We start from the raw sequence: 226,338 nt of genomic DNA, 5'->3' as shown, positions 1-226,338 counted from the left end.
CCTCGTCCATCAGGAGATTTCTCCGGGTGTGCCTGTGAGTCGTGTGCGGTGCCCGCTACCCCTCTCCCGCGGGCCCGAGACCTCCTTGAAGGGCGGGTCCGGTTCGTCCGTGATGCGGGCTGGAAGGCCTGATCAGGAGTGTCGTCGGTTGCCGGCGACAAGGCGGTAGAGGACCAAGAGGATCACGGAGCCGATGATGGCCGCGATCCAGGTGGAGAGCTCGAAGAAGCCGTCGATGGAGTCGACGCCGAATATGACCTTGCCGAGCCATCCACCCAGGAGGCCGCCCGCGATGCCGATCAGGGTCGTGATGATGATGCCGCCCGGGTCCCTGCCCGGCATGAGTGCCTTGGCGATGAATCCGGCGATCAGACCGATGAGAATCCACGCGATGATGCCCACGATGTGCCTCCTAACTGCAGATATATGGTTTGCGTCAACAAGGCGTCTGCGCTTTTCGAGAGCTTCCAAACCTGCGGTCCGCCACCGGCTCTGGACGGCCTGGCAGTCCGACGTGTGCGGCTCGTGGAACACGGTGGCTATCACTCATCGCTGCCTCGCCGCGGCAGTCTGACCGCAGTCGACCGGGGCGGCCGGGTGGCCGGGGAAAGGGAGGCGGGCGAGCCGGGGCCCGCGCGAGTCCTGCCTGAGGAGTACGGCGGCCGGAACCTCTCGTACACCGCACTCGCGGCGCTCAAGGAGGAGATCGGCGCCAGCGGACGCGTCCTGGTCCACAGCGTCCTCGGCGACATGGGCGGCCCCCTGCGCGCCGGCGACATCCTCCAGCACGCCGCCGAACACCAGCTGAAGGAGTACCTGCTGCCGCTCATCCGCGGCGAGCGAGCCTGCTGCTTCTCCCTCACCGAGTCCGACGCCGGCTCCGACGTCCGCTCCACGCGCACCACCGCCGAGCGCGACGGCGAGGGCTACCGGCTCACCGGCCACAAGGTCTTCAGCTCCGCCGGCCCCTTCGCCGACTTCGCCATTGTCGTCGCCCGCATGGCCAGCACCGGCGAGACCGAGGGCGACAAGCCCTCCTTCTCCGCGTTCCTTGTCGACCTGGACAGCCCCGGCTGCCGCGTCGAGCCCGGCGCCACACCCATGTCGGGCGAACACATCGAGAGCGACATCATCCTGGAGGACTGCTTCGTCCCGGCCGCCGACCTCCTCGGGGAGGAGGGCAAGGGCATGCGGATCGCACTCGGGCGGGTCACCACCAACCGTCTCCTGCACTGCCCCACGGTCCCCGGCGCCACCCGCCGGGCCCTCGACCTGACCCTGGAGCGCACCCGGCACCGCAAGGTCGCCGGCGGACAGCCCCTCCTCATGCTCCAGGCCATCCAGCGCAAGGTCGCCGACATGGCCACCGAGCTCTACGCCCCGCTCCATGACGTACGCGGCGCTCACCGCGCTCGACCAGGGAGCCGACGTACGGACGGAGGCATTCATGTGCAAGCTCTTCGTCGCCGAATCCGCCTTCCGCATCCTCGAGCAGGCTGTCCAGATCCACGGCAAGGAAGGACTCACTCAAGGCAACGAGGTCGAATTCCTCTTCCGGAAGATCCGCATGTTCCGCATCCTCACCGGAACCTCTGAGATCCAGCGCAACGGCATCGCCCAGGGCCTCGCCTTCAGGGCCTGAACCTCTGCCTATTGCCCCGTCGTCCCTGAGGAAGACCCATGCACCCTCACCAGCCGCCCACCGCTCCGTCCTGGTCCGCACTGGCCGGCAAACGGATCCTCGACCTGTCCCGGCTCCTGCCCGGCCCCTACGCCACCTCCATGCTCGCCGACCTCGGCGCCGACGTGATCAAGATCGAGGAGCCGGGCACAGGCGACCCTGCCCGCTTCGCCCCCGGCCTGTTCGACGCCCTCAACCGCAACAAGCGCTCCGTGACCCTCGACCTGCGCCAGGATCACGACCGGAACACCTTCCTGCGCCTCGTGCACACCGCCGGAGTCCTCGACAGCCTCGGCCTCGGCCTTGACGCCCTGCGCCGAGCGAATCCGGCCATCGTCCTGTGCTCCCTCAGCGGCTACGGACAGACAGGCCGCTACGCCGACAAGCCGGGCCACGAACTCAACCTCCTCGGCCTGTCCGGATTCTTCACCGTCCCCGGGCGCATCGACGGACAGATCACCCGCCCCGGCGTCCGCGTCGGCGACATCGCAGGAGCCATGCACGCGGCCCTCGCCCTGGCGGTCGCCCTGGCCGGCCGTACCGAGAGCCAGCACATCGACGTGTCCCTGAGCGACTCCATCACCGCCTGGTGCTCCCTCTTCGCCCTACCGCTCAAGGACATCGAAAACCCCTTGGCCGCCGGCCTGGTCCAAGGCGACAACGACGTCTTCGAAACCGCCGACGGCGGCCTGCTGTCACTCGCCACCTTCGAGGACAAGTTCTGGCATCGCTTCCGCACCGAGCTGGCCCACGACTTCCCCGTCCTGGCCACCCCGCCTACGACCGCCGCGCCCAGCGCACAGCCGCCCGGCAAGAAGTCCACGACCTGCTGCGCCAGGTCTTCCAGGCCCGGGACTACGCCTGGTGGCAGCAACGGCTCAGTACCTTCAACGCCCCCTGGGCGCCCGTGCTCACCCACCCCGGCGAACTCCTCGACGACCCGCAGGCCGTCGCCCGCGACCTCTTCACCACTCCCGCCCGCCCCGGTGCCGGCCCTCAGGCCCGTTTTCCGGTGACCTTTCGAGGCCGGACTGGACACTTTCCGCAGCCCCGCACCCGAACTGGGGCAACACAACAAGGAGATCCTCGACGAACTCGAGGCCGAAGCAGCACGCTGACCATCGCGCTGTGTCAGCTCTTGAGCCGCGGTGCAGGAACCGGACTTGGTCGAGGTCACGGCCACATTCATTTGAGCCCTATGACCCTCGAGTCTCAGCCGAGGATGCCGAGTTCGGACTAGGGTCGGCAGATTCCGCAGGCCCGGATTCCGCCTTCGGTGAGCGAGCGGCGAGCGTCGTCGCCGCTGAGAGGTCGCTTCTGCGGGCCGGCGAGCGCGCAGTCCTCGATAGGGACGCTGTCCGCGACCGGGCGACCGTCGAGCGCAGGTAGGAGATCACCCACCCGGGGCCCTGCGGCAGGACCCGGACGGGGCGCATCGCGGCCTCGCGGGTCTCGGCCTCGGCTATCGGAGCCCTGACCCGGTCCGAGGCCAGCACGAGCCAGTGCTCCAGTGTCCGCAGCCGTGGCAGGTCGGGCGGCAGCTCGGACATCGCACAGGCACGACCTTCAACTCGACCTCCCGCTCTGACATCTGCGGGGGGCCCGCTCCCACGCCCGGCCCAGGAAGCCGGCGCCGCGGTCGCGCCGGCTCCTGCCCCAGGACCTGTCCGGCTCATCTTTCGGCTACGCACACCGGGCGACGGGTGAGCAGAGCGGCGGCCGACCGCCGAAGCCCTTTCGTCGTACCGGGCAGGGGTGGCCGTCTACGCCAGGCTGGGAGCGTTGGCCAGGGCGATGCGTGCGGTGATGCGCTTTCCAACCGGCTCCTGCTTGATGAGCAGCTCCTCGGTGACGGCTTTGACGATCTCCATGCCGTGCTGACCAACCCGGCCCGGATCGGCGGACCGGGCCGCCGGAATGATCGGGTCGCTGTCCCACACGACGATGTCCACGCTGCTCATGCTGACGCGGAGCTCCATCAGAACGGGGCCGGGGGCGTACTTGCAGGCGTTGGTCACCAGTTCGCTGACGACCAGGCTCGTGAGGTCCCGCGCGCGTTCCGACACCGGCAGGTCGTGCTCGGCGCGGGCCTTGTCGAGGAAGGCGGCGGCATGGTGGCGGGCGTCAGCGATGCAGCCGCCTTCCCCGTCGAGCGCGTAGCCGGCGCACATCAGGTACCCGCCTGAAGGAGGCTGTGCGCTGCTGTCATGGTCGGCGTAGGGTCTCACTGGAGTCATCCTCATTCCCGTTCACGCGGCCGGGTGCCTCTCCGAACCTGGGGCGGGTGGGGGCAGAACCGGACCGCGCACGCCCTGTCGGAGGGCAGCATAGACGGCGTTGAGGAGACCATGACCAGCAACGACCAAACCGGACGGCCCGCCCGACTGGCCGCGGCGCACCGGGGTGGTCGACGGCGTCCGTATCGCCATCCTGGACGGCTAATCGACTACGAGGAAGGAGACGTCCTACGCGGTGCCCTGCTGCCCAAGGACGGCCCCGTGCTACCGGTCGTCGCCGACATGAGTGGCGTGACCTTCCTGGACTCCACCGGCATCAACTTCCTCGTGGACCCGGTAGGGCACGCGTCGTGTTCGATGCGTGCCTGAGCGAACCGGGCCAACACCTCGCGCAGCTCCTTCTCCGCCGGAAGGATCATGGTCATGCCTCTCCCCTCACAACCCTCCTCGCGGAGCCGTCCCGCGAGATGGTGACAGTTCCCTGGCAGCCGGACGCCAGGACCCCCGGCCCCGGCAGCGTCAAGGAGAACGTCGAATGCCCCGCATGGAATTGCTTATGCCGCAGTGCTCACGGCCGTCGACCTGCTTCTCGAGTGTCCACAGGGTCACTGCTTCTTCCACCGTCGCCCGCACCGTTTGGTGTCCACCCGTTCGGAGGGCATTCTCCCCCGAGGGGACGTGCTGTGCTGGGTGACGCTCGGGTTGAGGCCTGTTGCGAAAGTTGGTAGACGCATTTCTGAGTAGCGTGGAATGCCCAGACACACACACGAGTTCAGAACGTCATGACGCAAAAGCCCGCAGCTCCCCGCTCCCTGTCCGACGATGCTCTCTCCGAACTGCTGAGCACTCAGCAGTTCGGCACTCTCGCCACCAATAAGCGCACTGGCCATCCTCATCTGACCACCATGCTCTACAGCTGGGACGCCGAGGAGCGCATCGTGCGGTTCTCCACCACTGCCGACCGCGTCAAGGTCAAGCACCTCCGACGCGACGCGCGCGCGGCCGTGCATGTGCCGGGCGGCAACGTGTGGTCGTTCGCCGTGGCCGAGGGCGAGGCCGAGGTCTCCGAGATCACGACCACGCCGGGGGACACGACCGGGCGAGAGCTCCTCGCGATGATTCCGGAGGCTGCGAAACCTGAGGATGAGAGCGCGTTCCTGGAGCAGTTGGTCGCCGAGCGCCGGGTGGTCATCCGCCTGAAGGTATCCCGGCTGTACGGGACAGCACTCGACATCAACAGCTAAGACTGGTCACAGCCACTCGTTGATGACTGCGACCAGCACTATTGCCTCGTAGCGGACGGCGAGCTTGTGATACCTCGTGGCCACCGCGCGGTGGCGTTTGAGGCGGTTGATGCCGCACGCGAGGCGTTCGCGGTATACGAAGCCAGGGCGGGGAAGAGCCGGTAGCTGCGGCCCAGGAGGCCAAGGAGGGTGTCAGTGTGTGTCTTCATTGGCCTTCCCTTCCACAGGCACGAACGCAGGCACGATCACGCTCTGTGGGACGTGGGGATCTGACGAACGGCCAGTCGGCCCGGCTAGAGCCACTGCTGCCGCAGGGCGTAAAGCCGAGTCGTCCGCCGGTGTGGACTCGGCGGCAGCTCCTACTGCGGTTCGCCGGCCTGCCAGAGCGATGGACCTTGAACGACTTCGACTTCGCCGCCCAGCCCGGCGTCGACGAGAAACTCATCCGCGACCTGGCCACCCTGAGGTTCCTCGACAACGCCTCCCACGTCCTGCTGGTCGGCCCGCCCGGCGTCGGCAAGACGATGCTGGCCGTCGCACTCGCCCGCTCCGCGGTCGATGCCGGCCACCGCGTCTACTTCACCACAACCGCCGAACTCGCCGCCAAGTGCCACAAGGCCGCACTTGAAGGCCGCTGGTCGAGCATCATGAGGTTCTTCGCCGAACCCCGCCTGATCGTGATCGACGTTCACGACGGGGCTGTGGCAGGACATCGCCGGTGGTGGTCCGGCGCCCCTGGCCCGTGGGCAGGCCGTCCCAGTGGCCCTCTTCGACGACCCGGACCCCGCGGCCGATCGCCCGCGGATGGGTCGCCAGCAGCGTCTCGCCGTCGGCATTCGCAATGGTGGAATGCAGCATGATCTGCGACTTCGGATCTCCACCAGCTGCCGGGGGCGGACCCTGCGGGCAGGCACCGAGTAAAGGTTGCCGCCGAAGGCGACCAGGCAGTCCTTGCCGACCGGTCGCAGGTGCCGCTCGGCCACCAGATAAGGGGTCGGCGGAAGTGGCTTGAGAGCCACGTGATCACGGGCCGCCCGTTGACCGATGATCTGCTGGTGGGTCCGGTGGGCCTGAGCTCGTCGCTGCGGGACCCAGGTGATGAAGGCGGCGTCCATCTCCTCGACGGAGGAGAAGGACCGGCCGGACAGGACGTGGTCGCGGACGATCAGGACCTGGCGCTCGACACGGCCCTTGCCCGTGGGCCGGTAGGCGGCCAGAACGTCGATATCGAAGTCGTAGTGGCCGGCGAACCCGACCGCTTCCGAGTGCAGTGGGACCGCCTCACCCGGGGCGACGTGGCGTCGCACGACGGTCTTGGTCCGGTCGTAGACGATCGTCATCGGCACCCCGCCGAAGTGCGCGAACGCGCGGCGGTGGCAGTCGAAGAACGTCTGCAGGTCCTGGCTGGTGGTGAAGCAGCAGAACGGGTCGCGCGAGTACGACAGCGTCATGTGGAAGGAGTAGACCTTCTCGATGCCCATGTGGGCGAGGATCTTGCCCTCGTCGTCCCAGTCCACCTGGGCCTGGGCGCCGGGGATCACTTCGAAACGGCGGTGCATGCCCGCCAGCTCATTCGGCGTGATGCCAAGTTCCTCGGCGATCCGGGGCCGGGCTTCCTGGACGTAGAGCTTGGTCCGCTGGTAGTTGCCGGTGAACCCGTACTCCTGGGCGAGCCGCTCGTGGATCACGGCGGCCTTCATCAAAATCTCCGCACGCAGCATCGAGTCGACGAGCGGCGCGAACTCGTCGATCACCCTGACCCCTGACCGGCCGTTCGGCGACCGGCGCGGAGGTGCGGCGGGTCGGTCGGCTGCCAAGTACTTTCTGACCGTCCGCCAGTTCAGGCCCGTCTCCTTGGCGACCTCGGTCAGGCTCATCGCTCCGGACTCGACCAGGCCACGAAAGCGCCGTAGCTCCAGCCAGCGCTGCGGATCCAGGACGACCACAGCCACCCCATCTCTGCGACCTCGACCAACAGGCAGCAGAGTGCCGAACCCTGAACCTCAGCACATCAGGAACCCTGCACGTTCATCCGTACGCGGCCCTGCACGTTCATCCGTACGCGGCCCTGCACGTTCACGTGTACGCCGACACCGCGGCGAAAAAGCGTCTCGGTGGAAGTCCGCCTGAGGCACGAGACAGAGCCGTCGTCTGCGGGTGGGGGGCGTATCCGCAGACGACGGCTGGAACGAGGCCCTCGTTCAGCTCCCCGCTTGCCCCCGAATCCCTCCGGCACACCCGCCTCTTCCAGGAGACGAGGCGCAGCAAGCCCTGGCGCTCCCAGTGTTGTCCGAAGAGCTCGCCAGGGCACCGGCTACCAGCCGTGGGACCAATTGGTACGCAGAAGGCTCGTGCGCCCGGACGCCCCAGGCTCAACCCGGCTCAGATTGCGAGACTGGAGCGGGAGTTGGAGCGTGGACCACTCGTCCACGGCTGGGCCGATCAGAGGTGGACGCCGGCGCGAGTCAAGACGCTGATCGGTCGACTTCCACGTTCCGTACACGGTGGAAGGCACGTGGCGGCTGCTGAAGCGGCACGGCTGGTAGTGGCAGCAGCCCGCCCGCCGGGCGATCGAGCGCAACGATGCAGCGATTGAGTTGTGGAAGAAGGAGGTCTGGCCACGGGTAAGAGCTGTGCGGCGGCGTGTAGCGGCTGGATCGTCTTCGAGGATGAGGCCGGCCAGTCGATGACGCCGCCGCGCTCTCGAACCCGGGAACGGATCGGCCGAACCCCGGTCGTCCGGGTTCGCGGCCGGGGCTCCGGACAGGTGTCGATTGCGGATATGACCTGCCACAAGTCGGCCGAGCGGCCCCGGCTGATCTACGCCATCCGCGAGTACCGAGGGCGCAAGGACGAGCCGAAGGGCTTCGGCTGGCGGGACCTCCGCGACCTCTTGGTGCGTGCCCGCATCCAGCTCGGCGGACCGATCGTGCTGGTCTGGGACAACGTCCGCCTCCACCTGACCGCCGGGATGCGGAAGTTCGTCGCCGCGAATGCCGCCTGGCTCACAGTGTTCCAACTCCCCACCTACGCGCCGGACCTGAACCCGCGGGAGGGCATCTGGTCGCTGGTCAAACGCGACATCGGCAACCTCGCCGTAGCCGACCTGGGCCAGATCACCAGGGCCGTGAAGCGCAGGCTCAAGCAGATCCAGTACCGCCCGGATGTCGTCGACAGCTGCCTTGCGGGCACCGGCCTCATCACGGACGACTGAGCGGCGCTGCAGATTCGTCAGTCGCCGTAGTACCGGTCGTAGGAGGCGGAGCGCTCCTCCACTGAGAAGCCCTCGAATTCACCGTCTGCCTCGAGTTCGCGCAGTCGAGCCAGAGCCGCCGCCGCAGCAGGTGCACGGTTGGCCGAGAGGTGGGCCTTCGTCGCGTCGAGCCCGTGCCCAAGCAGGAATTCGATGTCGATCGAGCACGCTGCGTCGAAGCTGGCTTGCTTCGCACTCCAGATCAGGAGTACGTCGTCGAAGTCGCCGCTGTTGAACAGATGGAAGCAGCAGAGCCTCATCAGCTCGGTGTCGCCCTCGCCCTGGGAGCGTCGCTCATGCGCCGTGTGCTCCCGCAGGAGTGCACGGATCTCGTCGAGGTCCCCGCCGACGGGGCAAGGCCGTAGCGGTGCCAGCATTCCTCGACATCCATCGCTGGTCGCCTAGATCGTCCGGCTTGGCCCGTGGCCTATCGGCCCCACCCATCGCCGTTCGGTCGGACGACGACCCCTCTGCCGGTCACAGTATGCAACACCGAGGGCCAGCCCATGTGGGTCGGCGGTCACCGGCGCAGGTGACCGATGGTCCACGCCACCCGACATCACCCAATCAAGTTGAGTAGCGGAGATTCTCGGTGAAGTCGTAGCCATCACCGATGATCCTGTCACCTCCGACACCTGCAGCAGCACACCCCCGCCCCCCGGCAGTCTGAGCACGTTTTCCCACACCGCCTGGTCCCGGGGCGATGCGCCCCACTGCAGCGGCGAGCTACGGCGCACATCAACTTCCTGGGCCGCTACCTGTTCGACATGGCCACCAGCGAGCCCGCCCAGGGCCTGCGGCCCCTGCGCGGCCCGGACGAGGCCGACCCCCGCGGAAGAGGAGCAGGACGAGGGTCAATCCGCGGTGTCCCGCGCAAGGCGCCCGCTCCCCCTCCCCCGGCCTGTCACAGGCGGCCAGTAGCCTCTCGCCATGCAGACAGCGCTAATGATCTACGACGGCTCCGCACCGGCCGATTCCGACGTCCCGCGTACCGGGGGCGTGCCGCTGGCTCCTGCCGGATTCGCCTGGCCCCTGTGCGGCTGCGGGGGGCCGCTTCAGTTCTTCGCCCATCTCCCCGTCGAGGACGGTGTCCTGTCGGTGTTCCTCTGCCAGAACGACCCCGGGGCGTGTGAGTTCTGGGACGCGAGCTCCAGCGCGAACAGGGTCTATCTGTTTCTCCGGGAGGAACTGCGGCCGGTAGCCGTACCCGAAACGGGATTGACGCTGCTGCCCGCCACCTCCGCCATCCGCACCCACGTCGTGACGCTCGACCCCGACGACGCCTGCGACGAGGAAGGAATCGAGCCTGACGCCTACGACCTTGCCCGCTCCGGCTGGAAGCGGGAACCCGAAGAACGATTCGGGAAGCAGCGCGAAGTGCTCGGGTCGCTCGGAGGCAGTCCCTCCTACCTTGAGGACGACCGCCTGCCCGTGTGTCCCTCCTGCACCGACACGATGGAGTTCGCGGCACACCTGGAGGAGGGGATAGCCCGGGAGACCGCGATGAACCTCGGCGGTCAGCTGGGCTACGTCTTCGTCTGCCGCCCTTGTCGCGAGGGAGCCTTCCTCACGGACTGAGGGCCAGCTGCGGAGCCGGTGCCGCCCGTGCGCGGCGTGGCGCCAGAGGGGCAGCGCGAGTGCGGGCACGACGCACTTCGCGCGGCGGCGACCAGGAATCCTCTGCCCTACCGCCGTGAGAAAACTGCTTGGCATGGATGTACCAGTTCCGACTTAGTCTCGATCGTTCCAACTGACTAGCGCAGGGAGGAGCACCTATGGCACGGAGCAAGATCGCCCGACAGCTGGCCGACGAGATCCGCCTGCACGACTGGTCCGACGCCCACATCCACCTCGATCGGGCAGGGCACAACACCAGAAGCACACCAAGAGCCACCCCAGTGACCCTGTGCTCACCTCCGGGAGCCAGTCGCTCTCGGCAGAATCCGGCTCCATCAGTCAACCGCGGCCGCGGCTTGTGCTGTCGTTGCCCTGCCGGGCCTTGCGTCGCTGCTCGCTGGAAGCGGGAACACGACGTCATGGTCGCGGACGTCGCCCGGCTCCCCCGCTCAAGCCCGCCAACCTCAACTGCCTGGCCTAAGGCTTCCGTACTGCTGTCCCGGTCGGCAGCGACCTACGCCCCCTGCGCGGCCCCTTCGGCATCGAGGACGGCGAAGACAGCTGGCGGTGAGCCGACATGCCCCCGGCTGCGACCAGCCGGTTTCACCCGCGCCGCGGAGAAGGCGCGCGACGGCGACGGATGGGGGCGCTGTCGCCGCGGGTGCCGGTGCGGGTGCGGGTGCGGGTGCGGGTGCGGGTGCGGGTGCGGGTGCGGGTGGCGGGGTCATAGCCGCACGACGATGAGGGCGGTGTCGTCGGTGAGGCCGGCTGGGGGGATCAGGTCGGTCAGGAGGGCGTCGGCGAGGGTGTCAGGGTCGGTGGCGCGGTGCCGGGCGATCGAGTCGGCGAGGCGGGCGAGGCCGGTGTCAATGTCCTCGTGGCGGCGTTCGACGAGCCCGTCGGTGTAGAGGACGAGAAGGCAGCCGTCGGTGAACGCGGTCTGGGCCTGGGGGCGGGAGACGTGTTCGGGGCGGGCACCGAGCGGCGGGTCGGTGGCCTGGTCGAGGAAGGCGACCGTGCCGTCGGGGCGGCACAGGGCGGGTGGGGGGTGGCCGGCGCTGCTGTAGGTGAGGGTGCGGGTGTTCCAGTCGATGAAGACGGATGCGGCGGTGGTGGATTCGGCGCCGTCGACGGAGCGGGCGTACAGCCCGAGGACGTCCAGTGCCTGGGCGGGGCCGGCGGCGACGCGGGAGGCTGCGGACAGGGCGCTGCGGAGCTGGCCCATGACGCCGGCGGCGCGTAGGCCGTGGCCGACGACGTCACCGACTGCGACGGCGGTACGGCCGCTGCCGGGCAGGTCGGCGAGGTCGTACCAGTCGCCGCACACGTTCAGTGCCCCCTTGGCGGGCCGGTAGCGCACCGCTGCACGGTGGTGGCCGAGGGGGCGAAGGGCGGGCAGCATCGCCTCCTGCAGGTGGAGGGCGACCTCGCGTTCGCGGGCGTGGGCCTTGCGCAGGCGTTCGTTGACCTCCTGCAGTTCCCGGGCGCGGGTGTAGAGCTCGGCTTCCAGGACCCGTGCGCGATCGCTGCCCGTCCGACCGCCGCGGGCGCGGATGAGTTCGGTGACTTCTTCGACCCGGTGCAGCAGCAGGGCCACGCTGCCGTCGGGGGCGAGGACGGGGACGTTGATCGGGCTCCAGTACCGCTCCTGCCACACCCCGGGCCGCTCGGGGTCTTCCACGTCGTAGCGCTGCAGGGCCATCGTGTCGCGCTCCCCGGTGGCCGCCACCCGGCGCAGTGAGGCGTACAGGTTGCGCATGCCGGTGGCGGCGGGATCGCCGGGGTTGTCGGGGAAGACATCGAACAGGAAACGCCCGATGAGCTGGCTCCGGGTACGCCCGGAGAGCGATAGATACGCCTCGTTGACTTCCGCGTACACCAGGTCCGGCGTCAGCAGCGCCGCACCGGCGGGAAGGGCCTGGAAGACAGCGTGGTAGTCGACGCCGGGTCCGTTCACGCTGCCACCTGCCGTCTGCCTGCGGGTCTCGTCGGAACATGAGCGCTCCCCACCATGGCACGCGCGCGGGCCGCGGGCCTGTCGTGGTGCGCCGTATGGACCGTCCGGCCCCGCGCCAGAAGGCGCCGACGTGAAGCGGGCAGCGGTGCTCTCGGCGGCAGAGTTCGGCAGCATGAAGCTGGTCTGCGATCTCTCGGTTCCGCGCCGGTGCGCCACCTGCACGAGCACCACCCCCGTGACAGTGGAACACCGGGGTCTCTCACGTTCATGACAGTGAGGCCTGTCCCTGAAACGGACCCTGACCAGCGCCAACGCACAAACCCTCGCTGTCTCTCACCTCAGGGTCACGAAATCGAGAGATCGCAGCCAGGCCCGGCGCGCCCGCCAGGATCACGTGGCGATGATCTTGGGTGACTCTGTGTCAGTGGTGACCGCTACATTGACCTGTTGCGCGGGATTCGCGCCGTGACCTGGGGAGGGACGGCTTTGCCGTTAGTGAGCGGATACATCAGGCGGAACGGGACCGTGGTCGGGCCGTACTGGAGAGCGCCGGCCGGCACGAGGAAGCAGACCGCGTTGGCCATCGGGATCGTGGCGGCCGTGTTGCTGTTCGGCAGCTCCCCGCCATCGACGGGCAGGGGGGCGGGAACAGAGCGGGCGCCGGTTCCGCGGTCGTCGTCGGTGGTGACCTATCCGATCAAGTGGCCGAGCTCGGGTAGGGCGGCGCCCCATCCGGCGCCGACCGTGTCCTACCCGATCAAGTGGCCGGGGTGGAAGGAGACCGCTCCGCGGCCGGCTCCGACAGTGTCGTATCCGATCAAGTGGGACCGGAGCGGGGGTGAGAGGTGAGCCGGCGCCCTGCGCGACGCCGTCCGGCGAGGCGACGCTCACGTAAGAACTCGGGTGGTGACCAGCTCGTTCTCATCGGCGGCGGTGTGCTCCTGGTGTGGCTGCTCCTGACGGGCCTGGTCAATTTCCTCGCCGCCCATCCATGGATTCCGGTCGTCCTGGTGCTCCTCGCAAGCGGGGCGGTGGCCGCCTGGGCGGTGCGGCGGCAGCGGGCAGCGCAGTGGGAACGGGTGCGGTCGCAGGGGCTTCGGTACGCGCTGACGCAGCTGGACGCGCTGCACCATCGGCAGTTCGAGCACGCGGTGAGGGACCTTATGCACCGCGACGGATGCGCGGACGCCGTGCAGGTCGGCGGTGCCGGGGACAACGGCGCCGACGTGAAAGCGACCGACCCTTTCGGACGGCGGTGGGTCATCCAGTGCAAACACCGGCGAGACGGCCTGGCCGGGGCGGCGATCGGTACCCCGGACCTGCAGGTCCTCAACGGCACCGGCCGCCCCGTCCACGAGGGCGACGTCGTCGTCCTCGTCACCAACGGCAGGTTCACCAACCCGGCAGTCGAGTTCGCCCGCGACCAACGACTGCACCTGGTCAACCGCGCAGTCCTCGCCGAATGGGCCGGCGGCTCCAAACCCCTGTGGGAGCTACTGCGGGCAGTACCACCCCCTCGACGGCCCACGTCCCTGTCCTAGGCATCGTCCGACGGCGGACCCGCTCGATCGCCGGCCCTCGTGTCCCCCGGTGCTGCTTCGTGTCGGAGTGAGAGTTCGAGCCCTTGGCAAGAGGGCCCAGTCAGCGAGAAGGCGACCCCGGCCTGGGGCGCCTTCTCTCGCTGTGAGGCCAGGCCGTCGTCAGGGTGCCGCCGTAGGCCACGGCATCGAGGGTTTCGGGGCGCAGGATGGCGTACGCGCGGATGGCCCGGCCTCTACCCGCGGAGGCGAGGACCTCCTGCTTCCTCAGGGTGCTCATGCTCTTCTCCACCGAGGCCAGGCTTAGACCGAGTGGTGGACTGCTACACCTTATCGATGCAAACGAGGAACTACAGCATTCTCAGGTCAGGTTGGCCGACCGGGGAGCAATCTGAGGGAACGCCCGCTCGCGCCGGACGGACGCAACGATGAGCTCCAAGACCGACTCGCAGGAGAACGAGTCACGAGGCGAGGAGCGACATGGGCGGATAGCACCTGATCACCGACGACGAGACCCGGGACATCGCCAAGGGCTTCATCGCCGCATCCCCTGGCTGGAAGATGCCACGTGGGGCCGGGACATTTTCGGGCCTGGCTCCGACTCCTTGCGGGACTTCGACGGGGCCGTCCGAGACGACGCCGAACTCGGCGAAGGACAGCAGTGGTCCTGGACGGTCACCTTCTCCGACCCGGCCAGTACGCCACAGTCCCTCTGTCACGGGCGAGTACTCGACTCGCTCCGGAAGCGTGACGCCTCCGCGAACGCCTCGCTCCGGACGTCATCAGGCAGCAGACTCACCTCACAGCCTTCGTCGTGATCACGTGCATTCCTTGGTCGGAGCACATGATCGGACGACGGCCGCCCGAACATCCGGCGAATGCCCAGGTGAGCTACGCAATTCGAGATCTCGTTCGAGACCAGAACACAGAACGAGCTAAGGCTGTGCCAGCTTCTGGAAGAGCGCGCCGATCTCCGCCCGGTCGGCGACCAGCGGGAGGGTGTCGAAGTACAACTCCCACTCACCGCCCGGCCCGAAGCGCTCCACAATTCCGAACGGGATGTCCTTGCCCTTCGGTCCGGAGACTGTGCCGTGCCACTCCACGTAGGTCGTGGTCCTGCCGAAGGCGGCCTGGCCGGCCTTGAAGCGGACGTCCGCCGTGCCGAAGAACCGCTGGAGGTAGGCCCGCTTGCCAGTTTCCGTCGTCAGCGGAGCGTCCAGCCCCGGCCCCGACAGCCGTGCGTTTCCCATCCGGGCGAGTAGGGCGTCGACGTCCTCCCCGTTCCATGCCGCCAGGTGGTCCGGGATCTCCGCAGCCCTCAGGCGCTCAGGCGCCGGGCCCCGGGGGGGGCCGGCCCGGAGTCCGCGACGCCGTCGAACAGGCCCTCGGGCGCCAGCTCCGGGACCGTGTCCCGGAACAGGGCGTAGCGGTCGTAGTAGCGGCGGGCCTGGAGGGTCTTGCCGTCGTCCCCCAGGAGATTGCGCGCGATCTGCGGGTAGGCCACCTTGTGGCCCTTCAGCGTGACCTCGTTCCACTGGCCGAACATCATGACACCGCCGTCGGCCACCACGTCCGTGCCCCGGTAGCGCAGGTCGGGTACCAGCCTCAGGGATCCGGTGATGGAGGTGCCGATCACGGTGTGGCCGCGCTGCGGGGCGCTGCCCGCCTCCCAGAGGGTTGCCTCCTCGTCGAAGATGTCGAGATAGGCCTTCACTCGGGGGTGGCTCAGGTCCCCGATGGCCGGCGGGGCGGCGGTCGGCAGCTCACCGAAGGCGATCTGGCGCCGCATGAATGCACAGGCGTTCGGGGTGATCGGGCCCTCCAGCCGCTCGACCTTGGCGCGCGCCTCCGGGCAGTCGCCCTGGGCGGCGCTCTCCTCACCGCCCGGCAGCGCCGCCGCTGAGGTCGCCACCCCCGCGACGACCGCCGCCACCACCATTCCCACCACACCACGCCGACCCGCGAACATTCTGTACCTCGTCTCGATTCCGCCCGCTGCGGCCCGTTGCCGCTCGTGTGGACCAACATGCCCGTCCGCCGGGGAGGGGTCGACTACTCCTGGGGTAATGGCCAAGGCCAGACGGAGGTGCGAGCCTTCTGCGCAGGCAGGACAGGGGCAGAGAGCTGCGGCCCGGATACCGCCCATCACCCAGCCCGGACCCGGACCCGGCCTACCGGCGCGCCCCGGCCAGATCACCCCGGCGGGCGACCGGGCTCACCGCCGAAACGCCGCAGCTGCCGTTGAGCGCAGCGCGTCAACCCTCAGCAGGGCGGGGGCAGGCGCCTGCCAGGGCGGACCCGCGTGTGCACCTCCTACCGGTCCCAGCGGGCCCTGCCCCCGTGGAGCGCTTGGGCTCCGGTGGTGTCAGCCAGTGAGATGGCGTCCCGACACATGGCGACCGAAGACAACAACGAGCGAGAAGAGCACCGGGCGGACGGAACTGCCGAGAAGGCTGCTGCTGGTGTACGGCTCGTGGAGGACCTGGTTGCTCAGGTGCCCGGGTTCGAGGACGCCTACGAGTGCCACGTCTTCAACGAGAACGGGGTGCTCCCGCACATGTTCTTCCGGGACGTCGTGGAGGACACCGTGCGCTCGTACCTGGCGGAGGGCGGCAACCCGGACGGTCCCGACTGGCGCCGTGTCCTCGCGTTTCTGGAGGAGGAGACGCAGCGTCGCGTGCCTGGGGCCATCGAAGTCATCGTGACGTCGTTCCTCTACGACCTCCCGTACGAGGGCGAACCCGGGTACGGCGTCCAGGCGCATCTCGGGCCGGCCATGAAAGAGAGATACCTGCAGCTTCGCCACTGGTACAGGGCGGAGAACCCGGACGCTACGGGGAAGCCGCGCGGCCAGTGACAACTCGCTGGAGATTCGCCGGCTCTCAGCGCAGGTGGCAAAGCTCGCGCAGCCCGTAGTTCGGTGGCAGCGATCCCTTCTTCCGCCGCTCGATCGTCTTCCGCGTATGCGGAGTGGGTACAGGCAGCCCTGCATCAGATCGGGTTCATCCTGACCCACACGAGCGCGTAGTGGGCGGTACACACAGGCCAGATGGTCCGAGCAAGCTCCTTCGGACTCGGTGCTGCCGTTCGCCGGCTCCGGCGCAGCCTGGCCTCGGGGTCGTGTCGTGCAGGAGGGCCTTGAACGAGGGCGGCCTGAGATCTTCGGACGCGACACGTATGGGGCCGCACCCGAAGGGCGTCGCCATGCTGCGGCTGTGATCCAGCAGAGCGACGACGCCCAGCTCCTGGGCTCGATGTGGGGGGCTTGCTAGGGCCTGTCCGGCGGATCTTGTGACCGTCGTGGCTTCGGGTCGTTGGCATGAGCATGGGGCGGGGAGATCTAACGCATGAGGAGTGGGCCCGGCTGAAGCCGCATCTGCCGAAGTCCGGGCAGCGCGGCGGCCGGTGGGCCGGCCACCGCAGGGTCATCAACGGAATCCTGTACCGACTGCGCACTGTGGGGTGCCATGGCGGGATCTACCTGCGCGTATCGGTCCATGGAAGACGGTGTACGAACGGCACAGACGCTGGTCGGCGGACGGCACCTGGGACAGGATCTTCGCGGCCGTCCTGGCCGACGCCGATGCGGAAGGCCGGATCGACTGGTCGATGGTGAGCGTCGACTCGACCTCCTACCGGGCCCATCAGCACGCCGCCGGCGCTCGTAGGAAACCGCCACGAGTGCCGGGAAAAGACGCACGCCCCGGCAGCACCGCCCAGACGCGGGACTCGGACGCTCCCGGGGCGGTCTGACCTGCAAGATCCACCTCGCCGGTGAGGGCGGACGCCGCCCCCTGGCCCTGCTGATCACTCCGGGGCAGTGGGGCGACGCTCCGCAGCTCATCCCGGTCATGGAACGCATCCGTGTCGCCCGCCTCGGCGGCGGGCACCCACGCACCCGGCCCTACCACCTCGGCGGCGACAAGGCGTACTCCTCCCGCCGCAACCGCCGCTACCTGCGACGACGCCCGATCAAGCACACGATCCCCGAACCGAAGAACCAGCGGGCCAACCGCCAACGAAGAGGCAGCAAGGGCGGCCGACCCTCAGGCTTCGACAAGACGATCTACAAACGAAGGAACGAAGTCGAGCGAACCATCAACGCGTTGAAGAACTCCCGAGCCGTGGCCACGAGGTTCGACAAGCGCGGCTACATCTTCCACGGCACCGTCACCGTCGCCTCGATCCGACTCTGGCTCCGCCCATGATCTCCGCCGGATCTAGTTGCCGGTCTGGCCGTCGAGCATCTCGCGCAGGATGTCCAGGTGGCCGTTGTGGCGGGCCGTCTCCTCGGTGAGGTGCAGGAGGATCCAGCGCAGGTCGACATGGAGACCGTCGCGGACGGCTCCCTTGGCCTGGGTGTCCAGGCTGTTCCCGGCGACCAGTTCGCGGTAGCGGGCGCTCTGTTCGGCGTATTCGTCGAGCAACTGCGTGAGCGGGAAGTTAACGGCGATACGCATCTCGCGGTCGGGGTCCTCATCGGTCCAGGGGCCCCGGTCTTCCTCGCCGAGGAAGACCACCTGGAACCAGTAGTACTCGACCCAGCGGAGGTGGTTGATCAATCCGCTCATGGTCATCAGCGGTGAGCCCGGCAGGAGCGCCTTGCGGGCGTTCTCCGCGGAGACGCCATCGCACTTGGCGCGGGCGGTGTCACGTGTGTAGTCGAGAAACGTGGTGAGCTGGGTGCGCTCGTCCCACGCGGGCGGTGTGTCGTCGATTCTGGTCATCGCGCGAAGCGTCCCCGATCACGCGACCGATGTCGAAGTATTTTTCGACGGGGTCGCCGGAACATTCGAGACGCGTTTGCAGTCGGCCGAGGCAGTAGATGGCATCAACGAGGCGCCGACGAGCTGACGCGCGCATGCGCACAGCCGAAAGAATTCGACTGCCTGGGCTTGGGCAGACGCCCGAGCGCCGCAGTCCCCCACTGCGGGAAGGGCAACCGAGGCCAACCACCTGCCGCCACGCGCCAAAGTGGCGGCATGCTGATGAGCCCCACGGCTGGCAATCACAGGGCCGGCGGTCGGTCGTCGACGCCGGTCTCGTACCAGCCACCGCCCTACGAGGTGGGCCGCTCGGAGCAATCGCCATGGCGGCACCCGTCGCAGCAGGTGACGGTGGTCCCAGTGCGCGCCGGCACTTCCGGCGCTCCGACGCGCCCGAGGAAAGCTTGGGTGTCCGGACGCAACACCGCCCTGCGCAGTCTGCGCGATGTCGGGCTCGCCGCCTGGTTCGGCGGCTCCCTGATGGGCGCGGTCGGCCTCAACGGCGCCGCCGAGGCACAGAGCCATGGCGACTGGGCGCTCGGTGCGCGGACCGCCAGTTCGGGCTGGTCGCAGTGGGCGCCGGTCGGCGCGGCGGCGATAGGGATGCACATGGTCGGGACCAGCGGGCTGCTCGCCGCGAACGCGGCGCGGGTCGTCACCCAGCCCGGCGTCGCCGCCTCCACGATCGCCAAGACCGCATTGACCGGGGCCGCGCTCGCCGCGACGGCCTACACACGCATGCTCGGCAAGAAGATCGAATACGCTTCGTCCGAAAGGCTCGACGACGCCAAAGAGACCGACCGGCATTCCGCGGAGACAAAGAAGGCCGCGCGGCACCTCGCGGTCATGCAGTGGGTGGTGCCAGCCCTCACCGGCGGCCTGCTCGTCCTCAACGCCGTCCACGGCGAACAGCAGCGCCCCGCACAGCAGCTGTACGCCTTGTGGAAGCGCTACCGCCAGCCGGCGCCCTACATGCCCAACCCGGGCCGATGGCATTTCACTTCTTGACCTGGGAGCCCGTGTTCCCCGCCTGCCGGGCGACCGCAATCGGCCTGGCTCTCGCCCCCTATCGGCGGCCAGGACCCAACCGGAGCTATTTCTCACCCAGTCGGTCCATGAGCAGCAGCCCCCGCGCCTGCGACACCGTCGCTGCGGTAACTCAGCCGCTGCCGGCTCGCGTTGATCTCACAGCTTGCCGCTTCGCATGCCGGTGCCCCGGCTTTCGCAGTGGACTTGCAGGAGCCGGGGCACCGGTCGGTGGGTGAGCGGCGGTGGTGACGGCCTCGGGACTCGGCGTCGATCGAGCGGCCGAGGGTCGTAGCGGAGGATCGCCCTGTCGGAGTGGTTGACGCCTCTTCGAATGATGAGGACGGAAGCTCCAGGAACCGGACGCGTCTCCTCGCTCGCCCCGCCCCGAGTGTCCCCGACATGTGGCGCGGGAGTTGCCGGACCACCCGAGGCGTGGCGAGAGTTGGCGGCCGGCGATGAGCGTCGGACGCCGGCTGCGCATTTGGTCGACCGGGCAGGTCCTGGTGGTCGTCGTTCCCTGGGCACCGCGGGCGAGCTTTCCCCTTGCGGTGTCTCCTCCCCAGTGTCAGAACGATGCCCTTCTTGACCGCACATCCGAACGTACGCCCCATGAGGGAGCTGGGTGTCGTGGACGATGGGGGTGTAGATGTTCGCCGGGTGGGCTCCGCTGCCGGCCACTGTCTTGCCGCCGAGGGATGCTCGAAGCCACTGGGTTCGGCGCCGTTGACGTCAACAGCGGACGTCAATCCCGCGAGTCGGCAGACCCCCAATCAGCGCTTCTTGCGGAGCGGCCTCGGCTTCCTTCATCTTCCACCGCTCCACCCCGCACGCGGACCATGGTCCCTGGTGCTGGCGCACCGCGAGCTGCCGATAATCGCCTTGCTCCGGCAGCGGTGGCTCCGCACACGAGCGCGACGCCCTCTGGCGACGAACCGACGTCGCTCTGTGAACTCACCTGATTACCTAACGCTAGGATCGCGGACGTTGCCGCAGCCACGCGGCGGACCGAGATAGGGGCATCTGGATGGCCATCATCGTCACCTTCGACTTTCCTGACGCCGGGCAGGAGCTTTACGACGCAGTCATCGAACGCGTGACCGGTGGGCAAGGCTTCACACAGTTCGCAGACCTGCCGACCACAGGTCTTGTCTCTCACGCGGCGGGTCCGGTTGACGGAGGGTTCCGCGTGACGGAGGTCTGGGAGAGCGCGGAAGCCCTCGAAGCCCACGCGAAGACCTTCGGTCCGATCCTGGCCGACCTCGGCCATACCGACGTGCAGCCCACGATCATTCCGGCGCACAACGTCGTCGTCCGCTAGGGAGGGTTCAGGCTGCGCCCGAACGTCGCCGAGTACCCCGGACGCACCAAGCCTGGGGCAAACATCCTTGGATCGAGGGGGAAGCGCAATGCCGACGCCCCGAGTAGGTGTTCAGTGGGCCGTGACCGAAGTCGGGCTTGGGGAAGGTTCGACGAGGGCGCCCAACCGCGGCGCCGGGCCGGTCGTGCGGCCCTCCAGCAGCTCGGGCATCGCGGCCTGGTGGCGGGCAGTCCCTATACGCGGATCCAGGCCGGGCCTTGATGGTCAGAGAGTCGGACAGAGATGAGGAAGACGAAGTCTCTGCTGACTCGGGGCTCAGGGAGGCCTCCAACCACCAGGGGGAGCCGTCATGGGCGAGGGGAAGGAAGTGGCAGGGTGGCGCCTTCCCCAGGGTCGTTCACCGGGCGGCGGGCGGCGGGTAGAGGTCCCGGCGTCGCTTGCACCGTGCCGGCAGGGGGCCGCGGATCGGCGGACCGCACTCGTGCGGCGAGATCCTCGTAGGAGACGGGCGGTCCGGCGAGCCGGCGCAGTGTGGCCAGGCCCAGACTGTCCTGGGCCAGAGCCTCAACCTCAGGGCCGGGCAGAACATAGAAGGCCCACTGGCTGATGTCGAGCGGATCGTATCCGGCGTGGTCGGGGGCCGTGTGCAGAGCGAACACGTAGACGTCGGCGTTGTAGGTGGGCTCCGCCGCCCCACCAGTCTGCGGGCTCCAGGTGCGGCCCCTCAGCCGCGTGAAACGAATGGACGTAGGGCCACGCTGGTCCCATGCCTGGACGTAGGCGCTGGCCTTCACCTCCACACGCAGCCCGTCGCCGGTCAGGACGTCGAAGCTCTCCCACTCCACGTTCCGCACCCGCGCCCCCAGCGCCCGGTGCACCAGGAATTCCGCGAGCAAACCCCGTGTGGTGTTGGCCCGCAGGTCCGGCATCGCGTACCGCCAGAAATCCATCACCTTGAAGTGGCCCGCCGAACCCGGCGTACCGGTGAACGCTTCGTCACCGCGCAGAGGCTCGAGCACCGGCGCGACCCGCCGGCCGAGAGCGTCATCAGAACCCATATCCACAACAGACAGGATTCCAGCCCGGATCCGGTGGCGCCGCCGGTGAGGTCGATCCCGCCGGCCTTGGCCTGGTCAACGGTGCGGCCGTGGTGCAGGCCGACCGCAGCCGCCGTGCCGAGGCCAGCCCTTGCAGGGAAGGTTGTCGGTTTGGTGCTGGGCGCGGAGAGACTCGCGCACCGTGGGCTGCTGACAGTTCACGATCCAGGAACCGGCGCAGCGGAGAACGGGGACTCCTCGACCACGCCCGAGCCCGCCACGGACCCACCGCCGCAGCCGCCTACCGACGTTCGTCGGATTTGTCCATGCCAGCGTGATTCTGATGGGTAGCCGTATACGCATCCTCTCCCGCAGAAGGCGTCAAGCCGGGCCTTACGCCCGTGAGGAGATGACTCGTCACCTCTCCTCGAGGCAAGCCGCGTGCTCGGCAGGGCTCTTGATGCGATGTTCGCAGCGTGCTTGCGGTCCACACACGCGCAGCTCACCGGCTGGCCAGGTGGCTTCGCACTTCGGTCTCGTCGCCCTCGTCGTACGTGCCTCCGGCCCAAGGGCGGAGTCGTTTCGGCGGGTGCCGCGGCGGAGCCCGGGTCCTGGCCTGCGCCGCCCGCCCCAGCCGCCCGAGGCCGCGGTGTTGTTGTTGATGGTGGCCTTGTCCTTGATGGTGGCCCGCGCCGCACGGCCCCGCCGGGCGGGGCGGCGCAGGGCCCGTTGACCTTACGGTTCGAGGTCGACGACCCCCTTGCCGCCCAGGATGTCCAGCGGCACGGAGACCTGGTCGTGCGTGATCAGCCATGCGCCGTCGATCTTCCGGAAGCAGAAGGTGACCCGGACCCACATGCCGCCCGCCGACATCCCGTCGGGCAGCGCGCCGCTGAGGCGGCCGAAGCCGTGTGTGAACGCCACGTCTTCGCCCACCGTGGACATCAGGTCGCGCACCTCGTAGGTCACTTCCTGGAAGAACGTGAACACGTTCGCCCAGTTCTTGAGTTTCGCGTCGATCCCCACGTGCTGGAGCGGCGGATCGATGTCGAAGGACACGACGTCCGTCGAGTAGAGCCGCCTCAGACCCTCAAGGTCCTTGGCCTGGATCGCGTCGATGATCCCGTCGATGTGGCGGCGGATCGCGGCTTCGTCCGTCTCGCGCTGTGTGGGGGTGGCCGGCCGTCCTTCCGTGCTCTGGGCGACGACGTGATCCAGCAGTGTGTCGAGGGCGCTGACGTGGTGGGCGGCCGGCTTGAGTGTCGCGTGGTCCTCGAAGTCGGTGTGCAGGGAGAGCGAGACCTGCGGGGTCACTGGACCCATCTGGAGGAGCTCGCACAGTGCCCGCAGCTGCCGGGCCGCATGGGCGCCGCCGCCGGCGCCGTAGGAGACGAACCCAACGGCCTTGTGGATCCACTCCGCGTACAGGTAGTCGATCGCGTTCTTGAGCACGCCGGGGATGGAGGCGTTGTACTCGGGGGTGACCATGACGAATCCGTCGAAGCGGGCGATGGTGTCAGCCCATGTCCGGGTGTGCTCGTGCTGGTACCGCCCGGCGAGCGCGGGCAGCGGCTCGTCCAGATGCGGCAGCGGGTGGTCGAGCAGGTCGATCACCTCGAATGCGGCGTCGCCGCGGCCGGCCGCCCGCTCGTGGACCCACCGCGCGACCTGGTCGCCCTTGCGGCCGGGGCGGGTGCTGCCGATGAGTATTCCGATCCTGGTCATCGCTGTCTCCTGAGGTGTCCCACCCGGGTTCTCCGGGCCGGTGGCGTCTGAGCGGTATGACGACACGACCCCGCGGAACGTCAGGGAGAGTCGACGACCTGACAATCGGACGTGCTGTCTCGTCGGACCGCCGAGGGACGATCCGAGATCAGGGAGGCACCGGACCCATGACCGATCACGCGAAGTCACGACACGACGAGTCCGACGCAGGCTTGGACGCGATCATCAGCGAGCGGCGGCGGCTGATCGGTCTCGCCTACCGGCTCCTCGGTTCCCTGGCCGAGGCTGAGGACGCGGTCCAGGAGACCTACACCCGCTGGTACGCCATGTCCCGACAGCAGCAGGACGCAATCGAGTCCCCCGGCGCATGGCTGACGACGGTCGCCACCCGCGTGTGCCTGGACATCCTCGGCTCGGCGCGGGTACGGCGCGAGCGTTACATGGGCGAATGGATCCCAGAGCCTCTGTCCGAGCGGACCGACTGGATCAGCGGACGCGCAGGCCACGCCGCGACCGGTCCCGCGGACCCGGCCGACCGGGTCACACTCGACGAGTCGGTGAGCATGGCGTTTCTCGTCGCCCTCGAATCCATGACCCCGGCTCAGCGCGTCGCGCTCATCCTGCACGATGTCTTCGGCTACCAGTTCGCCGAGATCGCCGGGATGACGGGCCGCACCTCGGCGGCATGCCGCGAACTGGCTTCCTCCGCCCGGCGCCGCGTCCGCGCCTCCCTGCCCCCTGCGGCTCCGGCAGCCCACCAGGCGGCCCTCGTCAGGGACTTCAAGGAGGCGTGGGAGGCGCAGGACATCAACGCCCTCGTCAGACTCCTCGCCCCCGGCGCGACGTTCACGGCGGACGGCGGCGGCGTGGTCGCCGCCGCGCTCCACCCGATTGAGGGCGGCGAAGGGATCGCGCGCTACCTTACCGACCTCGCCGTCCGGGCGTCCGACGGCCTCACGGTCCTGGAGCGCACGGTCAACGGCCGGGCCGGTCTGGTGATCGAGCACGAAGGCGTGACCGTGGCCGTGTACGCGTTCGACGTCGCGGACGACCGGATCACGCACATCTGGGCAGTGCGCAACCCAGACAAACTCCGCCCGTGGACGGCAGGCTGACCGGCTGGACTTCGACGGCGCGGCACGCACTGCAACCAGGCGCTCGGCGGCCCGCACGACGGGGTCGCCGACGCCTGATCGAAACGCTCGACGCACCCGGCCCTCACTCGGCCCCGTTCGATCTCCTGGAGTACTCGGAGTCAGCGCTGTGGGTCGCCTCTTCCCTGGGCCTTCCCGGCCGGACCTCCAGCATCGCCCCCTCCCTGCCGGCCGGAAAGCACGAACGCCTCGTCGATGCCGCACGCCTCCTGAGGCAACGCACCACCGGGACCCTCCTCGCCCGCCTGCTCGCCGACGACATGCAGCACACCGGCCACCACCAGGGCCCTTCCAAAGTTCCAGCCCAACCCACCCGCTGCCTCCGCCGTCACCCAGCGGCGACCGCGGAGCCGGAGACTCGAATAGCTCATTGCCGCCGGAGCTGAGCAGACGAGCAGATTGACCCGGGGGGACCCGTAACGATCAGGGGCCGCTACGTGGCTCTGGGGAGGGCGGTGAGGCCGGATCGTTGAGTAGACCCTGGACGTGAGTGGGCCCGCCACCGGAGGGTTGGCGGGGCCGAGCCTGGTGTCGGGGGCGGCACGGGGCTCACCTTTCGGCGTGTGGCACAACCTCGTCCGGGAAGGGCGCGAGGGCACCAGGACTCCCGGGCTGGGCCGTACGAGAATCATGCTGCCGGATGAACCTCGACCTTTCTGAGCCTCTCCCCCGGGCGTGGTCAGCCGCTGCGGCGGCGGGTGCGGATCGCGATGATCACGGTGTCGCAGACCATCGCGACGGCGCCCAGGACGGCGAGCGGCCAGGTTCCTTCTGGCGGGATGTACTGCCAGGTGATGCCTGCGCTGATCCCGGTGGCGAAGCGCGATTCCGGTGCCGGAGGGGTAGCGCAAGGGGATGGTGAGTGAGCGGCCCGGCCCGGGTTCCGGTCCGGCGGCGGTCATGCGATCCTGAAGCGACATCGGGTGATCTCCGTTCTGGTGATCCCCACTGAGGGGTCCGGTCCGGCAGCAACGGCGCTACCCTCGCCCAATGGGCATCAGCCAACGGAGCCCATCAACCAACGTTCAAACGATCCGAAGAGAGCGCCCTAGTACCGGGCTCTGTGCGTGTTGCCCGAACTGCTTCTGAGGTCTCCCTGGACAGTGCGAGACCTCGGTCCTCCGAGGACCGAGGTCACGTGCTGTCGACTGGCGCAGAGGTTAGCGAGGGCCGACGCTGAAGCGCTGAGCCAGCCCCTGCGCCAGGAGGCCGTGGCCACATCACTGCCCGGTCAGTGAAGCCTCGTGGCGAGGGCCCGGAGCAGCCGGACGTACGGGGACCAACGGGCCCGCCGGACGGGGCGCTCGGCGAGGTCCAGGCTGTCCTCCAGCAGGGCGTCATGCATCCAGCGGTAGGCCAGCGGCCAGCTCAGCCGGGCCAGGCCGCTGACCCGCATCGAGAGAGTGTGCCGCAGTAGCGTCCTTTCCTCGTCGACGGGCAGGACGGCGTACTCGTGGAAGCCGTGGAAGCCGCGCGGGCCGGTGAAGGTGAAGCGGATCCAGGTCCCCGGGACGTACGCGGCGACGGTGTAGCGGACCGGTCCGTGGCCGCCCTTCGCACCTGCCGACAACGGGCGGTCAAATTCCATCGGAGGCCAGTTGTCGTACGGCCAGAGCCGGTCGGCCGTTCCCGCGGACAGGGAGTCGAGGATGGCGCCGGCCTCCTCGGACCCCACCGACAGCAGGCGTTCGTGCACGTTGTGGACGGGCATGGATGTCCCCCACCCTTCAATTGGAGAGCAACCTCTAATTGATATGGAGAGTACTCTCTGATTCATGCCGAGACCACCCCGCTTCGACACCGGCGAGCTCCTCGACGCCGCCGTCCTCCTCGCCGCCGACGGCGGACCGGCGGCCGTCACCATGTCCGCGGTCGCCCAGGCCGTCGGAGCGCCCAGCGGATCCGTGTACCACCGCTTCACCGGGCGCCCCGCACTACTCGCCGAGGTATGGCTGCGCACTGTCGAAGGCTTCCAGGAGGGGTACCTCGCCGCCCTCGACGGCGACCCCGATCCGCGGCGGGCCGCCCGCGCCGGCGCCCGGCACGTCGTCGCCTGGAGCCGGGCCCACCCCCGGGAGGCGGCGCTGCTCCTGTACGGTGCCGAGGAGTTCGGCCGCTCCGGCTGGTCCGAGGAGCACCGGGAGCGCGCCGACCGAGGCAACGGGCGAGTGTTCGCCCGCCTCGACGAGCTGGGCACGGCTGTCGGCGCGACCGGGTCCGAGGGCCGGGACCGGATCGTCCTGGCCCTGATCGACCTGCCGCTCGCCGCGATCCGCCGACACCTGCGGGCGGGCCTCCCGCTGCCCCCACACGCCGAGGACCTGGCCGAGAAGTCGGCCGCCGCGCTACTCGGGGAAGGAACGGCCTGACGGCCGGTGGGCAGTGAGCCGTCGAGCCCGGCATAGTTGATCATGGGCGAGTGATGGGGATGCTTCTCGCGCAGCGATCATCAGCGACGCCGGATCACGGGCCTGTCGGGCAATGGTGACCGCTGAACTCATCACTGAGGTGGCCGAGGGGGCGGTTGACGCCGATGCGGAACCCGTCCTCGGCGACGGCTTCCGCATCACTCTCGCCGGAACGCAGTACACCAAGCCGAGCAGCGGCACCACACGGGCCACCGGGGGATGTCGTACGGCAGGTTGCCTGTCTGGCCCTTGAAGTTCGATGCCTCGTGAACCGATCAGCGCTTGACGGGGTTGCGGACCGCGAGCACGGCGAGGCCGAGCAGGATGGGTTCGGTGAGGCGGGACGTCATCTCGATGTAGGTGCCCGCGGTGGTCAGGTCCTGTCCTGAGGAACGGAACACCACCGAGTTGAGCGTGACGTTCAGGGCCTGGGCGAAGCGTTCGCTGGTGAACCTGTTGCCCTGCGGGTTCTGGGGATCGGGCTTGTCGATCTCGAAGGTGACCTTGGCGCCGTCGGCCGGGGCCGTCCCGGTGAGCTCCTGCTTCGGGGAGCCCTGGGCGATCCCGAATCCCATCAGGAGCAGCACCGTGGCGAGCATGGTGGCAGCGAGCCAGTACAAGGCACGCGAGGCACGGAGCCCGTAGCCGGACAGTGCCCAGTAGGCGGTCAGCAGGCCCCGCTCGCTTCGGGGGATGTCGTCGGCGTGCCGGCGCATCTCCATCTCGCCGTAGTAGAAGTCGGCGGCGCCGGGCTCGTGCTTGCCGTCTTCGAGCGAAGCGCGCGGTACACCGGCGCCAGTTGCAGCGGCCCGACGCGTCCGGCGCCGAACACGGCCACGTTCCAGCCCGGGACGGCGCCTGTTTGAGTCGCGCGCCAGTGGTGCTCTTCGGCGAGAGTGCGGCGAGGGGTGAACCGGATCGGCCGCCAGCGCCGCCAATGCATCGCGGGCGGGGCCGTGTCGAAGACGCAGGCGCCCTCCAGCCGAATCTGGTCCAAGTGCACGGTTCCGACGAACAGACACCCCGACAGATCGACGTCAGCCAGGACCAGATGGGCGGCGTCCACGCCACGCAGAGACACCACCCGCACGCCGGCATCAAGCGCGGCGGAGAGTATCGCTTCCGCCAAGGGCGGCCCGTTGAGAGAGGTGAATGGAGGTCTCCCTGCTGCCCGCACGGGTCGCCTACCTCATCGCCGCAGGCAGTACTAGGTCTCCGTGAGGGCGCAGGCGGCCGGCATCGGTCCCGTCTCGACCCACCTCGGGCCGTCGGAGGGCTTGACGCCAGCCTCGTGTCGCAGTGCCATGAACACAGATGGAGGGGGCGGGATGAGCGACGAGGAACGCGACACCGAGAGCCAGGGCGCCGTTCCCCCACGGCGCCCGAGCCCCATGGACTTGCCGGGCACTGTCTGGACGGTGCTGCTCGCGCTGCTCGTGCTGGGGCTGTTCCTGTACGGGCTCACACGGGGCGAGGGGGGCGGAGGACACCCCGATGGGTACACCGGCTGGCATTGAGCGGATAGGCGCGGGCCGAGCCCGGCCGACCGGAGACAGCGATCACTCACACCTCGACAGCCCGCCATCCTTGGAATCGAACCTGCGCACGAAGAATTGTCGACCTGGGCCAGGGTGAGGCTGGGGTCGTTCGCCATCCGATGCGCCGCCGTGTGCCGCAGATCGTGCAGGCTCCAGTTTGTGCCAGCCTTCTCGTGCGCGCGCTGGATCACCCGCCTCATCGCCCAGTAGGTCACAGGTCCCTCACAACCCCGTCGCGTCCGGAAGACCGGCTCATGCGCCGCGGGCAGACCCGTCGGCCCGTCGGGCTCACGGTGAGCCAGAACGGCTCGCCGCCCGGCGGACTCGGGGACCGTTTGAGGCACCACGCGTGCCCCAGCGACCTCGTCTGCGCCCAGCGATCCTGGACCGCGACGTACGAGGCCCTCGCCCGGCCCGGCACCACCCGGCTGCGCCGCCGCCTCCTGCCTCGCGTCCAGCCCCACACAGCCGACTGGTCCGCGGTCACCGAACTCACAAGAGCGCTCCGGTACTGGCAGCGCGATGCCGAGGGCCTTTGCCACCGTAATCCGCCTCCGTGCGCTCGCCCTCTACGGCATCCAGTCGAGCGCAGGCGTCGGTCCCAACCGGGGGCTCGCCGCCGTGGCTGCTGCCATCACGCCGCCCGGCACCGTTCTGGCCAGCTCGCGCCTGGTTCGGTCGCCTGCGGTCCTTGCCCCTATGCGTGGGCGGAGGCCGCTCGCTCCAAATGAAGCGTCGGACCACCGGGACCTGCCTCGGCGGATACTCGGGTGCCCTGGCCACGGGCCGCTCAGTACGCTGCTCCAGGCAGTCGCCTTCGTCTAGGGGCCAAGGACGACGTACACAGGTTCGCGCAGATGCGTCACCCGGGTTCGAATCCCGGCGGCGACTCCTCCTCGCGAGGCCAGTGGACACCTCGACTTGACACAGGTGGGCCGGCGTCAGGCAGCGCGCCGCCCTCGGCGCGGGTCGGACCGGGCACAGCTGACACAGGTGGTTGCCGCCGGACGGATCTCCAGGCGTTCAGGCGGAATCCTCTCGCCACAGCCTTCGCACCGTCCATACTCCCCTCGTTCGAGTCGCTCCACTGCCCGGTCCAGTTCCTCCATATGCTCCCGCACCTGCGCCATCAGGGCGGCCACGTGCGCTCGCTCGAAAGCGGTGCTGCCGCCTTCGGGATCGTGCTCGTCGTCGACCGCGATGAGGGTGTTCGAGGCGACGATCTCGTCGAAGTCGCGACTCAGTGCTGCGGCACGCTCAAGGGCGCCGGCGCGGTCGGCCGCAAGACGGGCGCGAGTGGTCGCCAGGGCGGCCGGACCGGGCCTGCCCTCGCTGATGTGGGATGCATCGCCCATGATGCGACAACGCCGAAAGGTGGTTTCCCGATTCCCCGGTGGCTGCGTAGGTTTCCAACGGTGCGGCGAGGACGTACTGGAGGACAGTGTCCGATGGCGGTGCGTGTGAATGGTGGGTGCCGGCCAGGCCGCACCGGGCCGTCCATGGCGACCGCTGCGGCTGTGAACGTGACCGCCGGCCGAAGCCCGGGCGGCGCAGGGCGGCGAGGCTTCTACGACCCTCAGCCATCGACTCGATTTCAGGAGGAACTCAAGGACCGCAGGCGGTCGGCGATGTCGTAGGAGTTCAGCCGTAGTGCGCGGATGTCGTTGACCAGGTCGCGCCACGGCTCGAACGTGGTGTCCACACGGTTGCCGGACGCCTCGAGGTACGCGATGGCGATGCCGTACCCGTAGAGCTCGTTCCGGGCCGGGAGCGGACGTAGCAGGACGCATTCCTCCAGGAACACCGCAGCGCGCCAGAAGGCATCCGGGTCGGCCTGGTCGAGACGTGGGGTGTTCACCCGGTGGCGGGCGGCCATGCCGACGAGTACCGAGAGGTCGTTGACCGTGAGGTCCTTGCGGAGGATGTCTTCCTGGCGCTCCAGGAGCCATCGGTGGTCGATGTGCAGATCCACAGGTTCAGGCCGCCCGCGGGGTCTCGTGCTTCGTGGCCGGCAGCCCGCCGAATTCGGCGTCGAACCGGTCCATGACGCCCGGAGAGCTGATCGCGCGGCGGAAGGCAGCCGTCGCAGTGTCCTGAAGGCGCTCCTGCTCCTTCTCCGCGGCCACCTGCGCGAGGTAGTCCTTCATGGACATGCCCGCGCCGTCGGCCAGCGCTTTGAGCCGGTCCCGTGTCGTGTCGTCGATTTTGACGGTCGTGTCTGCCATGCTCCAAGTATGCCGTCCGGTATACCGACCTGGCTACCCCGGATTGTAGGGCCCCCGGTATCGGAGGCGTGGAGGTGGGGTGGCGGCCTGCCCATGGTCACTCCGGATCGACGCAAAACCGCCGGGCGCAGCGTGGTCCGCAGGCCCGCTGCATCGCCCAGCTGTCGAGACGTACTCCCCCATGGAGTGCGTCGGCCCACCCGGCGGAGCTCCAGGGGGAAGCGCGACGCTGCCGGCACACCGCCCAAGACGTGCCTCGCCAGCACTCGACCCCGATCCGAACACCCCGCAGCGGCCTGCCCCCCTGAAGCCAACCAAGACTGCACGAACGCCTGGAGGATGTGGGAGGAGATCGTGCCGCTCGGCTATCAGGACAGCTACCAGCGGGTTCGCGCCTATTTCCGAAAGAGCGGCTCTCGCCAGGCCCCGTCACGGCTCGGCCACCGTCACCCCGGATCGTCGCCGGATGGATCCTGCGCCGGCGACGAGACCCTCACCGAGACGGAGCACCTTCGGCTGAAGGTTGTTCTGGTCCACTGCCCCGAGCTTGACGCTCTCACCGGCCACGTCCGCTCCTTCGGGCAGACGCTCACCGAGCGCCGGGGCGAACGGCTGCCGCAGTGGCTCGATGCCGTCCGGCGAGACAACCTCCCCGGCCTCCATACCCTCGCCGCAGGCATCGACCGCGACCGCGATGCCCTCATCGCCGGCCTCACCCTGCCAGGAGCTCCGGGGTCGTCGAAGCCACGTGAACCGGATCAAGATGCTCAAACGCCAGATGTTCGGCCGGGCCGGCTTTCATCTGCTCCGCAAACAGGTCCTGCTCTGCTCGTGATGCACTGGTCAGACCGCATCATCAACGAGCCCGAAGCCTTCCGGGAACCCTTCCAGGAACTCCTGCCGCGCGGGTTCGGACTCGGCTGCGGCCATCGTCCCGAGCAGATCGATCAGTTCGCTCCGCTGGTCGCTCGACAGCTTGCTGACCAGGTGGGCGACACCCTCCAGGACCTTGACGGCGTCGTCCGGATCCATCTGCTCGTCGTCACTGCCCTCGATGAACCACAGGACATCGACCAAGGCCGCGGCCAGGGCGTGGGTCAGAGACAAATACACGGGCATGAAGGTGGGCTCCCAGCAGGTCACGGCAGCAGAGTCCGGCCATCCCACCACACGTCACTGACATCACACTCAGTCAGCCCTCCACGGAAAGTGAGCCAGAACCCGAGAAGGCTCTGGCTCAACTTCTGTGGTGAGTGCCGAAGCCCCAACGCCAGAACCGCCCCTTCGCGTGCGGTCGCTGATGTGCAGGTTCTGACTGGGGCGGCCGGCCGGCGGTGACGGCTGTCTCTGCCTTGTAAGGACAGAACGGCGAGTGAAGGGCTTCCTGCGGTTCCGTGGTACTGCGGACCAGTGCGCAACGGTCGTGGCGACCACGAGGGCTCCATCCCGCGTCGATCGAACGGGAGTCTCGATCGGGTGATCACGGGTGCGGCCCGGCATGAGAGCCGGTCCTGGCGGTATACGGGCAAAATCCAAAGGAACGGAGGGCCGTGCGCTGCTACGGTCGGGCGCTATGAGCTGGCTCCCCGACAACTTCGTCCATCCCGTCCTGGTACCGCTGCCGGGCAGTGGTCATCACCTGCGGCCGATCCGGGAGGCGGACACCCCGCTCGACTATCCGGCTGTGATGGGTTCGCGCGAGCGGCTGTGGACCATCTTCGGCCCTGCCTGGGGCTGGCCTGCGGCCACCATGACCTACGAGGCCGACCAGGCCGACCTGTTGCGGCACGAGAAGGAGATCGCTGCACATCAGTCTTTCAACTACGCGCTGTTCGACACGGCGGAGACAGCTCTGCTCGGCTGCGTCTACATCGACCCACCGGAGAGGGCCGGCGCAGACGGCGAGATCTCCTGGTGGGTGGTGGACGAGCTGGTGGACAGCAAGGTCGAGCAGGCCCTCGATGAGCTGGTGCCGCAGTGGATCGCCGCCGACTGGCCGTTCGAGCAGCCGCGCTTCCTCGGCCGAGAGATCTCCTGGTCGGACTGGCTCACCCTGCCGGAGCACTCCGACGCGTAAGTAGCTTTTGTCGTACCGAGAGGTTCGGTGGCGGGTCGAACCTGGGTGCTGGTTGGGTGATCGGCTCGTGCCCGGTGAATGAAAGCAGAGCCTCCCGCACGGCTCATGGGTGTTGAAGTCCATCACGTCCAAGCCCTTCCCGCCGCGCCGGCCCCACCGAGCCGGGCACCGCCCGGACCACCGCCGGTTCCGGCTCAACCGGCCGGGCATGGGAAACTCGCACGTCCTTGGGTTCGCCGGCCTCGGACAGCACCTCACTCACCGTTTCCTTCGCGATCACCAGGCGATCCCGCGCGGCCTCCGCCTCCTCCAGCTCGGCAACAAGCCGGTCCAGCTCGTTCCGCAGCAACTCCACCCGCTGCCGGGCAGCGACGTCCCGCTCCTCGATCAACCCCACCGCCGACGGCATCTGACACCTCCACTAAAGGGAGAGCACGACGTGTCATCTCCATTGCAGCGGAGGCAACTTCACGCTTGACCAGAGGAAACCCGGCCACCACACCCGGAAGGACAACAGATTCTTACGGGGACAAGCCTTAGTGGTCGGATCATTCGCCGCTGGCGAGTTGTTTGTCCACCTCAACGCCGAGGGCGCGTAGTACATGAACGACGCCACTGTCGAGCCGGCATCGCAGGTCGAAGGCGTCAAGCGGCTAACGGTGCTTCGGGTCTCCGGCACGCCCCTGAGTTCATGATCGGCTCTCGAGGAGGCAGAATGCCTTCCAACCCGTACGAAGGAACGGACTACGCCGTGCGGAGCGGCTTCGCCTCACGGACGGGGGCCCGGACACGCCCGCGCCTTCGCGGCCAAGCGTGCCGGATCGGGGAGCCGCGGCCGTATCGGAGTGACCGGGATACGCCGGACGACTCATCACCTCTCAGCGTAGGCCGGGCCAGGGCTCCACGCGCGCGGAACTCCAGTCGCGCCCCATAGCACGGTCGATGATCCTGAGATCACCGGAACCTTCTCGACAGACCGGTTGAGAACCAAAGGAATCTGGAGGCCTGCCATGGACGGATGGGGCGCCAACACCCTTGGCCAGCTCGGCGACGGCACCAACAACCCCAGCACCGCTCCCGTGCCGGTGACCATGCTTGCCGCGGCCGTCCGTACGACCGCCGCCGGCGGCGGCCACAGCCTTGCGCGGCTCGACGGCGACACGGTGCAGTGCTGGGGCGACAACAGCAGCGGCCAGCTCGGCGACGGCACCAACACCCCCAGCAACGTCCCCGTCACCGTCAGCGGACTCTCCGGGGTCAACGCGGTGACCGGTGGCGGCAGTCACAGCCTGGCGCTGCTCGGCGACGGCACGGTGATGGCCTGGGGTGACAACGGGTTCGGCCAGCTCGGCGACGGCACCAACAACCCCAGCAACGTCCCGGTAGGCTCGGGCGCCTTCCCCGACACCGTCGTCAAGGTCGCCTGCGGCGGCGTGCACAGCCTGGCCCTGCTGAACAGCGGTGAGGTGATGACCTGGGGCGACAACAGCAGCGGCCAGCTCGGCGACGGCACCAACAACCCCAGCACCGTCCCCGTCACCGTCAGCGGCGTGATAAATGCCGTCGACATCGCGGGCGGACGCGACCACAGCCTGGCCGTCCTGGCTGATGGAACAGTGCTGGCCTGGGGCGGAAACGGCTCCGGTCAGCTCGGCGATGGCACCAACAACCCCAGCAGCGTGCCGGTCGGAGTCTTCAATCTCACCGGGGTGAGCGCGGTCGCCGCGGGCAGCGGCGGCAACTTCAGCCTCGCTCTCCTCGGAGACGACGGGACCGTGCAGGCGTGGGGAGACAACAGCGGCGGTCAGCTCGGCGACGCCACCAACAACCCCAGCAATGTCCCGGTCGCCGTGCAGAACCTCGCCTCGGCCGTTCTCGCCCTCGCCGCGGGCAGCTCCCACAGCCTGGCCTTGCTCTCCGACAACACCCTTCAGGCCTGGGGCGACAATGGGTTCGGCCAGCTCGGCGACGGCACCACCAGCCCCAGCAACGTTCCCGTCACCCTCAGCAGCCCGAACGCTGTGATCTCCCTCGCCGCCGGCGACTCGCACAGCCTCACGGTCTGAGCGGCGCCCCACTGTGCGGGTGAACCCGGCCTCGTCCAGGACGCGGCCGGGTCACCAGGGCGATACATGGCCTCCAGTCGGTCCAGGCCGACGGTGTTGAAGGCGAAAGCGACGGCCTGCGTGGCGGCTTCGGTGGCATAGCCGGTCCCCCAGGTGTCAAGCGCCGATCCGGCGGACACTGCCCGGCAGCGGGTTTGCAGACCGAAGTTCCGGGCAGATCGGCCCAGGTGCGCGAGGCCGGAATGTACGACAGCGTCGTTGCAGGGCAGTCAGCGGCGTACCGGAACAGCGTGGCTGGGAACTGAACTGGCAAGGCCACGTCGTGGCGCACTGCACCATCGAACGACTCTGAAAGGCTCGGTCGCGTCCGACGCCTGCGGTGTTCCGCTCGGCCTGGTCTCCGCCGGCGCGAACCGGCACGATTCGGGGGACTTCTCGTCTCTCGCTGCTCGAATCGACCGGACGGCACGCCAGGATGAGGCAGACAGATACGTCGAGCACAGCCCGCGCTGATCAGCGCGACCTGGCCACCACATGCCTGGCAAACGGCGAGGGGGAAGGAGCAGGCACAGCACTCGCCGCGGTCGTCAGACACAGGGCGCGCCGGATGTCACCATCCGGTGGGGCGAGTTCCTGTGCGGAACTACCGCGACGGCCGGCTGAAGAACGTGACCGGCCGCTCCCGCTGCACTCCGTCTACGACGACATCGACAGACTCGTCGTAGAAGGCCACCCGGTCCTTGATGATCCCCACGGAGGGCAGGGGGTCGGGGTAGCTCCAGGCGATGTCGGGCCGCACGTCGGCGTCGCCGGCCCAGGACCAGTACTCGCTCGCCACACCCTTGTACGGACAGCGGGTGCGCCCGTCGGTACGGGTGAAGAGGTCGAGGCGAACGTCCTCCCGCGGGAAATAGAAGCGCACCGGCAGCCCCGTCTCGAACAGCAGAACCGGCGTGCGCGTGTCCGCGACGACCGTACCCTCGATCTCGACCTGAACATGTCGACTGCTGGGCAGGGCGTCCACCCGCTTGTGCGGGTCGCGGGGGTGCACGAAGATCTCTTCGTCCTCCTCGTACCAGTGGTCCAGAGCCTCGCGCCCGAACCACTCGAAGCTGATGTGGCCGGCCAGGTCCTCTCCGGGGTAGGTCCAGGCCGCCGCCCCGACGGTCCGATCGGGGAGCACGAGGTCGTAGAAGACCGTCGCTCCCGCGTGACGCCGGCGGCTGGCGGGCCGCTCCGTTCGCCGCAGCAGGTCCGTCCGGACGTCCCCGGTCGGGAAGGCGTAGAGGGGGACGGGGCGACCGGGCTCCCACACGAGAACCGGCCTACGACTGTCCACGACCGTGATCTCCCCCGCCGTCGCACGCACCCAGCGCTCACTCGGCTCCCAGAACACACTGTCGGACTCGCCCTGGCGGCGCTCGACGGGCACGGCTTCCGGGCCGGACTTCGGTGCGGTCATCGGTCTCTCCTCCTCGCTCCGCCTCCGGCTGCCCGGACCGGGTGTCGCAGTACCGGCGGCAGCCAGTGTCCACGCTGCTCCGGATCCCGGCGGGTGGCAAACGGTCCGCCATCGCTCCTGCCCGCGCCTCCAGCTCCGGGCGCAGGACCGCCGCCGTTGATGAGGATCCGCAGGCGCGTACCACCCAGCCTTGCCCAGTGACCTAACGCCACATATCCGCAGCGTCGCGCCCACTCGGGTCCATCGTCAAAAGGTCTTCGTGAAGACCTGAGAGGGGATATCTGGTCAGTGCGGTAGTCCGAAGGAATGGTCCTAGGGACGCAGGGTGCGGCCCTGCTCCCGCAGGATTTCCGTCAGGATGCGGACCGCTTTCGGGCCGACCCCGTGCAGGGCCAGGAGTTCGGCAGCAGGGTGCCGGGTGATGGCGTCGAGGGTGGTCAGACCGGCGCCCAGCAGGGCCTGGGTGGCCGGACGGCCGATGCCGGCCGAGAGGTCGCCGACGGGTCCGTCGGCGGCGGCCTCCGCCGTGGCCAGGGCATCCGCGAGCCGTTTCGGGGCGCGGGCGGCCCAGGCGGCCCGTACCAGGGCGTTCAGCTGCCGGCCGTTGACGTCGGCCAGCGGGACGCGGAACCCTGCCGGGCGCCCCGCCCGGAAGAGGCGCTCACCCGTCGGGTGCGCGGTCACCGCCTTCGCCGTCTCCTCCTCAGACAGGCGGAGCCGTACGTCCCCGTCCTGCGTCAGGAGGAGCGACGTACTGAACTCCCGCTTCCCGTCCGGTCTTGCATTCCCCCGGCGGCTTGCGGTGTGCGCTCAGCATCGGGCAGACACGGTCGCTGAACCATCGTCAGTCTGTCACCACTGGGCGATAGTGATCCCCCATCGCCATCGACCCCTCCCCCGGCGGCACAGCCGCGCCCGGCTGATCCGACACGCACGTGAGCAACCGCCGCGGCATATGCGCTCACGTTGCGTGACGATAGGCTACGATTCAGCTACTCCCAGTCACTAACGAAAGGGTGTCCCATGGCCATGTCGATCAATGAAGCCCGCGACCTCAAGGCAGCCCGCAGCAAGGAGCAGGCTGCGGCCCCGGGTGCGACCTGGTTGGCCGTCGCCGGGTTCCCCAGCTGGCAGGAAGCCGTTGACTTCGCCAACCTCGAACCGGCCCAGGCGGGGGGTGAGTTCATCGCCAGCCACAACGCGGACGGCACGGTCGACGGCTCGTACTTCTTCTGACGCATCGTCGTAGCGCAGAGCGCCGTCGCCACTGTGCGGCCTCGAGGTGAGGTGACGCGCGATCACTGCTCTGGCCGCGTCACCTCACCTCGCTGAGATGCGGGCGAACAGGCTCCGTCCTGCGGGCTGGCGGACCCTGAAGTGCCGGTCGGCCTCGGCATCAAGGTGGACCCTGCACCCTTCGAGGAACTGCATCGACAGGCCTCGAACGGTCCCGCTGGCGGGGCCGGACGGGCCATCGACGTCCAGGTCTTCGACACGGCGAGCGCACTCGTCGATGAGCCGCTGCGCGGTAGCCTGGGCGGCAGATGTCGTTCAGGCAGTCGCCTTACGGCACTCCTGATCAATCGCAATGCTCCGCCCGTTGTCCGGGACACTCTCTTCGCTGACTGCCGGCACCGTCTCGCCAAGGTGATCCGCGAACGGGGTCTCACCGCTGATTGGCGCCACCTCGACGCGGTCTGACTCCGCCATGTCGTATCCCGCGAAGGGGTCCGATGCCTCCACGATCAGGCACCAGTCCGAACCGGTCGTGATGCGCGTGGCAACCGCTTCGCTGTCGATCAGACACACGTCCCGTGGGCCGGACGGAGCCTCTGAGTCGTACAGGTGCCACGAGGCGACCAATCGTTCAAGACGGCGTCCGACCGGGTAGTCAGGACGCACACCGGTGCAAGGGGCACTCGCTCACCCTCTTCGACTCCACGCGTCGAGCCGTCAGGCACCCCCCAGCTCACGTCCTTATACGGGACAGCCCTTACTGGCGTGCACCGGTCTCGCCCGTCGCCTCCGGCTTCGGCGACCTCGACGGAGACCGTCGGGCCGATGTACTGCACCGTGACCAGTCCGGCCGTCTGTGGTTCCGCCCGGGCGTCGATGGCAGCTGACCGGACGGCCCGGTCACGCCATGCTCCTCCCAGGTCCCGGCCACGGGCTGTGCGGTGGACATCCTCTCCCCGCAGGTCGAGCATGGAGAGAGAGCGGTCACGCAGGCGCTGAGTTGCGAGCGTGGGGCTGCATATGTCGACGATCCTCATCCACGTCGGAGACCACCAGCCACAGGGTTTTCCCAAGGGACTCTGTGTCGATGACGGCACCGATCAATGGTTCAACAATCCGCGCGTCGAAGCGTTGATTCCGAGCGGTGCCCTGGCGCGACGCACCGGGCTTCTGGACGACAGCGTCAAGGAAGACGCGTTGCTGTCGACCGGGCGGGGCCTTTTCGACGCGCTCCTGTCAGGTTCTCTGGGTGACGTCTGGCGAGCCGAGGCCTTCAACGAGGACGCGCGGGTGATGCTGGACATACAGCCCAGCGACCTGCGTTCGCTGCCGTGGGAGCTGCTCTGCACACCCGAGCCCCAGGAACGCTGGCTCTTCGAGGACGAGGCACGCCCCTATGTCCGGGCGCACGTCCCCTTCCCGAACGAGGCGGAGCCGCTGACCGGGCCGGTGAGACTTCTCGTCGTCGTGGGCGATCCCGACGACGAGGCACTGGAGTCGGACAAGGAGCTCGAAGCCATCTACACAGGGGTCAGTAACGTCCCCTGCTGCTGGCAGGTGCATGTCCTGCGGGCTCCCGACCGGGAAAATACGCGGGAAGTCTTCGCCGACTTCGACCCGCACATCCTTCACTTCATCGGGCACGGCAAGGACTCGGTCTCGACCGGGCCGGCCCTTGAGATCATGACGCCGAACCACCCGTGGGACCTCAGCGCCGGCTTCATCGCAGCAACGCTCAAGAAGCCCCTGCGGCTCGCGGTGCTCAACGCGTGTCGGACGGCGGGAGGGGATCCCCAGCGGCTGGTCTGGGGCCTCAGCGATGCCCTCTTCGAGGGCGGGACGCTCTCCGTCGTCGCCATGCAGGGCGACATCGCGTCCGACGCGGCGGTGCGGTTCAGCCGGGAGTTCTACGGGAAGCTGGCAGCGGGGAAAGCACTGGACGAGGCCATGGCACACGCTCGGAACGAGCTCCACCGGAAGAACGACGGTCATCCGCGTGACTGGGCCATGCCCGTCCTGACCGTCCAGGCTGATCCGTTGGTGATACTCAAATGGCCCGAGCCCATGGACCACACGGCGGTGACGAGGACGAGGGGACGGGAGTTCGACGGGCCGCGCTGGCTGGTCGGGCGAGGGGACGAACACCACAGGATGATGCGGCGTCTGGACGCGACGCTCGGGGCGGGCACGGCCGATCTGCTCGCCATCACTGGCAACACCGAAACTGGAAAGTCCGAGTTGACCCGCTCCTGCCTGCTGACCAGTTACTGGTGTGGCGTTCCGGTCGTCTACGTGGACCTGTTGAACAAGGGCAATCTCGATCTGCCGGCAGCACTCACGGAGATCAGGGACGCCGTCGTTTCATGGCTCGGGCCGGACGCGGAAGATCCGGCGAACCTCTTCACCACGGCGCTCCGGTACACGCAGATGCTCCTCCAGTCACTGCGCGCAGGAAACCCGGTGGCCGCCGCGGTGCCCGGTATGACCACGCCTCCTCCCACCGACCGTCCGCGCGACGCGCTGGACCACGAGAATGAGCTGATCAGCGCTTTCACGTTCTTCCTGCGAACAGTGGCCAGGAAGGAACCGATGCTGCTGATCCTGGACCATGTTCTTCGGGCAGAACCCCACGGTCATGTCGTCGAGAAGCTCTTGAAACCAGCCGCAGAAGGGGCATTCGACCCCGTGCGCATCGTGGCCGTGGACAGCGGGCTCGATGCGAAGCTCGGTGTGCATCTGGTCAATCGGGTCATGACCGTCAGGCCGTTCGACCGGAGTGAGGCGATGTTCCTGGTCCGCGAGTACTGCGCCCGCAAGCGCGACTACTTCTATCAGGGGCTACGCCCCGACGAGGCCTCGTGGACGGCCTTCACCCATGACATGCGGGGCCAGGCGATCAACCGGGAACAGGCAGGCGAGGAGTACTTCAGCCCCAAGGAGCTCCTGGCATGGGAGCAGGCGGTGTTCACGCTGCAGAAGGTGCAGCCATGACCACCCTGGACGGTGTCGTGAAGCGCGTCGCAGCAGGCGAGACCATTGCCGACGTCACGCTCTCCTTGATGCCCGAGCCACTGCGGGGCACGGTGCTTCGGTGCGCCTTGGTGGACGGTTTCGACGAGGCGCTGTACGACGCGGTGCTGCGTGCGGACACCGGCCCGCCCCTGGCCGAGCTGGTCGACCAGCCGTGCGTCGAGCCGCTGCCTGGGGGCGCCGGCAGCTTCCATATCGGGGCCGGCCTCCGGGAAGCGGCGTGGCGAGCCTGGTGGCTCGATGCCGGGGTCCCGCCCGACTCCGCTCCGGTGCCCCGGGCACTCCGTGCCGCTGAGGGACTCATCGCCGAGTTCTGCGAGCGTGCCGGCCGAATCGAAGCCGCCTTGCAGGCCCTCGTCGTCGCCGATCCCGAAAGGGCGGCCGTCCGCTTCGAGCAGTGGTACCAGGAGCGGGACGAGCAGTTCGACTTCCCCGGTTGTCAGGATCTGCTCGATGCCCTGAACGAATCCTGGGCGTGGCAGTTCAGCCCCCGTCTGGCCGAGCTGCGCGGAGACCGCGACCGCTATCTCCGGTCGAGGATGCTCTGGTACGACGCATTGCTCAGGTCGGGCCAATACCTTTCACGGCCCGACCTGGAGGGCAGGCTCGACCAACTGCTGGCCGGCACTCCCACCCGTGCACTTCGCCTGCACGCCATCGGGGGTATGGGCAAGTCGATGATGCTCCAGTGGTTCATCGCCCGCCGCTGCGTCGCCGCACCGGCCCGGGTACCGTGCGCGCTGGTGGACCTCGACGCAATCGACGCGGTGAATGTCGTCCGGCACCCCTGGCTGCTCGCGCTCGAGCTCGCCACGCAGCTCAACGAGCAGATACCCGGAACCCCATTCCAGGAACTGCTCCGCCGGCACGGTGCGTATCGCTCCGTGCTGCTGCGGGATGCCCCGACGCTCGCCCGCTCGGGCGCGGCCGCGCTCGACACCGCCGCGGCCCGCTCCGACGCCGATGACGTCCGCGACCGGTTCCTGAGCGCGCTGCGCGAGGACTCCTCCGGCAGACCGTTGCTCATCGTGCTCGACGCCTTCGAAGTCGCGGTACTGCGGCCCTTGGGCGGCGCCGCCGAACTGGTCGGTCTCCTCGCGGACATCCACGCGGCGTCGAGCCAGGTGCGGTTGATCCTCTCCGGGCGGCTCACGGGCGCCGAGGAGCAACTGGACCGGCTGGCCGAGCGCCTGCCGGAGCACGACATGGACCGGCTCGAGATACGGCGTTTCACCGAGGACGAGGCCAGAAGCTATCTGACCGGGAAGCGCGGCATCGGGCGGACGGAGGTGGTGGAAGGCATCCTGCGCAGGGCGGAGGGGATTCCCTGGCAGCTCGCTCTCTACGCCGACGTGGCGAGCTACTCCCCGGACATATCGGTGGAGACCGTGGAGAGCTTCGACCCCCTGCTCGCCTGGTGCATGGACCGCGTCATCGGCAGGATCGAGGACGACGCCCTGAAGTGGCTGATCCGGTACGGCGTGCTGGCGAGACGGCTGAGCCGTGGCTTCGCCGAGCAGGTCGTCCTTCCTCGCATGGCTTCGGCCATGCGAGGGTGCGAGGACGACCGCCCGGAAGACGATCTCCAGTCGTCCGGATCCGCACAGCCGTTCCGGACGGGAGTGGACGCTCCACAGGGGCCGGCGGAGTTCGCGCAGCTCTGGGAGCGCCTCAAGCAGTACTCGGCCCAGGTCTCTTCCTGGGTGAGCGCTGCCCCGGCCGACCCTGACACTCTTGTCTTCCACCCGTGCGTGGCGGATCCGCTGCGGCGCCTGCTGTCCGCAAAGCCCGTCTACCGGCTTCTGCACGAGGACGCCGCTCGCTACTACGAGCAGTTGGCCCAGGAGCACCCCACCGCGTGGGCAGGCTGGACCAGGGCAGCGCTCTACCATCGCATCCAGGCGGAGGGCAGCGAGGCGGCTCCCGCCTGGCGCGAGGCCGTGGCACAGGCCAGAGCCGCCGACCGCTTCGAGGACGTCGCGGAGATCGCAGGAGAGATTCTCGGTCCCGAGTACGTCGACGAGGACGGCAGACCTCTGAAGACCGCCGGAGGCAGGCCTGCGCTCGACCCGCAGTTGCACGCCGAAGCCCATGTGGAACTGGCCTGGGCGCTCGTCCGCAGAGCGCGCAGCGAGGGACTCTCCGGAGGACACCAGCTCTGGAGCGAGAGCGAGCGCAGTCTGGGTACTGCGAAAGCGATCGCAACCCGGTCCGACGTACGCCTCCCTGACATACGGTGGAATACGGCGCGCGGCGCCCTGCTACTCGCCCGTGATCGACCAGGCAGCGCAGCGAAGGTTCTCGAGCCCATCGGGGAGACCATCGAGCCGTCCGCGGACTTCTGCTTCGCACTCGAGGTGTACGCGGCGACGCAGACTGCCCTCGACCGGCCGGAAGAGGCGTCCGCGGTACTGCACAAGGCCCTGCGCATCGCGCAGGCGATAGGGGACGAGCCGCACTCGGCCCATCTGGCTCACCTGCTGGCCTTGGACGCGGCGGCCCGCCTCAGGTATGACGAAGCCCGGCGCTGGCTGGACCAGGCCCCAGGTGAAGGCACCACAGCGGAGCAGCAGGCCGGGCTGCGTCTCACGGAGGCGGAAGTGGCCCTGCGCCTGGGGATGCCCGACACGGCCGCACGGCTGAGCGGTACCTTCTCCGGCGATCCGACCGCGCGACCGCTGGCCGTGAGCGTCGAAGCACTGCTCACACTCGGCCGGCCGCGCCAGGCCCGCGCTCTGTGCGAACGGGCGCTGAGCGCGCCCGACAGCCTGCAGCCGGAGCGGGAGGCCACGGTCTTCGCTCTGCGCGGGCGGGCCAACATCGAGCTCATGCAGGTGGAGCGGGGCATGACCGACCTGCAGACGGCACGTGAGCGATATGCCCGCCTCCAGGACTACGAACGCAGCGCCGAGTGCGCACTCCACCAGGCCAGAGCCCAGTTCGACGTCGTCGGCAACCACTGGGAGGCGGCGCAGTTCCTCGGCGAGGCGATGCGGCTGAGCTACGAGGACGGCAGTGAGATCGCGACCCGGTGCCTGTTGCTGCAGGCGGATCTCATGGCCGGCCACGGAGACACCGCCGGAGCCTCAAGGATGTGCGCAAGCGCTCTGGCACGGCTGGAGCGGACTGCTGCACACCCCTTGCTCGTCGTCGAAGCCGCTGCGCACGGACTGGCCCTGGCGGACGACCGGTCCACGTTCTACGGCCAGGGCCTGCTGCGCGCGCTGAGCCGGGTGACGCCGGCCTCGTCCCGGCTCGCGATGCTGCGCGCCCTCGAGCATTGCCCGGGGCCGCTGGAGGCCGGGGCGGAACTGCTGGAGCTCGTCCTGCCCCGTGAAGGGCCGCCGCAGCCGGTGGAGCAGTCGGCCGACGTCAGCTGGCTTGCCACATGCGCCGCCACCGCGTACCGCCTGGCAGGGCGTCTCGCCGACGCGCGTCGCTGCGCCGTGCGAGCGGCCGAGATCCTCGCGCACGAGGACAGCTTCGCCTGGTGGCGGCTGGCCCGGTTCATGGATCTCACCGGTCCCGTCGGCCCGGAGGAACCGCAGCCCCCGGCTCTCGACGGTTATGACGAGTATCCGTTGCTGCAGGCGGCCCACCTCATCACCGTCGCCCGGCGCTGGGCGAATCGTGTCCCGGTGGAGATGACGGCCGAGCGGCTGCACCTGGCGAACGCTCTGTTGCCGCTGGAGCCGGCGAACCGCTGGCAGGCGCTCTCCCACGAAAGCTGGTCGAGGCTGCACGGGAGCGAGGGAGCCGAGGCCGCGCAGGAGCATGTGCAGGCTGCCCGCGCGGTCCTCGCGGAGCTCGGTGACGACCGCGAGATCCCACGCTCGCAGCCCACCGCCGCGGACACGGTCGGCTTCGCGCTCGCGGACGGTGCTGTACTCGTTCGCGGCGGCGACCGAGAGCTGGGCCGGGTGCGGCCGTCGGCGCCGCTTGCCCAGGCGTTGCGCAAGCGGACCCATCAGAGGTCCCTCATGCCCCTCGTCGACACGATTCTCGCCGGCGACCCCCTGGTGCCCGGCGAGTGGACCATGGAGCCACTCCTCGAACGGGGCCGGACAGAGCCTCTGGACATCTGCCTGACCGTCGAGCAGCCCGAACTCGCGCAGGTGCCCTGGGAGATCGCTGTGACGAGGAAGGGCAATCTGGCCACAGATGACAGGGTCCGGGCCGTCAGCCGCCTGCCCGACCCCCGGCGGGCCGGGAAGGTCCGGACCGGTGTACTCCAGGAGACCCTGGACCTGCTGCACATCAACCCCGGCCCGATCGACGGGCTGATGGGACCGCAGACCACGCGTGCCGTGTCGGCCGTGCAGCATTCCCTGGGCCTTGACGTGGACGGCGTCGCCGGCTCGCTGACGTGGCGATGCCTCCGTGCGGAGCTGTGGCAGCACCGCCACAGTCCGCAGGTACTGGTCCTGCGGCGCGGAGCCACCCGGCAGCTGGAGTCCCAGCGCGGACACCACATGGGCGGGGCCGACCTACAGGTCGCCTATGCCAGGGCCGGCTGGGCTGTGGAGGTCACGGACGACCCGAACAGCATCGTGCTCGAACATGTCGTGGACCGCGTGCCCGCGCCGGACGTGATCCATGTGAGCGCCACCATGGAGGGGCTCGGCACCGTCCCGTACATCGACTTCGGAGCATCCACCTATTCCGGTGAGTCCGCCTGGGTGTCCGAGGCCTCGGACACGATCACCGTGCGACAGCTCGACCGATTCGTCTCCAGGGTGGCGGCCGGACATCCCGCGCCGCTGGTGATCCTGGACATCGCCAGGCCCGCCCGGCCGAGTGAGCTGATCCGGCAACTACTGCTCCGCAACGACTTCGCCTTCCAGCTGGCCACGCTGGGGAACGCCGTGGTGGTGATCGCCACGGGGCTCACCCTGGCGGGGGACCCCAGGCAGATCGACGAACTCATCGGGAATCTCACGCATGGCTGGACACCGGCACAGGTCGCCCGGCATCTGCAACGGCTGGCCGCCGGTGACCGGCTCCAGGGCCTGCCGTACGCGGCGACCGCGCTGATGAGTTCGCTGCGGCCGTACGAGATGCTGCCCGTCGGGATGTGACGCGGTCAGCTCCCCGGCAGCCATTCCGCGAGCCGACTGCGCACCTGTGCGTCCCGGAAGAAGTCGACGTGCGCCACCCCGCTCGTCGAGGGGATCACCAGTGGATCGCGCACGACGTAGGAGCCCGCGCGATGGACACCGTCGGTCGGTACCACCAGGTCGTTGCCGACGCCGAACAGCTGGTCGACCAGTCGGTTGAGTGCTCTGATGGCGAGTCCGGCCCCATCGGCCGGACTGTAGTCGGACGTGATCGCGCGCACCGTCCCGACCGTCGGCACCGGGGCCGCGTTCAGATCGGTCAGCGCGGATGAAGCGGGGTCCATCGCGGCCAGACCGCCGAGTCCGCCCAACGCTCCGGTGGCACAGTGCTTGACGACCTCGAGGACCACCTCGAGCGTGGTGGTCACGATCTCGTCCGGAAGCAGGCCGAGCAGGTTGGTGAAGACGTCGAGCAGATCGCCCAAGTGCTGTGCGTCCGCCAGGACGGTGCCCGCGTTGGGCGTTGCGACGTGCACAAGCGTCCGTACAGAAGGAGCGGGCCGGCCGGCTGCCCTCGCCGTTCCTTCCTGGCCCAGCCGGCGGGCCACCAGTCCGCCGCGCGAGTGAGTGACGAGGTCAAGGGTGAGTGGCCGGTCGGTGGGCAGGCGTTCGAGGAACCAGCGGGCATTGTCGACCGGGTCCAGATGGACGGTCGGGTGGTCGAAGACGAGGACCCGGTCCTGGTACCGCGCATGCAGGTCGCGCAGCAACTGACCGTCCGTGGCGATGCCGTGGAATCCCGAGTGACACCGGCTGAAGGTGCCATGGACGAAGACGAGGAACGGGCGGTCGGCGAGCTCGGCGAGCCGGTCCGCGGTCACCGGCCCGTCGGCGGTCGGGTCGAGAAAACTGCCGGGAGTGGTGAGTCGCAACCCGTACGGACGGAAACGGGTCTCCCATCGGCCCACCGCGAACTCCGCGACCCTGCCTGCCGCTTGCTGGATGGGGAAGCGGAGTACGTGCAGCATCTTGCTGACCCCGAACCCGACCAGTCCGCGTTCCCGTACCGCGCCCGGAACGCCGAACTGCTCCATGGAGACCCGGAAGGTCTGGGTGGACTCGGCCCGGTCGGTGCCGTCCCCGCGCACCGCGGTGTCGGACACGACCCAGCGCACCACTCCGGTCGCGTCCACTTCCAGGACGACCTGCTCTTCGTCCTCGGCCGGTGCGGGTACCTGGACGGCCAGCTGAGGGACGGCCGCGTCGCCTCGCTGGTGTCCGCCGGGGCGGGCGGGGACGGCGAGGTCGCTGAGGGGCAGTGACAGAACCGGGCGCATCCCGGCCTCTTGGATGAGGGTTCCCAGCAGCCGTGCCGAGACGTGGGGCAGCTCGTCGGCCGCCAGCCGGTCGGCGAAGGCCTCCGGCTCGGCCGCCCGTACCGGAACGTCGGCACCGGCCCACTTCGTGACCTCACCGACGCGTCCGCTCACGTCCGAGGACCGCAGGACGACGCCATAGGGAAGATCCACTCGGCCGTCCCGTTCCAGCTCAGACATTGTCCGCTCCTTCCTCGTCCCACTCGATGGTCAGCCGGGGATGGCCGAAGAACAGGTAGGCGAGCGGGGTCGACACACCCGCGCCCGATGCCTCCTGGGTGGCGACGCGTTGCTGCCGTAGGTATTCGGCGGGTGCGATCCCGCCCTTGAGCGCGGCCCGGTAGAAGCCTTCGGCGAACGCCCTGGCGATACCGTCGTCGACGTTCCACAGCGGTGCGACGGCCGCCCCGACACCCAGGCTGAGGAAGGAGGGCACTATTCCGGCGTACGAGCCGAGCGCCTTGCGGCTCTGCCCCAGCTGGCAGGCGTTGAGGAAGACGAGACGCACGGGGCTCGTCTCGACCCCGCTGACCGAATACGGGCTCAGAAACGAGTTGTCGGTCATCATGATGCCGTCCTCCGAGTCGGCGGCATCGAACTTCCCGTGTACGGCGAAGTGCAGGATGTCCGGCCCCTTCGTTCGCTGCAGGCTGCCCAGCACCGGGGCGGTCAGAGCGTCCACGGACTCCGCGGCGTACTCCTCGATGAGGTGAGCCGCTTCGGCCGCTGCCTGCTCGAGTTCTCTGGTGGGGTAGTGGCCGCTCACCACAGCCATCTCCCGCGCCGTCAGGCGTGCCGGCGGAGCCGCTTTGCGGTGCTCCTCGCCGTACGTCCACCGGCCCACGACCGCCTGGGCACCAAGGTGAGCGGGAATGGTGCTGTCCCATGGTTCAGGCACCATGGCCAGCTCCCAGGGGACGTACGGATCCCAGGTGGCGATCAGCACCGTCGGCAGGCCTGCCACCCTGGCGGCGACCCGAAGGGCTTCCCATACCTCATGCGGTACCGCGTCCCTCACATCGCGACCGATACCGCGAAGATAGAACGTGAGGTCGTACGCGTCCCTCCGGTCCTGGACGCCGCGCATGCGGTTGCGCGCCCACTCCGCCTCATTGCCGAGCCTGGTGACGGGGGTTCTTCGGGGAGGCCGTACCTCTGGGTGCGGGGACCGGTACAGCCAGCAGAGCCGTGTGCCTTCGGCATCGTTTCCCGGAGCCACGATGATCTCCAGGTCGGGCTGGGTGGCAGGATCGTCGGGCAGTGCCCAGGTGATGCCGGCCGGCTCGACGGAGACCTGCGCGGCGACGACGTTCTCGTGGCCTTCAGCCACCAGCACCGTGCGGTGTGCCACCCCGATCAGCCGTTCTTCCACGGAGAACACCGCGGTGATGACCCGCTCGGCCGCGAAGGCGTCGTCGTCCAGCGCGCGCAGCCGCCGCAGCAGGTAGGGGTACGGGTCGTCCGGCCCGGCCTTCATCTGAAGGACGAACGACTCACCGCCCATAGCCTCGAACCCGGGGGCGAGGATCTCCACACCGAGCTCGAACTCCCCGCTGGGGACGGTGAGCGAGGGGGGCTGGGACACCTCCGGTGACGGCGTCGGAGCCAACCCCACACGGAGTTCGAAGACATGAGCAGGCGCGACCTGTCTCGGCGCGTCCAGGAGCGCGTACGCCTCCCTTTTCCCGCCGGAGGATGCGGGAGATTCTGCTGCCGGCTCGGGCTCGGACGACCTCATACGCATCTCCCGGCCTTCCGGCGGAAGCAGCAACGTGAGACCTTCGAATTCGCCCGGCCCTTCGGGGGGCGGCCAGTGCAGAGGCGGCCGGCCCAGGAGCGGTGCCACCCTCACCAGCTGCCGCAGGGTGCTGAGCTGCTGACTCGAGTCCTCGTCGGCGAGACGGTCATGAACGACGGTCAGGACGTCGGCGGGCGGAAGGAGTGTGAGCAGAGCACCCAGCCAGTTGGCCCGGGGCCCGGAGACACGCCGGGGCAGGGCCGGAAGTGCGGCCGCCGCTGTCCTGGGCAACACCTGGACCACGAGGCCCAGTCGTTCCGTGGCCACGGCCAGCGTGGCGTCGTCCCGCTCCATCGCCGCGATCAGTGTGGTGACCAGGCCGGTGAGCAGGTCCTCGGCCTCGGACTTCCGGAGCGTGGCCAGCGCTGACAGCTCGGACGGGAATCCGGTGGTCTCCAGCAGCCTGTCCGCCACGGCAGCCGAAAGCTCTGCCGCATCTGCGGCGGCGGGAACCTGGGGCTCGTCGACTGACGATGCCTGCGACTGAGCGACCGTCGCGAGGGAACGCTCTGCCGCCTCCTGGTGGGGCGAGGCGGGGTCCGCAGCCCATTGCTCCAAGAGGGACCGAACATCGGGAACGGGAAGGCTGCCGACCGCTGCGATCAACGCCTCGGTCAATTGCTGTCCTGCGCGCAATCGAGGAAGAACAATTTCACTCACGTCTTCGATGGCTACGTCGTCCAGAGGTAGCAATGCGGATGCCGTAAGTGCCTCGGTCTGGAGGCGCCGGTCCGGGTTCTGCCTGGCAATTTCGAGGAGTGGCTCGACGTCGCTCGATGTGACGAAGCGGTCCGACCATGCGGTCATAGCTGCCTCCGGATTGCGATCAACAACCAGAACGGACCGTAGTCGAATCGAAGGACAGGATCACCAACCGTGACGTGGTGTCATCGGGGGTGGAGGGGTGCGGGCCGTCGGGGTGCCGGTACTCCACGCCCAGCGCGTCGAGCCGTTCGAGATGGGGTCCGCAGCCGCTCGCTGAACCCGGCGGAATCCCTCTCCGGCGGTCCCCACACCATTTCGGCGAAGGCGGCGAGGCGCGGGAAGGCCAGATAGTCCATGGTCGGGACGCGTCGATGTTTTCGGTCTATATGTTGGCCTGAGCTCCGATGACGTGCTGGGCCTGTGCCTCGGTCAGGCCGTCGAGGAGCGGATCGAGCCGTAGACGTCCTTGAGATCCTTGACGTCCTTCGCCACGACGAGTACCCCTTGGCCATCGCGGACCTCGCCAACGAAATCCTTGCGCTTTGGGACCGGCCCCCGATCATCCGGACCGGTCGAAGGCGACCTTGGTCCCGTGGCATAGGGGGCGAAGTCGCACGGGCCGACGCCGTCCAGGCCGGCCACGGAGACGGTCGACGCCGAGTTCGCGACCTCGCTCGTGGGGGAAGGCGGGCGTCTTGTGCCCGGCCCGGTTTCGTACCGACGACGCCGGCCGACAGATGCTCTCCGCCACCAGCCGCGGCGTCCACCTGCTCGGCTGGAAGTCCTACGACGTGGCCAGCAAGGCCTCGCCCAGTAGCTCCGCTCCTCCGGGTTCAGCCTCTATAAAGCAGGGGTGAGTGTGGGCCGACGTGGCATCAGGCTTGTCGGTCAAGGTGGGCGAAGACAACGAGGTTCTCGGTGTAGTCCCTGGCGATGCGGTCGTAGGCACCGGCACAGGTGATCAGGCGGACGAGGGCGGAGGGCGTGTCGGCGTAGACACGCTGGTCTGGGAAGTCGTCCTTATGAAAGCTCTCCACCGAATCAACGACGAAGGCGGCGGTGGTGCCGTCGGCGCGCCTGACTGCGAAGCGGTCGCCGGCTTCGAGTTCGGCGAGCCGGGCGAACACGGCCGGGGAGGTCGCGGTGTCGAGATGTCCCGCGATGAGCGCGGTGCCCTGCTCGCCCGGCGTGATTCCGGAAGTCTGCCAGCCGACCAGGTTCGTCTCGTCTGCGGGGGGAGGATCCAGTGCGCCGGAGGGGCCGATCTCGAGCCCGGTGAACGGGGCGTCGACGCCGATCTTCGGGATCGTCAGGCGTGTGGGGGCCGACCGCGGCATCGTCGGATTCACCGGCCGGGCCGACGGGCGGTCCTGACGTGCCGGAGAAGGCGCGGCCGCAGGAGCATGCTTCGCCGCCCCAGCCCCCGCGGGTTGGGACACGGAGGCCGTGTCCGGTCCTGGCAGGCCGGGGCCGACGACGAGGTAGAGCGTGAGCAGGAGGAGCGTCCAGAAGGCGGCGGCGATTGACCAACGCCGGATGCGCCGGGAGCGGGGAGCGCCCAGGGAGGAGTCTGGTCGGTTCGACACCGGGGACCTTTCGATGGCGGGGCGGCTGGTCGATGTGGGAGTCGAAACCGGACACGGGAGCACCTGGGGCAGGTGCTCCCGCATCTGGGGACGGCTCACGCAGCGGTGCCGGCTGCCTTCCTGCGGCGGTAGAAGACGAACGCGGCGATACCGCCCGCGAGCACCACGGCACCGGTCACGTTCGTGCCGGAGCTCGCGAGACCGCCGCCTCCGGTGTGCATGCCACCCTTCGGCTTCTCATGGCTGTAGCCGCTCTCCTTGCCCTTGTCCTTGTCCTTGTCCTTGGACCAGTCGTCGGCGTTGACGAGGGAGAGAGCACCGGAGCCGGTGTGCATGCCACCCTTCGGCTTGTCGTGATCCTTCTTGTCCTTCGACCAGTGGTCTTCGCCGACCAGCGACAGCCCGCCCGAGCCGGTGTGCATGCCACCCTTCGGCTTGTCGTGATCCTTCTTGTCCTTCGACCAGTGGTCTTCGCCGACCAGCGACAGCCCGCCCGAGCCGGTGTGCATGCCACCCTTCGGCTTGTCGTGATCCTTGTCGTGCTTCTGGGTGTGGGAGGAGCTGTCCTTGTCCCAGTCACCTGTGGTGACCGCGTAGGCCCCGGGTGCGGCGAGGGCCAGGGCGCCGGCTGCGGCAGTTGTGGCGAACAGAATGCGGGCAGAGCGCATCGATGTCTTCCTTCCGTCGCCAGCGACGGCTGACTGGATGTCGGCTTCTCGACCGCGGCGACATGTCCCACCGTCAGCTCCGGTCTGGGTGAGTACCACTTGAGGTAGTGCATCCGTGATGACGCCTGCGTTGTACACGGGGGTCCTGCTGACCGCTGAAGGGGTGCGGGTGGCAACCCGGACCCCTTCAGAGAAAGCGCACGCTCCGTGCGCCTTTCAGAACGTGCGCCGGGTCCGCGGGTTCGAGACGGCAGAGCAAGGTAGTGCGGCAGCAGCTCCTGCCACCCCGGGGATTGACGTGGCTTGCCATCCATCGTCTGGATCCGGGGCCGAGGGCAGGGCGCCCACAGGCCGTCCTGAGGTCCTGGGGAAGGGCGACAGCGGTGACCTGGCGGGCCGCGGGGAAGGCGCCGACGAGGGCGGCGCGCCCCGTGGAGGATGTTGTCCTGGTGGGAACGTCGCTTACCGCCGGTTGGGCAGGGCAGCGAAGCCCTGGTTGGAGCCGTTGGAGGCCTTGTCAGAGATGTCGGATCCGGCAGACGGGCTCGCGTCCACCCCGAGGTTCCCTGTGGGAGCGAGGGTGCCGGCGTTGGCCGACGGCTGCAGCGAGACCCGGTCGCCGACCGTGTCGTAGAGCGTGGTCGCGTCCCCGTGGTGAGGTCGTTGTTGGTGTAGGCCGCGCCAGTGTCCCCTAGGGGGTGTCTTCAAATGATCACGGCTGGTGGATCATGGTGTCGTGATACGTCGCCATGAACTGTCCGACGCCGAGTGGGAGTTCGTCCGGCCGTTGCTGCCCGAGTCGTTGCGGGGGCGGAAGCGGCTGGACGACCGCAGGATCCTGAACGGGATCGTGCGGAAGTTCCGGACCGGGACGGCCTGGCGGGATGTGCCCGAACGATACGGGCCGTGGGCCACACTCCACACCCGTTTTCGCAGGTGGGCGGCGGACGGCACGTTCGACCGGATGCTGCGGACCGCGCAGGCGAAGGCGGACGCGGCGGGCGACATCGACTGGCTGGTGTCCGTCGACTCCACCATCGTCCGCGCCCACCAGCAGGCGGCGGGGGCCCGAAAAAGGGGCTCCGCGACCCGGCCCTCGGCCGGTCCAGAGGCGGTCTGACCAGCAAGATCCATCTGGCCTGTGACGGGCGGGGCCGGCCGCTCGCGCTTGTCGTGACGGGCGGCGACGCGAACGACTGCACCCGGTTCACCGCCGTGATGGAAGCGATCCGGGTGCCCCGGATCAGACCCGGGCGGCCACGGGTCCGGCCCGGTCACGTCCTGGGAGACAAGGGCTACAGCTCGAAGGCGATCCGCGCCTGGCTCCGCCGCAAGGGCATCACCCACACGATTCCCGAGCGGGCCGACCAGGTCCGCAACCGGGCCCGGCGAGGCAGCCGAGGCGGCCGCCCGCCGGCCTTCGACCGCGAGGCCTACAAGCACCGCAACGTCGTCGAACGGTGCTTCAACCGCCTGAAGCAGTGGCGCGGCATCGCTACCCGCTACGACAAGACCGCCCAGTCCTACGAAGCGGCCGTCACCCTTGCCTCACTCCTGATGTGGGCGTGACATTTGACGACAGAACCTAGCGCGGTTCAGGCCGGCACTTCGTGCAAGGTGGCCTCGCCCGTGACGCGGATGCCGATCCTGCCGCCCGGGCGCACTTGGAGCGGGCCGGGGGCGCGGATGTCGATGGGCTGGTCCAGGCCGTCGATGGTGACGGTGACCATGGAGTCATGGCCGAAGAAGCAGACGTCGGTGATCGTGCCCTCGGCGGTTGCCGTGGTCGGGTCCGTGAGGTGGAGCTGTTCGGGGCGCAGCAGGACAAGGCCCTCGCGCAGGCCGACTGGCGCTGCTACGAGAGGGATCCGGCCCAATATCGTGGTGGCGGTGTTCTTCTCGGCTGTTCCGGTGAGGAAGACGGCGTCGCCGACGAAGGACGCCACCCACGGGTCGGCGGGGCGCTGGTAGAGCTCCTCCGGGGCAGCGCACTGGGCTACACGGCCGTCGCGGAGCACGGCGACGGCGTCGGCCGTGGACAGGGCCTCTTGCTGGTCGTGGGTGACGAGGACGGCGGTGGCGCCGCTGGCCTGGAGTACGGCGCGGACCTCCGCGCGCACAGTTCCGCGCAGGCCGCTGTCGAGGGCGCTGAACGGTTCGTCCAGGAGGACGAGATGGGGTTCGGGGGCGAGGGCGCGGGCCAGGGCGACGCGTTGCTGCTGTCCGCCGGAGAGCTCGAAGGGCATCCGGTTGCCGTATCCGCTCAGGCCGACGAGGTCCAGCATCTCGGCGACGCGCTTCGTGCGGGCGCCACGCTCGGTTCGGGTCAGGCCGAAGGCGACGTTGCGAGCCACGCTCAGGTGGGGAAAGAGCGCGCCTTCCTGGGGGACGATGCCGATGCGGCGGCGCTCGGGCGGGAGGTGGACGCCGGGGCCTGCGAGGGTGCGACCGGCGATGGTGACGGTGCCCTGGTCGGCGCGAAGGAAGCCGGCGATCACGCGCAGCAGAGTGGTCTTGCCGCAGCCGGACGGCCCGAGGACAGCGGCGAGGTGCCCGCCTTGGACGGTGAGGTCGAGGCCGTCGAGAACAGCGGTGCCGGGGCCGTAGGACTTGGACACGCCGCTGACCTGGAGGTCGTTCATGTGCGGTGCCTTCCGAGGAGGTAGGAGGGGACGGCGGCGAGCAGGATCAGTGCGGCAGCGTAGGGGGCGGCGGCAGCGAAGGACCCGGTGCCGGTCTCGGTCCACAGGCGGGTGGCCAGGGTGTCCATGCCGGTGGGGCGCAGCAGCAGGGTGGCGGGGAGTTCCTTCATGCAGACCACGAAGGTGAGGGCGGCTCCTGCGGCGACGCCGGGTGCGGCAAGTGGCACGGTGACCTCGCGCAGTACGCCGAGGGGGGTGCGGCCGAGGGAGCGGGCGACGTCGTCCAGGACGGGTGGGGCCTGGAGTACGGCGGCGCGGGTGGCGGCTACCGCTACGGGCAGGAAGAGCACGGCGTAGGCGCAGATCAGCAGTGGGGTTTCCTGATAGAGCGGCCGGGCGTAGCGGACCGCGAAGAAGACCAGCGCGAGTGCGACGGTGATGCCGGGCACGGCGTGGCCCGCGTACGCCGCCTGTTCCAGGAACTGAGCGAGCCGTCCCCGATGGCGGGCCGCGATGACGCCGACCGGCAGGGCGAGCAGGGTGGTGAGCGCTGCACCGGCCGCGGCAACGCCGAGGGTGGTGAGCGCGGTGCCGGTGAGGGTGGTGGGGTCCCACGTCGCGGAGGAGCCGACGGCGAGCCAGTACCCGAGCGTGGCCAGCGGGAAGCCGACAGCGGCCGCGACGACGGTCCCGCACCAGGCGAGGGCGGGCAGCCGCAGCCGGCCGAGCGCGACGGGGGTGGCCCGCCGCGCGATTCCCGATCCGGTTCGCGAGTAGCCGGCGCGGCCACGGGTGCGGGTCTCCGCGGCGACGAGCGCCACGGTCATGAGGACGAGCACGGCGCTGAGCGCAGCCGCCGGAGTGCGGTCGAAACTCGCCCGGTAGGAGGTGTAGATGCCTCGGGTGAAGGTGTCGTAGCGCATGAGGGACACGGCGCCGAAGTCGGAGAGCACGTACAGCGCGACCAGCAGTCCGCCGCCCGCCGCGGCGGGTCGGAGCTGGGGCAGCGTGACGCTCAGGAAGGTCCGCAGCGGGCCACGCCCTAGTGAACGTGCGACCTCCTCGTGCCCGGGGTCGGTGCCGCGCAGGGCGGCGGCGACCGGCAGGTACACGTACGGGAAGCTGGCGAGGGTCAGCGCGAGGGCGGATCCCGCGAATCCGGCGAGCGAGGGCGCGGCGGAGAGCCAGGCGAAAGCGGTGACGTAACTGGGGACGGCCAGGGGCAGTGTGACGAGGACGGACCAGGCGGGGGCGCCGGGAAGCGCGGTCCGTGTCGTCAGCCAGGCCAGCGAGATGCCCAGGAGCAGGCAGGCGGCGACGACGGTGGCGGTCAGGCCGAGGCTACGCAGGAGGAGTTGCGCGGTGCGGTCACCGGCGATGACGTCCCAGGCGAAGGCCGGGCCGTGTTCGAGGGCACGTACGGCGAGGTAGCCCAGTGGCAGGACGGCTAGGGCTGCGGCGAGGAAGGCGGGCACGATCAGGACCCACGAGGGTCTGGCTGCTTTTTCGGTACGGCCGCCGGTACGCACCCGCCCGGCGAGCGCTGGGGCGCTGGCCGGGTGGGCGTCGCGACGCGTCCGGATGGTCGAATCCGGTGAGGTCACGTCAGACCAGTCCGGCTTCCTGGAGCATGGCCAGTGTTTCCTTGAGCGAGTCGAGCTTGCCGAGATCGATCTTCGGCGGCTGCAGGGTCTCCAGCGGTGGCACGCCGGCCGCGGTCTTCACTCCGGCGGCCAGCGGGTATTCCTTGGTCTCCTCGGCGAAGTAGCTCTGGGACTCGGCCGAGAGCAGGAAGTCAACGGCCTTCTGGGCGTAGGCGGCCTGCTTCGCGTCCGCCCCCTTGAGGATGCCCACGCCGGCCACGTTGACGAGGCCGCCGGGGTCGCCCTTGGGCAGGAAGTGGACCTTGGCGTTGACCTTGGCCTCGCCCTTCTCGGCAACCTGCTCGTACCAGTAGTAGTGGTTGATCAGGCCGAGCGAGACCTCGCCCCTGTCGACGGCCTCCAGGACTTTCAGGTTGTTCTCGTACGACTTGGGCTCATTGGCCTTCAGGCCCTTGAGCCAGGTGCGCGTGGTCTCGTCGCCCTCGAGAACACGCATGCCGGTGACGAAGGCCTGGAAGGAGGCGTTGGTCGGGACGAGGCCTATCCTGCCCTTCCACTCGGGCTTGACCAGCTCGTGCACGGTGTTCGGCACAGCGGCGACCTTGCCCGGGTTGTAGGCGAGGACGCGGACGCGGCCGCTGACACCGGTCCAGTCGCCGGCCGAGCCGCGGTGGGCGGGGTCGACCTTGTCGAGGGTGCCCTGCGGAAGCGGCGCGAGGCGCTGTTCCTTGGAAAGCGCGCCGAGTGCGCCGGCGTCCTGGGAGAGGAACAGACCGGCCTCGGTCTCGTCTCCCTCTTCGAGGAGCTGCGCGGAGAGTTCGGCGCTGTCGCCGTAACGGACCTCGACGTTGGTGCCGAGATGCTTCTCCAGCTTCTCGATGAGCGGCTTCACAAGGTTCTCGTTACGGCCGGAGTAGATGACGAGTCCGGCGGGTTCATCGCTGCCGCAGCTCGCGATCGCAGGAACGAGCAGGGCTGCCGCGGTGAGCGCGGTGAGCGTGCGAGCCATGGGGCGGCGCATGAGTGGAGATGCCTTCCTGCTGTGCCTGTCGCTGCCATCGCCTGCGGCGACGGTCGTGCGACAGGCGACGTAGAACTACCGGGAGTACCTGTGAATACGGCATTGATAAGGTAAAGCTAACCTAATGGTCAAGTGAGGCTTTGATAACGGACCGGTCGCGAATCGGCATCCGGTGCCTACACCCCCCCTTCTCGATTAGGAAAGCCTTACCTACGATGCGCCCGTGACGCTCCTCCCAGCCCCGCCCGTCGGCGGCCACGCCCTCCCCCTCGCCCAAGGCCTCGCGCTGTACGGCGACCGCACCGCCCTGGTCACCACTGACGGCGTGGTCTCCTACAGCGAGCTGTCCCGGCTGGTGGCGGACACCGCCCGGCGACTCGGCACCGGACGCCGCCTCGTGCTCCTCCCCGGCGCCAACACCGTCGGGGCGCTCGTCGTCCACCTGGCCGCACTCTCGGCGGGCCACCCGGTACTCCTCGTGCCCGGCGACCACCCCGAAGCGGTGGAGTCCCTGACCGCCGCCTACGATCCCGACATCGTCGTCCACCCGGGCGCCGGCGAGTGGCGCATCGAGGAGCGACGGCCCGGATCCGCCCACACCTTCCATCCCGATCTCGCCCTGCTGCTGAGCACGTCCGGTTCGACAGGCTCCCCCAAACTCGTTCGGCTCTCCTACGAGAACCTCCAGGCGAACGCCGAGTCGATCGCCACGTACCTCAAGATCCGCGACACCGACCGAGCCGCGACGACCCTGCCCATGCACTACTGCTACGGTCTGTCCGTCGTCCACAGCCACCTGCTGCGCGGCGCCGGGCTCGTCCTCACCGAACTCTCGGTGGCCGACGCCTGCTTCTGGGACCTCTTCCGCACCTCACGCGGCACCGCCCTCGCCGGAGTCCCTTACACCTTCGACCTGCTCGACCGCGTCGGCTTCGCCGAGATGGACCTGCCGCACCTGCGGTACATCACCCAGGCCGGCGGCCGCCTCGCCCCCGAACAGGTCGCCCGCTACGCCGAGCTGGGACAGCGGCGCGGCTGGGATCTCTTCGTCATGTACGGCCAGACCGAGGCGACCGCACGCATGGCCTACCTGCCGCCGGAGCTCGCCGGCGAACACCCAGGAGCGATCGGCGTGCCGATACCGGGTGGCTCGTTCTGCCTCGAACCCGTCGAGGAGGCGCCCGGGCATGGCGTCGGTGAACTGGTCTACAGCGGGCCGAACGTCATGCTCGGTTATGCCCACACCCCTGAAGACCTCGCCCTCGGCCGCAGCGTCGTCACCTTGCGCACCGGCGACCTGGCTCGGCGCACCGAGAAGGGTCTGTTCGAGATCGTCGGCCGCCGCAGCCGGTTCCTGAAGATCCTCGGCATGCGGATCGACCTCCAGCAGGTCGAGGCGATGCTCGAACGGCACAGGCTGAGCGCGTTCTGCGCCGGCGACGACGAACGGCTCGTAATCGCCGTTGTCGGCAAGCCCGGGTGGGACGAGCGGAGGATTCGAAGACGTGTCGTGGACGAGTGCGGGCTGCCCACCCGCGCAGTCGCCGTCCACGTGCTGCCCGACCTTCCGCGTCTGCCTTCAGGCAAGCCCGACTACCAGGCCGTCCGTGCCCTGGACCAGATGGCCCGGGCCGACCAGATACTTGTCGACGACGCGGACGACGATGACCTGTGCGCGCTCTACGCGAGGATTCTGGACCGTACGGACGTGACGCCGGAGAGCACGTTCGTCGGGCTCGGCGGCGACTCACTGTCGTACGTCGAGATGTCGCTCCACCTCGAACAACGCCTGGGCCATCTACCGGCGAGCTGGCACACCACACCGATCCGGGACCTCCGCTCCCCCGCAAGCACGTCCCCCTCACGAATCCGGGCCCTGGAGACCAGCGTCGCCCTGCGCGCCGTGGCGATCGTGTGCATCGTCGCCTCTCACGTCCGGCTCTTCGAGATCCGGGGTGGTGCGCATCTGCTGCTCGCGGTGGCCGGTTTCAACTTCGCGCGCTTCCTCCTCACCTCCGCCGAGCGTCGCGAACGTGTCCGCCGTACGGGGCGGAGCATCGCGCGCATCGCGCTCCCCTGCATCGCCTGGACGGCCTTCGCGATCCTGATCGGCGCCGACTACGACCTGAGCAACCTCCTCCTGCTGCACAACGTGCTCTTCCCGCAGGACATGGGGCCAGGCCTGCACCTGTGGTTCGTCGAAGCACTCGTCTACATCCTGCTGACCATCCTCGCGCTGCTGGCCGTGCCCGCCGTCGACCGGGCGGAGCGGCGCTTCCCCTACGGTCTGCCCCTCGTCCTGGTCGCACTCGGCCTGCTCACCCGCTACGAACTCGTCGGCCTCCCCGAGCGCTCCCAGATCACCGACGCGGTCACCGTCTTCTGGCTGTTCGCCCTCGGCTGGGCAGCCGCGAGGGCCCGCACGACGCCCCACCGGCTGCTCGTCACCCTCGCCGCACTCGCCACGGTCCCGGGCTTCTTCCCCGGCGAACCCCGGCGCGAGGCATTCGTCCTCATCGGCTTCGTCTTGCTCGTATGGTTTCCCACTCTGCCGAGCCACCGCCGCATCAACCAGGCGGCGGGACTTCTCGCCGCCAGTTCGCTTGCCATCTACCTCACTCACTGGCAGATCTACCCGATCCTGGACGACGTCTCCGAGCCGCTGTCGCTCGCGACCGCCATCCTCTTCGGCATCGGTTACGCCAAGGCGACGGACCACCTGACACGGAAGTTGGCACAGCTGCCGCGTCTCGCCGCGCTGCGCCCGGGATTCCTCGGCTCCCGCCGGATGCCCTCCTGACCTCCTTCGAGGTGACACCGCCGGGCCCAGGGCCCGCTGGCGCGGCCTGCCCGACGTTCGAAGAGGCGGACATCGTCCTGGTCAACACCACTCGGCTGGTGGCCGAGGGCGGACCACGGTCGGTGGCCGCTTCCGAATCGCCGAAGTCGGCCGCCCGACGCTCTACACGTACTTCTCCGATGCCGATGCCGAAGCCGTTTGGCCGCTTGGCCTGAGCGCCGGGTGGCCGGCCATCTCCAGCCAGTAGCTGGTGAGTCCGGATCCGGGTGGCGGACTCTTTCGCCAATCACCACGCCTCGATCGTCGCGGACCTTGCGGCCGCCCGGGAGCTGACCGGCGAGGGCGGGCGGGTGATCGTCGCGTTCGAGCCCTGCGGGGTGACGTGGCATCGAATCGGGGTGGGTCGGGCAGGTCGGGGACCTCCCTGCGTCCGGAGGCCACCAGCACCGCGCGGGAGCGGGCGTCAGCTGTGCTCTCCACGTCGGTGCCGAGCCCGATCGCGACGGCGACCGCGGGGAGCGCGTCGGAGACGTGGTGCTCTCCGTGAAGGGACAGTCCGACGTGCGCGTCGCGGCCGGCGGCAACGAGGGTGAACGAGGCCCGGCCCGCCGCGTCGAGCGTCACGTCCACCGCCCGTACGTCGGCGTCCCGCATGGTGCCGAAGGTCAGCACCGGGGCGCGGGTCCGGGGGGACGTGGCCGCCACCAGCGGATCGTCCGCTCTCGAGCACGATGTACGCACAGCCAGGTGGGTGACGGCCAACGGCATGCCGATCTCCCCGTTGAACGACTTCACCGTGGCGAACGGCCCGAGCTCGGGGAGCACCTGTGCGATCAGATCCTTCGTTCTGGCCTTTCCCGCCGACCCGGTGAGTCCCATCACCGTCGCCGACGGCACCTCGGCCAGCGCGGTGCGGGCCGGCGAGGCGAGCGCGTCCAGCACGTCATCGACGACCACGGCCGGAACACCGACGGGGCGGACGGCAAGTACCGCCACCGCCCCGGCCTTCACCACGTCGGCCGCGAAGGCATGCCCGTCGGCGCGCTCGCCGGCCGGCGCAGCAAACAGGTCGCTACGGAACTCGACCGACCGGACCACCTGTGAATGAACGTCTCAGTTGGTGCCCGGGAAGGGCTTAAGACCGGGATGCTCGCCGTGTTGTGTCCGCGAGTGTCACTTGCAGAAGGTCTGTGTCGCGGGAGGGAGCGGGGTATCCGAGGTGCGCAAGGCTCGCCTGTTCCTGGCGCATGTGCTTGAACGATTCCAGAATGTAGCCGACGAGCAGGACGAGAACCGCGATGATCATGATGGCGGCGGCGAGAACAGCGGTGGGCAGTCGTGTCACGGTGTCGGTGCGAGCGAACTCGAGGACGATCGGCAGGCCCAGGGCGAGAGCGGTGACGGTGAAAACGCCGGCGATGGCGGTATGGAACTGGGAGGGGCGCTGTCTGCGAGTCAGCCCAAGGATGAGCTTCAGGATGCGCCAACCATCGCGGTAGGTGCGGAGTTTGCTGACGCTTCCCTCGGGTCGATCCTTGAATGCCACCTCCAGCTCGGCGGTGGGAAGCCGCAGACTGAGTGCGTGGACAGTCATCTCCGTCTCGGTCTCGAACTCGCGAGACAGAGCGGGGAAGGACTTGATGTAGCGGCGAGAGAACACCCGATATCCGCTGAGCATGTCGCTGACGTCGTTGCCGAAGAGGATGCGGACGGCTCCGGTGAGCATCTTGTTGCCGACGGCGTGGCCCGCCCGGTAAGCGGTCTCGACGCTCTCCCGGCGGGCGCCCACGACTTGGTCGTAGGGGCCCGCAAAGAGAAGGTCGACCATTTCGCGGGCCCTGGACGCGTCGTAGGTGTCATCGCCGTCGATGATGAGGAGCGCTTCGGCCTCGACATCGGCGAAGGCGCGGCGGATGACGTTGCCCTTGCCCTTGCGGGGTTCGTGCCGGACGACTGCGCCGGCAGCGTGGGCCTCGGCGACGGTGTTGTCGGTAGAGGCATTGTCATAGACGTAGATGATCGCGTCGGGCAGGGATGCGCGCAGGTCGCGCACGACTTTCCCGACAGCCGCCTCTTCGTTGTAACAGGGAATGACGCACGCGACGGTGGGGTTCATTGGTGTTCCCTATGCCTCTGTATTCCCTGGCGCCGAACTATGCGCCTTTAATCACCGAAAGCACGTATTTGGTACGTTTCACGGCGTACGTTACCATCGCGCCATGCTGCGGCCGACGGCTTGGTTTCGAGGTTCACTCGCCTGGATGCGGACCGTCTGGAGGGAGATCGCGACCTTCGGCGTTGTCGGCGCACTCGCATTCGCTGTGGAGACGGCAAGTTTCAACTTTCTCGTCTTCGGCCCACCGGACGAGGGCCTGATGCATTCGGCTCCGGTCGCTGCCTCAGCCGTCGCCACGTTGCTGGCCATGCTGGTCAGTTGGTTCGGAAATCGTCACTGGACCTACCGCGACCGCAAGGGGCCGGTCGCTCCGGGTGAGTTGGCCTGGTTCGTGGGAGTCAATCTGGTGGGACTCGCCATCACCGCCGCCCCTGTATATCTGGCTCATCACATGTTCGGCCTCTCCACGCCCTTGAGTGACAACGTGGCCCGGCTGACCGGGTGGGCATTGGCGACCTTCGTCCGATTCAGCGTCTATCGAGGATTGGTCTTCACTTCGGACCGAGGCGGCTCCTCCGACGCGGCGAGACCGATGGTGCTTCGCAAGGGGGCACGGCGCGACGATCAGATCTGGCCTGCATGCTTGGCCCTGATGGCCGCGTTCTGCGGCTGGATGGTTTCTACGGCTTTTCACCCCGGCTTCCTGACTCGGGACAGCGTTGAGCAGCTTCTCCAGGCACAGGGCACCCGGCCTGTGACCGACTGGCATCCACCGGTCATGGCATTGCTGTGGCGCGGTCTCATCCACACCACTGGAGCACTCTCGGCGATGGCCGCTCTCCAGTCCGCTGTGTTGTGGGGGACTCTGTGGCTGCTTGCAGTCTCGTTGTGGAAGCGCACAGGAAGCCGTCCCATGTCCGTACTGATACTGGGGGTCGGCCTCGCACCGCACATCGCCAACTTCACCGGCGTGGTGTGGAAGGACGTGCACATGGCCTATGCGCTGCTTGCCGTGGCCGCACTCGCACTCTTCGCCCGCGAGTTGCCGGAAGGTCACGACCGGGCACGCTGGGCTGTGCTGACACTGGGGCTGCTCTTCTTGGCCTACGCGATCCTGGTCCGGAAGAACGCCTTCCCCGCAGTCGTGCCGATCTTCCCGATGCTCGTGTACGCGCTATGGCCGGCGCCAGGCAGGCGCCGGTGGCTGCTTGCAGTCGGCTCCTTGCTGGCTTTCACCGCGGTCGGCAGCGTGGCGGTGTCCTCCGTAACCCGTCCGATGCCAGTGCGGCAGTACGCGCAGATCCCACTGGACGACGTAATCCATGTCCTGACCCCGCACGAGATCCGGTCCGCTGCTGAGCAGGCCGGAGCCACCCCTTCGTTCCGCGACGATCTCGTGATTGCCGCACAGAACTGTCAACGGAGGAAGATTCTGTCGGACGCCTACTTCACGTGCTATCCGCATGTCTCCGGCTACAGGGACAAGATGGGCCCGCACTTCACTGCAGGTCAGGCGGATGTGCTGGTCAGAATGTGGCTCCAGCAGATGCCACACGAAGCCTCCGGCTACGTGAAGTACCGCATCCAGACGTTCACCCGACTGCTGTTCGAGGGAAATCTGCGCTATGTGAGCGGCAGGTTCAGCGGCACGCCGGCCAATGTCACGGTGGATCCGTCCGTCGACGGCGCCATGAGGTCCTACGTGACGGGCTTTGCCCACGACGTGCCGGCGCTCTTTCAAGCGTGGTTCTGGCTGGCCGTCGCCCTGGTGTCGATCTTCCGTCGGCGTTGGCCGGGGCCCTGGTCTCGGGAACTGCGCCTGCTGGGGCTGAGTTCCGTGCTTTACATCGCGTGCTACCTGCCGACCGCTCCGCAGGCAAACTACCGTTACGTATATTGGCCCGCGTTGGCCGGGACGCTCATCCTGGTCCTGATCGCGGCTACGGTAGTCACCCGCAGCCGCGCTGCTTCAGAGGACCAGGAGCCTGCGCCAGACCGGGCCGCAACAGACGAGCGGCCCACACCCGTCTCGCCCGGTCGCTAACGACGTCTTATGGTTGCCGACCTGGTGTCACCGGCCGCATCCCCTCCGAACTCAGCCCCTGGATCGGCCAGACCGCCGTCACCCACCGGCTCCACATCAACCTCGACATCGAACCGTCCTCCCCCTTCCTCGGACAGGTCCTGCGCACCCAGATGTGCGGCGACCACGTACGTAGCCGCCCAACGATCATGGTCAGTGCGTGGTCGAGCACATGTCTGATCGAGGCGACCCGGGCCAGGGGCAGCTTCTAGGATCTGTGGCATGGCAACACGACTTGTGCAGATCAATATGAAGGCTCGGGACGACTCCGTGCTCGGGCGCTTCTGGGCGGAGGCACTCGGCTGGGGTATCGACAGCGAGGGACCCGGCGTGACCAACCTTGAACCCATGGGGTTCGCCTACCCCGACCCCGCGGCCGTCTGCATCGACATCGTCGCCCGCCCCGAACCCAAAACGGTGAAGAACCGGGTGCACCTTGATCTGGCCACCACCTCGACCGCCCACCAGGCGGAGCTGGTCGCGCGCCTGAAGGACCTCGGCGCGACGCTCGCCGACGTGGGTCAGGGCGACGTCCCCTGGACGGTCATGGCCGACCCGGAGGGCAACGAGTTCTGCGTCCTGGAGCCCCGTCCGATCCACCAGGACACCGGGCCGATCGCCGCAGTGGTGGTCGACTGCACCGACCCACGAGGGATGGCCCGGTTCTGGGACCAGGCGATGGACTGGACACTGCACGAGGTCACCGACGACCGCGCGGCCATGCGCTCCGCCGAAGGCGTCGGCCCCTACCTGGAGTTCCTCCGCACCCCCGACGCCAAGAGCGTGTGGAACCGCGTCCACCTCGACGTCTGCCCCTACCCCGGTGACGACCTGGAAGCAGAGGAAGCCCGACTGCGCGCCTTGGGCGCCACCGTCCCTGATTTCGACCAGTCCGCAATCTCCTGGAGCATTCTGGCCGACCCGGAAGGAAACGAGTTCTGCCTCCTCACCCCCCGCTGACCTTGAGTAACAGCTCTCGCCTGTTTCGGGTCAGCGGTGGAGACGGCGTGGCGTCAGCGCATGCCACCGGAGGCGGGAACGGTGTCCCCGGTGATCCAGTGCGCGTCATTGGACGCAAGAACGAGCCACCTTCGCGGCCAGTGGCTAACGGCGGATCAGGCTGTGCGCGGAGCATTGGTGTTCCATACGGTCGGTGTCGGCACCCCTGACAGGACGGGCGTGGGCCAGTCCGCGATCCTTCGCACGTATGCGGGCCGGTCGTGCCACACTCGCGACAGGGCCGATGTGTCTCCCCCGTCGCACCGGCTCATCCGGCTCCACCAGGCCTCGCCTGGTGGAGCCGTCGCGTGTACGAAGGGGGCGGGACACGGTCGAGCCCGCCAGCCTTGCGGCCCTCCTCAACGACCTCGGCATCCCCACCACCGCCGGCCGCACGGCCGCGATCCAGCAGCCCGTGCTGGCCTTCTCCAGCTCTCCCGTCGCGGACGTCGGACTGCGGCGCGTCAGACGGTCTGTGGTGTCCAGGTCTTCGGCGACGGGGTGTCGGCCGCCGACCGGGGAACCTTCGCGCAGGAGGTGTAGCCCGACAGGAAGAGGGACGTCGTCGAGTCGTTCCACGCCAGGTCGAACTGGTCACCCGTCGCCGGGTTCTGGACGCGGAAGCCGAACTCGACGAAGTCCTTGCCCCGGCGGTTGCCGTCGTGGGTGAGGGTCCAGCCCGCCGAGGTGAACTTCTGGCGCAGGCGAGCCTCCGCGGCACGGGCGACATCAGACGGGATGCCTTCGACCGTCCAGCTGAGGTCGAAGGTGACGACGTCTGGCAGAGTCTTTTCGATGCTGAGGCCGCCCGCGTAGCAGCTGTGGCCGGGTACCACCTGGACGGGCCTCACTGCCTCGTGGGGCGGCAGGGCCATGCCTTCGTACGCCCACTGCGCGCGGTCCGTCAGTCGCTGGGAGAGCACCGCAGGGTCGGCGGAGGGGTACTCCCGCTCCAGCACGGAGCAGCCCGTGGTCGTCAGGGCGGCGAGCAGCAGAGCCAGGAGCGCGGCGGTCTTCCTCATGGATCCGACCGTACGAACAAGACAGCGTCGGCCGCATGAGCACGGGTACTCAAACCCGCAGACGGATCCTGGGGCAAGGTGACAGCCTGGCAGCGGCAGCGGGACTCCTCGGGGGGAACTGACGACAGTTGAACAGGCGAGCCCACCAGTACCGAGGCCAGGCGCCGGCAGCCGGTTCTTGATCGTACTCGCGAGAGGGACCCGAGTCCGGCTCGTTGGCCGGCACGGGCGACGCGGTGAACACTGTGAACTGGGCGTCGGCTAGAGCAGGGAGAGGGATATGGCGGAAGCGGTAGTTCCGGAGGTACGGGCCGCGCAGCGGCGGATCGTCAGCACGATCAACGCATCCGGGAAGCTGAACGCCGACGGCCTGGCCATGTGGCGGGAGGTCAACTGCGGCGAGTGGAAGGCCACGGCCGCCGACATCAGCCGGGACCTGGACCTGCTCCAGGTCCCGCACACGATCGTGACAGCCTTCCGGTTCCCACTCGCCAGCTCCCACAGCAACGCGATGCGTGAGGGCGAGGAAGTCCGCATCCTGCGCAAGGACCTGCCTCACCTGGTGCGGTGGATGCCGTCTCTGGATCAGACCGTCGCGGACCTCCCCGAAGACGCGCCGCACTGGGACTTCACCGTGTTCCAGCCCCGGGTCGGTGGCATGGCCATTGCCAAGCTGGCGCTGTCGGCGGAGTGGCCCGCCTGGTCGAAGAAGCAGGCACGCGCCGCCCGGCTGGTCTGCGCGGAGTGCGACTACGACCTGCGCGAGTTCAAGGACGAGACCCGGATGCCGTTCGACGTCCGCCTGCCCGAGCGGCCCAAGGCCCGGCGGCTGGTGTGCGGGCAGTGCTGCAACAACGGCGTGGACGAGATGGAGCGCCTGTCCGCGCTGGCTGGAGGCCTTCGTGACGACTCTTGAGGCGAGGGTCGGCCACCACATGGACTGAGGCGCCTCCTGGATCCGGACGACGGCGGGAGGGCGCAGGAGGCACGCCCCCTTCACTGGCTGAGGATGCCCACCCGGCGAGGGGCGTTCCTCGAGCGTCCGCACCTCAGCGACTGTAGGTGCTACGGCACAGGGCGGGGACACCGTAGGGCACCTGAATGCGCTCGGCGTCGCGGCACAGGGCAGCCATGTCCACAGGCCGGGCCACGGGACGCGGCTGGGTGATGTGCCTGGGGGCCTTTGTCGTCTTGCCGTAGGGGCGCCTCTGTGACGGCTTCACCGACGCCTGGGGCTTGGCGCGTTGCTCGACGGACCGTGTCTCTCCCCGAGGGAGACGGGGGACGCGGCGAGCATCGGGGGCCTTGGTCGTTCTGTCCGCAGCGGATCGGCCGGCGGGTGCGGACGGAGGGGACGAGGCGGTGTCGCCGGGCCGAGGCTCGGTGGCGGCGAGTTCTTCGCGTGGGGCGGCCTGGCTGGGCGCCGGCCAGGTGCTGGGCAGCGGGGCGGGCGGCCGGTCAGCGGCGGGCGCGAGTGCAGCGGGAGGTCCAGCGGCCGGTGCGGCGGGGATGGAGACGCAGCCGGTGACGGCGAGCAGGAGGGCGCTGATCAACAGTGGCGCGGGACGGCGGGGGTGCATGTCCTTAAGATCGCGGAGCACGGCCCATGCAGGGCGGAGGCCTGCGGCCGGTCCACCGGGACGAGTGAACAGGCCTTGGCGGTGGACATGGCCGTGCCCCCGCACAGGGGTGCGGGAGGCACGGTGCGAGGCGGGCGCGACTGTCTGCTCAGACTGCGGCGAGCGTGGATCCAGGGGGGCGGTCCGAGCTCGAAGGTCTGGCCGTACAGGTCGGTCGTTTCGGTGTTTGGACGGGCAGTTCTGCAGCGTCTCAGTGTGACGCTGTCGGGGATCTTGGAGATGTGGAGCTCAGTGGGAGTGGCTGGCAGGTAGATCCCGCCTTCCCTTGCAGAGGGATTTCCGCTGCCGGTCTATGCGAGTGCAGGACCACGCCCCCTGTAACGGGTTCGCGAAACGCCAGAGCTGCGCCCTGTGGTGCTGAAGCGGTGGGTGGTGCATTCGTCGGCCCTTAACCGAGGCGTGGCCCTTACGGTGTCAGTTCGAGTGAACTGCACTCCCGGCATCAGCTCTGCGTCCCTCGCGGTGTCCAATAACGGCTGCATCGGGTACAACGAGCAGCTTGCCGGTGGTACGCCGAGCCTCCAGATCGCTGTGGGCCTGGGCGGCCTCGGACAATGCGTAGCGGCCCGTTACGGTGACCTCAAGCGCCTTGGAGCGCACCCACTCGAACACATCGGCGGCCCGTCGGAGCAGTTCGGACCGATCGGCGATGAAGTCCCCGAGGCTGGGCCGGATCAGGGTCAGCGAACCGCCGTGGGCGAGCCGCATCGGATCAAACGGCGGCACGGCACCACTTGCCGCGCCGAAGAGCACGAGATGGCCGCGAGTTCGCAGGCTGGCGAGGCTCGCGTCGAAGGTGTGCGCGCCGACGCCGTCGAAGACAACCGGCAGTCCCTGACCGCCGTTGAGCCGCCTCACCTCGGCTGCGAGATCGTCGACTGCGGAGGAAAGGATCACCTCAGCGGCCCCGGCACGCTTCGCCAGCTCGGCCTTCGCCGTGGTCGACGTCGTGCCGATCACCCTGCCGCCGAGATGGGTGATGAGCTGGGTCAAAAGCAGCCCCATGCCACCAGCAGCCGCATGCACGAGCACCGTGTCGCCCCCCTGAACCGGGTAGGCGTCCTTGACGAGATAGTGCGCGGTCATGCCTTGCAGGAGCACGGCGGCGGCGGTCTCGAAGCCGATATCGTCGGGTAGCGGCACCAGCCGGGAGGAGTCCACGACGGCCCGCTCGGCATAAGTGCCGGGAATCTCCACCCAACCGACCCGGTCCCCCACTGCGACGTCGGCGACGTCGGGTCCAACTTGGACGACCGTGCCCGCGCCCTCAGTGCCCGGGGTGAAGGGCAGCGGGAGGGTGTATCGGCCCTCGCGGTGGTAGACGTCGAGGAAGTTGACCCCGGATGCGGCGACCTCCACGACCGCCTGGCCCGGACCCGGCCGCGGCTGGTCCACATCGACCTCCTGCAGCACCTCGGGACCGCCCACTTCGTATACCTGAATCGCTCGCATGACTCTCCAATTCCGGCTCACATCCCCCACCAACCCCGGGGATGGCGATCTGATTCCCGGCATGCAGATCAACGCCCGCCAGCGCCACGCGCTGGCCGACTGCCTGACGAACGGGGCCGCCGACGTCAAGGTGTCGGTCGGAGTCGTACACAAGCCGCGGGATCAAAGTGCGGCCACGCACACTGAGCTCCACATCTCCAAGATCCCCGACAGCGTCACTCACTCAGTGGCGCATGAGGCGTCTCCGCTTCGCTACGGTCCGGCACCCATGGAGGTCTTCTTCACGAAACGGGATCCGCTGGGAGTGCCGTGCTGGGGTACGGACTTGGTGGCGGTGTTGGACCGGGAGCCGGTACGGGAGGGGATGCCGTTCATCCTCGGCCCGGACGGTTCCTACGACGTGCACCTGAACAGGTCCTTCCGGGCTCTGCCCACGTTGGGCTGCCGCTCGGCGGAGAACTGGAAGGGGTACGCGCGCGATCTGGCGGTGTGGGGGCGGTTCCTGCACGAGCGGCGCGAGGGCTCGGTGTGGTCGGCTCAGCGGGCGGATTTCGATGCGTTCTACACCGCCCGCCGTCTGTCGCCGTCCCCCTTTCGGGTGAGTGCGGCGACGTGGAACCGGTCGTCGGCAGCGCTGGACAAGTTCTACCGGTGGGCGATGGGCGAGAGGCTGGTGGCGTCGGCGCCGTTCGGCTCCCGGGAGGTGGCCGTTGCGGGGCAGGCGTCGAGGCGGCTGGTCGCAGAGGCGAAGGAGAAGGGCGCCGCGGGCGCCTCGGTGAGCTCCTGTCGATGGAGCGCTACCCGGCGTCCACGTCCACCAGCAGCACGTGCCCGGGGTGCTCCGTCTGCACGCTGCGCAGCAGCCCTCGTACGGCGGCACCCGACACATCGGGCAGGTCGTCGCCCGGGTCGGCCGCGACAGCGCCCCGGGTGAGCAGGACGAGCGTGGCTTCGGTGTCCGCGTGGGCCAGGAACTCCTGGACGGTGCCGAGGGGGATCTTCCGCGACGTGGGGCTGCGGGGACGGCTGCCGGACGGCTCGGACCGGCCGGGCCGCGGGGTCCGCTGCGGGGCGAGGAACGCGTCGTTCCCGGATCTGCTGGTGACCACCGGCGCCCGGCTGGACGAGGGCGGCAGTCTGCTGGAGCCCGAGCTGGCCCGGCTGCGGCCGCTGCCGGAGGAGCGTTCTGCCCGTCTGGACCTGGCGACGCTGACGACCAAGGGCGACCGCGGCCGGGCGGTCTGGGTGCCGGCGCGGGTGCTGCGGCGGGTGAAGGAGTACGCCGAGGTCGAGCGGGCACTGACGCTGGCTCGCGCGGCCGAGCGGGTCGGCTGGCCGGGACGGCGGTGGATCGGGGTCAGCGAACCGGGCCCGCTGGGCGGCTGGGTGAAGGCGGCGTCCGGCCGGTGGATCTCGGTCCGCTGGTCGGACCTGTCGCCGGACGAGCGGATGCGGCTGGTCGAGGTCAACGCGGACGGCGGGCGGCTGGGGCCGCTGGCCTTGTGGTTGAGCGAGCGGGGCACCCCGCTGACGCTCAACTCGTGGGAGTACGCGTTCGCCCGGGCCGGCGAGCGCACGGCGGCGGCCGGGACGCCGGTTGCGGCATCCCCCACACCTGTCGGCACACCTTCGCCGTCCACATGCTCACGCAGCTGATCCGCGAGCAGATCGCCGCGATGCGGTCGGGCTCTTCCGACCTGCGGATGGGCGCCTACGAGCGGGTCATGGGCGACCCGTTGCGGATCCTGCAGCGGCTGCTCGGTCACCGGCACATCAGCTCGACCTACATCTACCTGGATTCCCTGGCCGAGGCCCAGGAGCTCGTCGCCGAGGCGGTCGCGAAGATGGCGGGACGGCTGACGGAGGATACCGTCGATGACCTGTCCGCCCTGGTGGGTGGCTGGTGAGCGGGCTGCGTCGCCCGCGCCGGGCGAACTTCGCGCTGCCGATGGAGCAGGCCGCGCAGGCGGGTCAGGACCTCTCGCCGCTGGCCTTCCGGGTCGCGCTGCCCGACCGGCCGTCGGTCCTGGTGGACCTCACCGACGCGGCGTGTCCCCTGCTCGCACGCGAGTTGGCGGAGGCGATCCGGTCGATGGCGAACGTCGGTCGCCGAATCGCCTCGCCGGGAACGGTGCAGGCATACGTCCAGGTCGCCCGGAAGCTGGACGCGTTCTTCGCCGGCCGTCACTGCCGACGCGGCGGCAGTGACGGCCGGGCGGATCACGCCGGAGGACCTCAACGACTTCGAGACCTGGCTCTATGCGACGTCGCGGACGACGCGGACCGCCTACTCGCTGCTGACGCAGGCCGTCACGATGCTGCGGGACATCCGAGACGCGCGTCCGCAGGCGGTGAGCCCGGCTCTGCACGACCGGCTGATGTTCGTGGGGCTGCAGGCCCGCCCGACCTTCGGCAACAACCCGGTCGACGCCTACCCCGCCGCAGGTCGCCAAGGCCCTGCGGGAGGCCTGCCGCAGCCATATCCGCGACGCGGTGCGGCGGCCGGCCACCGACGCCGACGCCGCGGTCGCGGCGGGCGAGGACCCGAGAACCGGCGGCTGGGGGCGCCGGGAGATGGCTCTGCCCGGATAACGGTGTCCAGCAATGCGGTGCATCAGGTCCATCTCCAATGGGGTGGGGTGTCCGCGTCCGGCGACGGCCCGAAGGAGGGCGCGGCGCAGGCGCAGGGTGCGAATCTGCACGTCCAAGGCATCGGCGTGCGCTTGCGTGACCTCGGACAAGGACGCCTCCCGATCGAGCACCTTGCGCACGGTAGCCAGGTCGATCCCCAGTTCACGCAGTGTGCGGGCCAGGTCGAGGCGGGCGAGCGCGTCGGGACCGTAGAGCCGGTAGCCCGCCGGGCTCCGGTCGGTCGGCGGGACGATGCCCCGGTCGGAGTAGAACCGGATCGTCTTCACCGTCAGGCCGGTCCGACGGGATAGCTCCCCGTTGGAATAGAGCGTGTCGCTGTCCATGCATCCAGCCTTCCGTCTCCCCCTACGGGAGACTCAACCGGGGCGGGCGCAGCAGGGCCTGGGAGACGTCGCCGGAGCCTGACTCGCCCGGCTCGGCACCCGATCCTGGCCCCGGGACGAGCAGGGCGAGGGCAGCGCGCGGGGAGCGGCCCCCGCGGGGCGAAGTGACCGACCACCGCCGCGGTCACACGCGGGAGCTTGCGGAGGCAGCGAACTGTAAGGCCACATCAGACAACTGCAGAACGCGCATTCGACATCCCGGCGGCAAGGCCGTTCGAGACCGGTCCCTGAAGCAGCGATGAGTCTTCCCTGCCCGGCAGGTCTCACCATTGTCGTCGACAACACAGGAGGAGCACGTGGCTCAACTGCTGAGAGTCCAGAACTTCAACGTCTCGAGTGACGGGATCGGTGCCGGTGAGGACCAGACCCTCGCGAGGCCATTCGGTCATGTGGATCCCGAGAGGCTGTTCGCCTGGGCCGGCGCCACGGCGAGCTGGCCCATGCGCACCGACCCCGGAGGGAGCCGGGGCCTCGACGACTACCTCACGCGGGACTACGCCCGCAACATCGGCGCCGAGATCATGGGCCGCAACAAGTTCGGGCCCCAGCGCGGGCCCTGGCAGGACCACGAGTGGAAGGGCTGGTGGGGTGACGAGCCCCCGTTCCGCACCCCGGTGTTCGTCCTGACCCACCACAAGCGTCCTTCGTTCACGCTCTCCGACACCACGTTTCACTTCGTCGGCGGCGACCCAGCCACGGTCCTCGAGCAGGCCCGGGAGGCGGCGCAGGGCAAGGACGTCCGACTCGGCGGCGGAGCCACCACCATCCGGGAGTTCCTCGACGCCGACCTCGTCGACACCATGCACGTGGCGGTCTCGCCGGTGAAGCTCGGGTCCGGAGTACGACTCTGGGAGTCCCCCGATGAGCTTCTCGACCGGTTCCACCTCGATGTCGTGCCCAGCCCGAGCGGGGTGACGCACCACCTGTTCTGGCGCAAGTGACCGGTCCTCAGGGCTGGCCCCGGCAGGCTTTCTGCCTCAGGGGCCAGCCCTGAGGCAGGCCGCCGATCGCGCCTTGTGCGGTCAGGCAACCGTGGCAGGTCCCTCACTGCGTGCCTGGGCGGTGCCGGGCTCAATGGCGGCAGTACACACCGAGAGCCGGTCCTGCGGGGTCGGCTCTCGGTCTTCGCGTTCCTGCCTCAGACCGGTGCGGGAACGCGGGCGAAGATCATTTACGGGACAGCCCTCAGGCGTGCGCGCGGCAGAAGGCGCGAACCGCTGCCGTGAAAGCCTCCGGCGCCTCCAGGTTGCTCATATGGCCCACCGCGGGGATCGTCACCAGCTCGGCATGCGGGATGGCGGCCTGGAAGGCGTAGGCGACCTCCAGGGGGGAGCGGGCGTCTCGCTCGCCCCACAGCAGCAGGGTCGGCACCGTGATCCGGGGCAGCAGGTCAGTCTCGTCGGCCTCGGCCATCAGGGTGAGCTGCATGGCCATGGTCTCCGGCCGAACTTCCCGGCTCATAGCGTCCAGCATCACGGTGAAGCGCTCCGGCGGGCCGGCGGCGTACAGCCCAGGCAGCGTCGGGTCGAACTCCTCCCGAGGCACCGCCAGCATCCGCTGCGCCCCCTCGACCCGCGCCGCGACCTCCTCCGGCGGCAGCGAGCCCTTCCAGCCGGCGTACGTGTCCACCATCAGCAGCGACCGCACCAGGTCCGGCCGCCATCGGTACAGCTCCAGGACCACCGTCCCGCCCCAGGACAGCCCCGCGACGTGCGCAGGCCCGAGCCCCACGTCCTCGATCACGGCGGCGAGGGCGCGCGCGAAGTCCTCTAGCCCGAAGCCCGCCGGCAGCGCGCCGGACCGCCCGGACCCCGGCTCGTCCCAGGCCACGACCGTGAACTCGTCCGCCAGCGCCTCGACTTGCGGCTGCCACATCCGCCCGTCGATCCCGGCCCCGTGAGCAAGAACCACGAGCGGCCCCTGCCCCTTCCGCGTATAGGCGACGTCGACGCCACTGACCCGCACCACTGCCATACTTCCAGGCTAGGGGGTGCGTCGTGGATCGGGAGACTCTTCCGTGATCCACAAGGCACGCCTAGGGCTGTCCCGTAACTGCTGGTGACGGGGCTGGCCAGATGGGGAAACTGCGTAGCTGCCGAGTTCGCGGTGCCGGTATCGTCCGGTCTCCCGACCCTCCATACCAGCGGCCTACGTTCAGAGAGTGATGCACATGACCAGCCAGCAAGCAACGACGACCCTGTGGCGCCCCACCGGCCCCAAGGAGCTGGATCTGGTTCGGGAGCTGAACTGGCGTGCGTGGCCGCCCCGGCTGCCCGAGCAGCCGATCTTCTACCCGGTCCTCAACGAGGACTACGCGATCAGGATCGCCCGGGACTGGAACGTGAAGCACGACGGCGCCGGTTTCGTCACTCGTTTTGAGGTCGAGTCGGAGTTCGTGAGCCGGTATCCCGTCCAGCAGGCGGGCGGGCAGACGATCCTCGAGCTCTGGGTTCCGGCCGAGGAGCTTGACGACTTCAACGCCCACATCGTCGGCGAGATCCAGGTGGTCCACGAGTTCCGCTGAGGCGGGCAGGGATGCTGGGGCGTCGCGCCGAGCCGGTGCGATGATCCCGGCGTGGCTGGTGTGATCACGGCGTTGGAGCCGTCCTGGATAGCCCCCTTCACCGGGCTGAGCCCGCGTGCCTTCGGGAAGCTGGTGACCGTGCTGCGGCACAAGGGCGCGGACGCGGCCCGCAAGGGCCGACCGTGGGGCCCATCCCTGGAGGACCGGACGCTGCTGGTCACGGCCTACTGGCGAACAAACTTGACGATGCGCCAGCTCGCGCCACTGTCCAGGGTGTCGGAGTCCGCGGCGGACCGCGTGATAGACCTTCTCGGGCCGATGCTCGCGCTCCAGCCCCGCAAGCGGTTCGCCAAGGACGCCGTGCTCATCGTGTCCACCACGCCATGCGTGGCATCGCCCGGATGCATAACCAAGCCCTCGCCGGATGAACGAGCGGGCGCGTGGTCAGCATTGACTCGACATCCTGCCGTGCCCATCAACATGCGGCTGGGGCCCGCAAGAAGAGACTGTGCCGCGAAAAAGGGTCGACGCCCCGGCACCACCTCCCCGACGAGGGACTCGGGCGGTCCCGGGGCGGCCTGACCAGCAAGAATCACCGAGTCGGTGAAGGCGGATGCCGCCCCCTGGCCCTGCTGGCTACGCCAGGCCAGGGCGACGCGCCGCAGATGATCGAGGTCCTGGACCGGATCCGGGTTCACCGCTCGCAGGGCGGTCGCCCGCGGACCCGGCCAGACCATCTTGGTGGCGACAAGGCATACAGCTCGCGGCGGAACCGCCGCTACCTGTGAAGACGCCAAATCAAGCACACGGTCCGGAGCCGAGGGATCAGCGCGCCAACCGCAAACGCCGTGGCACGCAGCAACGGCGGCCGGTCACTGGCTTCGACAGTGACGTCTACAAACGCCGCAACGAGCCGAGCGGACGTTCAACCGGCTCAAGAACTTCCGGGCCGTCGCCACCCGATAGGACAAATGGGCCTGCGGCTTCCATGGCATCATCACGACCGCGGCGATTCGTTCATGGCTCCGTGAAGATTCAACGGCCAGTGCTCAGGTCACGGAGCAGTAGAGCCGAAGCCTCTGATCATTGGCCTTGCGTGCCAAGTCGGCAACGTCGCCGAGATGATCAGCCGCCTCGTCCTCGGCAATATCGTCGCCGACCTCCCGGCACAGACGTGACCAGACTCGGGCGACGTAGTCGAGCTGTGCCCGATCCGCAGTCGCCAGCGAACGCTGCAGACGCTCCGAAAACACGAAGACGTAGGTGCCGTCGTTGGTGAGCCAGGTCAGCATCCAGGGCTCGCCAGCCTCCATGAGCGACTGCGAGGTCACCCCGGCGAGCAACCCCTCCCACTCGACCACCGCATCGCGCGGATCGTAGTTGCCGACAGGCAGAGCGTCGAACGCGCCGCGCGTCCCGAAGCCCTGCACCTGCGCGGCCGATTCGTCATCCGGCGCGATGAAGTACTCCCAACAGTCCACCGACGCATCATCCCCGCGTCGCGGCATCCTGCCCAACAAGATTCGCCGGACGGGCCCCAGGCCCAGGCGGGCGCGTCGGCAGAACAACACCACCCGAAGGTGTCGGAGCGCGATCGAGCACTTCGCACGAAGCACCGGCCAGACCACAGCCGGTCCTGGTCGCACCGGCCCACCGCGCGGCCGTGGCCGGGTGCGGATTGGGGCAGCTCAGCATCCTTCAGGCCGCAAGAATCAGGGGGCGAGGTACGGCTAGCGGGCGGGAAACCCTCGCGTGCGGCCTCGACGGCCGGCCGCGGCCGTGCGCCGCCGGTCGATGTCCGCTCCGCCGACCGGTGGAAAACGGCGGCTCCTCACGCGCACTTGTATGACCGGACTGTCACAAGATCTGTTCTGTGGAACATAGTCGTCTCGGCCCACGTCTCGGGAGGCGACGGGGCTGCCGGCCCCGAGAAACATATCTACGAGCAGGCAAGGCTGGCCGGGATGACCACGGAAGCGGTGACGGGTGAAGGCCCCGAGTCTCCGAAGCACGAGAACGACTCGGAGACGGCGGCTGCGTCCGACGACCGTCGGACCAACGCGCGAGAAGGTGGCGTGGGAGGAGAGCGCCCTGCCGACGGGGAGCCGGAGCCCGTGGCGACCGAGTCACAACCGGGGAATCCAGTGAAGGAGGGCGCTCCGGCATCCACCGGCGGCGCTTCGTTGGCGGTCAGTGCCGCCGGCGACGACGCGGCCCCGCATACGGATGCGGGTACGCCGAGGACCGCTCCCGTGACCACGAGATCCGCGGCCCCCGCGGAGGACGGGTCCCGACCCGAGGCCGACTCCGACGCGGAGGGCGTCTCCGTGTCTGAGGACGTGTCCGACGCCGAGAGCGTCTCCGTGTCTGAGGACCGGATCGACGCCAAGGACGGGCCCGAGGTCCAGGGCAGGTCCGACGCCGAGGACGGGCCCCAGACCGAGGACCGGCCCGACGCCGTCCCGTCGACAGCGGCCGAGATCGGTCCCGGGTCACCTGGCCCCGCACCCGCCCGGCCGGTGGCGGCCGGGGGCGACGGCGAACCCGATTCCGACGCCCCCGCCCGCGACGCCGCCTCCCGTACCGAGCCCGACGAGGCGCCTTCCGCGGCGGAGTCACGACCGGCCGTGGACCAGGCCACCGCTGTCCTACGCAAGGTAGCCCCGGCCACCAGACGGGATGCCGCTCCGGCCGACTCCCGCACGGCGGACAGGCCGGGCCGGCCCACGCCCTCGTGGGCGCGGCCCGAGGAGGACGACCAGCGCACCCGCGCCCTCGCCGTGCCGACGGTTCCGGACACGCCGACGTCGAACTTCGCCGTCCCGACGGCCCCGCCGACCGCCGCCCCGCGCCCGTCCGAGCCCGCGACCGCTCGCGCCCCGGAGGGGGCGGGGTCCGCCGAGGCCCCGCTCGACCTGCTCGCCCAGCTGACCAACACCCCTCCCCCGGCGGAGACCCCGCGCCGCGCCGCGAGGCGGCGGGTCAAGGTGTGGACCCCCCTGCTGCTGCTTCTCGCCGGCGCCGTGGCCGGCGCCCAGTTGCTCCGCCCGCTGCCCGACCCCCAGCTCCTCGCGACCGAGCGGACGCACACCGTGGAGGGTCGGCTCGCCATCCCCTGGCCCGGGGAGGGCCAAGGCGCCGTGCGCCTCCCCGGTTCGGGAACGATCGGCACGTTCGGTGCGCAGAAGCCGGTGCCGACCGCGAGCGTCGCCAAGATCATGACGGCGTACGTCGTGCTCAAGGAGCATCCTCTGCGCAAGGGCGAGACCGGTCCCACCATCACCGTCGACGCCAAGACCGTCGCCGAGGGCCGGTCCCAGAACGAGTCCCGGATCCAGGGGCTCACCGAGGGCAGCACCTACAGCCAGCTCGACATGCTGAAGATGCTGATGATCCCCTCGGGCAACAACGCGGCCCGGCTGTTGGCGCGTTGGTCCACCGGCAGCGGTTCCGAGGCGGCCTTCGTGGAACAGATGAACGCCGCCGCCCGCGAACTAGGCATGAGCGACACCACGTACACCGACCCGAGCGGCCTGGACGCGGGCACCGTGAGCACGGCCGTCGACCAGCTCAAACTCGCCGAGGCGGTGATGAAGGACGACGTGTTCCGCTCTGTGGTCGCCCTACCGGACGCCGAGATCAAGAACCTTTCCCAGCGGCTGATCAACAACAACACCCTGCTCGGCGACCCCGAGTTGAGCATTCGCGGCATCAAGACCGGGTCCAGCACCCCGGCCGGAGGCGCGCTGGTCTGGGCAGGCTACAAGTCCGTCGGCGACGAGACCCCACTGATCCTGGGCGCGCTGATGGACCAGCGGGCGGACGGCCCGGATCCCAACGCGACCCGGAGCCTGGCCCTGGTGCTGGCCAACAGCAAGAAGGTCATAGAGTCCGTCCGGAGCGCCCTGACCTCGGCCACGGTGGTCCGCAAGGGCGACACGGTCGGGTACATCGACGACGGGCTCGGCGGCCGCACGCCGGTCGTGGCGGGCGCGGAGCTGAAAGTCGTCGCCGCCCCCGGGCAGACGCTGCGACTGGCCCTCAGCGGCAGGAACGGGGCGAAGGCCGCGGTTCCGCGCACGGCCGCGGCGGGCGCCGAGGTGGGCGTGCTGACCGTGGGCGAGGGAGCGGCTGCCAGGAGCGTAGCGGTCGTGGTCGGCCGCGAGCTGTCCGAACCCTCCGTCGGCACCCGGCTCACCCGCATCGGCTGACCAGGCTCCGAGGTCCCGGGGCGGGAGGAGCAGACGCCCGCCCCGGGCCTCGCAGGCCGGCCCGCGACGCCCAGGTCCAGGAGCGCCGCGCGGACGCCACCGTCGTCCACTGAACCTCGGCGGCAAGGCCGGACGCGTCCTGAAGGACTGGGTCCGTGGCATCGAACTCCGGGCCGTCGCCGTCGCGCAGATGCCCGAACCTCCTAAGACATCGTTTCCTTTGGCTGACGCTCGCGCCGTCGACCGACCGGGCGGGTGTCGGAGCGACGTGAGAGCCTCCCGGGCATGAGTTACGACCTTGCTGTCTGGGAAGGCGAGGGGCCTCCGGATAACAAGACCGCTGGCCGGGTCTTCAGTAACCTGTATGACCGCTACATCGACAGTGAGGTGGAAGAGCCTCCGTCCGATCGCATCGCGGCATACGTGGCTGCGCTGCTTGAGCGGTGGTGTGACATCACTGAGGACGACGATGACACCTCGCCCTGGTCCACTGGTCCGTTGATCGATGAGGCCGGCGGTCCGCTGATCTACTTCGCCATGCGGTGGAGCATGGCCGAGGAGGCGTCGGCCTACGCGGCGGACGTCGCGGAGTCCATGGGGCTGGTCTGCTTCTACGTGCGGCAGGACCGGCGCAGGCCATGAGCTGGGCCGCCATCAACGGTAGCCGATGAGGATTGCGGCTATACCGACGAAGGCGAGGAAGTGTTCGACCTTGCGTTCATACCGGCGGTGGAGCCGGCGACAGCCTGACAACCAGGACACGGTTCTTTCGACCACCCAGCCCAGCGATGCCGGCCCAGCCGCTGCGAGGGCTCGACACCCTTGCGGACGATGCGGGGGCGGATCCCCCGTCGAGGGGGCCACCGACGCAGATGGTCGTAGTCGTCGCCCTTGTCCGCGTGCAGTTTCGCTGGTCGTCGGCGCCGGGGGACCGGATGGGCGGGATGCCGCGCACAAGCGGCTCCAGGCCCAGAACTGTCGTGCGTGTTCGCGCCGGATACACCCAGGACTGCGGCAGTCTGTTCCGGTCGCAGATCAGGTGGATCTTCGATCCCAGCTCGCCGCGGTCGGTCGGATTCGGTCCCGCCAATGGCCCCCTTTTGAAGCCCGCAGGCTGACGGAGTCGATCGCGCACCGCGACCAGTCCAGCTCGCCTCGTGCTCCGAGTTCGTCGAGGACCACGCGGTAGAGCCTGGCCCAGACGAGCAGCTGGCCGACGCGCTGCGGGTCGGTCACGGGGCGTCGGTGATGTCCAGCTCGATCACCGACGCCAAGCGCCCCGATCATGCCTATGACGGCGGCCAGCAGAGCAGTGCGTCCATGTCGCCGCCCTCGGCGGCCGCGAAAGAACTTGCAGGCGAGTTCCTGGCCCTCCGCCCGGCGCGCCGGGAACGGCGCATTGTCGACGTCCTGCCCTCCAGCGGCGATGCGCTTTCTGGCGCGGGCGAAGATCTGCCGGCAGTTCGCCTCGGTCTTGCCGGTGATCCTCGCGGCGTTCGGATAGTCGTACCCGAACACCTCGCGCAGCACGAACACTGCCGCTCCCGAACCCGGTCGATCGCAGCACGAAGGGCAGCAGGCTGCACGTGCTGTCCGATGCCCGGGGCATCCCGCTCGCCGTCGCCGTATCTGGCGCGAACATGGACGACAGCCTCGCCTTCAAGTCGCTCATCCGCGGCATACCCGCCGTCCGGTCCCGCCGGGGACCACGCCGAAGCCGACCCGTGAAACTCCGCGCGGACAAGGCGTACTTCTCCGCCGAACACCTGGCCTGGCTACGCGAGCGCGGGCTCGTCGCGCGGATCGCACCGCCCGGCATCGAGTCCGGCGAACCGCCTCGGTCGGCACAGCTGGAAGATCGAACGGTCGTTCGCCCAGCTCTTCGGCTACCACCGCCTCACCGTCCGATACGAACGGAACGGAGTTGGGCGGGGGTGACATGGCAGGTGACCTGTCACCAACCACTGCAACCCACACGTCGCCCGTCATCCTCCGTACGTGTCGCTGCGCCGACCAGGGGTCCTGGCATGGAACCGTTTCCGCATGACCGAAGGATCGACCCTCCCCAGCGCGCGAGTCACCGTACTCGGTGTCCAGCCCGGCAACCCGCCCTTTCGTATCGTGGAGGTCGACGGAGAGTTCGTCGGCAGGGCGATGTCGATGACGGACGTGCTGCTGGTCGCCGCGGAGGCGGGGACACCGATCCACGACCTCGACGACCCGGACGAGGTGCGGTGGGTCGGGGGCGGCAAGTTCACCTGGGCCCCGCACTAGAGGACTCGGGAGCGACCTGATCTCCCGCGCCCAGGCCGCAGCGCTGTACGGCGATCTGAGGGCCTTCACCACCCGCCCCTCCCAAGGGCGGCGATCTGGCCCTGCACCTTCACGCCGCTCCGGGGTCACCGAGCTATCGCCTACGGGCCAGTTGTGGAATTTGGCTACATCGAAGAAGCGCCAGAACTGCGCAAGGACAGCTGGCTTCGTTCATTTCAACCGACAGCGTTTGTTCGTGGTTCCGGCGGAATTCAGTGATCATCGGCACTCTGGATGTTCACGGGAAACAGCGGCAGCGTCACCTTCTCGGTCGTCCCGGTCGGCGACCTGCTTCGCAGATCGGGCGTGATCGTTCAGCGGAAAAGGAGCTGTGCTGTCTCCGGCAGAGGTGACACGATGCAGTGTCATGGCAGATGACAGCACCAGTGCGTTTCAGGCGGGCCAAACGGGGCTCATCGTCCGGATCCCGGAGGCAGAGCCGGCCGTCCGCGGCTGGCGTGATCGGCTCGACCCCTCAGCCCAGGCTGGGGTCCCAGCCCACGTCACCGTGCTCTTCCCATTCCTTGACGAGAGCCGAATAGACGCGCTCGTCCACTCCGCCCTCGCGGACGTGCTGGGCAGCCACCCGGCCTTTGACCTGCGGTTCGAGAGATGCGGGCGGCTCCCAGAAGTGCTGTATCTCGTCCCCGAGCCTGACGCGCAGTTGCGGCAACTCACGGAGGCGATCGCTGATCGCTGGCCTGAGGTTCCGCCGTACGGCGGCCGGTTCGCCGAGAACGTGCCGCACCTGACCATCGCTCAAGGTCAGGAAGATGCCGTCTTGGCGAAGATCGAAGCCGACCTCGCCGGCAGGCTCCCGTTCACGTCTCACGTCTCGTCGGTTGAACTCATGGTGCACGACGGCACGAAGTGGCAAGAACGAGCGTCGTTCACACTCGGAGGATGAAGCGGGTCACGAGGCTTGGCTGGTCCGCTGCCCCTGGGGAGACGGACCAGCGTGGGGGCCAGTCAGTTGGCTGCAGCGTGCTCGGGAGCCTGGCCCACGCGGCGCGATGGTTGATGCCGGTCCTGCGTGAGACCGCCGATCGTGCGGCGATGCGTGCCCTTCACCGGCCAGCTGCTGACCGCTCGTTCTGCCCGACAGGGTCGGGAGGACACACATGGCACATGCCCTGGGGCATTTGACCATCGGCCAAGGCGCCAACGTCCGCTTCGCAAAGACCAGCCAGACCCTGGCCGAGCTCGCCGACGGCCATGCAGACCGCACCTGGAGTGGCGCAAGCGCGAGATCGCGCGCCCCGAGCTGCTGATCCTCGTCGACTTCTCCATGCGACAGATGACCGCCCCGCAGCCCCCGAGAACGGCGTTCTCAGCGCGACGAGCTCCTGGGACAGGCGGGCGGATTCATTCCGCTACGCGGCGGTACCTGATCGGGTGTGGTGCTCGGGCCCGTCTCGTGCAGCGCCAGAAGGACCGGCGGATCAACGCCAGCCACTAGGTGATCATGAACGACCCCTCTGTCCTGGTACCGGCCGCCATCACAGCCGTCTGGGTGACTCGTCGATCCAGCCATGGACACCACCCGGGCCGTACCGGACCGCTTGCTGCGCGCGCTGCCGCGTTCGCTGACATCGCCTGCCACCTGCACCGCCTCGCCTCGGCGGGCCGCAGGGGCGGATCACTTGGTGACGATGTCGTAGCTGAGAACCTCTCGGGTCTCCTCATGGATGAGATAGACCGTCACCCTCCCGGCACCCCCCGCCACGTCAGCGGGAACGGAGAACGCGATCTTGGCCGACTGGCCACACACCGGGCTGCTGCTTCGGCTGGCCAGCCAGACCCCCCTGGCGGTGAAGGTGTCCACGAGGGTCCTGCGACAGGAGGTCGGGCTGACGGACTTCTGCTCCCCCTCGATGGCCACCGACCGGTTGTACCAGGTCACCTTCCCCCTCGTGTAGGTCTGGCCGAAGCTGGCGTCGAACGTGTAAGGGGGCGCTTCGGCAGCGGCGGCGGAAGTCGCCGGCAGGGCGAAGAGCAGCCCGGCGGTGAGACTTACGGTGCCGAGCATGGCAGTGACCTTCGTACGCATGTCGCCGTCCCGGGGTGTCGTCGATGAGGCGCAGTCGCGTGTTCCGCCCGGCGCGGACGGACGCACGCGGCCCAGTCTCGCGGGCCGGACCTGGCAGGTCTACAGGGCGTCACCGAGGGCAAGTTGGGAGGTTCAAGGCAGTGATGGAAGGTCTCGGTCGGCATTGCTCGAGTACGACGGAATCCATGCCGCCCTTCCCTCACGTGACGAGACGGTCGACAGCGAGATTCACATCCGTCAGGCACCGTCGTCTCAGAGGTCTCCCGGACAAGTCCTGGACGGCGGCGTCGTGGAAGTCCGCGACGACCTGCACCGCCCGGCGGTTCGCCGTGAGACCCCACCACAGTTGGAGTGTCGTCGTCGCCAGCCTGACAGCCGCTTCGGGTCTCGCCCAGCCGGTGCGGCGCTCCCCCATGGTCCGGTCGGCCATCCACGCCCGCAGGGCCCGGAGTTGGTCGGCCCGGCCCGGATCCGAGTTGCTGCTCTCATTCATATGCCCCACGGCGCATCGACGGCCTCAGTCGTGTCGGGCTAGCTTCACGGCCGAGACGAGCAGGATCACGGCCAGCACAGGGATGACGACCAGGTCCGGGAACACTCCAAGCAGCAGTCCACCCAGCACCGCACCGACGATCGAGCCCGCGGCCATGGTCGCGGTGAAGCGGACGTTGGCGCCGAGTACGGCGAAGCTGCCGTCGCGGCTGTAGCGGGCGAACGCGACGAGCATGGTCGGCAGGGAGACCAGCAGAGAGGCTTCCGGCGGTTTTGATGTCCTCGTCGAACAAGAGCACCATCGTCGGGATCAGCAGCTCGCCCCCGGCGACGCCCATGATCGCGGCGACCACTCCGATGCCGAAGCCGGCCACGACCCCGGAAGAGACCTGGACCCAGAGCGCCGGTGCGAGGGTGTTCAGCGCGGTGGTGTGGGTCAGGACCAGGGCGGCGGCCATGAGGACCATGAGGACGGCCAGCACCTTGTAGAGGGTGGTGCTGCGCATGCGGACCGCCCAGCTCGCTCCGGCCCAGGCGCCGAGGAGACTGCCGACCAGGAGGTTGACCGCGACCGGCCAGCGGGCGGCGACGTCGGCGGCCGGAACCGCGGCCGGCCGGGCGGGCAGCGCGACCAGGACCACGACCAGGCTCATCGCCTTGTTGAGGATGACGGCCGACAGGGTGGCGAACCCGAAGAGGCTGATCAGCAGAGGCAGGCGGAACTCCGCGCCGCCCAGGCCGATCATCCCGCCCAGCACTCCGATCGCGGCTCCGGCCCCGAAGACGGCTGGCGCCGAGTGCGTCGGGCGGAGTGGAGCGAGGCTCTGGTCGGTGGTCATGGCCGACATCCTCGCGCGGTGGCTGTCGGTTCCTGCCATGACAAGAAGGCCTGGGTGTCGACTCAGGGTTCGTGCGGTTCTCCGAGCTGGACTGGCGAGAGGAAGCGGTCTGCGCGTCCGGTTGACACATTCGTCGTGCCGGCGCCGCCGTGCCCTTCAACCGTTGAGGGTTCAAGCCCACGATGGTGGGCGCAGTAGGCCCGCGGTGTTGGGCGAGCGCCGGCCGTCCCCTGCGGTGACCAGCCAGCCCCTTCGGCCCCGGAGCTGCGTCGGCAGGACTAGTTGTGGATGCCTCCAGTGGACGCAGGACGGCCAAGCTCCGGACCTCCGCCGTCAGCTACGCCCTCACGAGCACCGAGCACCGTCAGACTCAGCTCGAGGCCGAGGGCGCCACCGACATCGAGATCGTGAATCAAGCCGGGGGCATAGCCCACACGTCGTCGCGCACCGCAGCACACGCACGGGCGCCGTCATATGCCGAAGACCTTTTCGTGCACGACCCTGTCGCGCCCCGGCCTGCTGGTGGCAGGGTGAGCGCACGCGGTCCTCACAGACCACCCCCGGAGAGGGATCGCGTCCCTGGTCCCGCCTGCCGCCCAGCAGGCGGGACCGCGCCGCCCCTTCCCGGCTCCTCCCCACGGGAAGGGTCCCGGCGCGCGCCCGGATGTCAGACCCCCCTCGTAGCGTCGTGAACGAGGGCCGGAGCACGCCGGCCGCCGGAGCATGGGAGCAGACCATGGGCGAGATCAGCGTCGACAGGCAACACCTGAACCACCTGCTGGCCGACAGTGCCAGCCCGTACGGCACCTCGTATCAGGAGGCCTTCACCGCGCTGGCCGCGTCGCATCGCGGCCGCCCGACAGCGGAGATCCTGCCGCTGCTCCGTACGGCAGCCGACCAGGCCCTTCTCGGCTTCACCCCGGCCGACCTGCGCGAGCAGGCCGAAGCCATCAGCATCGGCACGCCCTACACCCTGAGGGTCATGGTGACCGGTTGACGAGCATCTGCACGCGTGCGATCACGACCGGGGTCAACCGATCCCCGGTCGCCCCATGTGGTCCGGTGCCCTGTCCCTGCAGGCAATCGCGCACTGCCTTCCTGACCAGTGCCTTTGAGGCCAGGGCCGCGTCACTTCGTCACCGGGCGGCGACTGCCTTCACATGGTCGAGGTTGGGGAAAAGGGTGCGCACGACGTCTGGGCCGGGCGCGATGAAGATGCCGTCCGCCTCTACGAGGATGGTGGATGGGTTCTGTTCTGCGGCGATCCCGCCCTTCACGAAGATCCTGCGGGCGTCGGTTCCTGTGACATGGGCTTCCTGTGACATGGGCGGTCACGTGCAAGGGGGTCTCCAGGGGGACCGGCCTCGGTAGCGCATCTCGAGCGAGATGGTCATGCTCGGCTTGCCGGCAGCGGCGCATGCCCAGCCCATCTGTTCGTCAAGGAGCATGCCGCCGTGGCCATAGCCGGGTGGTCCTTCATGGGCGATGCCGAGGCGGCACCGACCGGTGACGCCGCCGTCGACGGGAATGACGTGCATCGGTGGCGTGAGCGGGCTGCCGGCGCCGGTGACGGGGCTGTACATCCGTACGCCGCCAGGAAACTCGTCCACCGTGCTTCTCGGGCAGGGCGTCGGGGAGCTGTTCCCAGTCGAGGACGTGGGAGACGACGCGCGCGGGGTCGACGGTGCCGGAGGCGGCGAGGTCGAGGGCGTCGGGGATGTGGGCGCGGACGTTGTCGCGGGCGATCCTGAGGGTGACGCCGATGAGGTACGTGTCGAGCAGTGGCAGCTCGCCAGGGCGGAAGTGGTTGCCCGCCGACTCGCAGATGCCCTCGGGCGCGAGGGACCTGACCGCGAGTGCGAGCTGGTCGACACGGCCGGTGGCCTCGACGGCGATGTCGAAGCCGTGGCGGATCGGCTCGATCGTCTCGGCGGTGCGGGCGCCGAAGCCCTCGGCGAGCTTGCGGTGCTCGGGGTCGGGGTCGACGTACAGGAGGTCGGAGGCGCCGAGTGCACGGGCGATGTCGCACACGTACAGGCCGATGCTGCCGCGGGCGACGACCAGGACCCGCGCGCCGGGGCGGGCCTTGAGGTGGCGTGCGACCAGGCGCCAAAACAGCGACCAGTTGTCGCTCGCCGAGGCCATCGCGACCGGGTCGAGGCCGACCGGCAGCGGGACCAGCATGGCGTCCGCGTACGGGACGCGGACCAGGTCCGAGAAGAGCCCGCCCCAGGTGCCGCCGATCGGCGCGCCGTACATGGCCATGTGCGGGACCGAGGTGCAGTGGGAGGTGAGCCCGCCTCTGCAGTGGTCGCAGGTTCCGCAGCTGATGGACCAGGGCACGACGACGAGGTCTCCAGGTGCCACGGTGGTCACGTATTCGCCGACGTCGGTGACGCCGGCGACTCATTCGTGACCGAGGGCGAACGGTGGGTCGATGAAGCCGTGTCCGGCCAGGATCGCGGAGTCCACGTCGCAGGAGGTCGCGGCCACCGGCGCGACGATCGACGCACGACCGGACCCGAGCTCGGGGTCCGGGGCCTCGCGCCACTCGACCGTACGGCGGGCGACGTAGGTCAGTTCACGCATCGGCCCGCCCCATGCTCTGCTGGGCCAGGGCGACCAGATCGGCGTAGCGGATGACGGAGCCGCCCGCGCCCCACGTTCCGTCCGGCTGCTCGTGGACGAGCACCCACACCCGCAGCGCATCGTCCGGAGCGAGGCCGGCGGCGGACAGAACCGTCTTCGTCGCGTCCTGGACCAGGCCGGCCTTGCGCCGTTCGGACAGCGCTCCCTGAGGCACCGTCACCTCCACGAGGAAGCGGGGCGCGTCGTCCTCGGCGGTCGTCTGGGCGCCCTCGGGAAGCACGTTCAGGTAGCTCCACGCCTGGGCGCGGAAGAAGGCGGTGTCGGGCGCCCCTTCCCAGCGCAGCAGGACGGCAGCGAGGTCGCGCTGCACAGTGCTGCGGCCCTCCTCCGTAAGGGCGCCGGGTGGCGCGGTCAGCCGGATCATGGGCATGGCAGCTCCTATGACGAGTGTTATAGACGGCGACCACGGTAGACTATGACGGACGTTATATCCAGAGGGGAGTGCACAGGTGCCCAAGAGCAGTACGCCGTCGCGCGAGCGGATCGTGGCCGGCGCCGCGGACATGATCAGCCGGCGCGGGCTCAGCGCCACGAGCATCCGGGAGATGGCCAAGCACGCCAAGGCGCCGCTCGGCTCGACGTACCACTACTTCCCCGAGGGCAAGCAGCAGCTGGCCACGGAGGCCGTCCGTTATACGGGCGAGTGGGTCGCCCGCAGCCTGCGCAAGGAACTGGAGGCCGGGCCGGTCGAGGGCCTGAAGGCCTTCCTCGACCTGTGGCGCAAGATCGTCGTCGACAGCGACTTCCACGCCGGCTGCCCCGTCCTTGCCGTAGCCATCGAGGAACCCCAGGACGGCGAGATCCCTCCCGCACTGACGGCCGCGGCCGAGGTCTTCGAGCAGTGGGAGACCCTGCTGGCCGACTCGCTTCGGGCGCACGGCGCCGAGCCCGAACAGGCCGCGCAACTCGCCACGCTCACGGTCGCGGCCGTCGAGGGCACGGTGGCGATGTGCCGCGCCAAGCGCAGCACCGAGCCACTCGACCGCACCGCCGAGCAGCTCCAGGCCCTGATCGCCGCCGCGGCCCCGAAGTGACCCGCGCCCGAGCCTCCGCACCCCCGCCAGGAGGTACGGACGCCCGGGCGCGGGTCGGGTCAGGCGCCGAGCGCGGCGCGGATGACCTTCACCTTCTCTTCCGTGAACACCCCGGTGTCCAGGAGTGAGAGGACGGACAGCACCCCGCCGCTGGAGCCCCAGCTCCCCTCGTCAATGACACGGAAGTTGACCCACCAGGTCGCCGCCGGCTTCGCGAGGCCGCAGGCCTCGGCCATCGCGGCCAAGATGCGCTCGATGACCGCAGCCCTGACCTCCTGCCGCCAGTCCCCGTCCATCACCGCCACGTCTATCACCATGACATCGGCGTCCGGCCCGATGTCCGCGAGCAGCCGCCCGCCGAGCGCCATCATGTCCGGCTGACGCTCCACGAAGTGCACCTGGAACCCGACCCGCGCGGGCGGAGCGAACTGCCCCACCTCGGGCACGAGAACAGCATCCGTCAGTGTCTCGGCCAGCGTGCGGCGCTGCTCCTGGCTCAGTCGTCCCGTCGGTGTGTTCACGGTGATGATCGTCATGGCGTCCTCCTATGACAGTCGTTATAGACGGCTTCCACCGTACACCTGGCTATAACGACTGTCATACCGCTGAGGTGCGAACGCGCTGTGCCAGACGGGGCGCTCGCGCTCCTGGGCGCCCTCAGCGTCGAGCACTTGGACGACCTGGAGCGCAGGCGGGCCGTCAAGAAGAAGGCAGCAGCCACGAAGACGACTGCGAAGAACACGACGCGGCGGAAGTCAGCCTGAGACGGGGGCTGGCGTGAACTGCTCGAACACCGTGGGCGCGCTGCTGTACTGCGCTTATGGCAGATCAGAAGTTGTGCGCAGTGGTTCGGACCGGGCAGTACGAAGGGGTCCAGGGCGGGTTGTTCGGGGCGGGTATCAGCGCGCAGTCCGTGGGGGCTGAGCGGTTGTGTCTGCATCGGTTGGTGATGCCGGCCGGCAGCCGGGGCCGCCCTCACCTTCACGAGGGTCATGAGTCGGCCATCTTCATTCAGTCTGGCCAGGTCGAGGTGTGGCACGGCGCGGACCTTTCCGAGCATGTCGTGCTGCGTGCGGGCGACTACATCCACATTCCGGCTGACGCTCCGCACATGCCGGTGAACACGGGTGAGGAGGACATGGTGTGCCTGGTCGCGCGGACCGACCCCAACGAGCAGGAAGGTGTCCGGCTGCTCGATTTGCCGGCCTGGCTGGAGAGCCGGGTCGGCCCCCTGCCCGTCGGGGCCGGCTGAGCCGCGCACCGCACCACGACGATCGGCGCCGTCGCTTGCGCCGCCCCTGCCCACGCTGACGAGCCCGATCGCACGGGTGCCTGCGAGGCAACAGGTGAACTCCGGCGAAGTCGGCGCGTTCGGCCGTAAACCCCGTTGCTCCCCTGCCGAATTGCGTCACCGTCCACCTGGCGGGCACGCGGACGGATGAGGTCGAGTCGTTCAAGGACGGGTCGGCTTGGGGCGTCCAGGCTTGAGCATGGCGCTCTTCCCCTGGTAGTCGACGTTGGAGTCAACGGTCACGGACATGAGTGACATCCCTTCTCGCAGCGTTACCCGAGGGACACCATGGGCAGCCAGTTGTTGCCCATACGGAGATCACTGGGAGCCGGCCGCCAAGAGGCCTGCGGCAAGAAGTCGGCGCGACGGAAGTCTGCCTGAGGCAGGAACCAGAGCTGTGGCCTGCGGATGGGGGGTGTGTCCGCAGGCCACAGCTGGAACGAGGTCACTCGCTCACCGCTCCCTGTGCCCCCGAATCCCTCCGGCACACCGGGAACGCGGCGCATCGTTTTCCCGGCGAAATCGCTGCCGGGGTTACTCGCTGAAGCGCCTCGATCTCCTCGTCTGTGATCTCTGCGTCCGTCCGACCCCACATGCGCTCCCCTCCTTCCTCCGGGAGGGTGGAGCGCTTCCTGCACCCTCAGGCCCTGTAGGTCAGTCGGCGGATGCCGTCGGAGATGTAGTACGTGGTTCCGTCGGGTGTCATATGGAACGTCTCCGTGAAGACCAGGGGTCCTCGCCGTCGAGCGTCATGGTCCCGAGCACCGTGAATGGTCGCGGCGGCCGACCGGCGCGTCACACTCTCACCAGCGTTATGCGCCCTCAGCCACCAGGGTTCAACGTCCTACGGTGCTCCAGTCCGCGGGGGCAGGCGGCACCGTACGGCCTGCGGCGTGTTCGTGCAGGCGCCGGGTCAGTTCCGGCAGATCGTAGGCCGGGAAGCTGACCTGCAGGAGACGTAGGCCGAAGTCCGACGGCTGGTCCCCCTGGAACATCGCGGCGTCCAACGGCTTGATATTCACGTCCCAAGCGTCGGGCGCGGCCCAGTGCGTCATCCGCGCGTAGAAGGCGTCCCGCGGTCCGGCGTTCGCTACGGCCGACAGGAAGGCGAGCCCGCTCTCGACCGGGAAGTCGATGAGCATCCAGCCGCGGCGGGACTCCACCCACTCCGCCATATGCGGCAACTTCTCCGGCCAGTCCGCGTTGCTCTCAGCCAGGTCCTGACAGCAGGTGAACGTGTCAATGCCGCACTCCCAGATCGCCTGGATCGCCGGTGCGAGCTGTTCGTCGATCTGGGCGCGGAGATCACCGACCCGGACGAGCACGGTGGGATGCGTTCCTTCGTAAGACGTCACCGCATGAGCATAGAAGCGGTGCACAGACGTCATCGCGGGCGGGATCTGGCGATGCCAGGTCGTAGAGAGCGGGCCGACTGCATCATCGCCCGGTCATTCCAAGGGTCTGGTCGGCGCGGTGGCGGGTCCCCTGACCCGCCACGTAGGCAACGTCAGGCATTGGCGGTGACTCCAACTTCTGGGAGTACTCGGGGCATCCCCTCTACCAGCACCGCGACCCCGACCACTTCGCCGGCCTCGGAACGGCCGACCCAGACGGGATAGGTGCCGTCCCCTGTCGTCGCGAAGGCCACCAGTTCGCCGCCGGAGGCCCGGTCCCGGGTACGCAGCAGGTACATGGAGTCGCTGATGTCCTCGTACACGTCCGGGTCCAGGTCCGGGTCTCCCTGGATCAGCCCTCTGTCGAAGAGCGCGAGGAGGGGTTCCCAGGCTCCGGCATCGGCGAAGCAGCCGGTGGCACCGTCGGTGTCGAAACCGGAGATCTGGTTCTCGATGAACAGCCGAAGGTCGTCCTCGGGCCTGAGCGCCATCTCCCAGGTCGTGGCGGGGGCCTCGCTGACGAGGAGGCGGACGGCCATGGTGTCGGTGCGCGTGACCCCGCTCCTCTCCCACTCGCAGTGGTAGGTGTGTCTGGCCTGCGCCTCCTCCAGTACGTACTCCCCAGGCGGGACAGGGACCGTGATGTGCGGGCCTTCGCGGTCGATGTCCGGGCCGGAGACGGCGAGCAGCCCGCTGGGTACACGCAGGGTACCGATGCGGCGTGGCTCCACGATCGTCATCTCGGGGTGGTGTCCGTCGGTCACACGCACCCCGGGCCGGAACAGCTCGCCGATCGGTCCGGGCTGCGCGGGGCGGGGTGGATGCCAGCAGGTGGTGGGCGCGCCCCTGCTGCCGTCGGCGGCCGCCGCGGCCGGTTCGGTGATCTCGAAGACCGGCGGCTCCGTCAGCCCGTGCGACCGGGCGGAGAACAGCGGCCATTCTCCGAAGGCAGGCCGTTCCGCCCAGCGCTCGTCATCGCCGACCCTTGGCACGGTGGTGCAGGAGCCCCCACGCCTGCCCTGCGGCTCTTCCTCTCGCCGGCCCTTTCCGTCCGGGAAGAGCTCCACGGTGATGCGCGGGCACGCTTCGTCGAACTCCGCCATCTCAGGGCAGGTGTAGTGCCAGCGGACCTCGGACCGGCGCAGCAGCCGCGTCGGGTCGTCCAGGAGCCGCATGTCCAGGTCGTAGGTACGGCGGCCCTGCGCGTCGTAGACCCACAGCCCGACATAGTGATCCCGCCAGGAGACGAGCCGAACCTCCAGCGGAGCCTCCCGGCCCGACGCCCGGTACACCACCACGTACGGGAGCCCGGCGGCATCCCGCTCACGGGCCTGTTCCACGGATATCGGCCGCCAGGGGACGCGAGTCTCCAGATCCCACGCCTGCGCGTACCCGACCTCGACCACCATCGCCACTCCCCCGCTCACGTACTTGACGAGCCACAACATAGCCGCCACCTGTGACAACACCCTTGCCAGGCCGCGGGTGAGCCATCCCCGCCCGCGCCAACGGCCCGGCCGGGCAACGACAAAGCGCGAGGGCCGTCTACAACGCTCATCGTGACGACGGCGCAGTGTCGTGCATGCCAGCGCCCAATGTCAGGCGTTCGTAGATGGCTGGTGGGCGGTGAGCTCGGCCTTTTGTAGCCAGTCGATGTACCAGCGGGCGAAGGTGACCGGCTTCCCGGAGTGGTCGCGGAGCGGGACGAGGTCGGTGTCGTCTGCCCGGCAGTCGGACCAGATGGTGCCGCGGTGGGCGCCACTGATGATCAACCACTCCCTTTGGGCGCAGCCGAGGTGGGAGATGACGATGGCGCCCGCGGTGCGTTCAGGGGCGCACATCAGGGCGTCCCAGTGTTCGTCCCATGCCTCTATGGCGTCGTCGAAGTCCTCGATCTCGTCGAAGTCCTCTTCTTCAGGGCGTACGGCGAGAAGTGCGTCGAGCTCTTTGGGGTCCGGGCCGTGGTCAGGGAAGGGCCGGGCGAGCATGGACAGGTCGGCCAGGTCGGCACCATCTCCTTCCCAGCGCCAGCGGCCTTGTACGCGGCGCACGGGGAAGAGGCCGTAGGCGGGACCCGCGCCGCCGGCGCCCACGGAGGTGAGGAAGTTGCGGTAGTCATCCGGCAACCGCACACCCATCTGCACTTCGAGTTCGGCAAGCTCGTCATCGGCCAGCGGTTCTTCCAGGGCCCACCTGTGCCCGAGCGAGCCGAACACCTTTCCGCTCGCCGGTTGGGTACCCAACGCGGCCACACGCTGACGTACACCGTCCCACTGCTGATCAACCATGCCCAGACGGTACGGGAGTGCGTACCTGCGCAGACGCGGCGTTCGCTGCACGGTCCCGGAGAAGCGCGGCTCTCACGGGGGCGTGCTGGTCGCGGCCATCAACGAGTGGCTGTGACCAACCTGCTCAAGTGCGGGAGCACACCTCGAAGGTCGTCGTCCTCGACCACAACCGTCGCAGCCGTCCGCGCGTGCTTCGAGGCGTTGAATGCCACAGCCACCCCTACCGAGGCAAACAGCGGCAGGTCGGAACGACTGTCTCCCACCGCCCCGCACGAGAGGGGGTCCAGCCCCAGCTCTCGCGCCTGCGTCAGGGCGAAGTCCCGCTTGTCGTACTCGTCGAAGTGGCGGGCCACGCGCCCCGTGAACCGGCCTCCGGCGGTCTCCAGCCGAGGTCCGCTGAACGAATGGAAGCCGAAGCGGTCGGTCAGGTAACTGCCGACCGGGGACCAAGCCAGGGTCGCCAGGACAGGCACCAGCCTGTTGCTCCAGCACCAGGCCACGGTCTCCGAAATGCCCGAGACAAGGGGAAGCCCGTCGAGCCAGCCGAGGACCTGCCCCTCAGGCACGCCTGCCCAGCCCGCCGCATCCAGCTCCGAGACTTGTCGATTGTCCAGGGCGCCTGAGGCGTACCCGCCCTCCGCCTCTGCCAACTCGTCGCGATGTCCGAGGAAGCCGGCCAGGAAGACCGACGAACTTGTCCGCGGGACGAGAGTGCCATCGACGTCGAAGAACACGGCACCTGCATGATCGGATGAGAGCACTGACCAAGGATGCCATCACCATGTGCCGTATCAGATCACCGCGTGTGTCCGGGCAATTCTGAAACGCGTCCTAGGCGGACAGGTGCCCACTGCGTGTCCCAAGTCTGGGCTCCGGTCTACGTCTGCTCAGTGGACTGCCGGTCACCCTCGCCCGCGCCGACGCTGACCAGGCCCGTCTCGTAGGCAACGATGACGGCCTGGACACGGTCACGGAGTCCGAGCTTGGCGAGGATGCGGGCGACGTGCGTCTTGACGGTCGCCTCGGCCAGGTGGAGACGGGCGGCGAGCTCGGCGTTGCTCAGCCCTCGTGCCAGCAGGCCGAGGACCTCCAGTTCGCGCGGGGTGAGCGAGGCCAAGTCGCGGTGGAGGGCGGTGGTTTCACCGCTCTGCCGGGCGAATCTCTGCACGAGGCGGCGAGTGATGGCAGGCGCGAGGAGGGCGTCGCCGGTGCGGACCGTCCGGACGGCCGAGGCCAGGTGCTCGGGGGTGACGTCCTTGAGGAGGAAGCCGCTGGCACCCGCGGACAGCGCCGCGTAGACGTACCGGTCGAGGTCGAAGGTGGTCAGGATGATGACGCGAGGATCGCCAGGGGCGCCGGTGAGGATGCGGCGGGTTGCCTCCAGGCCGTCCATCTGGGGCATCCGGACATCCATAAGGACCACGTCGGGCCGGGTGCGGCGGACCGCGTCGACCGCCTCTGCCCCGTTGGTCGCCTCGGCGACGACGTCGATGCCGTCGGCGCCGAGGATCATCCGGAATCCGGTACGCACCAGGGTCTGGTCGTCGGCCAGGAGTACCCGCGGCGGCTGCTCGGTCACGGTGCCTCCAGGGAGATCGGCGCCTCCAGTGGGATGAGCGCCTCCAAACGGTACCCGCCGGTCAGGCGCCGGCCGGCGCGCAGGGTTCCGTCGTAGACGGCAAGGCGCTCGCGCAGACCGATCAGGCCCCGGCCGTTCCCGGAGGCCGCACCGGCGTCCGGGTACCCACCGGTGTCGGTGACTTCCACCCGTAGCCGGTCCGGACCGTACTCGACGGTGACGGCGGCGGTGGCACCGGACGCGTGCTTCACCGTGTTGGTCAGGGCCTCCTGGACCACGCGGTAGGCGGCGAGTTCGAGGCCGGGCTGGAGGTGGCAAGGTGGTCCCGTCACGGTCAGGCGGACCGGGAGGCCGGCCTCCCGGACCCGTCCGACCAGCGATTCCAGCTGGTCCAGGCCGGGCTGCGGGGTCAGCTCCGTACCTTCGTCAACCCCCGGACGGGCGTCCTCGCCTTCATCGGGCATGGTGAGCAGCCCCATCACATGACGCAGCTCGGTCATGGCCGCCCGCCCGCCGGCCTCGACGGCGAGCAGCGCCTCCCCGGCCTGTTCGGGAGAGGATTTCATGATCTTTCGGGCGGCGCCTGCCTGGATGACCATCACGCTGACGTTGTGCGTGACGACATCGTGCAACTCCCGGGCGATCCTCGCGCGTTCGTGCTCGACGGCCCGGCGCAGCGCCTCGGCCTGCTCGCGCTCCAAGGCGGACAGGCGGGTGCGGCCCTCGTCGGTCCGGAGTTTCCAGGTGCGCAGGCCGAGAGCGGCTCCTGCCATCGGGACCAGGATCAGCAGGGCGATGTACTCGTTGGGGATGATCGGCGTCACCGAGTTCCCCGACGTGCCGACCAGGAGGACCGACACCGGGAGCGCCGCGAGGGTCGCCACCCGGTAGGGACTGTGGACGGCGGCGCTGTAGACGGCGATCACGAACGCGTAGAACGTCAGCCGCATGACGCTCTGCGGTGTCGCCAGTACCGCAGCCGTCACGACGCACAGCACGGCGAGCGGGAAGCGGCGGCGCAGCGCCAGGGCGCCCGAGGCGACGGCCGCGAGGGTCACCATGAAGGCCATGCCGCCGGGGCCCGCCGGGCGTGCCATGACGTGCTGCACGCCGGCGATCTCCCGCACGACGACGTTGTTCGCGTTGTCGATGCCGTAATAGACCGTGGTGACGCCGAGCACCAGCGCCACGAGCACGTCGAACTGCCAAGCGCGACGGCCGAGTCGCAGCGGCGGACCGGTCGCATGTCTGACGTCGCGGACCGCCGTGCGGAGCGTGCTGCGGACTGTGGCCCACAGCCGCGCCGACATCGTACGTACGTTCATCACCGGTTCATTGTCGCCGCTGCCCGCCCCATCGGAGTCCGCCCCAGCGGCCGTTCCCGGTGCCCGGCGTACATCGGGCGCCTACATCGCAGGGATGACGTTCCCGCGGGTCATCCCGACGCATTACGGCAATGGGTCCGGACGGGCGACGTGCGGCGGCGGGGCCCGCTCCTAGCGTTCCGGGAGCCAGATTCCCGAACCGACACCCGTATCGAAGGAGCCCTCCCATGTCCACGCCGGTGATCGACCTGCGCGAGGTGAGTCGCCGCTACGGCGACGGCCCGCTCGCCCTGCACGAGGTGTCGCTGACCGTGCGGCCCGGCGAGGCCGTCGCGGTCCTCGGGCCGTCAGGCAGCGGCAAGTCCACGCTGCTCAATCTGATCGCGGGGCTGGACCGTCCTGACACGGGGACCGTCACCGTGGACGGCGTGCGGGTGGACCGTCTCGGGGAGGCCGGCGGGGCGCGCTACCGGCGATCGAAGATCGGCATGGTCTTCCAGTTCTTCAACCTCCTCGACGACCTGACCGTCACCGACAACGTCGTCCTGCCCGCGCGGCTCGCGGGCATGGCACGCGGCGAGGCCGACCGCAGGGCCGCAGAGCTCCTGCAGACCCTCGGCATCGACCGGCATGCCCGCGCCTACCCGGGACGTCTGTCCGGCGGCGAGTGTCAGCGCGTCGCGGTGGCACGGGCGTTGATGAACCGGCCGCCGCTGCTCCTGGCCGACGAGCCGACCGGGGCCCTGGACACGGCCGCCGGGCAGGACGTCAGCAAGCTGCTCGCCGACCTCAACGCCGAGGGCCAGACCATCGTCGTGGTCACCCATGACCTGGCCCTGGCCCGGTCCTGTACGAACCGTACGGTCCGGATCACCGACGGCCGGATCGCCGAGGATGTCGTATCGCCCGCCGAGGTCGTCCAATGAGCGCCCTCGGCCAGGTGGTGCGCTCGGGAGTGGGCCGGCGCCGCGTGCAGACATTGGTCATCGGGCTCGCCACGATGATGGCGGTGGCCGCGTCCGTCCTCGGCGGATCGCTGCTGGTGGTCTCCGGCGCGCCCTTCGCGGATGCCTTCGCCGAGCAGCGCGGCGCGCACCTGTCCGTCGCGTTCGACGCGAGCAAGGTTGACGCCGGGCGGCTGTCGGAGTCCACCCGCGCCAACGGGGTGAGCACCGCCGCCGGCCCGTTCCGTACGGCGACGGTCGCTCCGAAGACGGGCGGGGCGGGCGACGGATGGCCGATGACCGTGGTCGGCCGTGGTGATCCCGGCCGGGACGTGGACGAGGTGGCACTGACGGAAGGGCGGTGGCCCCAGCGCTCCGGCGAGATCGCGCTGTCCGCCGACTCGTCGCTCATCCCTGCCCTGGGCGCGGAGCTCACGTTCCCCGCCCTGTCCGCCGGACCGACACTGAAGGTGGTCGGAGTGGCCCGGTCGGTGACACAGACCGCCGACGCGTGGGTGGTGCCGTCCCAGATGCCGGCGCTCACCGCGCCGGGCAGCGGCGGCTACCAGGTGCTCTACCGCTTCACCGACGCGGCAACAGCCGGGCAGGTCACCGCGGGAGCCAAGGCCGTGACGAAGGACCTGCCGCCGGGAGCCGCCATCGGCAAACAGTCCTGGCTCACCGTCAAGAAGAACGCCGAACGCGACACCGCCCTGTACGTCCCGTTCCTCATCGCGTTCGGGGCTCTCGGTCTGGTCATGTCGGTGCTGATCGTCGGCAACATCGTCGCGGCGGCCGTCGGCGCGGGGACGCGCCGCATCGGCATCCTCAAGGCCGTCGGCTTCACCCCGGCCCAGGTCGTACGCGCGTACGTCGGCCAAGCGCTGATCCCAGCCGCGGTCGGCACGGCGCTCGGTGTTCTCGCGGGCCATCTGCTGGCCGTCCCCGTTCTTGCCGAGACCGAGGAGGTCTACGGCTCCTCGTCTCTGGCCATCGCCCCCTGGGTCGATGCGACGGTGATCGCCGGGGTGCTCGGCCTGGTCGCGGTGACCGCGTGGGCGAGTGCCTGGCGGGCCGGGCGGCTGCGCACGGTCGACGCGCTCGCCGTCGGGCGCGGCACCTCGACGCGGCGCGGCCGGTGGGCGGCCCGTCTCTCCGGCTGGCTGCCGCTGCCGCAGCCCGTCGCGCTCGGCCTGGCCCGGCCTTTCGCCCGGCCCGCCCGCGCGCTGGCCATGGGCACGGCTGTCCTGTTCGGCACCATCGCTGTCACATTCACCGTGGGGATGGTGGACTCGCTCGGCGAAGTGATGAAGGCCAAGGCGCACGACGTAGCCGATGTCACCGTGCCCGCCCCCCTGCCGGACTTCGGCCCGCGCGGTCCTGCCTCGAAGGAGAAACCCAGGGCCGACCCCGCCGCGGTCGCTGCGGCCATCGAGTCCGGCGCCGGAACCGCGAAGCACTACAGCGCTTCGACAGTACGAGCGACCGTGTCCGGCGTGACCGGCACCGTCGACGTCGTCGCCTTCACCGGCGACGCCTCCTGGGGCGGCTACACGATGGTCTCGGGCCGCTGGACCGACAAGCCCGGCGAGGCCGTGGTCCCGACTCCTTTCCTGGCTGCCACCGGCACCCACATCGGCGACACCGTCACTGTGAACGGGCTGGACCGGCCGGTCACGGTCCGGATCGTCGGCGAGGTCCTCGACCCCCGTAACGACGGCATGCAGGTCTTCACCGACGCAGCGACCCTCGCGGGCGCGCGTCCCGATCTGACGGACACGAGCCATCACATCGCGGTCACGTCGGGCACCGATGTCACCAGCTACGTCGACGCGTTGAACAAGGAACTCGCACCACTGGGGTCCACCGCCCAGGCCGGCGGGCTCGGCCGCGACAGCGACATGGTGGTCACGCTCAACTCGCTGTCCGCGATCCTCACGCTGATGCTCGTCGCCGTCGCCGCGCTCGGCGTGCTGAACGGCGTACTGCTCGACACCCGCGAGCGTGTCCGGGAGATCGGTGTCCACAAGGCGCTCGGCATGACGCCTCGGCAGACTGTCGCGATGGTGCTCACCTCGGTCGTCATGACCGGCCTGGTCGCGGGCGTCCTGGGCGTGCCGCTCGGAGTGGCGCTGCACGGCTGGGTGATGCCCGCGATGGGCGACGGCGCGGGACTCCGTCTCCCCGATTCCGTGATTGCCGTCTACCACGGAGCCGAACTGCTCCCGCTCGCGCTCGGCGGCCTGCTCATCGCCGCTCTGGGCGCGCTCCTGCCCGCGGGCTGGGCCGCAAGGGCCCGCACCGCCACGGCTCTGCGCACCGAATAGGAGATCGGGTTCACTGCTCGTGCCCCTGACCCTCACCGCAGGAAGCGGTGGGGGTCGGTCGGCTGGTTCCCTCCGACTGGCGAGCCTTCCGCGGCTGAAGGACATCCAGCCCGCGCCCACCGGAGCCGCGGTCCGGGACCGGGTCTCAGCCGCGTGTCTCCGCCTTGTCGACCGTGGCCAGGCGGCGGTTGTACTGGATCACGTCGTACTTCTGGTCACCGGTGACCACGACCTCTGGACGTGTGGGCGTGGCAGGGAAGAAGTCGTTGGCGCCCACGGGCGTGCGAGCGGCGACGTACGCCTGACCCTGCGGGAACGTGTACATGTTGAACTGTGTCTGTTCCGATGCAGGCACTCCCCGGGGGTACTCGTCGACGCGAGGGTACGCCGTGGTGTAGATGGAGACCGACTTCGCGCCGCTCGCGGGACGGACGATCCGCGCGTTCGGGGCGGGGCGGGTGTGCATGCCCGCGGGATTGTGGATCCATCCCTTCTGCCCACTGAACCAGATGGCCGTCCAGTCTCCTCGCACATCGGCGACCACGAATTCCTGCCCCCACACCACGGTGGCACCCCAGTCGTCGATGCGGTCGGTGCCCGCCGCCCCGTCCGGATGGAGGGCAGGATCGGAGACGAGCGCGGCATCGTCGCGGGGCGCCGTACGGACGTAGAGGAAGTTCGAAGGCTGGGTCTGGGTATGGCACTTCGGGTCGCAAACCGTCGCCGTCTGCGCGTTCTTGCCGTATTCCGGTGCGATCATGACCGCCTGCCCGATCCCGATGTTCCCGCCTCCCGCTCCCCCTTTGGCCCCGGGATCCTGGCGGTCAGCCGCGGCGAGGAGAGCCATGAATTTCTCCCAGTCCCAGTAGGGGCCAGGGTCCCAGTGTGCGTCCGGCGCGCGGGCCGGCCTCGGTGGAAGGACGTTGTCGTGCCCGACGATGTGCTTGCGGTCCAGTGGGACGTCGAAGCGCCGAGCCAGGTAGACCACCAGCGCGGCAGTCGCCTTGTACTGGGCCGGGGTGAACCAGGTGGGCCCCTGGGCTGCGTAACCTTCCAGTTCGATACCGACGCCGTGCAGATTGACCCAGTAGTTTCCGGCGTGGAAAGCGATGTCCTTGGTGGCAACCATCTGGGTTGCCTCGCTGCCGTCGGCCTTCATCACGTAGTGCGCGGAAACCCCGCTGGACGGGTCCTGGAACCAGCTGATTCCCGCGTCGTAGGGCCCTTCGATGTCATGAATGACGATGAATTCGACGTCGATGCCGTTGGAATTCCGCGCGGACACCTGGTAGTTCGAGGCAGCAGCCGGAACGAACCGGCAGTTCATCTCACTGGGGCACTCCGGCACGGCCGCTGCGGGAAGCGTCCGCAACCTCAGGGACGCGAGCTGTGACTTCGCCGGACGAACGGCTGGTCTTTTCGACAACGACACCGTCTGGCCGTCCTCGCGCACCCGCCGCTTTCCGGTGCGGATCACCGTGAACACGCCATCCGCGAACTGCCCGGCCGTCGCGGTGTCGTGGGCCTGGCTGTACCGCGCCACAGCCCCGTACCAGCTACCTGGATCTGGCGAGATCCCACGAGTGATCTGCCGTTGATACGAGGCGAGCAGAGCAGCGCCACCCCGGAGGTTCTGCAGCTCGTCCCTCTTGAGCGTCTGGGGTGCGACGCCGATCAGTTCGGCGGCAGCCTGCAATGTGTGCTCGGATGGGTCGTCGGTGCCCGTGGCATCCACCGGTCCTTCGCCTGGGCGGTGGGCGTACGTTTTCCCGGACGTCGTGTCCGTCAGGTGCATCGGACCGTAGCCACCCTTGGTACTCGGGCGGCCATGATTGCCCTCCCACCAGGAGGACTCGTAGCTGACGCCGAGAAGCACGTCCTTCGGCACACCGAACTCTGCTGCTGCCTGCTCGGCCGCCCGCTCGAAGCCATCCGGAGTCTCCTCGGACGGCCGAGCGTTCCCAGCAGCGGCGCATCCCCAGATGAGGGCTACCGCCACACCCACTGCGCCGAAACCCCGTTGCGCCTGTTGTTTTCTGGCCACACCACGTCCCATTCGCTATGGCGGTCGGAGCTGTCGTTGAGGCCGGTCGTGCGGCCGCCACAATCCTTTGGGCGGCAGCCTCCCGGTCTGACAGACACGCCCAACACACGCAGGCCGGTCACCGCACCGGAGCAGTTGGCCACGAGGGCGTGACGATATATCGCCCAGCAAGGGAAGCAGCGCTTCACATCGCTTCGGCGCTGAAGAGCAGGGTTTCGCCGGAGGACGTGCTTGTCTGGCCTTGTTCGCTGTCGAGTCTCTGACGCTCATCGTCCCCAAGCGGGGTCCGGCCCAGGGGCAGCCGAAGGGGGCCCTGTGGATCGAGCGCTCACTGCGACAGCTCGGACGTGACGCGTCGGAGTCGCAGGTGCAGCAGATCAGCTCGGCGTTGAGTACGGCGGGTAAGTGGCCGGACGTCGAGCAGGCCTGGGTCCGAGCTGACGCGTCAGCCGAGTCGCACCGCTGGGGCTACGACCGCTGGGTGAACGCTGCCGGCATCGACTCCGCGTTGGCCCAGGAGATGTACGCGGCGTTGTCCGACCCCACCGACGCACGTTTTTGCCACCGACACCGAGCCCAATCTCAGAACCTTGAAAGCAGCGGGGTTGAAGGTGGCGGTCATCAGCGACATCCACTTCGACATCCGCCCGGGTTTCGCCAAGAACGGCCTCGACGGCTACGTCGACCACTTCGTCCTCTCCTTCGAGCACGGCGTCTGCAAGCCCGATCCCGCCATCTTCCGCGTTGCCCTGGATGCGCTCGGCGTGCGGCCTTGCGAGGCCCTGATGGTCGGCGATCGCTCCGGCTACGACGGCGCGGCTGTTGAAGCCGGGGTGGCTACGCTGCTTGTCCCGCCGCTGACCCAGGTCTCCCAAGCGCGGCTGCACCTTGTGCCCGCAGCCTGCGGCATCGCTCCTCCCTGACGGCTCCGCCGGCAGGCAAGCCTCCACAGCGGCGGCCGCTCGTGACCGGGAACCGTCACGTCCGCGCCCTGGGGCGACCGCGCCGGCGCCGAACTTCACCCTCAGCCCGAACAGGGTCGGCGACATCGCCCGCGCTGCCCTCGTCCTCTACGGCATCTGGAAGTGATCATCACCGTTGAGAAAGCCTCAGTGAGTGATCTCCGCCGGGAGAACAGTGGGGCAGAGGATGGGTCTCAGGTGTAGACCATGGGGCAGCCACGTCGGATCGAGTGCTGGGCAGCGCGCAGGAACAGTGCGACGTAGAAGGCTGTGTCCAGGTCCTTGCTCCACGGTCCTGTTCGAGTAGCGGCCAGCCCCTTTGCTTGGCGCCTGAACCACGTGCTCAGGTCGAGGTTGTCGCACGTCGCCGGGGTTTCGGCCGGCAGATCGATGGCTGCCGCCAGCTTCTCGGCGAGCCGTAGTACCTGGGGAGCGCCAGCGACCATGGAGTCGTAGTCGGCGGAGTCGATGGGCAACCAGATCTCCTCATCGAGCGAGATGGGCACGAGTACGGTCCAGCCGCAGAGGATCTCCGTTTCCTCCCGTGACAGGTGTGCCTGGCACAAGGCGAGGAGCCCGGTCATGGAGGGAGCCATCTTCTCCTCGAAGGCTTGCCCCGAACCAGGTGCGAAGTCCGTCGCTGGAGGTACGTCCTCGTAGGGCGGCAGGCCCCGTCGCCCGAGTTCAGTGTTGAGCGCTGAAGCAGCTTCCCCCCATCCGCCTTCCTCGTCGCCGAACCATTCCTCCGCACCGACGCCCACCAGATACATACCCATGTGGGGAAGCTACGGCTCGCATCTGACATTGATCAGTGAGCCAACAGGACTCGCTTGCGCAACTGATCGTTCAGCCTGCCAGATTGGCCGAGGCTCAAAACCCGAGCGCGGGAGAGACACTCCGCTGCCTGCATTCAATAGGACGACTGGCCAATGGCTGAAAGAACGGGCCCCTGTCGCCGAGCGCGGAAGCAGGAGCCGTTACACGGTTGCCGGTCCTCGATGGCGGGTGCCCCGGGGGCCCATGTTGCCGCACTCAGCACCTGCGCCCTCCAAGGGTCACGGCCGGGGGCGGAGGTGCTGCGGGCGGTTGCGGCGGAGGTGCCGGAGCGGGCGATCACGCACGCGGACTCGCTCGCGGGACCAGGGCTTTGGTGGTCCCGGGGATGTGGGAGACCGGTTTCACGGCGCCAGGAGGTCAGCAGCACGCTCCTGCCGTTCAGTCCTCCCTGCCGGACATGGAACGCGTCTTCAGGGGCCTTCGTCGAACAGCCCGGCCTCCACCTGGAAGGCCAGCGTCTGCAGCACCTCGGCCGAGGAGATGTCGCTCTGCCCCCTGTCGTGTGTCATGGCCAGGCTGGTGAACGCCAAGGTGAAGCCGGCGACCATGGTCTGCAGCGCGGGGCCCAGAGCCGAGGCGACCAGCCGGGCCACCTCCTGCGGGGTGGCATCGGCCGGCACGCTGATGGCGGGCAGCATTTCATTCAGCATCTGCGTCACCACGCTGGATCCGAACTCGGAGCTGTCGTCTTCCTCACCAGCCTCCGCGGCGCGACGGATCTCTTCAGCCTCCGTCAGGATGCCAATCACTCGCTTCAGAACCTCAGCTCGCTGCATCCCTGAGAGCCTAGGCCCAACAAGCATGCCCAGTCTCGACGTCCGAGTACGCACGCCGAGACATCGGCTGCAGGCGGCCGACGACGACGAGTCAACGGCGATCACCAGCTGTTCGTTGCCGACGTCCAGCAACAGGCTCTCAGCGGGCTCCTCGCCCGCCGTCTCGTCGCTGACCAGCGTCACTGCATCCCGATCCCTCGGTGGCTCGGGCCGGCGCGCTCCTGAGCGCCTACGGTGAGCCGCGGAGCGGCGGATAGCGTGCGGGCATGGCGATATCGGGGAAGCGACGGGTCCTGTACCGACAGGGCAGCGGGTTCTGGCGAATGACGACGAAGTGGGTTCTGGTCTTCGGGGCCCTGTACCTGCTGGACGGTGGGCTGCTCCGGTCGTGGAGCGACGCTCTGGTCTGGCCGATGATCTGGATCCTGCTGTGGGTGCCGTTCGGGATCGGCGTCGTCTGGTACCCGAAGAAGGATCAGCGCGTCGAGCTGACGGCGCATGAACTGCGGGTGCGGCGCAAGCGGCTGCCGATGGAGAAGGTAAACCTGCTGCACGTGGCGCTGCTGTGGCTGGAGGGGCGGTCAACCGCGGACGACCAGCCGGTACTGGAATGGACACGATTCGACCGGGTGGTGTGGGTGCCGCTGCGGGACGGCCGAGCGTTCGGCGTGGAATTCCGCGACCCGGCTGCGTTCGCCAAGGTTTTCGGCGCCTTCGCGGTCGCGGCGTGCGGCGGACCCGACGTCGTCCGCGCGAGGGCCGCAGCAGAGACGTACCCAGATCCGCGCCCGATGCGACCCCGCCGCGCCGAGGACTCAGGCTCCTGGCTGGACCTCCTGGACATCTTCAACTGACAGCCGCAAACACACGGCGAGGCAGGCGGGGCGGTTCCCTGCTCGTCGCTGGATGCGGGGGTCCGTAGCGGTACCAGCCCTCGGGCTTCCGGCTCTCCTTCAGGGCGTCGAGGCGCTTCTCATCGTCGTCAAACTGCTTGTCGGTCCGGCCGGAGCGCTGGACCAGGCGGGTGAGCTGCCCTTCCACAGGACGAACCCGGTATCGACCGTGCTGCGGAGCCTTGCTCGGAGCGACTTACCACCGACCCGCACAATGAGGTCATGGCCCAACAGCCCGCCCAGCACGAGCCCCTGACAGGGACTTCCGTCCCGCGCCTGCCCCGCCGCTGGTGCCGCAAGTGCGGCGCCGCGCTCCGCGATCCCGTCTCGCGCTCGCGCCTCCTCGGCCCCGAGTGTGATCCCGAGCGTCGCACCGGCCACCGGCGCCGCGACGTCGATCAGGAACCGCTCCCGGGCCTGTAGAGGCTTGCTCATGGCCCGGAGCCTGCTGCCCCCACGCCCGGCACTGTGCATTGACGTGCAGGGCTCTGCGTGCGTAAGCGCTGGGGGAACCCGCGGGCGATGTCCTCGCACCGGTCGCACCCATCGGATTCGCGGCCCTACGGTCCCGCCCACGGTGCGGTGAGTGACGGCGCACGGCCAGGGCGTCTCGCGGTAGGACGGACAGTGCACGTCAGGTAGCTTTTGTCACACTCATCCCATTGGTACCGCAGAGCAGGCGAGGTCACCTTTCCTTCACATTGTGTGGATCCGCGTGCCGGGCAGGGGGCTGGTTGCGCGAGGGCGGCACGGTGCGGAATGGTTGCCGATAGGCAAGCTTCCATCGAGCGAAAGAGGTGAGGGATTCGCGTAGCGGGTCCTCGATTTTTGGCAGACACCCCAGCGCAAACCGTCTCCACCACGGAGGCTGACGTTCTGTGGAGCAGCGCTCCGTACCCGATGCTGGTCGCTGACGCAGCAGGCAGGCTCCTCCAAGGAAACGACGCGGCACGCGCACTCATGCCCGCAGCAGTCCCCGGGTCAGCTCTGGCGGATGCGGCCCCTGGCTGGCTCGCTGCCGCGCACCACCATCTGCTCCTCCCTGGCCCACGGACCGTCCCGAAGACGGACGCAAGGCTTTCCGGTGTGATCGCAGGGCGCCGGTTCGAGGCGCACCCAAGCGTGCGTCATGACGGCTCGGTGGTGTGGTGGCTGGTCGACGACACCGATCACCAACTGGCCCGGGAAGCGCTGCGCATGGAGCGGGAGCGGACCTCGTTCCTCGCCAAAGCGTCCAGTGCTCTGCTCTCCTCCCTCAATCTGGGGCGCTGCATGGAGGTGACCGCGCAGCTGGCGGCGGAGACCCTCGCCGACGCGGCTCTGGCTGTCGCGCCGACCCGTGGACGTCGGCTGCCGGTCGTGGCCTGCCTGCGCGGAGGTTCGCCCACTCTGGCGCACGAGACGGTGGACCCGGACGAGGTGCCGGGGCTGGGAGAGGCGCTGCGCGGGTTCCCGCCGGTGCCCTCGCGGTGGATCGATCCGGCGACGGCGCCCGAGTGGATGGTGCCTGAGGGGTTCGGGGCGGTCGGCTCTATAGTGATCACCCCTTTGCCCGGGCACGGTGTCCCTGCCGGAGCTCTGATTCTGCTGCGGAAGGCGGACAGCGTCGCTTTCAGCGAGGAGGAGGAGGTCTTCGCCCGGCTGTTCGCCGCCCGCTCGGGTGCGGCGCTGTCGGCCGCTCGGCTGTATGCGGAGCAGGCCTCGATCACCGACGTGCTGATGCGCGATCTCCTGCCGCCGACGCTGCATCAGATTTCCGGGGTCGACTTCGCCGGCCGGTACCGGCCGTCGGCGGACCACGAGCGGATCGGCGGTGATTTCTACGATGTGCATCCGGCCGCCGTCGAAGGGGAAGCCTCCCTTGTCACGCTCGGGGATGTGTGCGGCAAGGGACTGGAGGCGGCCGTGCTCACCGGCAAGATCCGTAACACCCTGCACGCGCTGCTGCCCCTGGCGGACGACCACGAGCGGATGCTCGGCCTGCTGAACACCGCGCTGCTCACCTCCCATCACACCCGGTTCGCGACACTGGTCCTCGCCTCCGCCGTACGCCGGGACAATGAGGTGGACCTCAGGCTGACCAGCGGCGGCCACCCGGCTCCGCTGATCGTGCGCGCCGACGGCAGCGTCGAGGAAGCCGAGACCCGGGGCACGCTGGTCGGGGCCATGCCCAAGATCTCCGCGGCCACCGCCACCGTGTCCCTCGCGCCCGGGGAGTCCTGTGTCCTGTACACCGACGGAATCATCGAGGCCAAGGGCGGGCCGATGGGTGACGACCTCTTCGGCGACGAACGCCTCAAGCGCGCGCTTTCCGGGTGTGCGGGCATGCCCGCCGAAGGGATCGTGGAGCACGTCCAGATGCTGGCCGACCAATGGCTCGGCGGCCGGCGTCACGACGACATGGCCGTCGTGGTGATTGCCGCACCCCGCTCCCATCACCTGAGCGCGGTGAACGGCCACACTCGGGGCAGGTACACCGGATGAACACGAGCATCTCTCCCCGCCTTTCCGACGACACGCGGCTGCGGCAGCTGGCGGACCAGCTGTGGACCGCCGTCTCGGCCGGAGACGAGTACACGGCCACCGAGCTGGTCCTGCGCGCCCTCGACGAAGGGGTGGACCCGGAGAGCGTTCTGCTCGATGCGATCGCGGTGGTGCAGGGCAGGGTCGGTGAGGAGTGGGCGGCCAACCGGATGAGCGTCGCCCAGGAGCACGCCGCGACCGCCATCAACGACCGGGCTGTCGGCGCTGTGAGCGTGCACCCCGCTGCTCGTACCGCGATCTCCCGGGGCCGGGTCACCGTGGCCTGTGTGGACGGCGAGTGGCACGCCCTGCCCGCGCGCCTGCTGGCCGAGGTCCTGAAGCTACGAGGCTGGCAGATCGACTATCTCGGAGCGCAGGTCCCCTCCCCGCACCTCATCACGCATCTGCACACCACGAACGCCGATGCGGTCGCCCTGTCCAGCTCGATCGCGACGAGGCTGCCCACCGCCCACGCGGCGATCACCGCGTGCCAGGCCATCGGGGTCCCCGTCCTCGTCGGCGGCGCCGCCTTCGGCCCCGCCGGCCGGTACGCGAAACTCCTGGGGGCGGACGCCTGGGCCCCCGACGCCCGCGCGGCCGCCGACCTCCTCGTCCAAGGGCGGCTGCCCCGCCCGCAGATCGATCACCAGCAGATCGACGACCTGCCGCATCTCGGTGACCAGGAATACACCATGATCACTCGCGGCGGCCCGTCCATGGTGCGTGCTGTCTTCACCGCGCTGGAAGACGCCTTCCCGGCCATGGCCGCCTACACCGATCTGCAGCGCGAGCGCACCGCGGAAGACCTCGCGCACATCGTGGAGTTCCTCGCCACCGCCCTCTACCTCGACGACGACGAGCTCTTCACCGGATTCATCACCTGGACCGCGCAGATCCTCGGCGCCCGGGGCGTACCCCCGCAGAGTCTCCCACCGGCGCTGCGCCTGCTGGCCCGCGAGCTCAAGGACTTCCCCCGCGCTGTCCGTATCCTCCAGCTCGCGACGCACACGCTCACCACCGCTCACATCGCCCCCGCCGGGAAGACCGCATGACCAGACTGCCCCACGAACACCTGCGCCTGGTCACGGTCGGCGCCCCGAACGCAGTGCGCATAGAGCTCCACGGCGATCTCGACTACGACAACGCCGACCTCCTCCTGCAGGAGGCGACGGACCAGGTCGCCTCCCGGCCCGGCCTGACAGATCTCCATCTCGACTGTGCGGGCCTCGGCCTCATCGACTCCACGGGCCTGTCCATCCTGCTGATGATCAGCCGCCGCGTCACCGCGGCACAGGTGCAGCTCCACCTGGACGACCGGCCCGCGAACCTGGACCGGCTCCTCGCCCTCACCGGTACCCTCGAACACCTCACCGCGCCGCTCCCCGCACGCGCCGCGCAGAACCCGGCACACGAGAAGAACGTCATGACGGCCCGCCCCACCGGACCGGACGGCACCACCTGAGCCACTGCCCGGCCGTCCCCCGGGCAGACGCACACCACCGAGGGCACATCATGACTGCACCCGACGACGCCCCCCGCAAGGCCAGGCACGAGGCGACCCACCTCGCCAGCAGCATCACCGAACTCCTCGACGTGATGTGGGAGCACGCCAGAAACTCCACCCGCCCCGGCCCCGCGCCCAGTTCCACCTCCCAACTGCGCGTGATGTACCTCGTCGACCGCGAGGATGGCGTCCGGATGCGCACCGTCTGCGAACGGCTCGCATCCGCGGCGCCGACGGTGACCCGCATGTGCGACCGCCTGCAGGCCATGGGATTCCTCGAACGCCTGCCATGCCCTGACAACGGCCGCGAGATCACCCTGCGCCTGACCCCCCAAGGCTCCACGTACCTGCAGCACATCCGGAAGCGGCGCGACAGCACGCTCCATCACGCCATCGCCACGATGACCGTCGCCGAACGCCTCGCCCTGGCCACAGGACTCGCAGGGCTCCAGACCCAACTCGACGCCGCACACGACGAGGACCACCACAGACCAGGACTCCACAGCGCTCTCCCGCTCCCGCCCCGGACAACGAGGAAGAACCCTCCCCTCTCAGCGGACCTCAAGCACTCTCCCCTGCCCGTGAAGCAGCACCTCACCGGGCCGAGGGGGGACGCCCTGGCGCCACCGAGTCCGGCTCCCTCGTCACCCGTCACCACACCGCCGGCACGCGCGAACACCAAGTGCTGCGACCAGGAGCTCTCTCGAACCTGAGGCATCATCAGCTGCCGTACGGCAAGGCCCGTGCGATCCGACGGCCGCTCTGCCGGCGGGAGCGGCGCCATGTTCGTGGAGCGCCTCGCGGACCTGCCGTCCTCGGACGTGCTCGGCCCCTGCACCTCCGCGGAGCCGGTCCACGAGCCGATCGAGACAGACGCGGAGAGCCACCGCCCCATCGCTCCCAGGAGCGAGGAGGCGTGGGGAGGGCCCCAAGCGCTCACGGCCGCGGAGCCGGGAAGATCGGGGGCGTCCTTGTGCAGGGCGTCGGTGAGCGGGGCGTGCGCGAGGGTGCCGTCTCTGGAGTCCGAGCGGATCGCGAGGTCGCTGGCTGTGTGCGGCCTCCCCTGCTGGACCTGGGGGCACCTCGCCGACGGCCGGAGCGAGCTCGTCCGGGTCGCGAACCTCGGTATCCCGCCGCATGGCGTGCCGTCCGCCTCACCTTGAGGTACCTGGGGTGGATCGGCTTCCACCAGACGGTACGGATGGGTCAGCCACGTCGAGCCACGTGCCGGCCCCCGGGACAGAGCGCCACCAGGGCGGCCCGGCTCCGCAGGTGGCCTCAGAACGGCATGCGGCCTCGCGCGCGGCGGCCGGCGGAGCCGCTGCGGCCCACGGCCTTGGAGCTGCTCCGGAAGGGCTTGCTGAAGATCCTGCCCAGGAGGCCGGGGGCCTTGCCGCCGGCGCGTGATCCGGCTCCAAGGGTGCGCTGGGTGCCGCGTTCTGGGTGACGGGACAGACGAGGGACGAAAAAGGCGAGGATCGCCAGAACGATACAGACAGCCACAATGCCGACAACCATCATGATGAACTCCCTAGGTCGAGGTATCTGCCGCCTGCCCCGCCGACGCGGACACATGCGCCCAGCGTCCTGCACCTGCCCCGGGGGTACAGTCGGCTGGCCGCTCAGCCCGCGCCGGACCGGGTACCGCGGCCCAACGTCCTTCGTCGTGCTCCGGCCAGGGGACGCCATGACCAGTACGCAAGAACCGCCCGAGGACACCCGGCAGGCCGCCCAGGCCCTCGGCGCGCCGTCCGGCGACGACCGGATCGCGCGGATACGGCGGCGTCTGGAGCGGTTGATCGGGATCGCGGCGACCGAGGGCAACAAGCTCGTTCCGTTGCGCAACGGGGACGAGATCTTCGCCGCGATGCTGGCGGGGATCCGCCGCGCCGAGCACACGGTGGACATGATGACGTTCGTGTATTGGAAGGGCGACATAGCCCGCCAGTTCGCCCAGGCCCTGGCCGAGAGGGCGCGGGCCGGTGTGCGGGTGCGGCTGTTGCTCGACGGGTTCGGAAGCCGCCTGATCGAGACCGAGCAGCTGGACACGATGGAGCGGGCCGGCGTGCAGGTGGCCTGGTTCCGCAAGCCGCTGTATCTCTCGCCGCTCAAGCAGAACCACCGCTGTCATCGCAAGGTCCTCGTCGTCGACGAGGAGACCGCGTTCACCGGCGGGGTGGGGATCGCCCAGGAGTGGTGCGGTGACGCGCGCAACGAGAACGAGTGGCGCGACACGCACGTCGAGGTCCGCGGACCTGCGGTGGACGGCATCGCCGCCGCGTTCGCGCAGAACTGGGCCGAGTGCCACGACGAACTCTTCGACGAGCGCGACCGGTTCATCGAACACCGCCCTCAGGGCGATGCCATCGTGCAGGTGGTACGCGGTTCGGCCAGCTTCGGTTGGCAGGACATGCAGACTCTGATCCGCGTGATGCTGGAGTCCGCGGAGGAGCGCTTCCGCCTGGCCACCGCCTACTTCTCGCCGGACGCGTACTTCATCGAACTTCTGTGTGCCACCGCACGCCGCGGGGTCGAGGTGGAGATCGTGCTCCCCGGGCCGCACACGGACAAGCGGGTGTGCCAACTGGCCGGCCAGTACTACTACGAGGACCTCACCGCCTGCGGGGTGAAGATCTACCAGTATCAGCCGACGATGATGCACGCAAAGATCATCACGGTCGACGGCGTCGCCGCTTTGATCGGCTCGACGAACTTCAACCGCCGTTCCCTCGATCACGACGAGGAGGTCATGCTCGCCGTCCTGGACCAGGAGTTCACCTCGACGCTGGACGAGCACTTCGAGGCGGACGTGGCGGTGAGCGAACCGATCCGGGCGGGCCGGTGGAAGAGACGCTCAGTCGTCCAGCGGGCCCGGGAAGTGGTCGTCCAGCCGATCCGCCGATTCCTGTGACCGGGCGGGCTGTTCGAGGGCCCGTGCCGTGCCAGAGAGACCACCAGACCGGCGACGAGGCCGGGTAGTACGCTCCGCAGTCGACTCATAGTCCAGCAGTCCTCGTTGCCCAATTCCGAACATGTAGGGGAGGCCCGGCTCAGTACAGCGCGGCGGACACCAAGGGTCCGTAGAAGCGGCCCCTGATGGGCTGAAGCGGGTCCCCGTAGAACCCGAACCCAGGGTGGCGCCGGCCATGGACGGCTGCGTCCTTCACGAGGGTGCGCACATTCTCGGCCGGGGTGTCGGTCCCGCACCTGCCGGAGTCCACGCACAGCGCGGCGACTCCCGTGACGATGGCGGTGGCCGTGGTCACGCCGTCGAAAAGGGTGGGGCCGGGGTCCGAGGGACGGGGCGCGGTCTCCAGGCAGATTCCGGGAGCGGCAATGGTGTGACGCCGGTCGGCGGCGGAGCGCGCGAAGTCGCTGAAGGGGATCGCGGCCTGGTCGTCGAGGTATCCGAAGGTGCTCAGGTCCTCCCCGTAGCAGGTGGGGGCGGCCTTTCCTCCCTGCCTGCCGTCGAAGTCGGTCATCACGGTGGTGGTGAGGACCTCGTCATAGTCGGCCGGTGCCTTCATGGCGAAGCCGACGTTGAAGGTGCCGGCGCTGGCGACGAGGGTCACGCCTGCCGGGCCGTGTTGCAGACGGCGAGGTGAAGGGCGTCCGGATCGCGAGGAACACCGGCGCGCGGGACGTCGAGGGGGCGCCTGTAGGACAAGTTGAGCAGACGTGCCGATCAACGTTGGTGTTGAGACTCGTGTGACTTCCACGAAGCTTCGGTCCTGGCTACTGACGTCAGGGGCAACCTCAGTCGAAGGTCATGGCGAGGACGGCCTGGTCGTCTCCGTCGGGGACGGCCGACCAGTGCCTGGTGTCGGTTTCGAGGAACGACACGACCGCCTCCGGGTCCGGTGCGGAGGCGCCGCTGAAGTGCTCGTTGAGACGCTCCAGCACGGGGTAGAACGTGCCGTCGGCGTTGCGGGCCTCGCTGATGCCGTCTGTATAGACGACCAGGACCTCGCCCGGCCGCAGTCTGTGCTCGGTCGTCACCGCCGAAACGGAGGAGAGACCAGTGAGTCCGAGGGGGACCTCGGGGGTGGTTGCCAGGCGGCGTGCCCCGCGCGGGCCGACGGCGATCGGCGGTGGGTGGCCGCGGTCCACGATGCGTACAGTGTCCTGGTCGAGTTCCATGACCAGTGCGGTCACGAACAGTTCTGGGTCGCTGGCCGTTCCGCGTGGGCCGTTGCGGTCGATACTCAGCTCCAGCCGGTCCGCCAGGACGGGCAGGTCCTGCCATTCGTGCGCGGATACCCGAAAGCTCCCCAGGACTGCGGCCACCGTCTGGACCGCGTCCAGCCCTTTGCCCCGCACGTCGCCGATGATCGCCCGAACACCGAACGGCGTCGCGCACACGTCGTAGAGATCACCCCCGACGCTCGTGCCGTCCTCCCCCGCCGCGTAGTACCCCGCGGCGCGCACTCGCCCGAGCATGGGCGGTACGGGCCGCAACAGGGTCCGCTGCATGGCCTCCGCAACCGAGTTCGCCCGGATCAGATGCCTTTGCGCGCGCTCCCTCTGACGAGCCAGCAGCACACTGACCACGCCGACGAGGAAGGTAGCCGCATACAGCGCCACATGATGCTGCTCGTCAAGGTGCCCCGGACGCCGCCACGCCAGCAGCACCTGCAGCGCCAGACACACCGCCGACGTCACGGCGGTGCCTTTCGGCCCGCGCGTCGCGGCGGCAAGCGGGGGAACGCCCGTGAGCAGGAAACTGACCGGCTCCCGCCCGCCGAGCGCCGCCTCCGCCACCAGATCCAGAGCCACCGCCGCAGGGGGCACCCACCAGACCCACCCCCGGTTCCGGACGGAAGGCTGCCGATCCGGAGAAGGGGCCTTATGGGACATTCATGCACTGTAGAACCACACCACCCGCGCACCGGCCCCGGCACGCGGAACTGGTGGAACGGCCAGGGTGACTGTTGCGCGAACGGACCTACCGGCGCGGCTGTACGTGGACGGTGTGCCCGTTCATCTCACGCCACTCGTCCTCGAGGATGCTGAACATGTCGGAATCCCGCCAACCGTCTCGGATCAGAGCGGTGTGACGATGACGTCCTTCCCGTGTCATCCCAAGCTTGCCGAGCACCCGAGCCGACCCGAGGTTCCGTGGGTCACAGGTGGCATAGATGCGGTGGAGCTCGAGATCCTCGAACCCTCGCGCGAGCAGTTCCTGCCCGATCCCCGTTCCGACGCCCTGCCCCCAGACCCGGGGATGCACGGCATAGGTGATCTCGCCCCGGCGTTGCGCTCGGCTCCGGATGTGCAGCTCACCCATGCCGACGACATCGTCCTCGACACGGGCCGCGTAAGCGAATCGCTCCTGAGGTGAGTGTGCCCAGGCATCGACCGCAGTCATCACGAACGCACGCGTCTGCTCTTCGGTGTTCGGTCCCCAGGTCTGGAAGCGGCAGGCCTGGGCGAGGGAAGCCCAGGAGTGGACAGCGCGCCAGTCCGCGAACTCGATTCTGCTCAAAGTCACCGTATGTCCACCCACGAGCTGATCTTGCCAGATGCCGTGGCTCCGACCTGCCGGTTCAACACAGGCAGCCCGTGCTGAACTTGTCGGCTATCTGGACCAACTCCAGGGCGTCGACGAGGCGAGGACCTCGGCGCCGACTGGTGCGGCCGGGGCGACCTGTGCGGTGGCGGGGACGGAGAGCGCGCGGTGCACGGCCTGCGCCCAGCAAGGCGGGAAAACCCCGGGTACAGCCGAACACGGACAACGACGCCCACCCCCGATCCGGCTCGCGCGCCCGAGACCCCTAGGGCGCGTATCGAGTCGTGATCAATTTGCGGGATGTGTTTTCGTGGCACGGTCCGGTCCGATAGACGGTCCTACGTGACGCGAGTGCAACTGACCTATCTGGATTGGGAGTTAATCGAGCCTTACCTGCCGATCGGCGGGTACGGCCCGTACCCCGCGCGACTGCGGCAGCAGTTCGAGGGCGTGATCTGGCGGTTCAAGACGGGCGGGCAGTGGCGGGAGATGCCGACGGAGTTCGGCGCCTGGTCGACCGTCCACGACCGCTTCCGGCAGTGGCGTGACGCCGGCGTCTTCGAGGCCCTGCTGGAGGGCCTGATCACGGAAGCCGCGACGCGGGGTGAGGTGGACCTGTCCCTGGTCGGCATCGACTCCGCCACCGCCCAAGCCCACCACGACCGAGGAGGAGAAGGCGAAGTCATGGGGGCGGCCTCGAAGAGAAGAACGGGCAAGAGACCGAAAGTCGTTCCAGAGGCGGGTAGACCAGCAAGGTCCACCTCGCCACCGACCGCAAGTGCCGCCCGCCGGCGTTCATCCTGACCACAGGCCAGGCAGCGGACAGCCCGCAGTTCATCCCCGTCCTGAAGAAGGTACGGGTACGCGGGCCCGTCGGCCGACCCCGCGTCCGGCCGGACGCGGTCGCCGGGGACAAGGCGTACTCGTCCCGCGGAAACCGCGCACCTGCGCAAACGCCGCATCAAGGCGGTCATCCCGGAGAAGAAGGACCAGGCCGCCAACCGGAAGAAGAAGGGCTCCAGAGGTGGCCGACCCGTCAGCCACGACGCCGATCTCTACAAGGAGCGGAACACCGTCGAACGCCTGATCAACAGGCTCAAAGCATGGCGAGGCATCGCCATCCGATACGACAAGACTCCCGACAGCTACCTCGCCGGTCTCCACCTGCGCGCCACGATGATCTGGTTCAAGGACCTCACCAGGACCACCCGATGATCACGACTCGACATGCCCCTAGGTGACGCGCTGAAGTGCCGGACGCCAAGGGCGGGCAGGAGTTGAGTCAACGGTCAACCAGCCGTGGACGCGGGGCCTCACCCGTGGATTCCGCGTCGGTGTCGTCGGTGCCGACCGGGCCGCGGGGAAGCATCCGGTCCAGCCACTTCGGCAGCCACCAGTTGGTCCGGCCGAGGAGTGTCATGGTCGCCGGTACCAGCACCATGCGTACGACCGTGGCGTCGATGAAGATCGCGGTGGCCAGGCCGAGCCCGAACATTTTGGTGGAGGGGTCATCGGCGACGGCGAAGGACAGGAAGACCGCCACCATGATGAGGGCGGCCGAGGTGATGATCCGGGCGGTGCGCGAGACGCCCTCAACGATCGCCGTGGCGTTGTCGCCGGTGCGCAGGTACTCCTCGCGTACGCGGGAGAGGAGGAACACCTCGTAGTCCATCGACAGGCCGAACAGGATGGCGAAGAGGAACATCGGGATGAACGACACGATCGGAACCGTCGCTTCCAGCCCGATGAGTGCGCCTCCCCAGCCCCACTGGAAGACCGCGACCATGATGCCGTAGGCCGCGCCGATGCTCAGCAGGTTCAGCAGCACCGCCTTGAGCGGTACGAGTATCGAGCGGAAGACCAGCATCAGCAGCAGGAACGACATCGCCAGCACGGCGGCGACGAACACCGGCAGGCGTTGGCTGGTGCGTTGGCCCACGTCGGACAGGCTCGCGGCGGCGCCGCCGACGTGGGCCCTGGCCGGGCCGTGCCCGATCGCCGTGGGCAGCACGTCGGTGCGCAGCCGGGCGATGGTGTCGGCCGTGACCTTGTCCTGAGGGCTGGTGGTCGGGAACACCACGAGGGTCGCGATGCCGGTGGCCCGATCGATGTGCGTCGGCGCGACGGATGCGATGCCCGGATCCGCCGCGACCGTTGCGACGATTCGGTCCAGCACTCCCGGATCACCGGTGGGGTCCGCGGCGATGACGAGGGGACCGTTGGTGCCCGGGCCGAACCCCTCGGCGACGAGGTCGTAGGCCCGGCGCTCGGTACGGCTGTGGGGCAGTGAGCCGTCGTCGGGCAGGCCGACGCGCAGGCCGAGCACGGGCAGCGTCGCGGTCAGCAGCAGCACCGCCGCGCCGACCGCGTACGGCACCGGGTGCCGGCTGACGTGCCCGATCCAGCGACGCCACCCGGCGGCGTGGGCGGCGCCTGCCGCCGGGTCCCGCCGCCGTGCGAGTCGGCCCAGCTTCCTGGTCTGCAGAGCCCGGCCGATCCGGCCGTCCCGGGCCAGGCGCGGGCCCGCCGCGCCGAGGAAGGCCGGCAGCAGCGTCACCGACGCGAGCACCATCGTCAGGACGACGATCGAGACGGCAACCCCGCCCACCGTCATGAACGGCACGTTCGCGACCGCCAGGCCGAGGATCGACACGACGACGGTGCCGCCGGCGAAGACCACCGGCCGTCCCGCCGTTGCCACCGCTCGTCCGGCCGCCGCCTGCGGATCGAGCCCGCACGCGAGGTACTCCCGGTGCCTGGCGAGCACGAACAGCGCGTAGTCGATGCCCACTCCGAGCCCGACCATGCTGCCCAGGACCGGTGCGAAGGTGGGGACCTCTGCCACCCCCGCCAGTACCGTCATCGTGGCAACTCCGATGGTCAGCCCGAAGATCGCCATGCCGATAGGCAGTACGGCGGCGACGAGCGAACCGAACGCCAAGAACAGGATTGCGGCCGCGGCAAGGATGCCTATCAGCTCGCTCGCGCCGCCGTCGGGGTCGGAGAAGGCGTAGAAGAGGTTCCCGCCCATCTCGATGCGCAGGGGCAGTTCGGCGCGCAGCCGGTCGCCGAGATCGACGAGGGCGTCGAGGTCTTCGGCCGACAGCCGGCTCTGGTCGGGATACTGCACCCGGACGACTGCGATCCGCCCGTCGGCCGAGACGAGGCCGCCGCGCACGGCGGTGTCCCCGCCCGCGTCGAGTGCCCCCGCCGGGTCGCTCGTGCCGAGCACGTGCGGCAGCCGCTTCACCTCGGTCTGCAGCCGCGTGAGAGCGGTGCGCGCGCCGTCGTCGTCGAAGAACGTCGCACCGTCGTCGAGGGGGGTGACGACCACTTGGGCGGTCATCCCCTCCTGGCCGGTGCCTGCCCGCTCGATCAGTTCCGCGGCCCGCTGGGAGTCCAGTCCCGGAGCGGTCATCGAGTCCGCGGTCCGCCCGCCGAAGGCGACGGCGGCGAGGACGGCGAGCGTGGTGGCGATCAGCCATGCCGCGATCACCCTCCAGGGATGGCGGGCGGCGCTTGCGCCCAGGCGCAACAGGGCTTTCGAGAGCATCGGGTCCTCCAACCACCTCGTCGGCCGTCCTTGTACGGCCGCCGATACCGAGGCTCGTCGCCACGGCGCTCCGCGGCATCGGCCCGCAGGCCGCGGAGCCGTCGGCCCCGGGGCGGAGTGACGACCCGTCCTTTCGGCCGATGCGCGGCACGCCGCGGTCCCTAGGCTGAGAACCGTGCTCCGAGACGACCTGCGAACCCTGTGGACCGAACCCCGGCCGCCCCACGCGCCCGACCGGGTGTGGCGGGACTGGGCGTTGCTCGCCGCCGGCCTTGCCGGTGTGGCGCTGGAGGCCACCCTGCGCGAGAACGTCGTGTGGCGGCCGGTGGCGGCGGTGCTCGCCGTTTGGCTGTGCCTGCTGCCCCTGTGGCGCCGGACCCGCCCGCTGGCGATGGTGACGCTGGCGTTCGGCTCGGTGACCCTGCTTCCCGTGGCCTCGCTCGTCGCCGCACCGCGCGAGCCCGTCGGCCTGTACACCGGCGCCGTCGTGCTCGTGCTGGTGTACGCGCTGCCCCGGTGGGGATCGGGACGGGAGATCGTGCTGGGCGGCGCGGTGATCCTCGCGGTCGGCGCGCTGTGTGTCGTCACGGACGAGACCCCGGTCGTCGAAAAGGTCGTGGGCCTCGTCTTCCTGTTGCTGCCCGGCGTGGTCGGGGCTGCCGTGCGGTTCCGGGTGACCGCTCGCGATCGGCAGTTGGAGCAGGTGCGCTCCCGCGAGCGCGAGCAGCTCGCCCGGGAACTGCACGACACGGTGGCCCACCACGTGTCGGCCATGGTGATCATCGCCCAGGCGGGCCGGGTGCTCGCGGGCACCGACCCGTCCGCCGCCGTCGAGGCGCTGGAGGGGGTCGAGGAGGAAGGGGCGCGCACGCTGGAGGAAATGCGCGCCATGGTCGCCGCGCTGCGCGACCGCGGGGTCGGCGCCGAGCTGGCGCCCCCTGCCGGAGTCGCGGATCTGGAGCGCCTGGTGCGCACCCCGGGTGGTCGCCTCAGGGTCGACCTGGGGCTCGACGGCGAACTGGACGCGCTGCCCCCGGCCGTGGACGCGGCCGTCTACCGGATCGTGCAGGAGTCGGTGACCAACGCGCTGCGCCATGCGGTCGACGCGACCGAGCTCGTCGTTCGGGTCGCCGCGGAACGGCACACGGTACGGGTGAGCGTGCGCGACAACGGCCGGCGCACCGGCCGGGGTCGCGACGGATACGGACTTACCGGACTGCGCGAGCGCGCGACCCTGCTCGGCGGCACACTACGAGCCGGCCCGGATACCGACCGGGGCTGGCATGTCGAAGCCGAACTGCCGAGAGCGAGGAGCGAGAGCGGTGTCCATTCGCGTCCTCGTCGCTGACGACCAGACGATCATCCGCACCGGGTTGCGGATCATGCTGAACGCCCAGCCCGGCATCGAGGTGGTCGGCGAGGCCGCCGACGGGCGGGAAGCGGTACGTCTGGCCCGCGAACTACGCCCCGACGTCTGCCTGTTCGACATCCGCATGCCCGTACTCGACGGGCTCGAGGCCACCCGGCTGGTCGCCGGCCCGGGCGTCGCCGACCCGCTGGCCGTGGTCGTCATCACCACGTTCGACCTCGACGAGTACGTCTACGGCTCACTGCGTGCCGGCGCCCGCGGATTCCTCCTCAAGGACACGGGACCGGACCTTCTGGCGCAGGCCGTACGGTCGGCGTCCGACGGTGAGGCGCTCATCGCGCCCAGCGTCACCGTCCGTCTGCTCCAGGCATTCGCGGACCTGCCCGCCGGCCGGCCCGTGGCCCAGCCGGTCTCCCCCGTCACCGCCCGCGAGGAGCAGGTGCTCCTCGCCGTCGCTCGCGGGCTGACGAACACCGAGATCGCCGATGCACTGCACATAAGCCTCAGCACGGTGAAGACGCATCTGGCCAGCCTGATGGCCAAACTCGGCGCCCGCAACCGGGTCGAGATCGCGATGTGGGCCTACGAAACGCGCCGTATCCTCCCCGGAACCTGAGCCGGGTGCCGGGCCATGTCCCATGAGTCCCCGCCCGGACATCAGTGCACCGGTCGGCTCACGTCGGCTCCACATGCCTCACCCGCCCCAGAGCGTGACGTACCAGGAGGCCGGAACTGGGACGGTGAGACACCCGATACGACAAGACCGCCGACAGCTACCTCGCCAGTCTCCACCTTCACGCCTCGATGATCTGGATCAAAGACCTCACCAGGACCACCCGATGATCACGACTCGATACGCGCCCTAGTCCACCGTGAATGCAATGCGCCGGCCCATGTAGGCATGCCGGCGGCAGCTGTCCTCCACACTGAGGTAATGGATCAGCTTGAGCAGACCGTCGACCTCATTCGCGGCATCCTGGCGCCGGAGCTCCTCGGCACGTACCTCCACGGCTCCGCTGTGCTGGGAGGCCTGAGACCGGCCAGCGACGTCGACGTCCTGGCCGTCACACGGCAGAGCCTGGACGAGCGGAAGCGGCGGGCTCTTGTCGAGGGCATGCTCGAGATCTCCGGCCTTACGGCCACCGTGAGGCCGATCGAACTCACCGTCGTCGTCCACTCCGAGGTCCACCCATGGCGGTTCCCGCCGATGGGAGACTTCCTGTACGGAGAGTGGCTCCGTGAAGGACTGCGGGAGAGCGGGCCTCCACCGCCGTGCCCCATGCCGGATCTGGCCATTGCGCTCACCATGGTGCTGGCAGGCGATCATCCCCTTACCGGCCCGCCTCCCGGCCAACTCCTCACCCCAGTGCCCCACGCCGATCTCGTCCGGGCAAGCGTCGCCGGCATTCCCGAACTCCTCGACGACCTCGCCGACGACACCCGCAATGTCCTGCTGACCCTTGCCCGCATCTGGACCACGCTCGCCACAGGCAGGATCGAACCCAAGGGCGTCGCAGCCGACTGGGCTCTCGCCCGTCTCCCCCCGGAGCACCGCCCGCCCTTGGAGCACGCCAGGTACCTGTACCGCAATTGCCGCTACGAGGACGAGACCTGGAGCAGCGAACTCAAGGCCCAGGTGCGCCCGCACGTGGATGAAGTACTCACCCGCATCGACAGCCTGCGCCAACAGGGTTGATCGCCGGATCAGATACCGCCCGTCCACGCGTCACCTCGCACGGCTCCAGGGGCCGTCGTCCGAGATGAGCTGCGGCCCGGTCGAGCCGGCACCGCTCCAAGTCCATCGCGTTGTCGCCCCGGCCATGTTGATGATGGCCACCGGCGGCACCACGATCGGGGGCCGCGGTGTCGTCCCCACTGACCGAGGTAGCGGCCGTGACAACGCAAGGCCACCTCCCGCAACCCGTCCCACCCCCTGGGCGGCGTGCCGACGCTGAGTCTCGCCCTCCTCGGCAGCATCACCCCGGCCGTGGCGGCCAATGACAGGGGAGGCGGCCAGTTGCCGCTTGCCTACAGGTCGCTCCCCCCGGTGGCGGCGATGCGTCAGAGCGAGGCCCTGCCGCTCTGGCAGGGGATTGCGCGGTCGGTGAGCCGCCCAGAAGTGTCGTTCCTCGGGTGGCCCGGTGCCCTGTATCCGCCGTATGCACGTTCGGTTAGGCTGGCCTTGCCTGGTGTGCGGACCCGGGCGTGCGGGTTCGGGTTCCGGTGCCGCAGGTAGGAAACGGACAGAGGCAGGGCGCAGGTGAGAGACGGTGACCGAGCCTCGTGTGCTCGCTCGGGTGGGACGCCCATGCGGATGACGGGGGACGCGGGTTCCGGCCCGGCGCTCGGGACGAGGCGTCGTGGATAAGATCGCGCTCACGGCCGGAGCCCTGTACGTCATCGTCCTGCTCCGTGCCGGAGGGACATTCGCCGTCGGATGGCTCGCCGGCGCCGGTGCCCGGCGCAGCAGGTTCGCCGAGCGGATCTCCTCGGCGAAGTTCCGGCGCGCCGAGCAGGCAATCCAGCGGTGGGGCGCGCCGGTGGTGGCCGTCTCCTTCCTGACTGTCGGTTTCCAGACCGCCGCCAACTTCCTCGCGGGCAGCATGCGCATGCCGTTGCGGCGCTACCTCCCCGCCCTGTTCGTGGGCGGAGCGGCCTGGGCGCTGATCTATGCGACCGCTGGGCTCGGCGTGCTCGAAGTGCTGGGAAGACTCTTCGCCGAGCGGACGGCCCTCGGAGTGTCCGCCGTTGCCGTCCTCCTGCTCGCGGCGTGCGGGATGGTGGTGTACCGCAGAAGAAGGGCGGTCCTGTCGTCCAGCGACATCGTGGCCGACGAGTCGTGAGCCCGTCCCGCGAGGGCAGGTGCCACAGCGGGCGAGATGGACGGGCGGCCTCAGCTCTCCTCGGACGGAATCCGTAGGGCGAGGTCGTGCGCGAGGTCCCCGGCAGCCGCCTCCGCCTCGTCGCAACAGTGCGGGCATCGAGCCGGCGTTCGCCACGGTACGTGGTTCGTCATCAACCGCACGGCGGCCACCACGGGTCGAGTCCTCGACGACTTCGCCGCCTCGCCCCGCTGGACCGCGTCCGTGGTCCTTGGCGACACACGGCTGAGGTACGCGCGGGTCGACGCCGAGAGCATCGTGTGCTTGGGCATTCTCAAGGTCGCGGCGACGGTCGGCCCCCCCTGAACGTCCTCCTCACCGGCCGGGAGATCGCCTGGCACCGAGGTGGGGGGCCGGTGGTTACTCGGTGTCGGTGGTGTCGAGGACGATGCGGAAGTGGGGGATCCGGAACGCAGTCGGGTGACGGCGTCGCCGGCCTCTGTCAGCGGCATGCGTTCGATCACGGGCCGGACGCCGTTGGTGGCGGCGAACGCCAGCGCTTGTTCGGTCTCGCGCGGGGTGCCGGTCAGGTGTCCGGTGAGGGCGTGACCGTGCATGACGAGTTGGGCCGCCGGAACGGTGACGGAGCCCGCGTCGACGCCGACGAGGGTGAGCTGCCCGTGCGTGTTGAGGCCGGTGAGCAACTCGTCGGCGGGGGCGGTGGAAGAGGCCGTGCAGACGATGAGATCGGCGCCGCCGAGTTCCTTCAGCGCGGCCCCGGGCTTCTGCTCGTCGCAGTCGATGTAGTGGTGGGCACCGAGGTCGCGCGCGAGCTTCTCGCGGTCGCCGCCTCGGGCGATGGCGACGGTCTCGTACCCGAGCTTCGCCGCGAACTGGAGGGCCAGGTGTCCCAGGCCGCCCATACCGAACACGGCGACACGTCCGCCCGCGTGGATGCCGGCCTGGCGGACGGCGTTGAAGGTCGTCACGCCCGCGCAGCCGAACGGGGCGGCGTCGAAGAGGTCGAGCGTGTCGGGGATGCGGGCGAGTGCGTCGGCGGGCACGGTGATGCTCTGGGCCCAGCCGCCCGGGTAGGACAGGCCGGGAATCTTGCGTTCGGGACAGTGGACGACGTCGCCAGCCCGGCAGAACGAGCAGTGCCCGCAGCTGCCGCCGAACCACCCCACCGCAACCCGGTCCCCCACCACCCAGCCCTCCACCCGGTCACCCAGCTCGGTGATGACTCCGGCGACCTCATGCCCGGGGGTGACCGGGAAGACGGTGTCCGGGCCTGTGGCGGCAGCCGTTCCGATGTCGGCGCCGCACACACCGGACGCCACCACCGACACACGGACCCACCCGCTCCTCGGCGATACCGTCCCGGCAACGGACGGGCGCAGCGGGCCACGGGGCTCGGTCACGACCATGGTCACAGCGCTGTCCGGCATGGCGACTGTCTCCATAGGTACTGGTTATGCTTGAACGGCAGGCATCTCACCGTAGACAGAGGCAGAGTCGCTCGGTAGGGGGCGTGAGTGAATGGAGCGATAAGCGATGGCTATGACCGATCGCCTGAACCTCGAAGGGCTCCGGTACGCCCAGGCGGTCGCCGAGACCAGGTCGTTCAGCGCCGCCGCTCGCTCTTACGGTGTCACGCAGCCCGCCCTGTCCAACGGGATCGCCAAGCTGGAGGAGCGTCTCGGCGACAAACTCTTCGACCGCTCCCCGCGCGGCGTCACACAGACCGCTTTCGGCGCGCGGATCCTGCCGCTGATCGAACGCTCCCTAAACGCGCTCGACGCCGTCGCGGCGGAAGCCAGGCGGCTCACGGAACCCGGCGAGCAGAAGATCCGCATGGGGGTCTCGCCCCTGATCAGCTCCCCGCTGGTCGCCCGGGCGTTCAGCATGGTCCAGGACCTGCCCGCGCCCCGCGATCTCGTACTGCGCGAGGCGAACATGCAGGACCTGCGCGAATGCCTGCTGGCCGGGCAGCTCGACATCGTCCTCATCCCCGCCGTGGCCGCGATGCCTCGCTTCGAGCACCGGGTCATCGACGTCGAGCCGATCGTCGTCGTCAGCCCCGACGTCACGGAAGCGGCTCCGCTCGAACTCGCCAAGGCCGGCGAGGAGTGCTTCATCCTCGTGCCGGACACCTGCGGCCTCACCACGTTCACCACGCAGCTCTTCCAGGCCCACGAGATACCTCTGCGCACCTATCCGGGCGAGGCCGCCAGCTACCAGGTCCTCGAGGACTGGACGAAGCTGGGCCTGGGCTCGGCCATGGTCCCGCGCTCCAAGCTCACCTCGCCCGACGTGCCCCACCGGCCGCTCCTGAACGAAGGCCGCGAGGTGCAGATCTCCTTCGAGGCGGTCTGGAGTGCCGACTCCCCGCTCGCGGCGGACCTCCTTCGCCTCGCCGACAGCCTCACGGCCGCCCGCCGCTAGCGATGCTCACCGTGGCGCGATCCGTGGCCGCGCGCCCAACCCCCGTACCGGGTGAAGTCGGTCGGTGCTGCGACTCTCGCTGAGATCGAGTTCGTCCGCCACCTCGACTTGGGCCGGGACCGTGTCACTGCGTGGGAACGTTCCACCGGGCGACGACGGGGAGGCCGTGTTCGTGGGACAACCGGCTCACGGTGCCCGTATCCAGCCGGAACAGGCGCCCCTCAGTGGGCGGCAGCTGAAGGTAACGGGCGGTCAGCACCCGCAGGACATGAGCGTGGGCGAACAGCACCACGTCACCGCTGCGCTCCGCGACGGCCTCCCTGACCCGGGCGAGTACCCGGTCGACACGCCGTCCCACCTGGCCCGCGCTCTCGCCCGGATGGTCTTCGGGGCCAGCAGGGACACCATCCCTCCACAGCGACCACCCCGGCCGACTCCGCTCGATCGCGGCGCTCGTCAGCCCCTCGTAGGCGCCGTAGTCCCACTCCCGCAGGTCCTGGTCGTACTCCACGTCGGACATTCCGGCGAGGGACGCGGTTTGTGCCGCCCGCCGCAGTGGGCTGGCCAGCACCAGCGCGAAGCTGCGCCCGGCGAAGTACGGCGCCAGCGCGGCGGCCCGTTGCTCCCCACGCGGTGTCAGGGGTAGGTCGGTGAGGCCGGTGTGCCGGCCGGTCTCGCTCCACTCGGTCCGGCCGTGGCGAACCAGCAGCAGGTCGCCCCCTTCACTCATGACCGGCTCCCTTGTGACCGGCCTTCGGGCAGATGCCAGCGGTGCGGCTCGATGAGCTCTTGCAGGCTGTTCGGTCCCCAGGACCCCGGGGCGTACGGCTCGACCGGGGGCGGGGACTGGAACAGCGGGGCGGATACCTCCCAGAGGCGTTCGATGCCCGCAGCGTCGGTGAACAAGGACTGGTCGCCCAGCATCGCGTCCAGGATGAGGCGCTCGTAGCCCTCTAGCGCGTGGTCCTGTGCAAAGGATCCGGCGTAGTCGAAGACCATCTCGGCTTGGGTCAGGCGCATGTCGGGGCCGGGTTGTTTGGCCAGGAAGCGGGCCGTGATGGTGCCGGGGTCGTCGAAGTCGATGACCAGTTCGTTGTGGCGGCCGTCGGCGGACTCCTGGGCCGCCAGCGGGAACATGCGCAGCGGTGGTTCGCGGAAGCCGAGGGTGATGACGTGGCGGCTCGCGGCGAGCGCCTTGCCGGAGCGAAGGTAGAAGGGGACACCGGCCCACCGCCAGTTGTCGATCTCGAGGCGCAGGGCGGCGAAGGTCTCGGTGTCGGAGGCGGGGTCGACTCCTGGTTCGTCGCGGTAGCCGACGTACTGCCCGCGGACCACTCGGGCCGGGTCGAGGGGACGCAGGCTCTCGAAGACCTTGTCCTTCTCGGCACGCAGGGCGTTCGCGTCCAGGGTGGCCGGCGGTTCCATGGCGATGAACCCGAGCAGTTGGAACAGATGCGTGACGATCATGTCGCGGAAGGTGCCGGTGCCCTCGAAGAAGTGGGCGCGGCCCTGGATGTCGATGTGTTCCGGCACGTCGATCTGCACGTGGCTGATGTGGTCACGGTTCCAGACCGGTTCGAGGAGCCCGTTGGCGAAGCGGAGGGCGAGAATGTTGTCGACGGACTCCTTGCCCAGGAAGTGGTCGATACGGAAGACACGGGACTCGTCGAAGACCGTATGGATGTCCTGGTTGAGGGCGCGCGCGGAGGCGAGATCCGTGCCGAACGGTTTCTCCACGATGACCCGGGCGTCCTGGGCGAGCCCGCAGGCACCAAGCATCTGCACGACCGAGGTGCATGCCTGTGGGGGTACGGCGAGGTGGAAGAGGCGTCGTGGGCTGCCGCCGATCGCCTGCTCTGCCTCTTGTACGGCGGTGATCAGGGGGCTTGGGTCTTCGGGATCGGCGGCGCCGAAGGTCAGCCGGCTCTCGAACTCCTGCCACTCCCGGCCTTCGGGCTTCGCCCTGCCGAACTCGGCGACTGCGTCGTGCGCGTGCTGGCGGAATTCCTCGTCGCTGAGGGTGACCGCGGCGGGGGCTGATCCGATGATCCGATAGCGGTCAGGGAGCAGTCCTGCTCTGGCCAGGTGGTACAGGCCGGGCAGGAGCTTGCGGCGGGCGAGGTCGCCGGTGGCCCCGGCGATGACGATGACGTGGTCATCAGGGCTGGGGCCGCCGGCGCTGCGGGGTGTCGTCACGTCAGTTCCTCCTTTCGACGTGGCCGCCGGACTCGCCGCGCATCAACGGAGAGGACCTGCCCGTGAACTCGCCGAGCTGGGGGGCGACGACGTCCCGCACGCATCAGGCCCTGGGCCCGGTTGGAGCAAGTGGGGCCGAGCCCGGCCATGCCGATCAGGAGGGGGGTGTCGGTGGGCATGCGCTGCCTCGCCGTAGCGCTTGCCGGCGCGGTGTGAGCCCAGCGCCGGCGGCTCGACGCCGGGTGCGCGGGTCGGCAGAAGTCGGGAGGGGCGCCCGCGGTCCTCTCGGCGGCGATGACGACACCAGGGTGGCCCGCCCGGGCGCGCTGACGGGCCTTCTCCCGTAGAGCCAATGCCTGCTCTTCGAGGACCTCGCGCGGCTGCCGCACGGCGACGATCTGCTCCCCCTCCCACAGACACACGTTCACCGACTGAAGCCTGGCTCCGCGCGGCGCAGCCGCTTCCACGGCCCAGTCGACCGCCGTCAGACCCCCGCTGGAGCCACTCGCGCCTCCTGCGATCCGCTTCATGGGGCCAACTGTGAAGCCGTCCCGGGACTCCGGCACTCCCGGCAGGCCGACCGGGCGACCTTGCCGCCCTGACCGGCTCCGTAGGATGCCGCGGTTGCCTTCGAGCGTGCGTGGTCCTTGTCGGCGCGGGTGAGGAGAGGAGCGCGGCGGGGCTGCCGGAGGCGGTGGGTTTGACGATCTGCCGCAGCAAGCAGCAACTGGGAGCCCGCCGGGCCATCGCGGCAGCGCGTACGCTCCCCGCGTGGAGCAGGCTGACGACCGCCAACCACCGTCGGGCACTCTCACCTGGACCTCCCCACTCCCCCGGTCACCCCGCGGGGAGCGCGCGTGTGGGGCGCCGGGGTCGAGCGCGGTCGGTGCCAGGGAGAAGTCGGTGAAGGCGACGACGGCCAGCGCGTCCCGCACCGGCCGGAGCGTGCGCCGGTCCGCGCGCTGGCAGCCGGCTGCGCCTACGTGGTGGGAGGCCGCGCCACAGGGGGGCCGGTGAGGAGGTCGGTGAGCGCTTGGGCCAGTTCGGCGGCCCGGCCCAGTGCGCCTGGGTGGTCGAAGGCCTCGACGATCCACGAGCGGGCGCCGTGGACGGTCCGCCCGTGGCGCGTCTGACAGGTGGGTACGGTGACCAGCCAGGACGTGGGCAGGCCGGGCCGCCCCTGACCCACCGCCTCGTGTCCGGTCATGACGGGGCGACTTCCATGTCCAGGAGCGGGGCGTACTGCTGCCCGGCGTAGCGGTCGGTGTCGCGCCGGTCGCCCTGGACCGTCGGGCGCGGCAGGGACACCTTCACGGCCAGGGCCAAGGGGTGGTTCACCAGAAGGATCTTCTCGGGGTCGGTGTTGTAGAGGGTGGCGAAGAGGTTCTTGTTCAGGAAGCGGTGCTCCTGTTGCGGTGAGGTGCCCGGACGGGTGAATGAGGATGGGTGTCCGGTGCGTGTGTGGTGGTCAGACGTAGGGGTCGCAGACGAGGTAGCCGTCGACACGGCTGAACCGGATCAGCGCGGTCAACAGGTGCGTCCCGACGACGGTCGGCTGCGTGGGGGCGCCCACGTAGCCCACGTCGCCCGTGGCGATGTCACCGATGCGGACGTGGACACTCGCGGCGACTGCGTCCCGAAACGATGCGAGGCGGCTGACGGTCGACACCTCGTACCGCGTGAGGTCCCGACCGTCGCGACGTGGGCGTAGCGCCGGGGACCGCGGCGACCCGGACGAGGTGGGACAGCGGCCGTCCTGGCCGGTGATCCTGCGAAGGCTCGGACGGCGCCGTGGACGCGCACCTCTGGTGGCCGCGTCCAGCAGCGAGGTCAGGGCGGTGACCACACGGCGGTGATCGCAAGATACGCCATGGCTATACCCTCCTCGATGGGCAGAGAATGCGGGTACGAGTTATGACCGCGACCTGCCAGCCACGTTAGGCTCGCTTCGAGGGGAGGCGGTAGACGATGCCGCTGAATCAAGCATAAGCAGCGTGAATGACAGGGCAGGTCCCGGCGGCGAGCCGTGCGCCGGCCCTGCTCGGGCTGGACGGCGGGAGACTCCGGCCGTCGGCCGCCGCGCGGAGGATTCGCCACAGGTGCAGCACACGGGTGACACCGCGCGCTCCCCGAAGCTCGGCCGTTGAAGGCCTGGGGGCTGCGGTCGCACCGCTGGGGGCGGCGCCCGCGGGCGAGCCGGTCCGGGAGGGCTCCGCATCGCCAGAGCGCTTTGCCCCCTTTGCATGGATATTGTGGGACCTGTGATCGAGTCTGGACGGCCGTGGCTCCGTCGGCGCTACAGCCGCGGGTGGTTCGTGCGGCTGTCGCCGGTCACTCTGACCGTCGTGATCGCCAGCCTGGCCTATGCCACGCCGCCGGAAATGGCCTTCAGCCGCCTCCTGCCCGCGGCGCCGGCGCTCGCCGCCGCCATGTGGCCGGTCCTCCCCACGATCCTGCTCGGGACGGTCTGTCTCTGCCTGATGATCGGCCTCAGTCTCGTCTTCCCCGATCTGGGAACGTGGTGGACGGCTGCGGGGATCATCGCGGTCACCGTGGCCGCCGCGTACGGGAGTCACGTACGGCTCCAGCGGGAGCGCACCCTCTTTCAGGTGCGGCTCGTCGCCGACGCGGCGCAGCAGGTGGTGCTGAGCCCCATGCCACGCCGCCTGGGGCGCGTCGAGATCGAGTCGCTCTACCTCGCGGCCGCGGCGGAGGCCCGCATCGGCGGGGACTTCTACGAGGTGGTCGACACGCCCTACGGGGTCAGGCTCCTCATCGGTGACGTGCGGGGCAAGGGCCTGCCGGCGGTGGGGGCGGCCGCGGCGATCGTCAACGCGTTCCGGGAGGCGGCGCGCAGCGAGAGGGACATGGCCGACGTCGCACGGAGGCTGGACGCCGGCAGCACCCGCTACAACGCCGCCTTTCCTCCCGAGGGGCCGATGGAGCGCTTCGCCACCGCCCTTCTCGCCGAGATCCCGCACGAGGGCGGACGTATCGCCATCCTCAACTGCGGACATCCCCCGCCACTGCTCCTGAACCACGGGGAACTCCGCATCCTCGAGCCCGCCGCCCCCTCGCCCCCGCTCAGCCTGGCCGAGTTGATCGGTGATCACTACACCATCGACACCTTCGACTTCGCCCCCAGCGACCTGCTGCTTCTCTACACCGACGGAATCGCCGAGGCCCGCTCCCACGAGGGCGAGTTCTTCCCGCTGGCGGCCTGGATGCGTCGACAGCCGCCCACACCGCCCCGCGAGCTGCTCGCGACCCTTCACCGTGATCTTCTCCGCTACAGCAGAGGACGCCTCGACGACGACATCGCCGCACTCGCCGTACGCCTTGGTCAGGAGCTGTCCCCGACCCGGCCCGCCGACGCGCCTGAAGCCTGACGGACGTGCGGCTGCTTCGCCGCTCCTCGTACGCCGGTGAGCCGACGCACCCGTGTCCTCTCCCGGGCGGCGTCGTTCCCGTCACCATGAAGAAGATCATCACTGTAGCCGCCACCGCGCTCTGCGCCGCCGCCCTGGCCGCTCCGGCCCACGCCGACAACGACTCCAAATTCGGCGGTGGCATCAACGCCGCCAACAACTGGAACTTCACCGCCGCAGCCGTGTGCCTCGCCGAGGTCGCCGTTGTGCCCGTCCTCGGCGACTACGTCTCGGACCACACCGACAACTGCTCCAACGGCAACGTCATCGACCACTCCACTCGCTGACGCCGCCACCACGACGCCTCCGACCGTCCGAGGTCGGGTGCAGGTGGTGCCACGCTCCGGACCGCGCCCCCGTGGGAGCGCGGTCCGGTTGGCGTCAGCGGGTGCGGCGGCGCAGGGCCGGTTCCGTGAGCGACGGCGGGGTATAGCCCGCGTCGCGCGCCGAGAGGTTGGTGCCCGGAGGCACGATCTTGTCGATCCGGTCGAGGACGTCCTGGCTCAGCAGGACGTCGTCCGCGCCGAGCTGGCTCTCCAGCTGGTCGAACGTGCGCGGGCCGATGATGGCCGACGTGACCGCCGGGTGTTCGAGGACGAAGGCGAGGGCGAGCTGGATCAGCGTCAGGCCCGCCTCCTCGGCGAGCTGCGCGAGGGCCTCGGCCGCGTCGAGCTTCGCCGCGTTCTCGGGGGACGCGATGTCGAAGCGCTCGGCCTGCCGGTCCGCACGGCTGGAGCGGGGCTGCTCCGCCCCCTTGCGGTAGCGGCCGGACAGCCAGCCGCCCGCCAGCGGACTCCAGGCGAGCACACCGAGTCCGTAGCGCTGCGCCACCGGCAGCACCTCACGCTCCACGCCCCGGGCGAGCAGCGAGTACGGCGGCTGCTCCGCGACCACCCGCTCCCGCCCCCGCCGCTCGGCGATCCACTGGCCCTCGACGATCGCGGACGGCTCGAACGTCGACGTACCGATGTAGCGGATCTTCCCCTGGCGCACGAGATCCGTCAGGGCGCCGAGCGTCTCGTCGAAGTCGGTGTCCGGCTCCGGCCGGTGGACCTGGTAGAGGTCGATCCAGTCGGTGCCCAGACGGCGCAGGCTGTTCTCGACCTCCCGGACGATCCAGCGGCGCGAGTTGCCCCGCTCGTTGACGTCCTCCCCCAGGCTGCCGTGGAACTTGGTCGCGAGCACCACGTCGTCCCGGCGCCCACCGGCCAGGGCCTTGCCGACGATCGTCTCCGACTCGCCCGCGGAGTAGACGTCGGCCGTGTCGACGAAGTTGATGCCCGCGTCGAGGGCCCGCCGGATGATGCGTACGGAGTCCTCGTGATCGCGGTTGCCCCGCGCTCCGAACATCATCGTCCCGAGGCACAGCGGGCTGACCTTCACGCCCGTACGGCCCAGACTGCGGTACTGCGTCATCGCGCACTCTCCTGCATGAGTTGATCGGTGGGGTGGGGATCGGTGGGATGGGGATCGATGGGGGCCGCGTGCCCGGAGCCGTCGCGGAAGGCGTCCCAGAGCCGGCGGTAGGGGCCGTCGGCCGCGAGCAGCTCCTCGTGCGTGCCCGTCTCCGCGATCCTGCCGCCATCGAGGACCACGACACGGTCGGCGCGCGCGGCGGTGGTGAGCCGGTGCGCCACGACGACGGTCGTACGGCGACGGGTCAGCGCGGCCGTCGCGGCGGCCACCCGCCGTTCGGTGGCCAGGTCGAGCGAGGCCGTGGCCTCGTCCAGCAACAGCACGTCGGGATCGACGAGTTCGGCGCGCGCCAGCGCGATGAGCTGACGCTGGCCCGCGGACAGGTTCCGGCCCCGCTCACCGACCTGTTGCAGATAGCCCCGGGGCAGCCCCGCGACCATGTCGTGCGCGCCGACAGCCCGCGCCGCCGCCTCGACATCGGCGTCCGGTGCGTCGGGACGCCCGTAGGCGATGGCGTCCCGCACCGTTCCGCTGAAGAGGTGGGGCTCCTGGGGGACGACGCCCAGTCGGCGCCGGTACGCCGTCAGGTCCAGCTCGCGCAGGTCGTCCCCATCCACGCGGACATGACCGGCGGAGGGATCGTAGAAGCGGGCGAGGAGTTTGACGACCGTGGACTTCCCCGCGCCCGTCGTGCCCACCAGCGCGACGGTCTCTCCCGGGGCGACCCGCAGCCGCAGGTCGCTCAGCACCTCACGGCCCCCGGGGTACGCGAAGGACACGCCGTCGAACTCGAGCGCGCCGCGCAGCCGGTCCACCCGTCGGGGGCGGTCCGCGCCTGGCGTGCCGGTCGGCGTCCGCATGAGGGCCCTCAGCCGGGAGAGGCCGATGACCGCCTGCTGGTAGCCGTCGAACACCTGGGACAGCTGCTGGATCGGGGCGAAGAACAGCTCCACGTACAGCAGGAACGCGATGAGGGTCCCCGCCGTGAGCTCCCCCGCCGTCACCCTGCCCGCGCCGACGGCCAGGACCGTGGCCGCGGACAGCGTGCCGAGGAACTCCACGAACGGGAAGAAGACACCCATGAACCGCTGCGCGCGCAGCCGGGAGTCCCGGAACTCGCCCGCGAGGCACGCGAAGTGCCGCGCGTTGTGGTCCTCCCGGCGGAAGGCCTGGGTGACCCGGATCGTAGCGACGTTCTCCTGCAGCGCGGCGTTGACGACGCTGACGCGCTCCCGGGCGTCCCGGTACGCCGGTACGGAGTGATGGCGGAACACGGCCGTCGCGACGGCCAGCACCGGCACCGCGGCGACGAGGACCAGGGCGAGGCCGGCGTCGATCACGAGCAGGGCGGCGAGCACGCCCACGACCGTCAGCCCGCTCACCACGGCCGTGATCAGTCCCGTCTGCATGAACGTGGACAGGGCGTCCACGTCCGTCGTCATCCGGGTCATGATCCGGCCGCCCAGCTCGCGCTCGTAGTAGTCGAGTCCGAGCCGCTGCAACTGGGCGAACGTCTTCACCCGCAGCGTGTACAGCAGACGCTCGCCGGTCCGGCCCGTCGTGCGGACCTGTAGGACGCCGACGGCCCAGTTCGCCGCCACCACGACGGCGGCGGCCGCCGCGGCCGCGAGCAGGGCGCCTCTGGCTCCTTGCGCCACCCCGTCGTCGACCCCGTGTCCGACCAGCACCGGTACGGCGATCTGGGCGAGCGCGTCCAGTGCGACCAGGAGCAGCCCGATCAGCAGCGGCCCTCTGAAGGGGCGCAGCAGCCGTCCCAGGCCCAGGTCGGGCTCGGCGGCCGATGCGACCTCCATCGGGAGCCCCGGATCGGCCTTGGGCATCGGAAGCCGGGCGAGGCCTGCGAGGACCTCGGGGTTCGGCGGGGCGGAGCCGAGCAGCCCGCCGCCGCCCGGCGCCCCACGACCGGGTCCGGACGTCGCCGCCGCCTCCGCGAACGCCTGGGCGGCACGGACCGAGGCCTCGCCGCCCTCGTCGTCGGACGCGCCGTCCACGTCCCGCCGCCAGAGCTCGGCCGTGACCACGGCCTTCACGTCGGCGACGGCCGGGGTTCCGGCGGAACCGGGGGCGGCAGCGTCCTCCGCCGCCCCGGACGGTTGGTCGGGGGCCGACAGCAGGGAGCGCAACAACGTCGAACGGGAACGCAGTTCGTCCAGCGTGCCGGTGTCGACGACGCGGCCGTCGTCGAGCACGGCGATCCGGTCGGCCAGTTCCAGGGTGGAGCGCCGGTGCGCCACGATCAGTGTCGTGGGCCGACGCGCCGCCGTCCGGAGGGCATCGTGGATCTCCGCCTCCACCCGGGTGTCGATCGCCGACGTGGCGTCGTCGAGGACGAGCACGTCGGGCTCGCACAGCAGCGCCCTGGCGAGGGCGATCCGCTGCCGCTGGCCACCGGAGAGCGTGAGCCCCTGCTCACCGACGACCGTGTCGTAGCCGTGGGGCAGCCGCTCGATGAACTCGTCGGCGCGGGCGAGCCGGGCCGCCGCGCGGATCCGTTCGTCCCCCGCGTCGGGCAGTCCGTACGCGATGTTGGCCCGTACGGTGTCGGAGAGCAGCAACGACTCCTCGAACACGAAGCCGATCCGGGAGCGCAGGGAGTCCAAGGACACTTCGCGCACGTCGTGGCCCCCGACCAGGACCCGGCCGCCTTCGACGTCGTAGAAGCGAGGGAGCAGCGCGGCCGCCGTCGACTTCCCGGATCCCGCGAGACCGATCAGAGCGACGGTCTCCCCCGGCCGGATGTCCAGCGAGAAGCCGCGCAGGAGCGGCTCGCCGCCGCCGTACCCGAAGGTGACGTCCTCCCAGGAGACGGACGGCGATCCGGCCGGCAGCTCCACCGGGCGCGGTGCCTCCGCCAGCCCGGACGTCTCGTCGATGACCTCCATGACACGGACGGCGCCAGCGCGGGCGGGCTGCCAGACCGTGAGCAGGGTGGCCAGCTGCCGGACCGGAGTGACGAACGAGCCGAGGTACGTCGTGAAGGCGAGGAAGGTGCCCAACGAGATGCGGCCGTCCAGCGCCATCCAGCCGCCGAGCGCGAGCACGGCGACCTGTCCCAGGGCCGGCACGGCCTGGAGCGCGGGGTTGTACCGGCTGGTGTAGCGCACCACCCGCATCCGGGAGGCGAAGAGCCGACGCGCACGAGTGTCCAGACCAGCCAGCTCCCGCTGCTCCTGCCCGAATCCCTTCACCACCCGCACGCCGGTGACCGTCGCCTCCACGGCGGCGGCGACCTCGGCCGCCTCCTGCTGGGCGTGCCAGTTCGCCGGGAAGAGGTCGCGACGGCTGCGGAACGCGATCAGCCAGAGCAGCGGCCCCACGACCAGGGCGACGGCGGTCAGCAGCGGGGAGAGCAGCGCCATGAGGACCACGGAGGTCAGGAACATCAGCACGTTGCCCGTGAGGTTCGGCAGGAACTGGAGCAACGTCTGGATCAGGGTGATGTCCGAGATGGAGCGGCTCACCGCCTGCCCCGTCCGCAGCTCGTCCTGCTTGGACCCGCCGAGCCGCACGAGCGAGGCGAATGCGTCGTTGCGCAGGTCGTACTGGACCCCGAGCGAGACCCTGCCCGACCGGTAGCGCCGGGTGAAGCTCGCACCGAAGCGGACGGCTCCGAGGGTGACCAGAAGGACGAGCCAGGGCGTCAGCGACCCGGCCGTCCCGGCCGAGACCGTGTCGACGACATGGCGCAGGACGAGCGGCAGCGCCGCGGTGGCCACGGCGGCGACGACCGCGGCACCGTACGCGAGGGCGAGGTCACGGCGGTGACGGAGGCAGTAGCCGAGGAGCCGCCGGGCCCAGCCGGCCTGCCGGGTCCCGCCGGGACCGGCCGCCGTGGTGGCGGCCGGCTCCGGCGGGGTGTCTTCCTGCCCGGTCTGCGAGGGACAACCGGTCACCGTGCGTCCACCAGGGCGGCGGCAGGGCGGTCGGAGTCGGCACTGTCACCGGTGCCGGCCTCGGCGGTGACCTGGGCGGGGGCTTCGGCGGCGACGTCGGTCGTCGGCGCGTCGAAGTACCGGTTGGCCGGGCGGGCCAGGCCGTAGTGCTCGCGCAGGGTCGTGCCGTCGTACTCGGAGCGGAACAGGCCGCGTTCCTGGAGGATCGGCACGACGCGGTCGACAAATCGTTCCAGGCCCGACGGCAGCACCGCGGGCATGATGTTGAACCCGTCCGCCGCCCCGCTCTCGTACCAGTGCTCGATCGTGTCGGCGACCTGCTCGGCGGTCCCGGCGAAGGTGCGGTGACCGCGCCCGCCGCCCAGCCGGCCGATCAGCTGGCGCACCGTCAGCCTCTCGCGCCGGGCGAGGTCCACGATGAGGGTGTAGCGGCTCTTGGCCCCCTCGATCTCGTCCTCGGTGGGAATGTCGTCGGGCAGCTCGCGATCGAGGTCGAGGTCCTCCGGCGCGATCCGCAGCCGCTGCGCGAGCTGACGCTTGGCGTACTCGGGGGCGATCAGCCGGTCGAGCTCCGCGTCCAGCTCCCGGGCCTCGGCCTCCGTGTCACCGATGACCGGCACGATCCCCGGGAGGATCTTGATCTCGTCGGGGTCCCGGCCGAAGGCGACGGCACGCTGCTTGACGTCCTTGTAGAAGGCGATGCCGTCCTCCAGGGTCTGCTGCGCGGTGAACACGGCCTCCGCGTAGCGGGCCGCGAACTCCTTCCCGTCCTCACTGGATCCGGCCTGCACCAGCAGCGGGCGGCCCTGGGGCGAGCGCTCGACGTTCAGCGGTCCGTCGACCCGGAAGTGGGCGCCCCGGTGGTCGATGCGCCGCACCCGGTCCGCCAGGGCGTGCACGCCGCGCTCCTTGTCGGCGACGACGGCGTCGTCCGCCCAGCTGTCCCAGAGCTTGGTGGCCACGTCGACGAACTCGGCGGCACGTTCGTAGCGTTCGTGGTGCAGGGGGGTGTCGTCGAGGCCGAAGTTGCGGGCCGCGTCGGCGCCGGCCGTCGTGACGATGTTCCAGCCGGCGCGCCCGCCGGACACATGGTCCAAGGAGGCGAAGCGCCGGGCGAGGTTGAAGGGTTCGTTGTAGCTGGTCGACGCGGTGGCGATCAGCCCGATCCGGCTGGTGACCACGGCCAGCGCGGTCAGCAGGACGGTCGGCTCCAGCTTGCTGGACGGACGCCGCCCCGGGTCGCCGTGGAGGACCGGGCTGTCGGCGAGGAACACCGAGTCCAGCTTGCCTCGTTCGGCGATCCTGGCCAGGTTCTGGTAGTGGGCGATGTCGGTACCGCCCCCCGCCGGGCTCTCGGACAGTCGCCACGCGGCCTCGTGGTGGCCCACCGACATCAGGAACGCGTTGAGGTGGAGGCGCTTGCGGACAGGCTCGCCGGCCGCCGGGGTGCGGTCGGCGGCGCCGTCAGACGTGCGGGACATGGGGCTTCTCCTTCGGGGAGGCGTACGGGGGTGCGGCGGGCGTCGTCACGCCGAGGGCGGCGAGCAGGGCGTCCCGGTACTCCTGGAACCGGGGGTCGCGCCGGCTGCGCGGGGTGGGCAGGTCGACCGTGATGTCCAGCGAGATCTCGCCGTCCTCCAGGACCAGCACCCGGTCGGCCAGCTCGACGGCCTCGTCGACATCGTGGGTGACCAGCAGGACGGCCGGGCGGTGGCGTTCGTACAGTTCGCGCAGCAGACCGTGCATCTTGATCCGGGTCAGCGCGTCGAGCGCGCCGAACGGCTCGTCCGCGAGCAGCAGTTCGGGATCGTGGACCAGGGCGCGGGCGAGCGCGGCCCGCTGCTGTTCACCGCCGGAGAGTTCGTGCGGCCAGGACCGGTCCCGGCCCGCGAGCCCGACCTCTTCGAGGGCGGTCAGTCCGCGCTCCCGGACGAGGGGGCCACGAAGCCCCAGCACCACGTTGTCCAGCACGCGCAGCCAGGGCAGCAGCCGCGAGTCCTGGAAGGAGAGCGACACCCGGTCGGGTACGACGAGTTCACCCGTCCCCTCGACGCTGTGGTCCAGCCGGGCCACGGCGCGCAGCAGCGTCGACTTGCCCGATCCGCTGCGCCCGAGCAGGGCGGTGAACTCGCCCGGCGCCAGGTCGAGATCGATTCCCTTGAGCACGGACCGCTCGCCGAATCTGCGGACCAGCCTGCGCGTGCGGACGGCCGGTGAGGTGACGGCCGGTGATGTGCGGACGGCCGGGGAGGCCAGGTCCTTCGACGGCTGTGCCGCCTCGGTCAGCCCGCCAGGGTACGTCGCCACGACAGGGCCCTCCTCTCGACAGCGCGGACGAGGGCGTCGGAGGCGAAGCCGAAGACTCCGTACGCCACCAGGCCCACGATGATCACGTCGGACTGGGCGTACTGCTGGGCCTGGAACATCATGTAACCGATGCCGCTGGTCGCGTTGATCTGCTCCACGACGATCAGACCGAGCCACGACGAGGTCACGCCCAGCCGCAGTCCCACGAAGAACCCCGGCAGCGAGCCCGGGACCACGACCTTCCGCACGAAGCGCCACCGGCTCAGCCGCAGGACCTCGGCGAGTTCGACGTGGCGGCTGTCGATGCTGGTCAGCGAGGCATACGTGTTGATGTACATGTTCACGGCCACGCCGAGCGCGATCACCGTGACCTTCATGTCCTCGCCGATGCCGAGCCAGAGGATCAGCAGCGGCAGCATCGCCAAGGACGGGATGGCCCGCTTGATCTGAAGCGGCCCGTCGACCAGGTACTCCCCCGTGCGGCTGAGGCCCGCCACGACGGCCAGGGTGACGCCGGCCACGACACCGAAGAGGAGTCCGAGGCCCGCGCGCTGCAGGGAGATCAGCACGTTGCCCTGGAGCCGCCCGTCCGCCACCAGATCGACGGCGGTGGACACCACGTTCTCCGGGCCGGACAGGATGCGCGGATCGAGCACCCCGGCGGCCGAGGCGGCCCACCAGGCCACGATGAGCAGCGCCGGTCCCAGCAAGCGGCCGAAGGGCACCGCCCGGCCCGGACCGAGCCGTCGTCGTCTCCGGTCACCCTCCTTGTCCGTCCTGTCGCCGGGGCCGGGTGGTCGGCCGCCGCAGCCCGGCTCCGCCGCCGGTTTGCCGACGGCCGGGTCCTGGGTGCGGCGGTCGTCGGCGACCGCGATACCCCGCGAGGCCCGCGCGGGGGTCAGCGCCTCGGTCATGCTCCCTCCCGGTACTGGGCGTCGACGGCCTCGGCCGCCAGGCTCTCGAAACGTCGGTCGAAGAGCTGCTCGACGTCGAACCGGGGCACGAAGCCGCCGTCGGCCATCAGCTCGGCGGTCTCCTGCTCCCAGGCGATCGCCTCGTCCCAACGCGCCGGGAAGTGCGGCTTGTTGAGCGAGGCCACGATCCGTTTGCCGTCCTCCCGGCTGACGCCCTGGTCCTTGACGTAGTACGCGTCGATCCAGCGGTTCGTGTTCTCCCACGCCCACACCGAGCCCCGCGCCCACAACGGAACGAAGCTGCGGACCGCCGCGGCCTTCGCGGGATCGTCCAGGACCTCGACGGGAGCCCACAGCACCGTCAGCAGGTCGACCACGTCCGTACGTATGTCACGAGCGCCGTCCTTGCGGTACTGCGAGAGGTACTTGGTGAGCGTCGGTTCGCCCAGCGGCGCGACGTCGACCTGCTTCGACTGCAGGGCGGTCAGGAACTGGGTGCTGGGGAGAGCCACCAGCTGTACGTCCTTCGGGGTCAGCCCGGCGTTCTTCAGGGCGCGCAGCACGACCACGCCCTGGGCCTGCCCCTGCGAGAACCCGATCTTCTTGCCCCGGAAGTCGTCCACGCCGGCGATGGACGAGCCGGGGGCCGTGGCGAAGACGTACGTCGGCTTCCGGCGCACCTGGACGGCCACGATGCGGGCGGCCACCCCGATGGCGTGGGCCTGGATCGGGGGAATTCCTGCATTGCTCGCCAGATCGATGGAACGCGCCCGGAAACCCTGGATGATGTCCGGGCCCGCGGAGAGGTTCGGCCATTCGGACACCTTGAAGGGAAGATCCTTCGACAGGCCCGATTCGGCGAACTGAATGCGTGAGGTGCGTACGGCGATGGTGAGCGAGGTGTTCGGCGGCGGCTGGGCCGTGGAAAGGGCTTTGACGGAGGCGGACCGGACCGCTGGATCGGGCGGCGGCGCGCATCCGGCGATGCCTATGGCAGCCCCGCCGGCGAGGGCGAGAAATCCTCTGCGGCCCAGACGGGGATGGGCAGGGGTGGGTGACATGAATGATCCTGTTCCGAGGTGATGAGGTGGTGTGGAGCGAAGGCGAGGGAGAAGCCGGGCAGGAGCCCTCGAATCAGATGGAGAGATAGCCGCCGTCGTGGAAGAGGAGAGGGCGGCGCCCCGGTTCCTGCCACGAGTCGAGGACACGGGCCACGACGATCCGGTGGTCACCCGCGGGCACGAGGTCTTCGATCGCGACCCGGAGCCAGCCGGCCACGTCGGAGAGGACGGGCTCGCCCTCGGGGAGGCGTCGCCACGCGGTGGGTGCGGCGAAGCGGTCGATGCCGCTCGTCGCGAACCGCCTGGCCAGAGGTTCCTGGTCGGACCCGAGGAAGTGGACGACGGCGGTACGGGCCTGCTCGACATGCGGCCAGGAAGAGGACGCGGTGGCGATGGCGAAGGAGATGAGCGGAGGGTTCAGGGACAGTGAGGTGAGGGAGGTCGCGGTGAAGCCGACGGGCCCGTTGCCGGCGTCGGTCGCGACGACGACGACGCCTGCCGGATAGGCGCGGAACGCCTGCTTGAAGCGATCGGGGGCGAGGTCCGTCGCGGGGTGCGAGGACAGGGAGACGGTCACATTTCCTCCATGGCGAAGAAACGCAGGGCGAGAGTCTGGGATCGAGAAGGAGAGACCGACCGAAAGGCAGGCCGAGTTGAACGGCGCACGACGCGGGACAAGGCGACGGAGAATTCCGGCGAGCGCGGGCGCGTCACACCGTGAAGGAAGAAGGGTGGATCAGACCCTTTTCACGCGAAGCTGCGCGGGAAGGTCAACAGCCCTTTCCGGCGGGGATCGCGGCGACACGGCCACTCCCCGGGGCGGAGCACGGCAGAGGGCGACAGTGACGTGCCGTGACGGGCACGAACCGAAGAATCCCTCGCTGGCTGCTCATGAATCCATTTTCCGTTCCGTGCTCCGGCCGGGTCAACAATGCAACTCGCTGAATTAAGTCGGGTCTTCAGGAGACGGCAGGCAGCGCCGGCCAGGGTCCGAGCGGATCGTCGTAGAGCGCGCCCAGCGCCACCGCGGGCCCGGCTGTCGCCAGTACGGATCCGGTGAACGAACTCGGTACGACACGGTGTTCGGGGTCGTCGCAGACCCACGACCGGTCGGCGACCTCGGCACGCAGCGCCGCGAGGCACTCGGGCAGCCGGCCCGCGCCCGGCTCGACGACGACCAGCACCTCGGGGTCGAACATGTCCAGGAGTACCGCGGCCGCCCGCCCCACGAGCCGGGCACGACGCAGGAAGAGCTCCCGCGCCGTCGGATCTCCCGCCAGCGCCCTGTCCAGCAGAGCGGGGAAGGACGGCACCCTCAGGCCCGCCGCCACCGCCCGCCGTACCATCTCGGCCTCCGACACCTCCGCCTGCAGGCACCCAGGCACGCCGCACACGCAGGGCGAGGATCCGCCGTCACCCGCACCGACCGGCAGATGGGCGACGTTCCCCGCCCCCGAGCGCGGCCCCTGATGCACGGCGCCCGCCGACACGAACGCGGCGTCCACCACGGCGCCCACGAAGAGCAGCACCGCGCTCGTCCGCGTGCCGCTCTGCCCCACGAGCTGCTCCGCCCGGGCCAACGCCCTTGCGTGGCTGTCGACATGGACGGGAAGCCCGGTCGCATCGGCGAGCACCCCACGTACCGCCACGTCACGCCAGCCGAGTAGCGGGTGCCGCACCACCACTCCCGCCTCCGGGTCGACCCAGTGCCCGGTCGCCGCCCCCATGGCCAGCACGGTCCTGCCCTCACCGTGCGCCGCCACCAGACCGGGCAACCGCTGGGCCAGGCCGTCCAGGACCCGCCCGGGATCCGTGCCCTCGTGCGGCCGTCGCTGCTCGGCGACGATCCGGCCGCGCAGGTCCATCAGCGACAACGTCGTGTGCGTGACGGCGATGTGGGCGCCCGCGACGAGGTACCGGCCCGCGTCGACGTCCACGGGAACATGGGGGCGGCCCAGGCCGCGCGGGCCCGTGGTCTCCTCGCTCTCACGGATCAGCCCGCGTCTCAGCAGCACCCCGCAGTGGCCGCTCACGGCGGCCGGTGAGAGCCCCGTCAGCCGGGCCACGGTGCTGCGCGCCACCGGACCGTGGTCGAGGATCGCGCCCATCACCGCCCCGGCTCCCGGCGCACGGCGTACGGCCGGAGGCGTGGGCGGGATGTCGGAGCGCCGCAGTGGCGCGGAGCGTCGAGCGGTGATCGGCGGTGAACTCTCCACGAGGGGCCTTCCCGGTCCTGTGCGGTGTCGCGGACGGTCGACTCCGGCGGCCGGAGCGGGCAGGCCGGTGCCGTCGGGGCGGCTCGGGCGGGGACCACCCGTAACGCCCCTTCAGGGGTACGCGGCGGCGCTGTGTGAGGAGTTCAAGAGGAGATCACGGGAGAGAAGAACCCCGCACGGAATCAAGTCCCGGACAGAGAGGGGACTCCCGGCTCCACGCCCACGCCGCGATTCACGACCACGGACACGCGGCGGAGCACACACGCTTCAGGTCGACATGACCTCGAGTCGTCAGAAGCGCGGATCGGTGCATGGCGCGCAACATAACCGTGAGCGCACAACCCGGTCAAACCCGTGCCCGCATCATGGACGGCCGAACGCCCTCCGACAGCGAAGCGGCACCTACCCCGGTTCGCGCGCGACCTGGCGCCCGAGGATGAGAGCGGCGACGCCGGGCAGGAGAGCATCGTGGCATCGAACACTCTCCGCACGCACCGGAGCACCCCAGGGAACCGCGCCGTCGAGCTGCTGCGACGGGTGCGCTCAACCCTGCGCGGCACCGCCGTACGCCTCTGGCACGACAACATCGCCGACTACGCGGCAGCTCTCACCTACTACGCGGTGCTGGCGCTGGTGCCCGCTCTGCTCGTATCGGTCTCGCTGGTGGGGCTGGCCGGGTCCCGGACCCGCGAGCGGCTGATCCTCGACCTCACCTCCTACGCGCCTCCCGAGTCGGCGCAGGTGCTCCGCGAGGCTCTCGACGGGCTCACCTCGACGCAGTCCTCCCTGTGGGTCCTGCTCATCAGCGGCGTCCTGAGCGCCTTGTGGTCGGCTTGTAGCTATCTGGCGGTCTTCCGCCGCGCCTTGCACGCGATGCACCGGCTGCCCGACACACGGCCGCCCCTGCGCGCGGCGCACATCCTCGTCCTCACCGCCGGCGTGCTGCTGGCGCTGCTCGTCGCGGGCGCCGCGAGCCTCGTCGCGACCGGCCCCGTGGCTCGCAGGCTCGCGGCGATCGCGGGCCACTCCGGCACGGACGCCATGGCGGTCCTGCGATGGCCGGTGCTCCTGTTGATCGTCACGGCCCTGATCGTCATCCTGTACCGGACCGGTCCCGCTCAGGCCCGCGGAAAGGGCCGGGGGTTTCCGGGCGGCGTGCTGGCGGCGTTCCTGTGGCTCGGCGCTTCGGCGCTCTTCACCCTCTACACGCAGTTCGGGACGTACAGCCGCCTCTACGGTTCGCTGGCGGGGGTCGTCGTCTTCCTCGTGTGGCTGTGGTTCTCCAACCTGGCCCTGCTCGCCGGCGCGCAGTTCAACGCGGTGCTCGCGCGGGCCAGGAGCTGACGCTTCTGCGGCCATCGGCTTGCCCTGGGAGAGACGTGCCCGTCGGGTGGTGTCGGCGGGCGGCCTCGGGCGGGAAAATCCATGTCTGCTTCGGCGCCCCGCGGACGTAGCCTCGGTGGGTGCTCCAACTCGTCCTCGCCGTATCCGTGTTCACCGTGGCCATCGCCGTGTACGGAGCCATCGGCATCCGCTGGTGGCGCCGGGCCCGGATCCGGCGCGAGATCCTCGGTGTGGTCGCCTGCCTGGATCTCGAGCCGTACCACGTCGCCGCTTTGGAGAGCCGGGGGACCGAGGCGGCCGCTGCTGAGCTACTGCTCGGCGGGTACGTCGACATCGACGAGGAAGGCGCTGTGCTCCTGACCGAGGCGGGCGGCGACCCGGGCCGGACGCCTGCCCATACCCTGCCCGCCGCCCTGCTGGAGGCGGTGCGCCGGCACGATCCCGAACCGGTGTCGATCGGTTGGATCGACTGGTGCGACGTGGAGTACCAGGAGCGGCGAAGCGCGTACCGCCGTGAGCAGGACGCCCTGCTGCCCGAGATCCCGCGGATGCCGGACGGCGAGGGGCGGCCACTGCTGGCCTGCTGCTCCTGCGTGGCCGTCACCATGGTGCTCAGCTTCTGGCTCGTGGCGGCCGTGTTGCTGGTGATGGTGCGCCCGCACGGCGTCCTGGCGTGGGCCGCCGCGGCGGTGGCCGCTGCGGGCCTGGCGGCGCTCTGGTTCGCCGACGACGCCGACAAGACGGTCCGCGCCCGCACGGCATGCGAGGACCCGCTGGGAGACCGGTACCGAATGGAGACGCATCCCTCGCTCGCGGCATTGGACGAGCGGCAGCGGGCCCTTGTCCTCACGAGCATCGGCGACCACACCAGGTGGCGGGGCACCGACCGGGAACTCGACGAGGGCGGTGACGAGGACGAGGACGACGACTGGACGGACGACGACTGGTGGGCGGACGCGTACCACTACCGGGCCGCCGACCACGAGGAGGAGCCCGACGGCGGGGACGAGCCCGATGACGATCGCGACGGCGGCACTCGACGCACGCCCCCGGGACTTGTCCCGTGCGATGAGGCGACCGCCTCGTGCCGCAGTCGTTGCTGCGGGCATGAAGCCGGGTGACCTCACAGAGGCGGGACGCCCTACGAGCGGCGCCGCCCGCACGTGCGTCCCCCGCCGGATGTCACCACCCGGCCGGGGACGCACTCAGCCTGCGCTTGGCTCAGCGTCGCCTCACTTGAGGGCGTACGCCCGGGTGATGGTCTGGACGGTGCGGCTGCCCGCCGCGTCCCAGGCCTCGGTCCTGAGCGTCACGTAGCCATTGGTGTCGGCGAGCTTGGGGTGCCAGAGCAGAGCCTGGAAGGAGTTTCTGTCCTTGCGCAGCACCTTGGCGGACTTCCAGGTGGCCCCGTCGTCGTACGACACCGACACCTTGGCGCCGGCCATCGCGGCGGAGCCGGTCCATCCCTTGGCCCTGGCGCCGTCCACGGTGAAGGTGAACGGCAGGCCGGCGCGCGCCTGGTTGAGCTCGTTCAGGGGCAGGTCGTAGTCGAGCAGGACCACCGGCATGGGCTCGCAGACCTTGGGCGTGGGGATGAACGCCGTGTCGCAGTCCTTGACGGCCATGGTGGTCGGTGCCGCCTGGCTGAAGTTCCACTCGGTGCGCATCTGGCGGCCCAGGGTGACGCCCGGGACGTCGGTGGCAAGCTTCTGGTCGAGCACGTACCGGTACTCCGCCTTCTCCGGCACAAGCTGGCCGAAGCCGGTGATCGGCTGCCCATTGAGGTAGAAGCTCCAGGTGCTGGTCAGGCCCCGCAGGGTGTGGGTGGGCTCGTTGTCGGCACCGCTGCCGCCGGGCAGCTTCTGCCAGACGTCGGTACGGCAGAACACGCACGGCCCGAATTCGTACGGTGACAAGCGCGTCGGACCGGCGAACCAGCTGCGGGTGTAGGACTTGCCCGGTGTACCGAAGGTGCTCCGCAGATCGGCCATCGTCCAGGTGGAGGTGTGGAAGTCGGCCCCCACCGACGGCATGTAGGAGACGCCGGTACCCGCCAGGAAGTAGTCGTCGCGGCTGGTGCCCTGGTAGAGGGGCTGACCGTCGCTGATCGCGGTCCACTGCTTCGGACCCCAGGCCGGCAGGTGCTCGGCGCCGAGGCGGCGCGCTCCGTCGGAGTGGTACGTGTTCCTGACCTTGGCGAAGGCTCCCACGTCGACGGTCTTGGCGAGGTCGGCGGGGACCCGGTCGTCGGTGAAGTGGGGCGCGTAGGTGTAGCCCGACTCCAGGACGCCCTTCAGGGCGATCCGGACCTGGCCCTTGGCCAGCAGAGCCTTGAGAGCGGCGGCGTTGTCGTACGTGACGTGGGCGACCGGGACGGTCTGGCCCGCGGGTACGCCGCTGCCGTTGGGACCAGGGTTCGCGGGCGCCACGATCACCGCAACAGCCCCGGCGGCCGCGGCCCTGACGGCCTGGTCGCCGGGCTTGGTGACGTCGGCCACGGAGACCAGGACGGCCTTCCCCTTGACGTCGGCGCCGGCGAAGTCCTGCTCGGTGCCCGCGCCGAGGTCGACCAGCTCCGTGCGCTTGGTGCCCTCGAACCGCTTCGCGAGAACCGAGGTCTTCAGCGGAATGCTGAGGTGCCCGGGGCTGGTGACCTGCAACTGCATCAGCGGCTCGCGGCGGTGGAGGAAGGTCTCCACCCGCAGTGCACCGGAGGTGGCGCCCGCACTGGGAACGGCGCCGAACCTGGTGTCGGACCTGTTGCCGGACCCGCTGATCGCGGTGAAGTTGGAGTGGCTGTTGATCGTGCCGTCGTCACGGACGATCTGCATGGCCACCTGGCCCGTCTCCAGGGGCCGCTTCTCACCGTCGATCTTCACGCCGAGGTCGGTGGCGGTGGTGCCGTCGACGGTGAAGCTCTGGTCCCGGTCGGTCACTTCGATGTTCGGCACGGTGAACAGGTCTGCCGCATGGAAGACCGCGCCGCCGGTGGGAGCCGCCGAGCGGACAGAGCCCTCGATGGAGTAGTGGCCGAGCGGCACCGACAGGGTGACCGTGCCGGTGGCGTACAGCGTCCGGCTCTCCCAGACGGTGTTGTCCAGCCCGTGCAGGGTGAACTTGAACGTGCTGGGGGTCTCGCCGAAGCGGTCGGTGACGTTCAGTGTGATGTCGTGCTGTTCGACGGCGGTGACGAAGCCGACCGCGGCATGCACCGACTCACCGCTCGCGGCGGTGGCGACGACGGAGCCGCTGTACCGCCCGGTCTTCAGGCCGTTGGGGTCGAGTACGACGGTCACCTCGGCGGTGGAGCCGGCCGGGACGGTGAGCCGCCCGTCGGAGAGGCCCGATCCTGACAGGGACAGCGAGCCTGCGGGGACCTCGGTGCCGCTCGCGTCCTCGGCCGACGCAAGCAGGGTCACGACGGTGTCGGTCGTGGCGTTGTTGCGGAGTGTGAGGGTGCGGGTCCGCTTCTCGTACGTGTCCTTCTGCCACGGGATCATGCGGAAGTCGGCCGTACCGGACAGCTCCAGCGACGGGTCGAGCGCGGCGGGGATGTCGACCCGGCCGTAGCCCTGCTGATGGACGGTCTGCCCGGGGGCAGACCTGGCATGCGCGGTCAGGGCCTCCTTGATGCGCTGCCCGGTCCACTCGGGGTGGCGCTGCTTGAGGATCGCGGCGGCCCCGGACACGTGCGGGGTGGCCATCGAGGTGCCGTTGGCCGCGGTGTAGTCGGCGTCCACGGGGGTGCCCATGGTGGTGCCGGCCGCGCGGGCGGCGACGATGGCCACACCCGGCGCGGTGATCTCCGGCTTCATCGCCATGTCACCGAGTCGCGGGCCGCGGCTGGAGAACGGGGCGAGCTCGTCGGACTTGTCGACGGCGCCGACGGTCAGGGCCGCGTCGGCGGCGCCGGGGGTGCCGAGGGTGCTGTCGCCGGGGCCGCTGTTGCCCGCGGCGATGACGAACAGGGTGTCCGAGGAGGCGCTGAGCGAGTCGACCGCCATTGTCAGCGGGTCCTCACCGGGAGCGTCGTCGCCGCCGAGGCTCATGCTGACGATGTCGGCGCCCTCGGCTACGGCCCACTCCATCCCGGCCAGAATGCTGGAGGTCGGGCCCTGGCCACTGTTGCTGAGCACCTTGCCGATCAGCAGGTCGGCGCCCGGAGCGACGCCCTTGTGCTTGCCGCCTGAGTTGGCGCCACTGCCCGCGACGGTGGCCGCGACATGGGTGCCGTGGCCATGACCGTCCTGGACCCCCTGGCCGCTGATGAAGCTCTGGCTCCCGACGATCTCCGACTTGATGTCGGCGTTGTCGAGGTCGGCACCGGTGTCCAGGACGGCGACCTTCACGCCCTTGCCGTCGTACCCCTTGACCCAGGCCTCCGGGGCGCCGATCTGCGGCACGCTCCGGTCCAGCGCGACCTCGGCCTTGCCGTCGTACCAGAGCTTGGTCACGCCTGCCGTGCCGGGCGTCGGCGCGCCGCGGGTCGTGCCCGCCTTCGGATTGACGGACTGCCAGAAGTCCTTCGCGTACTGCTTGTGGACGTGGACCGAGGAGAGCCCGAGGCGCGGCAGGACGCGCTTGCTCTCGCTGCCCGGCAGGTCTTCGGACCTGGTTCTCAGCGCCGCGGCGTCCGGCTCGCCCTGGAAGTCGACGATGGCAGGGAGTTCGGCGGACTCGGTGTCGCCGTATCCGTCCCGTATCAGCCGGCTGACGTTGAACAGCTCGCGGTCCACCGTACCCGAGGCGAGCGCCGTCGCCGTGACGTCCGGGTAGACGTAGACATCGCCGTTCTGACCGCCGGCGGACTCGAAGATCCTTGACGTTCCCGCCGCCGACTGAACCTGTACCGCCTGACGGCCGCCGGGCTCGGTGGTGAGGGTGACGGTGTCTCCGGTGATCAGGGTGACGGCCGATGTGGTCGCCCCCTTCTGCAGCACCGGCCGATCGCTCAGGTCCTCGAGAGTCGCTGCGGTCGCGGTCGGGAGCTGGCTCGTCAGTGACAGTGCGACTGTCACCGCGATCCCGCTGACGAGGGCTCTGCGCCGACGTCTGAGGCGGGCTGTCTGCATCAGGTGTCCTTTCACGTGCTCAACATGTAGGCGCGTCAGGGCAGTTGATGCCTGAAGAGTCCCGACCGAACGTCCGGCCGATGACGCACCAACCGGAACCTAGCTGGCCGGTCAGGGCGCCATCCAGGGCTCGGGTGGCGTATACATGCCAACTGGCGCATCGTCGCCAGGCGGCGACACGACGGCCACCCGCCCAGGCGACGAGGCCACTTACGCGGAGCTGTCCACGTGCATCCTGTTCACGTCGGACGCGGTGATCCAACCCCGCTCGGACGCCTGCCAGCCGAGTTGCATGCGGCTCGAGGCGCCTGCCAGGTCCATGAGTCCGCGGATGCGGCGGTTGACCGTCCGCTTGCCGATGTCCAGTTGCCGGGCGATCGCGTCGTCGGTCAGACCGGAGAGCAGCAGGATCAGGAGCTGGATCTCCGCACCCGAGAGTTCGTTCCTGCCAGGTGTGCCGGAGAGCCGCGGGTCCAGGGGGAGTGCCGACGCCCATGCGAGTTCGAAGAGGGCGATCAGGGCATCGAGCAGAGGCCCCCGGTGGATCTGGACCACGGCACCCGGCGGTGGTCTCCCGCCGTCCGTCCGAAGTGCCACAAGGGCGGCGGATCTGTCGACGATGACGAGTTTGACGGGGACCTTGCCGAGCACACGTGCCTGCTCACCGGCATCCGCGTACAGGCGCATCTCCCCCTGTGCGCCGTCCTCCTCGATCGCAGCGCGGTCGTACACCGTTCGGTAGTGAACGCCCGCCGCCAGCTGCCCGAGCTCGGCCGCGTTGACGTCCTCGTCCACCAGATACGGTGCCGTGTCGAAGCGGAGCACCTCCTGGCGCGCGCGGCGCTGGATCTGTTCGTACCGCTGCGCCAGCGTCTCGTCCGGCACGATCTCGGCGATCTCCGCCAGAGAGGCGGTGTCGGGCGCGGTGCGGTACTCCTTGGTGAGCTGCCTCAGCACGCCCCTGACGGACTGGAGTTCGTTCATCCGCAACAGCAGCAGGGACTCCCCGGCAATGTCCGGTGGGGCGGGTATCAGTTGCGGAGGCCGGTCATCGGTGAGGGTGACGAGACTCTTGTCCGCGAGCCCCCTCACGGCCTCGTCGAGATGTTCACCGCTCAGCCCGAGCAGCTGCCCCACGTGGTCGACCCGGCTTCGGCCACACCCCACCAGGAGTCGGTACACCTGCGACTCGGCCGTGCTCAGGCCCAGCGCCTCCAGCATGCATGTCCTTTCCTCGCTGATTCAAAGATCGTGGTCCGCGTCGGGGATTCACCTGCGGGAGCGCCGCCTCAGCGCCTGGATCACCACCACCGCGAACACCACGGCTGCCGCGGGTGCCACCGTCTTCCTGAACAGCACGGGCAGTGCCGCCGCGCCGAGGTCGATGGCCTCGGGCTCGGGCGCGAGCCCGCCTCGGAGGTTCTCCGCCGTGCCCGCCGTGGACACCGCGGACGCGGCAGGTCCGCCGTCCCGCAGCAGCTCTTCGAGTCGGGCGGCGAACTGCTGAACGATGCGGTCGCCGACCTCGGTCATGATGCCCCGGCCGAACTGTGCCGGCCGGCCGGTGATGTCGAGGGCCGTGCGTACGCGCACCAGGGTGCCGGCCGGGTCGACGGTCAGCGTCGCGGTGACCGTGGCCGACGCCGTGCCCGCGCCGCGGGTCTCGCTCCCGCTGAGGTCGAGGAGCATCGAGTGGGCGGCGGCATCGCGGGTGACGGTGCCCTCGCCGCGGTAACTCATCTGCACCGCGCCGACCTTCACCTTGACCCGCCCGGTGAAGGAGTCGCCGTCGAGGGTGTCCAGCACGGCGCCCGGCATACAGGGCGCGACCCGGTCGAGTTCCTGGAAGAGCTTCCAGGCCTCGTCAAGGTCGGCCGGGACGGTGAAGGAGTGGTCGAGCTGCATGATTGTCCAATCGGGGGGCGACCGGCCGAGGACGGCCGTGGATGCGGAGTCGGTAGCAGTGCGGGGCGTACTCAGGTGCCGGCTGCGTCACGGATCAGCGCGCGCACCCGGCTCGGCGAGAGGGGGCCGCGGCGTACGACGACGCCGAAGGGGCGCAGCGCGTCCTCGACGGCGCCGGCGAGCACAGCCTGCGGTGCGATCGCGCCGCCTTCGCCGAGTCCTTTGACTCCGAGGTCGTTCATGGGGCTCGGGGTGAAGATCTCGTCCATGTCGAGGTCGGGGATCTCCGAGGACGTGGGCACCAGATAGTCCATGTAGGTGCCGGTGCGGGGCTGACCGTCGGGGCCGTAGACCATCTCCTCGTACAGTGCTCCGCCGATCCCCTGAGCGATGCCGCCGGTGACCTGTCCTTCCGCGATCATCGGGTTGACGATGTTGCCCGCGTCGTGGACGACGACGTAGTGCAGGATCTCGATCTCGCCCGTGTGTTCGTCGACCTCGACGACGGCCGCGTGGGCTCCGCTCGCGACCGCGAAACCCGGTGGGCGGAAGTGCACGGTCTCGCTGATCTCGGTGCCGTGCCGGCCGTCGGTGGGTTCGGGGGTGCCGGGCAGCGGTGCCTTCCCGGCCAGTTCCGCCAGGCTGATGGACGGGCCGCCCGGCTCCTTGGCCCGGACGATGCCGTCGCTCAGGTCGAGACCGCCCGCCGCGACACCGAGGCGGCGGGCCGCCGCTTCGACGATCTTCTCGCGGACGAGTCGACCGGCCCGGTGGGTGGCGTTCCCGGCGTTGACCAGGGCGCGGCTGGCGATGGTGCCCACGCCGAACGGGGTGGCTTCGGTGTCGCCGCCGACCACGTCGATGACATCGAGCGGCACTCCGATGGCGTCGGCGGCGATCTGGGCCATGGAGGTGCGGTGTCCCTGCCCCTGGGAGGGGGCGCCGATGGCGAGCCGCACCCGGCCGCTGGGGGCGATGTCGATGCGCGCGGTCTCGAACGGTCCGAGGCCGGTGGCCTCTATGTACATGGCGAATCCGATGCCGACGTGCCTGCCGTCGCGGGCGCCTTCGCGTTGTCGCGCACGTACGTGATCGACGTCGGCCTTCGCGACGGCGCGGCGCAGGAGTTCGGGGAAGTCCCCGGAGTCGTAGGACTGCGGTCTGCCCGAGCGGTCCACCAGGCCGGTGGCGTACGGCATCTCGTCGGGCCGCACGAGATTGCGCGCCCTCAGTTCCTCGGGCTCGATGCCCAGTTTCACGGCCAGCCGGTCCATGGCCCGTTCCATGGCGAAGACCGTCTCCGGACGTCCGGCTCCCCGGTAGGGCGTGGCGAAGGTGGTGTTGGTGAGCACGCCGACGACGTCGATGTGCACGTTCGGGACACGGTAGGGGCCGAGGAGATGGCACAACGAGTTGTACGGCACGACCAGGCCGGTCATGTTGTACGCGCCGAAGTTGACGGTGATGCGGTCGCGTACGGCGATGAGGCGGCCTTCGGCGTCTGCGGCCAGTTCGATGTGGTGGATCTGTTCGCGGGCGTGCGAGGAGGCGGTCAGATTCTCGTTGCGGTCCTCGCGCCACAGCACGGGACGGCCGAGGTAACGGGCGGCATGCGGGACGAGGAGTTCCTCGACGTAGAGGATGCCCTTCTGGCCGAAGCCTCCGCCGACGTCGGCCGCGATGACGTGGACCGTGGAGGATTCCAGGCCGAGGGTGTGGGCGATGGCGTCCCGCAGCCGGTGCGGGGTCTGGGTGCCCGACCAGACGGTCAGCCGGCCGCTGTACGGATCGACCTGGGCCGAGATCGCGCGGGTCTCGATCGGCGAGGCGACGTACCGGTGGGTCTCGAACCGCTCGCTCACCACGGCGTACGCGCCGGCGAACGCCTCCTCCGGGTCGCCGACGCGGGTGGCGACCGCGACCGCGATGTTGTCCGGCAGGTTCTGGTGCAGCCGGGTCGCGTCCTCGGCCAGGGCGTGTTCGGGGTCGACGAGCACCGGCAGCGGGGCGTACCGCACCTCGACGAGTTCCAGGGCGTCCTCGGCGAGGTAGCGGTTCTCGGCGAGGACGACGGCGACGGGCTGACCGACGTAGAGGACCTTGTCGCGGGCGAGCAACGGCATGGGGGTCATCCGGACCAGCGGGTCCAGGAGTTCGGCGAGGCCCGGCGGGGTGCGCAGTTCTTCCTTGTTCAGCATCGCGGGCAGGTCCACGACGTCGTCGCCGGTCCATACGGCGACGACGCCGGGTGCGGCCAGGGCCGCGGTCGCGTCGATCGACTCGATACGGGCGTGGGCGTGCGGGCTGCGCAGGAAGGCGGCCTCGACGACGCCGGGGAGGGCGATGTCGTCGACGAAGCGGCCGTCGCCGCGCAGCAGCCGGTCGTCCTCGACGCGTGGGACGGAACGACCGATCCAGCCGCCATCGCCGGACCGGGCCCGGTCTGAATCGTGGGACATGCGGGTCACTCCCCGAATCGTTCGTCGAGTGCCTGGCACACGGCACGGCGGATGTTGCGGTATCCGGTGCACCGGCACAGGTGGCCACTGAGCGCGTCGGCGACCTGCTCCTCGTCGGGGCGCTCGTGCTGCTCGGCCAGGGCCGTCGCCGTCATGACGAGTCCGGGCGTACAGAAACCGCACTGCATGCCGTGGCACTCGTGGAACGCTCGCTGCACGGGGGTGAGCGGGGCGTCGGCGGGGGCGAGACCCTCGACGGTACGGAGCACGGCACCGGCGCACTGCACAGCCAGGGTCAGGCAGGTGCGCACCGGCTCGTCGTCGACAAGGGCGGTGCAGGCTCCGCAGACCCCGTGCTCGCAGCCGACGTGGGTGCCGGTGAGGCCGAGCCGGTCGCGCAGGAAGTCGCTGAGCAGCAGCCGCGACTCGACCTGGGCGGTGACCGGTCGTCCGTTGACGGTGAGGCTGATCTCGTGCCAGGCGGAGGGCTCGGCGAGCGGTGGTGTGCTCGCGCCGAGCGGGGTGGGGACCGAGGGGGTCATCAGCAGCGCTCCCAGGCGGTGGTGCAGGCGCGGACGAGGAGGTGGGCGGCGCCCTCGCGTCGGTACTCGGCGGTGGCGTGGACGTCGTCGGAGGGGCTGAGGCGGGAGAGGGCTGCGTGGGCCGCTGCGGCGCGAGCCTGCTCACCGACGTCGCTCCCCACGAGCGCGTCCTCAGCGGCCGGTACCCGTACGGGCCGGGGGCCCGCGCCGCAGAAGACCACGCGGGCGGCGCGGCAGGTGCCGGAGGCAGTGTCCCGCTCCAGGACGGCGGCCACGCCGACGGTGGCGAAGTCGCCATGTCTGCGGGCCAGTTCTTCGAATGCCCAGCCGTGGTGTGCCGGGGGCGGCGGGAACACGACCTCGGTGAGGAGCTCGTCCGCTTCGACGGCCGTGGAGAACGTGGCGACGAAGAAGTCCTCGGCGGTGACGGTACGGGTGCCCCGCGGACCGACTATCACGAAGCGGGCGTCCAGGGCCAGTGCCGCGGTGGGCAGCTCTGCCGCCGGGTCGTGGTGGGCGAGACTGCCGCAGACGGTGCCGCGGTTGCGGACCTGAGGGTGTCCGATGTGGCCGATCGCGGCGGCGAGGAGCGGCCATCCCTCCCGTACCGCGTTGTCCGCGGCGGCGTTGGCCTGCCGTACGGCGGCTCCGATGCGGAGGTTGCCCGACTCGTCGAGGTGGAGCCGGCCGAGTTCGGGGATCCGGGTGATGTCCACGAGCACCTCGGGCCTGGCGAGACGCATGTTCAGCATGGGGATCAGGGACTGGCCGCCGGCCACGACCTTGGCCTCCCGCTCCTCGTCGGCGAGGAGGGCGACCGCCTCGCCGACGGTGCTGGGGGCGGTGTAGTCGAAGGGTGTGGGTTTCAACCTGCTGCCACCGGACCTCTCGTGTCGTCGTCGCGCCGTGGCATTCGACACGGACCGATCTATCTAGTACCTGAAATGATTTACATTAAAGTTTCTTCTTGGCAAGAGGTTGCTCGAGATTTCAGGGTCCGCGGAGGCGACATGCGACACGTCATCGACCAGGCAGCCGCCTGGCAACGCTCCGGAACCCGCTTCGCCATGGCGACGGTCGCGCGGACCTGGGGCTCCTCCCCGCACGGTCCCGGTGCGTCGATGCTCGTGTCCGAGGCGGGCCGCATCGTCGGCAGCGTCTCCGGCGGCTGTGTCGAAGCCGCCGTCTGCGCGATCGCGGAGGAGGTCCTGGCGGGGGCCGCCCCGACGCTCGAACGCTGGGGAGTCGGCGACGAGGACGCCTTTGCGGTGGGCCTGACCTGCGGCGGAACGATCGAGGTACTGATCCGCGAAGTGGGTGCGGATGTGCCGCTCGGCCGGCTCGCCGCCGACATCGCGGCCGGCGTACCGGTGGCTCTGGCCACCCGCGTCGACGGCGGCGGCTGTCTGGTCGTCGGCGGAGGGACGACAACCGGTTCGCTAGGTGACCCAGGGGCTGACCGGGCGGCGACCCTGGCCGCGGAGGGCATGCTCGCGCGCGGCGCGAGCGGGCTCGTGACCAGCGGAAACGGTGCAGGCGACGACAGCGCCTGCGCGCCGGAGCGTGAGCTGCTGGTGCAGTCCTTCGCCCCTCGACCACGTCTGCTGATCTTCGGCGCAGCCGAGTTCGCCCGGCCCCTGGCCGACATGGGTGCCGCGCTTGGGCACCGGGTGACGGTCTGCGATGCCAGGCCCGCTTTCGCGAGGGCCGAGCGCTTCCCGGGGGCCGACGATGTCGTCGCCGAACGGCCCGATCGCTGGTTCCGCGCCCAAGAGGACCTGGTCGACGCGTCGACCGCGGTGTGCGTGCTGACCCATGACGCACGGTTCGACGTGCCGGTTCTGGCCCTCGCCCTGCGCAGCAGGGCCGGATACGTCGGAGCCATGGGCAGTCGCAGGACGCACGAGGACCGGCTGGAGCGCCTGCGCGCGGCGGGCACGCCCGATGCGGAACTCGCACGGCTGCGCTCGCCGATCGGGCTGGATCTCGGTGGCCGGGGAGCCGAAGAGACCGCCCTGTCGATCATCGCGGAGATCGTCGCGGTGCGGCGCGGCGGTACCGCGCGGCCTCTCACTCTGCGAACCGGCCCCGTACACGAAGTGTGATCAATTTTGAACGACTGTTTTTATGAACACTCGTTTAAAGTAGACTCTGTGGATCCAAGGAACGAGGGCCGTCGACGATCGGCCGCGACTCCGCGGCCGGATTCCGGATGGGGAGCAGGGCAGCCGTCACGGCGTCGTCCCGGCTCCCACGACCCGGAGGGAAACCGCCAAGCGGTCCTCGACGCGGCCCGGCGGCTGTTCGGCGAGCACAGCTACAGAGGTGTGGGCGTCCGCGCCATCGCAGCCGAGGCGGGAGTGACACCTGGCCTCGTGATGGCCTACTTCGGCACCAAGGACGGTCTGTTCCGTGAGGCCGTGGGCAGCGGGTCGGGCGTCACCGACGACGTACTGTCGGCCGCGGCCGACAGCCCGGGCGAACTGCCGGCCGCTCTGGCCCGCGCCTACCTCGAACGGTGGGACCGCCTGCCGGCCGATGATCCCTGGCCCGCGTTGATCCGCTCGGCCGTCAGCCACCCGCCGAGCGCCGAACTGTTGCGCACGATCCTGGAGAAGCAGGTCGGCGAACCTCTCGCGCGCGTGCTCGGCGACTCGGCCGACGCGGAAGTGCGCGCCGCAGTCATTCGGAGCGTTCTGTTCGGCGTGATCATGGAGCGCTACCTCTTCGCCCATGAACCGGCCGCTTCCGTCCCTGCCGAGGAGCTCGTTCCCGCGTTGACGGACGTGCTCACCACCGCTTTCGGTGACGCTCTCGACCTCGTTCACCCACATGCGCCGGGTGACGCGGCACTCGGCGAGGCCGAGTCCGTACGCCCCGACGTCGACCGCTCCGCCGAGGGTGCCGCGAACTCCCGGCTGCCCTCGGAGCCCGGACGCCCCGAGCGTCTCGGCCCGGAGCCCGCGGCGCGGCCGGCGGACGACTCCCCTGCAGTCGTGTTCGAGCGGCTCGACGAGTGTGCCGCTGTGCATCAGGGACTGATCAGCAGGACTGTCCGCGAGTACGGCATCAGCCTGCCCGCCTACGACGTGCTCGCCGCCCTCCGCGAGGCGGGAGAGCCCTACCGTCGGACGACAGGTGAGGTGGCGGCGGCCGGCAGGGTCCGGGCGGGCGGTCTCACCCAGCACGCGGACCGTCTGGAGGCTGCGGGTCTGATCCGGCGGGAGCGCGACGCAGAGGACCGCCGGATCATCCGGCTGTGTCTGACCCCGGAGGGTCTCGAACTGGCCGAGCGGATCTCCGCCGTACGGTCGGCCCAGGACCAGGAACTGCTCGCCGGGCTGGCCGCGGCAGACCGACGTCGGCTCTCCGGGCTGCTCGGCGCTCTGGGGCGAACGCTGGGTGTGGGTGCCCCGGATCAGTGACGGCACCGGTCCGCGCGCACCACGCCTGCATACGGCTGCGCCCCACCCGTGAGCCCGCGCGAAGTCGCGCGGAAGCAGGGCTACACGTCGGATCGCGGCGTGGAGTCGGGATGGGGGATCGGCAGCCGGAGGGCTTCGGCCGCCGCTGCCGCCGCGTCCCGCGCTCGATCGCGGGCGACGGCGGCCAGGGCGGCGTCGCCCAGGCCATCGGCAAGGCCGGCCTGTGCCAACCAGTTGTAGGAGCTGTCGGGCCGTAGCCCGATCCGTTCGCTGATGAGCGCACGTGCCGACTCGTGTCGTCCGGAGCTGAGCGCGGAGTCGAGAAGGGTCTTCTGGAGGGCGTCGCGCTGTGCGTGACTGCCTCCGAACTCGTGCAACCGCCGGCGCAGCGGCCATAGGAGGTCGACGACGGTCTTGTGCTTGCCCTGGGCGTGCGCGAGAAGCGCCTCGCACGCGGGCAGGCCGATCTCCGCGGTCATCCGGCGGTTGGTGACCGTGTCGGTACTCCCCTGGGCCAGCCACCGCCGCCGGTCGTCGATGAGCCGTCGTGCCTCGCCGAACCGCCCGGCGCCGGCGTAGGACATGACGGCGTGCAAGTCGTTGAACGCGTAGAAGGGGGGATCGGCTCGCGCTGCCCACGCGTCGGCCAGTGCCTCCCAGCGGGCGGTCGGCTCCGCTCCCGCGAGCCGGATCCGCCACAACAACGCGGCCGCGTCCAGCAGTTCCATGGCAACGCCGGTCGAATCGTCATTGTGCAGGGCGGCGTCATAGATGCTCAAGGCGGTGTCAGTGTCTCCGGCCTCCAGGGCGTAGAGGGCGTAATGCCACCAGTTGTGGACGTTGAGGTAGTTCCCCCGCGCCCAGTCGTCACGGCGGGCGTCGAGGTAGCCGATGCCTTCGGACACGCGTCCTTGCATCTCGTACGTGTGGACGACGGCGTGGATCGCCCAGACGTCACGGGGGTTCTGCTCGACCGCGGCGAGTCCCGCTTCCTCGGCCAGGCGGTAGTGGCCCGACTCTTCCAGTCCGAACGCGTACATGCCCAGCATCAGGCCCCGGTGGGGTTCGTCGGCGTCCCAGGCGCCGAGGGCTCCACCGATGCGGTCACGCAGGCGCACCGCGTCGCCGGTGAAGAAGTCCAACTGGTGCCCGACGGCCAGGGCGAGCGCGTCTGTCGGGTACACCAGGGACAACTCCTCCAGCAACCCCCCGGCACGGTGCAGGTCTCCGGCCAGCCATGCCCCGGCCGCGGCAAGATGCATACGCTCCCGGACGGGCAGGGACGGGACGTCCACGCCGGCCACGTACCGGTCGAACCGCTGCCGTGCCGTGACGGCCTCGCCCGGCTCGGTCCCCAGCATGCCCAGATAGGCGGCGAACGACTGGGCGACGGGTGAGGCCGGCCCGCTGCTGAGAGCGTCGTCGACTGCCTGTTCCACCTCGGGCCTGAAGTGGAGCAGCTCTTCGACGGCTCGGTCCAGGTGGGCGGCTGTCTCCTCGGTGCACGCGTGCAGTGGATTGCCGTACCGGTCTGTCACCATCAGAGATCACCTCGGCGGGGCCTGCGGGGGTGGTGGGGAACCACAGCGGGCGTGAACGCACGCGCGACCACCATGAAGCCACTGACAGCGCGTCCGGCGCCACCTCGACATGCACCATCTGCCGAAGTGCCATGATCCGCCCTGCCGTTCCACGGGTGGGTTCCGCTCTGTGCCCGATGAGACCACCGCCGTGTCGCCGGCACCGAACTCTCCCCATCCCCACGCCGTCCACGACCAGGCGTACGTATTCCCCCGACGGGCCCTGCCATGTCGCTACGTGGCGTGCCAGTGCCCGAGGTTGTTCACGCCCCCTTCCACGGCGTGCCGCAGCGCGTCCGTGCGGCCCAGAATGCCCTGCGGCAGGCAGCCGGAGCGGACGTCCAGCTCCCACCCGTGCACCTGCACCGCGAGCGCGGCCAGAGCGAGAGTGTCAAGCGGCAGCAGTGTCCGCGGGGCGGGGTCCCCGTCCACGCTTTCCCGGTACTGGACGAGTCGGGAGGCAAGGGCGTGCTCGAAGGCGCTCCCATCGTCGTCGAGCAGAACGCGCAGGAGCCGCTGACCCGGCGTCAGGGAGCCGACCGCGTCGAGCCGCGCAGCTCACTCCGCCGCCGTGCGCAGCACGGTGCGCGAAATTTCGTCGAGCACGGCTGCAGAGCGCGCGGCGACGTGGTCGAGCAGCTCGTCGCCCATCTCCCGCAGCCGCCTGAGGGAGAAGGTTCGTAGCGCATACGGTGCCACCGGCCGAAGGCCCGCCGCTCGATGCCGGACCGAGAGCCGCCGGGCCACGGCTCACGCACCACCGTCGCCGGCCCCGCGACCACGAAGCCCTGCCTACCCGCTCCGAGGCCATGATCCGTCTCGCGATGATGGACCTGATGAGCCGTCGTCTCACCAGCGAAGCCACGCTGAACTGGCGCGGTAAACAGCCCGCCCCAACGGGCCGCAACGAAAAGGCGTCAGCCCTCGTCAAAGCCGCGGAAGGTTCCTGATCCATCAGCGGCGTCGGCGAACTCCGCAAAGTCCATGTTGGCGATGCTGAGGTTGGCCGAGATGTCGGGGAACCACCGAGCGGGGACTCTGAACGTTCGACCAGGCTCGTCCGACAGGTCTACAGCCAGGAGCGGGTGACCCGGCTCCTTCATCGTGGCCGCGTCCGCCAGAAACATGTAGACGATCTGGTCGTCCTCGTCCGCAGCAGCCTCTTCGGCCATCAGGGCCTGGACCCCCACGCCGGCGAAGCGAAGCTCGCTGACATACGTCGCATGGGGGTACTCGCCGGCCGCGTCGAGTGCGGCTCGTACCGCGTGCCAGGCTCCCTCGTCACCGAAATCGGTACGCAGGACCAGCGAGGTCAGATCATCGGGCTGAGGCAGAGGCATCCAGTGATCCTCTCACTTCACGCTGACATCGACAGCGGCCCAGACAGGCGTGGAACGTCGACAGATCCACGACGCTGGGCCGTCGGTTGCGAACGTTGAGCAGCTGGGAAGTGCACCTGCCACCGCTGGTCGACGGCGCGGGGCCGGCGCTGCTCGTCCGGGGTGGCTCGGATGGTGACGATCTGCGCGTTGCCCGCGGCCCTGCCGCTGCCCCTTCGGCCTGCCGGTGGCCGGCTATCCACGTGAAGGATCCGGTCGTGGTGCTGCCCAGGATGGCCGACCCCGCGGCGATCAGGGCGATCCCACTCCTGCCACGGTGCCGCGTTCTGCACGGGGCACGTGCACACGCCCCGTGTGTGGGTGACAGCGCGCGCATGGCGGACTCAGGGCTGGCCAGGGCGCAGTTACCTTTCGTTCATGACGGCAGCACCGAATGACGGTCCGGCTGAATCAGCCAACGCCCGCGAGGCCCGTCGGGCCATCGATGACCACCTCGGCCGAACGGCCGCCGCCGAGGACTTGGCCCGCTGGCGTACTCGTGGCCTGCTTCGGCGGGGCGGCGGAACGTAGCACCTGGCACAAGGGCGTAGCGGTTCCGCCGGCCGTCGTCCGCACGTGTGCGTGTGATGTACCCGGCCGCTTCAAGGTCGGCGACTATCGCCTGCACGGTGCGCTCCGTGACGCCACAGTTCAGCGCGACCTCCCGGAGCCGTGCGCTGTTCGGAGTCAGGACCGGTCGCGCTTCATCGACTCCTTGATGCCCTCGGCGCGCTCGCGAACACTCTTCACCGTCTCGCGGACCTTGGTCCTCGCCTGGTCGGTCCTGCCCTCGGCCTCCAGCCGTTCGTTGCCAGTGATCTTTCCGGCGACCTCCTTGAGCTTGCCCTTGGCCTTGTCCATGGCGCTGCTCATGACCTGATCCCTTCCGTGGCTCATCTGCTTCACGTCCACGCTAGGTCTGGACGGACCGTTGCGCCCTCCGACGAGGGTGCGGTACTCGCGGACCCGCCCTCAGTGAGGGCGCGGCGGGCTTCGCCGTGGCCCAGCGGCTTCTTCCGCGGGCTGACGAGAGGCGCGCGTCGGCTTCTGCGGCTCGGCGACCTCGACCTGCTCGGGCCTGGCACAAGACGCAGCCACCGCCCGTATCTGTGGGAGGAGGCGGCGCATGCCGGTGCCATTGCAGCCTGAGCCATGCCGGCGCTGCGACAGAGCCTCTGCGTACTCGACCGTGACCATCGGTGATGGTGGTCGGGAGATCAGACGCCTGCCCTGGGGCGAAGCGGACGAGACCGAGAGTTCGGGCGAGACGTGCGGCAATCGACGCGGTCTCCTGCGTACCTACTGAAGCGTGTCCGGTAACGAGCGGCGCCGTTCGGATCGTCTACGGCGGCCCTCCGGGTGAATGCCGGATGCCTCGTGATCCAGACAGCCGGCGCGGGGATACGACATCTCAGCAGAGGAAGCACCCCGCCCCCCGTTGAGGAGCTTGGCGAATGTACGCAGCAGTCCGACGGTACGAAGGCGTGACCGATCCGACCGAGGCGGGACGCCTCGTGAGTGAGGGGTTCGTGCCGCTCATGCGCCAGGTCTCCGGCTTCGTGGCCTACTACTGGGTCGACGCCGGGGACGGAGTGATGGTCTCGACCAGCGTCTTCCAGGACCAGGCCGGCGCTGAGGAGTCAATCTCGAAGGCGGCGGACTTCGTGCGGAACAACCTCGCCTCGCTGCTCCCCAACCCTCCCCAGGTCACCGCAGGCGAGGTCGTGGCTTCCGCGTGACAGCGGCCTCCGAGGAAGCCGGCTCGTGCGGCCTGTCGCCGGTGCCGATCATGGCACCGCTGCCCGGCACCTGATGCGCCGCGATGGCTCTGCGGACGCTGTCCGGGTAGACGGCGTCTGACACAGCCGAGCGGCTGTGAAGGCGACCGACCCGTACCGGCACCGCAAGGTCGTTCCGTAGCGCTGGTGAATCCGGAAAGGGAACCCCGCTGGAGCTCGTACCGCGTGCTGAGGAACCCACGTGTTCTCTCGCGTCACAGCCGCCCCCAGCGGGGTCCCAAAGCGGTGTCAGCGTCGACGCTTGAATGTCCGGCCGGCACCGATACCCGCCACATGAAGAGCCAGGGCAGTCAGCCCGAGCAGCATCACGTTCGTCGAAGAGAAGACATCGTTGGTACCGATGTCCGCCGCATTGATCAGCCAGGCGATGAAGAACAGCACCGCAGCCACTATGCCGAGCATGAACAGACCCCTCTCTCAGGATGCTGTCCGTCTGCCCCCACATCACCCTTCCAAGCCGAGGCACAGGCTTCAGATGGGGCGCCGCTGCCGCTGGGTGATGGGTCGGCTGCACGCCTTCCTGCTGCGGGCCCTCCAGCAGCATCCGGGTGGCTGCTCGGAAGGCTTCCCTCGCCGGAGTGAAGGCAATACGGGCCCTCTCGGAACATGCAGTCCGGATCGTGCTCAAAGTCGTCCGGGGCAAGCCCGCAGGTGATGCGCTGACAGTCGTACTCGCTCAAGTCCACGATACTTTCTGCCGTTTCCGCGGTTCGGGGCTGGTGACGATGCAGATCACCAGGGGCGCCCTACGGCCATCGCCCGTGCCGTGGGGGTCCGACAGCTGTCGGGATACCTCGTCCAGGGCTTCGCCGGATATGTGCGCGACGCCGAGCGGGTGAGCGGGTGGCTGGAGTCGCACCGCTGCCGACTGAGCGTTCCGCTCAGCACACTACCCATCGCGGGCCGGCACCTCTGTGCGCGGGCCTGCCTCGGAGTGGCCGGCAGAGCTGTGGCGCGGCTCTGACGGCCGTACGGGCGTCGTACGAGCAGGGGCATCCGCGCCGTCGACCGCAGACCGGAGCCGGGCATCACGATGGACGACGGCCCGAGAAGGGCATACTTACCCTCCAGTAATACGTCAGCGCCCGCCTCTACCCTGAGGAGCCCCATGCCTCGGCCCGCCCGCCCCGCTCTCCTGCTCGCCGGCCTGCTGGCCGCCGCGGGCACCGCGCACTTCGTCGCACCCCGGCAGTTCGACGCCACCGTGCCGAAGGCACTGCCCGGCAGCCCTCGGACCTGGACGCATGCGAGCGGCGACGGCGCTCTTCTTCGCGGCCGTCTTCCCGGCCAACGTGAAGATGGCGTACGACTGGCGCAACCGCCCCACCACGGCCAAGACCCTCGCCTACGCCCGGCTCCCCCTCCAGGTGCCCCTCATCCTCTGGGCCAGGAAGGCGGCCCGCACCGAGCACTGAGCTCCGAAGGCCGGCTCGCCCCTTCGGCGGTCGTGTCGCTGCAAGGGTCGCCCTTGCGGATCCGCGCGCCCCGAACCCCGGAAGACTGCGGGCCGCCCCGAAGAGCGGCCCGCAGCACCGGTCACGTCCGTGTCACGCGGCCGGCCAGTGCGGCCACTGCGGAGCGTACGAGCACCAGTACTCGGGGCAGCCGACCCGGTAGGCACGGGTGACCGTCTCCGTGACCGACGCGCCGGAGCGGTCCCCGGCGGTGACCTTGAGCGAGACCCAGCCGCTCTTCATCGCCGGTACGGTCACCCGCCGTTCGCCGTTCCGCCCTGTGACCCGCGCCGCCTGCCACGTCGCACCGTCGTCCGTGGAGTACAGCACCGACACCCCGTCCACGTCCGAACCACCGAGCACACCCGCCTGTCGCCCGATGCCGAGCCCGAACGTGAACTGCCGTTCCTCCGGTACGGAGTTGTCCCCGTCGAGCCCCGCCATGTCGTAGCGCGTGTCGAGAAGCGGCAGCGGGCTCTCACCGGCGGTGTGCTCCGAGCGGAAGCGCCAGACGTCGGTGACATGGGTGCCGAGCGACCAGTCGGGATGGTCACGGTGAGCCGTCGACGTCAACTCGTACCACTGCCCGCGGCGCGGCACGTCGAAGACGCCTTGCCCCGGCTCGTCGTTGCGTGCGACGACCCGGCCCGAGTCCTCGCGCAGCACCGTCTCGCCGGACTCCAGATCCCTCGCCGGATCCGACCGGTGCCCCGCCGCGTCCGAGAACATCGGCAGCGCGAGGCGGAGCTTGTCCCCGTCACGTGTCGCCTGCGCCCGGCCGTCGGGGCCGGCCACCGACAGCGACGGGTTGAACGGGCCGCTCAGCCAGTTGTCCCTGACCCTGCGTCCCTCGCGGTAGACGGTCGGGTTCGAGTACTGCACCCCGAGCGGCCCGTCGGCGTCGATCGCGTACTCGAACGTGGCGGTCGTCCACGGCACGTCCGGTGTGTAGTACGCCGTCATCCGGTGCGGGGCACGGAACAACGTCGACTGCTGTGCCAGCCGCAGGCCCTGGTGGGTCACCCAGCCGTAGATCCCCTTCGGGTCGTTCGGGTATCCGGTGGTGCGGAAGCTGTGCTCCACGGCGGCCAGGTCACGGCGGCGGTCCTGCCAGTGCGCTCCGGCTGGCACGCCGTCGTCGTGCTTGTGGAAGGTGAAGTAGGTACGGTCCCCGTTGCGTTCGCCCTTGATCCGCAGCGTCACTTCGCCCTGGGCGAGCCGTTCGCGCAGCAGCGCGACGCCGAGCGCGTCGATGCCGAGCGGCGGATCCGCCGGGTCGATCGACGCGTAGCCGGACATCAGGATCGCCGCCGGCGCCTGCGCCTTGATCGCCGCGTAGCGCCGGTCCCGCTCCTCCGAGGGCACGGGCCAGCCCGTCTCGAAGAGCACGATCCGGTCCTTCAGCTCGAGGCCGGTCAGGTTCTCGCCGCTGCCGACGTCCACGACCTGCGTCTCCACGTCCCAGTCCAACCGGCCCCAGGACACGAGACGCACCGGCACGTCCACCGGCACCCCGGCGCCGCCGGCCGTCGTGGCCAGGACATACGGCTGCTCCCAGGAGGCGGCCGAGAAGTACGTCAGCCCCGGGATGCGGGCGCTGCCCACGGCGTACGACTTGTACGCGCCGCGGAAGAGCGGCGCGGCCAGTCCCGCCGGCGCGCCCGCCCCGGTCGACGAGACGATCCCGGTCGCCGAGCCCTGCTCGTCGATCCGCATCTCCGGGTCGTCGATGCCCATGGTGACCGGCTTCGCCCCGGACACGTCGGTCCTGAACGTGCGGTCGCCGGTCAGCGAGATGCGCTGGGCGACGACGACGGAGGTCTCGGGCACGCTCGCCTCGCCGTGCGCGATGTACTCCCACACCCCGCCGAAGACCCGGTAGTCGCCGACCGGCACCCGGATCTCCTCGGGCTCCGTCGTGAGGCCGACCAGCTGCGACTCACCCGTCTTCTCGTTCTGCACCACGAGGTTCGTGTACGCGGCTTCGACTCCGGCCCGCTTCGCGGCGGGTTCGAGGGTGAGCGTGACGCTCGGCCCCTCCGCGTCCACTCCGACCGGCGTACGCGCCGTGCTGCCGTCGCTGCCCCGGGCGGTGATCCAGGAGCTGTGGGCGCCGGCGGAGATCCTGCCCGTGTCGATCCGTACGCTCGTGGAAGCGGTGCCACCAGCCGGAACCGTCAGCTGCCGGGCGGAGAGCGACACCGGCGCCTTCCCGCTCACGGAGAGGGTGAGCCGGACGTCCTTGTCGCCGCTGTTGCGGTAGGTGACCGTGCGCGTGGGGGTGCCCGAGTACGGCCAGGTGAGTGCGGCGGAGACGGCCGCCGGGGCGGCGGTGACCCGGGACGCGAGCGCGCCGGGGACGTCGACGCTGCCCGAGCCCTGCTCGTACACGCCCGCGCCGTCGACCGGGTCGGCGGTGGCGATCAGCGCCGCCTTGAGCTGCGCCGCGTCCCAGTCGGGATGCCGCTGCTTGAGGATGGCGGCCGCCCCGGAGACATGGGGAGTCGCCATCGACGTGCCGCTGATCGTCGCGTAGAACTCGCCGTCCGCGGCGTCGCCGAGCGTGCCCGCAGCACGGGCGGCCGTGATCGCGCTGCCGGGTGCGGTGATCTCGGGCTTGACGCCGCCGTCGGCGACTGCGGGACCACGGGAGGAGAACGACGACATGGCGCCCTCCTTCGTCACCGACCCGACCGTCAGGGCGCTGGGCGCCGCTGCCGGCGCGCCGATCGTGCGCGGAGCGCCGTCGTTGCCGGCGGCGACGACGAAGAGCGGACCGCCGTCGGCCGACAGGGTCTCGACCGCCTGCGACAGGGGATCGCTGCCGTCGCTCGGCAGATTCGAGCCGAGGCTCATGGAGACGATGTCGGCGTCCTGGGCGGCTGCCCACTCCATCCCTTCCAGGATCCAGCTGGTGTAGCCGGAGCCGCCCCCGTCGAGGACCTTGCCGACGAGCAGCTCGGCCCCCGGCGCCACGCCCTTGTAGCGGCCCTGCGCGGCGGCGCCGCTGCCGGCGACGGTCGACGCGACGTGCGTGCCGTGTCCGTTGCGGTCGGCGACGCTCTCGTCCCAGGTGAAGTTCTGCTCCGCGGTGACCTTGTTCTTCAGATCGGGGTGGGCCGGGTCGTAGCCGGTGTCGAGCACGGCGACCTTCACACCCTTGCCGTCGAGGCCCTTGCGCCAGGCCTCGGGCGCGCCGGTCATGGCGACGGACCGATCCAGGCTCGCCCTCACCTTGGCGTCGAGCCACAGCTTCCCGGGGCCGGCGGTACGGGACGGGCCACTGCCCGTACCCGTGAGGAAGCCCTGCCAGGCAGTCGCGGCCTCCGACTTCCGTACGGTGCGGGCTGTCAGCCCGAGCGCCGGGTACGTCTCCCGCTGGGCCGAGCCGCGCAGCAGCGGTGCGCCCTGAACCGTCGTGATGAGCGGGATGTCCGATCGGACGGCGTCGTCGTACCCCTGCGCGGCGAGTGCGGTGACGTCGAAGAGCTGCCGGTCCACTCGGCCGTCCGCGAGGGGCTGCGTGGCGTCGACGGGGATGACGTACTCGTGGTCGTCGACCCTGGCCCGTGTGAACGCGATGTGCTCCCGGCCCTTGCCCGGAATCACCCCGCTGACCTGAAGCGCGCTGCCACTCCCGGTGAAGCCGACGCGGTCCCCGCTCACCAGCGTGACGGTCCGCTGCCCGGGCCCGGCACCCATGTGCTCCGCCGCGCGCGCGGGCACCGGCCGTGCGGCATCCGGCTCGGCTGCCGCGGGCAGCCCGGTGGCCAGCAGTGCCACGGCGCTGGCCGCGACGACGGCCGCGGTTCTTGTTCTGGGTCTCATCCGCAGTACCAACTCCCTGAAGGCGTCGGGAACTTCACAGGGAGCCCATTGAAGCCAGGAGTCGACATCGCGAGAGAGAAGAGGAAGGGCGGATTCCCGCCATGGCACAACCTCGCCAGGACAGAGGGTGCTTATGACGGCATCCGCCCGTCTACTCAGCGGTTGTCACTACTTCTTACCGCCGACGCAGGGGCGCGTGGGGGTACGCGCGGCGAGGGCACACCAGCCTGCCGCCGCCGGATCCCGGGCCTACTACGCCATGCCACAGAAGGCCCGTTTCCCTGGACCAAGGACATAGGGGCCCCGGCCTGCACTCGCCTCCGCCACGTGGCTGAGACGTCCGACAAGGGGCCTCGCTACAGGCTGAGCGCGTCCTCGGCGTTGTCCATCCACGCGGTGACAGAGTTGTCGTCGGACACGTTCAGCCCGGGCGTCGAGGCCTTGAGGGGGATCTGCTTCAGGTCGGACTCGGTGTTCATGGTCATCGCGATCGACGAGACAGTCTTGCTCTTGGCGCCCTTCAGACCACCCATGAGACCGGCGTAGGCGGACTGGCCCGGTGCGAGCCGGATGGCCTCCTCGATACCGGGGGCCGTGCCACGTTCTGTCGCCTGCCCGTCCAGGCTGCCGAAGGTCACGACGGGGTGGCCGAGCACGCGGCACGGCTTGCCGGACGTGTTGGTGATCTTCAACAGGTAGCTGCTGGTCGTGGGCTCAGCCAGACTCGCGGTGAACGCCACGTCGTAGGTGCTGCAGGGAAAGACGTCGTAGTCCGGATCGACCGTCGGCGAGACCGGCTTGGCAGGCGCAGACGGCTTGGTGGGTGCGGCCGGTTTGGTGGGTGTAGCCGGCTTGGCAGGCTGCGCCGGGGAGGTGGGAGTCGCGGTCGGCACGTCGGCCCCGCCCGCGGCGCCGTCCTCGGAGGGACCGCATGCGGTCAGGGTCAGGGCGGACACGGCGACGAGGACGGCGACGGCTCTGCGAACGGTACTCATGGCGGTACTCCCCCGATGGTGGCGCACGGACTGCGCTGTGGTGGACACCAGGTTCGCGCGCGTGCTTCACGATTCGGTGACAGCGTCTTGCCGAATCCACCACGGTTCATCCCACGGGCCGCCCCCTGCACTCCCGCTTGGGCAGCCGCGTCCGATGGCCTGGGCCATGGGTGCGACACCACGCCGATGCTGTGAAACGTCGCCATGACCTGCGGCGTCTGCAGGACCCCCCGCCGAGCAGCAGCACCGCCCCGCGGACCGGGACCCAATCGCCCCACCACAGTCATGCCACGGGTGACCGGCGGCACGCATGGCCTGGGCTTGGTACAGCTGCGCCGATTCTGCAGCGCCGCAGCGCCAGGCGAGACATCGGCGCTCGACCTACCGGCGGACGACGGCACGGTAGGCGCCGGCGCAGGCCCGGGTGGCTGCCTGGTACGCGCAGCACCGACGGAGCCAGGCAGGCAGCTGGACCGTCGGCCCGCGCCACCTGGGAAGAGCCGGGGTTGGGGCGGTGGAGAGGGGGAACCCGATCGCCCTGACCTGGAGGGGAGACCGGACATGACCGTAGCGAGCTCGTCCACTGCGGCGAGAAGAGTGGCCCGTGGCGACGCCGTCCGTGGCGGGGCCCGGATGGGCTTTGTCGCGCGCGGGGTGCTGTATCTGCTCGTCGGGGCGCTGGCCGTACGGATCGGTCTGACGGGCACGGGCGAGCAGGCGGACCGGGGTGGGGCTCTGGTGGGAGTCTCGGAGACCCCGTTCGGCGCGGTGCTGCTGTGGGCGCTGGGGCTGGGCCTCGCCGGCATGGCCCTCTGGAGGCTGTCGGAGGTCGTCTTCGGTGCCGCCGGTCCCAAGGGTGACGGCGCGGCCAAGCGGGCCATGTCCGGCGCGCGTTGTGTGTTCTACGGCGTCACCTCCTACCTCGTGTTCTCCTTCGCGGCGGGCTCTAGGGACAGCGGGGCGGGGTCGAGCGACCAGCAGAGCCAGGACATCACCGGCCGGCTGCTCGGACTGCCGGGCGGCCAGTGGTGGGTCGGAGCGGTGGCTGTCGGCTTCGTGGCGGCCGGTCTGTGTATGGCCGGGCGTGCGGTGATGCGGAAGTACCGCAAGCACTTGATGTGGGGGCAGATGTCTCGGAAGGCGCGGCGCTTCATGGACGTCACCGGCACGGTCGGTGGTGTCGGGCGGGCATGCGTCTTCGCGGCGGTGGGCTGGTTCGGGGCCAAGGCAGCGGTCGAGTTCGACCCGGCGGAGGCCAAGGGCATGGACGACGCGATCCGTTCGTTCGCCCAGACGCCTGCCGGTCCGTGGTTGCTCGTGGCTGTGGCGGTCGGCCTCGTCCTGTTCGGCGTTTTCTCGTTCGGTCAGGCGAAGTGGCGGAAGGTCTGACACAGGCGAGGGCGGCGGGACCTTAGGCGCCGGAACGGTTTCGCGAAGCGGTAGTGGCGGGCGCCTTCGCCGGTGTTTCCCGGGGTGCGCCCGGACGGAAGGACCGGCGGCGCTGGGCGGAGCTGGCGCGGGCGCGGTTCTGAAGCCGAGGGCTCTGTACGACTACCCGCACGGCGTGGAGCCCACTGCGGCCCCCGTACACTCATGAGCTGATTCCGCCGCAGGTAAGGAACACCGCAGTGAACCAGTACGACCCTATGGGCCGGGCAGCAGGCGACGCTCCGATCTACGCGACTCTCGTCCGGGAGCGCGGGGATGTGCCGGCGGAGGCGAGGCAGGTGGCCGCGCGGGTGCTGGAAGAAGCGGACCGAGCTGTCGACTTCAGCTCGGTGCGCGCCATCTGAACGGACCGCGGTCACGGCTCGCTCGCCAGCCAGGATCAGGGCACCGCTGACACCGGCGTGGCGCCGACTCGGCGGGCGGGAAAGGCACTCACCGGTCCCATTGAGCACGACGGCGATTCCTCTCATCGGCACGCCGCGCGATGAGCCCTTCCGTGTGACGTCCCGCGAGCGCTCGGATCTGGCCCGCGTGTGGTCCTGTGCCAGAGCCCTGTCCCACAGGACTCGCTGTGCCTGATCATGGGCGCCCGGTCCGGTGTCGGCCTTGCGCCAGTACGGGGCGGCGTCCGCAGATCGGGGGGCCTCGCAGAGGTCTTCCATCCCGCCACGCGCTCCAGGGTCCCGTGGCAGCAGGAGTCCTTCGCCATGTGGCGGACCTCAGTCCGTCCCTCCCCCTCGAAGCCCATGACTCCCGCGAAGTCGTCGAAGTACGCACTCCGACGGCCCGCAGAGCGCTTGAACGACCGCGTTGGTGACAATGATGTACCCCGGGCTCACCAAACCGTCCTGCTTCCTCACGAGCCCCGGACCGTCCTCACGGTAGTAGCGACGACGCAGCACGCGGAGCAAGGGACCACCGGCCAGCAACAGGACCGGAGCGACGGCGACCGCACCGACCGTCACAGCAAGCCTGGCCGCGTGGATCCTGACAACGCTCTCTGTCCGCATCGCTCCAGCTTGCCGTTCTGGAACGACTCTTCCAACCACTCTCTCGGAATCTGCGCCAGAGCCTCTTCGACGTGGACGGAGTTCCGCGCAACCGCTCGAAGCGGCCGCGACTCTCCCCCGCCCCGGACTCCGTGACCCGGGATCCGGACCGGCCGGGAGGAGACGCGCCTGCTCGGTGAGGGGCCGCAGTTGGTTGGGATACTGCGATCAGTGAAGTCCCCGTGTATCAGGGTGACGAGGTCGAGATGGAGACCAGGTGGCGATACCGAAGCGTCCGGAGCCGTTGGAGCCGTGGGTCGAGGCGGCTGCTGAGGCCGGCGACGTAGCCGCGATGAAGCGGCTCGGACAGTACCTCTACGCAACCGGCAGTCAAGGCAACGCTCCGGCCGAGAAGTGGCTGCGGGCAGCCGCGGAGGCGGGTGATGCCGAAGCGATGTACTCCCTGACGAGCGTCCACCATGACCGGGCAGTGAACGCGACCCCGCACGGCAAGGACCACAGCCTCAAGGCGGCGTCCTGGTGCAGGCGCGCGGCCCAGGCGGGCTGGATCCCGGCGATCCGGAGCATGCATGCGTACGCGGCGGACCAGGACGAGAGTGAGTTCTGGCTCCGGAAAGCCGTGGAAACCGGCGATCCATGGGCTCCGTCGAATCTCGCCGACGTCCTCGACGAGATGGGACGGGCCTCTGACGCGGAACACTGGTACCGCAGAGCGATTCAAGAGCCCGGCCGCATCGGCCTGTCCGCCCGCGAGTCCCTAGGGGACTTCCTCCTGAGGCAGGGCCGCCTGGAGGAAGCCGCAGAGTGCTGGAAACAACTCGCGGAAGCAGGCGAACCAGCAGGCGCCTGGCACAGGGCCTACGTTCTCGAGATCCTCGGCAGGCCGGAGGAAGCCGTCACATGGCGGCAGCAGGGTGACGCCCTGCACGCTGCCAGACGTGCCGAGGAACCCGACTGCCCAGAGCGGTAGGACGAGCCCCCTGCCGGAACTCCCGGGGCCGTCGAGCATCTGATGCGGCAAGTTTTCCGTGCTCGGGTGGCACGCCATGGTGACCGCAGACACAGGCCGTGTACTGCTCAGGCCGCTCGGGCGCCTGCCTGCGCGGGACGAACCCCGCCGCCGGCTGCGAGTACGACCCCTCGACACGGGCGGCGTGGTGGCGAGAATGGAGGACCACGTCGCGCGAGGGGGCAGCGTGTATGCGTATCTACGGCAAGCCGGCGGTAGGTCTCGGGGCTGGCTGAGGTACCTGGCGGTTGTGGGGGCCGGTGGTTCTGCGGTGGCTCTCTCCGCCATGTGGACCTCGGGTCCTCTGGCCGCGGGTATCGGTGCGGCTGTCACGACCGTCTATACGCTGCTCACCGACCGCATGCAGCCGCAAGGTGTCCAGCCGCACGACACCGCGCTCTTACGGAACGCGTCGGGAGGTGTCCCCCGGGTCGGTCAGGTGGACCGTCCTGAGCTGGCCGGCGTTCACCCGGCGGACGGGCATCCCGATCACCCGCGATCGGCGCCCCCCTACATCGAGCGTGACGCCGACGCTGTTCTGCGACGGGCGGTGCGGGAGAACGGGTTCGTCCTCATCGTCGGCGAGTCGGCCGCCGGCAAGACCCGCCTGGCGTACGAGGTTGCGCGGTCGTGCTTCCCTCGGCATGCGTTCGTGCGTCCCATGGCCAGACCGGCCCTTGCCCATGCCATCAAGGTCGCGAGTCGTCGTCGCCGTGCTGTCCTGTGGCTGGACGATCTCGAAAACTATCTGGGTGCCGACGGCGTCACAGCATCCGCGCTGGCCGAGCTGATCCAAGGGCGGCCCGGGCGGGTTGTCGTCCTGGCGACCATGCGGTCGCAGGAAGTCCGTCGCTACGAGGCCCGCGAGGAGAGCCGGCTCACCGGATCGGACCGGGACGCCTGGCGCGCCCAACGGGAAGTCCTGCACTTGGCCGTGCAGATCCAGCTGCAGCGCCACTGGTCCGATGGAGAAGTGGAGCGCGCCAAGGCGTACGAGGGAGATCCACGCATCGGGCTGGCTCTGGGCAGCTGCGACCGGTTCGGACTCGCGGAAGTCGTCGCTGCGGGGCCGGAGTTGCTGGCGGCGTGGCAGAACGCCTGGGCGCCTGGTGCCAACCCCCGGGGGGCGGCGATCGTCGCCGCGGCTGTGGACTGCCGGCGGTCGGGGCTGCGGCGGCCGGCGAGCAGGCAGTGGCTTCAGGACCTCCACCTGCCCTATCTCGCTGCACGTGGAGGGCCGGATCTGCAGCCGGAGCCTTTCGACGAGGCGATGCGATGGGCGTGCACGACCGCATACGCCACCAGCGGGCTCTTGATCGGGAACTTCAGCCGGGGATACGTCGCCTTCGACTACCTGCTGACCGCCCCGCAGCTGCCCGCGGTCCCGGACCACCTGTGGGACGCCCTCTTGTCCCGCGTAGGGGCGGCGGACGCGTACGACATGGGGCTTGTCGCGCATCAGACGAGTCAGCTGGCGCGGGCGACCGCTGCTCTGGAGCGGGCTCGGGAGGGAGGCGTGGAGGGAGCGGATTTCCTGCTGGCCATCGCGGTCGGTGACCGCGGCCGTCCGCGAGAGGCGGCCGGAATGCTCGCCGGCATCGTGGGGCGCAGGCGGGCGCAGTTGGGCCCCCGCCACCCCGAGACGCTGGCGTCGGTCCACCAATGGGCGTTCTTCACGGGCGAGGGCGGCGATGCCCAGGCCGCCGCGGCCGCTTTCGCGGATCTGGTCGTCGAGACCACCGCGGCCCTGGGTCCCGGGCACACCGATACGCTCGCCGCCCGGCACCAACAGGCCTACTTCACCGGGGAGGCCGGGGACACGGAGTCGGCTGTCCGGCAGCTCACGGCCCTTCTGGAGGACCGGATACGTCTGGAAGGCCCCGACCACCCGCAAGTCCTTGCCGGCCGACGCAGCCTCATCTGGTTCTCCGGCCTGGACGGAGACCTGACGGCTGCCGAGCAGCAGGTGGAACAACTCCTGGCCGATGCCCGGCGAACCCTGGGAGCGGATGACCCCCACATGCTCGCCATTCGCAGTACCCAGGCAGACTTCGTCGCTCGGGCCGGCCGGACCCGCGAGGCGATTGCGATGTTCACGCAGCTGGCGACCGAACGCAGCCGGCTTCTCGGTCGCGACCATCCGCATGCCCTGCACACCCGTCTGCAACGCGCTCAGGGGTTGGTCGGCGCGGGCCACCATGAACAGGCGCAGCAGGAGCTGACCCAGATCGTCGAGGACGCTCAGCGCGTTCTGGAACCCGGGCACCGCCACCTCGTCCTCGCGCACCGCATGATCAACCGGCCGCAACCGCGATGAGAGGCACGTCCGGATACCTCTCGCCCTCCACGTCCCCGCGGTCCGCCGCCGCCTTGGCGTACGTTTCGAGGCACGGGCATCCAAGGGGACTTGGCCGGAGCCGGAGGGAACAGGCCGCCCCTGTCGAACCGGTGGGCGCCCTGCCGCGGCGCCGGCACAAAAATCCTTTGCGGACCAAGGCGACCACTGCTAGCTTCGCGGAAGCCGTGCGAGAGAACGAGGAGGTGGTACCCGTGAACGCAGTGACGACATGGGTGCTCCCCTTCGGGTCCACGGTCGGACGATAGGCAGGTCGTCCGGGAGCGCCGCTTCTGAGCACTCCCGAAAGGCACGACCATGCATTTCACTTCTGCACACCGTCTCGACGGCGGCATCCTCCAACGCGAATTCACCCTCGGCGAGATCCCCGGCACCCTGTGGACGCCTGACTCCGCCGCGCCGGTCCCGCTCATCCTGATGGCCCACAACAACGGCCTGCCCAAAGGGGCGTCCCGGCTGGTGGCCCGGGCCCGGCAGTCCGCTGCGTACGGCTACGCGGTGGCCACCATCGACGCCCGCGGGTGCGGTGACCGGCCCCGTTCCGCCGCCGACGAGCAGGCCCGCGCCGACTTCCGCCGGGCCATGGCGGCCGGCGAACCGGTCGACGAGGTCTTCGAGTCCTTCATCGGCCCGCTGGTCGAAAAGGCGGTCCCGGATTGGCGTACCACGCTGGACGCCCTCCTTGCCCTGCCCGAGATCGGCGGCCCGGTCGGGTACTCGGGATGGACCGCCGTCGGCGTTCGGCTGGCGGCGGTCGAACCGCGCATCGCGGCCGCCGGTCTCTTCGCCGGGGGTTACGTGCCCCGTGCCCAGCGCGAGGAGGCCCGACAGGTCACCATCCCGCTGCTGTTCCTGTTGCAGTGGGACGACGAAGGAAACCCCCGGCAACGGGCCCTGGACCTGTTCGACGCCTTCGGCACCGAGGAAAAGACGCTGCACGCCAATCTGGGAGGGCACACCGGCACCCCGTGGTTCGAGGTGGAGGACGGCAACCGGTTCTTCGATCGGCACCTGAAGTGAGGCCGGGCCGGCAGCAGACAGGCCGACAGCAGACGGTAGGTCCCGCCCCGACATCGGTCCACGCCCCCGCGTGAGCAAGCGGCACAGCCGCACGCCGTCCGGCTCCGCCTCCTGACGGGGGGGCCGGACGGCACGGGGCGCTCGTCGGCTACGCCGGGTCGATGCGGGCGATGGTGCCGCCCAGCGCGAGGACGTACAGCTCGCCCGCGCGGCCCTCCACGAACGAGATGACCTCGCCACCGTTGACGACGAGGTCGTTCACCCCGGTCACCTTGCCGTTCTTCAGCGCGAGGGAACGGATGGTGCCGTCGCAGTAGTCGCTGAACACGTACTGCCCCTTCAGGGCCGGGATCGCGCTCCCCCGGTAGACGAACCCGCCGGTCACCGAGCAGCCGAGGCCGGTGCGAGCGTATTCGTGGATCGGGCGCACGTGGTTCGTCGGCTCGGTGCCGCCCCGGAAGGGGTGGTTGCCCTCCATCTGGGACCAGCCGTAGTTCTCGCCGCCCTTGCTCCTCGCGGGCGCCCAGTCGATCTCCTCCCAGTCGTTCTGGCCGACGTCGCCGATCAGCAGGTCACCCGTGCGCGAGTCGAAGGAGAACCGCCACGGGTTGCGCAGCCCGTACGCCCAGATCTCGTCCTTCGCGTTCGGGTCGTCGACGAAGGGGTTGTCCGAGGGGATCGCGTACGGCGTGCCTCCGCGCGGGTCGATCCGCAGCAGCTTGCCGAGCAGCGTGTCGAGGTTCTGCCCGTTGCCGTGCGGGTCGCCGCCCGCGCCTCCGTCCCCGAACGCGATGTAGAGGTATCCGTCGGGCCCGAACTTGATGTCGCCGCCGTTGTGGTTCGAGTACGGCTGCGTCTGGGTGAGGACGGTGCGCCGGGTCTCCGGCCGGAGCCTGCCCTTGCGCACGGCGAACTCGTCGATGGTGCTGGTGCCTTCGAGATTCGTGTACGAGATGTAGAGGTGCGCGCGGGCATTGTCGAACGCGATGCCGAGGAGGCCGCGTTCACCGTCGGTGGTGGTCTCGGCGGAGATGTCGAGTACCGGCTCGCCAAGCCCTTGGGGGCTCAACACCCGTACCGTTCCCGCCCGTTCGGCGATCCAGATCGTGCCGCCCGGGCCTGCGGCGCCGGCGGTCGGATTGCGCGCCGTGGCGACGCTGGTGAGCGCGATCTTCGCGACTTTCGCGGCCTCAGGGGCCTTCGCGGTCTGAGCGGTCCTCGCAGCCTCAGCGGCCTCAGCGGCCTTGGCGGCCTTGGCGGCCTTCGCTACCGGCTGCCGGGCGTCACGGTCCTCCGCGGAGGCCGTGGTCAGGGTGAGGGAGGCGACGAGACCGAGTGTGCAGATGGTCGCCGAGCTTCTCGTGCGAACGTTCACCGTGATCCTCCTGGAGGCGGCGAATGGGGGGAACCCGGCTGCTCGGGGCAGTTGGGGTCGGCGTCGCCCGCGCCAGCACGCAACCGGGGTGGGGGAAATGGGGTGTACCGCTGGCCAGGGAGGAGACTACTGGGACTCGAGCAATTGGTATAGGCCAAGTACGCCCCCGGCGAGGCGGCGGGGGCGTGCGACGGCGGATCCGGGTCTCGGGATCAGGTCTGCGGGCGGGTGGCCGTGACGACGTAGTAGTCGAGGTAGCCCTGCTCGTAGGACTTCAGAAAGTTGCGCGGCCATGTGCCCGGCTTCCACTGGTCCGACAGCCAGCGGTCCCAGCCCTGCCACACGTCCGGTCCGATGGACACGGCCTGGGCGTCCGTCAGGCCCGCACGGGTGAACGCATCGGTGACGAGCGTGACGGGACGCGCGATGTCCAGCCCGTCGGCGTACGACTCCAGGTACGACGCGAGCCGGGCTCCGTTGCCCGGGTCGTCGTCGGGGGTGAAGAAGCTCGCGACGACCACCCGCCCGCCGGGCCGCAGCACCCGGGCCGTCTCCTGGGTGAAGGCGATCACGTCGTCGAAGTGCTGAGCTGCCTCGACGCTGTAGACACAGTCGAACTCGCCTTCAGCGAAAGGCATTTCCTCCGCCGCACCACGGACGAACCGGAGCCCCGAGGGCGAGGTCTCCAGCAGCTCCGCGTTGGCCTGTCGGGCGCGGTCAAGCTGTTGCGGATGGATGTCCATACCGGTCACCTGCTCCGGCCGGTACTCGCGCAGGGCGAGCGCACAGCCGACACCGAGCCCACAGCCGACCTCGACGATCCTCCCACCGGCGAGCGGACCGGCGGCGTCGAGCACCTGCCGGTACATGTCCTCCTGACTGCGGATCCGGTCGTCGACCGTGAGCGGTCCGGCGAGGTCGATCGAGCGCCAGTACCCGAAGTTGATGAACCCTCCGGCGAACACCGGGACCGAACTGAGGTCGGCCGGACCGTACGTCTCCCGAACAGCGGCTCGCATTTCCACCGATTCCACCACCCGCGTCACCTCCGCGAACAGTCTGATGGCCGGAGCCACCCCTGTCGACGGCGCCCCGCCCACTCGACCCGAAAGGGTCGCACGCGCCGAGCGCCGCGTACGCCGCCGCCCGGGTCGGTCAGTGCTTCTCCTGCGCGTGAAGGGCAGCCGCCTCGCCGGTCGTCCGGCCGCGACGCCGCAGGCCTCCGAGGTGGGCCGCTAGGGGATTGACGAGTAGGCCGCCCACGCCGCTTCCGGCGTGGGCGGCCTACTCGTCAAGGCGCCTCCGGCGCCGCGGCAGAGCGTCGTGGGCTGAGGGGCTCCGTGCATCGTCGAGCCTCGGGTGTGGTGCGATCGCGCCGACAGAGGGCTCTCGTCGGACCACTCGGTCGCCCCCGGTTGATCTTCCCGCGGCGGGGTAGCGAAGCGGCATGGCCCCCGACAACGCATCCCCCACGACGACCGGCTACGTACAGCCCGACATCGACGTCCGTTCACTGGCTGCCGTGCTCGACGGCGAGTACGCCGAGATCCGCGACCTCGTCCGGAGCAACCTGGCGACGTACGCCTCCGTTCTCGACGAAGCCGACGAGCTCGGCATGGACGCGTTTCGCGAGCGGGTGCGCGAGATCGTGGTCGAGATGGCCGCGACGGGCCAGACCGGCATGGGCTTCCCGGCCGCGTACGGCGGAGGCGGCGACGTCGGAGCCTCGATCGCCGCGTTCGAGACGCTGGCCTTCGGCGACCTGTCGGTGCTGGTGAAGGTCGGCGTGCAGTTCGGGCTCTTCGGTGGCGCCATCCTGCACCTGGGCACCGAACGCCACCACGACACCTATCTTCCGGCCCTGATCACCGGGGAGCTGATGGGCTGCTTCGCGATGACCGAGACCGGTCACGGCTCCAACGTCCAGGCGCTCGGCACCATCGCGCGGTACGACGCCGCACGTCAGGAGTTCGTCGTCACCACCCCCGGCGACCAGGCGCGCAAGGACTACATCGGCAACGCGGCCCGCCATGCCGAACTGGCCGTCGTCTTCGCCCAGCTGGAGGTGGACGGCCGGTCCGAGGGCGTGCACGCCTTCGTCGTACCCATCCGGGTCGACGGCGAGCCGGCACCCGGTGTCCGGATCGAGGACGACGGCCGCAAGATGGGGCTCAACGGCGTGGACAACGGCCGCATCTGGTTCGACGGTGTGCGGATCCCGCGCGAGGCGCTCCTCGACAGGTTCGCCGACGTCAGCCCCGAGGGCATCTACGAGAGCTCGATCGAGAACCCCGACCGGCGCTTCTTCACCATGCTCGGCACGCTCGTGCAGGGCCGGGTGAGCGTAGGCGGCGCCGGGGTCAACGTCGCCAAGGTCGCTCTGGCGGTCGCCACGAAGTACGGCGCGCGGCGACGGCAGTTCGAAGCCACCTCGGGCACCGAGGAGCAGGTGCTGCTCGACTACGGCCTGCATCAGCGCCGGTTGCTGCCGCTCATCGCCCGGACGTACGCCTTGCACTTCGCGCAGGACGTCGTGCGCTCCCACCTGCACGACGTCTTCTCCGGCATCGAGGACGACGCGCAGGCGCGGCGCCGGCTCGAATCACGAGCCGCGGGCCTCAAGGCGCTCGCCACCTGGCACGCCACCCGGGTCGTCCAGGAGTGCCGCGAGGCCTGCGGCGGCGCCGGCTACCTCGCCGTCAACCGGTTCGCCGCGCTCAAGAGCGACAGCGACGTCTTCACCACCTTCGAGGGCGACAACCACGTCCTGCTGCAGCTCGTGGCCAAGGGGCTGCTCACCGATCACGCGAGCGAGTTCGAGGACCTCGACCAGCTGGGCATGGTCCGTTACGTCACCAACCTCGCCGTGGAGACGCTCATCGAACGCACCTCCGCCCACAAGCTGCTCGAGCGGGTACGCGACCTGCTGCCCGGCGGCGACGATTGGGACCAGGAAGCCGGGCTGCGCGACTCGGAGTACCAGCTCGCCATGGTCCGCTTCCGCGAGGAGCACATGCTCGCCGGACTGGCCCGCCGGATCAAACGCGGGATCGACCAGAAGCGCGAGCCCGGCGCCGTCTTCTCCCAGGTCCAGGACCATGTCATCGCGCTCGCCCGCGCCCATGTCGAACGGCTGGTGACGGAGGCCTTCGTCGACAAGGTGCGCGCGATGCCCGAGGGTGACGAGAGGGTGGCCCTTGGCCTGCTGTGCGACCTGTTCGCCCTGTCGACGATCGAGGCCGACCGGGCCTGGTTCATGGAGCACGGCCGGCTGACCGTCCAGCGTTCCAAGGCGATCACCCGAGAGGTGAACGACCTCTGCCGGAAGGTCCGGCCCCTGGCGGTCGACCTCGTGGACGCGTGGGGTATCCCGCCCGAGATGCTGCGCGCGCCGGATCTGGTCGGCTGATCCCTGGGTGGGGTGATCCCGGGTCAGGCCCCGCCCGAAACCGCCTCGGCCGGTGCTCGGACCCCGTGCTGCGGGTCCGAGCACCGGCCGAGGCGGCATCGGTGTGGCGTTCCGTTCACGCGCTGGCGACGAGAGCGCCGAGGATCATGCCGCCGACCAGGCCCGCGGCGCTGATCACGATGGCGATGGTGGCGAGCCGCTCGTGCCGGACGGACTTGGCAACGATGGCCAGCACCACGCCGACGACGCCGAACACGAGCGGCAGGAAGAGCAACGCGATCACACCCAGCACGATCGCGACGATGCTCAGCGGGTTTCCGCTCGCCGCGTGCTGTGGTGTGCCCTGGGGCTGTCGGCCGGTGGGCCGGTTACCGTACTGCGTGGTCATCTGTCACTCCTTCGTGGAGAGCACCCTGAGACCTGATCCGGGAACGGACCGGTCGACAGAGCCCGGGTACCCCGAAGTCCCCTTCGAACACAGGGGCCCGGCGGTCCCGGTGGGCATTCACCCCGTTGAAGGAGAGGTTCCGGGCTTCGCGAGAAGCCCTGGACGCCAAGGCGTAGGCCGGGCCGGCATCGGGGGATCCGACCGAAGAGGTCGACAGGTCAGGCACCGTCTTCGGCGGCATCGGCGGCTTCAGCACGGAAGATGGGGGAAGCAGTACGCCACGCAAACTCTGGCCTACGCGAGGAGTCGCCATGACCACGTTCGTCATCACTGTTCCCGGCACGTTCCTCTCGGGAATCACGGATTCCGCGCGCTCGGTTCTCGAGCGGGAGCTGGCATCCCAGCACACCGATGTGAGTGAGAGTGAGGGCCTCCACCTCCTCACGCTGAACGGGGACGGCACCTTTTCGATCCGCCTCGAGATCGATGCCCGGGACCGGTACGAAGCCGAACTGGACGCCACCCGTCTCGTTGCAGCCGCCTTGAAGGATGCCGGAATCGCGGAAGCCGACGCGCCCCTCGGCCCTCCGGCCGTCACGGGCATCGACAGCGACCTCTGACGTGCGTGAGCCGTCCGCCGTCGTCGGCAGATCGTCGGCAGGAAGAGCGGCCCCGGTCGCTGGACGAGGGCGGTCCCCATCCGGCCGATGCCGGGCAGCACCGCCAACGCGGCTCGCGCCGGGCAGGCGCGGGCCGGGCTGAAGAAGTGGCTGGTGGTGCCCAGGGTCGCGTCTCAGTGGACTCGTTGATGCCGACCCTGCCGTAAGCCGGCGATGCCTTGCAAGCGGGCCACCGATGCTTCACGGGCGTGGCCTGCTTGACCGGCCGGGACTCCACATGCAGAGTCGGAACGCGGTCCCGTAACACGCTTCACCCCTACCGGCCAGCCCCCTGTCCATGCGTGGCGGACAGCCCCGAGACCCAGGAGCGACTGGTCCGATGGTCCTCGACCTGATTGCGATCGGTACAGCCATCACCCTGGGGCCTTTGCACAACAGCGCCTTCATCCTTCTGCTCTCCTCGCGGCGCGGCGTTCGTAAGGGTCTGGCGTTCCTGTTGTCGTGGCTGGCCAACCTGATCGCGGTGATCGCCGTCGTGGTGCTGCTGACCGGCGGTCAGCCCCCCGCCCGTCACAGCGCGCCCTCGACCGCCGCGATCGCCGCGAAGCTCGCCATCGGAGTGGCACTGGTGGTGTACGGCGCGTACCGGCACCGCCGGCCGCCCCGCCCGCATGGCCCGCCCCGCTGGGCCGCGCGGGTCGACAGCGCATCCCTGGTCACCGCAGCCGGCCTGGCGTGGCTGCTGCAGCCGTGGGGCCTGGTCGGCGCCGGCGCCGCGACCGCCCTCGACGCGAACCTCTCCACCCTCGCCGACTGGCTCGCACTGACCGGCTACTGCCTGCTGGCCACGCTCAGCCTCATCGTCATGGAGATGTACGCGGTCTGGGCGCCCGCGGTCGCGAACACCCGCTTGAACGCCCTGCGAAGCTGGCTGGAGCAGCACCAGGACCAACTGGTCGTCACGCTCTCCTTGCTGATCGGCCTGTGGCTGGCGGCCCGGAGCATCTACGAACTGGTCGCCTGACGCAGGCTGCCCGAGTGGCGATCACCGACCCATGCCCGGCCGGCAGATCCCCCGGCCGCCGGTCTCCTCAGACACAACCTCCGTAACCCTGTTGTCGGGGCCTCCCTGAGCCGCCAGGTGCCTGTAGCCTCCGCCATCTGCTCCCCCGGCGGGGGCTTCGTCACGCACTCACGGGTCTGTTCCCTGCGTCGGCGGGGAAGGGTCGTTCCTGCGGCGGGGGCATAGAGACGGTGTCCCCGACGTTGTGAATAGCGTCATGCGAGTCTGCGTTGCCGGATCCCAGGAAAGGATGTTCATGCCACTCGAAGGTGTCTACGAGCCCAGTCCGTCGAAGTGGGTGCGGAATCAGGTCGAGCTGTACGAATCGTCAGGTGGTACGAAGGGAACCACGATGCGAGGCCTGCCGGTCGTGCTGGTGACGAGTATCGGCGCGAGGAGCGGCAAGGTCCGTAAGACGCCGCTCATGCGTGTGGAGCACGAGGGGGCCTATGCGCTCGTCGCATCGAACGGCGGCGCGGTGAAGCATCCTGTGTGGTTCCACAATCTGGTCGCCTTCCCTCAGGTCGAGCTGCGCGACGGCCAGGAGGTCTGGGACATGAAGGCCCGCCTGGTCACTGGCGAGGAGCGGCAGGCGTGGTGGCAGCGGGCCGTGGATGCGTTCCCTGACTACGCGGACTACCAGCGCAAGACTGACCGGGAGATTCCTCTCTTCGTCGTCGAGCGGGTCGAGTAGACCTGACTCGATCAAGTCCGCTGAGCGCATGGTCATACGCCTGTGCCTACGGCGTCTGTTTCCCCTGGGCCGCGCGTGCGCTCGCGGCAAGGTTCCCGGCGGTTCCTCGCCGCATCAGGCGCCGCTGAGTGGCCGCCGGACAGTAGCCGCCCTGCTTCGGGACGGCCCCTCGGCGGGCGGCTGCCGGCCGCGACGCTCAGGGCCGACTCCAGGCGGCGCCAGCAGGTCTGTCCGGAGGCGGACAGTGACATCCGCCGGCACCCTCGCATCACCCGCGGGCGTCGCCTTGCGCTCCGCCACCCGCGGCCTGCGCCTGGCGCTTCGCCGCCCTACGGATCTGCTCCGTGGGGAACTTCGCGGTCCCCCGGCCTGCCCCAGGCCGCTTCTAGAGTGATTCACATGCCGCTCCCCGTACATGCCCTCGCCCACCGGCCGCTGACGTCTGAGGCCGTCGCGGAACTCCTGGAGCTTCCAGACGCTGCGCACGTCCCGGAGAACTTCGACGCGGTCGACGCCGTGGTACAGGAGCGGGGGTGGCGCTGGGAACACGAACTGGTCTGCGACTCCTTCCGTACCGCACACGGGCACGTGCTGTGCACCGACGGCATGAGCCCGTTCGGACGCCCAGACGCACGGACCTTCCTCGTCTTCGCGGAGCTCTACCCCGTCGACCCGGACGACGAGGACTTGGTCGACGAATCGTGGCTGCTCGGCCTCATCGACGACTGGCAGCGGCAGCCCGGTTGGACAGGTCACCGGCCCTGCACCGACCAGGACTGCGAGACCATACTCACCGAGGCCGCCCAGGCGGTCACGGCTCACCTCGGCACAGCGCCGGAGCGAGCAGTCCTCTCCCCCGCGGCCGTGGTCACCGGTCCCCCACTGACACACCGGATCTGGCGCACCGCCACCCACGCCCTGGTGCTCGGACCACATGCCGACAACGGTCCCTACGGCCTCCTCACCCATCTGCAACTCTCCTGCACACCGCTCAGCTGCGGCCCCGACCTTCCACCTACCGACGATGAAGACGCCTTCGCCGGATGGATCACCGCACACATCGACTGGTGAAGGGCGCGACCGCCACGCGCCGGAGGCCCCCCGACTCGTGGGAGCGGATGCTCTCGGGGAAGCCTCCGGCGTGCGAAAGCCGGGCGGTTCAGAAACATGTCGCCGGTCAGGTGTGGTCGTCCGGGATCTCGGATTCCGGGACGGCGCGCAGGTGTCGGTGGTGCTCACGGCGACGAGTCTCAGTCCGGCCTGCCCGCGTGTCGGGCCGACCCGCCGCCTCGCGCCGCCCCTCATCCTCAGGCAGAGGTTCAGGGTTGTTGCGGGTGCGGGAGGGGCGGGCTCTCCTGGTCGGGGGAGGTCACGCCCAGGACGAAGGAGTGGCCGGCCGGGTCGGTGTAGCGGCGCAGGTCCGTGCGCCGGTCGGTCCGGGTGCCGTCGCGTACGGCTGCCACGGGCCGTGCGCCGAGCGAGACCGCCTCGCGCTCCGCCTCGTCGAGGGCGTCGGGGGCCACGAGGATGTGCAGGTGCGCCTGCTGGGAGTCCTCGGGGCGGGGCCAGCTCGGTGGCGCCTGCCCGAGGTCACGGCGAATCCCCAGGACGACACCGGAACGGCCGGAGACGAGCAGGAGGTCCGGGTCGCCCCCGGCGGGCTCCACGGCCGCGCCCAGCAAGGACGCGTAGAACCGCGCCAGAGGTTCCGGGTCGGTGGAGTCGAGGACGAGGACACTGGTCTTGGGCACAGTCATGTATCCCGTCTGCCCTGCGCCTCCGCTGCCAAGCTCGCCCGTCCCACGGGAAGCCGTTCTGCCGGCAACCGCCGGGCTGCGCGGGGCTCCCGCTCACTCGGCCCAACGCATCAGCTCGGTGACGTCTGGCCGTGTGACCCTAACGGCCATGTCGGCGTGGCAGTGCACGCGGCGAGAGCAGGATGGGACGCGCTTCCCCGCTCGCCCGCACGGCGCCGACAGGAGAGGTCCCCATGCTCGAACGCAAGCAGCGCAAGAACCGTACCGACATCACCTTCGTACTTCCCGCCGACAGCCCGCCCGGGCCGGTCAGCGTCGTGGGTGACTTCAACGGCTGGGATCCGTACGCCCACCCCCTCCATCTCCGGGAGGACCAGACGCGGGCCGTCACGGTCGCGCTACCCCGAAAGACCGTCCACTCGTTCCGCTACCTGGCGGCCGGCGACTACTGGTTCAACGACGAAGCCGCCGACGGCTGGGAGGGACCCAACAGCCGACTGCACACCTGAACCCGGTCCCCGGTGGCCTGCGCGTTCGCGGCTCAGGCGCCGGCGATCCGTGCCTCCTCCGGGCGCGAGGGCGGCGTCGCCACGCTCCCCCGCGCCGGAAGGACACCGACCGTTATGCGGCGGCGTTCAGTTCGGCTTGGCCGAACAGCAGGGCGTAGCCGGTGGGGAGCTGGTGGAGGATACGGGTCATCAGGTCGGGGCCGGCGTAGGCGGCGACGGCGGAGAAGACCGAGCCGGTGTCCCAGCGGGTGGTGGCCAGGGAGCCTCCGCTGCGGGTGGCGAGGTCCTTGACGAAAGCCCAGCCGGTCAGGGGCTGGGTGTCGGGGATCTGTGCGGTCAGGGCGCGTGCGGCCTCCAAGGGCAGGCAGGCGGCCAAGTCGACGCGCTCGTCGCCGGTCAGTTGACGTCCCAGCCCCGCAAGGACCAGGCGAACGGCTTGGTCGGCTCGCTCGCGGGTGGGGTAAGCGCCTTCGTAGCGGACCTTCTCCAGCATCTGCTCGTACGCCGTCCCGTACGGCTGCTGGTGCTCGAGCGGTACGCGCACGTCGGTGATCACTGCGGTGCATGCCTTTCGTGGAGTCGGGGTGGAGCGGTGCCGGTGTGTGGCACCGCGGTACTGGTCAGGTGGGCTGGGGACGGCCGAAGAGAAGGTCGTAGCCGGCGGGGAGCTGGAGCAGCGTCTGGCCCAGCAGGTCGTCGCCGGCGGCGTCGGCGACCGTGGACAGCACGGCGCTGACGTCCCAGCTCGCGGTCTGCTCCGTGGCGCCCTCGATCCAGGCTGCGACCGCCCGGACGAACCGCTCCGGCGACAGCGGTTCGGCGCTCTGCAGCGGATTGAGGAGGATCAGTGCAAAGCCCTCCGGCAGACGTGCAGCGAGCTGGGCGCGGACTTCGCCGACCAGGTGCGCGCCGAGCAGGGCCAGCACGACCCGGGCCGCACGCTCGGCTTCCTCCGAAGTGCCGTACTCACCGCGCTCCTTCACGTGGTCGAGGAACGCTTCGCGTCGCAGAGTCATCTCGGCCGCCACCCTTCGTGTTCGGACTGCCCACGGGGGTGCGGAGGCGGGCGAGGGGAGATCAGGTGCCCGTCCTCCGCACCTGTCCGGCCGATGTCAGCCGGAGATCTCCTTGTGGCCGGATCCGACGCCGATGGAGATCTTGCGGGGCTTTGCACGCTCGGCGATCGGGATACGCAGGGTGAGCACACCCGCGTCGTAGTCGGCCTCGATGTGCTCGGTGTCGAGGGTGTCGGCGAGCACGATCTGGCGGGAGAAGACGCCCAGCGGCCGCTCGGCCAGTTCCATCTGCACATCGTCGGCCTTCGTCGTCGGACGACGCTCAGCCTTGACCGTCAGCATGTTCCGCTCGACGTCGATGTCGATCGCGTCCGCGGTGACGCCGGGAAGGTCGAAGGCCACCACGTATTCGTGGCCTTCGCGGTAGGCGTCCATCGGCATCGCCGACGGCTTGGACCAGGTACCCGGGCCCATCAGCTGCTGCGCCAGCCGATCCAGCTCACGGAAGGGGTCAGTGCGCATCAACATCGTGAAAACACCTCCAGCAGGTCAGGGCAGTTGCTGCCAATGCGCCTCACTGACTTCCGTTGTAGCATGTCATCCAATGGATGACAAACATGAATGTCGTCGAAGTGATGACGACCCGAGGGAGGTGTCCGTGACCCCGGCCGACCAGCCGTCCCCGTACAGCACCGACGCCGACAGCCCGGTGTCGTTCCTTGCCGCCGCGGCGGCCCTGCACGCCATAGAAGACGCCCTGCGCGAAGCCCAACGCGAGATCCCCTACGCCCCCGACGCTCCCGGCCCCGGTCCTGAACAGGCCCTGGCCTCCCTGTCGCTGCTGCGGCAGGTCCGCGAGCAGCTCGCCGGCTGGGAGACCGGCCTGATCGAGACGGCCCGGGACGCGGGCGCCAGCTGGGCCGACCTCGCCGACCCGTTGGGAGTCGCCAGCCGCCAGGCCGCAGAGCGCCGCTATCTGCGCGGCCGTCCCGGGGCCGCCGGGACCACCGGCGAGCAGCGCGTCCAGGCCACCCGCCAGGCCCGGGCCGCCGAACGAAGCACCGTCGCCTGGGCCCGCCGCAACGCGGCCGACCTGCGCCGCATCGCCGGCCAGATCGCCGCCCTCTCCGACCTGCCCGCCGCGGCCCGCCACCCGCTCAGGGAGCTGCACGCAGCCCTCGCGCACGACGATCCCGCCGACCTCATCGCCCCCCTGACCGCCGCCCGCCCCCACCTGACCGCCGCCCATCCCGACCTCGCCGCTCGGCTCGACATCCTCACCCCGCCGTAGGGCCTTTCCGGGAGTGCACCGGCCATAAGCGTCTCGCAGTACATCGGCGGGTGGCGTCGGGGCGGTGGTGGAACACCGGAGTGCCGAGTTCCCGCACGAACTCGCGCCCCGGTGGCGCCGGAAGCCGGCTGGCGCCCATGGCAGCAACCCCTGGTAGAACGGCACGTCCCGGGAACCCGGTCAGGCCCGACCACGGAGGGCCCGAAGCCACTGGCGAGCGGTCAGGCCGCTGGGTTCGCGGCCGCGACAGGCCCGTCGCCGCAGCGTCCCCGGTCGCGGAGGTGTCGATTCTGGGGCCGTACGAATGCTGAGAAGGGGAACGTCCGTTGCTCCTGCTGCGGATCGGGTAGGGGATCGATCGCGATTGATCACACCCGTACGAGAGCTGCAAGGACAGGTCCGCTCATGCGCATCGATCTGACAGGACGTACCGCGCTGGTCACCGGCTCCACCCAGGGGATCGGCGCGGCCATCGCCATCGGTCTGGCCCGCGCAGGGGCTCTGGTCGGGGTCAACGGCCGGACCAGGGAACGGGTGGAACAGGCCGTCGCCGACATTCACCGCCAGGCCTCGGGCACCGCCCCGGTGCCGGTCGTCGCCGACGTCGCCACCGAGGAGGGCGCGCGCCTTGTCGCCGAGGCGCTGCCCGACGTGGACATCCTGGTGAACAGCCTCGGCATCTTCGGGCCGGCCGACCCGTTGGAGATCAGCGACGACGAGTGGCGCCGGTACTTCGAGGTGAATGTGCTGGCGGCGGTGCGGCTGATCCGCCAGTACCTGCCCGGCATGAGCGAGCGCGGATGGGGCCGGATCCAGAACATCGCCAGCGACTCGGCGGTGGTCGTCCCCGCCGAGATGATCCACTACGGCATGTCCAAGACGGCCCTGCTGTCCGTCACGCGCGGCTTCGCCAAACAGGCGGCCGGTACGGGTGTCACCGTCAACTCGGTGATCGCCGGGCCCACCCACACCGGTGGCGTGGAGGACTTCGTGTACGAGCTCGTCGGCCGCGACCTGCCGTGGGACGAGGCGCAGCGCGCGTTCATGCGCGAGTATCGGCCGCAGTCGCTGGTGCAGAGGCTGATCGAACCCGAGGAGATCGCCAACATGGTCGTCTACCTCGCTTCCGACCAGGCTTCGGCCACCACCGGCGGGGCACTGCGCGTTGACGGCGGGTACGTGGATTCGATCCTGCCGTAGACGTCCCTACCCGGCCGGGTGCTCCGGACTGCGCGCCAGGTCCTGGAACGCCGAACCGCAAGGGCGTTGCGTGCGGGCTGGGCACCCACGCGGGGGCCGGCGGTCTCAGGGGCCGGTGCGCGGGGGCATCCGCCGTGCGCGACATCGGCGTGAATTCGCTTCCTGGTGGCCGACATATGCCGGTGGCGATCGCACATGGGAGTGGTTCTCCACGGATTCCCGTACGGAGGGCGCCCGGTTGGCCCATCGTGTCCGCGGCGAGGAGCCGCTCGACGGGCGGCCGAGACCTGCGGGCGAGGAGAGCCATGGAGTGGGAGCGGGACAACTTCGGCGCGCACCGAGGGGCGGTCGGCGTGCTGCTGGCCGACGGGAGCGAACCGGGGCCGGTGCGCTTCGACACGGGCAGTGGCGGCTCCCTCCAGGAGTCGACGGACTGGTGGATCTACGACGGGACGTTCGGCGCGCCACGGGCCGGGCGGATTCGGGCCAGGTGTTCCTGCGGCTGGCGCGCGGACGCCTCCTACCCCGTCGACTGGGACCAGGTCGTACGGCGTCAGCCGTTCCTGTACGACACGTCCGCGCCCGAGGAGGACTGGCAGGCGCACCTGGACGATGTCGAGGCCCGGAGCGTTCCGCTGCCGGTCGAGATCACCGACCTGCTCGCCGCTCTGCAACAGCAGCTCGAGCGCCTGGCCGACGAAGCCCCGCTGGCCGCTCTGAAGGCCGTGGGCGAGCTGGACACGCTTTCCGCCTCGAGCGGCGCGACGGCCGCGTACCTCGCCGTGCGCGGCGACCGGATCCCCTGGCAGATGATCGCTGAAGGCCTCGGAACCACGGAAGCCGAAGCCCGGTCGCGCCTCCATCGCTACGAGTGCCGCCGCTGACGGTGCGCGAGCGCGGCCGTACGGGTGCGCTGATCGCGGCGCCCGGTGCCTCGGCCGCCTGCGATCGCGGGGTGACCGCGTGCCGTCTGTTGCCCAGGGGCGGGAAGGCGAATGCGCGGTGGCCTCCCGTCTGCACCGTCGGCCCGCGGGCCGCGTTGCGCCTTGGCTGTCGGGTAGCGTGACCTCTCCATTGCCAGGGCGTTGCACCAGGGCGGCACATCCCAAGTCCCCGTGGAAGGGGCGCGTCTGTGGAGGCCGGGCCCCGACTTGCCAGGGTCCGTAGAGCGAAAGGCGGCACCTGACCGTGACGGACCGGCTTGACCAGGAAATGCTCCAGCAGATCTACGCCCGGGGAGGCTCCGATGCCGTGAAGCGCGCGCTGGAGGAGTTCGCCCTCGTCGCCGGCGACGAGGAGCTGGACGCTGCTGTCGATCAGGCATGTGCCGTGATCGCCGCCGAAACGGCGCGCATCTCGGCGGTGGCCGACCAGCGCGAGGCGAGGATCGCAGAGCTTGAGGTGCAGGCTCGGGCGCTCCAGGAAGAGATCGACGCCTCGCGGTCGACATGACCGCTGAAGGGGCGTGGCGTGGCTTCCGCCGCTGGTGGGCCGCCCACCGCGTCGCGATGCGCCTGGGCAGGACGCCCCCGCCACCGACCACACCGACTCCGGTGCTGACGGCTCGCTGTCGGGTTCAGGTCGCCCGTACGAAGGCGCCCCACAGTCGGCATGAGGGGCGCTCGGCGGAAATCGGGTGCTCGAAGCCGGGCGCAAGCTGCCAGGCTGCCCGCGTGACCGAGACGACCCCCTATGACGCCGACCGTGCCGGATTCACGCGCCAGGCGTTGGCTCGCCTGGTCCTTTGCGATCACGCCGTGGATCTCAGCGAGGGGGCCACGGCTCTGGTCGCCACCGGGAACGACCCCGACACCGGTCCCGGTGGCCGGGTCAGCCAGGCGTTCCAGCTCATGGAGTTCGCGGAGCGCGCCCTTGTCTCGGCCGTCGTCTACGAGCGGGAGCGCGGCAGCTCATGGGCGGAGATCGGCCAGTACATCGGCATGGGGCCGGAAGAAGCTGAGGAGCGCTTCGCCGCGGACCTGGCCGACTGGAACACGGCCTTCGACGTCCCGTACCGGCTCGACGACACCGGCCGGAAGCGAATACCCCAGCTGCCCACCGCGGCCTACGACCCTGCATGGGCCTGCACCCTGCTCGACGGCTGGGCCGTTCGACGGCTCACCCTCGTCGACGACGAACGCCCCGTCAGCTCGGGTCTCGTCATGGACGAGGACGAGTCGGCCACGTAGCCCCTTGCGGTCGGGGCGTCGGCTTCATCAGACCGGATTGCCCGATCGGCAGCCGAAGCCCCTCACCTCCGGCGCCTGGAAGCCGAGGATCAGTAGTACCTCGGTGTCGGCCGAACCCGCGGCTGCGGGTTCTCGGCGTCAGCCGCGCGGGCGTCGGAGACTCCCGGCGCCGATCTTGATTCACGGCCGTGTCTCCGGGCAGCGTCATTCCCAGGACCGGCACACTGGACGCACGCGCTCCGGGCATCACCCGGACGGGTGCGTCGGGGCGTTGTCGGGGCGCTGGTGCGGGAAGGCTGGCGTGATGACGGTGCGGAGGCCTGGCGGCCAGTGAGGTGGGGACGATGGCAGTGGGGGCGAGTGGTGCCGACACCTCGGCCCGGGCGGCGCGACTGTGGGCCCGGGCGGCCGTGGTGGCCGTCGTGGCGGCCGTCGTCGTGCTGCTTCTGGCGTTCGGAGGCGGAGGGCTGCTGATCGTCGCGAGCGGTCTCGCCGCGCTGGTCGTCTCGGCCGCGGGCATCTGGTGGACGCTGGCCCACCGAGGGCCGCGGCGGTGGCTCGGTGTCGTCCTGATGGTCGGCGCGCCCGTGGGACTGATCGTGCTGTTCGTACGGAGCGATCTGTGGTTGACCGCGCTCGTCGCGGTCGGACTGTGGGGCGTGGCGCTGGCCTGTGCGCGGGCTGCCCTGCGGCGGCCGCACGCCCGTCATGTCATGCGGGCGGAGCCCCGCAGGCCTCCCGAGCGGCCCGTCCTGCTGATGAATCCGGCCTCGGGTGGCGGCAAGGTCGGCCAGTTCGACCTGGTCGAGAAGGCCGAGCGGCTCGGCGCCCGGGTGGTGCTGCTCGAACCGTCCGGCGACTTCGACGTCACCGCCCTGGCCCGCAAGGCCGTCTCCGAGGGGGCGGATCTGCTCGGCGTCGCGGGCGGCGACGGTACGCAGGCCCAGGTCGCCGCGGTCGCCGCCGAGCACGACGTGGCGTTCATGGTCATCCCCGCGGGCACCCGCAACCACTTCGCCATGGACCTCGGCCTGGACCGTACCGATCCGTCGCGTACTCTCGGCGCCCTCACGGACGGCGAGGAACTCCGCGTCGATCTCGGCAGCGTGGAGGGCAGGCCGTTCGTCAACACCGTGTCGTTCGGGGTGTACGCGCGGGTCGTGGAGCGCCCCGAGTACCGCGACGCCAAGGCGGAGACCGCTCTGGACGCGATGCCCGACCTGTTGCACGAGTCCGGTCCACGGTTCGATGCCACCGCCGACAAGACCCGTCTGACGTCCCAGCAGGCACTGCTGGTCAGCAACAACGCCTACGCCCGGCCGGACCCCCTCTCGGGCGGTCGCCGTCCGCGCCTCGACCACGGACGGCTGGGAGTCATCGGCATACGTGTGGAAGGCGCGGCGCAGGCGGCCGAGCTCGCGCTGCGGGGGTCTCTCTCCGACAGTCTGAACGTCCTGACCGCCCACCGCGTCGAAGTGACCTGCGACGCCGAGACCATCCCCGTCGCCGTGGACGGTGAAGCGATCACGCTTCCCGTCCCGGTGACCTGCACCGTCCGACGCCGGGCACTGCGGGTACGCGTGCCGCGTGTCCGGCCCGGGGCACCGCCGGTCGCCCCTCCGCTCGACTGGCGCCGTGTCGTCAAGCTGGCCTTCCAGGGGAAGGCCGGACGTGAGTGAGCGGAGGGACGGGAGCCATCAACGAAATGAGAGGGCGATGAGCGAAGCGCACGAGCAGGAGAAGACGCGGACCGAGAAGGCCCGGCGTGCCGGGCGACGGTTCTCGGACGGCGTCACCTCCGTCCTCGCCGATCTGCGGGCCATCGACGGCGCCGTCTACGCCGCGGTCGCCGCGACGCCCACACCGGCCCTCGACACGCGCCTGCGGCGGCTCTCGGCGGCGGCCGACCACTCCAAGATCTCCTTCGGGATCGCCGCCGTACTCGCGCTCGCCCCCGGCCGGCCCCGGCGCGCCGCCGCCCTCGGCGTCGGAGCGGTCGCCATGGCCTCGGCCACGGCGAACCTGCTCGGCAAGCGTCTCGTACGGCGGTCCCGCCCCGACCGTGAGGCGGCCCGGGTCATCATCGACCGGCACGTCCCCATGCCCACCTCGGCGTCCTTCCCGTCCGGGCACACCGCTTCCGCCGTGGCCTTCGCCTCCGCCGTCGGCTACGTCCTGCCGCCCGCCGCCCTACCCCTGACGGCCCTGGCCTGCGCCGTCGGCTACTCCCGGGTCCACACGGGCGTCCACTATCCGGGCGATGTCCTGGCGGGGGCGATCCTCGGGGCCACGACGGCCACGACCGTCCTCACCCTGTCCCTCACGCAGCAGAACACCATCAGGTTCCGGAGGTGACTTTGCATGATCATGCGAGATTATGCATACTCTTCCTATGTCTAAGGTCCTCACCTCCCTTCCTTCCGGCGAGCGCGTCGGAATCGCCTTCTCGGGCGGGCTCGACACGTCGGTCGCCGTCGCGTGGATGCGCGACAAGGGCGCCGTCCCCTGCACGTACACCGCCGACATCGGCCAGTACGACGAGCCCGACATCGCCTCCGTGCCCGGCCGCGCCAAGACCTACGGCGCCGAGATCGCCCGGCTGGTCGACTGCCGCGCGGCGCTGGTCGAGGAGGGCCTGGCCGCGCTCACGTGCGGAGCGTTCCACATCCGCTCCGGCGGTCGCGCGTACTTCAACACCACGCCGCTCGGCCGCGCCGTCACGGGCACCCTCCTGGTGCGGGCGATGCTCGAGGACGACGTGCAGATCTGGGGCGACGGCTCGACCTTCAAGGGCAACGACATCGAGCGGTTCTACCGGTACGGACTGCTCGCCAACCCGCATCTGCGGATCTACAAGCCCTGGCTCGACGCGGACTTCGTGACCGAGCTCGGCGGCCGTACGGAGATGTCCGAGTGGCTGCTCGCCCACGGTCTGCCCTATCGGGACAGCACCGAGAAGGCGTACTCCACCGACGCCAACATCTGGGGCGCCACCCACGAGGCGAAGATCCTGGAGCACCTCGACACCGGCGTGGAGACGGTGGAGCCGATCATGGGCGTCCGGTTCTGGGACCCCTCGGTCGAGATCGCCCCCGAGGACGTGACGATCGGCTTCGACCAGGGCCGGCCGGTGACGATCAACGGCAAGGAGTTCTCCTCCCCCGTCAGCCTGGTCATGGAGGCCAATGCCATCGGCGGCCGCCACGGCATGGGCATGTCCGACCAGATCGAGAACCGGATCATCGAGGCCAAGAGCCGCGGGATCTACGAGGCGCCCGGCATGGCCCTGCTGCACGCGGCGTACGAGCGCCTCGTCAACGCCATCCACAACGAGGACACCCTCGCCCAGTACCACAACGAGGGCCGGCGTCTCGGCCGGCTGATGTACGAGGGCCGGTGGCTCGACCCGCAGGCGCTGATGATCCGCGAGTCGCTGCAGCGGTGGGTCGGCGCGGCCGTCACGGGCGAGGTGACCCTGCGGCTGCGGCGCGGTGAGGACTACTCGATCCTCGACACCACGGGTCCGGCGTTCAGCTACCACCCGGACAAGCTGTCCATGGAGCGCACCGAGGACTCCGCGTTCGGCCCCGTGGACCGGATCGGCCAGCTCACGATGCGCAACCTCGACATCGCCGACTCGCGCGCCAAGCTGGAGCAGTACGCCGGGCTCGGCCTCATCGGTACCGCCAACCCGGCCATCGGCGCGGCCCAGGCGGCCGCGACCGGGCTGATCGGCACGATGCCGCACGGCGGCGCCGAGGCCATCGCCTCGCGCGGCGAGGTCTCCGGCATCGAGGAGCTGCTGGACCGGGCCGCCATGGAGTCCGGCACCGACTAGTCGGTCCGGCACTCCGGGGTCGGCCGTTCGTACGAGGCCGTTCCGGCGCCCATCGGCGCCGGGACGGCCTCGTCGCGTCTACGCCTCCTTACGGCGGCGCGTGAGAAGCAGGCGCAGGCGGCGGCGTGGGGGCTGGTCCGGGAGCCAGCCGAAGGCGAGCGAACTGCCGACGAGGCCGAGGAGCAGGCCGATGAAGAATCCGCCGAGGTTCGAGGTGACCCAGGTCGCGAGCGAGGCCAGGACGGCGACGATCGAGTAGAACAGGCGCTGGCGTGGGTTGAGGACGATCAGCGCCCCGCACACGATCATGATGACCGGCAGGACGTAGCCGACGAGGCTGTCGGCCCCCGCCGCGAGGATCACGGAGATGCTCGCCTGCTGGGTGAGGAGGATCTCGCCACCGCCCAGCATGATCATGACCCCGGGGCCGAAGGGGCGGCGGTGCCGCCATCGGCCGAAGGCGCGCCAGGGGTGCCGGCCGGCGCCTCCCGGTGAGCCTGTAGCCGTTGGAGGCGCTGTCTCCGGTGATGTCGGCGTCCCCGACGGGGCCGGTGTCGCCGGTGTCATCGTCAGCAGCCCTCGGAGTGGAAGCTCATGTGCAGGTCGGGCAGGGTGAAGCGGGTCGCGGTGGTGGCGTAGTTGGTCTGGTGCACGTCGGTGATGGTGACGGTGTCGGCCTGCTGGCCGAAGACGCCGAGCGGGCCCTTGACGGGCGGCTTGTCGAAGGTGCTGGCGTCCCCGCCGATCTCGATGTTGTCGAACGCGGCGAGCTTGCCGGAGATCTCGGTGGAGTCCGTGGTCAGGCCGGTGGCCTTGACCGGGGTGCCCCTGTTGCCCGCCGTGATGCGCAGATGGGTGCCGCCGAGTTCCACGCTCTGGCAGAGGTTGGTGAGTTCGGCCTGGCGGATGGCGGTCACGATGACCAGGACCTGACCGCCGGTGTCGCCGGCGTTCGGGCTGCCCTCGGGCATGGTGTCCAGGGCGCCGAACTGGCCGAAGCCGGTGCCCTTGAGGGTGTCGGCCTTCACCGTGAACGGCATGCCGGAGATGGCGAACTGGGCGGCGAGCGCGCCCTGGGCCGTCAGGACGACGAGGGTCGCCGCGATCGCGCAGGCGGGGGCCGCCATGAGGGCGGAGCGCCGGAAGCGGACGCGGCCGCGCCGCCGGAGGTCCTCGCCCGGCGGTAAGGAGCGGGCGGGGGTGGGCTCTTCGGGCAGGGCGGGGCCTTCGGACATGGCCATGAGGTGCTCCTGACAATGATGAGGAAACAGACCTGGTGGCGGTGGTGTCCTGGCGCGGACGGTCCCCCGACCCCGCCCGGGTTCTCCTCGTGTCTGGTGCACGGAGGCGGCCGCGTGGCAGGGAACCGCCTGGACCGTAAGCCCGTCGTTACTGCCCAGTCAACTACCGTGCAGTGGATAGGTGTTGGTGGTGCGCGAGGTACGGGATGTCAGGTGCAGGTGCCCCCGTCGGTCCCGTCATCCCCACCGGCAGTGGTACTCGCGCCGGTGAACGGCGCCACCACGACGTGGACCAGCGTGTCGAGCAGACGCGGCAGCTCTCCGGTCCGGCCCTCGTCGACCGCGCGGTGCACAGCCGCGTGGACGGCTCCGACGACGGTGTCCACCAGCTCCGCGCGCTCCACCCCCGGCGGTGCGGGCGGAGCGTCGACGAAGAACCGGCGGAAACTGGCCAGAAGTTCGGCCCGCGCGCGGCGCCCGGCAGGCCCCGCCGACTCGATCTCGACGACCATGCGCGCGAACGCCGGGGTCTGCGACAGGAGCGCCAGCATCGTCCGCAGCCCGGCCCGCACGGCCGCCGGCCAGGAGGCCGCGCCGCCCGCCTCCTCGTACGGCCTCTGCATGGCCCGTACCACCATCTGCGTACCACTCCGGTACGCGGCGAGGACCGCGTCCTCCTTGCCCGTGAACAGGGCGTAGAACACGGGCCGGGTCACTCCGGCGGCGCGGCAGATGTCGCTGATCCGGGCACCGGCGTACCCGTGCGCCGCGACCATGCGGGCCACCCCGTCCAGCAGCCTTTCGCGCTGCCTCGACGCCACCTGTTCCGGCGTCAGCCGCCGGGGGCCGGGGCGCAGGGAGCGCTCCGGGTCGCGGCCCGTACGCGCGCCGGGCAGAGCCTGCCACTCCTCGGTCGGACGAGCACCCTTCACCGGCCACATCCCCCCGGGGCTGTTGACGTCACATACTCCACAGGTTTACAACCCTGATGGGTTTTCCTCTCGTGTGTGCGGTCGGCGGCCCGGTCCCCCGGGGACGCGGACCACCCGACACCGCACACCGGACAGCACCGCACACAGCACCGTGTATCACGCTCTCGTCGCGTCCCGCGACATCGTCGGGCCGATCCGTGGCGCCGGATCGGGCCGGCAAGGGATGCCCGTCGCTCTGCATGCCTCCTTCGAGCCGCACCCTTCCCCCGCCACCGGCTGCCGTCGGCCACTCACGCGTGCCCGCACCGGGTGATGTCCCCGCATCCCCGGCAGAGCCGAGTTCCACCACCGCCACCCTGGTACGAAAGGACCCCCACCATGAACAAGCGTGCCTTCTTAGCCTCCGCCGGAGCGGCTCTCGCCGCCGTCCTGGCCGTCACCCACCCGGCCAGTGCGGCCGGTACGGTGCTGACGACCGGCAGCGCGAGCGGCCCGTCCGCCGCGGTCGGCGACGTCCTCGCCGCCTCGCTCGCCTCCGGCACCACCGCCAAGATCGCCACCACCTCGGGCGGCAGCACCGGCATCACCTGCAACTCCTCCGCGTTCAGCGCCACGGTCACCAGCAACCCCGCCGCACCCGGCACCGCGACCGAAACGCTGACGTCCCACACGCTGAGCACCTGCACGACCAACATCCTGGGAGCGACCGGCGTTCAGAGCATCACGGTCAACAACCTGCCCTACACCACGGCCGTCACCTCGGGCGGGACGCTCACCGTGACCGCCGGCAGCACCGGTCCCATCCAGACCACGCTGAAGATCAACACGATCCTCGGTCTGACGACCTGCGTCTACCGGGCGACGAGTCTCACGGCGACCCCGTCGAACACCGACAACTCGCTCGCCTTCGCCAACCAGCAGTTCACGAAGGCCAGCGGCCCCGGCACCTGCCCGGCCAACGGCTTCTTCACCGCCAAGTACGGCCCGATCCAGGACACCACCCAGGGCGGTGCCCCGGTCTTCGTCAACTGATCCCGGGGCCCGGCGCCCCAACTCCGTCCGGGAGCGCGCGCGACGTGTTCCCGGACGGCAGCCGGGCGACGGTCCACTTGGCTCGGGTGGACAGGTCGCTGAGCGACTTCGCCGACTCCTTGGCCATACCGGCGAGCAGGGGCCTGGCGTGCGTCATCGTCGCGCGGGCGAGTTCGTCGGCGCCCGACTCCGCGGCGGCGAGGGTCAGTTCGAGGTGCTGTTCCGTGACCAGACGGCCGAGCCCGAGGCGCCTGCCCTGCGGGAACGCGTCGAGCGCCGACCGTGCCCGGTCCAGGGCGCGGGCCGCGGCCGGCAGGTCGCCCTTGTGGCGTTCCAGGCGCGCGAGGACGGAGGCCTCCCGGGCGCGGTCCCCCGGCGCGTCCTGGAGGGAGAGGAGGTTGAACTGGGCGCGGGCTGCCTGGGCGTGGTCGCCGAGGCGTTCCAGTGCGCGACTCAGGTCCCGGAGCCGATCGGCGTCCGGGCCGGTGTCGTCCAGCAGACGGATGAGGGCGGTCCGGGCGTGCTCGACACGGCCCTGCCGGTGGGCCAGATCGATCCAGGTGAACTCGTGCTCCGGGCGCCGGGACTCCTCGGCGCGGGCCCATTCCACGGCCTCGGCGCTGTCGGTGATCTGGCCGGCCGTCGCCGCGCGCAGCAGTGGCACGTCGTCGTCCTGCCCGTACGAGCCGACCAGCATCGCGGCCAGCCACCGCTCCTCGAACCTCTCGGTCCGTACGTCGTTCTCGCGCTCCAGGAGGAACCGCAGGAGCTGCAGATCACCGTCGCGACGGTCGGACCGTGCCGCACGCAGCACCCCCGCGCGCAGCACCGGATCCGTGGCCGTCTCCGCCCGTACGGCGGGATCGCCGGAGCGCAGCCCCTCCAGCGCCGCCCGTCCCGGGGCGAGAACGGTGTCCCGCAGGGGCCGCCGGTAGGAATCCTCCAGCCGGTACGCGCACAGCTCGTCGGAGTTGAGCAGGAGGTGGTCGGGCTCGGTGCGCCTGGTGGCCGACTCGGACAGGGCGTGGAGCTCGGTGAGCGGCCGGTCGGGCAGCCCCAGACCGGCCAGCAGCGCAGCCCTCTGCGCGTCCAGTTCGGGGGCGAACTCCTCACGGGCCTCGTCGTCCCCCTCGCGTACGGCGGCGAGCAGGCCTTCCTCGTCCAGCTCGGCGGAGACGTTCTCGCACCACCAGGGCAGCCGGACGAGGATCTCGAGCGCCTCGCTCACGGAGTCGGCGAGGAGCGAGGCATAGCCGTCGGAGGAGGCGTGGAGTACTGCCGTTCCGCCGCACAGGAAGTACGTGCCGCCGGTGTCGTCGCCGGCGATCGGCTCCAGCGACGCGCCGGACGCCAGGTGGACCGCTTCCACGTGGTACGCCCGGCCGATGTCGAAGTTGAAGGGATACGCGGCGAGGTCGGCCAGGTCGGGGCGGGTACGCAGGAGCTCCAGTACGCGGTCGGTCATGCGCACCCACCCTAGAGGACCTCCCCGAGAGCCCCCGGGCCCCCTTGAGGTGCAGACCTCCCCAAGCCCTAGGTCAGGCGCCACTTCTGGTTGGCCGCTCCGGTGCACGCCCAGATCTGGGCTCGCGTGCCGTTCGCCGAGGAGTGGTCCGAGGCATCCAGGCATTTGCCGGCCGTCACGTTCACCAGGTCCGAGGAGGCGATTTCGTGACGCCATCGCTGGGCGCCCGTGCCGTTGCAGGTGTGGAGCTGGACCTTGGCGCCGTCCGACGTCGAACCCCCGGTCACGTCGAGGCACTTGCCCAGCGCCCGGACCGTGCCGTCGGGGTGGACCGTCCAGTGCTGTGCGGCCGAGCCGTTGCAGTCCCAGAGCTGGACGGGCGTACCGTCCGCGTCGGCGCCGCCCGCCACGTCGAGGCACTTGCCTCCGAGGCCGACGAGACCCTGGGTGGCGCTCTGGGTGCCCGCCCAGTTGAAGGTGGCGGAGGTCTTGCCGGGGAGGGTGTACGTGAAGTGCTGCGCTCCCCAGTTGACGGTGACCGGCCGCGCGGTCGTGGAGTCGTTGTAGGCGATGAGCGCCTTCGAGCCGTCGGTGTTGCGCCAGGCGACGTTGGGCACGGTCGAGCCGGCGGTGGAGGCGATGCGCTGGGCGCCGGGCCGTACGAACTTCGTGAGGTGGCCCATGGTGTAGTACTCGATCGTGTAGTCGACCTGGCCGTGCCGCGAACCGCCGTTGTGGACGGTGATCAGGCCGTCGCAGGTGCCGCATCCGCCGTTGTGCGGGCCGCGGTTCTGGTCGACCGCGAGGGACCACTTGGTGACCGACTTCGCCCAGTTCCGGGTGTAGTCGATGATGTTCATCATGTCCTCGCGCTGCTGGTTCGCGATCCAGGTGCCGCCCGAGTGCTCGGTCTGGAAGGCGGCAAGCTGCGGAAAGCGGTCGTGGATCTCGGTCTGCTTGGCGACGTTGCCGCCGTAGCCGTGCCATGCGACGCCGCCGAAGTTCGGGTGGCTGCGCACGGCTGGGTCGTCGACCGTCTGGGCGGCGTACGCGTCGTAGGTGTCCCAGTTCCAGTCGTGGGCGAGGACCTTGGTGGGCAGGCCGGCGGACCGGAGCTTGGGCAGCAGCTCGCTCTTGGTGAAGTAGGCGAGGCCGGAGGCGTTCCAGCTCATCGACGGGTAGCCGGAGCAGCACGTCGGTTCGTTCTGGGCGGTGACGTAGTCGACGGGGACGCCCTGGTCGCGCCAGCCCTGGAGGTACTTGACGAAGTAGTCGGCGTACGTGCCGTAGTTCTCGGCCTTCAGCCAGCCGCCGTTCAGCTGCCCGCTGTCCTTCATCCAGGCGGGGGCGGTCCACGGGGAGGCGACGAGCGTGAGCGCCGGGTTGAGCTGCCTGGCCTGCTTGGTGAGCGGCAGGACGTCCTGGAGGTCGTGGGCGAGGGAGAAGCGCGTGAGGGCGGGGTCGGTCTGGCCGGCCGGCAGGTCGTTGTACGTGTAGCCGAAGCGGGCCAGGTCGGAGCCGCCCATGGGGTTGCGTACGAAGGAGAGGCCGATGCCCTCGGTCGGCGAGAAGAGCTTCTTCATCGTCGCGTCCCGGGTTGCCTGGGACAGGGCGCCGGAACCTTTCATCAGCCAGGCGGCGGTGTCGGTGAACGAGGCGCCACCGCCGGAGAAGGTCTGGTAGCGGGTGTTCTCGTCGACGGTCAGGGTGGTGCCGCTGCCGCCGTTTCCGGCCTGGAAGTTGATCGGGGTCTGCTGCTGGAGTCCGCGGGTGACATGGCGGCCGCCGGCGTCGTCCGTGGTGGTCAGCCAGATGTTCACCTGCTCGGCGGCGGCCTGTGCGGGGGCGGCGGAGAGGCCGCTGAGCGCGGTGAGGCCGGACGCCGCGAGGGCGCCGGCGAGGAGCGTTCTCGTCAGTCGGCGGGGGGCCTGTGGCCTGTGGTTCGAACGGAGCATGTCGGGTGCCCTTCTCGGCAGGGTGTGGGGGAGGTCCGAGAATCCGGTCGCGGGTCGAGCCGGTGCGCGTCGAGCCGCGGCGCGTCGACCCGCACCGGCTCGACCGGCGTCGACTCACGTCGAGTCGCGTCGGATCGAGCCGCGTCGCAGCGCATCGCGTCGAATCGAGTCGAGTCGAGTCGAGTCGAGTCGAGAGTGAACTGGGCATCGGGGCGGCCGTCAAGGTGTCACGCATTCAAATCCTGAACGCATGACCGGAGTTGCCGGGAGCAGGGAGGAGTTTGGGACGTTCACGGTGTGAACTCTTGACGGCGGGGCGGGGCGGCGGTTGACTCACCGCACCGCGCCGGAACCGGTTCCGGAAGCGGTTCCGACACCGATGTCAGTCCCTCGACGCGGAGGCCCCCGATGCGTGTCACGATCGCCGACGTCGCACGTCAGGCGGGCGTCAGCAAGACGACGGTCTCCCGGGTCCTGAACACCGGGGTCGAGGTCGACTCCGCCACGGCCGCCCGCGTTCGCGAAGTGATCGATGTACTCGGCTACGTCCCCAGCTCGGGGGCCGTCGGCCTGGCTCGTGGCAGCAGCCGCACGATCGGCATGCTGACGCCCTCGCTGACCTGGCCGTGGATGGGCGAGGTCCTCCAGGGGGTCGTCGACACCGTCGAGGCCGCCGGCTACGGCATGTTGCTCTTCACCTGCAACCGGGGCGCCGACTCCGTCCGCCACTTCGCAGGCCAGGTCTCGGCCAGGGCGTTCGACGGGCTCCTCGTGGTCGAGCCGGAGGACACCCTCGACACGATCACGGCAATGCACCGGCGCGGTCTGCCCGTCGTCCTCATCGACGACCGCGGTCACCACCCGGCGTTCCCCTCGGTCGCCACCACCAATCGGGCCGGAGGCGCGGCCGCCGCAGACCATCTGCTCGCCTCGGGCCGTACGCGACCGCTCGTCGTCACGGGCCGTCGCGACTTCGGCTGCGTACGCGACCGGCTGGAGGGTTTCCGCGACGTCCTGCCCACCGAGCTGGTCGTCGAGGGCGAGTTCACCGAGGACACGGGCCGCTCGGCCGTCCGGCGGACCCTGGCCGAGGGCAGGGACTTCGACTGCGTCTTCGCGCACAACGACCTCATCGCGGCGGGCGTCCTGCGTGCCCTGCGGGAGGCCGGGCGCGGCGTCCCCGAGGACGTCGCCGTCGTCGGCTTCGACGACATCCCCATGGCCCGGCACACCGAACCGGCGCTGACAACGATCCGCCAGCCCATGCGCCGGATGGGCGAGACCGCCGCCGCGATGCTCCTCGCCGGCCTTGCCGGCGAAGCGATCCCGCGCGAGCCGGTCGTCCTGCCCACCGAACTCGTCGTCCGCCGCTCGGCGCCCACGCGCGGGTGAGCGGGCGCGCGAACCGGTAGCCCCTCCCGATCCGGTACGTCCCCGTCCCGGTACGCCCCTGTCCCGCACAAGGAGCCGCAATGCCACGAACCACGGCGGTGATCGCCGTCACCGCTCTGCTCGGCACTCTGCTCACCGGAGCCCTGCCGAGCGCCGCCGCCGACGAGCCCCCGCCCGCGCCGGTGGCCGTCGACCGGTTCGAAGGGGAGGTCCCCTTCGCGAACCCGCCCGCGGAGGGCCTCTTCACCTGGGGCAGTGACGCCGACGACCCGCCGAAGCTGCGGATCGCCGAGCGGACCGACGCCCCCGAGGGCGCCAAGGTCCTCGAAGGCGACTACGACATAAGCGGCTGGGGCGGGTTCAGTCACGACTTCGCCTTCGACAAGCCCGCCCACGACTGGACCGCGTCCAAGGGCATCCGCTTCTGGTGGTACGGCCAGAACACCGCTCCCCTGCCGCCCGGATCGGGCAGGCGCATCCACTTCGAGCTCAAGGACGGCGGCGCGAACGGCGAGGCGTCCGAGCTGTGGACCACGTCGTTCACGGACGACTGGGAGGGCTGGCACCTCGTCGAGATCCCGTTCTCCGACTTCCAGTACCGCGCCGACTACCAGCCGGTGGGCGGAATCGACCAGGTCCTCGGGCTCAACGAGATGTGGGGGTACGCGCTCACCCTGCCGCCCGGCTCCCCCGGCTCGTTCGCCCTGGACGGCGTGGAGCTCTACGGCAAGGCCGAACCGGCCCTGAACACCAAGGTCGTCACCGACACCGCCGTACATCCGGTCGGCGAGGGCGGAACCGCCGAGGTGAAGGTCTCCGTCGCCACGACCGGCTCCACCCCGCTCCCCGAACCGGTCACCGTCACGTACGCGACCGAGGGCGGCAGCGCGCAGGCCGGCGCCGACTACGCGCCGGTCACCGGCTCCCTCACCTTCCCTGCGGGCACGCCCTCCGGCGCGACCCGGTCGATCGCGGTGGCCACGAGGAAGGACCGTTCCGCGGAGTCGGCCGAGACGATCCCGCTCGTGCTGAGCGTGACCGGCGCCAAGGCGCCCGCAGAGAACCCGCTCGTCGTCGTGGACGCCCATGGTCTGCCGTACCTGGACCCGAAGCTTCCGGTGAAGAAGCGCGTCGCCGATCTGCTCGGGCGGATGTCGCTCGCGGAGAAGGCCGGTCAGATGACGCAGGCGGAGCGCAACGCGCTGCGGTCGCCGGGCGACATCGCCTCCTACGACCTCGGCTCGCTGCTCTCCGGCGGCGGGTCGGTGCCCTCCCCCAACACGCCCGCGGCCTGGGCGAAGATGATCGACTCGTATCAGCTGCGCGCGCAGGCGACCCGCTTCCAGATCCCGCTGATCTACGGCGTGGACGCGGTGCACGGCCACAACAACGTCGTCGGCTCGACGATCATGCCGCACAACATCGGCATCGGCGCGTCCCGTGATCCGCGGGTCGCCGAGCGGACCGGCGCGGTGACGGCGAAGGAGGTGCGTGCCACGGGCATCCCGTGGGACTTCGCTCCCTGCCTGTGTGTCACGCGGGACGAGCGCTGGGGACGTTCCTACGAGGCGTTCGGCGAGGACCCGGCCCTGGTGACCGCCATGGAGACCGTGATCAACGGTATGCAGGGCGCGCGGGACGGCCGTGACCTCGACCGTAACGACAAGGTGCTGACCAGCGCTAAGCACTTCGTGGGCGACGGCGGCACGGAGTTCGGGTCCTCGACCACCGGCTCGTACACGATCGACCAGGGCGTCACGAAGGTCACCCGGGAGGAGCTGGAGGCGGTACATCTCGCGCCGTTCGCCGAGGCGGTGAAGCGCGGGGCGGGCACGGTCATGCCGTCGTACTCCTCGCTCGACGTCCTGGGCGACGACCAGGGTCCGGTGAAGATGCACGCCAACGCCGAGATGATCAACGGTGTCCTCAAGGGCCGCATGGGCTTCGACGGATTCGTGATCAGCGACTGGCAGGCCATCGACCAGATCCCGGGCGACTATCCCAGCGACGTGCGGACGTCGGTCAACGCCGGCCTCGACATGATCATGGTGCCGACGAACTACCAGGACTTCACGCGGACGCTCGAGGACGAGGTGACGGCCGGGCGCATCGGCCAGGCACGGATCGACGACGCGGTGGCGCGGATCCTGACGCAGAAGTTCAAGCTGGGCCTCTTCGAACAGCCCTACGCGGACACCTCCCGTCTCGGCGAGATCGGTTCCGCCGGGCATCGTGCGGTGGCGCGCGAGGCGGTCGCCAAGTCCCAGGTGCTGCTGAAGAACGCGGGCGGGGTGCTGCCGCTGAAGAAGTCCCAGAAGGTGTACGTCGCCGGTTCCAACGCCGATGACATCGGCAACCAGGCGGGCGGCTGGACCATCAGCTGGCAGGGCTCGTCCGGGCGGACGACTCCCGGTACGACGATTCTCGAAGGGATGCGGAAGGCGGCGCCCGATGCGGAGATCGCGTACTCCAAGGACGCCTCGGCCGCCACGGACGGCTTCGACGTGGGTGTGGTCGTCGTCGGCGAGACGCCGTACGCCGAGGGGTTCGGTGACGTGGGCAACGGCAACGACCTCGAACTGACCGCCGCCGACAAGGCCGCCGTCGACAAGGTCTGCGCCGCGATGACGTGTGCCGTCCTCGTCGTCTCCGGCCGCCCGCAGCTCATCGGTGACCGGCTCGGCGCGATCGACGCCCTCGTCGCCTCGTGGCTGCCGGGTACGGAGGGCGACGGCGTGGCGGACGTCCTCTACGGTGCTCGCCCGTTCACCGGGCAGCTGCCGGTCACCTGGCCGAAGTCCGAGGCGCAGCTGCCGGTCAACGTCGGCGACTCGGCGTACGACCCGCAGTTCCCGTACGGCTGGGGGCTGACCACGCTCACGGCCGCTCCGTCCGGTGGGGATTCCGCGCTGCGGGCCATCGGCGTGGCCGCGAAGGTCCTCCAGGCGACGGGCCACGGCACCTCGGCGGAAGGCAGGGCGCTGCTCGCGAGGGCCAGGACGGTCGTCCAGCACAAGATCGGGCAGAACGTCACGGAGGCGACGGCGAAGCCGTTCGCCGAGGCCGACCACCTGCTGCTGACGGGTGATCTGACGGGCGCGGTGGCGAAGCTGAGGGCGGCGTACAAGGCCGCCGGCTGAGGCGTTCGCAAGCGGGCGGGGGGGGGTGGGAGCGGGCTTGCGGGCCTGCCCCCACCTCCCTCGGCTCTCTGCGGAACTCGTTACGCGGGGAGGGCCGGCGTTCCGCCGGCGGGCCATCGGCCGACGGTGAGGGCGCCCGCTTCCCGTCGGACCTCCACGATGCCCGTGCCGCTGAAGTGGGCGGGGACGACCAGTTCCCGTTCGGTGGCGGCGCGTTCGAGGATCCTTCCGCGGCTGGTGACGGCGGCCGCCGGGTCCAGGCAGAAGCAGCTGTTGCAGGACGGCCTGAGGATCTGCACCGGGCTGTGCAGGAGGTCGCCGACGAAGACCGCGCGGTCGCCGCCGGACGCGAGCCGCAGCACGGCGGAGCCGGGGGTGTGCCCGGGTGCGGATTCCAGCGTGAGGTGCTCGTCGATGCGGTGGGTACCGTCCCAGAGGACGGCCTGGCCGGTACGGTGCACGGGCGCGATGCTGTCCTCGTACACGAGCCGGTCGTCGGGGTGCCGCCCGCTCCCCTGGATGTTGTCCGGCCCGAAGTGGACGTCGTCGGCGACCGGGATGAGGTACTGCGCGTGGGGGAAGGTCGGGACCCACTCGTCATCGGCATCGGTGGTGTTCCAGCCGACGTGGTCGGCGTGGATGTGGGTGTTGACGACGATGTCCACGTCCTCGGGCCGTATGCCGGCGCGTGCCAGACCTCCCAGGAAGTCGCCCTGCCAGTGGTGGAACGCGGGCGAGCCGGGCCGCTCGCGCCCGTTGCCCACGCCGGTGTCGATCACGACGGTCCGTCCGGCGCTGCGGAGGACCCAGGTCTGCAGCGCCATCACGGCGTTGTCGGTCTCCGGGTCCCAGTGGTCCGGCGCGAGCCACCCCTCGTTGTCGCGCCACAGGTCGGTTCCGGACTCGGGGACCAGGCCGCGGGCCGGGGCGAACGCGCCTCGCCATTCGACGATCCGGATGACCTCGACGTCTCCCAGCATCATGCGCTGCGGGCTCTTCGTGGTGTTCATGGGCTCGACCCTAGGGAGACCTCGGTGAGGCTCTCAATGCGTGTTCTGCTCCTGTGGATACGCATACGTCTCATGAGTGATGCCGGAGATACCGTGTCGCCATGGATGTGGTGAGCGACGCGATCGCGACCGTACGGATGGGGCAGGCAGCGTCCGACCGGGTGCGGGTGAGCGGGAGTTGGTGCGCGCGGTTCGCCCCGTACGACGGCGCGGGCTTCCATGTGGTGCTGGAGGGAGGCTGCTGGCTGCTTCCTGACGGCGGTTCACCGGTCTCGCTCGGTGTCGGGGACGCGGTGCTGCTGCCGCACGGTACGGGGCATGTGATCGCCGACTCCCCGGCCGACGCGGCGACCGTCGCACGGGCGGTGCCGTTCGAGCGCTGGACGGGCGGTCCGCCGGGCCCGCGCCGACCGGCCCCGTCCGCGCCAGGAGGCGTGGAGCTGCTGTGCGGCAAGTACCGCCTCGATCACAGCCGCGTCCACCCCCTCATGGCGGAGCTGCCCACCGTCGTCCATCTGCCGCACCGGGTGGGGGACCATCCCGAACTGCGGGCCGCCCTCGACCTGCTGGGCGGCGAGCTGACCGCGGGGCGCCCCGGATCCGGCATCGCCGTGCCGAGCCTGGTCGACCTCCTGCTCGTCTACATGATCCGGGCCTGGGTGGCCCAGGGCAGCGGCGGTGCGTGGTCGGCGGTCCTGGGCGACCCCGTGGCGGCCGCCGCGCTGCGTGCGCTGCACGCGGACCCGGCCGCCGCGTGGACGAACGACCGGCTGGCAGCGGAGGCGGGGGTCTCGCGCCCCACTCTGGCGCGCCGCTTCACGTCCCTGGTGGGCCGGCCGCCGATGGCGTACCTCACCTGGTGGCGGCTGACCCTGGCCGCCACCGCGTTGCGCGACACCCAGGACTCCCTGTCCGCGATCGCCCGCCGTGTCGGCTACGGGACTCCGTACGCGCTCTCGCACGCCTTCAGCCGTGAGTTCGGTACGACCCCGGGGCGGTACCGCGCACGGGCGGTGGCCGGTGGCGAGCGACGGCCGGACGCGGCGGCGGGGCGAGGCGCAGGTCCCGTGCAGAGGAAGGGAGTTGTGCGTTAACCGCGTGTGAACGAGGAATTTCCTACCGACCGGTAGACATGGCGTCGCGCAGGCATGAATCTAGTCGCGAACATGCCAAACCGTCGTGTTCGTCCCGGCACGTCCTCCCGGACGTGCCGCCGTCCACAGGAGATCCCCCACATGCATCGCCACACCCTCCGCGTCAGAACGGCCCTGTCCGCCGCCGCGGCAGTCGGCATCCTGGTCGCGTCCCCGGCCACGGCCATGGCCGCGCCCTCGGCATCCGCGCCGGCCGCGGCTCCCGCAGCCGTGACCGCCGCGTCCACGGGCGGGGTCGCCGACCTCGCCGGTGTCGACTACGGCACCTGGCGACGCGACGTCAAGGCGGTCGTCGACCAGGCACGGCCGTACATCGAGGAGCGCAGCGCGAACGCCGACGGCGCGAAGCAGGCGATCGTCCTCGACATCGACAACACGTCGCTGGAGACGGACTTCCACTTCTTCCTGCACCTGCCGACCCCGGCCGTGCAGGACGTCCGCGACCTCGCCCGCTACGCGCACTCCCGCGGTGTGGCCGTCTTCTTCGTCACCGCGCGCCCCGGCATCATCCACGCGCTCACCCAGTACAACCTGAAGGCCGTGGGGTATCCGGTGTCCGGGCTGTACGTGCGTAGCCTGCCCGACCTCTTCGACGAGGTGAGCACGTACAAGACGGCCAAGCGCGCCGAGATCGAGGCGCGTGGCTACACGATCATCGCGAACATCGGCAACCGGCCCACCGACTTCGTCGGCGGTCACGCCGAGCGGACGTTCAAGCTGCCGGACTACGACGGCAAGCTCTCCTGACTCCGCCCGCGCCCCCGGACCCGCCCGCTCACCCGCGTGCCAGGTCCGGGGGCGCACCCCTGCCCGGGGGTCACAGCACCCGACCGAGCAGCCGGTCCCTGACGAAGAGCTGATGGCGCGCCACGAGCCCGCCGTGCAGCGCGAGCGCGGCGAAGAAGAGCACGTGCGCGGTGATGTGTACGCCGAGCAGCTCGTCCTCGCCCGAGGCGAGGAGCCAGAGGCCGCTCGACGGCACGATCAGGGTGAGGGCGAGCAGCGCGTAGTCCGTCCAGTGGGCCAGGCTCCGTTCGAAGGGGCTGAGCGTGGGCGCCCACGGCGGGAGTGGTGTCGCGATCCGCCGGCCGAGCCGGAGCAGGCCGAGGGCGAGAACGGTGAGGCCGAGCAGGACATGCGCGGTGAAGAGGGGATCGTCTCCGAAGGCCCGCCCCTGCCCCGGCCGTGCCCACTGCCCGACCCCCGGCCCCGCCCGCGCCCGTGGCCGCTGGAGACGTCCGCGAGCAGGTAGCCGATCGTGAACTGCGCGGCCATCGCCGCGGCGGTCGCCCAGTGCAGCACCTTGGTGACGAGGCCGTAGCCCCACGGTCCGTTGCGCAGCCTCACCGGCTCCCGCGGTGGCGTCGTCATCCCCGCAGTCTGGCATCGGCGGCCTGTTCGCCCCCGGAACCGCGACACGGCGGATCTCGGACGTGTGCCAGAGTGGGCCCATGCTCGACGCCCTCATCAGTGACGCCACCTCGCCGTCGTGGGCGGTCAGGGCCGCCGCCGGCCGGCGTCTGGCGCCGTACGCCGAGGACGCCGTCGTGGCCGTGGTACTGCGGCGGCTGCTCCTGGACGGCCACGACACGTACGTCACCCAGGAGACGGCCGAGGCGCTGCTCGAACGGTGGGACGTCGTCGGGCTGCGTCTGGTCCTGGCGGCCGACGCCGTCGCGGACGACGACGCCGGCGACCATCTGAGCGCCGCGATCCTCAACGTCTGCCGTCAGTCCTATGAAGACGAGGAGCGGTTGGACGCGCTCTGCGCGGCGCTGGCGTCGGACGTCGATCCTGACGTGCGGGCGGCAGCCCGAAGCATGCTCGGACCGTGACGGGTACGGGGCGCGTGCCCGCCCAGTCACGCCCCGGCCCGTCGTGCCCCGGTCCTCAGCAGGTCGCGCGGACGTAGCCGGTTCGGCCCGCGGGGCGGACATCGGTGTCGCGCAGGACGATGGAGAGGGTATGGCCCCAGCGCGCGCATGCCCGCGTGAGGCCCTCGGGCTCGTACTCGATGACGAGCACCCGGTTGTCGAAGGCGGTCGCGTACGGCTCGCACTCGTCGTACTGGCCGCATTCCTCGGCGACCGCGAAGTCGAAGCCTAGTTTCCGGCCCTGCGGCGCGAGTTCGGCGGCGTTCTTCTGCCCGATCGCGAGTCCGGCCGCGTGGGCGCGGGCGACGAGCAGCCGGGCGAAGGCGAGGTCGTGTTCGGGTGTGAGACGGCCTTGGGAGCGCTCGTAAGAGTCGAGGTTGTCCGCCTCGACCGCCTGGTAGCCGGCGGTGGCACAGCCGTCGATCCATGCGCCGACGATCCCGGCGAGCCGCTCGCGCTTGGCCGGTGTGGAGACGTCGAACAGGGCCTCGTCCCAGTCCTGGTCGACGACCGGTTCCCCTTCGGCGGTCCGGAGGAGGAGGTCGGGGTGGTTCTCCTGCCACCAGTCGGTGGCGTCCGGTTGGGCCTGGAAGGCGTTGACGTAGCAGATGTTGTAGAGCCCGTCCGCCGGCTTCGCCGTGCGGTCGCGGGAGACCGCTCCGACTCCCGGGGGCGGCGGATAGGGGCCGCCGATCTGGTAGTCGAATCCGACGTGGGGCTTGGGCGGGACGACCGCGCCAGGGGATGGGCGCGGCGGGGAGGGAGGGGCGGAGTCGCCGTCACCTCCGTCACCGGACGACACGCAGCCGACCGCCGAGGCGGCGAGGACGCCGACCAGAGCGAGGGCCGACAGCGCGCTGCGGAGGGGACGGGACGAGCGGGCGATCACGGTGCGGGGCTCCTGGTCGTCGTGGGCTCGGGCGACGCGCGGCCGCCCGCGAGTCCTACGGTACGGGCGCGTCCCGGACCCGCCCGCATCGGCCTGCGGGATGTCACCTGGCGAACGTCCACGTCACGCCCTGAGCGTCGTGTGCGGCCCGGTCACGACGCTTCGGCCGCCGCCTTGATGCGGCGGCCGAACGCGTCGGCGTCCTTGCGGGCGGCGCCGAGGGCCAGGCCGACGAGGAGCTTGCCGAGTCCGTGGCCCTCCAGGACGTTGAAGATCCTGACCCTCGTTCCGCCGTCCGGGAGGGGTTCGAGGTCGTAACCGCCCTGGCTGGCCGTGACGCTGTTCTTCGAGATCTCGGCCCAGCGAATCCGGTGCGGTGCGTCGAACTCGGTGATGCGGAACTCGCGCGCCGTCTTCATCCCGGCGTCCTTCACCGTGCTGCGGAAGACGGTGCCCACGGCCGTCGGCGTGTCGGGGACGCGCTCGATCGTCTGCACGCGGGGGCTGAACTTCGGGTCGTTGCGGCCGTCGGCAAGGAACGCGAAGACCTCGTCGATGGGACGGTTCACGTCCGTCGTCGCCTCGAACTGTCCGGACATGAGCCCACTCCCTGGTGTCTTCGCTGCCTGTCGGCGAGCGTACGGGAAGGGCTCACGCCCCGCGCTCCGGAACCGCCGGGCGGGTGACGCCTGTTCAGCGGGGCGTCCACCGGATGCGGGGCGGGCGGACCGCGGCGCAGAGCGGCATGCCGCAGGCGTCGGTCAGACCGAGGCGCCCTTCGGCCGAGCCTCGCTCGACGGCCTCGGCGGGGAGGTCGTCGAGGAAGAGTTTGGCCCGGCGGAACATCGTGAACGCTCCCCCGGGCGGCATCTCGCCCCAGGTGAGGTAGAGGAAGCGCGCGCCGCGCCGACCGTGGACGTACGGGCCGCGGAAGTCCCGTGTCCCGTCAGGTGCGAGGAGCGTCTCGACGGTGAACTCCCACGCCGCTTCGGCCGCGTCCGCCGGCACGGCGCCGTCCGGCTCGCGCCCGCGTTGCACCGCGACATGTACGTCCTGGTGGTCGCCGCAGACGCGTCCGGGCAGCTCGCTTCCGACGATGCGCAGGGAGAGCGCCGTCCTGTCGCTCACTCCGTGCCCACCAGGGCCTGGAGGAGTCCCGGGGCCTCTTCCCGTCCGCCGCGCGGTGGTGTCACCATCGGCTCTCGACCTCCCGCGCTCATCGTAGGGCACGTCCGTCGAGGCGATGATCATCGATCGTCACGCGGGAGAAAGGGAGAGGGGGTGTGCCCGAACACCGCGGGCGAGGGGGCCGAGGAGGTGTACTCACTCCTTGCCACTCTTAACTTATAGCGCACCGGGGGGCTTGCGGCAAGGCCCCGGTCATGCCGCACAATCGCCCATCTACGCCAGCCACCTGCGGACATAGGAGATTCACCGAGTGCGTGTGACCGCCCTGACCACCCGTGCGTTCGATCTTCCCGGCCACCTTTCCTCCAAGGCCGACGCGGCGCTCATCGCCCGTGACGAGCAGCACTTCGTGGCGATCGCGGAGAGCCTGGAGCAGACGATCGCCGAACTGTCCGAGCGCCTCGACGCCACGCGCAGGGCGCCCGGCGGCGTCGGCCGCGAGGCGATGGACCGGGACGCCGAGATCCACCGCCTGACCAATCGTCTGCGCACCCTGCGCCGCTTCGGCCTTGACCTGTGCCTCGGCCGTGTCGTTGGTGCGGACGACTCCGAGCCGGTGTACATCGGACGCCTCGGCCTCACCGACAGCGAGGGGCGCCGACTGCTGCTCGACTGGCGCTCCCCCGCGGCGGAGCCGTTCTTCGCGGCGACGCACGCCGACCCGATGGGTCTGGCGAGCCGCCGCAGGTACCGCTGGGCCAACGGCCGGATCAACGACTACTGGGACGAGGTGTTCACCGCAGACGGGCTCGAAGGGCACGCCGCGCTCGACGACCAGTCCGCCTTCATCGCCAGCCTGGGCGCCACGCGGTCGCCCCGGATGCGTGACGTGCTCGCCACCATCCAGGCGGACCAGGACGCCATCATCCGGGCGGGATCCCGTGGGGCGCTCGTCGTCGACGGCGGTCCGGGTACGGGCAAGACGGTGGTCGCCCTCCACCGCACCGCCCACCTCCTCTACTCCGACCCGCGTCTCGGCCATCGCCGCGGCGGCGTGCTGTTCGTCGGTCCGCACCAGCCGTACCTCGCCTACGTCGAAGACGTGCTCCCCAGCCTCGGTGAGGAAGGTGTGCAGACCTGCACCGTGCGGGACCTCGTCGCCGAGGGCTCCCTGGCGGCGGCCGAGGCCGACCCGGAGGTGGCCCGTCTGAAGTCCTCCGCGGACATGGTGAAGGCGATCGAGAAGGCCGTCAGGTTCTACGAGGAGCCGCCCACCGAGGGAATGGACGTCACGACCGACTGGGGCGACCTCTGGCTGAGCGCCGGCGACTGGGCCGAGGCGTTCGCGGCACCGGATCCGGGCACGCCGCACAACGAGGCGCGAGACCTGATCTGGGCGGAGCTGGCCACGATCCTGCTGGCCAAGCTGGACGGGGACCTCACGCCCGAGGTGTTCGAGAGGTCGCTCCGCAACGACCGGGAGCTGGCGGACACCCTCCACGGCGCATGGCCGCTGCTTGAGGCGACCGACGTCGTCGGGGACCTCTGGTCGGTCCCCGCCTACCTGCGGATGTGCGCTCCCTGGCTCGGCGCCGACGACGTCCGGAAGCTTGGGCGCGAGGACGCCCAGGCCTGGACGGTGTCCGACCTGCCCCTGCTGGATGCGGCGCGGCAGCGGCTCGGCGACCCCGAGGCGGCACGGCGCAAGCGGCAGCACCACGCCGCCGTCTCCGCCGAGCGCGAGCGCATGGCCCGCGTGATCGACGAGATCATCACGACCGCCGACATCGACCAGGCCGGCGACGAGAGCGAGGGCGCGGTGAGGATGCTGCGCGGAAAGGACCTCCAGGACAGCCTGATCGACGAGACCGCGCTGCCCGGCACCGACCGCGACCTGCTCGCCGGGCCGTTCGCGCACATCGTCGTGGACGAGGCGCAGGAACTGACCGACGCGGAGTGGCAGATGCTGCTTCTGCGCTGCCCGTCCCGGAGCTTCACCATCGTCGGTGACCGTGCGCAGGCCCGGCACGGGTTCACCGAGTCGTGGGAGGAGCGGCTGGAGCGGGTCGGGCTCGACCGGATCGAGGTGGCCTCCCTGGGCATCAACTACCGGACGCCCGAGGAGGTCATGGCGGAGGCCGAGCCGGCGATCCGGGCCGAGCTGCCGGACGCCAACGTGCCGACCTCCGTCCGCGGCAGCGGCGTGCCCGTCGTCCACGGATCCGTCGCGGATCGTGACGCGATCCTCGCCGAGTGGCTCGCGGCGCACGCCGAAGGGACCGCCTGCGTCATCGGCGATCCCGCGTTCCAGGAGACGTCACGCGTCCGCTCGCTGACCCCCGGGCTGTCGAAGGGCCTCGAGTTCGACCTGGTCGTCCTCGTCGACCCGGAGGCGTTCGGCACGGGGATCGAGGGAGCCGTGGACCGCTACGTCGCGATGACCCGGGCGACCCAGCGGCTGGTCGTCCTGACCAGCTCCTGACTCGGGCCTGACCCGCGCCCTGGCCGGGTCGGGACAGGCGGGGTGAGTCTCCGGACATGACGGATCAGGGCGTCGGCCCCGCGGTGCGCGGGGGCGGCGCCCTCTGCCGTAACACTGCCTCTGGCCTGCGCGGATCCCCGCGTGATCCGTCGCACAGACCGGCCGGTAGGCGTACGGCCGCGTGCTAGCGTCCGCGAGCGTGACTTCCGCCCTCCGCGGGCCCGGGCCCGCCTCCCCGACGGGTCCGGCCGGCCCCTGCCCGTACGGTGGGGCGACCGGCACCGCCCTCTCGCCGAGCTCGCTGCCCGATTCGATCGCTCCGATCGACCGGATCCCCCTGCTCGACCTGTTCGGCGAGGACTTCGTCTCCGACCCCTACCCCTGGCTGGACGCGCTGCGGACCGAGGCCGCGGTCCATCACGATGCCGCCACCGGGCTGTGGCTGGTCAGCCGGTACGAGGACATCCGCCGGGTACTGCTCGATCCGGAGGCGTTCCGGCCGGACAACGCCCAGCACGCGGTCACCCCACTGACCGTTCCCGCCCTCCGGCTGCTCGCCCGCGCGGGGTTCCGTCTGCGGCCCGCCCTGGCCAACAACGCGACCGAGAGCCACGCCGGGCTGCGCCGCGTGGTCACGCGGTTCTTCAACGCCCGGCGGGTCGCGGCAGCGGTGCCGGTCATCGAGCGGGTCGCCGGCGAACTGCTGGACACCGTACGGGCGGAGCTCGACGCGCGGGGTGGCAGCGACCTCTTCGGCGCGTTCGCGCACACCCTGCCCTGCCGGGTGATGATGGAGCTCCTGGGGATCGACGGTCTCGACCCGCTGACTCTCGTGCGCTGGAGCGATGCCTCGCTGGAGCTCTTCTACGGGCGGCCGACGCCGGAGCGGCAGCTCGAACTCGCCGTGCTCGTCGGTGAGTTCCACCAGTGGCTGACATCGGTCGTCACCGACCGGGCGGCCCCGCCGGACAGCTTCGTCGGGGCGCTCTCCCGTCACCGTCTGCCGGACGGCGAGACGGTGGACGTGCAGACGGCGGTCGGGGCGTGCTTCTTCGTGTTCATCGCCGGGCAGTCCACGACCGGCCAGCTCATCGCCACGGTTCTGCGCAGCGCGCTCGCCGAACCCGGCCTGTGGCGGCGCGTGGCGCACGAGGAGGGCCTCGCCGAGGCGTGGGTCGAGGAGGTACTGCGCCGCGAGCCGCCGGTGACGACCTGGCGCCGGGTGACGGCGGGACCGGTGGAGCTGGGTGGCGTACGGCTCCCAGCCGGCGCCGAGTTGCTGCTGATGCTCATGGGCAGCGGCTCCGACACGGAGGTCTTCGACGCCCCGGACCGGCTGCTCCCCTCCCGCGCCAACGTCCGCCACCATCTGTCCTTCGGGGCGGGCCGGCACCGCTGCCCGGGCGCGTCGCTGGCACGCACGGAGGCCGCGGTCGCACTCAGGGCGGCGGCCGTCCGTCTACCCGGACTCCACCTCACCCCGGGCGCGCCGCCTCCGCCCGTCCTGGACCTTCTCTCGTTCCGCGCACCGCTGGAGGTACGGGTGAGTGACGGCCTGTCCACCGGGGCCTGAGGCCCGGTCGGTCAGGCGGGCAGCCGGGCGCAGCGGCGGCAGGCGCGGGCCGAGGAGGCGGTCAGGGCGTGGGAGGCCGCGGCGAGCGTGCACGCCAGGACGATCAGGGGCCATTGGGCGGTCATGAAGGCGGCGACGGCCAGCGAGAGGGCGGCCAGCGCCATGGACACCGTGGCCGTCGTGCCCGTCCAGGCGACCAGGAGCGGGAGTCGGTGCGGCGTGGGCAGGCGGCGAGCGAGGGTGCCCGTGGCCGCCAGGGCGGTCGCTGCGAGCAGGGCGGCGACGCCCGCGACGACGGCCAACAGCTGGGCCGTACGCGGCAGTAGCCCGTCCTGTCCGGTCCCCGTGGTGACGAGGGTGTACCAGCAGGCGAGGAGCAGCGGGGCGGCGAGGACGACGGAACGGGCGGTGTGGCGGGCCTGGGCGATCGTCAGTTCGCCCTGGAGGGCGGGTGCGAGCTCGGCGGGCGTGCCGAACTCCCGTACGGCCGCGCGAACCGCGTCCTCGTAGGGCGTTCCTTCACGGATGTACGCCTCCGTGGTGTCGGCCAGTCCGCCGCGCACCTCCTCGACGAGGCGCGCCGTGGTACGGGGCGGCCCGTGCAGGGCGCTCCGCAGCTCCGCGACGTAGGCGTCGATCGGGTCCGTGGAGTCGGTCGGGTCCGTCGTGTCGGTCGGGTCCGTGGAGTCGGTCGCGTCCGTGTGAGCCCTCATGTCGCGGGCCTGGGCGGGACGGCCGGGTTGAGGACGGAGCCGATCGCCGCCGTGAACTCGCGCCAGGCCGCCCGCTCCCCCGCGAGGGCGCCGCGCCCCGCGTCGGTGAGTTCGTAGCAGCGCCGGCGGCGTTCGCCGACCGCGTCCCAGCTGCTGCTCAGCAGGCCGATGCGCTCGAGTCGGTTGAGCGCCGGATAGATCGTGCCCGTGCGCAGGTCGAGCACGCCCCCGCTGCGCTGCTGAACCGCCGCGATGATCGCGTACCCGTGCAGCGGCCCCGGCTCCAGTACGGCCAGCAGCAGTCCGTCGAGGTGCCCTCGCACCGCATCCGCCCTCATAGGTAGGCAGCCTACTCAATGGAGAGGTAGACATGCTATCTATTGGCAGCCAACATATAGCTCATCGGCTGGAGGGGCTCGCAGTGACCAAGCTGCTGCTGTCCATACACGTACTCGCGGCGATTCTGGTGGTCGGACCGATCACCGTGGCCGCCTCACTGTTCCCCCGCTACGCGCGGCAGACCTCCTCGGTCGCCGCGCTGCTGCACCGGATCTGCCGGGGTTACGCCGTCGCGGGCATCGCCGTTCCGGTCTTCGGGCTGGCCACGGCGATCCAGCTCGGGGTCCTCACCGACGTCTGGCTGCTCACCTCGCTGGTGCTGACCGCGATCGCCGCGGCCGTCCTGATCCTCGCGATCCTCCCCGGCCAGCGGCGCATGCTGGACGGGGCCGACGCCGCGGGGAGCGCCGACGACGGATCCGCGCGCGCGACGGCCGCCCGGCTGGCGATGCTCACGGGCATCTTCAACGTCCTGTGGGCGGTCGTCGTGGTCCTCATGATCGTCCGGCCCGGCTCGACCACGGGGGCGTGAAAGAGGTGCGCGTCCTTCGTGTCGCGGCCGCCGCGGAGGCCGCCTCCCTGGTGCTCCTCCTGGCCAACCTGCTCACCACGCACACGCCCGCGATCTCCTCCCTGGTCGGACCGCTGCACGGCACCGTCTATCTCGTCACCATCGCGGCGGCCTGGCCCTCCCCCGGCGCCGCCGCGTCGGGCGCCCGCCGGCTGGCCTTCATCCCCGGGGTCGGCGGACTGCTCGCGCTCCGCCGGCTCCGGGGCGGCCACCAAGGCGCTTAGACGGGCATGGTGTTGGCTGGCAGGCGACACCATGCCCCGCGCGTCCGTACGAGGAGTCGACATGCGCCCCGCCGACCAGCCGCCGTCCACGCCCACGCCTCATCGCAACGCCCAGCCGCCGACCGCCCAGGCCTCGCTCGGTGTCGGTGTCGTGGTGACCGACGAGGACGGTCGGGTGCTGCTCGGTCTGCATCCCGGCGGCGCGTGGGAGCTGCCCGGCGGGAAGGTCGATCCGGGCGAGTCCATCGAGGCGGCGGCCGTCCGTGAACTCGCCGAGGAGACCACGCTCGTGGCCGGCGTGACGGACGTGGAGATCATCGGGATCCTGCTGGACTCGTTGACCTCGACGGAGCTCACCCGGTTGACGGCGGTGGCGGTGGTACGGGCCTTCAGCGGCACCCCGGCCGTCGCGGAGCCGGACAAGATCAGGAGCTGGGAGTGGACCGCACTCGACGACCTTCCCCAGCCCCTGTTCACGCCGTCCGCCCAGGCCCTCAGGACGTGGCGTCCTGAACTGCCCATCGAGGAGGGCCCCTTCCACCGCTACCGCGTGGTGCGCGACCGCTGAAGGATCACACCTCGGCGATCAGCGCATACCGCTCGTCGTCCACTGACTTCCCCCACAGATCGCCGTCCGCGTCTCCGTCGAGGGGTTCCACGCGGAGGCGGGCGACGAGCGGGCGGACGGCCGCAGCCAGATCCTCGGCGCCGATGCCGCCGTTCCACGGCAGCGTGCCGGCCCCGGCGACGTACGGCTCACCGCTCCGGCCCGACTCCCGCCAGCGCCCCTCGACGAGGACGAGCCGCCCGCCCGGCCGCAGACGGCTCACCCATGCGCGCAGCGCGGCCCCGGGGTCGGGCAGGGTCCACAGAAGATGCCGGGACAGCGCGACGTCGAAGCGCTCATCGCCGGTCGGCGGCGCCATCGCGTCACCGGGCAGGAAGCGGCCTTCGAGGCCGGCGGAGGCGAGCTTCTCGTGGGCCCGTTCCACCATCGCCGGCGCCAGGTCGACGCCCGTCACCCGATGTCCTGCCGCGGCGAGGAGCAGGGCGAGCGAACCGGTCCCGCATCCGACGTCGAGGATGTCGGACGGCGCGGGCGGGATCCATGTGTCCAGGCGCCGGGCCCAGGCGGCGCGGGTGCGGTCGGCGCGCAGTCCGTGATCCGGTTCGTCGTCGAAGGTCGCGGCGGCAGCATCCCAGTAGGCGGCGATCGCCGCTGTACGGTCGGTCATCCGAAGATCGTGGCAGCCGCCACTGACAGCGGACCCGGACGCCTGGTGTCGCACAAGGAGGCCCGTTCGAACTTAGTCGCGGAATTGAATAGGTACGGTGTTGAATACCGTCGAGGCATGCCGCTCGGGGCACGCCGCCGCACGGAGGAGCAAGAGGCCCATGCACACCGGCCCGTACACGCGCTATGTCGCCCTGGGCGACAGTCAGACCGAAGGCCTTGGGGACGGCGACGACATCACCGGCCTGCGCGGCTGCGCCGATCGGCTCGCAGAACTGATGGCGGCGACCAGCCCCGGACTGTCCTACGCCAACCTGGCCGTACGGGGCCGTCTCGCGGGTCAGGTGTACGCCGAGCAACTCGGCCCCGCGCTCGCGCTGCGGCCGGATGTGGCCACCGTGGTCGCAGGGATGAACGACCTGCTCAGGCCCCGGTTCGACGCGGACGAGGTGGCCGGTCATCTGGAGGCGATGTTCGCCCGGCTCACCGCCCAGGGCGCGCGGGTGGCGACGGTGACGTTCCCGGACACCGGGCGGATCATCCCGCTCGCCCGGCCGCTGGGCTCGCGCGTCCTCGCGCTCAACGAGCGCATCCGTGAGGCGGCGGCGCGGCACGGCGTGGCGGTCGCCGAGACCTTCGAGCATCCGGTGGTGACGGACTCCCGGCTGTGGAGCCCGGACCGTCTGCACGCCAGTCCGCTCGGGCATGAGCGGATCGCCGCGGCGGTGGCCGACGCGCTCGGCCTTCCCGGCAGCGACGACGCCTGGACCCGCCCGCTGCCCGCGCGCCCGGGGCCTGCGCCGTCCGGCGCGCGGAGGGCGCTCGACGAGGCGCGGTGGGTCGCGGGCTTCCTCGGCCCGTGGATCGGAAGGCGCCTGCGCGGCCGCTCCTCGGGGGAGGGCCGCACGGCGAAGCGTCCCGAGCTGGTGCCGGTCCTGGCCGGGTGAGGGACGGCGGGTGCCTTCCGGCTCGCTCGGCGCGGGGGTGTCAGGAGTCCGAGCGGTCGGCCTTCGCCGCCTTCTCGGCCTGCTTCTCCTTGATACGGACCGCTTCCTTGCGGACCTCGGCCTGCGTGGCGCGCTCCTTCTGGAGCCACTCGGGGTCTTCCGCCTTCACCGCCTCGATCTGCTCGGTGGTGAGGGCCTCGGTGATACCGCCACGGGCGAGCCCGGAGATGGAGATGCCGAGCTTCGCCGCGATCACCGGACGCGGGTGGGGGCCGTTGCGCCGGAGTTCACGGAGCCACTCGGGCGGATCGGTCTGCAGGGTGTTCAGCTCGGTGCGCGAGACGACACCCTCCTGGAACTCGGCGGGGGTGGCCTCGAGGTACACACCCAGCTTCTTCGCCGCGGTCGCGGGCTTCATCGTCTGGGCGGTCTGGTGCGACGTCATGGTGTCAAGGGTATCGAGCGTGTGAGCTACCTCTGACCACGACCGGTAACCTGGCGGGGTGACTGGCCAGGAAGAACCCTCCTCGTTCCGGCTCGCGTACGTACCGGGAGTGACGCCCACGAAGTGGGTGCGGGTCTGGAACGAGCGCCTGCCGGACGTCCCGCTGACCCTCGTCCAGGTGCCGGCCGCCGAAGCGGACGAGCTGCTGCGGACCGGCGGCGCGGACGCGGGCCTCGTGCGCCTGCCCGTCGACCGTACGGATCTCAGCGCGATCCCCCTGTACACCGAGACGACCGTGGTCGTGGTTCCGAAGGACCATGTGGCGGCGGCGGTCGAGGAGGTGTCGCCCGAGGATCTGGCCGATGAGATCGTGCTGCACCCGCTCGACGACACCCTCGACTGGGAGCGCCCGCCGGGCCTGCCGGCGATGGAGCGCCCGGAGACGACGGCGGACGCGATCGAGCTCGTCGCGGCGGGCGTGGGGCTGCTCGCGGTCCCGCAGTCGCTCGCGCGGCTGCACCACCGCAAGGACCTCACCTACCGGCCCCTCTCGGACACGCCCGAGTCGCGGGTGGCGCTGTCCTGGCCGCAGGCCGAGACGACTCCGGACCTGGTGGAGGAGTTCATCGGGATCGTCCGCGGGCGGACCGTCAACAGCACCCGGGGCCGTGGCGCGACTCCGCCTCAGCCCAAGGCCAAGGCCAAGCGTCCGGAGAAGAGCGGCAGGCCTGCGGACAAGAGTCCTCGGAGCGGCTCCGGTGGCGCGAAGGGGCTCAAGGGCGCCAAGGGTGCGAAGAGCGTCAAGCGCGGCAGCAAGCCCGGCAAGCCCCGCCGCAGGTCGTAGACTTCAGCGTCATCCGCCCGGGGACGCCACGGCGATCCGGTGTTGGACAGGCGAGCGGGTCGGCTGATCTTCTGACGGCATGAACGACGACACGCACACCTACGCCCGGCGGACCGTCCTCCGGGGTGCCGCCATAGGCACGGCCTTACCGCTGCTGCCGGCCGTGGCGCACGCCCGCACCCCGTCCGCGACCCCCGCCACCACCGCCGCTCAGGCATCCACCGAGACCTTCGCGCCCGGCTCGACGTCGCTGCGGTGGCTGGGCACCTCCGGCTGGCGGATCGACGCCGGCGGGCGGACGGTGCTCTTCGACCCGTATCTCACCCGCTTCAGGACCGGCCTCTTCGACGGGGTCTTCAACCCGGCAACGCGGATCGCGGAGACCGATCCCACGCTCGTACGGGAGTACGCCGGGCGTCCGGAGCTGATCCTCGTGAGCCACTCCCACTGGGACCACATCTCCGACGTCCCCTACCTCGCGAAGACGACCGGCGCCCGGGTCGTGGGAACCGAGACGACCTTCCATCTGCTGGTGGCCTTCGGTGTGGATCCGCTCCAGATCTCCGTGGTCAAGGGCGGCGAGGTGCTCGACTTCGGCGGCGGCCTCACGGTGGAAGTGGTGGCGAGCCTGCACAGCCGCAACAAGAAGCACTCCTACTTCGCGCCGGGCACGCTCACGGCGCCGCCCGCCGTCGCCCCCGCGACCATCTCCGACCTGCCCGAGGGCGACACGCTCGCCTTCCAGGTCACGGTCGGCTCCGGCGGGCCCGCCCTGTTCCTCATGGGCGCCAGCGACTTCGCCGAACGGGCGGCCGAGGGGCTGCGTCCCGACGTGGCGATGGTCGCGGTCCCCTCCAGCTCGGCGACCCACCGTTACGTCCCCCGGCTGCTGCGCACCCTGGGGTACCCGCCGGTGGTCGTCCCGGTCCACTGGGACAACTTCGAGACGCCGCTGCGCGAGCCCGTGGTCCCCGACCCGACGATGGACCTGTCCGGGCTGATCGGCCAGGTCGATCGGGAGTCGCCGGCGAGCCGTGTCGTCGTGCCCGACTACCGGACCGTGTACGGCGGTGACATGCGGCCGCGCCGCTGACGCCTCGCGCGCGGCGGGCCCGGCCGGACGGGTCCAACGACACGAAGTCGCCCCCGGCGGGTGGCCGGGGGCGACGGCGGTCGGCGTACGTGCGTCGTACGGAGCGGGTCACATGGGGGTCACCAGGCGACCGGCAGGCGTTCGGGGATGCGCTTCATGAAGCGGGTGCGCCACACGAGTTGGTCGAGCGGCACGGCGAGGTGCAGGTCGGGCATCCGGTCGAGCAGGACCTCCAGGGCGATCTCCGTGTGCCGCTTTCCGAGCGCGGTGGCCGGGCAGTAGTGACCGCCGCCGCCGAAGGAGAGGTGGGTGCCGGCGTTCGGCCGGTCGATGTCCACGGTGTGCGGGTCGGGGAAGACCGCCGGATCGGTGTTGGCGGCCTCCACGAGGACGAGGAGGAGTTCCCCCTTGCGTACGTCGACGTCTCCGAGCGTGACGTCTTCGAGGGCGAGGCGCGGAAGCCCGTCGGCGATGGACAGGTTGACCCGGAGCAGCTCGTCCACGGCGGCGGGGATCCGTTCCGGCTCCTTGCGGAGCCGCTCCCAGACGTCGGGGTTCTGGAGCAGGGAGAAGATCGCCATGGTGAGGAAGCCCATGGTGGAGATCACGCCCGCGCCGAAGAAGGTGACGCCGACCGTGGCGAGCATCTCGTCGGTCAGATGGGCGTAGTCGGGATTGCCGCGCAGGGCGGCGAGTTCGGCCATGAGGCCTGTGGTCGCCGGATCGTCCAGGCGCTCGACCATGTAGGCGATGTCGCGGTCCCAGTTGAGCCGGGCGCCGGTGACGGGGCAGGCCGAGTTCATGAACGCGATGTCCAGGCTGGCGGCGAGGCGCGGTGCGTCGGACTCGGGTATGCCGAGGATCCGGCAGTGCAGGTGTTCCGCGTACGGGTTGGCGAACCGACCGCGGAGGTCCACGGGCGGTCCGTACGAGAGGAGTTCGTCGACGAGCTCGGAGGCGTGGCGGCGCATCCAGTCGGTGAGGCCGTCGGTCTTGGGGTTGATGGCCTTGAGAACGGCCTTGCGGAGCCCCGCGCCGGTGATGTTCCCCATGTTGTTGACCACCTCGGGCGGGATGGTCAGCGCGTACTGCCGGGGCACTCCGGGGGCGGAGGTGTCCTTGAGCGAGAACCTCGGGTCTTCGAGGACCTGCTTGCACAGTGCGTAGGAGGACACCAGCCAGGCCTCGTCGCCGGCGATCGTACGGACCCGCTTGACCGGCTCGGCGCGCAGGGACTCGATCTCCGGCGGCAGACGGTCGCCGCGGGCGGAGAACGGGAAGTCGATCAGCGTGTCAGTGGTCATCGTGGTCTCCGGGGATCGCGGTGACGATGGCGTGGCCCTGGTTGCGGGAGGCGCGCAGTCCGGAGCCCCGTGAGTAGAGGAGTTCGGCCATCGGCAGGAGCTGGTGGTAGCAGTTGAGCGAGGAGGGGACACCGAGGATCGCGGGGGTGTCCAGGAAGAGCGGTGCCTCGGCGCAGATGTACTGGAGACAGACCTCGCGCTGGCGGGCGGTGGGTGCCTGTCCTTCGAGGACCTTGGAGGAGAGGAAGGCCGAGACGAGCTTGTCGCACGTGGCGAGGAACTCGGCGTCGGTGGCGAGCAGATCGTCCAGGTGTTTGCGCAGATGCCGGTAGGCGGGGATGTCGAGGAGCGCCGACATGGGGCGTCCTCGGAGCCGTTCGCCGCCGGGGTCGGTGGCGGCGACGGCGTTGTTGACCTTGGCGCGTACGCCGCGGAGGTTCTTGACCGTCTTGCGGCGGGCCTCGTCCGGCGGGTAGCCGAGGGCCTCGTACATGTCGTCGACGTGCAGGTCGGTGTAGATGAGGTCGACCTGCTCGAAGTTGCGGAGTCCCCAGGCGGCGAGGTCGGCCACCCGCTGGGCGGAGAAGTAGCCGTTGCCCGGGGAGATGCCGATGACCGCGTGGGCGCCTTCGGTGTGGATCACTTGGCAGTGCTGCGTGTACGGCTGGACCTTGAAGCTGTCGGTCGCTGTCGTCAAGTGAAGAGATGTCCTTCGTCGCCGCTAGTCCCGTCGGGGCCGTGTGCCCCTGGTGTGGCGGCGACGGCATGAAGTTACCGGCGATCTCCGGAGAGTGACGATTCTGATCGCTATGTGGCGTGAAATAGCCTTTGCGTGACGGAAATTGATCCGCTACCCCCGGTAGGAGCAGCGGATTCCGGTCATCTGTCTCGCAGGTCGGACGCTCAGCTCGACTCGCGGCGCACCAGTGCCGTGGGCAGGACGACCGCCGACGGCGACGTCCTCGGGGACCCGCGGCCCGCGCGGTCGAGGGCGTCGACGCCCTGGGACATCGGGTCCGAGGCCACGAAGACAGCGTCGGTGTCCGGGGCACGCTCCAGGAGCAGGACGGCGGCGCGCTCGCCGCCCGCCCGGTCGGGCCGTCAGACGGAGGCGGTGGGCACCCGGCCGAACATCCGGCCACCGAGGGTGTCCTCGTCGACCGGGAGCGGGTTGTCGATGCTGGTCACGCCATGACCGGCGAAGGTCTCGCGGCCGTCCGCCCAGACGCCCACGCTGACACCGGGGATGCCGTGCTTCGTGGCCGCCCGGGCGACGAACTCGGCCAGCTCGGCCTGGGACTTCCGGGTGCTGTCGGCGCTCATGGTTTCTCCTGATCGGGTGTCGTCGTTCCAGATGACCACGACGATGCCCGGGCGCCCTGACAGCCTGCGGCCCGTGCGCTGACAGGCGGGCCGGCAGAGCCGTCAGCGCCCGTCAGGGGGCCGTGCGCGCGTCCGCCGGAGACTCTGCGGGGATCACCGCCCGATCTCGGCGGCCGGTCCCATGACGATGACCGGTTCCTTGGCGGGGTCCAGGGCGCGCAGGAGGTCGCGCATCACGTCGGCGGTCAGGGAGATGCAGGCCTGGGTGGGGCCACCGTGGTCGACGTGGATCCATACGCCTCCGCCCCGGTCCTCCCCGAGCGGCCGCTCCTTGTTCAGGGGAGTCGTTCCGGAGACGCGGTTGTAGTCGATGGCGACGACGTAGTCGAACGAACCCTCCAGGGGTTCGCCGAGGAATCCGGTGCCCGGGGAGACGAACTGCTCGTCCTGGTCGTACGGCAGCTTCGAGCCGGGGTCGGGCAGCCGGCCGCCCGCGTCGCCGAGCCGGAACACGCCGATGGGGGTGCGCAGATCGCCGGCCCAGTGGTCGTTCGTCCAGCCGCGCAGGGCGTTGTGCGCGGGCCAGGGCCCGCCCCTACGCTGCCATCGCCCGGCGGCGTCCCGTTCGTAGAGCACGGCCGTGGACTTGCTGGTGTCCAGGGACCCGCCCGTCACGACGAACGCCTGCCTCGTACCGTCCGGGATCTGCGTCAGGGTCGTCGGACCTACACCGGGCGGGCCCACGGGTGCCTTCGGCTCGGGGACGACGGCACCCGGAGCACCGGCAACACCAGAACTTCCCGGGGACGCGGGTGTCCCTGGGGACACGGCTGCCTCGGGCGAGCGGGGCGCGGCGCCCGGGCCGGCGTTCTTGGCCGCGGCGCGCGCGCCGGTTGCGGGGTTCGGAGCGGGTTCTTCCGCCGACACCTTCATGTAGCCGATGACCGCGAGTGTCGCGCAGAGCGCGGCGGTCACCACGCGCGGGCCGGTGCGGACGTTCCTGACAGACATGGGGCAGCATCCTCCGACGCTGGGGACGGCAATGCCGCGATATGTACCCGATCCGGGTCCGCGCCTGTCGGGTGAGCCGCGCACTCACCCGACCGGGGCAGAGCGGACGGCGTGTCACGGCCCTGTCGGCAGCTGAGCAGCCGTCAGGAAGGCGCGCCGCCCCGGAGGTCCCTCCACCGGGGTGCCTCGTCGTCCGGCCGGTCGGGGCTCGCGAAGTGGAAGGGGACGCCGAGCCGCTCGGCGAGGTCGTGACCTGCGCGCCGGGCCTCCTGGGCCTCGGGCCACGGCGGAACCGTGCCGTCGAAGAGCCGGATGTCGCCGCCGTGCCGGATCACGGCCAACAGGTGCTCGCCCTCCGGCTCGTCGGTGACGAGGACGAGGTCCACCATCCAGCCGAAGGTGTCGCCGTCCCACAGCGCCTCGACGGCCGCGGGGCGGCCCGGGAGCTGTGCGGCCCGTTCGGCGAGAGCCGCCGGGTCGAGCGGTTCCGTGGGCCCCGGTTCCCGGCGCACGCCGAGCTCGCGGTAGCGCTCGTTCACCATGTCGAGCGTCTCGTCCAGACCCGGCCGGGACTCCTCGGGGAGGGCGTCACGGACCTCCTTGACCGCCATGATGCAGCGGTCGAGACGGATGTGGGCGTCGACGGCCCGGCGCGTCTCGACCGGGAGCGCCGCCCATGTCTCCGCGTTCATGATCCGGTGTCAGGCGGTGGCGGCCGGCGTCTCGTCGAGCTCCCAGGCGTGACGCTTGAAGTCGCGGACGAAGTCGGGGTGGTCCTCCCAGTTGCGGGCGACACCGCGCAGGACGTCCCAGTTGTGCTCCAGCGCCTGGTCGATGATGTGACGGAGCGCCGGGTCGGCCGCCGCCCGCTGCTCGGCGAGGCCCTTGACGGCAGCG

At 70.1% G+C, this 226,338-nt stretch carries 197 protein-coding genes, 1 tRNA gene and 22 pseudogenes (1 of these 220 running past the window's edge); 101 read left to right on the top strand and 119 right to left on the bottom strand.

Annotation, left to right across the window (positions count from 1 at the left end; genetic code table 11):
* Positions 1-132 precede the first annotated feature (132 nt).
* Complete coding sequence (locus ACZ3OF_RS19040) at positions 133-402, bottom strand: GlsB/YeaQ/YmgE family stress response membrane protein (RefSeq protein WP_361681871.1); 270 nt, start codon at positions 400-402, stop codon at positions 133-135.
* Between the two features lie 24 nt (positions 403-426).
* Here ACZ3OF_RS19040 and ACZ3OF_RS19035 point away from each other — a divergent pair.
* The 4 genes and pseudogenes from ACZ3OF_RS19035 to ACZ3OF_RS19020 form a co-directional block, all read left to right on the top strand.
* Positions 427-1,320: pseudogene (locus ACZ3OF_RS19035) on the top strand (acyl-CoA dehydrogenase family protein); the annotation flags it as partial.
* 67 nt (positions 1,321-1,387) lie between these two features.
* Positions 1,388-1,642 carry an acyl-CoA dehydrogenase family protein gene (locus tag ACZ3OF_RS19030; protein WP_467305700.1) on the top strand — a complete coding sequence of 85 codons (255 nt, stop codon included), beginning with the start codon at positions 1,388-1,390 and terminating at the stop codon, positions 1,640-1,642.
* A gap of 38 nt (positions 1,643-1,680) precedes the next feature.
* A pseudogene (locus ACZ3OF_RS19025) lies at positions 1,681-2,424 on the top strand (CoA transferase); the annotation flags it as partial.
* On the top strand, positions 2,403-2,921 hold the full coding sequence (locus ACZ3OF_RS19020; protein WP_361681883.1) for a CoA transferase: 519 nt from the start codon (positions 2,403-2,405) through the stop codon (positions 2,919-2,921). The pseudogene ACZ3OF_RS19025 and the gene ACZ3OF_RS19020, both read left to right, overlap by 22 nt.
* Here ACZ3OF_RS19020 and ACZ3OF_RS19015 read toward each other — a convergent pair.
* Together ACZ3OF_RS19015 and ACZ3OF_RS19010 are read right to left on the bottom strand one after the other, a co-directional pair.
* Positions 2,918-3,082 (bottom strand): DUF6233 domain-containing protein, encoded by a 165-nt coding sequence (locus tag ACZ3OF_RS19015; RefSeq protein WP_361681865.1) that lies wholly within the window; start codon positions 3,080-3,082, stop codon positions 2,918-2,920. The genes ACZ3OF_RS19020 and ACZ3OF_RS19015 overlap by 4 nt on opposite strands.
* Before the next feature lie 362 nt (positions 3,083-3,444).
* Positions 3,445-3,852 (bottom strand): ATP-binding protein, encoded by a 408-nt coding sequence (locus ACZ3OF_RS19010; protein ID WP_467305851.1) that lies wholly within the window; start codon positions 3,850-3,852, stop codon positions 3,445-3,447.
* 177 nt (positions 3,853-4,029) lie between these two features.
* On the opposite strand from ACZ3OF_RS19010, the gene ACZ3OF_RS19005 reads away from it, so the two are divergent.
* Positions 4,030-4,287 carry an STAS domain-containing protein gene (locus tag ACZ3OF_RS19005; RefSeq protein WP_467305864.1) on the top strand — a complete coding sequence of 86 codons (258 nt, stop codon included), beginning with the start codon at positions 4,030-4,032 and terminating at the stop codon, positions 4,285-4,287.
* Here ACZ3OF_RS19005 and ACZ3OF_RS19000 read toward each other — a convergent pair.
* Positions 4,244-4,337, bottom strand: a pseudogene (locus tag ACZ3OF_RS19000) (DUF5133 domain-containing protein); the annotation flags it as partial. The gene ACZ3OF_RS19005 and the pseudogene ACZ3OF_RS19000 sit on opposite strands and share 44 nt — an antisense overlap.
* A gap of 363 nt (positions 4,338-4,700) precedes the next feature.
* On the opposite strand from ACZ3OF_RS19000, the gene ACZ3OF_RS18995 reads away from it, so the two are divergent.
* Both ACZ3OF_RS18995 and ACZ3OF_RS18990 read left to right on the top strand, forming a co-directional pair.
* Positions 4,701-5,162, top strand: coding sequence for a TIGR03618 family F420-dependent PPOX class oxidoreductase (locus ACZ3OF_RS18995; RefSeq protein ID WP_361681860.1), 462 nt, complete (start codon positions 4,701-4,703; stop codon positions 5,160-5,162).
* Between the two features lie 197 nt (positions 5,163-5,359).
* Positions 5,360-6,022 (top strand): ATP-binding protein, encoded by a 663-nt coding sequence (locus ACZ3OF_RS18990; RefSeq protein ID WP_467305849.1) that lies wholly within the window; start codon positions 5,360-5,362, stop codon positions 6,020-6,022.
* Positions 6,023-6,091: 69 nt separating this feature from the next.
* Here ACZ3OF_RS18990 and istA read toward each other — a convergent pair.
* A pseudogene (gene istA / locus ACZ3OF_RS18985) lies at positions 6,092-7,039 on the bottom strand (IS21 family transposase); the annotation flags it as partial.
* Positions 7,040-7,515: 476 nt separating this feature from the next.
* On the opposite strand from istA, the pseudogene ACZ3OF_RS18980 reads away from it, so the two are divergent.
* Positions 7,516-8,376, top strand: a pseudogene (locus ACZ3OF_RS18980) (IS630 family transposase); the annotation flags it as partial.
* Positions 8,377-8,393: 17 nt separating this feature from the next.
* On the opposite strand, the gene ACZ3OF_RS18975 reads toward ACZ3OF_RS18980, so the two are convergent.
* Positions 8,394-8,792 carry a hypothetical protein gene (locus tag ACZ3OF_RS18975; RefSeq protein WP_467305697.1) on the bottom strand — a complete coding sequence of 133 codons (399 nt, stop codon included), beginning with the start codon at positions 8,790-8,792 and terminating at the stop codon, positions 8,394-8,396.
* A gap of 553 nt (positions 8,793-9,345) precedes the next feature.
* On the opposite strand from ACZ3OF_RS18975, the gene ACZ3OF_RS18970 reads away from it, so the two are divergent.
* Entirely contained in the window at positions 9,346-9,993 is a 648-nt protein-coding gene (locus tag ACZ3OF_RS18970; protein ID WP_467305695.1) for a YwqG family protein, read from the top strand.
* Positions 9,994-10,756: 763 nt separating this feature from the next.
* Here the strand turns inward: ACZ3OF_RS18970 and ACZ3OF_RS18965 are convergent.
* Positions 10,757-11,989: a PP2C family protein-serine/threonine phosphatase gene (locus ACZ3OF_RS18965; RefSeq protein WP_361681851.1), complete on the bottom strand. Its 1,233-nt coding sequence runs from the start codon at positions 11,987-11,989 to the stop codon at positions 10,757-10,759.
* An 845-nt stretch (positions 11,990-12,834) separates the two neighbouring features.
* On the opposite strand from ACZ3OF_RS18965, the gene ACZ3OF_RS18960 reads away from it, so the two are divergent.
* A complete protein-coding gene (locus tag ACZ3OF_RS18960; protein ID WP_361681848.1) occupies positions 12,835-13,530 on the top strand; it encodes a restriction endonuclease in 696 nt (231 codons plus the stop codon).
* Positions 13,531-14,462: 932 nt separating this feature from the next.
* Here ACZ3OF_RS18960 and ACZ3OF_RS18955 read toward each other — a convergent pair.
* Both ACZ3OF_RS18955 and ACZ3OF_RS18950 read right to left on the bottom strand, forming a co-directional pair.
* Positions 14,463-14,777 carry a hypothetical protein gene (locus ACZ3OF_RS18955; protein WP_467305692.1) on the bottom strand — a complete coding sequence of 105 codons (315 nt, stop codon included), beginning with the start codon at positions 14,775-14,777 and terminating at the stop codon, positions 14,463-14,465.
* A 68-nt stretch (positions 14,778-14,845) separates the two neighbouring features.
* The gene (locus ACZ3OF_RS18950; RefSeq protein ID WP_467305690.1) at positions 14,846-15,496 is read right to left on the bottom strand and encodes a hypothetical protein; all 651 of its coding nucleotides are present in this window, start codon (positions 15,494-15,496) and stop codon (positions 14,846-14,848) included.
* A 423-nt stretch (positions 15,497-15,919) separates the two neighbouring features.
* Here ACZ3OF_RS18950 and ACZ3OF_RS18945 point away from each other — a divergent pair, with 423 nt between their 5' ends.
* The gene (locus ACZ3OF_RS18945; protein ID WP_467305688.1) at positions 15,920-16,384 is read left to right on the top strand and encodes a hypothetical protein; all 465 of its coding nucleotides are present in this window, start codon (positions 15,920-15,922) and stop codon (positions 16,382-16,384) included.
* Between the two features lie 468 nt (positions 16,385-16,852).
* A pseudogene (locus tag ACZ3OF_RS18940) lies at positions 16,853-17,735 on the top strand (IS5 family transposase).
* Positions 17,736-17,747: 12 nt separating this feature from the next.
* Here ACZ3OF_RS18940 and ACZ3OF_RS18935 read toward each other — a convergent pair.
* The gene (locus ACZ3OF_RS18935) at positions 17,748-18,254 is read right to left on the bottom strand and encodes a DinB family protein (protein WP_361681836.1); all 507 of its coding nucleotides are present in this window, start codon (positions 18,252-18,254) and stop codon (positions 17,748-17,750) included.
* Between the two features lie 447 nt (positions 18,255-18,701).
* On the opposite strand from ACZ3OF_RS18935, the gene ACZ3OF_RS18930 reads away from it, so the two are divergent.
* Positions 18,702-19,301 carry a hypothetical protein gene (locus ACZ3OF_RS18930; protein ID WP_467305687.1) on the top strand — a complete coding sequence of 200 codons (600 nt, stop codon included), beginning with the start codon at positions 18,702-18,704 and terminating at the stop codon, positions 19,299-19,301.
* Between the two features lie 1,045 nt (positions 19,302-20,346).
* Positions 20,347-20,640: a hypothetical protein gene (locus ACZ3OF_RS18925; RefSeq protein ID WP_361681831.1), complete on the top strand. Its 294-nt coding sequence runs from the start codon at positions 20,347-20,349 to the stop codon at positions 20,638-20,640.
* 347 nt (positions 20,641-20,987) lie between these two features.
* On the opposite strand, the gene ACZ3OF_RS18920 is transcribed toward ACZ3OF_RS18925, so the two are convergent.
* The gene (locus tag ACZ3OF_RS18920; protein WP_361681828.1) at positions 20,988-21,698 is read right to left on the bottom strand and encodes a hypothetical protein; all 711 of its coding nucleotides are present in this window, start codon (positions 21,696-21,698) and stop codon (positions 20,988-20,990) included.
* Between the two features lie 714 nt (positions 21,699-22,412).
* Positions 22,413-23,402 (bottom strand): NAD(P)H-dependent oxidoreductase, encoded by a 990-nt coding sequence (locus ACZ3OF_RS18915; protein WP_467305685.1) that lies wholly within the window; start codon positions 23,400-23,402, stop codon positions 22,413-22,415.
* Positions 23,403-23,569: 167 nt separating this feature from the next.
* Here ACZ3OF_RS18915 and sigJ point away from each other — a divergent pair, with 167 nt between their 5' ends.
* Entirely contained in the window at positions 23,570-24,517 is a 948-nt protein-coding gene (gene sigJ / locus ACZ3OF_RS18910) for an RNA polymerase sigma factor SigJ (protein ID WP_467305682.1), read from the top strand.
* Positions 24,518-25,787: 1,270 nt separating this feature from the next.
* On the opposite strand, the gene ACZ3OF_RS18905 is transcribed toward sigJ, so the two are convergent.
* Entirely contained in the window at positions 25,788-26,267 is a 480-nt protein-coding gene (locus ACZ3OF_RS18905) for an SRPBCC family protein (RefSeq protein WP_361681819.1), read from the bottom strand.
* Between the two features lie 64 nt (positions 26,268-26,331).
* Here ACZ3OF_RS18905 and ACZ3OF_RS18900 point away from each other — a divergent pair, with 64 nt between their 5' ends.
* The gene (locus tag ACZ3OF_RS18900; protein WP_467305680.1) at positions 26,332-26,925 is read left to right on the top strand and encodes a TetR family transcriptional regulator; all 594 of its coding nucleotides are present in this window, start codon (positions 26,332-26,334) and stop codon (positions 26,923-26,925) included.
* Between the two features lie 314 nt (positions 26,926-27,239).
* Here ACZ3OF_RS18900 and ACZ3OF_RS18895 read toward each other — a convergent pair.
* A pseudogene (locus ACZ3OF_RS18895) lies at positions 27,240-28,144 on the bottom strand (pentapeptide repeat-containing protein); the annotation flags it as partial.
* Positions 28,145-28,292: 148 nt separating this feature from the next.
* On the opposite strand from ACZ3OF_RS18895, the gene ACZ3OF_RS18890 reads away from it, so the two are divergent.
* Together ACZ3OF_RS18890 and ACZ3OF_RS18885 are read left to right on the top strand one after the other, a co-directional pair.
* On the top strand, positions 28,293-28,481 hold the full coding sequence (locus tag ACZ3OF_RS18890) for a hypothetical protein (protein WP_467305678.1): 189 nt from the start codon (positions 28,293-28,295) through the stop codon (positions 28,479-28,481).
* A gap of 831 nt (positions 28,482-29,312) precedes the next feature.
* Positions 29,313-29,393, top strand: a tRNA-OTHER gene (locus ACZ3OF_RS18885).
* Positions 29,394-29,443: 50 nt separating this feature from the next.
* Here the strand turns inward: ACZ3OF_RS18885 and ACZ3OF_RS18880 are convergent.
* The 5 genes from ACZ3OF_RS18880 to ACZ3OF_RS18860 form a co-directional block, all read right to left on the bottom strand.
* The gene (locus ACZ3OF_RS18880) at positions 29,444-29,857 is read right to left on the bottom strand and encodes a TraR/DksA family transcriptional regulator (RefSeq protein WP_361681813.1); all 414 of its coding nucleotides are present in this window, start codon (positions 29,855-29,857) and stop codon (positions 29,444-29,446) included.
* A 239-nt stretch (positions 29,858-30,096) separates the two neighbouring features.
* Positions 30,097-30,474 carry a toxin Doc gene (locus ACZ3OF_RS18875; protein WP_361681810.1) on the bottom strand — a complete coding sequence of 126 codons (378 nt, stop codon included), beginning with the start codon at positions 30,472-30,474 and terminating at the stop codon, positions 30,097-30,099.
* A gap of 4 nt (positions 30,475-30,478) precedes the next feature.
* On the bottom strand, positions 30,479-30,727 hold the full coding sequence (locus tag ACZ3OF_RS18870; protein WP_361681807.1) for an antitoxin MazE7: 249 nt from the start codon (positions 30,725-30,727) through the stop codon (positions 30,479-30,481).
* A 429-nt stretch (positions 30,728-31,156) separates the two neighbouring features.
* Positions 31,157-31,498, bottom strand: coding sequence for a hypothetical protein (locus tag ACZ3OF_RS18865; protein WP_361681886.1), 342 nt, complete (start codon positions 31,496-31,498; stop codon positions 31,157-31,159).
* Positions 31,499-31,570: 72 nt separating this feature from the next.
* On the bottom strand, positions 31,571-31,870 hold the full coding sequence (locus ACZ3OF_RS18860) for a hypothetical protein (protein WP_467305675.1): 300 nt from the start codon (positions 31,868-31,870) through the stop codon (positions 31,571-31,573).
* A gap of 430 nt (positions 31,871-32,300) precedes the next feature.
* Here ACZ3OF_RS18860 and ACZ3OF_RS18855 point away from each other — a divergent pair, with 430 nt between their 5' ends.
* Positions 32,301-32,804, top strand: a complete 504-nt coding sequence (locus ACZ3OF_RS18855) for a GNAT family N-acetyltransferase (protein ID WP_467305673.1) — start codon at positions 32,301-32,303, stop codon at positions 32,802-32,804.
* Positions 32,805-32,907: 103 nt separating this feature from the next.
* Here the strand turns inward: ACZ3OF_RS18855 and ACZ3OF_RS18850 are convergent, their stop codons facing one another.
* On the bottom strand, positions 32,908-33,213 hold the full coding sequence (locus ACZ3OF_RS18850; protein WP_361675241.1) for a hypothetical protein: 306 nt from the start codon (positions 33,211-33,213) through the stop codon (positions 32,908-32,910).
* A 601-nt stretch (positions 33,214-33,814) separates the two neighbouring features.
* Here ACZ3OF_RS18850 and ACZ3OF_RS18845 point away from each other — a divergent pair.
* Positions 33,815-34,870 (top strand): RCC1 domain-containing protein, encoded by a 1,056-nt coding sequence (locus ACZ3OF_RS18845; RefSeq protein ID WP_467305671.1) that lies wholly within the window; start codon positions 33,815-33,817, stop codon positions 34,868-34,870.
* Positions 34,871-34,968: 98 nt separating this feature from the next.
* Here ACZ3OF_RS18845 and ACZ3OF_RS18840 read toward each other — a convergent pair.
* A pseudogene (locus tag ACZ3OF_RS18840) lies at positions 34,969-35,049 on the bottom strand (hypothetical protein); the annotation flags it as partial.
* Positions 35,050-35,218: 169 nt separating this feature from the next.
* Between ACZ3OF_RS18840 and ACZ3OF_RS18835 the strand changes: the two are divergent.
* A pseudogene (locus tag ACZ3OF_RS18835) lies at positions 35,219-35,296 on the top strand (IS5/IS1182 family transposase); the annotation flags it as partial.
* Positions 35,297-35,513: 217 nt separating this feature from the next.
* Here the strand turns inward: ACZ3OF_RS18835 and ACZ3OF_RS18830 are convergent.
* Both ACZ3OF_RS18830 and ACZ3OF_RS18825 read right to left on the bottom strand, forming a co-directional pair.
* Complete coding sequence (locus ACZ3OF_RS18830) at positions 35,514-36,332, bottom strand: DUF427 domain-containing protein (protein ID WP_467305669.1); 819 nt, start codon at positions 36,330-36,332, stop codon at positions 35,514-35,516.
* 312 nt (positions 36,333-36,644) lie between these two features.
* A complete protein-coding gene (locus ACZ3OF_RS18825; protein ID WP_467305668.1) occupies positions 36,645-37,016 on the bottom strand; it encodes a helix-hairpin-helix domain-containing protein in 372 nt (123 codons plus the stop codon).
* Between the two features lie 345 nt (positions 37,017-37,361).
* Here ACZ3OF_RS18825 and ACZ3OF_RS18820 point away from each other — a divergent pair, with 345 nt between their 5' ends.
* Positions 37,362-37,568 (top strand): hypothetical protein, encoded by a 207-nt coding sequence (locus tag ACZ3OF_RS18820; protein ID WP_361675253.1) that lies wholly within the window; start codon positions 37,362-37,364, stop codon positions 37,566-37,568.
* A 315-nt stretch (positions 37,569-37,883) separates the two neighbouring features.
* Here the strand turns inward: ACZ3OF_RS18820 and ACZ3OF_RS18815 are convergent, their stop codons facing one another.
* A complete protein-coding gene (locus tag ACZ3OF_RS18815; RefSeq protein WP_361675255.1) occupies positions 37,884-38,141 on the bottom strand; it encodes a hypothetical protein in 258 nt (85 codons plus the stop codon).
* 447 nt (positions 38,142-38,588) lie between these two features.
* On the opposite strand from ACZ3OF_RS18815, the pseudogene ACZ3OF_RS18810 reads away from it, so the two are divergent.
* Both ACZ3OF_RS18810 and ACZ3OF_RS18805 read left to right on the top strand, forming a co-directional pair.
* Positions 38,589-39,575: pseudogene (locus tag ACZ3OF_RS18810) on the top strand (CHAT domain-containing protein); the annotation flags it as partial.
* Between the two features lie 980 nt (positions 39,576-40,555).
* Positions 40,556-45,676 (top strand): peptidoglycan-binding protein, encoded by a 5,121-nt coding sequence (locus ACZ3OF_RS18805; RefSeq protein WP_467305666.1) that lies wholly within the window; start codon positions 40,556-40,558, stop codon positions 45,674-45,676.
* A 5-nt stretch (positions 45,677-45,681) separates the two neighbouring features.
* Here ACZ3OF_RS18805 and ACZ3OF_RS18800 read toward each other — a convergent pair whose 3' ends face one another.
* From ACZ3OF_RS18800 to ACZ3OF_RS18780, 5 genes are all read right to left on the bottom strand, one after another.
* Complete coding sequence (locus tag ACZ3OF_RS18800) at positions 45,682-47,211, bottom strand: esterase/lipase family protein (RefSeq protein WP_467305664.1); 1,530 nt, start codon at positions 47,209-47,211, stop codon at positions 45,682-45,684.
* Positions 47,204-49,636, bottom strand: a complete 2,433-nt coding sequence (locus ACZ3OF_RS18795; protein ID WP_467305662.1) for a CHAT domain-containing protein — start codon at positions 49,634-49,636, stop codon at positions 47,204-47,206. Before ACZ3OF_RS18795 ends, ACZ3OF_RS18800 begins: the two co-directional genes overlap by 8 nt.
* A gap of 773 nt (positions 49,637-50,409) precedes the next feature.
* The gene (locus tag ACZ3OF_RS18790; protein WP_467305847.1) at positions 50,410-51,057 is read right to left on the bottom strand and encodes a class F sortase; all 648 of its coding nucleotides are present in this window, start codon (positions 51,055-51,057) and stop codon (positions 50,410-50,412) included.
* A gap of 158 nt (positions 51,058-51,215) precedes the next feature.
* Positions 51,216-51,788, bottom strand: a complete 573-nt coding sequence (locus tag ACZ3OF_RS18785; protein ID WP_467305660.1) for a hypothetical protein — start codon at positions 51,786-51,788, stop codon at positions 51,216-51,218.
* 462 nt (positions 51,789-52,250) lie between these two features.
* Positions 52,251-52,496, bottom strand: coding sequence for a DUF4394 domain-containing protein (locus tag ACZ3OF_RS18780; RefSeq protein WP_361675275.1), 246 nt, complete (start codon positions 52,494-52,496; stop codon positions 52,251-52,253).
* A 31-nt stretch (positions 52,497-52,527) separates the two neighbouring features.
* Here ACZ3OF_RS18780 and ACZ3OF_RS18775 point away from each other — a divergent pair.
* Positions 52,528-53,357, top strand: a pseudogene (locus ACZ3OF_RS18775) (IS5 family transposase).
* A 26-nt stretch (positions 53,358-53,383) separates the two neighbouring features.
* Here ACZ3OF_RS18775 and ACZ3OF_RS18770 read toward each other — a convergent pair.
* The 3 genes from ACZ3OF_RS18770 to ACZ3OF_RS18760 form a co-directional block, all read right to left on the bottom strand.
* Positions 53,384-54,430, bottom strand: coding sequence for an ABC transporter ATP-binding protein (locus tag ACZ3OF_RS18770; protein WP_467305658.1), 1,047 nt, complete (start codon positions 54,428-54,430; stop codon positions 53,384-53,386).
* On the bottom strand, positions 54,427-55,905 hold the full coding sequence (locus ACZ3OF_RS18765) for an ABC transporter permease (RefSeq protein WP_361443808.1): 1,479 nt from the start codon (positions 55,903-55,905) through the stop codon (positions 54,427-54,429). Before ACZ3OF_RS18765 ends, ACZ3OF_RS18770 begins: the two co-directional genes overlap by 4 nt.
* A 130-nt stretch (positions 55,906-56,035) precedes the next feature.
* Positions 56,036-57,055: an iron ABC transporter substrate-binding protein gene (locus tag ACZ3OF_RS18760; protein ID WP_361675281.1), complete on the bottom strand. Its 1,020-nt coding sequence runs from the start codon at positions 57,053-57,055 to the stop codon at positions 56,036-56,038.
* Between the two features lie 223 nt (positions 57,056-57,278).
* Between ACZ3OF_RS18760 and ACZ3OF_RS18755 the strand changes: the two genes are divergently transcribed.
* On the top strand, positions 57,279-59,855 hold the full coding sequence (locus ACZ3OF_RS18755; RefSeq protein ID WP_467305654.1) for an AMP-binding protein: 2,577 nt from the start codon (positions 57,279-57,281) through the stop codon (positions 59,853-59,855).
* Positions 59,856-60,017: 162 nt separating this feature from the next.
* On the opposite strand, the gene ACZ3OF_RS18750 is transcribed toward ACZ3OF_RS18755, so the two are convergent.
* Positions 60,018-60,953: a UDP-N-acetylmuramoyl-tripeptide--D-alanyl-D-alanine ligase gene (locus tag ACZ3OF_RS18750; protein ID WP_467305652.1), complete on the bottom strand. Its 936-nt coding sequence runs from the start codon at positions 60,951-60,953 to the stop codon at positions 60,018-60,020.
* Between the two features lie 37 nt (positions 60,954-60,990).
* Entirely contained in the window at positions 60,991-61,971 is a 981-nt protein-coding gene (locus ACZ3OF_RS18745) for a glycosyltransferase family 2 protein (protein WP_361675289.1), read from the bottom strand.
* A 103-nt stretch (positions 61,972-62,074) separates the two neighbouring features.
* Between ACZ3OF_RS18745 and ACZ3OF_RS18740 the strand changes: the two genes are divergently transcribed.
* Together ACZ3OF_RS18740 and ACZ3OF_RS18735 are read left to right on the top strand one after the other, a co-directional pair.
* Positions 62,075-64,015: a GtrA family protein gene (locus ACZ3OF_RS18740; RefSeq protein WP_467305650.1), complete on the top strand. Its 1,941-nt coding sequence runs from the start codon at positions 62,075-62,077 to the stop codon at positions 64,013-64,015.
* A gap of 261 nt (positions 64,016-64,276) precedes the next feature.
* The gene (locus ACZ3OF_RS18735) at positions 64,277-65,014 is read left to right on the top strand and encodes a VOC family protein (protein ID WP_467305647.1); all 738 of its coding nucleotides are present in this window, start codon (positions 64,277-64,279) and stop codon (positions 65,012-65,014) included.
* 503 nt (positions 65,015-65,517) lie between these two features.
* Here the strand turns inward: ACZ3OF_RS18735 and ACZ3OF_RS18730 are convergent.
* Positions 65,518-66,075: a hypothetical protein gene (locus ACZ3OF_RS18730; RefSeq protein ID WP_467305646.1), complete on the bottom strand. Its 558-nt coding sequence runs from the start codon at positions 66,073-66,075 to the stop codon at positions 65,518-65,520.
* Positions 66,076-66,355: 280 nt separating this feature from the next.
* On the opposite strand from ACZ3OF_RS18730, the gene ACZ3OF_RS18725 reads away from it, so the two are divergent.
* Complete coding sequence (locus ACZ3OF_RS18725; RefSeq protein ID WP_361675301.1) at positions 66,356-66,991, top strand: hypothetical protein; 636 nt, start codon at positions 66,356-66,358, stop codon at positions 66,989-66,991.
* Between the two features lie 1,138 nt (positions 66,992-68,129).
* On the opposite strand, the gene ACZ3OF_RS18720 is transcribed toward ACZ3OF_RS18725, so the two are convergent.
* Positions 68,130-69,167, bottom strand: coding sequence for a quinone oxidoreductase family protein (locus ACZ3OF_RS18720; protein ID WP_361675304.1), 1,038 nt, complete (start codon positions 69,165-69,167; stop codon positions 68,130-68,132).
* Here ACZ3OF_RS18720 and ACZ3OF_RS18715 point away from each other — a divergent pair.
* Positions 69,166-69,822: pseudogene (locus ACZ3OF_RS18715) on the top strand (site-specific integrase); the annotation flags it as partial. The gene ACZ3OF_RS18720 and the pseudogene ACZ3OF_RS18715 sit on opposite strands and share 2 nt — an antisense overlap.
* 142 nt (positions 69,823-69,964) lie before the next feature.
* On the opposite strand, the gene ACZ3OF_RS18710 reads toward ACZ3OF_RS18715, so the two are convergent.
* On the bottom strand, positions 69,965-70,276 hold the full coding sequence (locus ACZ3OF_RS18710) for a SpnB-like Rossmann fold domain-containing protein (RefSeq protein WP_467305644.1): 312 nt from the start codon (positions 70,274-70,276) through the stop codon (positions 69,965-69,967).
* On the opposite strand from ACZ3OF_RS18710, the gene ACZ3OF_RS18705 reads away from it, so the two are divergent.
* Positions 70,269-70,823: a hypothetical protein gene (locus tag ACZ3OF_RS18705; protein WP_467305643.1), complete on the top strand. Its 555-nt coding sequence runs from the start codon at positions 70,269-70,271 to the stop codon at positions 70,821-70,823. The genes ACZ3OF_RS18710 and ACZ3OF_RS18705 overlap by 8 nt on opposite strands.
* Complete coding sequence (locus ACZ3OF_RS18700) at positions 70,808-71,074, top strand: hypothetical protein (RefSeq protein WP_361675307.1); 267 nt, start codon at positions 70,808-70,810, stop codon at positions 71,072-71,074. The genes ACZ3OF_RS18705 and ACZ3OF_RS18700 overlap by 16 nt, the downstream gene beginning before the upstream one ends.
* A 129-nt stretch (positions 71,075-71,203) precedes the next feature.
* Here ACZ3OF_RS18700 and ACZ3OF_RS18695 read toward each other — a convergent pair whose 3' ends face one another.
* A complete protein-coding gene (locus ACZ3OF_RS18695) occupies positions 71,204-72,142 on the bottom strand; it encodes a MerR family transcriptional regulator (RefSeq protein ID WP_467305641.1) in 939 nt (312 codons plus the stop codon).
* A 356-nt stretch (positions 72,143-72,498) separates the two neighbouring features.
* On the opposite strand from ACZ3OF_RS18695, the gene ACZ3OF_RS18690 reads away from it, so the two are divergent.
* The gene (locus ACZ3OF_RS18690) at positions 72,499-73,143 is read left to right on the top strand and encodes a dihydrofolate reductase family protein (protein WP_361675314.1); all 645 of its coding nucleotides are present in this window, start codon (positions 72,499-72,501) and stop codon (positions 73,141-73,143) included.
* A gap of 244 nt (positions 73,144-73,387) precedes the next feature.
* On the opposite strand, the gene ACZ3OF_RS18685 is transcribed toward ACZ3OF_RS18690, so the two are convergent.
* Positions 73,388-74,176 (bottom strand): alpha/beta fold hydrolase, encoded by a 789-nt coding sequence (locus ACZ3OF_RS18685; RefSeq protein ID WP_361675317.1) that lies wholly within the window; start codon positions 74,174-74,176, stop codon positions 73,388-73,390.
* A 190-nt stretch (positions 74,177-74,366) separates the two neighbouring features.
* Here ACZ3OF_RS18685 and ACZ3OF_RS18680 point away from each other — a divergent pair, with 190 nt between their 5' ends.
* The 3 genes and pseudogenes from ACZ3OF_RS18680 to ACZ3OF_RS18670 form a co-directional block, all read left to right on the top strand.
* On the top strand, positions 74,367-74,726 hold the full coding sequence (locus ACZ3OF_RS18680; RefSeq protein ID WP_361675800.1) for a hypothetical protein: 360 nt from the start codon (positions 74,367-74,369) through the stop codon (positions 74,724-74,726).
* Between the two features lie 51 nt (positions 74,727-74,777).
* Positions 74,778-75,107, top strand: a pseudogene (locus ACZ3OF_RS18675) (helix-turn-helix domain-containing protein); the annotation flags it as partial.
* 59 nt (positions 75,108-75,166) lie between these two features.
* A pseudogene (locus ACZ3OF_RS18670) lies at positions 75,167-75,794 on the top strand (IS5 family transposase); the annotation flags it as partial.
* On the opposite strand, the gene ACZ3OF_RS18665 reads toward ACZ3OF_RS18670, so the two are convergent.
* Positions 75,776-76,207 (bottom strand): hypothetical protein, encoded by a 432-nt coding sequence (locus tag ACZ3OF_RS18665; RefSeq protein ID WP_361675320.1) that lies wholly within the window; start codon positions 76,205-76,207, stop codon positions 75,776-75,778. The pseudogene ACZ3OF_RS18670 and the gene ACZ3OF_RS18665 overlap by 19 nt on opposite strands.
* Before the next feature lie 771 nt (positions 76,208-76,978).
* Between ACZ3OF_RS18665 and ACZ3OF_RS18660 the strand changes: the two genes are divergently transcribed.
* Positions 76,979-78,937: a D-alanyl-D-alanine carboxypeptidase family protein gene (locus ACZ3OF_RS18660; protein WP_467305637.1), complete on the top strand. Its 1,959-nt coding sequence runs from the start codon at positions 76,979-76,981 to the stop codon at positions 78,935-78,937.
* A gap of 285 nt (positions 78,938-79,222) precedes the next feature.
* Positions 79,223-79,579 (top strand): hypothetical protein, encoded by a 357-nt coding sequence (locus ACZ3OF_RS18655; RefSeq protein WP_467305635.1) that lies wholly within the window; start codon positions 79,223-79,225, stop codon positions 79,577-79,579.
* Between the two features lie 12 nt (positions 79,580-79,591).
* Here ACZ3OF_RS18655 and ACZ3OF_RS18650 read toward each other — a convergent pair.
* Positions 79,592-80,140 (bottom strand): annotated as a pseudogene (locus ACZ3OF_RS18650) (IS5 family transposase); the annotation flags it as partial.
* Positions 80,141-80,472: 332 nt separating this feature from the next.
* On the opposite strand from ACZ3OF_RS18650, the pseudogene ACZ3OF_RS18645 reads away from it, so the two are divergent.
* The 3 genes and pseudogenes from ACZ3OF_RS18645 to ACZ3OF_RS18635 all read left to right on the top strand — a co-directional run.
* Positions 80,473-80,847, top strand: a pseudogene (locus ACZ3OF_RS18645) (transposase); the annotation flags it as partial.
* Positions 80,848-80,980: 133 nt separating this feature from the next.
* Positions 80,981-81,211: a hypothetical protein gene (locus ACZ3OF_RS18640; RefSeq protein ID WP_361675333.1), complete on the top strand. Its 231-nt coding sequence runs from the start codon at positions 80,981-80,983 to the stop codon at positions 81,209-81,211.
* A gap of 406 nt (positions 81,212-81,617) precedes the next feature.
* Positions 81,618-82,157: a 2'-5' RNA ligase family protein gene (locus ACZ3OF_RS18635; RefSeq protein WP_361675336.1), complete on the top strand. Its 540-nt coding sequence runs from the start codon at positions 81,618-81,620 to the stop codon at positions 82,155-82,157.
* A 732-nt stretch (positions 82,158-82,889) separates the two neighbouring features.
* Here the strand turns inward: ACZ3OF_RS18635 and ACZ3OF_RS18630 are convergent.
* The 3 genes from ACZ3OF_RS18630 to ACZ3OF_RS18620 form a co-directional block, all read right to left on the bottom strand.
* A complete protein-coding gene (locus ACZ3OF_RS18630; RefSeq protein ID WP_467305633.1) occupies positions 82,890-83,279 on the bottom strand; it encodes a hypothetical protein in 390 nt (129 codons plus the stop codon).
* Between the two features lie 220 nt (positions 83,280-83,499).
* On the bottom strand, positions 83,500-83,730 hold the full coding sequence (locus tag ACZ3OF_RS18625; RefSeq protein WP_467305631.1) for a hypothetical protein: 231 nt from the start codon (positions 83,728-83,730) through the stop codon (positions 83,500-83,502).
* A 55-nt stretch (positions 83,731-83,785) separates the two neighbouring features.
* Positions 83,786-84,631 carry a sulfite exporter TauE/SafE family protein gene (locus ACZ3OF_RS18620; RefSeq protein WP_467305629.1) on the bottom strand — a complete coding sequence of 282 codons (846 nt, stop codon included), beginning with the start codon at positions 84,629-84,631 and terminating at the stop codon, positions 83,786-83,788.
* Between the two features lie 736 nt (positions 84,632-85,367).
* Between ACZ3OF_RS18620 and ACZ3OF_RS18615 the strand changes: the two genes are divergently transcribed.
* On the top strand, positions 85,368-85,628 hold the full coding sequence (locus tag ACZ3OF_RS18615; RefSeq protein WP_361675342.1) for a hypothetical protein: 261 nt from the start codon (positions 85,368-85,370) through the stop codon (positions 85,626-85,628).
* A 139-nt stretch (positions 85,629-85,767) separates the two neighbouring features.
* On the opposite strand, the gene ACZ3OF_RS18610 is transcribed toward ACZ3OF_RS18615, so the two are convergent.
* The 3 genes and pseudogenes from ACZ3OF_RS18610 to ACZ3OF_RS18600 all read right to left on the bottom strand — a co-directional run bounded on the left by ACZ3OF_RS18610 (position 85,768) and on the right by ACZ3OF_RS18600 (position 87,650).
* Positions 85,768-85,956, bottom strand: a complete 189-nt coding sequence (locus tag ACZ3OF_RS18610) for a hypothetical protein (RefSeq protein WP_467305627.1) — start codon at positions 85,954-85,956, stop codon at positions 85,768-85,770.
* A gap of 286 nt (positions 85,957-86,242) precedes the next feature.
* Positions 86,243-87,220: pseudogene (locus tag ACZ3OF_RS18605) on the bottom strand (zinc-dependent alcohol dehydrogenase); the annotation flags it as partial.
* On the bottom strand, positions 87,213-87,650 hold the full coding sequence (locus tag ACZ3OF_RS18600; RefSeq protein ID WP_361675348.1) for a tautomerase family protein: 438 nt from the start codon (positions 87,648-87,650) through the stop codon (positions 87,213-87,215). The gene ACZ3OF_RS18600 and the pseudogene ACZ3OF_RS18605, both read right to left, overlap by 8 nt.
* Positions 87,651-87,729: 79 nt before the next feature.
* Between ACZ3OF_RS18600 and ACZ3OF_RS18595 the strand changes: the two genes are divergently transcribed.
* On the top strand, positions 87,730-88,314 hold the full coding sequence (locus tag ACZ3OF_RS18595) for a TetR/AcrR family transcriptional regulator (RefSeq protein ID WP_467305625.1): 585 nt from the start codon (positions 87,730-87,732) through the stop codon (positions 88,312-88,314).
* Positions 88,315-88,373: 59 nt separating this feature from the next.
* Here the strand turns inward: ACZ3OF_RS18595 and ACZ3OF_RS18590 are convergent, their stop codons facing one another.
* Positions 88,374-88,850 (bottom strand): tautomerase family protein, encoded by a 477-nt coding sequence (locus tag ACZ3OF_RS18590; protein WP_467305623.1) that lies wholly within the window; start codon positions 88,848-88,850, stop codon positions 88,374-88,376.
* 87 nt (positions 88,851-88,937) lie between these two features.
* Here ACZ3OF_RS18590 and ACZ3OF_RS18585 point away from each other — a divergent pair, with 87 nt between their 5' ends.
* Together ACZ3OF_RS18585 and ACZ3OF_RS18580 are read left to right on the top strand one after the other, a co-directional pair.
* Entirely contained in the window at positions 88,938-89,078 is a 141-nt protein-coding gene (locus ACZ3OF_RS18585) for a hypothetical protein (RefSeq protein ID WP_361675356.1), read from the top strand.
* A gap of 56 nt (positions 89,079-89,134) precedes the next feature.
* Positions 89,135-89,566: a cupin domain-containing protein gene (locus ACZ3OF_RS18580; RefSeq protein ID WP_361675358.1), complete on the top strand. Its 432-nt coding sequence runs from the start codon at positions 89,135-89,137 to the stop codon at positions 89,564-89,566.
* Between the two features lie 875 nt (positions 89,567-90,441).
* Here the strand turns inward: ACZ3OF_RS18580 and ACZ3OF_RS18575 are convergent.
* The 6 genes from ACZ3OF_RS18575 to ACZ3OF_RS18550 form a co-directional block, all read right to left on the bottom strand.
* Entirely contained in the window at positions 90,442-90,930 is a 489-nt protein-coding gene (locus ACZ3OF_RS18575) for a hypothetical protein (RefSeq protein ID WP_467305620.1), read from the bottom strand.
* A 182-nt stretch (positions 90,931-91,112) separates the two neighbouring features.
* Positions 91,113-92,447 carry a DUF4241 domain-containing protein gene (locus tag ACZ3OF_RS18570; protein ID WP_467305618.1) on the bottom strand — a complete coding sequence of 445 codons (1,335 nt, stop codon included), beginning with the start codon at positions 92,445-92,447 and terminating at the stop codon, positions 91,113-91,115.
* A gap of 150 nt (positions 92,448-92,597) precedes the next feature.
* Complete coding sequence (locus ACZ3OF_RS18565) at positions 92,598-93,287, bottom strand: SMI1/KNR4 family protein (RefSeq protein WP_467305616.1); 690 nt, start codon at positions 93,285-93,287, stop codon at positions 92,598-92,600.
* Between the two features lie 98 nt (positions 93,288-93,385).
* Complete coding sequence (locus ACZ3OF_RS18560) at positions 93,386-94,021, bottom strand: HAD family hydrolase (RefSeq protein ID WP_361675370.1); 636 nt, start codon at positions 94,019-94,021, stop codon at positions 93,386-93,388.
* Positions 94,022-94,164: 143 nt separating this feature from the next.
* Positions 94,165-94,866, bottom strand: a complete 702-nt coding sequence (locus ACZ3OF_RS18555; protein WP_361675373.1) for a response regulator transcription factor — start codon at positions 94,864-94,866, stop codon at positions 94,165-94,167.
* Entirely contained in the window at positions 94,863-96,191 is a 1,329-nt protein-coding gene (locus tag ACZ3OF_RS18550) for a sensor histidine kinase (protein ID WP_467305613.1), read from the bottom strand. Before ACZ3OF_RS18550 ends, ACZ3OF_RS18555 begins: the two co-directional genes overlap by 4 nt.
* Before the next feature lie 227 nt (positions 96,192-96,418).
* On the opposite strand from ACZ3OF_RS18550, the gene ACZ3OF_RS18545 reads away from it, so the two are divergent.
* Both ACZ3OF_RS18545 and ACZ3OF_RS18540 read left to right on the top strand, forming a co-directional pair.
* Positions 96,419-97,117 (top strand): ABC transporter ATP-binding protein, encoded by a 699-nt coding sequence (locus tag ACZ3OF_RS18545; RefSeq protein ID WP_361675379.1) that lies wholly within the window; start codon positions 96,419-96,421, stop codon positions 97,115-97,117.
* Positions 97,114-99,462 (top strand): ABC transporter permease, encoded by a 2,349-nt coding sequence (locus tag ACZ3OF_RS18540; protein WP_361675382.1) that lies wholly within the window; start codon positions 97,114-97,116, stop codon positions 99,460-99,462. The genes ACZ3OF_RS18545 and ACZ3OF_RS18540 overlap by 4 nt, the downstream gene beginning before the upstream one ends.
* A 145-nt stretch (positions 99,463-99,607) precedes the next feature.
* Here ACZ3OF_RS18540 and ACZ3OF_RS18535 read toward each other — a convergent pair whose 3' ends face one another.
* Complete coding sequence (locus tag ACZ3OF_RS18535; protein WP_467305610.1) at positions 99,608-101,506, bottom strand: N-acetylmuramoyl-L-alanine amidase; 1,899 nt, start codon at positions 101,504-101,506, stop codon at positions 99,608-99,610.
* A gap of 488 nt (positions 101,507-101,994) precedes the next feature.
* Here ACZ3OF_RS18535 and ACZ3OF_RS18530 point away from each other — a divergent pair, with 488 nt between their 5' ends.
* The gene (locus tag ACZ3OF_RS18530) at positions 101,995-102,429 is read left to right on the top strand and encodes an HAD family hydrolase (RefSeq protein ID WP_467305845.1); all 435 of its coding nucleotides are present in this window, start codon (positions 101,995-101,997) and stop codon (positions 102,427-102,429) included.
* A 233-nt stretch (positions 102,430-102,662) separates the two neighbouring features.
* On the opposite strand, the gene ACZ3OF_RS18525 is transcribed toward ACZ3OF_RS18530, so the two are convergent.
* Positions 102,663-103,244, bottom strand: a complete 582-nt coding sequence (locus ACZ3OF_RS18525; protein WP_361675388.1) for a hypothetical protein — start codon at positions 103,242-103,244, stop codon at positions 102,663-102,665.
* 471 nt (positions 103,245-103,715) lie between these two features.
* Positions 103,716-104,264: a hypothetical protein gene (locus tag ACZ3OF_RS18520; protein ID WP_467305608.1), complete on the bottom strand. Its 549-nt coding sequence runs from the start codon at positions 104,262-104,264 to the stop codon at positions 103,716-103,718.
* Between the two features lie 140 nt (positions 104,265-104,404).
* Here ACZ3OF_RS18520 and ACZ3OF_RS18515 point away from each other — a divergent pair, with 140 nt between their 5' ends.
* A complete protein-coding gene (locus ACZ3OF_RS18515) occupies positions 104,405-104,935 on the top strand; it encodes a hypothetical protein (RefSeq protein ID WP_467305606.1) in 531 nt (176 codons plus the stop codon).
* Between the two features lie 99 nt (positions 104,936-105,034).
* Here the strand turns inward: ACZ3OF_RS18515 and ACZ3OF_RS18510 are convergent, their stop codons facing one another.
* Positions 105,035-105,409, bottom strand: coding sequence for a hypothetical protein (locus ACZ3OF_RS18510; protein WP_467305604.1), 375 nt, complete (start codon positions 105,407-105,409; stop codon positions 105,035-105,037).
* A 465-nt stretch (positions 105,410-105,874) separates the two neighbouring features.
* Here ACZ3OF_RS18510 and ACZ3OF_RS18505 point away from each other — a divergent pair, with 465 nt between their 5' ends.
* The 4 genes and pseudogenes from ACZ3OF_RS18505 to ACZ3OF_RS18490 all read left to right on the top strand — a co-directional run.
* Positions 105,875-107,458, top strand: a complete 1,584-nt coding sequence (locus tag ACZ3OF_RS18505) for a PP2C family protein-serine/threonine phosphatase (RefSeq protein ID WP_361675400.1) — start codon at positions 105,875-105,877, stop codon at positions 107,456-107,458.
* Positions 107,455-108,549, top strand: coding sequence for a cobalamin B12-binding domain-containing protein (locus ACZ3OF_RS18500; protein WP_467305602.1), 1,095 nt, complete (start codon positions 107,455-107,457; stop codon positions 108,547-108,549). The genes ACZ3OF_RS18505 and ACZ3OF_RS18500 overlap by 4 nt, the downstream gene beginning before the upstream one ends.
* Positions 108,546-108,959 carry an STAS domain-containing protein gene (locus ACZ3OF_RS18495; RefSeq protein ID WP_361675406.1) on the top strand — a complete coding sequence of 138 codons (414 nt, stop codon included), beginning with the start codon at positions 108,546-108,548 and terminating at the stop codon, positions 108,957-108,959. Before ACZ3OF_RS18500 ends, ACZ3OF_RS18495 begins: the two co-directional genes overlap by 4 nt.
* A gap of 50 nt (positions 108,960-109,009) precedes the next feature.
* A pseudogene (locus ACZ3OF_RS18490) lies at positions 109,010-109,510 on the top strand (MarR family winged helix-turn-helix transcriptional regulator); the annotation flags it as partial.
* A 769-nt stretch (positions 109,511-110,279) separates the two neighbouring features.
* On the opposite strand, the gene ACZ3OF_RS18485 reads toward ACZ3OF_RS18490, so the two are convergent.
* Positions 110,280-110,522 carry a DUF6411 family protein gene (locus ACZ3OF_RS18485; protein ID WP_361675412.1) on the bottom strand — a complete coding sequence of 81 codons (243 nt, stop codon included), beginning with the start codon at positions 110,520-110,522 and terminating at the stop codon, positions 110,280-110,282.
* 166 nt (positions 110,523-110,688) lie between these two features.
* Between ACZ3OF_RS18485 and ACZ3OF_RS18480 the strand changes: the two genes are divergently transcribed.
* Positions 110,689-111,912, top strand: a complete 1,224-nt coding sequence (locus ACZ3OF_RS18480) for a phospholipase D-like domain-containing protein (protein ID WP_467305599.1) — start codon at positions 110,689-110,691, stop codon at positions 111,910-111,912.
* A gap of 139 nt (positions 111,913-112,051) precedes the next feature.
* Here ACZ3OF_RS18480 and ACZ3OF_RS18475 read toward each other — a convergent pair whose 3' ends face one another.
* The 3 genes from ACZ3OF_RS18475 to ACZ3OF_RS18465 all read right to left on the bottom strand — a co-directional run bounded on the left by ACZ3OF_RS18475 (position 112,052) and on the right by ACZ3OF_RS18465 (position 114,492).
* A complete protein-coding gene (locus ACZ3OF_RS18475) occupies positions 112,052-112,573 on the bottom strand; it encodes a S8 family serine peptidase (RefSeq protein WP_467305597.1) in 522 nt (173 codons plus the stop codon).
* Between the two features lie 184 nt (positions 112,574-112,757).
* A complete protein-coding gene (locus tag ACZ3OF_RS18470) occupies positions 112,758-113,777 on the bottom strand; it encodes a PP2C family protein-serine/threonine phosphatase (protein ID WP_361675421.1) in 1,020 nt (339 codons plus the stop codon).
* Between the two features lie 169 nt (positions 113,778-113,946).
* Positions 113,947-114,492 carry a GNAT family N-acetyltransferase gene (locus tag ACZ3OF_RS18465; protein ID WP_361675809.1) on the bottom strand — a complete coding sequence of 182 codons (546 nt, stop codon included), beginning with the start codon at positions 114,490-114,492 and terminating at the stop codon, positions 113,947-113,949.
* 360 nt (positions 114,493-114,852) lie between these two features.
* Between ACZ3OF_RS18465 and ACZ3OF_RS18460 the strand changes: the two are divergent.
* Positions 114,853-115,725, top strand: a pseudogene (locus ACZ3OF_RS18460) (IS5 family transposase).
* 67 nt (positions 115,726-115,792) lie between these two features.
* Here the strand turns inward: ACZ3OF_RS18460 and ACZ3OF_RS18455 are convergent.
* Complete coding sequence (locus ACZ3OF_RS18455) at positions 115,793-118,063, bottom strand: MMPL family transporter (RefSeq protein WP_467305595.1); 2,271 nt, start codon at positions 118,061-118,063, stop codon at positions 115,793-115,795.
* A gap of 175 nt (positions 118,064-118,238) precedes the next feature.
* Between ACZ3OF_RS18455 and ACZ3OF_RS18450 the strand changes: the two genes are divergently transcribed.
* From ACZ3OF_RS18450 to ACZ3OF_RS18435, 4 genes are all read left to right on the top strand, one after another.
* Entirely contained in the window at positions 118,239-119,411 is a 1,173-nt protein-coding gene (locus ACZ3OF_RS18450) for a sensor histidine kinase (protein ID WP_361675427.1), read from the top strand.
* Positions 119,386-120,048: a response regulator gene (locus ACZ3OF_RS18445; protein ID WP_150497990.1), complete on the top strand. Its 663-nt coding sequence runs from the start codon at positions 119,386-119,388 to the stop codon at positions 120,046-120,048. Before ACZ3OF_RS18450 ends, ACZ3OF_RS18445 begins: the two co-directional genes overlap by 26 nt.
* A 285-nt stretch (positions 120,049-120,333) precedes the next feature.
* Entirely contained in the window at positions 120,334-121,128 is a 795-nt protein-coding gene (locus ACZ3OF_RS18440) for an aminoglycoside adenylyltransferase family protein (protein WP_361675430.1), read from the top strand.
* A gap of 664 nt (positions 121,129-121,792) precedes the next feature.
* A complete protein-coding gene (locus ACZ3OF_RS18435; protein WP_361675433.1) occupies positions 121,793-122,275 on the top strand; it encodes a DedA family protein in 483 nt (160 codons plus the stop codon).
* A gap of 50 nt (positions 122,276-122,325) precedes the next feature.
* Here ACZ3OF_RS18435 and ACZ3OF_RS18430 read toward each other — a convergent pair whose 3' ends face one another.
* Positions 122,326-123,702 carry an alcohol dehydrogenase catalytic domain-containing protein gene (locus ACZ3OF_RS18430; protein ID WP_467305591.1) on the bottom strand — a complete coding sequence of 459 codons (1,377 nt, stop codon included), beginning with the start codon at positions 123,700-123,702 and terminating at the stop codon, positions 122,326-122,328.
* 106 nt (positions 123,703-123,808) lie between these two features.
* Here ACZ3OF_RS18430 and ACZ3OF_RS18425 point away from each other — a divergent pair, with 106 nt between their 5' ends.
* Positions 123,809-124,699 carry a LysR family transcriptional regulator gene (locus ACZ3OF_RS18425; protein ID WP_467305589.1) on the top strand — a complete coding sequence of 297 codons (891 nt, stop codon included), beginning with the start codon at positions 123,809-123,811 and terminating at the stop codon, positions 124,697-124,699.
* A 124-nt stretch (positions 124,700-124,823) separates the two neighbouring features.
* Here the strand turns inward: ACZ3OF_RS18425 and ACZ3OF_RS18420 are convergent, their stop codons facing one another.
* The 6 genes from ACZ3OF_RS18420 to ACZ3OF_RS18395 all read right to left on the bottom strand — a co-directional run bounded on the left by ACZ3OF_RS18420 (position 124,824) and on the right by ACZ3OF_RS18395 (position 128,564).
* A complete protein-coding gene (locus ACZ3OF_RS18420) occupies positions 124,824-125,429 on the bottom strand; it encodes a histidine phosphatase family protein (protein WP_361675445.1) in 606 nt (201 codons plus the stop codon).
* Positions 125,426-126,895, bottom strand: coding sequence for a glucose-6-phosphate dehydrogenase (zwf, locus tag ACZ3OF_RS18415; RefSeq protein ID WP_361675448.1), 1,470 nt, complete (start codon positions 126,893-126,895; stop codon positions 125,426-125,428). The genes ACZ3OF_RS18420 and zwf overlap by 4 nt, the downstream gene beginning before the upstream one ends.
* Positions 126,892-127,425 carry a universal stress protein gene (locus ACZ3OF_RS18410; protein WP_361675451.1) on the bottom strand — a complete coding sequence of 178 codons (534 nt, stop codon included), beginning with the start codon at positions 127,423-127,425 and terminating at the stop codon, positions 126,892-126,894. Before ACZ3OF_RS18410 ends, zwf begins: the two co-directional genes overlap by 4 nt.
* Before the next feature lie 449 nt (positions 127,426-127,874).
* Positions 127,875-128,102 (bottom strand): hypothetical protein, encoded by a 228-nt coding sequence (locus ACZ3OF_RS18405; RefSeq protein ID WP_467305585.1) that lies wholly within the window; start codon positions 128,100-128,102, stop codon positions 127,875-127,877.
* Positions 128,099-128,401, bottom strand: a complete 303-nt coding sequence (locus ACZ3OF_RS18400; protein ID WP_467305583.1) for a DUF4387 family protein — start codon at positions 128,399-128,401, stop codon at positions 128,099-128,101. The genes ACZ3OF_RS18405 and ACZ3OF_RS18400 overlap by 4 nt, the downstream gene beginning before the upstream one ends.
* Positions 128,364-128,564 (bottom strand): hypothetical protein, encoded by a 201-nt coding sequence (locus tag ACZ3OF_RS18395; protein ID WP_467305581.1) that lies wholly within the window; start codon positions 128,562-128,564, stop codon positions 128,364-128,366. Before ACZ3OF_RS18395 ends, ACZ3OF_RS18400 begins: the two co-directional genes overlap by 38 nt.
* 592 nt (positions 128,565-129,156) lie before the next feature.
* Between ACZ3OF_RS18395 and ACZ3OF_RS18390 the strand changes: the two genes are divergently transcribed.
* Together ACZ3OF_RS18390 and ACZ3OF_RS18385 are read left to right on the top strand one after the other, a co-directional pair.
* Positions 129,157-130,284: a PP2C family protein-serine/threonine phosphatase gene (locus tag ACZ3OF_RS18390; RefSeq protein WP_467305579.1), complete on the top strand. Its 1,128-nt coding sequence runs from the start codon at positions 129,157-129,159 to the stop codon at positions 130,282-130,284.
* A gap of 86 nt (positions 130,285-130,370) precedes the next feature.
* On the top strand, positions 130,371-130,610 hold the full coding sequence (locus ACZ3OF_RS18385) for a hypothetical protein (RefSeq protein ID WP_467305842.1): 240 nt from the start codon (positions 130,371-130,373) through the stop codon (positions 130,608-130,610).
* Positions 130,611-130,704: 94 nt separating this feature from the next.
* On the opposite strand, the gene ACZ3OF_RS18380 is transcribed toward ACZ3OF_RS18385, so the two are convergent.
* The 8 genes from ACZ3OF_RS18380 to ACZ3OF_RS18345 form a co-directional block, all read right to left on the bottom strand.
* Positions 130,705-131,739, bottom strand: a complete 1,035-nt coding sequence (locus tag ACZ3OF_RS18380) for an aldo/keto reductase (RefSeq protein WP_467305577.1) — start codon at positions 131,737-131,739, stop codon at positions 130,705-130,707.
* A complete protein-coding gene (locus tag ACZ3OF_RS18375) occupies positions 131,736-135,653 on the bottom strand; it encodes an ABC transporter ATP-binding protein (RefSeq protein ID WP_467305575.1) in 3,918 nt (1,305 codons plus the stop codon). The genes ACZ3OF_RS18380 and ACZ3OF_RS18375 overlap by 4 nt, the downstream gene beginning before the upstream one ends.
* Positions 135,650-137,134, bottom strand: a complete 1,485-nt coding sequence (locus ACZ3OF_RS18370; protein WP_467305573.1) for an LLM class flavin-dependent oxidoreductase — start codon at positions 137,132-137,134, stop codon at positions 135,650-135,652. The genes ACZ3OF_RS18375 and ACZ3OF_RS18370 overlap by 4 nt, the downstream gene beginning before the upstream one ends.
* Positions 137,118-137,960: an ABC transporter ATP-binding protein gene (locus tag ACZ3OF_RS18365; RefSeq protein WP_467305571.1), complete on the bottom strand. Its 843-nt coding sequence runs from the start codon at positions 137,958-137,960 to the stop codon at positions 137,118-137,120. Before ACZ3OF_RS18365 ends, ACZ3OF_RS18370 begins: the two co-directional genes overlap by 17 nt.
* Entirely contained in the window at positions 137,936-138,874 is a 939-nt protein-coding gene (locus ACZ3OF_RS18360) for an ABC transporter permease (protein WP_361675471.1), read from the bottom strand. Before ACZ3OF_RS18360 ends, ACZ3OF_RS18365 begins: the two co-directional genes overlap by 25 nt.
* Positions 138,871-139,935 carry an ABC transporter substrate-binding protein gene (locus ACZ3OF_RS18355; protein WP_467305568.1) on the bottom strand — a complete coding sequence of 355 codons (1,065 nt, stop codon included), beginning with the start codon at positions 139,933-139,935 and terminating at the stop codon, positions 138,871-138,873. Before ACZ3OF_RS18355 ends, ACZ3OF_RS18360 begins: the two co-directional genes overlap by 4 nt.
* 73 nt (positions 139,936-140,008) lie before the next feature.
* On the bottom strand, positions 140,009-140,512 hold the full coding sequence (locus tag ACZ3OF_RS18350) for a flavin reductase family protein (protein WP_361675477.1): 504 nt from the start codon (positions 140,510-140,512) through the stop codon (positions 140,009-140,011).
* Positions 140,513-140,894: 382 nt separating this feature from the next.
* Entirely contained in the window at positions 140,895-142,151 is a 1,257-nt protein-coding gene (locus ACZ3OF_RS18345) for an ROK family transcriptional regulator (RefSeq protein ID WP_361675480.1), read from the bottom strand.
* Between the two features lie 468 nt (positions 142,152-142,619).
* On the opposite strand from ACZ3OF_RS18345, the gene ACZ3OF_RS18340 reads away from it, so the two are divergent.
* A complete protein-coding gene (locus ACZ3OF_RS18340; protein ID WP_361675482.1) occupies positions 142,620-143,495 on the top strand; it encodes a YihY/virulence factor BrkB family protein in 876 nt (291 codons plus the stop codon).
* A gap of 119 nt (positions 143,496-143,614) precedes the next feature.
* On the top strand, positions 143,615-144,616 hold the full coding sequence (locus ACZ3OF_RS18335) for a hypothetical protein (RefSeq protein WP_467305565.1): 1,002 nt from the start codon (positions 143,615-143,617) through the stop codon (positions 144,614-144,616).
* Between the two features lie 111 nt (positions 144,617-144,727).
* Here ACZ3OF_RS18335 and ACZ3OF_RS18330 read toward each other — a convergent pair whose 3' ends face one another.
* The 6 genes from ACZ3OF_RS18330 to ACZ3OF_RS18305 form a co-directional block, all read right to left on the bottom strand.
* The gene (locus ACZ3OF_RS18330; RefSeq protein ID WP_467305563.1) at positions 144,728-148,513 is read right to left on the bottom strand and encodes a S8 family serine peptidase; all 3,786 of its coding nucleotides are present in this window, start codon (positions 148,511-148,513) and stop codon (positions 144,728-144,730) included.
* 264 nt (positions 148,514-148,777) lie between these two features.
* Positions 148,778-149,788 (bottom strand): TrmB family transcriptional regulator, encoded by a 1,011-nt coding sequence (locus ACZ3OF_RS18325; RefSeq protein ID WP_467305561.1) that lies wholly within the window; start codon positions 149,786-149,788, stop codon positions 148,778-148,780.
* A gap of 48 nt (positions 149,789-149,836) precedes the next feature.
* Positions 149,837-150,472: an SRPBCC family protein gene (locus tag ACZ3OF_RS18320; protein WP_361675495.1), complete on the bottom strand. Its 636-nt coding sequence runs from the start codon at positions 150,470-150,472 to the stop codon at positions 149,837-149,839.
* Positions 150,473-150,543: 71 nt separating this feature from the next.
* Positions 150,544-152,931 carry a xanthine dehydrogenase family protein molybdopterin-binding subunit gene (locus tag ACZ3OF_RS18315; protein ID WP_467305559.1) on the bottom strand — a complete coding sequence of 796 codons (2,388 nt, stop codon included), beginning with the start codon at positions 152,929-152,931 and terminating at the stop codon, positions 150,544-150,546.
* Positions 152,932-152,936: 5 nt separating this feature from the next.
* Positions 152,937-153,473: a (2Fe-2S)-binding protein gene (locus tag ACZ3OF_RS18310; RefSeq protein ID WP_361675502.1), complete on the bottom strand. Its 537-nt coding sequence runs from the start codon at positions 153,471-153,473 to the stop codon at positions 152,937-152,939.
* Positions 153,473-154,342, bottom strand: a complete 870-nt coding sequence (locus ACZ3OF_RS18305) for an FAD binding domain-containing protein (protein WP_361675505.1) — start codon at positions 154,340-154,342, stop codon at positions 153,473-153,475. The genes ACZ3OF_RS18310 and ACZ3OF_RS18305 overlap by 1 nt, the downstream gene beginning before the upstream one ends.
* A gap of 141 nt (positions 154,343-154,483) precedes the next feature.
* Here ACZ3OF_RS18305 and ACZ3OF_RS18300 point away from each other — a divergent pair, with 141 nt between their 5' ends.
* Together ACZ3OF_RS18300 and ACZ3OF_RS18295 are read left to right on the top strand one after the other, a co-directional pair.
* Entirely contained in the window at positions 154,484-155,578 is a 1,095-nt protein-coding gene (locus ACZ3OF_RS18300) for an XdhC family protein (protein ID WP_467305556.1), read from the top strand.
* Positions 155,579-155,626: 48 nt separating this feature from the next.
* Complete coding sequence (locus ACZ3OF_RS18295; protein ID WP_467305554.1) at positions 155,627-156,898, top strand: TetR/AcrR family transcriptional regulator; 1,272 nt, start codon at positions 155,627-155,629, stop codon at positions 156,896-156,898.
* A gap of 80 nt (positions 156,899-156,978) precedes the next feature.
* Here the strand turns inward: ACZ3OF_RS18295 and ACZ3OF_RS18290 are convergent, their stop codons facing one another.
* The 4 genes and pseudogenes from ACZ3OF_RS18290 to ACZ3OF_RS18275 form a co-directional block, all read right to left on the bottom strand.
* A complete protein-coding gene (locus ACZ3OF_RS18290) occupies positions 156,979-158,439 on the bottom strand; it encodes a tetratricopeptide repeat protein (protein ID WP_361675514.1) in 1,461 nt (486 codons plus the stop codon).
* A 273-nt stretch (positions 158,440-158,712) separates the two neighbouring features.
* A pseudogene (locus tag ACZ3OF_RS18285) lies at positions 158,713-159,036 on the bottom strand (Imm49 family immunity protein); the annotation flags it as partial.
* Between the two features lie 359 nt (positions 159,037-159,395).
* Complete coding sequence (locus ACZ3OF_RS18280; RefSeq protein WP_467305551.1) at positions 159,396-159,818, bottom strand: DUF6924 domain-containing protein; 423 nt, start codon at positions 159,816-159,818, stop codon at positions 159,396-159,398.
* Between the two features lie 726 nt (positions 159,819-160,544).
* Complete coding sequence (locus ACZ3OF_RS18275; RefSeq protein WP_361675526.1) at positions 160,545-160,730, bottom strand: CsbD family protein; 186 nt, start codon at positions 160,728-160,730, stop codon at positions 160,545-160,547.
* A 581-nt stretch (positions 160,731-161,311) separates the two neighbouring features.
* On the opposite strand from ACZ3OF_RS18275, the gene ACZ3OF_RS18270 reads away from it, so the two are divergent.
* A complete protein-coding gene (locus tag ACZ3OF_RS18270; RefSeq protein ID WP_361675529.1) occupies positions 161,312-161,596 on the top strand; it encodes a hypothetical protein in 285 nt (94 codons plus the stop codon).
* A 288-nt stretch (positions 161,597-161,884) separates the two neighbouring features.
* On the opposite strand, the gene ACZ3OF_RS18265 is transcribed toward ACZ3OF_RS18270, so the two are convergent.
* On the bottom strand, positions 161,885-162,058 hold the full coding sequence (locus tag ACZ3OF_RS18265; RefSeq protein ID WP_361675532.1) for a hypothetical protein: 174 nt from the start codon (positions 162,056-162,058) through the stop codon (positions 161,885-161,887).
* A 706-nt stretch (positions 162,059-162,764) separates the two neighbouring features.
* Here ACZ3OF_RS18265 and ACZ3OF_RS18260 point away from each other — a divergent pair.
* Positions 162,765-163,071: pseudogene (locus ACZ3OF_RS18260) on the top strand (DoxX family protein).
* Between the two features lie 132 nt (positions 163,072-163,203).
* Here the strand turns inward: ACZ3OF_RS18260 and ACZ3OF_RS18255 are convergent.
* Together ACZ3OF_RS18255 and ACZ3OF_RS18250 are read right to left on the bottom strand one after the other, a co-directional pair.
* Positions 163,204-166,938, bottom strand: a complete 3,735-nt coding sequence (locus ACZ3OF_RS18255; RefSeq protein WP_467305548.1) for a S8 family peptidase — start codon at positions 166,936-166,938, stop codon at positions 163,204-163,206.
* Between the two features lie 356 nt (positions 166,939-167,294).
* Positions 167,295-167,933 carry a DUF4232 domain-containing protein gene (locus tag ACZ3OF_RS18250; protein WP_361675541.1) on the bottom strand — a complete coding sequence of 213 codons (639 nt, stop codon included), beginning with the start codon at positions 167,931-167,933 and terminating at the stop codon, positions 167,295-167,297.
* Positions 167,934-168,494: 561 nt separating this feature from the next.
* On the opposite strand from ACZ3OF_RS18250, the gene ACZ3OF_RS18245 reads away from it, so the two are divergent.
* The 5 genes from ACZ3OF_RS18245 (at position 168,495) to ACZ3OF_RS18225 (ending at position 174,777) form a co-directional block, all read left to right on the top strand.
* Positions 168,495-169,322: a DUF1206 domain-containing protein gene (locus ACZ3OF_RS18245; RefSeq protein ID WP_361675544.1), complete on the top strand. Its 828-nt coding sequence runs from the start codon at positions 168,495-168,497 to the stop codon at positions 169,320-169,322.
* A 239-nt stretch (positions 169,323-169,561) separates the two neighbouring features.
* Positions 169,562-169,726 (top strand): hypothetical protein, encoded by a 165-nt coding sequence (locus ACZ3OF_RS18240; protein WP_361445728.1) that lies wholly within the window; start codon positions 169,562-169,564, stop codon positions 169,724-169,726.
* Between the two features lie 922 nt (positions 169,727-170,648).
* The gene (locus tag ACZ3OF_RS18235) at positions 170,649-171,362 is read left to right on the top strand and encodes a hypothetical protein (RefSeq protein WP_467305544.1); all 714 of its coding nucleotides are present in this window, start codon (positions 170,649-170,651) and stop codon (positions 171,360-171,362) included.
* Positions 171,363-171,672: 310 nt separating this feature from the next.
* Positions 171,673-173,718, top strand: coding sequence for a hypothetical protein (locus tag ACZ3OF_RS18230; RefSeq protein WP_467305542.1), 2,046 nt, complete (start codon positions 171,673-171,675; stop codon positions 173,716-173,718).
* Positions 173,719-174,054: 336 nt separating this feature from the next.
* A complete protein-coding gene (locus ACZ3OF_RS18225) occupies positions 174,055-174,777 on the top strand; it encodes a dienelactone hydrolase family protein (RefSeq protein WP_467305540.1) in 723 nt (240 codons plus the stop codon).
* A gap of 148 nt (positions 174,778-174,925) precedes the next feature.
* On the opposite strand, the gene ACZ3OF_RS18220 is transcribed toward ACZ3OF_RS18225, so the two are convergent.
* A complete protein-coding gene (locus tag ACZ3OF_RS18220; RefSeq protein WP_467305538.1) occupies positions 174,926-176,152 on the bottom strand; it encodes a PQQ-dependent sugar dehydrogenase in 1,227 nt (408 codons plus the stop codon).
* A gap of 212 nt (positions 176,153-176,364) precedes the next feature.
* The gene (locus ACZ3OF_RS18215; protein ID WP_361675560.1) at positions 176,365-177,171 is read right to left on the bottom strand and encodes a class I SAM-dependent methyltransferase; all 807 of its coding nucleotides are present in this window, start codon (positions 177,169-177,171) and stop codon (positions 176,365-176,367) included.
* 428 nt (positions 177,172-177,599) lie between these two features.
* Between ACZ3OF_RS18215 and ACZ3OF_RS18210 the strand changes: the two genes are divergently transcribed.
* Positions 177,600-179,561, top strand: a complete 1,962-nt coding sequence (locus ACZ3OF_RS18210; RefSeq protein WP_361675563.1) for an acyl-CoA dehydrogenase family protein — start codon at positions 177,600-177,602, stop codon at positions 179,559-179,561.
* Between the two features lie 115 nt (positions 179,562-179,676).
* Here ACZ3OF_RS18210 and ACZ3OF_RS18205 read toward each other — a convergent pair whose 3' ends face one another.
* A complete protein-coding gene (locus ACZ3OF_RS18205; protein WP_361675566.1) occupies positions 179,677-179,949 on the bottom strand; it encodes a hypothetical protein in 273 nt (90 codons plus the stop codon).
* 311 nt (positions 179,950-180,260) lie between these two features.
* Here ACZ3OF_RS18205 and ACZ3OF_RS18200 point away from each other — a divergent pair, with 311 nt between their 5' ends.
* From ACZ3OF_RS18200 to ACZ3OF_RS18185, 4 genes are all read left to right on the top strand, one after another.
* Positions 180,261-180,569 (top strand): hypothetical protein, encoded by a 309-nt coding sequence (locus ACZ3OF_RS18200; protein ID WP_361675570.1) that lies wholly within the window; start codon positions 180,261-180,263, stop codon positions 180,567-180,569.
* Between the two features lie 379 nt (positions 180,570-180,948).
* On the top strand, positions 180,949-181,593 hold the full coding sequence (locus tag ACZ3OF_RS18195) for a GAP family protein (protein WP_361675574.1): 645 nt from the start codon (positions 180,949-180,951) through the stop codon (positions 181,591-181,593).
* Between the two features lie 295 nt (positions 181,594-181,888).
* Positions 181,889-182,326 (top strand): nitroreductase family deazaflavin-dependent oxidoreductase, encoded by a 438-nt coding sequence (locus ACZ3OF_RS18190; RefSeq protein ID WP_361675576.1) that lies wholly within the window; start codon positions 181,889-181,891, stop codon positions 182,324-182,326.
* A 399-nt stretch (positions 182,327-182,725) separates the two neighbouring features.
* Positions 182,726-183,397, top strand: a complete 672-nt coding sequence (locus tag ACZ3OF_RS18185) for a hypothetical protein (protein WP_467305536.1) — start codon at positions 182,726-182,728, stop codon at positions 183,395-183,397.
* Between the two features lie 248 nt (positions 183,398-183,645).
* Here the strand turns inward: ACZ3OF_RS18185 and ACZ3OF_RS18180 are convergent, their stop codons facing one another.
* Complete coding sequence (locus ACZ3OF_RS18180) at positions 183,646-184,083, bottom strand: VOC family protein (RefSeq protein WP_467305534.1); 438 nt, start codon at positions 184,081-184,083, stop codon at positions 183,646-183,648.
* Between the two features lie 233 nt (positions 184,084-184,316).
* Here ACZ3OF_RS18180 and ACZ3OF_RS18175 point away from each other — a divergent pair, with 233 nt between their 5' ends.
* Positions 184,317-184,592: an isoamylase early set domain-containing protein gene (locus tag ACZ3OF_RS18175; RefSeq protein ID WP_361675586.1), complete on the top strand. Its 276-nt coding sequence runs from the start codon at positions 184,317-184,319 to the stop codon at positions 184,590-184,592.
* Positions 184,593-184,704: 112 nt separating this feature from the next.
* Here ACZ3OF_RS18175 and ACZ3OF_RS18170 read toward each other — a convergent pair whose 3' ends face one another.
* The 3 genes from ACZ3OF_RS18170 to ACZ3OF_RS18160 form a co-directional block, all read right to left on the bottom strand.
* A complete protein-coding gene (locus tag ACZ3OF_RS18170) occupies positions 184,705-185,148 on the bottom strand; it encodes a DUF2267 domain-containing protein (RefSeq protein ID WP_361675589.1) in 444 nt (147 codons plus the stop codon).
* 64 nt (positions 185,149-185,212) lie between these two features.
* On the bottom strand, positions 185,213-185,608 hold the full coding sequence (locus tag ACZ3OF_RS18165; protein WP_361675592.1) for a DUF2267 domain-containing protein: 396 nt from the start codon (positions 185,606-185,608) through the stop codon (positions 185,213-185,215).
* Between the two features lie 96 nt (positions 185,609-185,704).
* On the bottom strand, positions 185,705-186,136 hold the full coding sequence (locus ACZ3OF_RS18160) for an Hsp20/alpha crystallin family protein (protein ID WP_361675595.1): 432 nt from the start codon (positions 186,134-186,136) through the stop codon (positions 185,705-185,707).
* Between the two features lie 130 nt (positions 186,137-186,266).
* Here ACZ3OF_RS18160 and ACZ3OF_RS18155 point away from each other — a divergent pair, with 130 nt between their 5' ends.
* From ACZ3OF_RS18155 to argG, 8 genes are all read left to right on the top strand, one after another.
* A complete protein-coding gene (locus tag ACZ3OF_RS18155; protein ID WP_361675598.1) occupies positions 186,267-186,899 on the top strand; it encodes a type III effector protein in 633 nt (210 codons plus the stop codon).
* A 405-nt stretch (positions 186,900-187,304) separates the two neighbouring features.
* Complete coding sequence (locus ACZ3OF_RS18150) at positions 187,305-188,099, top strand: SDR family NAD(P)-dependent oxidoreductase (RefSeq protein WP_467305530.1); 795 nt, start codon at positions 187,305-187,307, stop codon at positions 188,097-188,099.
* Between the two features lie 305 nt (positions 188,100-188,404).
* Complete coding sequence (locus ACZ3OF_RS18145) at positions 188,405-188,983, top strand: hypothetical protein (RefSeq protein WP_361675604.1); 579 nt, start codon at positions 188,405-188,407, stop codon at positions 188,981-188,983.
* A gap of 304 nt (positions 188,984-189,287) precedes the next feature.
* Complete coding sequence (locus ACZ3OF_RS18140; RefSeq protein ID WP_467305528.1) at positions 189,288-189,551, top strand: hypothetical protein; 264 nt, start codon at positions 189,288-189,290, stop codon at positions 189,549-189,551.
* Positions 189,552-189,856: 305 nt separating this feature from the next.
* Positions 189,857-190,288: a hypothetical protein gene (locus ACZ3OF_RS18135; RefSeq protein WP_361675609.1), complete on the top strand. Its 432-nt coding sequence runs from the start codon at positions 189,857-189,859 to the stop codon at positions 190,286-190,288.
* Between the two features lie 344 nt (positions 190,289-190,632).
* Positions 190,633-191,967, top strand: coding sequence for a diacylglycerol/lipid kinase family protein (locus ACZ3OF_RS18130; protein ID WP_467305525.1), 1,335 nt, complete (start codon positions 190,633-190,635; stop codon positions 191,965-191,967).
* Between the two features lie 37 nt (positions 191,968-192,004).
* Positions 192,005-192,643, top strand: a complete 639-nt coding sequence (locus tag ACZ3OF_RS18125; RefSeq protein WP_361675614.1) for a phosphatase PAP2 family protein — start codon at positions 192,005-192,007, stop codon at positions 192,641-192,643.
* Positions 192,644-192,680: 37 nt separating this feature from the next.
* Positions 192,681-194,126, top strand: a complete 1,446-nt coding sequence (gene argG / locus ACZ3OF_RS18120; protein WP_361675617.1) for an argininosuccinate synthase — start codon at positions 192,681-192,683, stop codon at positions 194,124-194,126.
* A 78-nt stretch (positions 194,127-194,204) separates the two neighbouring features.
* Here argG and ACZ3OF_RS18115 read toward each other — a convergent pair whose 3' ends face one another.
* The 3 genes from ACZ3OF_RS18115 to ACZ3OF_RS18105 all read right to left on the bottom strand — a co-directional run bounded on the left by ACZ3OF_RS18115 (position 194,205) and on the right by ACZ3OF_RS18105 (position 196,299).
* Positions 194,205-194,543 (bottom strand): DUF6114 domain-containing protein, encoded by a 339-nt coding sequence (locus ACZ3OF_RS18115; protein WP_467305523.1) that lies wholly within the window; start codon positions 194,541-194,543, stop codon positions 194,205-194,207.
* A gap of 152 nt (positions 194,544-194,695) precedes the next feature.
* A complete protein-coding gene (locus tag ACZ3OF_RS18110; RefSeq protein WP_361675623.1) occupies positions 194,696-195,367 on the bottom strand; it encodes a DUF6230 family protein in 672 nt (223 codons plus the stop codon).
* Between the two features lie 209 nt (positions 195,368-195,576).
* Positions 195,577-196,299 carry a TetR/AcrR family transcriptional regulator gene (locus ACZ3OF_RS18105; RefSeq protein WP_361675626.1) on the bottom strand — a complete coding sequence of 241 codons (723 nt, stop codon included), beginning with the start codon at positions 196,297-196,299 and terminating at the stop codon, positions 195,577-195,579.
* Between the two features lie 378 nt (positions 196,300-196,677).
* Between ACZ3OF_RS18105 and ACZ3OF_RS18100 the strand changes: the two genes are divergently transcribed.
* Positions 196,678-197,331 (top strand): Tat pathway signal sequence domain protein, encoded by a 654-nt coding sequence (locus tag ACZ3OF_RS18100; RefSeq protein WP_467305520.1) that lies wholly within the window; start codon positions 196,678-196,680, stop codon positions 197,329-197,331.
* On the opposite strand, the gene ACZ3OF_RS18095 is transcribed toward ACZ3OF_RS18100, so the two are convergent.
* Both ACZ3OF_RS18095 and ACZ3OF_RS18090 read right to left on the bottom strand, forming a co-directional pair.
* Positions 197,324-198,796, bottom strand: coding sequence for a hypothetical protein (locus tag ACZ3OF_RS18095; protein WP_467305518.1), 1,473 nt, complete (start codon positions 198,794-198,796; stop codon positions 197,324-197,326). The genes ACZ3OF_RS18100 and ACZ3OF_RS18095 overlap by 8 nt on opposite strands.
* A gap of 68 nt (positions 198,797-198,864) precedes the next feature.
* Complete coding sequence (locus tag ACZ3OF_RS18090) at positions 198,865-200,751, bottom strand: ricin-type beta-trefoil lectin domain protein (protein ID WP_467305516.1); 1,887 nt, start codon at positions 200,749-200,751, stop codon at positions 198,865-198,867.
* Positions 200,752-201,159: 408 nt separating this feature from the next.
* Between ACZ3OF_RS18090 and ACZ3OF_RS18085 the strand changes: the two genes are divergently transcribed.
* Positions 201,160-202,143, top strand: coding sequence for a LacI family DNA-binding transcriptional regulator (locus ACZ3OF_RS18085; RefSeq protein ID WP_467305514.1), 984 nt, complete (start codon positions 201,160-201,162; stop codon positions 202,141-202,143).
* A gap of 80 nt (positions 202,144-202,223) precedes the next feature.
* On the top strand, positions 202,224-205,283 hold the full coding sequence (locus ACZ3OF_RS18080) for a glycoside hydrolase family 3 protein (RefSeq protein WP_467305511.1): 3,060 nt from the start codon (positions 202,224-202,226) through the stop codon (positions 205,281-205,283).
* A gap of 80 nt (positions 205,284-205,363) precedes the next feature.
* On the opposite strand, the gene ACZ3OF_RS18075 is transcribed toward ACZ3OF_RS18080, so the two are convergent.
* Complete coding sequence (locus tag ACZ3OF_RS18075) at positions 205,364-206,293, bottom strand: MBL fold metallo-hydrolase (protein ID WP_361675643.1); 930 nt, start codon at positions 206,291-206,293, stop codon at positions 205,364-205,366.
* Positions 206,294-206,394: 101 nt separating this feature from the next.
* Between ACZ3OF_RS18075 and ACZ3OF_RS18070 the strand changes: the two genes are divergently transcribed.
* Both ACZ3OF_RS18070 and ACZ3OF_RS18065 read left to right on the top strand, forming a co-directional pair.
* Positions 206,395-207,387 (top strand): AraC family transcriptional regulator, encoded by a 993-nt coding sequence (locus ACZ3OF_RS18070; protein WP_467305509.1) that lies wholly within the window; start codon positions 206,395-206,397, stop codon positions 207,385-207,387.
* A gap of 141 nt (positions 207,388-207,528) precedes the next feature.
* Positions 207,529-208,194 carry an HAD family acid phosphatase gene (locus ACZ3OF_RS18065; protein WP_361675649.1) on the top strand — a complete coding sequence of 222 codons (666 nt, stop codon included), beginning with the start codon at positions 207,529-207,531 and terminating at the stop codon, positions 208,192-208,194.
* A 70-nt stretch (positions 208,195-208,264) separates the two neighbouring features.
* On the opposite strand, the gene ACZ3OF_RS18060 is transcribed toward ACZ3OF_RS18065, so the two are convergent.
* Positions 208,265-208,774 carry a cytochrome b/b6 domain-containing protein gene (locus ACZ3OF_RS18060; protein WP_467305507.1) on the bottom strand — a complete coding sequence of 170 codons (510 nt, stop codon included), beginning with the start codon at positions 208,772-208,774 and terminating at the stop codon, positions 208,265-208,267.
* A gap of 124 nt (positions 208,775-208,898) precedes the next feature.
* Between ACZ3OF_RS18060 and ACZ3OF_RS18055 the strand changes: the two genes are divergently transcribed.
* A complete protein-coding gene (locus ACZ3OF_RS18055) occupies positions 208,899-209,282 on the top strand; it encodes a HEAT repeat domain-containing protein (protein ID WP_467305505.1) in 384 nt (127 codons plus the stop codon).
* Positions 209,283-209,337: 55 nt separating this feature from the next.
* Here ACZ3OF_RS18055 and ACZ3OF_RS18050 read toward each other — a convergent pair whose 3' ends face one another.
* The 3 genes from ACZ3OF_RS18050 to ACZ3OF_RS18040 form a co-directional block, all read right to left on the bottom strand.
* Positions 209,338-210,210 (bottom strand): endo alpha-1,4 polygalactosaminidase, encoded by an 873-nt coding sequence (locus tag ACZ3OF_RS18050; protein WP_361675658.1) that lies wholly within the window; start codon positions 210,208-210,210, stop codon positions 209,338-209,340.
* Positions 210,211-210,362: 152 nt separating this feature from the next.
* Positions 210,363-210,809, bottom strand: coding sequence for an SRPBCC family protein (locus ACZ3OF_RS18045; RefSeq protein WP_361675661.1), 447 nt, complete (start codon positions 210,807-210,809; stop codon positions 210,363-210,365).
* A gap of 94 nt (positions 210,810-210,903) precedes the next feature.
* Positions 210,904-211,338, bottom strand: a complete 435-nt coding sequence (locus ACZ3OF_RS18040) for a DUF5990 family protein (protein WP_467305501.1) — start codon at positions 211,336-211,338, stop codon at positions 210,904-210,906.
* A 316-nt stretch (positions 211,339-211,654) separates the two neighbouring features.
* Here ACZ3OF_RS18040 and helR point away from each other — a divergent pair, with 316 nt between their 5' ends.
* Both helR and ACZ3OF_RS18030 read left to right on the top strand, forming a co-directional pair.
* Complete coding sequence (gene helR, locus ACZ3OF_RS18035) at positions 211,655-213,820, top strand: RNA polymerase recycling motor ATPase HelR (RefSeq protein ID WP_467305840.1); 2,166 nt, start codon at positions 211,655-211,657, stop codon at positions 213,818-213,820.
* A gap of 199 nt (positions 213,821-214,019) precedes the next feature.
* Positions 214,020-215,393 carry a cytochrome P450 gene (locus tag ACZ3OF_RS18030; RefSeq protein WP_467305500.1) on the top strand — a complete coding sequence of 458 codons (1,374 nt, stop codon included), beginning with the start codon at positions 214,020-214,022 and terminating at the stop codon, positions 215,391-215,393.
* An 11-nt stretch (positions 215,394-215,404) separates the two neighbouring features.
* On the opposite strand, the gene ACZ3OF_RS18025 is transcribed toward ACZ3OF_RS18030, so the two are convergent.
* Positions 215,405-216,106 (bottom strand): permease prefix domain 1-containing protein, encoded by a 702-nt coding sequence (locus ACZ3OF_RS18025; protein WP_467305498.1) that lies wholly within the window; start codon positions 216,104-216,106, stop codon positions 215,405-215,407.
* Positions 216,103-216,444, bottom strand: a complete 342-nt coding sequence (locus tag ACZ3OF_RS18020; protein WP_361675672.1) for a PadR family transcriptional regulator — start codon at positions 216,442-216,444, stop codon at positions 216,103-216,105. Before ACZ3OF_RS18020 ends, ACZ3OF_RS18025 begins: the two co-directional genes overlap by 4 nt.
* A gap of 83 nt (positions 216,445-216,527) precedes the next feature.
* On the opposite strand from ACZ3OF_RS18020, the gene ACZ3OF_RS18015 reads away from it, so the two are divergent.
* From ACZ3OF_RS18015 to ACZ3OF_RS18005, 3 genes are all read left to right on the top strand, one after another.
* A complete protein-coding gene (locus ACZ3OF_RS18015) occupies positions 216,528-216,977 on the top strand; it encodes a DUF2269 family protein (protein ID WP_361675675.1) in 450 nt (149 codons plus the stop codon).
* A gap of 5 nt (positions 216,978-216,982) precedes the next feature.
* Positions 216,983-217,240 (top strand): DUF3817 domain-containing protein, encoded by a 258-nt coding sequence (locus ACZ3OF_RS18010; RefSeq protein ID WP_361675678.1) that lies wholly within the window; start codon positions 216,983-216,985, stop codon positions 217,238-217,240.
* 61 nt (positions 217,241-217,301) lie between these two features.
* Complete coding sequence (locus ACZ3OF_RS18005; RefSeq protein WP_467305495.1) at positions 217,302-217,808, top strand: nucleotide triphosphate diphosphatase NUDT15; 507 nt, start codon at positions 217,302-217,304, stop codon at positions 217,806-217,808.
* Positions 217,809-217,812: 4 nt separating this feature from the next.
* Here the strand turns inward: ACZ3OF_RS18005 and ACZ3OF_RS18000 are convergent, their stop codons facing one another.
* The gene (locus ACZ3OF_RS18000) at positions 217,813-218,475 is read right to left on the bottom strand and encodes a class I SAM-dependent methyltransferase (protein WP_361675683.1); all 663 of its coding nucleotides are present in this window, start codon (positions 218,473-218,475) and stop codon (positions 217,813-217,815) included.
* Positions 218,476-218,635: 160 nt separating this feature from the next.
* Here ACZ3OF_RS18000 and ACZ3OF_RS17995 point away from each other — a divergent pair, with 160 nt between their 5' ends.
* Positions 218,636-219,421 (top strand): SGNH/GDSL hydrolase family protein, encoded by a 786-nt coding sequence (locus ACZ3OF_RS17995; RefSeq protein ID WP_467305492.1) that lies wholly within the window; start codon positions 218,636-218,638, stop codon positions 219,419-219,421.
* Positions 219,422-219,461: 40 nt separating this feature from the next.
* Here the strand turns inward: ACZ3OF_RS17995 and ACZ3OF_RS17990 are convergent, their stop codons facing one another.
* Positions 219,462-219,866 (bottom strand): DUF5997 family protein, encoded by a 405-nt coding sequence (locus ACZ3OF_RS17990; RefSeq protein ID WP_361675689.1) that lies wholly within the window; start codon positions 219,864-219,866, stop codon positions 219,462-219,464.
* Between the two features lie 58 nt (positions 219,867-219,924).
* On the opposite strand from ACZ3OF_RS17990, the gene ACZ3OF_RS17985 reads away from it, so the two are divergent.
* Both ACZ3OF_RS17985 and ACZ3OF_RS17980 read left to right on the top strand, forming a co-directional pair.
* Positions 219,925-220,710 carry a LysR family transcriptional regulator substrate-binding protein gene (locus tag ACZ3OF_RS17985; protein ID WP_361675692.1) on the top strand — a complete coding sequence of 262 codons (786 nt, stop codon included), beginning with the start codon at positions 219,925-219,927 and terminating at the stop codon, positions 220,708-220,710.
* Positions 220,711-220,789: 79 nt separating this feature from the next.
* Positions 220,790-221,803 carry an MBL fold metallo-hydrolase gene (locus ACZ3OF_RS17980; protein ID WP_361675694.1) on the top strand — a complete coding sequence of 338 codons (1,014 nt, stop codon included), beginning with the start codon at positions 220,790-220,792 and terminating at the stop codon, positions 221,801-221,803.
* A gap of 119 nt (positions 221,804-221,922) precedes the next feature.
* Here the strand turns inward: ACZ3OF_RS17980 and ACZ3OF_RS17975 are convergent, their stop codons facing one another.
* The 7 genes and pseudogenes from ACZ3OF_RS17975 to ACZ3OF_RS17945 all read right to left on the bottom strand — a co-directional run.
* Positions 221,923-223,107 carry a cytochrome P450 gene (locus tag ACZ3OF_RS17975; RefSeq protein ID WP_361675697.1) on the bottom strand — a complete coding sequence of 395 codons (1,185 nt, stop codon included), beginning with the start codon at positions 223,105-223,107 and terminating at the stop codon, positions 221,923-221,925.
* Positions 223,097-223,804 (bottom strand): cyclodityrosine synthase, encoded by a 708-nt coding sequence (locus tag ACZ3OF_RS17970; protein ID WP_361675700.1) that lies wholly within the window; start codon positions 223,802-223,804, stop codon positions 223,097-223,099. Before ACZ3OF_RS17970 ends, ACZ3OF_RS17975 begins: the two co-directional genes overlap by 11 nt.
* Before the next feature lie 246 nt (positions 223,805-224,050).
* Positions 224,051-224,199: pseudogene (locus ACZ3OF_RS17965) on the bottom strand (substrate-binding domain-containing protein); the annotation flags it as partial.
* Between the two features lie 9 nt (positions 224,200-224,208).
* A complete protein-coding gene (locus tag ACZ3OF_RS17960; protein WP_361675703.1) occupies positions 224,209-224,430 on the bottom strand; it encodes a serine hydrolase in 222 nt (73 codons plus the stop codon).
* A 153-nt stretch (positions 224,431-224,583) separates the two neighbouring features.
* Positions 224,584-225,441, bottom strand: coding sequence for a hypothetical protein (locus ACZ3OF_RS17955; protein ID WP_467305487.1), 858 nt, complete (start codon positions 225,439-225,441; stop codon positions 224,584-224,586).
* A 143-nt stretch (positions 225,442-225,584) separates the two neighbouring features.
* Positions 225,585-226,133 carry a hypothetical protein gene (locus ACZ3OF_RS17950; RefSeq protein ID WP_361675709.1) on the bottom strand — a complete coding sequence of 183 codons (549 nt, stop codon included), beginning with the start codon at positions 226,131-226,133 and terminating at the stop codon, positions 225,585-225,587.
* Between the two features lie 9 nt (positions 226,134-226,142).
* Positions 226,143-226,338, bottom strand: the 3' portion of a protein-coding gene (locus tag ACZ3OF_RS17945; RefSeq protein ID WP_361445744.1) for a hypothetical protein. The gene runs 149 nt beyond the window's last position; 196 of the gene's 345 nt are visible here — the last part of the coding sequence; the start codon falls outside the window, past its right edge; its stop codon occupies positions 226,143-226,145.

The organism is Streptomyces sp. NPDC022552 (genome assembly GCF_055561875.1).
This window is presented reverse-complemented; position numbering and strand designations above follow the sequence as displayed.

Bases quoted from the DNA above. Each gene is read 5' to 3' on its own strand.
- ACZ3OF_RS18615 (WP_361675342.1), top strand. From the start codon at position 85,368: ATGGGCGAGATCAGCGTCGACAGGCAACACCTGAACCACCTGCTGGCC.
- ACZ3OF_RS18975 (WP_467305697.1), bottom strand. From the start codon at position 8,792: ATGCTGGCACCGCTACGGCCTTGCCCCGTCGGCGGGGACCTCGACGAG.
- ACZ3OF_RS18680 (WP_361675800.1), top strand. From the start codon at position 74,367: ATGCACATGACCAGCCAGCAAGCAACGACGACCCTGTGGCGCCCCACC.
- ACZ3OF_RS17980 (WP_361675694.1), top strand. From the start codon at position 220,790: ATGAACGACGACACGCACACCTACGCCCGGCGGACCGTCCTCCGGGGT.
- ACZ3OF_RS18955 (WP_467305692.1), bottom strand. From the start codon at position 14,777: ATGGGAAACGCACGGCTGTCGGGGCCGGGGCTGGACGCTCCGCTGACG.
- ACZ3OF_RS18600 (WP_361675348.1), bottom strand. From the start codon at position 87,650: ATGCCCATGATCCGGCTGACCGCGCCACCCGGCGCCCTTACGGAGGAG.
- ACZ3OF_RS18880 (WP_361681813.1), bottom strand. From the start codon at position 29,857: ATGGGCGATGCATCCCACATCAGCGAGGGCAGGCCCGGTCCGGCCGCC.
- ACZ3OF_RS18165 (WP_361675592.1), bottom strand. From the start codon at position 185,608: ATGACTCTGCGACGCGAAGCGTTCCTCGACCACGTGAAGGAGCGCGGT.
- ACZ3OF_RS18100 (WP_467305520.1), top strand. From the start codon at position 196,678: ATGAACAAGCGTGCCTTCTTAGCCTCCGCCGGAGCGGCTCTCGCCGCC.
- ACZ3OF_RS18245 (WP_361675544.1), top strand. From the start codon at position 168,495: ATGACCGTAGCGAGCTCGTCCACTGCGGCGAGAAGAGTGGCCCGTGGC.
- ACZ3OF_RS18905 (WP_361681819.1), bottom strand. From the start codon at position 26,267: ATGCCCGTCCACAACGTGCACGAACGCCTGCTGTCGGTGGGGTCCGAG.
- ACZ3OF_RS18455 (WP_467305595.1), bottom strand. From the start codon at position 118,063: ATGCTCTCGAAAGCCCTGTTGCGCCTGGGCGCAAGCGCCGCCCGCCAT.
- ACZ3OF_RS18440 (WP_361675430.1), top strand. From the start codon at position 120,334: ATGCCGGCGGCAGCTGTCCTCCACACTGAGGTAATGGATCAGCTTGAG.
- ACZ3OF_RS18500 (WP_467305602.1), top strand. From the start codon at position 107,455: ATGAACACGAGCATCTCTCCCCGCCTTTCCGACGACACGCGGCTGCGG.
- ACZ3OF_RS18800 (WP_467305664.1), bottom strand. From the start codon at position 47,211: ATGTCTGAGCTGGAACGGGACGGCCGAGTGGATCTTCCCTATGGCGTC.
- ACZ3OF_RS18085 (WP_467305514.1), top strand. From the start codon at position 201,160: ATGCGTGTCACGATCGCCGACGTCGCACGTCAGGCGGGCGTCAGCAAG.
- ACZ3OF_RS18195 (WP_361675574.1), top strand. From the start codon at position 180,949: ATGGTCCTCGACCTGATTGCGATCGGTACAGCCATCACCCTGGGGCCT.
- ACZ3OF_RS18215 (WP_361675560.1), bottom strand. From the start codon at position 177,171: ATGCGAGCCGCTGTTCGGGAGACGTACGGTCCGGCCGACCTCAGTTCG.
- ACZ3OF_RS18630 (WP_467305633.1), bottom strand. From the start codon at position 83,279: ATGCTCGGCACCGTAAGTCTCACCGCCGGGCTGCTCTTCGCCCTGCCG.
- ACZ3OF_RS18110 (WP_361675623.1), bottom strand. From the start codon at position 195,367: ATGGCCATGTCCGAAGGCCCCGCCCTGCCCGAAGAGCCCACCCCCGCC.
- ACZ3OF_RS18870 (WP_361681807.1), bottom strand. From the start codon at position 30,727: ATGGCAGACACGACCGTCAAAATCGACGACACGACACGGGACCGGCTC.
- ACZ3OF_RS18150 (WP_467305530.1), top strand. From the start codon at position 187,305: ATGCGCATCGATCTGACAGGACGTACCGCGCTGGTCACCGGCTCCACC.
- ACZ3OF_RS18160 (WP_361675595.1), bottom strand. From the start codon at position 186,136: ATGTTGATGCGCACTGACCCCTTCCGTGAGCTGGATCGGCTGGCGCAG.
- ACZ3OF_RS18635 (WP_361675336.1), top strand. From the start codon at position 81,618: ATGGCAGATGACAGCACCAGTGCGTTTCAGGCGGGCCAAACGGGGCTC.
- ACZ3OF_RS18115 (WP_467305523.1), bottom strand. From the start codon at position 194,543: ATGATCATGCTGGGCGGTGGCGAGATCCTCCTCACCCAGCAGGCGAGC.
- ACZ3OF_RS18915 (WP_467305685.1), bottom strand. From the start codon at position 23,402: ATGACCAGGATCGGAATACTCATCGGCAGCACCCGCCCCGGCCGCAAG.
- argG (WP_361675617.1), top strand. From the start codon at position 192,681: ATGTCTAAGGTCCTCACCTCCCTTCCTTCCGGCGAGCGCGTCGGAATC.
- ACZ3OF_RS18920 (WP_361681828.1), bottom strand. From the start codon at position 21,698: ATGGGTTCTGATGACGCTCTCGGCCGGCGGGTCGCGCCGGTGCTCGAG.
- ACZ3OF_RS18225 (WP_467305540.1), top strand. From the start codon at position 174,055: ATGCATTTCACTTCTGCACACCGTCTCGACGGCGGCATCCTCCAACGC.
- ACZ3OF_RS18925 (WP_361681831.1), top strand. From the start codon at position 20,347: ATGGCCATCATCGTCACCTTCGACTTTCCTGACGCCGGGCAGGAGCTT.
- ACZ3OF_RS18640 (WP_361675333.1), top strand. From the start codon at position 80,981: ATGACCGAAGGATCGACCCTCCCCAGCGCGCGAGTCACCGTACTCGGT.
- ACZ3OF_RS18290 (WP_361675514.1), bottom strand. From the start codon at position 158,439: ATGGTGACAGACCGGTACGGCAATCCACTGCACGCGTGCACCGAGGAG.
- ACZ3OF_RS18315 (WP_467305559.1), bottom strand. From the start codon at position 152,931: ATGTCCCACGATTCAGACCGGGCCCGGTCCGGCGATGGCGGCTGGATC.
- ACZ3OF_RS18505 (WP_361675400.1), top strand. From the start codon at position 105,875: ATGCTGGTCGCTGACGCAGCAGGCAGGCTCCTCCAAGGAAACGACGCG.
- ACZ3OF_RS18125 (WP_361675614.1), top strand. From the start codon at position 192,005: ATGAGCGAAGCGCACGAGCAGGAGAAGACGCGGACCGAGAAGGCCCGG.
- ACZ3OF_RS18850 (WP_361675241.1), bottom strand. From the start codon at position 33,213: ATGCCGTCGGCGGTGGGGTTGATCGAGGAGCGGGACGTCGCTGCCCGG.
- ACZ3OF_RS18890 (WP_467305678.1), top strand. From the start codon at position 28,293: ATGAGCGACGAGGAACGCGACACCGAGAGCCAGGGCGCCGTTCCCCCA.
- ACZ3OF_RS18785 (WP_467305660.1), bottom strand. From the start codon at position 51,788: ATGCGCTCTGCCCGCATTCTGTTCGCCACAACTGCCGCAGCCGGCGCC.
- ACZ3OF_RS18270 (WP_361675529.1), top strand. From the start codon at position 161,312: ATGTACGCAGCAGTCCGACGGTACGAAGGCGTGACCGATCCGACCGAG.
- ACZ3OF_RS18210 (WP_361675563.1), top strand. From the start codon at position 177,600: ATGGCCCCCGACAACGCATCCCCCACGACGACCGGCTACGTACAGCCC.
- ACZ3OF_RS18175 (WP_361675586.1), top strand. From the start codon at position 184,317: ATGCTCGAACGCAAGCAGCGCAAGAACCGTACCGACATCACCTTCGTA.
- ACZ3OF_RS19030 (WP_467305700.1), top strand. From the start codon at position 1,388: ATGACGTACGCGGCGCTCACCGCGCTCGACCAGGGAGCCGACGTACGG.
- ACZ3OF_RS18430 (WP_467305591.1), bottom strand. From the start codon at position 123,702: ATGCCGGACAGCGCTGTGACCATGGTCGTGACCGAGCCCCGTGGCCCG.
- ACZ3OF_RS18550 (WP_467305613.1), bottom strand. From the start codon at position 96,191: ATGAACGTACGTACGATGTCGGCGCGGCTGTGGGCCACAGTCCGCAGC.
- ACZ3OF_RS18515 (WP_467305606.1), top strand. From the start codon at position 104,405: ATGACGACGAAGTGGGTTCTGGTCTTCGGGGCCCTGTACCTGCTGGAC.
- ACZ3OF_RS17960 (WP_361675703.1), bottom strand. From the start codon at position 224,430: ATGAGCGCCGACAGCACCCGGAAGTCCCAGGCCGAGCTGGCCGAGTTC.
- ACZ3OF_RS18130 (WP_467305525.1), top strand. From the start codon at position 190,633: ATGGCAGTGGGGGCGAGTGGTGCCGACACCTCGGCCCGGGCGGCGCGA.
- sigJ (WP_467305682.1), top strand. From the start codon at position 23,570: ATGACCGATCACGCGAAGTCACGACACGACGAGTCCGACGCAGGCTTG.
- ACZ3OF_RS18145 (WP_361675604.1), top strand. From the start codon at position 188,405: ATGGAGTGGGAGCGGGACAACTTCGGCGCGCACCGAGGGGCGGTCGGC.
- ACZ3OF_RS18495 (WP_361675406.1), top strand. From the start codon at position 108,546: ATGACCAGACTGCCCCACGAACACCTGCGCCTGGTCACGGTCGGCGCC.
- ACZ3OF_RS18525 (WP_361675388.1), bottom strand. From the start codon at position 103,244: ATGGGTATGTATCTGGTGGGCGTCGGTGCGGAGGAATGGTTCGGCGAC.
- ACZ3OF_RS17950 (WP_361675709.1), bottom strand. From the start codon at position 226,133: ATGAACGCGGAGACATGGGCGGCGCTCCCGGTCGAGACGCGCCGGGCC.
- ACZ3OF_RS18655 (WP_467305635.1), top strand. From the start codon at position 79,223: ATGAGTTACGACCTTGCTGTCTGGGAAGGCGAGGGGCCTCCGGATAAC.
- ACZ3OF_RS18275 (WP_361675526.1), bottom strand. From the start codon at position 160,730: ATGAGCAGCGCCATGGACAAGGCCAAGGGCAAGCTCAAGGAGGTCGCC.
- ACZ3OF_RS18025 (WP_467305498.1), bottom strand. From the start codon at position 216,106: ATGAGGGCTCACACGGACGCGACCGACTCCACGGACCCGACCGACACG.
- ACZ3OF_RS18855 (WP_467305673.1), top strand. From the start codon at position 32,301: ATGAGCTGGCTCCCCGACAACTTCGTCCATCCCGTCCTGGTACCGCTG.
- ACZ3OF_RS18950 (WP_467305690.1), bottom strand. From the start codon at position 15,496: ATGTTCGCGGGTCGGCGTGGTGTGGTGGGAATGGTGGTGGCGGCGGTC.
- ACZ3OF_RS18185 (WP_467305536.1), top strand. From the start codon at position 182,726: ATGCCGCTCCCCGTACATGCCCTCGCCCACCGGCCGCTGACGTCTGAG.
- ACZ3OF_RS18420 (WP_361675445.1), bottom strand. From the start codon at position 125,429: ATGAGTGAAGGGGGCGACCTGCTGCTGGTTCGCCACGGCCGGACCGAG.
- ACZ3OF_RS18570 (WP_467305618.1), bottom strand. From the start codon at position 92,447: ATGTTGTGGCTCGTCAAGTACGTGAGCGGGGGAGTGGCGATGGTGGTC.
- ACZ3OF_RS18795 (WP_467305662.1), bottom strand. From the start codon at position 49,636: ATGACCGCATGGTCGGACCGCTTCGTCACATCGAGCGACGTCGAGCCA.
- ACZ3OF_RS18090 (WP_467305516.1), bottom strand. From the start codon at position 200,751: ATGCTCCGTTCGAACCACAGGCCACAGGCCCCCCGCCGACTGACGAGA.
- ACZ3OF_RS17990 (WP_361675689.1), bottom strand. From the start codon at position 219,866: ATGACGTCGCACCAGACCGCCCAGACGATGAAGCCCGCGACCGCGGCG.
- ACZ3OF_RS18410 (WP_361675451.1), bottom strand. From the start codon at position 127,425: ATGAAGCGGATCGCAGGAGGCGCGAGTGGCTCCAGCGGGGGTCTGACG.
- ACZ3OF_RS18405 (WP_467305585.1), bottom strand. From the start codon at position 128,102: ATGACCGGACACGAGGCGGTGGGTCAGGGGCGGCCCGGCCTGCCCACG.
- ACZ3OF_RS17995 (WP_467305492.1), top strand. From the start codon at position 218,636: ATGCACACCGGCCCGTACACGCGCTATGTCGCCCTGGGCGACAGTCAG.
- ACZ3OF_RS18325 (WP_467305561.1), bottom strand. From the start codon at position 149,788: ATGCTGGAGGCGCTGGGCCTGAGCACGGCCGAGTCGCAGGTGTACCGA.
- ACZ3OF_RS18720 (WP_361675304.1), bottom strand. From the start codon at position 69,167: ATGCGAGCGATTCAGGTATACGAAGTGGGCGGTCCCGAGGTGCTGCAG.
- ACZ3OF_RS18995 (WP_361681860.1), top strand. From the start codon at position 4,701: ATGACGCAAAAGCCCGCAGCTCCCCGCTCCCTGTCCGACGATGCTCTC.
- ACZ3OF_RS17955 (WP_467305487.1), bottom strand. From the start codon at position 225,441: ATGTCTGTCAGGAACGTCCGCACCGGCCCGCGCGTGGTGACCGCCGCG.
- ACZ3OF_RS18070 (WP_467305509.1), top strand. From the start codon at position 206,395: ATGGATGTGGTGAGCGACGCGATCGCGACCGTACGGATGGGGCAGGCA.
- ACZ3OF_RS18620 (WP_467305629.1), bottom strand. From the start codon at position 84,631: ATGACCACCGACCAGAGCCTCGCTCCACTCCGCCCGACGCACTCGGCG.
- ACZ3OF_RS18590 (WP_467305623.1), bottom strand. From the start codon at position 88,850: ATGACGATCATCACCGTGAACACACCGACGGGACGACTGAGCCAGGAG.
- ACZ3OF_RS17975 (WP_361675697.1), bottom strand. From the start codon at position 223,107: ATGACCACTGACACGCTGATCGACTTCCCGTTCTCCGCCCGCGGCGAC.
- ACZ3OF_RS18485 (WP_361675412.1), bottom strand. From the start codon at position 110,522: ATGATGGTTGTCGGCATTGTGGCTGTCTGTATCGTTCTGGCGATCCTC.
- ACZ3OF_RS18760 (WP_361675281.1), bottom strand. From the start codon at position 57,055: ATGCGCCGCCCCATGGCTCGCACGCTCACCGCGCTCACCGCGGCAGCC.
- ACZ3OF_RS18080 (WP_467305511.1), top strand. From the start codon at position 202,224: ATGCCACGAACCACGGCGGTGATCGCCGTCACCGCTCTGCTCGGCACT.
- ACZ3OF_RS18190 (WP_361675576.1), top strand. From the start codon at position 181,889: ATGCCACTCGAAGGTGTCTACGAGCCCAGTCCGTCGAAGTGGGTGCGG.
- ACZ3OF_RS18900 (WP_467305680.1), top strand. From the start codon at position 26,332: ATGCCGAGACCACCCCGCTTCGACACCGGCGAGCTCCTCGACGCCGCC.
- ACZ3OF_RS18685 (WP_361675317.1), bottom strand. From the start codon at position 74,176: ATGGCAGTGGTGCGGGTCAGTGGCGTCGACGTCGCCTATACGCGGAAG.
- ACZ3OF_RS18045 (WP_361675661.1), bottom strand. From the start codon at position 210,809: ATGTCCGGACAGTTCGAGGCGACGACGGACGTGAACCGTCCCATCGAC.
- ACZ3OF_RS18250 (WP_361675541.1), bottom strand. From the start codon at position 167,933: ATGAGTACCGTTCGCAGAGCCGTCGCCGTCCTCGTCGCCGTGTCCGCC.
- ACZ3OF_RS18935 (WP_361681836.1), bottom strand. From the start codon at position 18,254: ATGACCAGAATCGACGACACACCGCCCGCGTGGGACGAGCGCACCCAG.
- ACZ3OF_RS18580 (WP_361675358.1), top strand. From the start codon at position 89,135: ATGGCAGATCAGAAGTTGTGCGCAGTGGTTCGGACCGGGCAGTACGAA.
- ACZ3OF_RS18735 (WP_467305647.1), top strand. From the start codon at position 64,277: ATGGCAACACGACTTGTGCAGATCAATATGAAGGCTCGGGACGACTCC.
- ACZ3OF_RS18065 (WP_361675649.1), top strand. From the start codon at position 207,529: ATGCATCGCCACACCCTCCGCGTCAGAACGGCCCTGTCCGCCGCCGCG.
- ACZ3OF_RS18000 (WP_361675683.1), bottom strand. From the start codon at position 218,475: ATGACCGACCGTACAGCGGCGATCGCCGCCTACTGGGATGCTGCCGCC.
- ACZ3OF_RS18725 (WP_361675301.1), top strand. From the start codon at position 66,356: ATGGCGGAAGCGGTAGTTCCGGAGGTACGGGCCGCGCAGCGGCGGATC.
- ACZ3OF_RS18385 (WP_467305842.1), top strand. From the start codon at position 130,371: ATGAAGAAGATCATCACTGTAGCCGCCACCGCGCTCTGCGCCGCCGCC.
- ACZ3OF_RS18055 (WP_467305505.1), top strand. From the start codon at position 208,899: ATGCTCGACGCCCTCATCAGTGACGCCACCTCGCCGTCGTGGGCGGTC.
- ACZ3OF_RS18540 (WP_361675382.1), top strand. From the start codon at position 97,114: ATGAGCGCCCTCGGCCAGGTGGTGCGCTCGGGAGTGGGCCGGCGCCGC.
- ACZ3OF_RS18610 (WP_467305627.1), bottom strand. From the start codon at position 85,956: ATGTCACAGGAAGCCCATGTCACAGGAACCGACGCCCGCAGGATCTTC.
- ACZ3OF_RS18805 (WP_467305666.1), top strand. From the start codon at position 40,556: ATGACCACCCTGGACGGTGTCGTGAAGCGCGTCGCAGCAGGCGAGACC.
- ACZ3OF_RS18265 (WP_361675532.1), bottom strand. From the start codon at position 162,058: ATGCTCGGCATAGTGGCTGCGGTGCTGTTCTTCATCGCCTGGCTGATC.
- ACZ3OF_RS18380 (WP_467305577.1), bottom strand. From the start codon at position 131,739: ATGACGCAGTACCGCAGTCTGGGCCGTACGGGCGTGAAGGTCAGCCCG.
- ACZ3OF_RS18565 (WP_467305616.1), bottom strand. From the start codon at position 93,287: ATGGTTGATCAGCAGTGGGACGGTGTACGTCAGCGTGTGGCCGCGTTG.
- ACZ3OF_RS18005 (WP_467305495.1), top strand. From the start codon at position 217,302: ATGCGCCCCGCCGACCAGCCGCCGTCCACGCCCACGCCTCATCGCAAC.
- ACZ3OF_RS19005 (WP_467305864.1), top strand. From the start codon at position 4,030: ATGACCAGCAACGACCAAACCGGACGGCCCGCCCGACTGGCCGCGGCG.
- ACZ3OF_RS18255 (WP_467305548.1), bottom strand. From the start codon at position 166,938: ATGAGACCCAGAACAAGAACCGCGGCCGTCGTCGCGGCCAGCGCCGTG.
- ACZ3OF_RS18545 (WP_361675379.1), top strand. From the start codon at position 96,419: ATGTCCACGCCGGTGATCGACCTGCGCGAGGTGAGTCGCCGCTACGGC.
- ACZ3OF_RS18945 (WP_467305688.1), top strand. From the start codon at position 15,920: ATGGCGACCGAAGACAACAACGAGCGAGAAGAGCACCGGGCGGACGGA.
- ACZ3OF_RS18700 (WP_361675307.1), top strand. From the start codon at position 70,808: ATGCTCACGCAGCTGATCCGCGAGCAGATCGCCGCGATGCGGTCGGGC.
- ACZ3OF_RS18360 (WP_361675471.1), bottom strand. From the start codon at position 138,874: ATGACCGAGGCGCTGACCCCCGCGCGGGCCTCGCGGGGTATCGCGGTC.
- ACZ3OF_RS18845 (WP_467305671.1), top strand. From the start codon at position 33,815: ATGGACGGATGGGGCGCCAACACCCTTGGCCAGCTCGGCGACGGCACC.
- ACZ3OF_RS18200 (WP_361675570.1), top strand. From the start codon at position 180,261: ATGACCACGTTCGTCATCACTGTTCCCGGCACGTTCCTCTCGGGAATC.
- ACZ3OF_RS18745 (WP_361675289.1), bottom strand. From the start codon at position 61,971: ATGAACCCCACCGTCGCGTGCGTCATTCCCTGTTACAACGAAGAGGCG.
- ACZ3OF_RS18695 (WP_467305641.1), bottom strand. From the start codon at position 72,142: ATGGACAGCGACACGCTCTATTCCAACGGGGAGCTATCCCGTCGGACC.
- ACZ3OF_RS18480 (WP_467305599.1), top strand. From the start codon at position 110,689: ATGACCAGTACGCAAGAACCGCCCGAGGACACCCGGCAGGCCGCCCAG.
- ACZ3OF_RS18310 (WP_361675502.1), bottom strand. From the start codon at position 153,473: ATGACCCCCTCGGTCCCCACCCCGCTCGGCGCGAGCACACCACCGCTC.
- ACZ3OF_RS19010 (WP_467305851.1), bottom strand. From the start codon at position 3,852: ATGTGCGCCGGCTACGCGCTCGACGGGGAAGGCGGCTGCATCGCTGAC.
- ACZ3OF_RS18730 (WP_467305646.1), bottom strand. From the start codon at position 66,075: ATGAGGAAGACCGCCGCGCTCCTGGCTCTGCTGCTCGCCGCCCTGACG.
- ACZ3OF_RS18770 (WP_467305658.1), bottom strand. From the start codon at position 54,430: ATGAACGACCTCCAGGTCAGCGGCGTGTCCAAGTCCTACGGCCCCGGC.
- ACZ3OF_RS18355 (WP_467305568.1), bottom strand. From the start codon at position 139,935: ATGTCACCCACCCCTGCCCATCCCCGTCTGGGCCGCAGAGGATTTCTC.
- ACZ3OF_RS18075 (WP_361675643.1), bottom strand. From the start codon at position 206,293: ATGAACACCACGAAGAGCCCGCAGCGCATGATGCTGGGAGACGTCGAG.
- ACZ3OF_RS18970 (WP_467305695.1), top strand. From the start codon at position 9,346: ATGCAGACAGCGCTAATGATCTACGACGGCTCCGCACCGGCCGATTCC.
- ACZ3OF_RS18095 (WP_467305518.1), bottom strand. From the start codon at position 198,796: ATGACCGACCGCGTACTGGAGCTCCTGCGTACCCGCCCCGACCTGGCC.
- ACZ3OF_RS18280 (WP_467305551.1), bottom strand. From the start codon at position 159,818: ATGCCTCTGCCTCAGCCCGATGATCTGACCTCGCTGGTCCTGCGTACC.
- ACZ3OF_RS18830 (WP_467305669.1), bottom strand. From the start codon at position 36,332: ATGACCGCACCGAAGTCCGGCCCGGAAGCCGTGCCCGTCGAGCGCCGC.
- ACZ3OF_RS18510 (WP_467305604.1), bottom strand. From the start codon at position 105,409: ATGAGCAAGCCTCTACAGGCCCGGGAGCGGTTCCTGATCGACGTCGCG.
- ACZ3OF_RS18205 (WP_361675566.1), bottom strand. From the start codon at position 179,949: ATGACCACGCAGTACGGTAACCGGCCCACCGGCCGACAGCCCCAGGGC.
- ACZ3OF_RS18425 (WP_467305589.1), top strand. From the start codon at position 123,809: ATGGCTATGACCGATCGCCTGAACCTCGAAGGGCTCCGGTACGCCCAG.
- ACZ3OF_RS18740 (WP_467305650.1), top strand. From the start codon at position 62,075: ATGCTGCGGCCGACGGCTTGGTTTCGAGGTTCACTCGCCTGGATGCGG.
- ACZ3OF_RS18625 (WP_467305631.1), bottom strand. From the start codon at position 83,730: ATGGCCGACCGGACCATGGGGGAGCGCCGCACCGGCTGGGCGAGACCC.
- ACZ3OF_RS18320 (WP_361675495.1), bottom strand. From the start codon at position 150,472: ATGCAGCTCGACCACTCCTTCACCGTCCCGGCCGACCTTGACGAGGCC.
- ACZ3OF_RS18820 (WP_361675253.1), top strand. From the start codon at position 37,362: ATGTCGATCAATGAAGCCCGCGACCTCAAGGCAGCCCGCAGCAAGGAG.
- ACZ3OF_RS18300 (WP_467305556.1), top strand. From the start codon at position 154,484: ATGCGACACGTCATCGACCAGGCAGCCGCCTGGCAACGCTCCGGAACC.
- ACZ3OF_RS18180 (WP_467305534.1), bottom strand. From the start codon at position 184,083: ATGACTGTGCCCAAGACCAGTGTCCTCGTCCTCGACTCCACCGACCCG.
- ACZ3OF_RS18370 (WP_467305573.1), bottom strand. From the start codon at position 137,134: ATGTCCCGCACGTCTGACGGCGCCGCCGACCGCACCCCGGCGGCCGGC.
- ACZ3OF_RS18020 (WP_361675672.1), bottom strand. From the start codon at position 216,444: ATGAGGGCGGATGCGGTGCGAGGGCACCTCGACGGACTGCTGCTGGCC.